Consider the following 230,686-nt stretch of genomic DNA (forward strand, 5'->3'; position numbering starts at 1 on the left):
CCGAACGAGGCTATACGAAATTGTTCCAACAACATGTCCTGCAGGCTGATGAAGGATGTGATTTCGACTTTTTGCTCCCGGTTAAAAACAAAAGTCAAAAGAAGGTCCCTCTGAAGTCAAATTAACGATAAATTCCGGATTTGCACCGATAAAAATCAAAATTGCACCGATATATAGCCCCATATAATCATGTAAAAGACCGGCGTGATCACTCACCCGGTCTTTGCGTTCTTAAAATCCTCTGTCAATTACTCAGCCTTCAAATCCTTCACTTGATTGGTCAGTTTTTCAAATCCATCAACGTGGCACTCCACCACATCCCCATCTCTGATGACGACAGCTCCAGGCGTTCCTGTTGAAATGATATCCCCCGGCAACAAAGTCATAACCTTTGAGTGGAAGGACACTAGATGCCACGGACGGAAAGTCATATTCGACACAACATTTTTCCGATGCAGTTCACCGTTGATGACAGTGGATACATTCAAATCATGTACTTCGTCAACTTCATCTGGCGTAACAAGCTCAGGCCCGAAACTGAAAAATGTATCGAAACTCTTCGATCTGGTCAAATAACGCGGGTTATGTTCCAGGATGTCTTCTGCCGTCATATCGATGATCGTGGTAAATCCTGCTATAACATTAGATGCTTCCTCTTCGCTTACGTTCTTACACTCTTTCCCGATGATGACGCCCAATTCCGCTTCGGCAGTCGTACGGTCCGACTGATGGGGGATTTTGATCGTATCATTCGGGCCGATGATGGTCGTATCAGGCTTCATGAAGCTTGCCGGCTCTGTATTTGGAGCCTTTTCACTCAAATCTGATGCATGTTCGACATAATTCAGGCCGATTCCCCAGATTTTACGGGGATGGCGATATAACGGAGCATAGTCGATTTCACTCTTCGGGATGATTTCATGGAATTCGCTCAATTGGCTTTTTCCCTCATCTTGGAACCACTCCTTCATACGGGTGAGCTGCCCTGATTGGATGATGTCAAAAAGTCCAGTGGCCCAATTCGAATTGGTATTCCGGTTAAGGGATTCGACCAGGATAGCCCCTTCTTCGATAATGATCGCTGCTTTTTCCTGTCCATACCTTTTAACAGTTGCTAATCTCATATTGCCCTCTCCTTTTCGCTTAACATTTATTTCGGTATTTCCGTCAACAAACGCTCGTTTACATGATTTCGTTTCGCTACTTTTATAAGCTCATTACGGATCTCTTTCGAAAGAGGAATCCCCTTCTCTTCTCGATCCTGTCGAGTCTCCATTTCAATTTCACCAGGAAGGTAGATATTTTCAATACCCTCCATCAATGGAATCTCCCTGATTTCATGGATCATCTGGTCAATCCTCATTTTAAACTCTTCGATCCCTTGGAATAAGTCGGCACGCATGACAAGGAAAAAGTGGCCTACATTTTGCGTATGATCCAACTCATTGTAAAGATCACCGATAAAAGGACCGAATGCTGCCCCAGTGAAGAGGCTTGATAAAACTTCGACCAAAAAGGCGATTCCATATCCTTTATGGCCGCCTACAGGAAGAACGACACCTTTCAGTGCTTCATCCGGGTTAGTCGTCGGCACCCCCTCAGGTGATAATGCCCAACCTAAAGGTATTTCTTGATTGTTTTTTTGGGCCAGGATGATTTTTCCCCGTGCTACCGTACTTGTCGCCATATCGAATAAAATGTTATTTTCGTTTCCGGCAGGCACACCGAAAGCGAATGGATTCGTACCAAAAAAGCGGTCCTTCCCTCCCCATGGCGGCATATTGGAAGGCGCATTGGTCGTTGCGATTGCGATACAATCATGATTGACAGCATCATTCACATAATCGGCTAACATACCGCAATGATTTGAATTGTGGATCCCCACAATCCCTACTCCGGATTCTTTCGCTTTATTGATTGCAATCTCCATTCCGTGTTTCGCTACAGGGATTCCAGAACCATTTTGCGCATCAATCAAGGCGCTTACAGGAGATTCCCTCGTAATGACTGGTTCGAATGTTTTATTTACAAGTCCAAGATCAAGTCGTTTCGTATAAATTTCAACACGGCTCACACCATGGGAATCGACACCTCTCGCATTGGCAAGGACAAGATGCTTGGAAATGGATTTGGATTGCCTTTCATCAAGCCCGGAAGCAATAAAGATTTCTTCAACGAACCTTTCCAAGAGATCCTTTGGGATTCGCTCTTCCGCCAAACTAGTCAATAAATTCACATCCTTTCTTTTGTAAAACATCATCTACCCACTTTCGGTCCCAGTTGCCTTCATAAATGGATCGGATGATTTTCTGTTCATTTTTTAAAACCTCAGTCGCATTTCCCAGTACTTCAGCAGCATCATCTTTAGGAATGACCATAACCCCATCATCGTCAGCAACAATGACATCGCCAGGAGAAACCGGAACGTTTCCACAACTAATCGTCGTATTGATCTCTCCTGGCCCTTCTTTATAAGGACCTCTAGGTGTTCCGCCTTTTGCAAAGACCGGGAATCCCATTTCAGCGATTCCTGTCAAGTCTCTGACAGGGCCATCAACGATATAACCAGCAATCCCTCTGAGCTTTGCATAGTGGCACATGATTTCCCCTAAAATGGCATTCCCCATATCACCGCAGGCATCAATCACGATGATGTCCCCTGGTTTGGCAAGGTCCATCGCTTTATGTACAAGCAGGTTATCTGTTGGATGAGTACGGACAGTGAATGCGCTTCCAAAAATATGGATGCCAGCATGATTGACCGGTTTGATCGAATGGTCCATCGCCCATTGCCTCCCCATGACATCCCCGATATTGGGCGTTGGAATATCTCTAAATCTTTCAATGATTGCAGGATCGACACGTTTAAAGTCTTGTTTTATGCGGAACCCTACGTTTCCCATAAAGATCCTCCTTTTAGTTTGTTAATATTTTATTATGGTCAGACCAATATAACGAAAAGAACCTAACGTGTAGATTCCTTTGTTACCGATTTCGATGTGCCCAAATCTTTCGTTCGTTCTGATCGAGATGGTAGCGCATCGCATCTGCTGCTGCCTTCGGATCCTGTTTTTTCAAGGCTTGAACGATTTTTTCATGTTCCTTATAGCCTTCTTCAAACCGACCGGGCACTTTAGCCGATTGAAGTTTACTGACTTTTATCCCCTCTTCGAACTTCGTCGATACTTTATCAAAAACATCTTTATAAATCGTGTTGTGTGAGGCGATTATGATGGAATAGTGGAACATGTAATCCTCTTCGATCCCTAATTCCCCCGATTTATGTGCCTCGATTTGTTTTTGGTGGGCTTGGATGATCATATCCAGTTCTTCTTTTGTCGCCCTGGTAGCAGCAAGAGCTGCAGCTTCCACTTCAATCCCTCGTCGGAATTCAATGATTTCTTGCAATTCTTTCCGATCAAGCAGATTGTTCGTCACCTTCTTCGCAATGGATTCACCATGAAGGTCTTTCAAGAAAATTCCTGCTCCAGACCTCTTTTCAATGATGCCATTCGCATGCAGCACACTCATCGCTTCTCTTACAGCAGTCTTGCTTACCTGGAACAGTTCCGACAATTCATTTTCGGACGGAAGTCTTTCTCCAGAGCGGATCCCTTCTTCGTGTATGTACTCTTCTATCGCTAGTATGATTTCCTCGAACAACCGCTTTTTCTTTATAGGTTTTAACGCCATTTCATCACCATTTTTATTTAAGATATACTCAAGTTTATTTTATTATGGTCTGACCAATAATAATACCCTTAAGGAAATAGTAAATAATTTTGTAATTTCAGTCAACACCTAATTATCTATTTTTTAACCAGATGGTTTGTTAAACTATAACTATTATTGATAAAAGACGGTGATCGATTATGGAAAACAACTACCAAATACGTTCTGTCCCACGGATGTTCGAAGAAGTTATCCGCCAAATCATTACATATATCCATGAAGAAAAACTTCAAAAAGGAGCGAAACTTCCACCGGAAAGAAAGTTGAGTGAGCTGCTTGCAGTCAGCCGATCTTCTGTCCGTGAAGGGCTTCGGATCTTAGAGCTTTTAAAGTATTTGGAATCCCGTCAAGGGGGCGGTACGTTCGTTTCTGATCCCCCACCCTTTTTAATTCCCTCCCGAATCATCCAACAAGCTTTAGAACATGAAACATTGGAAAAATACTTTGGTGTCGCTTTGATGAATGCGGAGAAAATCATTTTATTGACCCTGGATAAAGAAGTTTCAATCAGTCTTACACGAGGCGAGGATCATACATTTTGGGTTGAATTTTCCAAATGGGTCAATGAACTTGGAAAGCATATAGAGAATGATTACTATTTACTCCTATGGAACAATATTTATCAACTTCTTGTGGAAAACAGCTACCTCGATAACTTGACGATTTCCGCAACTGTTGATGATTTGAAAATCGCATTTTATAAAAAAGATAAAGCGACTCTGACAGCTTTTTTCAATTCATTTTAGTGGATGATGTAAACGAATGTTGTTCCGATGATGGACATCATCAAGAGATAAACACCGTTCCATTTAAATCCGACATGAAGTCCGGATCGTTTCAATGAATTACTGACAAGCAGGTTCAATGGGTTCACTGGGCTTAAAACAGCGCCCATGGACCATGAAATCATGATAAGCAAGGCGATGACCTCTGGGGTAGTTCCGATCAAGGAAGGATCGATTTGTGTCACAAGTGCCGTGACAACTACGATCTGGTGTATACCGATGAAAGACAGGATCACGATGATTCCCATTACCGTCAAGCTGAACAAGAGGAAAGAAGTCGAAGCGATCATATTCAAGAATTGCTTGATCCAGGACGCGATGATCGTGCCCTCGAGTGCTTTTCCAAAAAAGCCTGCACTGATGAACAACACGATTTCGTTATTCATCCTCGGTAACGATGCTTGTTTATAATTGACGAATAGTTGCTCTGCATCTTTCCATTTATGTTTTACTAAGGACCAAAGCAACGGATACATGATCGACATTAGACTGACCAGGAACATCATCGGCCATTTTGTAAGGTACTCCAATAAAAAGATCGATCCCATCAAGAGAAGGATGATCAGCAATAAATGGACTATTTTCTTTTGCTGTCCCAGATTGTTGGTTTCTACTGAACCGATTTCTGTTAACATGTACCCGCTATTCTGTTTCTTTTTAAGATATAATCCGAACAAAAGGTTTCCTGCAATCAATTGGATGACTGCCATTGATAATCCTAATGGAAGATAGTCCAATACAGGGATTTTCAAATAATACAAGACCAATGCGACGGATGCAAAATAAGGCGACCATAAAATGACGGTTGAAAATCCTACAAGATAGGATTTTGCCAGAAATACAGGCGATAATTTAATATTCTTGATCGTTTCGTGTAACACCCGGATCGATCCTAGATTCAATACCGGTCCAAGGAGAAATATGATGAGGGAGATACTGCCGAACAGCTTTTTCTTACTGGCCATCATTTTTTCAAGATAAAACCGTACTGTTTTAAAATAACCGCCAATCTTGAGCGGGATTGAAATCAACGGAACCAGCATGACTAAGATCAAGATCGGTAGGTTTGTTGTCACACCATTAACAATTTCATTTAATCCTACCCCTTTTGATATGTAAAAGGCAGCCCCTGATAGGAACATCAACAATGAAAAAATGCGTGGGGTGGAATTTGAATGCTGTAAGCTTAACAAAAAAACGACGATACTTAAACCTGCTAAGAAGATTTGGAAGTTGAACGAATGGACAAAGAAATTAACGAAATACACGAAACACATCGCCAAAGTCAGGTTACTTTTCATTTGAAAAGAAGGATTTACTTGATTTTGAACCTGAGGATGAGGCATCTTCATTCCACCTTTGTATGGCTTCTTTTGGACTTGATCATGGATGACTGAATTTGGAAGAGATAAATAGAATGATAGTATGAAAGGTTTTTCAATTCAAGATTTTCGACTCACGAAATAAACATACGCCCATTTTTGAACCATCCTTAATGAAGGTTAAAAATGAGCGTTTTTTAATCATAATAAGAATTAAATTACCACGTATTTCGGTGTTTCATTTTTCAATGATTTGATCAAATTATCAGTTGCGACGTCCGCCATCTTTAATCTCGTTTTGATACTGGCGCTACCGATATGCGGGAGAGTGACCACATTAGGAAGGGATAGGATCGGGTGGTCAAGCGGAACAGGCTCTTCTTGAAAAACATCTAGTCCAGCAGCCCATATCCTTCGATCTTTTAATGCTTTATACAACGCTTCTTCATTCACGATTCCTCCACGGGCGGTGTTGATCAAAATGGCTGTGTCTTTCATCAAGGAAAGTTCTTTTTCACTTATAAGATCATGTGTCTCTTTTGTATATGGGGTTAGAACACAAACAAAATCTGATTCTTTCAATAACTGATCCATATTTACATAAGTGATACCGTACTTTTCCTCAGCCTCTGTTTTCCGAGATCGGTTATGATAGATGACATTCATATCGAAGCCTAATGCCCGCTTGGCTAGTGCTTCACCAATTCGTCCCATTCCAATGATCCCTAAAGTCGCTCCATGAATATCCTGACCTGTCAATTGCATCGGCGACCAAGTTTTCCATTCGCCATCCCTTAGATAAGAAGAACCCTCAACTAACCTCCGGGCCGTTGCCATCAGTAATGCAAACGTCAGGTCTGCTGTTGTTTGAGTCAAGACTCCAGGTGTGTTTGTCACCGTGATCCCTTTTTCTTTCGCAGTTTGGATATCGATATTGTTATAGCCAACCGCCATGTTGCTGACTACTTTCAAGTTTTCTGCCTTTTCTAACAGACTCTTATCAATCGTCTCCGTCAGCAAACAAAACAATCCATCGATATACTTGACCTTCTCTTCTAGAACACTGCGGGGAACCGGAATTTCTTCTTCCGGCCACATATCGACTTCACAAGTCTCTTTTATTTTTTCTACAATCTGGTCATCTATCTTTCTCGTGATGAAAATGGTAGGTTTCATGTGGTAGCCTCCTTTGTTTTTATTGTTTTGGAGCGAAATCGGACTAAATTCAAATACTTCTACATGGAAGCGCTTTAGGAAAGTGATTTTTAAAAAGAAGAATAGCAGACCACTTTTTTATTTGCAATAGTTTTCTGTATTTTCTAAAATTATTATTCAAAAAAAAACAGAAGGATATAGACCCTCCGTTTTAGTATTTCTGTTTAAATTATGTTTTTAAAATCATTCTCCCGTTCTAAAGATAATCGATTGGGATTAAAGATAATGCCATTTTAAAGTTAATTTCTAATTTTTAAAGATAGGATGCTGTTTTTTTAAAGATAATTCCTCAAAGCGCTCTATACCGCCATACGCCATGGTCCATTTCTTTCGTTATTTTCCCATTCGCTTCTAAATAATCCAAGTGACCGATGATTTCGGACATGACGAGTGAAAATTGGCTTTCATATTTACCTTGATACATGGTTTTTCCGAGTTCACTCGCTGTATCTACACCCCTTTTAACGTGGTTCAGCATCTTCTCGGCTTTCTTTTTTATTCCTTCAAGCCTCATTTCAATCAAATCTTTAGGGTTTTCGATCGGGGCACCGTGTCCTGAAAAAACAACCTGAACATCGAAGGATCGGCATTTCTCCAGGGATTGTTCATGTTGCAACAAAGTCGGGAGGCGATTGCCTTCCCAATCAGGCTCTATTAGAGCGTTGCTCGAAATATGCTTGATGAGAAGATCTCCGCTGAAAAGCCACTCCCGCTCTTCGTCCAAGAAAACAAGATGGTCAGGTGAATGGCCTGGAGTGTGGATCGTTTTTAATCCGCAGATAGGATCACTCTCGATCGGTGTGAGATCAGCTTGAACTTTCTTTTTATCATGGTCCCCTAATGCGGCTTTAAGCTTTTCAATCTGTTTCTCTCCAGTCTCTCCGCATCCCATCTCTCGGTATAACCGGGCAAAGAACTCGATCCTCATTCGGAAAAAGTCCTTGTCTCTTTTCAAACGTTGGATCGAATGTTCAGGTACATACACTGGAATATCGCGCTCCGAAACAATACGATCGACCAACCCGACATGATCCTCATGGTTGTGTGTAATGATGATACGATCCAAATCCTCAAGCGAAAACCCGTTGGAGCCCAGTGACTCATTGAAAAAATCCCAGCATTTTGCTGTGTTGATACCCACATCAATCAGCGACACGCTCCCCTCTTCTTCCACCAAGTAAAAGTTGAAGGAGCCTAAGCCTGAACTAGTCGGAACGATGATCGGGTACACGGTACGTCCATTATCTTGAATAACTTCTGACATTATGTACACATCCTTAGAACTTATCTACACAATACTCTATATCAATTATGGCTTCCACTTTTAGGTTCCTGATGCCTGTTATATATTGAACCTCTCGCCACTTAACGACCTTACGGTCTGTTTGAAGTGGGAGATTCCTAAGAGCACCAGTGCAACCACCGGTTCTTAATTAGGCTATCCCCGCAGTTCCTGCGGTTAATCGTAATGCTTCATTACGAATATTGATACTTGCGTTCATGTCTCGATCGTGATGTTCGCCGCAAGAAGGGCAATCCCATTTACGCAATCCGAGATTTTTAACATCTTTGTTTTTGTATCCGCACTTTGAACATAGTTGACTAGAGGGAAAATTTTTTGCGACAATGACCACTTGTTTGCCATACCACTTCGCTTTGTATTCAAGCATCATACGGAATTTCGACCAACTAACCTCACTGATAGATTTGGCTAAATGGTGGTTTTTCAATAGATTCCTTACTTGTAAATCTTCTATACCGATGATGTCGTGGTTTTTGACAATACCGGTCGAGATTTTATGCAAGTCATCCATTCTTGCATTGGTAATTTTCTCATGCAGTCGTGCAACCTTTATCCGTTGCTTATGCCAGTTGGAAGAACCCTTTTTACGCCTTGAAAGCGTACGTTGTGCTTTGGCTAATTTCTTTTCAAGTTTGCGAAAATAGTTGTGATTCTTATGTATTGTTCCATCAGACAAAATCGCAAAGTCCTTGAGGCCAACATCGATCCCTAAAGCTGAACCGGTTTTAGGTAACGCTTCAACCTCTGTTTCAACAAGGATGGATACAAAATATTTTCCGGTTGGATGACGTCGAACCGTGACATTCAGGATACGACCTTCAACCTCACGACTTTTGGCAAACCTGACTAAGCCAAGTTTAGGCAACTTGATTTTGTTGCCTACAATCGCAATATTGCCGTTCGTGTGCTTTGTTGTGTAGGATTGTACATTATTCTTTTTAGACTTAAATCGTGGTGCTTTGTTTTGTTTCTTGAAGAATCGAGTATACGAATCAGCAAGATTTTTAAGTGAGGATTGTATAGCAATGCTGTCAACTTCTTTTAACCAAACCAATTTTTTCTTAAGTTGTGTTAATTGAGAAGAACAAGCGTTATAAGTTAATCCTTTGCCTGTTTCACGGTATGTATCGTTCCATTGAGCTAAAAAATGATTAAATACAAAACGAGAACAACCAATGGTTTTAGCGATTAATGTTTCCTGTTCTTTGTTTGAATAGATCCGAAACTTATACGCTTTTTTGACGAACACGGATGACCACCTCGTTTGAAGGGAATGTATGTTCTTATTCTAACACAACGAGGTCCACTTTGCCTAACCCCAACCGACATTCATCTCCCACCTACTCATTGGGATACGCCCTTCACATTCCTTGAGGTAGGAGTCTTCTGTCAGTAAACGATAAATAGCTGTTCACATAGTCAGCTGTCTTCAAAAGCCTTTAATCCATTAATCAAATGCCGATTTCTGGTAAATGAGAATTTTCTAGGATTATGGTGAAAGTTTCAAGGAAAAGCAGCCTGAGGAGGCTGAACCGGATAAGTCGGCCAGATAAATCAAGTGAGAGGGGTGGACATATGATTTTTCATCCCTTACAATCAAAAACAAGGACGCCAGTGGGGCTGGCATCCTTGTTCAATACGTTTTATTTTTGACGAAGCATATTAGGAGGCTTGTCTATTAACGGTTATTGTTGCTGTTATTGCCTCCACTGCTTCGTTTTCCACCTTTTTCACCGATCTCCTGGTAGAACTCCTTATCCTTCTCTTGAGAAGTGGTTTCTCCACCTTTCTTACCGATTTCCTGGTAGAACTCCTTATCTTTCTCCTGAGAAGTGGTTTCTCCACCTTTTTGACCGATCTCCTGGTAGAATTCCTTATCTTTTTCCTGAGAAGTCGTTTCTCCACCTTTTTGACCGATATCTTGATAGAACTCTTTACCGTGCTCTTGAGAAGTGGTTTCTCCACCTTTTTGTCCGATGTCTTGGTAGAATTCCTTATCATGTTCTTGAGACGTTTTCTCTCCGCCTTTTTGACCGATTTCTTGATAGAATTCCTTGTCATGGTTTTGGGCTGTTTTTTCTCCGCCCTTTTGTCCTGCTTCCTCAACACTCATCTTGTTATTGTTGTTTTTGTTCTTGTCTTGTGCCATTATTAATTCCTCCTTTGTTGAAGTTATATGAACATTTCCACGTCTACAAAATTCTAAACGTTTTTGTTCGATAATTCTTCCCTTTAATTTTTTTGTTATTTTTGTAATCTTTCTTTTACCTTTCAGCTTGCCTGTTTAATCCATAGCCATGCTTGATCCTGCTCGTCTTTCTTAAAATGTTTTGCCGTTACACCTGGAAGATAATCTCCCATTTTCGTAAATGTTTCAATCGATTTTTTGCCACTGACAATCGCAAATTTATTAAATTGATCCCAGCGCTTTGTGTCAAATTTCATCCCTTTGACGAGACCTTTGAAAGTTGCGCTGTCCAAATCATGAAAAATCGCAAGCATATTGAAGGATTCATTTTCCCCGAAATTCGCCTGTACATATTGGTTGAGCTTGTCGGTATCTTCTTCCTTTGCATCGCCTTCGATTTCCAATGCAACCGTAGATTCATCACGGCTGGGAATGATCTTTAACATAGGAAGCTTCCTCCTTTCATGCTTTAAAAACAGCGTCATATCAAGGGTTTAGTGGGTGTGCGAAGCTTTAAAATGTTTATTCAGACCAAGCTCTTTCCTTAAAATATAGAAATGGAAGAAATGTTCGCCTGTTGCAATGACGGCTGCTGTGATTGCTGCTGCACCTGCCATCGTCCCTGCTTGTAAACCTGTAATCATGATCCCGACAAGCCAGACAACGATGAACGTAAGCACTAGATCAGCCACCGTCGCTTTCATGTTTGTCCATTTCGGCAGGGCGTAGAGATCTCCAAGGATATAGGAAATTGCACCGAGGATGGCTGTGAAAATCACCACGTTAATGATAGAAATCCCGTATCCTAAACCGAGGATCAGATACAAAATCGGTAGTGTCATCGCCCCTTTGATCGCCAGAGCTTTTACATGGTCCATGATTTCAGCCCTCCCTTCAAAGTAGTTTGACAACCCTTTAGAATAAGGATTTGTACAAAATATTCCCAGGTTGGAGGGCCTTGAAACATTCTATCAGGATAGTTTTTTCAGCGGTTTTGTGGCAGGCCCTTCCAACACTTTTCCGTCTGGATCGAACCGTGAGCCGTGGCAAGGACAGTCCCAGGAACGTTCGCCATTATTCCAGTTCAGTTCGCATCCCATATGGGTACAGGTCGTATCAACGAGGCTGGCTTTACCCGCAGAATCCTTAAAGCCGCCAGCTCTCTTTCCGTCAAAATTTACTACAGCACCTTCATCTGATTGCAGATCCTCCATCTTTTTATCCCGACGGTCCAATTTTCCTTTGACGAATTCTTTTGCGACATCTGCGTTTTTGATGGTGAAATTTTTTGCATCTGACTTTGCATTGAAACGGGAAGGCTTAAAGAGCTCGGCGTAACGGTTTTCCTTTCCGCTGATCAAATTACTGATCAACTTCGCTGCAATCGTCCCATGGGTCATCCCTCATTTCGCAAAGCCGGTGGCAACATGGATATTAGGATGTTTCTCCGTAATCGGGCCGATATAAGGAACCATATCCAATGTCGTCATATCCTGGGCAGACCATCTTCGCGGAATTTCATTGACCCCAAAATGCTCATCCGCAAAGGCTCGTAAGTTATCGTAATGGCTCAACGTGTTTTCACTTTGACCGCTTGTATGGCCATCGCCTCCGACAAGGAGCACCGTCTCCCCGGATTCATCCACCGCATGCCGTAAAGAACGTTTTGGTGACTCTGTATTCAAATACATCCCGTCCGGAACGGGCACATCCGTTTTCACAGCGATCGAGTAGGAACGTTCGACGTGAAGGCGGGCAAAATACAAGCCTTACAAATCTTTAAAAGGAAAATGGGAAGTAATCACAACCTGATCAGAAGTGACGGAATGCCCCTGATCCGTGGTCACTCCCGGTTGATCGCCTTTCTCGATATCCACCGCTCTCGTCTGCTCAAAAATACGGAGACAAGTTGATCAACACGATTGGAGAAGAGAAATCAAAGCTCTACTATGAAGCCAATCAGGAAGCATTAAAAACAATTGATGCGATCCGAAATAAGCATCAGATCGATTGTAATTTTACCTATCAGGACGCATTTGTCTATGGGGAATCTTCCGAGTCCAAGAACATTCTTCCTCTTCAGCTCTTCCACTAGGGCGGCGAGGTATTTGACCGGATGGAACTGGGCTTGCTCATTCATTTTAATAGCGGAGGCCACCTGAAATGGAAGCTGGATTTCTTTGCCCAAGGCTCCATTGATACCAAGTTTTGCATAAGACTCCGCTTCTTTCTCGATCTATGCCTGATCCGATGACCGTTACTTCCGTCTTCAGATCTTCTGTAAGCGGCGGGAAGGCTTCCAGTTGAAAATCCCTCCATAAGGATCGCGATTCGTTCGGAATTTGCTTCAAACTAACCACTCCACGCTTTGACTTTAGTTAAAATCCCCTCTTTCCCCAGCACATTCTCGATACCTAACCGCCCTTCTTTTATGACCGATTCTCTCCATTCTTGCTCCGGTGGATAGAACATATTGTGGATTTCCTCCATGACCCATTCTCTATCTTCTTGTTTCTCGGCACCCTCCCAATACAATTGGTTCTCTAAAACAATGGTCGTCAATTCACGAAGCTCCGCTTTCTTGCTTGTTCCAAAGGTGCCGAATTCAAATAAAGCAGAAAAGAGATATCTGTCCGGGAATTCCTTCTCTTTCAATTGATTGAAATAGTTGGTCGCATCCCCTTTCACCTCTTCCGGAGAGGATTTTTGGATGTTTTTCAGATTATAAAAGGACTTCAATTCTTCTTCACTGCGGGAATCAATCGTGGAATTCAGCATCGTCAGTTCATTTGTCGGTCCGAGCGCCGTGTGCCAATCCATATGGATTATCCCCTTATAGGCAGCTAACAGGTTCTTCTGTACCTTTTTAAGAAAAGTCGTTGACGGTTCCTCAGTCCTTCCTCCATAATAGTCACCCTTCTCATACTCGAACTGTCCCATGCTTTTCGCATTTTTGATCCCAGCGTATCCTTCCTTTGCCAACCCTTTTGTGAGCTGCGCATACAAATCTTTCTTTTCTTTCTTTATATCTTTGACTTTTCCGTTCGGAAGAAAAAGGTCGTTTTTTTTGCATACTTTTCGTTCACATCAGTAGGAACGGAAGAGTAAAAGAAATTCCGGTTCAGATCAACGTTATTTTCGGTGACCCGTCGTAAATTCCTCATACCCCATGGATTCAAAGCGTGTATGAGGCAAATACCGGTCGTTTCAGGATCTATCTGATCAAGATACTCTTCAACAAATAGGTGAATCATCGCTGCTCCAGCATATCCTTCAATTCCATGCAGACCTGACGAAAGAAAGACGACCTGATCATTGGACGTCCGTGCTTCAGAGTAAATCATATCGATTGTATTGTCCTTTTCCTTGCCGATCGCCTCTGTAGACAACTCCGCTTCCGGCCATTTCATTCTGATTTTATCTAAATGCTGCCTGAATACATTTCGAGACTCTTCATATGTTCTCTTGAAATAAACTACTGTCTCCCTCATTTCCTCCACTCCATTCTCATCCTGATTCATCCTTAAAGCTGCAAATGTCAAAATAAAATTGAGGATTGTCAAAATTAATTAAGATTTTGTCAAAATACACTTCTACTTTGTCATAATTGCCATCAGTTTCATCAAAATATTACTTACGAAATTTCTCGAACTTACCTCGTTACTCGAAGTCATCCGGGTTCTTTTCGCTGTCTTTATTTTTCTTTTCTCCTTCCACCTCTCGTTGAGGCTCGATATCACAGTCATTGTCCTTCTCCTTCTGTCTTTGCTCTTTCGAATCTTTATTCTTTCTGTCATTTACCATGTTCATCACCTCTTCTGTTTGGAGTATGGTTATACTAATTCCTAGGTTTGAAGCCCATTAAACTTGATTTTTAAGCTCTGTCATTTCTTATTGTTGATTTTGGGAAACTCACTCCCTTTCCGGCGATCCGCAAGCCTCATCACTTGCACAGGATGTCAACACAAAAATGAAATCATTTTCGTGTCTGCGATGAGAATTCTTAGAAGCTTTCCTTATGCTGGATTCGATGTTCACCACAAGACCACGGATTTACATTCCAACCTTGTAGTTTTGCGCCGAGTAACAGCAGGCGTAGGACGTACTTGTACAGGATTTACTGACTTCGACGTTACCACAGGACGTGGTGGTATTTAGTCGAAGTTCATTATTATACGGGGTTTCGTCTGGATCGCTTTTCCCGCAGGAGTGTCGTGAATTTCGCTTAAAGAAAATTGCTATTAAAAAATCAACAACAAGATTTAACACCGCTATTTTTAAAACTAGTACCAGGTTTAGCATGATTGACTCATGGATAGACAAATCAATAGTGGGTAAAAAGATCGAAAGGAAGGATGGACATGGCTGATTTTACAGAAGAATTACTTCAAAAAACGAGTCATAGGACGGCACCTCTCCCAAACCGTAAATGGAGGCTGACTCAACGCTGGGACCATTTGTTGTTCATGCATTTCCCTGTTTCAAAGGAATTGGTCAGAGAGCATGTCCCAGCTTCATTAGAGTTGGACACTTTTGAGGGAGAAGCGTGGATCGGCATCATTCCTTTCGCGGTAAACGATATGAGGATACGCGGGCTTCCGAAGATCCCTTTCTTTCATTCTTATTTGGAGTTGAATGTACGGACGTATGTCAAATACAACGGGGTTCCCGGCGTCTACTTTTTCAGCCTGGACGCAAATCATCTTCCTGTCGTCCTCGGAACAAGAGCGTTATCATTGCCTTATTTTCAGGCAGACATGTCCATGTCAGTAGAAAATGGACGTGTCGACTATTTCAGTAAGCGGAAAGTGAAGACAACGGGAATTTTTCGTGGTAGCTATCAGCCGATATCCGAATCCTTTACCCCAGAGGAAGGCACCCTGATCCACTGGTTTCTCGAACGATACATTTTATGGACAGAAAAAGGAAAGACGTTATTGCGAGGCGACATCGATCATGAAAAGTGGGAAGTAAGTGAGGCGGAAGTCGATATGGAGGAGTTGATGCTGCCACCATTCCCGGTAGGAACCCCGCTATACCTCCATTATTGTTCATCCCGACGGGTCCTCATGTGGCCTTTGAAGCCAGAGGAAATGAACTAGTAATCTACTCCATCTATAAATCTCCCGTTTATGAAATCGGCTTACTGGGAAGGGGACCAATATATGTTCCATGAATGGGAGGCTATGACCAGTGAAAATAATGAGCAAATTCGGATCCGCCTTACTTCTTCTCTTTTTGACAGGTTGTTCCCCAGCAAAATGGGATGTCCTCAACCCTAAATCATCCACGGCCGAAACCCAGCTTTCCTTAATCCAGCTCAGTATAGCGTTAATGTCTATCGTTCTAATCACCGTAACGGTATTGTTCACGTTTTTTCTCGTAAAATACCGTAAAAGACCTGGCTGGGAAACGGAAACCCAAAATCAGAAGCCAGGAGATAAGAGACTTGAAATCACCTGGACGCTCATACCGATTTTGATTTTAACCATTTTAGCGATTCCGACTGTACTAGATACATATAAACTTGATCGAGAAACGAAAGCCAGTGATGGAGCAATGGTCGTTAAAGTGACCGCTCATCAATTCTGGTGGGAATTCGAGTATCCTGAGGAAGGGATTACGACATCTGAAACACTCCATGTCCCCGTCGATAAAAAAGTAATCATAGAGTTGACTTCAGAGGATACGATCCACTCTTTCTGGGTGCCGCAATTAGGCGGTAAACAGGACGCCAATCCAGGAATGAAGGAAAAACTATCATTCGTTCCAAATGAAACCGGTGTCTACAGAGGGTCATGCGCCGAGCTCTGCGGGGTTGGCCATGCCTACATGCGGTTTCATGTAAAAGTCGAAACAGAATCCGAATTCCAATCCTGGGTCGACGGCATGAAACAACCGAATCAAGCTAGTTTGACAGATTCAGAGAAAAAGGGGCAGGAGATTTTCAAAGGCCAATGCCTCAGCTGTCATGGGACGCAAGGATTAGACCCTAAAGTCAGCGGATCACCTGCCCCTCATCTGGGTGACTTCGCTTCACAGGACCGGATTGCCAATGTGCTCCCGAACAATCGGGAAAATCTGAAAAAATGGCTCAATAACCCGCAGAAGGTCAAACCTGGGGCTAAAATGCCTTCCTTTAAAAAGGACTTCACTGAAGAGGAAAAAGACGACTTAATCAACTACTTGTTGTCTCTAAAAGTAAAGGAAGGTGAAAAACGATGAGCTTTTACTTCTTTGGTGAAAAGATCAGGCTCGTTTCCGATATCATTGCTGGATATCTCTCGTTGATTCTGATGGGTATCACAGCAGTCGTTTTCCTGACTTATTATAAAAAATGGGGCGCATTATGGAGTTATATGAAAACGACCCATCATAGCAAGGTAGGAATCCTTTACCTTTCAGCTGGCTTCGCCTTTTTTCTCCGCGCAGGACTCGATGCGTTGATCATCAGAGCCCAGTTGGCCCTTCCCCAAAATGAATTCTGGGTCTTCCAGGGCGATAAGTACAATCAAATGATGACAACACATGGGACGACGATGATCTTTTTCGTCGCGATGCCGTTGATCATAGGTTTGATGAACGTCGCGGTGCCTCTTCAGATCGGCGCGCGGGATCTTGCATTCCCATTCCTGAATGCATTGAGTTTCTGGTTGTTTTTCGCTGGCGGGGCATTGATCAACATCAGTTTCGTGCTCGGCGGATCCCCTACTGCCGGATGGACGTCCTATGCCCCTCTTGCATTGGATGAATTTACACCGGCGACAGGGAATGATTATTACAGTCTAGGCCTACAGGTCTCTGGGATCGGGACGCTTCTGACGGCCATCAATTTTCTCGTAACGATCATCAATAAACGGGCTCCAGGCATGAAATTGATGAGGATGCCGCTGTTCACCTGGGCGACGTTGGTCACCTCCATCCTCATTCTTTTCGCCTTTCCAGCGCTCACTGTCGCGCTTCTTTTATTGATGTTCGACAGGTTATACGGGACGAGCATGCTGGTGGCGGACGCAGGAAATTCCTTGATCTGGCAGCATTTGTTCTGGATTTTCGGTCACCCGGAAGTGTATATTTTGATCCTTCCTGCATTCGGTATCTTTTCGGATGTGATCACGACGTTCGCAATGAAACGATTGTTCGGATACAGTTCGATGGTCATCGCACTTGTGCTGATCGGTTTTCTCGGCTTCATGGTTTGGATCCATCACATGTTTACGGTTGGTCTCGGTCCTACTTCAAATGCGATCTTTGCGATTTCAACGATGTCGATCGCCGTACCGACTGGAATCAAGATATTCAACTGGCTGTTCACGATAAGAGGAGGCGTCATCACGTTCAACACACCGATGCTGTTTTCACTCGGCTTCATACCTTCTTTTGTGATCGGCGGTATAACCGGAGTCATGCTGGCGACTGTGCCTGCAGACTATCAATATCATGACAGCTATTTTGTCGTCGGCCATTTCCATTATGTCATTGTCGGAGGGACAATCCTTGGCATTTTTGCCGGTGTTTATTATTGGTGGCCGAAATTGTTCGGCTTCATGCTGAATGATGTACTAGGAAAATGGCATTTCTGGACATTCCTGATCGGATTCCATATTACGTTTTTCCCGATGCACATCATGGGCCTGAAAGGTATGCCGAGAAGGGTTTTCACATACCTCCCTGAGGATGGACTGACTGGCCTGAATTTGGCCAGTACGATCGGTGCTTTTATGATGGGCGGCAGCATGATGATCTTTTTATGGAACATCTATCAAAGCTATCGCCATAGTCCACGGGAAGTCGGCAATGACCCTTGGGATGGGCGGACCATCGAGTGGGCGATCCCCTCCCCGCCGCCTGAGTACAATTTCACCCGGCTTCCGAAAGTGTACAGCAGCGATGCGTGGTGGAAGGCGAAGAAATACCAGAATGGCCGGTTGGAGGCAGCGGAAGACCTCTCCCCGATCCGGATGCCGCTTGACACTGCAAAACCGATGTTGATCGGTCTTTTCATGCTGATCGGTTCATTCGGCGTCATCGTTGAGGTTTGGTACTTCCAGTTGATTGGACTGCTAGGCACCATCGGGTTGATGGTGATGCATTCTTTTCAAGATTCAGGCAGGAAAATGGTGACCCCGGAAACCCATCCTGATGAAAAGATAGGGGGAGAAGAAAAATGACAGAGGAGAAAATCGTCTTTTCCAAAGAATTCACGGAGGAAGAAAGTACGGATAAAGTCCTTGGGCTCTGGTTTTTCATTGGGGCAGAAATCGTTCTCTTCGGCTGTTTGTTCGGTGTCTACCTTACGCTGAACCACCATACGATTCCTGGTGAATCCCCTGGGACATTGTTCGAATTAAAGCAAACGATTCTGGCAACGTTCATTCTTTTGTCAAGCAGTTTCACCTGTGCGCAATCCTTTTTAGGAGCGAAGAATAACCATTATAAAAAAAGCTTCTTCTTCCTGATCGCGACGTTCGTTCTTGGCGCTGTTTTTTTAGGATTAGAAGCACACGAATTTTATAAATACGTAAAAGAAGGACATACATTCACATCAAGTCCGTTCATGTCTTCCTTCTATATATTGGTCGGCACTCACGGTACCCACGTTTTGGCTGGATGCACATGGATGGTCCTTCTCCTTATCCATTTGAAAAAAGAAAGGATCACCTCTTATACGAAAGCAAAATTGGAAGTATTCAGCCTATATTGGCATTTCGTTGATGTTGTCTGGATTTTCATCTTTACGGTCGTCTATCTAATCGGAAAGGCAGGGATCCTCCAGTGAAAATATCTCTGAATGTACGACAATGGCTTGGTTTCATCCTGATGTTGATGTTCAGCGGAATCGCGTTTTATATCATGATGTCGATGGGTACCATTCCGGTCTGGTTGCTTATTGTTTTGCTGATTTTTGCCGTCCTACAAGCCGCCATCCAACTTGTCTTGTTCATGGACATCCAACAAGGCAGGCGAGGTTTCAAATGGGTTACCGTTAGTAGCGGCCTGCTTATTGCCGGATTAGCGATCCTTTACTTGATGCTGCTGGAATAGAGTATGGAAAAAGGACTCAAGAGTTTGCGCTCTGAGTCCTTTTGTTAGAATAATATGAAATTTCATCAAAATAAACTTGCGTTTTGTCAGAATAACCTTCGGATTTGTTAAAAAATCCTAAGGTTTGTTAAAATATGCCGAGATTTTACCAAGATAAAGTGTTGACAGGCTGCTCACAAAGCCCTTTTCGCCAGTGCAATTCCGCCGCATAATCCCGCATGATCTCCCAATCCAGGGGGAACGATGTACTCATCGATCTTTTCCAAAATGTTTTCATGCTGGATGTAGCCATTCAACAGCTTCACGACATTATCCCGTACGAGCGGGTACAAGTGAGCTTGCTTCATCACACCGCCGCCAATTACCAGTCGTTTCGGAGACAACACGAGTATGTAACTCATCAATGCTTGTGCGATATAAAAAGCTTCAAGCTCCCAAACTTCTGGTTTATCAGCCAATTCAATGCCTTTCTGCCCCCAACGCGCTTCGATTGCCGGGCCAGCTGCCAAGCCCTCCAAGCAATCTCCATGGTAAGGGCACTTCCCTTCATAAGGATCCTCTTCATGGCGCCGGACTCGGATATGTCCCATTTCCGGATGCAGCATGCCATGGACGATTCTGCCTTCCGAAATCGCTCCGACCCCGATTCCGGTCCCTACTGTCATATAGAGACAACTATCAAGTCCTTGCGCTGCTCCCCACTCCATTTCTCCGAGTGCAGCAGCATTCACATCGGTATCAAACCCGATTGGCACGTCAAAATGCTTCTTCATTTCACCGACGATATCAGCATTGTTCCAATACTTTTTCGGCGTGGAAGTAATAAACCCATATGTAGGACTTTCCAGGTTCAGATCCACAGGTCCGAACGAACCGATCCCCAAAGCTTCAATCTTTTTCCCCTTGAAAAATTCCACCACCTGGCTCAGCGTTTCATCCGGTGTGGTCGTTGGAATCGTGATCTCTTTAAGGATTTTCCCGTTTTCAGTCCCGATCCCACATACGAACTTCGTACCTCCAGCTTCAATTGAACCATAAACCATCAAAACACACTCCTTTCCCTATGAAAGAGTGCCAAAACTGGAAATTCAGCTTCGGCACCTTGATTCTTAAACTGTTGGATGTGACACGATACATTCCACATTGCCGTTCAACGAAAATTGTTTTACTGACGATGGAATGATGAAATGGTCACCTTTATTGATTGGAGATGTTCCGCCATCTGTCGTGATTTCGCCATCACCTGATAAAACACTGACAAGTAAGTAGGCTGGATTTTCATATTTATCAACGGATCCATCCAGCTCCCAACGATAGACGGTAAAATAGTTCTCCTGGATCAGCTTCGTTTCCTTCAAGTCATCAATCGTTGACTCGACAGGCTCAAACTTCGCATCCTCATGCGGAATCATCGCTACATCAATCGATTTCTCGATATGGAGTTCACGTGTGTTCCCATCAGCATCGCGGCGATCGTAATCATAGACACGGTACGTCACGTCTGAACTTTGCTGCGTTTCAAGGATCATCGTGCCTGTCCCGATCGCATGAATGGTTCCATTCGGTACATAGACGAAATCACCCGGTTGGATCGGAACTGTGCGTAGCAAGTCATCCCAAAGGTTTTCCGCAACCATCTGTTCAAACTCAGACTTCGACTTGGCGTGGTGGCCATACACTAGTTCAGCTCCAGGTTCACAATCGATGATGTACCAGCATTCTGTTTTTCCGTAAGGTTCGCCTTCCACTTTCTGCGCATACGAATCATCTGGATGCACCTGGACAGACAAATCGGTCTTTGCATCCAAAATCTTGACGAGCAATGGGAATTCGTCCCCTTCCTGGTTTCCGAACAATTCAGCATGCTCGTCCCACACTTGATCGAGCGTTTTCCCTTCCAATGGGCCATTCAACACTTTACTTGGACCGTTCGGATGTGCGGAGATTCCCCAGCATTCTCCTGTCGTCTCGGATGGAATGTCATAACCGAAAGCTTCGCGCAGCTTCGTCCCACCCCAGATTCGATCTTTAAACACAGGCTTCAAAAAAATAGGTTCATTATACAAACTCGACACCTCGTTTAATCCCTTTTACATCATACTTTAACATTTAATCAACAGATTTGGGGAGAAATCATTGCAAAGTTTATTATTACCAGATTAAATCACGATAATATCAGCCATGGATCTCACAGTAATCTTTCCAGGTGAGCCAGCTACAAAGCCGTCTGATCCATCCCGTGAATAAAATTGCACCTTTTTCTTTTGGCCTGGGATGAGGTCGAAGTAATTATCACTGAAAATACCCTCTGTTTCGCTCGATAGCCAGACTTGCTTTGCGAGCACATTCGTATCAACGTAAAACACGCCATCATCCGATTCCGTTACTATGATCTCCGGACTAGAAAGCTCCAAATCTTTTACCGATACGAAATAATGTTCTTTTCGGTCAATAACATTTCCGTCCTGTACAATCAAAGCTTCCAAGACAGTTCTCGTCCTATCGAAACCTTCCAAAAGTTCTTCCGTTGACAACCTAAGAACCACTTTTCCACTGTTTGGCTTCACATCAACCTTGCTAGACTTTTCCTTTAATACGTTCCCTTCAAAATCAAGCAATTGGATATGGAGCTCACCCTCAACATACGAGAGCAAATCTGAAATAACATGGATATCCACTTTCGAAGAATCAGTTCCATCAATGGAAAGCATGACATCCTGGAAACTTTTCCGGACCTGGTAATGCAACGCCTTCCATCGTCCCTCATAATCCATGCTGGACCAGGAGGCAACCGGCCAACAATCATTCATCTGCCAATAGAGGGTCCCCATGCAAAACGGTTTTTTCCGTCGATGTGCTTCGATCGCCGACTTGATCCCTTCCGCCTGGAGTACCTGGCTCATATAAAGGAATCCTTCAAAATCAACAGGATTCGGCAAGTATTTTTCCATATATTCTTTGATCAGAAAGTTTCCGCGGCCAATCTTCTGGTGATGGAGCATGACTTCAGAGTCGAGCGCCATGTCCTCTGTTTCAGCAAAGGTCTTCACCGTTTCATATTCGGGGAAAGACTGGAATCCGTATTCGCTCATGAATCGGCCGATATTTTCATTATAGTCTTCGAAAGGTTTTAGACCGTGCCAAACATCCCAATAATGGATGTCACCGCTCGTCGATTGATTGTGGGCATGCTGGTTTTCATCCCCGCTCCAATCGGCCATCGGTGAAGAAGGCCAGTAGTCTGTTCCACTGGAGTACTGTTTGACGGCTTCAGGCAAAATGTCATGGAATACATAATCATAAGCCTGCCAGATTTCTTCCCTCTCTTTAGGTGAATATTGCTGTTTCCATCCCCATCCTCCGTCTTCATCATACTGTGACCATGCCGTATCCATCTCATTGTTCCCGCACCATAGTGCAAGGGATGGATGGTTCCGCAACCGTTTGACGTTCTCTTCAGCTTCATGCCGGATATTTTCTAAAAATGCTTCATCGCCAGGATACATGCTACAGGCGAACATGAAGTCCTGCCAGACTAAAATACCATATTCATCACATAACTCATAGAATTCATCATATTCATAAATGCCGCCACCCCAGACCCGGAGCATATTCATATTCGACTCGACGGCACTGAGGATTTCATGCTTGTACCGTTCATAGGTGACCTCGGTTACGAAACTATCATTCGGGATATGATTAGCACCTTTCGCAAAAATCGGCACACCATTCACTTCAAAGTAAAACGACTTCCCTGCCTCGTCTTTTTCCTGTACCAATCGGATTGTGCGGAGACCGGTCCTTACTTCCTTCGCCGCAACTTCCCGCTCCTCTTTTAAAAGTACTGCGGTAAACTCATAAAGATGCTGTTCACCAAGCCCTCTGCTCCACCATAACTGGGGTTCAGCGATGTCCATCTGGACTTCGACCTCGTTCAAACCCTTCACCAGCTGGACTTGTTCCTCAACAAAGACACCATCAGTGGAAAACTTGAGCGTTCCTTCAAAATCCGCTTCCGCTTCAACTTCGACCACTCCTGTAATTCGGGCCATTTCAGCTGTGACCGTCTTTTGATCAATGAACAGATCGGTGATCCTCGCCTCCGACCAACCGTTCAACTCAACAGGTTTCCAGAATCCGCTTGTGACAAATCGCGGTCCCCAGTCCCAGCCATAATGATATGGAGCCTTCCTTGCAAAAACGCTTAAGTTTTTCTCGCCAACGCCTCCATCCTCAGAATGATCGTTCACTGCCGGCAAGTTATAGCCCAAATTGTCGAGCTTAACCAGATCTTCATTGATCGGCGAGCGGAAATAGACCCGCAAACGGTTATCCTTCTCTTGAAGCAGCCCTTTGGTATCCACCTTCCAGCTACGGAACATGTTATCCGCTGAAAGGATTTTCGTATCGTTCAAATAGACATCCGCGTATGTGTCCAGCCCATGGAAAACGAGCTCTACATGCGACGATCTGAACACATCATCAGGAACATCGAACACTGTTTCATATTCCCAATCTTTCTTGTCGATCCATTGGAGTTCAAGTTCGTTTCTCCCGTAAAAAGGATCTGTTATTTGCTGATTGCTTAAAAGGTCGGTATGCACACTGCCAGGGACAGTCGCTGGCATCCAGTTTCGTTCATCAGCTTGTTTGAATTTCCAATCAGTCAACACAACTTTATGGTCTTTGGCACTTTTACGGTCAGAAGATACTCGGTTCAATATCAACTCCTCCTTTTTGTCCCTTTTCGATCATACTTGATTCTGAATTCATCGCAGAAATGGAGACGCGTTCCAAGTCGATGTCTTCCCCTTTCAGATGCCAAAGCTGGATGGTCTTTGATTCACCAGGCATCAAATCGAAAAAGTTATCAGAACAGATCACTTCTCCTTGTAAAATATCCAACTTCACAAAGCGCGCAAGCCGGTCAGCTGTGATCGTGACCGTCGCTTCCTCCTCATGCCTTCCTACGCTCAATTTGGTTTTCGGATAATTGATATCTTTATAGTCTCGCAAATAATAGGCGTTTTCCTTGAAGTTTCCTCTCTTAGAGCGCAGCCGTATGACAACTTCAGAAGGATTCACCCCATCCAGGACCTCTTCCTCTGTAAAGTTTGCTAACTCTTGCACCCCATTGCCTATCACCGTAAAATCGACTTCTTTTAAAAACAGCTGCCTACCATCAAATGTCATCACTTCAAAGACGACCGTATCCTTTAAATCTTGCAGTTTATCATTTACTATGGAAATCCGCAAAGGCTTTCCTGGATCGTGATCAATCGTAGCCAATATTGGATCAAAGAACTTCCTAGCATAATAGAACGATGCTTTCGGCAGCAATTCATAGTCCATCAGCGACCAGCTCGTACCAGGCCAGCAATCATTGAACTGCCAGATCAAAGCTCCGCTTGTGAACGGTTTACGACGTCGGTAGTGCTCGATTCCATATTTCAGACCCTCTGCCTGTGTAAGCATCGAATAATTCATATATTCCTCGATATCGGTTGGCACCCCAGAAAAACCCTCCATGAGAAGTATCCCTTTTTCATGGAAGTGATCTTTATTCCGATAAGCCATCTCATCACTCTTCCAATAAAACTCACCCTCCGGAATGTACTTCGATAATGTATAGCGGTTGGCGGAAGCATGCATACCGAATTCGCTTGAAAACAAGGTCAGATCCTTTTTATAGTTTTTGAAAGAAACGCCCTCCAGTGAAATATCCTGGACCACCGGCTCACCAACTTTACGAGGCTCGACATTCCCATGCCAGACCACCCAGTTATGACGGTCACCCATCTCTTCTGAATCAAGGTCCCCATCCTGATAGCTTCCATATGGCGAACTCGGCCAATACAGCCGGGATCGATCATGCTCCTCAAGCACCTCTGGAATCAATTCGTGGTAGATTTTTTCACCATAAAACGGTGTCGTGATTTCCCCATCTGATTTCTTCCGGTCATAAATCCAATCAATCTCGTTATTTCCGCACCAAATCGCCAGACAAGCATGATTCCTCAATCGTTTCACGACCTTTGTGATTTCATCTTCTACATTAACCATGAAGTTCTTGTTGTAATCTGGATACAATGCATTTGCGAACATGAAATCCTGCCAGACAAGGATTCCTAACCGATTGCACTCTTTATAAAAGATTTCCTTTTCATAGATGCCGCCTCCCCAGACCCTCATCATGTTCATGTGTGCATCCTTGGCGAGTTCAAGCAGCTTCGTGTACCTTCCTTCATCTGCTGAACCTATGAAATTATGGACAGGAATCCAGTTCGCACCCTTGGCAAACATGCGGACACCATTAAGATTGAAGGCAAAAAGGTTTTCCCCGTTTTCATGCTTCTGTTCCACTTGTACCGTACGGATTCCAACATCATCCACACGACTGTCGAGGACATTTCCTTGTTCATCGATCAACGATACAGTCATTTCATATAAATGAGGTTCACCTAAGTCATGTGTCCACCATAACCGGGGATCCGGGACTGTAATGGTCATGACACCTTTTTTTCTATATATTTTTGCACGTCCAGAAAAAATATCCTCTCCTGAACGGAGCTCGGCTACAACATATAAAGACTCTTTCATCCAGGAAGGATGGCTGACCTCAATGTCTACCTCTACTTTAGCGAGACCCTTCTGCAGCTCTGTCGTCATCGTGAAAACACCGGCCAGTCTCGTTTTCGATCGTTTTACCAGCACTACGTCTTTCCATATGCCTGTAGACACCAGACGCGGACCCCAGTCCCAGCCAAAGTTCATGGCGGCTTTCCTTGTCCAGATCCGTTCTTTCCCATAGCTGCACCAATAATTCAATGCCTTTCCTTCAATATGGGTATGGACAGGATCGATCCTGACGGCCAGGACATTTTTGCCTTTGCGGAGTTCCCTTGTCACCTCGAATGAATGCTCGACCAGCATATTGGCAGTACTCCCGATTTCCACTCCATTCAAATAGATCGTTGCATACGTATCGAGTCCTTCGAACAACAGCTCCATTGACTCTTCCTCGCAACAGTCTCCATCCCAATTGAATGTGGTACGGTACCACCATTCTTTTTCCTCTACCCACCGGCATTCCAAATCGTTATGTCCGATAAAGGGATCCTTGATCAAATTTTTTGACAGCAAGGTGGAATGGACATCACCCGGTACTTTCACCGCCATCCAAAAATGATCGATATAATAGGGTGCCGATACTTCCAGAGGATCTTTTTCTCCAGCTTCGAACCATTGCAATTTCCATTCGTTTAAGAGTTTCATAGAGTCACCTTCCTTCATATCCTATTAAAATTCCATGAACTGATATTCCTAACTGTGATTTTCTTTAGTGGCAATATTCCGATAATGCGTTGGTGTCATGGATGTACTCCTCTTAAAAATATGGACAAAATATTTGTAATCCCGGTATCCTACAAGTTCAGCAATTTCAAACACGCGGTAAGGCGTTTCTTTCAAAAGCTCCTTTGCCTTGTTGATCCGGACTTCATGTAAATAATCATTGAAATGCTTTCCAGTTTCCTGTTTGATCAGTTGGCTGAAATAATTCGGTGATACATTAATGACATCTGCGACCTCAGATGCTTTCAAATCATGGGCATAGTGCTCTTTAATATAAGAAACCGCTTTCTTTGTCAACCAGCGTTGTCCACCTATGATTGCTGACTGCTGATAATCGAAATATCTTTTCATATCTTCTGTAAAAAGTCGTTTTAATTGGTCATAGGAGTTATGAACCGTAGGATTTACCCCATCGAGAAAATGTAATGGCAGGTCCTCAGCAAATTCTTTACAAAGATTCATTTCGACATCTCCCAGCACTTCAATTGCTGTTTCAATTGACCAGTACTTCTCTTTTAGTCCATCGATTAAATCCTGGATTGAAGATTGGATTGAACGCTCATCTTCCATTTGTCTCATCTTCTTTTCGAACCAAACCGGATATTGGAATTTTGACGTATCCACAGGGTCGGATTCTGAAGCTTCGAAAACTAGTTTGTCTGTATAAGGATGGGTTTTCATCTTATTAAGCAAATCCTGGTATCTGCTCTGAAGTTCTTCTGGTGTTTCTGAATGCGCGGTTAAACAGAAGAATCCTTTGATACCGACCGTTTCCTCCATTTCCGACAGTAAATCCTCGTACACCTTTCGTTCCGGTCGGACTTCCCGTTCGGAAGTACAGCATATGATCAGCCTGTTTTCATCTAAGAAGGTTGAAGCAGAAAGGATGCCTTTCCGGGAAAGCCCTTCTTCAAGCGTGTTTTTCCAACGTTTTTTCAGCGCTTGTATTTGCTTGTCCGTCTTGGAACCGATAAAATCTCCGTAATTTTTCATCTCACTTCCGATTAGCCAGCATCCCCTGGGAATCCAATCTTGGATCTCTTCCATCTCCATTATCTTATTGCTCATTACCAGAGAGGACAGGAGTTGTTTGAGCATGTATGATTCTTCATGTATCTGTTCTTGTTCCATCTTATGCTTGATCTTGGCTACCAAATCCATGAGTTCATCAATGTCGACAGGCTTCAGCAAGTAATCTCTCACACCAAGCCCGATCGCACGTTTTGCATATTCGAACTCTTCGTGGCCGCTTATGATGATGATGCGAATATGGGGAAAGCACCTGTTAACATGGTCAGCTAGCTCTAATCCATCCATGACAGGCATTTTTACATCTGAGAGAATGATATCTACGGCTTCGTTTTCGATGATTTCAAGGGCTTCTTCGCCATCTTGCGCTTCGCCGATGATTTCGACATCGAGTTCGTGCCATGGCACCGTCTCCCTCAGCCCCTGGGTAATGATCGGTTCATCATCAACAATCAATAACTTCAGATTCATTTCAGATCACCTTCATCCATCCAATCTTTATTCTCGTGATAAGGCAATTGAATCCTTACCCAGGCCCCTGGAGAACGTTTTGTCTTTACGATAAGCCTGGCCTTATCCCCAAACGCAATCTGCAGCCGATCCTGTATGTTCTGCAGGGCATATCCTCCTTTGACGGAAGCTTGGAATTGTTCCTGGGAAAAACCTACACCATTGTCCATGACATCAATGACGAGGTCATCCTCTTCCCGATAACACCGGACATAGATATTCCGTATTGAGCTCACCTTATCAAAGCCATGCTGCAGACTGTTTTCAATCAGCGGCTGGATCATCTGTTTCAAGACGATCGCTTTCGATACATCCGCATCATAGAAAATCGAAAATGCCAATTTCTTTCCGAGCCGTTTCTTATTCAACTGGAGATAAAGGTGGCTATAAGCCAATTCATCTTGCAGTGAGATCCATGGCTTTCCTCTGTTCAAGCTGATCCTGAACATTTTTGACAATTGTTCGATCAGCTTCCCTGTATCCATCGCTCTTTCCAATCTGGCCGTCCATCTGATCATATCTAACGTATTATATAGAAAATGTGGATTGATCTGACTCTGCAAAAGCTTTAATTCTGATTCCCTGTTTCGGATTTCCATCTGGTATTCATTTTCGATCAAGTATTTCAGCTGTCGGACCATACGATTGAACCTCAATCCCAACAATCCGATTTCATCACGGGCTGTGACAGGCACATTCGCTGAGAAGTCCCCTTTTTCAACTTGTTGGGTCTGTTTGGTCAGGTCAATGATCCGTTTGATGTTATACCGATAGAAGCCAGCCATCGCCAGTATCCCCAATACCGTCAATGCGATCATCATGATCCGGATTGATCCTTGTATGCCAGTTATGCTTTCTGCAACATCCTTTTTGTCGACGACCGTATAGAGCACAAGATCCGTGCCTTCCAATGGCCGCTTAACGACATTGTACTTCTCGTCCTCTTTTTGATATCCGAACGTCTCTTCCTCACTGCCGGCCTCTTTGATGGCTTTCAATAAGCCTTCATCAGGATGTAACTTTCCAATATAGGAAGAGTCTTGATGGAGGACGACTTTATTTTTCTGGTCAAGGACAAACATTTGCTGCATATAACTTGAGTCTGTTTCAATCCACTCATAAAGCTGGTGGGTATTCAACCGGATCGTCACCATGCCGATCGGATTGGTGATATTGTTGATATCGTTGATGACCCTGAACATACTGATCACTTTTTCTTCCCTATTCCAGTAATCGGTCACTGAATAAGCTTCACTACTCCATAAGACTTTCCCATGAAGGTCAGATGCCCTCTCCTGCCAATGACGCTCGTCTGTCTGGACCACTTGTTTTCCGATATGGACCTCACTGTTCCTCATTCCGTTCAAGGTGATGGAACTTAAATAGGGCTTGGAGTTCAGGTGGAAGGTAGCGTAACCATTGATGCGATCTTCCAAGCTCTTCAGCCTTGTCCGATTTTCAGGTATATCTGGCGTAGTCAAGAAGTTCCTGAACTCTTCACTGTAAATCATGTACGAAGAAATGTCTTCAATATCAAGGATGACAGCTGAAAGGTTATCCTCCACCTTTTCAAGATGGCTTTTCGTGTTATCGATTGCCTGCTGCTGGACGGCGTTGTTCGCCTGATTATAAATGAACAGGCTGAACGCCAGCATCGGCAGGATGACCAGTGTTAAAAAGATGAACAGGAACTTCCATCGAAGTTTCCAATCTGGAAAATAGAAAAGCTTTTTCATGTGGGCACTACCTCTTCATCGATTGTCGTGTTACCTTTTACACTATAGGGTATATAAATTGGCATCAAGAAGTAAAATCAACGTATTAGCCAATTTGGATTATAGTATAAGTGCAACTAATCTCAGCCGGCGTCAAAGGCTTGGCTTTACCAAGTTTTCTTTAGCTTATCCTTTCACAGCCCCTGCTGTCATCCCTTTGACGAGATGTTCTTCAAGCAACAGATAGATGAGAATCGTCGGAATGATCGCCATTGTCAATCCAGCCATCTGTGCTCCATAATTGGTCGTAAATTGGCCAGCAAAATTCGCAAGCCCAAGTGGCAAAGTCTTGAGCGACTCCTCATTGATCAACACAAGTGCAAAAGCGAATTCATTCCAATTGTTAATGAAATTCAATATGACGACGGTCGCCAAAGCAGGTTTGGTCATCGGAAGGATGATCGACCAGAAGATCCGGAACACCCCACATCCATCCATGATCGCCGATTCCTCAATGTCTTTTGGAAAAGCACTCATGAAGCTCACCAATATGAAAATGGTGATCGGCAGGTTGAAAGCGATGTAAGGGAAAATCAATCCGATATGCGTATTCAATAATCCGAGTTCTTTCATTAATAAAAACATCGGTACCAATGTCGCATGTATCGGGATCAACATGCCGAATACGAAAAAGGCATACATTGCTCTTCCCCATCTGAACCTGAATCGGGATAGGAAGTAAGAAGCCAATGCTCCAGCAAAAACCGTCACGATTACAGCAACGACGGATACGATGATACTGTTCAGGAAATACGTATCAAGCCTGGCTGTCTCCCACGCCGTCTTATAATTTTCAAACAACCATTCCACCGGAAGTCCGAACGGTGACTTCGCAAATTCGATATTGCTCTTGAACGAATTAAGGAACATCCAGAAAATGGGGTAGGCATTGACCAACCCATAGATGAATAGCAGGATGTAGATGAGCATCTTTTTAGATATTCTTCTTGATTTAGGTTCGTCGATCCGTTCAATATCTGTCGGTTTCCCAACAACTGTCTGTGGCATAGTTTTGCCTCCTTCCTTTTATCAGTCAGCTTTTTTCCTTAGAACTACAGTAGAAAGATAGACCAATATCAAGCTGAAAAAGAAAATGAATAATGACAATGCGCTTCCATAGCCAAAACGAGTGGAAGAAAAGGTCTGGTCAAACATATACATCGCAAGTACCTCGGTAGAGTGGCCCGGACCTCCCGATGTCATGACATAAATCAGGTCAAATGTCCTCAAGCTCCCGCTAATACACAAAATTACCGCAACAGCGATGGCATTCCGCATCATTGGAAGCGTGATATACAAAGTCTGTTTCCAACCGGACGCCCCGTCGATCCGAGCCGCTTCATAGATTTCCTGCGGGATGTTTTGCAGAGCAGCAAGGAAGATGATCAAATAAAGACCTACGAATTGCCAGATGATCGTGATACAAACAGCAATCATCGCCCACTTGGGATCCCCAAGCCAGTTTTGTGCCCACTCACCTAACCCGACAAGTTCGAGCAAATGATTGAACAAACCACGTCTGGAGTTGTACATCATCCCCCATACAAGGGAAATGATGACCGTTGAAATGACGACTGGCATGAAACCGAGTGTTCGGAATATCTTTCCGCCTTTCAATTTCCGATTCAACAAAATCGCAAAAAACAAAGCAATCGGGATTTGTCCAAAAACGGAAGCAGCGACGACATACAGGTTGTTTTTCAATGATTGCCAGAAAATCGAATCGGATAATGCTTCCTGGAAATTCGCCAGCCCTACGAAACGCATGTCCGTAAAACCATCCCAATCCATCAGTGAATAGTAGAACGATATCAGAATCGGAATGATAGCGAACATAAGGTAGATGAGCAAGGCTGGCGCCAATCCGAAGACTGCTGGCCATTTATTCCGACTTAACAGATGCATGGATCCCCCTCCTTAACGAACTTGGGTAAGAAAAGAGGAAATCAAGTCTGGTTTACCTTGATTTCCACCGCTTCTATGGTTATTTTTGCTTCTCCATGGCAGCTTGCAGCTTCTCCGCCAATTGTTCAGGTGTCATCGTCCCGAGAGATACTTCCTGCAATCCTGAATTGAGTACATCTGTCACTTCCACTGGTAGGGATGCATCATAAACCGGCGTGATTTTGTTACTTGTCAACTCGGATACATGCTTCAATTGCGGGCTGACGCCTCCAGGTGGCTCGATGTCAGCAGCGACTAGAATGTCTGCTTTCATCAAATCGTTATAATATTCTTCATCATAGAAGCTTTTCAAGAATTCCTGAGCAGCCTCCAATTTTTCTCCTTCAAGCTCACTGTTCAGCGCAATGCCTGTACCTGTTACCGCAGAAACCGCTGAAGGGTCTCCTTCGCCGCCTTCTATTTCAGGGAAAAGTGCGATTCCGACGTTTTCCGAATCCTCCACAGCTTCCAATGTCGGCCCAAGCGACCAAGCACCATCAATCATCATGGCTGCTTCTTCAAGGATGAACAGTTCTCGATGTTGGATATTATCAATGGAATTGAAATCATTATTAAAGGCCTCCATTTCGGATAGCTCTTGTATGACCTTTACCGCTTCAATAAATTTCCCATCTGTAAATTTCTTTTCCCCATTCTTTACAGCCTGCAGGAAGTCACTTCCAGTCATACGATCCGCAATGGTTGAAATATACGAGGATTGTAAAACCCATTGGGCTTTATTACCGAGCGCAATTGGAATTTTCCCTTCGCCTTTCAGTTTCTCTATCAATTGTTTGAATTCTTCATACGTTTTAGGGAATTCATCATATCCTGCGTCTTTAAGCATTTTCTTGTTGTAGTAGACCAGACTGGTAGGTGTCACATTCGCTGGGATTGCATATTGCTTTCCGTCTACATTGTAATCTGCAAATTGGTCATCTTTTATCAATCCATCCCAGTTCGATAGGATATCATCAACTGGTTGGATCAGTTCTCCATCCACGAGCGGTGTCAGCTCCGCACCAGGCCAGACTTGGATCAAATCTGGGAGTTGCTGGCCAGCTGCCTGCGTCTTCACTTTGACTTTGAATTGATCATGCGGAATGTTTTGTTGCTTGATTTTGATGTTAGGATGTTCTTCCTCGAATTTCTCGACCTGTTTCAAACTCGCTTCATTCTGTGGAGATGGTTCTGTCCAGATATTCCAGAACGTCAATTCGATCTTTTTCCCATCCCCTTCGGATGAGGAATCGCCATTTGAGCATGCTGCCATCAGAACAAGGAGCATTGCCATCGTCAATGCCATACTTTTTGATAAGAATCGTTTCATTCTTTGTACCTCCCTTTTGTTGATTATCTAAACCAAATTGTAAACGCTTGCAACGAGATTGATAATCCTAAAAAATTAAGATACTATCCTAAAAATTCACACATTTTATCTGACAATTCTAAATTTTCTACTCTGATGAAAACTACGACTATATAAAAACCCAGGAAAATAAACGGAGTAAATGGATTCGGATGTTCATCAATATAGAACAATAAAATTGATTATTCAGAATCCAAAACCTTGTCCATTTTAACAAATTCCGAAAGAATTCCCCTTCCTCAAGCCTGTGAAGGGCGTAGCCCAAGGATAGAGAGGGGATGAATTTCGGTTGCTGTAATCCAAACGCTTGTTCCCATCATCTCTTCTTGGTATAATTATCCACATAAACCATTGGAGGTGGTGACAATGTTGCTAAATCAAAAATATGAAATCTATCCAACAGAAGAACAAAAAGAAATACTGGAACGTTGGTTACAATATTGTCGTCAAACCTACAATTCTGCTCTTTTAGATAAAGAACGGAAATATAAACAAAACAAAGAAAATTACAGTCGTTATGATATGCAAAACCAACAAACACTAGATAAAAAGATATATCCTTTTCTAAAAGAAGTACCTTCCCAGCCTTTACAGGAAGTCTTTGTGCGTCTACAAAAAGCGTTTGAAAGCTTCTTTCGTAAAGATGCAAAATATCCAAAACAGAAAAAGTATAAAGATTATAATAGTATGACTTTCCCTCAATTCGGTTTCAAACCAAATGGAATACATCGTTATGCTATGTCCTTTTCTGATAATGGTAAGATATACAATAAAAAGCTAGGTGAAATAGATATCTTGCTTCATAGACCATTAGGAGGAACAATTAAACAACTTATTATCAAACGTCAAGGAAAGAAATGGTATGCGATTTTTTGTGTCGAAAGACAAGCATTACCACCTTCTATTGATACGAATCGTGCAATAGGAATTGACGTTGGACTTAATAAGTATGCGGTCCTTTCTAATGGGTTAGAGATTAAAAACCCAAGATTTCTTCGTAAGAAAGAGAAACAACTAAAGAAGGCACAGCGTACTCTTTCTAAGAAGAAAAAAGGCTCTCTCAACTACATCAAACAAGTACAAAAGGTTCGTTCTTTACACGAGAAAGTCGCAAACCAGCGCAGAGATTTTCTTCACAAGCTAAGTTACAACCTGTCAAAAGATTATTCTGTTGTCGCTGTAGAAAATCTAAATATCTGCGGCATGATCAGAAATAGAAAGTTATCGAAATCCATTTCGGATGCAGGTTGGGGAATGTTCCGAAACATGCTTTTGTATAAATGCGAAAAGCATGGAGGACTACTGAAAAAAGTAGAACCAAAATACACTTCTCAAGACTGTTCCTATTGTGGGAATCGTGTAAAGAAGTCACTTTCTATTCGTACTCATATTTGTACAAAATGCGGAACAGTGTTGGATAGAGACCAAAACGCAGCATTAAACATCCTACAAAAAGCATTAGAAGAATTACTTGTGACAAACTGAATCATACGAACTGTAGGGCAAGGTTGTGTCCGAACAGTATAATCTACGCCTGTGGAGATTATGTAAGACGTAGTGGGAAACCCCTCTACGCAATGGTCTGCGAAACAGGAAACCCCTTCTTCAAACATCCCGAAAGGGTGTTAAGGAGGGGTCATTCACTAAATATTATAGGATCGGCGATTCGATAGTAATGATGTTTGATGCAAGAGAAGAGTGGCCAGTTTTTTATAATAATTCGTTTCAAAATCACCTAACATGAAATATACTGGAAATAAATTCTGTTAGTTTTTTTGTAAGGTTTAAGATCTATAGATAGAAGATAAAATCCCATTATGATCGGGGAACGAATACTTGCAGGAAGATTGGAGGAAGCATCATATTGGAGAAAGTAATAGTTATCGGAGGAAGCATCGCTGGGAAACTAGCTGCTAAAGCTCTGTCACATATATTTCGACAAGTAATCATCCTGGAAGCCGGTCAAAGATGGAAAGAAAAAGCCCCTAGGAAGAGAGTGCCACAAAGCTACCATCCTCATGTCTTATTAAAAGGAGGAGAAGAAGCAATTGAGAAATTATTTCCACACTTCCTTGATCAATTAATAGAAGACGGGAGTATTGTAAATAACTTTACAAGAGATTTAAAGTGGCATCATTTTGGGTTCTGGAAAAAACAGTTTCCAGGAGAATTAGTCATGGTTCAACAAAGCCGCCCTATGTTAGAGTGGCATTTACAACACCGTATTGATCAAGTTTCTAATATTGTAACCAAGTACGAAACAAAAGTCGATCAACTATTATTAGATCATCAACGAAATAAAATATCCGGAGTACGGGTACGTTCCCTTAAGACAGGAAGAGAAGAAGAGCTTCTTGCAAATATGGTTGTTGATGCAAGCGGGTTTGGTTCAAAGAGTGTAGAGTGGCTAAAACCGTATGGTATAGAGGTTAAGGAGGAAAAGGTGTGGATTCAACTTTTTTATGCCACCGGATTCTTTCGTCTGAAAAACCAGGAACGTCCAGACTGGTGTAATCTTCTGATATCTCCCAGTTTCCCTGAAAACCCTTACGGTGCATTTATTCAAACGATTGAAGAGAATCGTTTCTCTGTTACCTTTAGTGGTTACGCTAATGAACGGGCGCCAAAAACAAATGAGGAATTTTTCGCTTATGCACAAAAGTTACCCGTCCCTGATGTGCTTCATTTTCTAGAACAAGTGGAGCCAATTTCAGATATAAAAATACATAAGATTCCTTATCAGGTGCGTCGACGTTTTGACCATGCCGATGTGCCGGAAGGCTTCCTGGTGGTTGGAGACGCTCACTGCCGCTTTGATCCGGTATTTGGGCAAGGGATATCTGTTGCTGCTATGGAAGCCTTAGAGTTACAGAGTTACTTTAAATATTTTGCGTATCCAGATAAAGGGTTCACTAAAACATTTCACAAGAGAATTTCTAATTTGATTGCAACTCCATGGGAGATGGCAATTACAGAGGCATTTCGCCACCCCGATATTAATGGTGACAGACCCCTCATACAGCCATTTAAACAGTGGTATAGTAAAAAGGTATATCAGCTTTCGGCTTTTGATCCGGAAGTTTATCTTAGATTAGTTAGAGTAATGAATTTAATGCGGTCCCCCATGCACCTTTTCCATCCCAAAGTAGGGTTTGCTATATTGACCAATCAGAAGAAAAGATCAGGTGTTGATTTAAAATAAAGTTTGATTAAAATTCCTGTATTGATATGCAGGAATTTTTTATTCCGCAATCGTAGATTGTTGAGTAAGAGTCTTGAATTAAAGAAGCAGGAGGCTGGTACATATATACCAGCCTCCTATTTCTGACAACTACGATTTTATCAAATCTTTTTATTTCACATTAGAATTTATTAAAACAAACATTACTTGTCATGTCATACATGGTCACGATTAATTTTGGATTTCCATGTTTTGTTGAAGACTTTTTCTCCTGCTTCATATGCAGTCAGAGTGTTAACGAGGTAAAACTTCGTTTCGTCACTCCACATCTCACTGACTGTTTCAAGTCTCGTTTTCCAGTTCTTCCTGCCTAATGTTAATTCCCATTCACATCGAACGTGAGCTGATAATGGGTCGTTTTCTTTTATGGTCCATGTGTTTTTATTTTTACTTTCATATTGAACACCATTTGAAGGCAACCTTCGTGCCCCTTCATCTGAAAAATCAGATAGTGTCCACACACCGTTAATCGGATTATGAATAACTTCACGTGTCCGTTCTTCTTTTCGAATGACGTCTCGTTCCATCACCTGTGCAGTTTCAGGTGCCTGAAAGTGTCCGCAATCCTTATCTTCCGGCTGGGGGATGCGAACGGGCAGCTCCATGCATGTACTTTCTCCCATATAGAGTGTTAAATCGACCGGTTTTGGTGACGGCCATGCTGAAGGCCAATATGTTGGCGACAATGCCACTTCCAAGCGGTGTCCCGCTGGAATCTCCTGTCCAAGCGAATCCAATCTTACTTTAATCTGATATTTCTTACCCGGCTCCAATTTTTCAGGATACTCATGAGAATTCCGATGCGTTAAATTCAACATCCCCCAACTAATTAAAGTGGATTCCCCAGAAGGTGCCTTATCCATTAGCCGAACTGAAAGTAATGCATCCTCTTGATTCGCCGACAGTACAGCATGAAATACGGGGTGACCAAGGAGCTCCAACGATTCTTTTAATGGCTCAGAAGTAAATACAACTGCCTTGCCATTTTCCAGTCGCTGGTCTGCCGGTAAATCCCCGGGCTGGCCGAATGGACAAAAGACGCCTGAATAAAATCCATGTTCCTGCACACTTGGAATTAAGATCTTTTCTCCTGACCCCTTAGGAATGTCAGTTGTGATTCGTCCATCTGAAAGCCACCAGTTTTGTCCTTCTACATGTGGTGATGGCCATGCGGGATCTGCTACCCATTTTCCCGGACGTTCATCATAGCTCACAGCCGGCAATTCGCTTTTTTGAATATAAGAAATCAATTTCGGTTCGTCCATAATGCCTGTATCAATGCCTTTTAACCAATGGTCATACCAGCGCAGTGCCTCCTGCAAAAATCCAATCGCCGGTTCCGGGGTTGCCACTTCTGGATACTCGTGGGCCCATGGACCAATAAGGCCTTTACTTTCTTTTGGCAGATGCTCTAAAAGACGGAAAACGGAATCAGTATATCCATCCTGCCATCCGCTTACCGCAAACACAGGAATTTGCATGTCAGAATAATCCTCACAAATCGAACCATGTTTCCAGTAATCATCACGACGCTGGTGACGGACCCATTCCTCCACAAACGGAGGTGTATTTTTTAATCGATCGAGCCAATTTCCCTTCCAACTTTCACCAACAACTTTCGGATCCTGTGGTCGAGCATTGTAGGCAAACATCGTTGACGCCCACCAAAGCATATCAGAGGCAAGCAGATTCCCTCCACGATAATGGACATCATCTGCATAACGGTCATCGGTTGAACATAGCGTAATAATCGTTTTTAGTGCCGGATGGTTTCGAGCAGCTACCTGCAACCCATTAAAGCCGCCCCAGGATTTTCCGATCATGCCAACTAAACCCGTACACCACGGCTGATTCGTAAGCCAGCTTAACACATCAAGAGCATCGTCCTGCTCCTGTTTTAAATATTCATCCAATAGAATTCCATCTGAATCTCCGGCGCCCCGGATATCGACACGAATACTTGCGTATCCATGACCGGCGAAATAGGGATGACGTACAGAATCACGGATAGCCGTAAAATCATTTTTTCGGTATGGCAGATATTCCAAAATAGCCGGGACTGGATTTTCCTCCGCATCCACTGGGATCCACATGCAGGCAGACAGCTTAGCACCGTCTGACATAGGGATCCACATATTTTCAACCTTTTTCACGTCTCTTGTAAAATCTGTTTTGATTCTGCGTTTCCCTGAATCTCTTATATTAAAAACCAAACTTAACATCCTTTCCCTACATAATCCTAATATCGATCGAATGTAATTTCATTGCGTCTTTCCGGCTCCACTACATTCATGACGCATTCTGTCACTAACTGGAGGGTCCGTATGATCGCTTCTTCCTTTGAATACCCCCGTCGGTTATTAATATACGTATTCATCATGCCCTTCCAAACCATAAGCGTGATATCAGCAATGTATTGGACGTCTTCTTCCTTTAAATAACCTTCCTCCACTGCACCCAGAATATAAAGCGCGCTGCGTTTGGAAAAATCATATTCCATTAAAATTGATTGAAGGTCTTCTGGTAATCCCGTTAAATCCTGATGATGAACTGCATAATAGTCATCAAACAATTTTTGTGGAGATGATCCCAGATTGTCCAGAAAAATAGTCGAATAAATCTCTGGCTGCTCGAAAGAATGTTTACAAAAACATTCCCATGAGTACAACCATTTTTCTACTATATTTTTTCCTAAACCCAGATAGTCTGGCAGGTCTTTTACATAATCTGACGTAAACCGCATTGCTGCGAAAAATTTCAAGTGAGCAAGATCCTTAAAATAATTGTACGCAGTCGATGCAGTAAACCCTGCACGGTCGGCAATCTTTCGAATCGTCATCTTTTCAATTCCTTCTTCTTCAATTACTTCCGCAGCTGCATCAAGAAAGTATTTCCACATACGCGCACGTTGAAGTTCTTTTCTCTCTTTACTCATTTATTTACGTCCTCCAATTACTAATTTGTCTCTCGTTTTTTTACATAAATATGATTGTTTTCATTCTTCTTCAACCAATTAACCAAGGAAATGGCCATTAAGACATACATCACTAAGACAGGGACACTTACTAGTACAGACGATGTCTGAACCACATCGAGCCCTCCCGTCATCGTTAAACTAATGGCAAGCGCTGATAAAAGCACACCCCATAATAAACGATGCCAACGAGCAGGCTGGGCTTCTCCCTTGAGCTCTTTCGTCGCCACGCTCGCGATGACTAAACTCGCTGAGTCAAGAGATGTAGCTAAAAAGATGAATCCAAGAACAACAAAGAAAATGGATACGATAATTGGCATTGGTAAAGAATTTAGGAGAGCGACGATAACAGATGGATCACCTGATGCTGCTTGAATGTCGGTTAATGATAACTTTCCTGATAACTCAAGGTCCATCGCATATCCGCCAAAAACACCAAAATAAAGCCAGCTGCCGACAGAACCCCAAAGAAGTACATGGAAAATAAGTTCTCGAATCGTTCGGCCTTTAGAAATGCGAGCGATGAAAATACCGGCAAATGGTGCTGTAGCTGCAAACCAAGCCCAATAAAAGACAGTCCAAGCTTGTGGGAATCCGCTTTGATTTATCGGGTCTGTGTATAGACTCATTTTCCAGAAATTATCAAACATTAAACCGAAGCTATTAGTAAAATAAGATAAAATAAATAACGTCGGTCCCACGATAATAACAAAAAGAGCTAGCCCTAATGCCATGTATACATTGAAATCACTTAGCCTGCGAATTCCTTTATACAGACCGAAATACGCACTGGAACTGAAAATAATCGTCCATACAATGATAATGACAATGTTTAAGCCTAGTGATGGTTCGATTCCAATTAGATTTCCAAGGACAGCAGAAATCATTGGAACTCCGAGTCCTAGCGATGTTCCTAGTCCTCCAATCATACTCCAAATCACGAGTACATCAACGGCTTTTCCAATAAAGCCATCTGCGTGTTTTCCAAGCACACCTCGACAGGCAGAACTGATTTTCAATGAAGGGTTTTTTAGCACATAGAAACTGTACGCCATTACAACAGCTGGTAATGCATAAAGCGCCCATGCTGAAATCCCCCAATGAAATAATCCGTAAGTTACAGCATACTCTGCAGCCTCGTTCGTTTTTCCTTCGATTCCGAACGGCGGCCCAGTATAGTAATAAAGCGGCTCGACAATGGACCAGAACATGATACTGGTTCCCATACTTGTTGTGAACAACATGCCTCCCCAACTGAACTTGGAAAATTCAGGCTGATCGTTTATTCCTCCTAGTTTCACCTGACCAAACCGGCCAAACATCAGCCAAACCAATAAAATAAACAAACCGATTGTCAAAAACTCAAACATCCAATCTAATTTGAACGTAATCGAGGTTAACATTCCCGAAAGAACAGGACCTGCTGATTTCTGAAAAATAACAAGCAAGACCGTAACCACAGCAATTAAAATGATAGATGGCCAAAATATGGATTTTTGTACTTTAGAATGATTCATGTATCTTCACATTCCTCCCCAAATAGATTTTTCTTTCTATAAAAGTTCCATCCATTAAATGAATATGTTCATTTAATGAACATGTTCATAATATCATATAAAAAATAATAGAACAATGAATGTTCTATGCTGCTTAATTTTCAAAATAGGGTGTATCTTATTGATAAGAAATAGACTGAACGATAAAAATCGATCAGTCCATAAGTACTTATCATATTCCATTAATACGCTCCCATTGTTGAAGATCATTAATCCAATCCTATTTAAGAAGAGCTACCCGTTAGTGAAAAAGCGATGCCTTCTTCCAGTATCACACACTTTCGTTTAGTTTAAGCTTACTGATTGTTTAAAATGACTTTCCTCTTTTCTATTTGAAACATAACTATGCAAAATCATACCAAGAATGACGATAAAAATACCGCACCAAGATAATGGAGAAGGAATTGGTATCGACAAAAATATTAGTTCCCCAGCTAATGCAAAAAGTACTTCCATTGATTGCGTTGCTTCAATAGCAGCTAACTTTTGCATATTCCCTCTCACCATATCAGTTGCTTTGAAAAATAAGACAGTAGCAATGACTCCAGAACAAATTGCCACCAATAAAGATTGAAGACTCTGCCCCTGACTTGGTAATCCTACGGTATAAAAGCCATACAAGGAAAGTAAAAACCAGAATGGAAGACTTGCCAGTGTCATTCCTAACACTCGTTGATACGCATCTAGACGCCCTTCACACACATCCATCATTTTACGATTCCCAAAAGGATATGCAAACGATGCTATTAGAACGGGGACGACTCCCAGTAATAGACTTTCTAAAGAAAGGTGTTTAGCATGTTCAATTTGCATTAGAACAATACCTAACAGGATGATAAGGGACATTGTAAGACCTTTAAAGGGAATTTTCTGTCTTATCTGTAAAGGCCCATTCTTTGTGTATATCGTTTCAAAAAACAACGGTGCAAGTAAAGTACCTGAAATAATAGTAATTTGCCATGTTCCAGCGATAAGCCAACCAGGTGAATAAGCAGATGCAAAACATAAAGGAGCATAGAATAATCCAAAACCAACAAAACTGCATGAAACCCATGTTCCTGGTTGTTTTCTCATTTCGTTTAAGAGTGGTCGTAAATTTTTTCTAATTATTACAATACACAAGAGAAATGGAAGCATAAATATATATCGGAGCGAAGCACTCCAAATCCAACTACCACCCGACAACTCCATAGATGCATTAAGAATAAATGTAAAAGCAAAAAAGAAGGCTGCATAAATACCTATTAAAATTGGTTGCAAACAGAGCTCACCTCGACTCCGTTTGTTGTGTAAGCAGTTCGCCAAGACTTAGCCAGTTTTCCTCTACAAGACGGACAACTGTTTCGTATTCCCGATTTTTACAAGCTGATATAATTTGATTGTGCTGCCCAACCGAATTCAACCCTTTTAACGTTGTAAATTGTGAAATCTCTAAACGTTGAATTTTAGGTAGACTGCGTTCTAATGCGAATACTATTTCAGGGTTGCCAGACACGTCTAAGAAAACCTTGTGAAAAGTTCCATCTGCCTCAATCGCCTTAATTACATCACCTTTTTCAATTGAAAGTCGCAATTTCTTATTACTAAACTCTAATTCTTCAATATCCGTTTCCTTTAATATAGGACATGCAAGTCGAGCAGCTAAAGCATGTAAAACTGCTACAACAGTAAAAGCATGTTTCGCCTCCTCTAATTTTAATGGTGCTACACGAGTAGATGACCCTGGAAGTGACTCAACAAGTCCTTCATCTTCAAGTCGTTTAAGGGCTTCCCTAACAGGGGTGCGACTAATTTCAAACTTCTCTGCTAATTCTTTGTCATTTAAGCGTTCTTCTGGATGTAATTCCAAGGTGATAATCGACTTTTTTAGAGTTTGATATACTTCATCTCTAAATGACAAACGTTTAATTGGTTGTATTATGTCTTTTTCCATAAAACCAATATATCGCATATTGGTTTTATTGACAATTATTACTTCAACTAAACTTTTTTTGCGTCAATACTGATTCTACAACTGGGAGAGGAAGGTCGATCAACTATGGTACGGTAGAGCCCATCCGTTAGTCTGACTCCACCGACAAAGGTGCTTATTCGGGAGTTCATCTGGTGCCGAATTAGCCTTGGAAGCAGCGAGTAAAGTACGACTCTTTATATACGAACCGCCTTTCATTATTAATGACGGCCGTGCACCGTACCAGTGGAACGGCGCATTCTGAATGGTCAGGTCAGGACCATTCGGCAGTTATGATGGCTCCTGTTTCTCCACGCCACTGAGCATTCACCCTCCTCCCCCATGTAAAGTTATAAAACATATTCCTTAGTTTTTCGATCAGATTTATAAGTTTAAATATTCTGATAAAATTTTCAGAAAAAGCTTGAACTTCCCTCTGATTTGATGTAAGTTTAATCAAAATTGAATAATTGAATTTCTTATCAAGAGAGGTAGAGGGATTGGCCCGATGACACCTCAGCAACCATCAACGTGCTCAACGTTGAAAAGGTGCTAATTCCAGCAGGTTCCTTGAACTTGTAAAGATAAGAAGAATGACAGATCTACATACAAAAGTCTTCTTCTTAGGAAGGCTTTTTTCTTTTTTTATAGCGTCTTACCAACTAAGGAGGATCATTGATGTACAAATTTGAAACGAAACTAGCGCAGATCGGAAACCGCAGTGAGAGCGTGACAGGAACAGTCAATCCACCAGTATACTTTTCAACTGCCTATCGACACGATGGAATCGGCCAATCGACCGATTATGATTATATTCGAACAGGAAATCCAACACGAAAGGTTCTTGAAGAGACCATCGCCGACCTTGAAGGCGGTGAACAAGGATTCGCATGCAGTTCTGGGATGTCTGCCATCATGACCTTACTCTCGTTATTCCAGTCAGGAGACGAATTTATCGTTTGTAAAGATTTATATGGAGGTACTTACCGGTTGTTTGAAAAAGGTTTCCGTAAATGGGGGCTTGACTGCAAGTATGTAGATACGTCAGACGCAACATCGATTGAAAAAGCCGTCACAAACCAAACGAAAGCGATTTTCATCGAGACACCGACCAATCCGCTTATGGAAGAAACAGATATACCAACCGTTGCTGCGATTGCCAGGGAACATGGATTGTTGCTCATTGTCGACAACACATTCTACACACCTCTATTGCAACGACCGATCGAGCTTGGGGCGGATATCGTCATCCATAGTGCCACCAAATATTTGGGAGGTCATAATGACGTGCTGGCAGGGTTGATCGTTGCGAAAGGAAAAGAACTGTGTGACTCATTGGCAGACCACCATAATGCCGTAGGTGCTGTTTTGAGTCCCTTCGATTCCTGGTTGTTGATGAGAGGTATGAAAACATTATCATTGCGCATGGAAAAACATCAGGTAAACGCGCTGCGGATCGCTGACTACTTGTCAAAACACGAAGCTGTCACCGATGTGCTATACCCCGGTCGAGGCGGGATGCTCTCTTTCCGGATCATCGATGAATCCTGTGTCGATCCGTTTTTACAAGCCCTATCGCTGATAACCTTTGCGGAAAGCTTAGGAGGGGTAGAGAGCTTCATCACCTATCCTGCCACCCAAACACATGCAGATGTACCAGAAGAAATTCGAATAAAAAACGGTGTCTGTAACAGACTGCTCCGGTTTTCTGTTGGGATAGAAGATACAGATGACCTCATCAAAGATTTAGAGCAATCACTAACAAAAGCATGTACGGAGGTATTAACATGAGTCACCGAAATCAACTTTCATTTGAAACGAAGCTGCTTCACAATGAGCATAAAATCGATCCGACGACAGGCTCGGTCAGTGTACCGATCCATCCCTCTTCTACCTATCACCAGTTCGATATCGACCAGTTCGGAAAATACGATTACAGCCGTTCATTAAATCCGACAAGGGAGGCATTGGAAGATACAATCGCTTCGCTGGAAGAAGGGACGAGAGGTTTCGCTTTTGCATCTGGAATGTCTGCGATCTCAACCGCTTTCCTCCTTCTGTCGCAGGGTGACCACGTTCTCATCTCTGAAGACGTATACGGCGGTACCTATCGGATGGTGACAGAGGTACTATCAAGATACGGAATTGACCATACATTTGTGGATATGACCGACCTTACAAAAGTTGAAAAGCAGATCCGTCCAAATACGAGAGTGGTTTATGTAGAAACGCCTTCGAATCCGTTGCTGAAAGTTTCAAATATCGAATCGATTGCAAAGCTGGCGAAACAAGCAGGCGCCCTTACATTTGTCGATAATACGTTTTTGACCCCGGCAATACAAAAGCCATTGGAACTTGGAGCCGATGTCGTATTGCACAGCGCGACTAAATTTTTGTCAGGCCATAGTGATGTCGTAGCCGGTCTTGCCGTCGTTAAAGATGAGGCGATCGGAGAAAGATTGGCATTCTTGCAAAACTCATTCGGCGCAGTCCTAGGAGCTCAAGATTCATGGCTGGTACTCCGCGGATTGAAAACACTTCATGTAAGACTTGAAAAATCGATGGAATCTGCCGGGAAAATCGCTCGCCATCTCCAAGGACATCCATTGGTGAAGCACGTCTATTATCCTGGACTTCCAGATCACAATGGGTATCAATTGCAAAATAGCCAGGCAACTGGTCCAGGGGCAGTCCTTTCTTTTGAGCTTGAAAATGAAAGTGTCTTACGATCATTCGTCGCAAAGGTGCAATTGCCTGTATTTGCAGTTAGTCTTGGGGCAGTTGAATCTATCCTTTCCTATCCCGCGAAAATGTCACATGCTGCGATGCCAGAAGTGGAACGGAGACGGAGAGGAATCACGAATTCGTTGTTGCGATTATCAGTCGGTCTTGAAAATCCAGATGACCTCATCCAGGATTTTGTGACAGCCCTGGAACACCAGGTCAATGTTGGAGCAACAACAGGCTATTAAAAACTAGTGTACTACCTCCCTATCAATGAACCTTTCTGGGCCTTTATCTGGTAAACTGGAATCAGAATGTCGAAGTAGGCTATAGAGAACATAGATTGAAAGAAAAAATCGTAGTACAGCCCGCGAAAATGATGCCAGCTGCCTACAATCGCTTTAGTTTACGTCTTTCAAAAATGAAGTCAGACAAAGTCGGCTCGATTCTAAGCAAATTTTTGAAAGAGTGCCGTGTGGCCGTGATTACAAGTACTGGGGTCACTTGAAAACGGAAGAACCATTCGATGTCTATAGTGACGGGGATTACAGTTCCCGCGTGATTCCAATTGATACAGAAGTCGATGATCTTGAGGTCACTCATATCTATTACGACACAAAGCATACAACGTGGATAAAACTATCGTCTGTCCCCCTGCCCCAGTTTAGGGAGGCTGCTGAAAAAGAACAATCGGGTCGATTTCCGAGGTGAACATCGGGTTGAATGGCGGAACATTGAACCCGGAACCACATGAAAAAGAAACCGCTCCCCTTGTCGTCGAAGAACTGAAGAAAGACAAGGGGGATATCGTCCTGCTTGTCCCTGGCTGAGGTGCCTGCCATAACATACACGGTCTGTATGCTCGAGCTTTAGAGAATTCAGGAATTTCAACCGTCATGATCAGCCCGGGGATTGCAGAAAAACTGAACATACCAAGAGCGTTCATGCCTGGCTTCAAACTAGGGCGTCCATGCGGTGAGCCGTTTGATTTCAAAACCAGGACGGACGTGGTCAACGAGATGCTGAAGCTGCAACAAAGCCAGCAGAAAAAATCCAACTTATGAAAAATGAGAGTGACCAGCTTGTGATTAACGGGGTTAAATAGCGTAATATTCACAGGCGGTTACCCAAAGGAATTCACAAGAAAAAGAGCTTTTTCAAGCTCTTTTTTGATGCTTATAGACAATTGGAATTACTCCTTTAAAGCGCCCCTACTATGTCCACGATTAGTTGAAGAAATGACCTGAAATTATCTCTTTTCAAAAGCTAATTTCATTCCTAGGGTTATCAACATAAATCCTGTTAATCGTTGAAATACAGAAAGAAATGATGGTTTATTGAACCATACTCGAATATAATTGATCAAATTAACATAGAAAAACAACCATATAAAAGTTATTAAAACTGGTGTTATCCCTATGATAATCATCTGTAATAAAGTATGCTCGCCAGGTACGATAAATTGCGGTAAAAATGACATAAAGAAAATAACGGCTTTAGGGTTAAGCACATTCGAGAACATTCCTTGCAAGAAATAAGAACCTTTAGATGTTTTCTCCAAAGTGGTGGTATCCGAGGTTAAGTTTGGCTTTTTTGAAAAAAGTGTAAATATCCCCATCAAAATAAGAAATGCAGCTCCAGTATATTTAATAATTTTAAAAAGTAAAACAGAGTTAGCAATGATAGTAGATAAACCAAGAACCGCAATTGCTATATGAATTGTAATACCTGTACAAACACCCCCAACAGTTCTAAAACCTACTCCTTTTCCCTGAACAAGTGTATTTTTAGTGACTAATACTGTATCAGCACCAGGGGTAAGTGCAATCAATAAGGTTGTTATTACAAATAAATAATAATGATCCATAATAGCCCTCTCCCTCCACTAGACTTTATCATCCTAATATTATCATAAAAGAGGGTTATATCTGGCCCTTAAAAGGAAAGAGCACTACCCTTGTTCAAGAATAGCGCCCGATCGTGGTAAATTAGGATCTTCTTTTAATTTTCTTTCTATATTTTCAACTAAACCAGACGAGCACCAATAAACCATATATTGCCAAATTATTCCATAATTATACTAAATGGAAATAAAGGTTTGTAATCAAACGTGGAAGAGAGAGAAATTAAAATATTAAAGCATTTTTCATGATACTGTAACTTAAAACTGAATACTAGTCCCTACCTTATTTTCAATTGCTTTGTTGTAAAAATATTGGGCTACAACAATATCCACAACAGCTAGTCCAACTGATTTAAACACGGTGATTTCTTGATCGCTGACTCTGCCCTTATATTCTCCGTTTACAATTTGCCCAAGCTCTCCATAGATGTCGCTTGGCTTAAAAATTCCTTCGTTTATCGGAACTTGTAAATCACCAGTCTCTTCTAATGCTGCTTCTCTAGATTCCACTACTACTTTGTCGGCTAGAGAAATTACATGAGATGGTAACTCTTGCATTGTTGGTCTAAATGAACCTACTGCATTGACATGAACACCCGGTTTTAATGACTCTGAAAAAACTGGTGTTGAAGAATTTGTTGTAGTTACAATAATGTCAGCTTCTCGTACTGCTTCGTTTGAGTCTGAATATACTCGAACACGTTTATTATATTTCTTTCTAATATATTCACTAAATTCTTGTGCTTTTTGTTCTGTTCGGTTATAAAGTAAGATCTCTTCAATGTCTCGAACAGCGAGTACAGCTTCAACTAAACCTTTTGCTTGTTCTCCTGTACCGATAATACATAACTTTTTTGAATCTTGACGGGATAAATGTTTCGTTGCTACACCTGATAAGGCGCCTGTTCTAATCATTGTTAAATAAGAGCCTTCCAAAAGAGCGGTTGGTTCTCCTGTTTTGAAGTCTGATAGTATCACAATACCATTTATGGTTTTCTTCCCTAATTTCTTGTTATTTGGAGCTACGGTTGCTACTTTTAATCCAATGCTCCCGAGTTCTTCAGCCACGGAAGGCATTACTAATGCAGTATTTTGACCACCATCAAAGGGTAAGGCAGCACGAATAGGTGTAACTGTTCTTTCTTCTGAAAATTCCTTTAATGCGACAGCTACGTATTCAATGATCTCATTCATATCTACTAAACTTTTTTGTTCATCAGTATTTAAGATTAACATACTTTTTCATCCTTTTCTGCTGATATCATACCTGTATCTTTTTTACTTGAAAAATCGGAAGCCTATTTGTCAGTAACGTCCTAAGCCAAAACCATTGACCTAGAAAACCTTTAAAATCCCTTGCCTCTTGTTAATTAATAAACACCCCTAAGTGATCAACGGTAACTATATAACGTTTATTAATTTCTTAATTTGTTCAGCTGAATTATCAATAGCTACTCTTGCGAAGCGTGAAATTCATTTGGATCACTGCTTTGCATTAACATGGAATCGGTCATAACGAAGTGGTTCAATTGGAATCGATGTATCATTTTCATTGATCATTTCTTCGATTACTTTACCTGTAATCGCAGCTAAGCTTATACCATCCCCTTCATGTCCTGCTGCTATATAAAATCCCGGCACCTTTTCAACATGTGAAATGATTGGGAGGTGGTCAACTGTCCATGGCCTTAGTCCTGCGAATGTTCTGATAACAGTCATATCTGCTATTTTAGGGTAAAAACGAACAGCTCTTCTTGCGATATGGTTTATCACTTCATGATTCACTTTTGTGTCATACCCATTAAATTGACGACTACTACCAATTAAAAAGTTTTGACTTACAGTAGGTTCGAAAACTAATGCAACGCCATATTTATCAGTTAATGGATCTACTTGCCTCTCCCCACCAAATTTTGAAATGAGATAGCCAAATTCCATTACATTTCTTAATCCAACAGGCTGTTGCCTAGAAGCAACAATAATCTGACCTTTACGCGGTTTTATTAAAATGTCTATATCTAACATCTCTCCAATAAACGGGGCCCATACACCACATGCATTGACAACCTTATTAGCCGTAAAGATTCCGTTATTTGTCTCAATTACAAATCGGTCTACTTGATTTTTATAAAGATTTTTCACTTCCGTATTCGGATGTATTTTTGCACCGAATTGTATGGCACGATGAATCATCGAATATGTTAACATATAGGGATTTACTATAGAATCAGTCCTACACTCAAGCCCACCAGGAAGGTCGTCTGCAAAGTAATCAGATTCATTGCGTAGGTCTTCCCGATCCAACATACGAAAATCCAGACCTGCATCTTGTTGTTGCTGCACCCATTTTTGCGCAGCTTCCATTTCCGTTTCACTTTCACAAACTAAAACACTACCAGGGTTCCGATATTCAAATGGGATTTCAAGCTCTTTATTTAATTCATGTACCAATTGTTGGCTTTTTAGAGCCATTTGACTATCGAAGCCTGGATCTTTATCCACTGCTAAAATATTTCCATCGCATTTAGAGGATGTTCCACTAGCCAATTCATTCTTTTCAAGAACCGTTATATCTAAACCGGATTTTGAACAATAGTAAGCGATCGATGAACCGATAATTCCACCCCCAATTACAACAACATCACGATGAAAGGTGTTATTCATGTTATTCCCTCCCCGTAGATTCGTAACAACTGGGCTTTGTTTTATTAGATTGATAAGCTTCCCATTGCTGCAAGATTTTTTTTCTTCCTACTTCTATTTCCGGATGAAATTGTATAGGTGCACTATTCCTGGTTTGTTCAGTCATTTTAATTGAATCCTTAATCGTATTATCTAACCCTTTTATTCCAGAACGGTGCGCCGTTGATAGACCTGCCGTTGTCCCCTGTGCAGCAGCAACCTTTGCTCCTTCAATACCCGTAATATTTCCTGCAACATATAGTCCTTCTAGAGGGGTTTCCATCCGTTCATTATGTAAAGGAACATAACCTCCTAATTCCTCTACTAAATAAAATGGACAGCCTGCAACTGCTGCTAATTCAGCTAATGGGTATAAACCCCCGGCAATACAAACGAAATCTACTTGAATATGTTCCTCGCTACCAGAAACTACTTCCCCATCAACATTAATTGTTGCTAATGTTACCCCTTTCACTTCATTCTCACCATAAATTTCGGTTACAGCTTTTCGAAGCTGAATTGGAATATCCCACATTTTCACTCCTTTTTTAGGGAAGAAATGGACGCCCATTTTTTTCATAAAGTCATTCTTCATTAATTTGCTGCCATATCGAACATAGGGAGACGGAGCCATATGGGATACATGAAGAAGTGAATCTAGTACTTTTCTTGGATCACCAGCCTCCATTGTAATACGGTTCCTTTTTGGTAAAGTAAGACAAGCTATCTCTACACCCGCTAGCTGTAATTCCATTGCAATAACAGCCGAGAGAACATTTACACCGATAATAACCCCACGCTCTCCGGGTTTGACTCGCTGAACATTTGTCATCACCTGAGCGGCACCTACCGACATTACGCCGGGTAAAGTCCACCCAGGTACAGGCACAGGAGATTCTGCTGCACCAGTTGCCAATAACAAATTAGACGTGTAAAATGTATCCTTTTCGGTATATACAACCCATAATCCATTTGATTGTTCAATGTTATTGACAGCTGTGTTGAAATGAAACTTCACTCCAAGATTAATTGCTTTTTCATATAATGTAGTTGACTCCTTAATCCCATTCCACCAGGACCCATTCGGTTCTTCATAAAGCTGTCCGAGTAACCTACCACCAGCAATCATATATTCATCAATCACAACAACATCTACTCCATTTTCCGCACAAGTAACTGCCGCTGTTAAACCTGCAGGTCCAGATCCTATAATGATTACATTATTCATTTTCCAGTCCCCCATCCTCTTTACTGGATGTTTGTAGTTGGCCACTACTTTCTGCAATCATTCCCTCTTTAAGAGGTGTAAGACATGCCCGGACACTCTGTTGACCATCTACCGAAACTCTACACTCATAACAATGGCCAATATTACAATAGAAACCTCTTGGTGACCCGCTCTCTTCGTGGTGTCGAAGTGTCCGAATTCCATTGGCTAAAAGTGCGGCAGCCAATGATTCATTTTCCAGCCCTTTATAAACCTTATGATTAAATGTGAAGGAAACATAATTTTTATCCTCAATTTTTCCGAGTATAGGGTGGTCTAAGATTCTTCGCGTCATTTTATCTTCCCCTCCCTAAATTTTCAAAGCTGATTGGGCGTATAGGTGGCTGATATTTCAATGATACACATGTTCGATTTTGATCATTTGCTGATGCAGCAGCTATTTTATCTACCATAGTCCGACATGACCTTCCACCACAATAACCCATGCCTGCCCTAGTACGAAGCTTTAATTCCCTAGCCGAACATTTATATTTGGCGGCCGCAGTCTCCAATTCCTCGTAACTTACTTCTTCACATCTGCATATGATCATTTCATCTTCTTTCACTTGAAACACCTCAATTTATACTTTACTTCCGGGAGAATGAAACTGAAATAGTAGATAGACGCTACAGTTGTTGATTCCCCTGTTAGGAAACCTTTTCTCCCCCTATAACACCTCTTGTTCAATAAACGAGCCCGTTTGTTCAATATTTAAAAATGTGAAAGAGTCTACCAATAGCTCATCAATCATTTAACTAAATTAAAAAAACTCATCCAGAAGAAGTTGAAGTTAATTTTGATTCATCTGATTCTTTAATACCATACTCTGGCCCTAAACTTAAAAAGACGCTTCCAATATGGAATAGCGCCCTTTAAAGGAATAACTAAAATATGGGTTTAGTCCTAAAATCGCTTATTTACCCCTAAATTCTGGGAACACTTCTATGATTCTTGGTTGAGCGTTTCATCTTATCCCCTCTAGTTGACTCAGTCAACATCAAATCAGACGCTTTATATTGTTTTTATACTTTATCTATGCGTAACATGGAATATAGCCGGATTGTTGAGACTGCAGAGTAGAAATAGAGTGTGATCATAAATACCTAAATCCAAAACAATTTTCTGGATAGTCCCATAACCCTTGGAAAACATAATCAAGACGCTTACCTTATCCCCCCTGAACCCCTATTAGCAAAGCAGATGTTACCAGGGAAAATGTCCGCATCCATTGGGTTTTCTAGCGAGTGAAAGATATTTTAATACCTAGAGAGAAAATAGCTTTGACTAATTTCAATGAGGATTAAGAATGACCAAATACAAAAAATGGCTGGATTCCTCCACTTGCGCTTTTGCTTACCCTAATATTCTCCTTTAATTACAAAAAACGAGCCCCGAATTGTTCCAGCTAGTTTAGACTTCTGCCTAGCAAACTTAAACTCCCCTTCTAACTCCTTTGGTACCTCCATCCCCTCAGAAAGCTTAAAACCAACGGCCCGCTTCTTAGGGTCATCAACCGTATACATGACGTTGACCCCAAGACCGTCCTCATAAAAGACGTAGGCAAATTTGATATTTTCCACTTGAAAACGTGACGTTTCTAAAGGTTTTGCAGCAAACTCAATATCACGTTCTTCTTTCAAAATTCGGTTCACATAATCAAGGGTCTCCTGGCTTTCGCTAGCTGGTACAACCGTAAATTCATGCTTGTATTTGTTCATATAGTAACGGGCTTCATTAGCACGTAAACCAGTAAGCGCTTCTACTACATGTGAAGACTCTAAACCAACGGTAGACACATTTTTAAAATCAACTGTATAGGACATTTCCATCCCTCCTTTTATCTCTTTATTTCCTGACAACAGGAATCCACATCTCACCATAAACTAAGCCGTTTCGCTGCCCCATCTCAACCGTTGCATTTGGCCCGCCAACATAGGCAAAATTCTTTACTTCTGGCAAGACTTGACCAAAGGCAACGCCAGTAAGCGTAATATTCAATTCATCAGCCGTCTTCCCTTCCCCTTTAACAACTAAGTAGTCTCCCTTAGGAAATTGGATCACTCTAGCTTCTTCTGGTGCCGATGTCTCTGTCATGACGCCAGCATAATGCATCATCTTGTTATTCACCGCTTCGTTTACGGCAAATACGTAATCATTTGTGGCTATGGATTTTAAAGTGTCAAGCCTCCCATCCTGGCTGACGGCCTGCCAAAAGTCTAACTTTTCCTTGTTTACGCCAGCAAAGTCTGTGTAATCACTCTTAAGCTCAGTTCCTAAACCTACAACGGTAAAACTGTCTTTTTCTTCCAGGGTATAATTTGCCATATTCAAAACCTTCCTCTTTTTAAGATTTATCAAATGAATTGTCTTCTTCACTTGATAGGTATATCATAGCCTTAAATCATGTCAAAAAATGATACTGTTTAGGAGCCCCGATGAAAAAAGTTGAACGGATTAATATCATTATGCGCTATATCAACAACCGCGCCCACTTTACAATTTCTGAAATCATGCGAGAATTTAACATCTCTCGTTCGACAGCTATTAGAGATATCAGAGAAATTGAGTCCATGGGGATGCCACTTGTCGCTGAAGTTGGTAGGGATGGGGGTTATTTTGTCATGCCCAACTCTGTCCTGCCCGATGTTCATTTTACCGATAATGAGGTCAAAGCTCTTTTTATTGCCTTTATGGCCACAAGAAATCAACAACTCCCCTATCTAAAGAGTCGTCAGTCTTTAGCTGAAAAATTACTAGGCCTTATCTCAGAAAACCAGCAAGATGACCTTGTTCTTTTAAATCAAATCTTGCTTTTTGCAGGGACCAACCCCCATAATCCCGACCTGCTTGATCTTACAGACCTCCCCCATCCCATGTTAGAAAAACTCATCCAAATCCTTCTTTCGGATAGCTATTTATTGATTACCATCAAAGAAGAGAAGGTAATAAAGTCTTATACAATTTATCTCTTGCACCTATATCATGAAAAAAGCTTTTGGTTGATTGAAGGCTTTGACTTAAAGGAAGAAAAGAAGCAAATTTTCCCAGTCGACCATCTCATTGATGTCGAACCCTACCCGACGAAAAAAAGATTAAGTAAGAAAAAGATATCAGAAAAACTAAGTAAGCAGGAAGAAGTAATCAACCTTGTCCTTGAACTTGGTCCAAAAGCGATTGCCCAGTTCAAAAAATACCATCCTATAAAAGTTTCAATTTCCTATACGAATCCTTACCAAACCACAGCAATTCTAAAGACTTTTATCAATGTTAATAATCCCGAAGAATTGACCGAAATGACAAATTGGCTACTTTTCCTAGGTGGGGATATCAAGGTCAGGGAAGTGCCAGAAGAAGTGTTAGAAGGTTTACAAAAGAGATTATGCTTATTCTGCGAATAAGCAGTGGCCAGTTAAAACCCAAATAATTTTGAGCTGGGCCAGTTGCCAGTTACCCCCTATTTCCGCACACCCAGAGAAAACTTTTTTACTTGCTTCCGCTGCTTCTTGAAGGCCTTTATATGCTTCTACAACGGACTGATCCCGCTGCACTATTTCCTTTTCATGTTCTATATCCGCTTGTTCCCGCTGCTTTAAATGCTCTTCTATACAATCAAACCGTTCCCGATCTGTCCTAATTCTTCTATTAACTGCATATTTGGGGTAGTACCAGCGAAGCTGTCACTACCCTACAAGAACTTGTTATAACCGTAAAATGAGTATACCAATTATGCAGAAGTTTCTTTTGCTTTTTTAATATTTACTTCTTTTATTCAACAATCTCGCCTTTTTATGAAGAACGATGCTTTCCTTATTTCAGAAACGCTCCCGATTGCTGAAGATGTATTTAGACCGATCAGCATTACCTTTATTGCAGAAAAGCCCCTATTGCAGAAAACTTGATTTCAAGATAAATAGAATTTCAATTCTCTTCAAGTACCTACAAAATCTATAACTTGTTAAAAACAAGCTTAAATGCTCGGTATAAAAGATTGGTCTCTTACTACAACTGTTTCTGGGACAAATTTTATTAAAATATTGCTATTACCTAACCCCTGGAATCTTGGATCCCACTTTTCTTCTTCTGGTCCCAGATAACGCTCGAGTAATCGTGTTGCAATCTTTTTATTAAAAGACTCAACCGTAGCATGACCTCTAAATCCTGCATGCAATACTTTTCCTGTTGTATGATCGAGATCTACAATACCAATAGCACACTTTGGGTTTTCTTTAATTCTCCCTGGGAAACTGTCCGAAGAAGGGGTTCCAATGATATAAATATGTTCATTTTCCCAGTAAAACCAAACAGGTGACTCTCTCGGTCCTTCCTTAGATAATGTAGAAAGGTGAGCAAATAACGGTTTTTTAAGAAATTCATCTAGATCAAAGCTTTTATTACCTGTGATAATTTCCAAATCTAATACATCCTTTCAGTTATAGTAAACTCACAATACTCATTTACTGAAGTAAAACAATTTCAAATTAAAGCGATTAACTCAATCTTCATTCACTATTATCTCGAATTCGAGTCTTCCACAACCTGACCGATTTATTTCAAAACTCGGCATTTAACAATCCTTTATTCCATTAAATATGAAAAAGCACGCTGGTGATGGACCCCAACTTCATTATTTGAGAAGTAACTTCATCAGCTTTTGATTTAAGATCTTCTGCAATTCCTAAACCTGTAAATTGTATCATTTCTAAATCATTGTAAAAATCACCAATCGCTATCATGTCAGATTGATCAATGTTTAGTTTATTTATTACATGCTCTAAAGCGCTTGCTTTATGCGCTTGAGGATGAATGATGTCTTTAAAGAATCCATCACTTGTTTTACGCAAATTTTACTAATTTAATGTCTTTCTCCATCCGTCAACTCTTTGTTGGTCATCCACAGTAAACTTCATAACTTTATTAGTAATCCTTAATACATCACTATATATTGTCGGAACCACCTTTTGTATAATTCCCTTTGGTGATCATCTATTTTTTCAACATAAAAATCAAAAGCCGTACAAACAGAAAAATGAATGTCATGTTTTCTGTAATACCTTATAATATCTCCAACTTCATGAATAGGATAGGAAAACTCATGTATTACTTCTTTGCTATTTCTCTATAGAGTAGTCGCACCATTATGAGAAACAAGTATCCTTTCAATCCCTAATTCATCTAAAATAGGACGTGTTTGATAAAAACTCCTTCCTGGTAAAAGAACTACTAGAATTCCAGAGTTATGTGCTTTTTTGAAGGATTTAATCGTTTTTTCCGTTAATTATCCATCATCATTTAATAAGGTACCATCAATATTAGGATATTATTTTCTAAGGTATCGAACATACGAAACTTGATTTTTAATTCCTAATTCCTTAATGAATTATACATATTTAAATATATTAATCTCTTTAAAAAGAGTATATAATTGTAACAAGACTTTTAAAGGGGCGTGAAGTTTTGAATAGATATTTAGCCCTCACAATTATAGTGATAATCTACAGTTTTTCTTGTTATTTTGTTTACGATTACCCACAAGCTATTGATGTTCAAGAAATCAATTTTGTTGATGATCAAAATTCAGATGGTTCCTACCCGATTGATCATAATGGAAAACAAAAGATTATTAATTTTAACACGGTAACTTTTTTAGTCTTGATAATCCTAATTATTACTAGTTCCTATAATCTGATTTCTATATTTACTAGAAGACTTATGCTGATTACCACCATTTTTTATCAATCCAATTACGTGATCAACTCTTTTGAATAAATATAACCTTAATTTCAAAGGAGGAAATGAAACATGATTTGGGTACGATTTATTATAATGGGTATGTTTTCACTAACTGCTATTACACTTTTATCCTACCAGGGAATTGAAATCTTCCATGCTTTTTTGGATTATTTCAAGCAAAAATAGTCATGTATTTTCTTAGGTGTAAAGATTCCTTTACACTCTTTTTTTAAAAACTAAACATCCATCTCATCCCCTTTACTAAATTGGCGGAAAAAAAGTAACCCCAGTACAAGGTTATACATGAAAACCTATATATTCTGGGGTTCATTTATTGTTATAATATTTCACAATACCAGCTAATAGAAGGTCAATAGCTAGGGCTAAAAAGGTTAAAAAAATCATGTTACAATAAAAATGAACATACTGAATAAACTTCAAACACAGTAACTTGAAGTTATTTCTATATTAGTATCTTATTGGATGGTGTCTATATTTTAAAAGAAGGAGTTTATTTGCACAAGCAATTATGGCCACTTTATGTGGTTTCCCTTCTTCACGTTTTTTGTCATAAAATGCCCTTAGTTTTGGATTACGGTTGTTGGTTATCCCACATTGTACTGCTGTATAGAGCACATGTCGGAGACGAGATGATCCTCTCTTGGTAATTTTGTTGATCGTTGCTTTAAACTTGCCTGATTCAAAGATACTTGGATCAATTCCGGCATAAGCTACAAGCTTTCTTGGGTGACTAAACTGATCGATTTCCCCGATCTCGGCGATGATTGTTGCTGCAATCTTGCCTCCAATACCTGGGATCGATCGGATAATAGTATATTCCTCAAATTCTTCTGCCAGGGCATCTATCTCTTTTTTTACTTGGGATAGATGCTCTTAGTATTGAAGAAGCAATTGAATATTGAGTTTTAAACACACTATATTACTGCGATAGGCATTATGTTTAAATGGATCTTGCTCGGCTGCATCTTTTAGTTTCTGAGCTTTTTCTATAGCCCACATAAAAGAACGTTTAGCCCCTTGTCTAAGAATGACTTCGGCAATTTGATCAACCGTTTCCTTCTTGACACCTTGTGGTGTTTGGTAGTGACGTAAGGTTGATAAGGAAGTCGGCGAATACAAGGCTCCGAATACCTTCTTGTATTCAGGGAAGACTTGGTCCAGTATTGTTTGAAACATCCCTGTCAAAGATTCGTGTTGTCTTGTTAAATGGCGTAAATTCATCGTTCGTATGCTCTTCTTCTGAAAGGATTCAAGATCTTCGTTTTTGTAGTATAACTCTCCCAAATGAAAAGCATCGATGGCATCGGTTTTTACTTTTCTTAAGCTGCTTTTTCTAGATTCATAGGAAAGCACTGGATTGATTAAGAAATAGGTGATCTTATGGCGTTCTAAAAATTGAAGAACAGGCTCATGATAGTGACCCGTTGATTCAAATATCACTACTGGAGGTTGACCAGAAACCTCTTCGACCTCTTGATAAAATTGGTGAAACTCACGTAAGCCCACTTGGCTTTCTCCTTTTGCAGGTGTCGTTGGCTATGGGATATTTACCGGTGCAACAGAAGTCTCGTATGTACGTAATTCAATGTTGCTAGCGGCCATCGTATATGCGATAAGCCTTTACCCGTTAAGTCATTTTTTTGGAAACAGTGGTTTATGGGTCGCTTTTATTTTGCTTTTTTGCTTTTGCCGTTCACTGTTTTTGTATCTCTATGTTCCGGTTCTTTCCAAGAAAATGTATGCTCTGATGGCAAAAAAGAAGGGGAGGAGGATTAGACGGGAAGTTTCCATTTTCTCCTTCTGAAATATTAATATAATTTCTGTTTTTTGGTTCGTCAGGGAAAATTCAGTTGAATTTCTTCAAGATCAATGAGCATAAATTTGAGACTTTTGAAAATTTCTCTTCATTTGAAAATAAATACATTCCATATACATCGTGGGAAATTGTAATAAAGGTTGTATCTTTATCAATACTAAAAATAGGGGTTTAGGCGTATTAAATTTTTTATGCCTTTATAATTACATGGTTAGGGTGTTAGACTTATGGTACAGCCCCTTTTTTATTCCTTAATTAAGCTTCTATAAATCTCCTTGTACTGCTCAGATGAGGCATTCCAACTAAAATCTTTACTCATCGCTTTACAAACAAGATCTGACCAAGCAACTTTATCTTGATAATAAAGTTCGACCGCCTGCTCAATCGTATAAAGCATGTCATGTGCATTATAATTTGTAAAACTAAAGCCAACACCCTCATTTGTATATTTGTTATATGGCTGTACAGTATCTTTTAACCCGCCAGTTTCTCGAATGATTGGCACACTTCCATAACGAAGTGCCAATAGTTGACTAATACCACAGGGTTCAAATTGGGATGGCATTAAAAACAAATCAGATGCTGCATAAATTTGACGCGCTAAGCCTTCATCAAAATAAATTTGAGCTGAGCATTTATCAGGACACTGCCATTCAGCTTCTTTTAAGCTGTTTTCATACTCTCTATCCCCAGTACCAAGCACGATTAATTGTAAGTCTATATTTAAGATGTCATGAAGAACATGGAGAATTAAATCAATTCCTTTTTGATCAGTTAATCGTGTAATTACAGCAAGCAATGGTTTCATCTCATCTACAGGAAGACCAATGCTTTCTTGCAGCGCAAGTTTATTAACTCGTTTTTCTTCGGACGAGTACTTTGTATAGTTTGAATATAAATTTGGATCTGTCTCCGGATTATAAAGATCATAATCGACTCCATTTACAATCCCATGTAGTTCGTGACCTCGTTTTCGTAATACACCATCAAGCTTTTCACCATAATAAGGCGTTTGAATTTCTTGTGCATACGTCGGACTAACCGTAGTAACGATTTCTGAATATACTATCCCAGCCTTCATAAAGCTTACATTTCCATAAAATTCTAAACCATTAGCATGATAGTAAAGCTCGCTTAAATCTAACAAATCATGAAGAATCCCCTTTGGAAAAACCCCTTGATACCGCAAATTATGTATCGTAAACATCGTTTTAATCCCTTGATAATAGGGACGGTTTCGGTAATGGGCTTTCATTAACACACTAATCATTCCGGTTTGCCATTCATGGCAATGAATAATATCTGGCTTTTCATTTAAATGTGGTAATGCCTCCAGAACAGCTCGACAAAAATAGGCATAACGCTCTCCATCATCATAAAATCCGTAGACACCATCATCGCGTTTAAAGTAATACTCGTTATCAATAAAATAAAATATAATGCCATCATGCTCTAAACACTCGATCCCGCAAAACTGGTTTCGCCAACCAACTGGAACAGTAATACTCGTTTTATGAACCATTTTTTCTTTAAATTGTTTTGGAATATTCCCGTAATTCGGTAAGATAACTTGTGCATTTACGCCTTGTTTTTTTAACTCTTTTGGTAATGCACCAATGACATCCGCAAGACCTCCCGTTTTTAGAAATGGAACTGCTTCAGATGCTGCAAATAATACATTCATTTCAAACACTCCTCTAATCTAAAGATGACTTGATTTTGCAAAAACAGTTGGTATTTCTTCCCCTTTTAAAATACGGTCCTTTGATACTTTTACATCTTTATCAAGAATAACGTTTTCTAAAAAGGCTTCTTCACCAATTTCTCCTTTTTGCATAATAATGCTGTTTCGTATAACGGCCCCTTTGTGTACTTTAACACCTCTGAATAAAATACTGTTTTCAACTTTTCCTTCAATCGTACAACCATTTGCAATAAGGGAGTTTACTACATGTGAACCTTGTAAGTATTTAGCTGGTGGTCCATGTTTTACTTTTGTATAAATAAAACCGTGATCATAAAACAACTGTTGTAGGACATTCGCGTCTAATAAATTCATACTATGATTATAGAAGCTTTCAATGGAATGAATAAACGGCATATAGCCTTTAAAATGAAATCCTTGGACATGATAACGATTTAAATTAGCTCTAATCACATCTGTAACAAAATCATATTTTCCTAGTTCGTATGTTTCTTTCATTAAATCAATAAACAGCGATTTCTTCATTAAATACGTATTAAGAAACACATTGTCCCCTTGATTGACTGTTTTCTCAAGATGGACAGCTTGAACACGTTCATTTTCATCAACATCAAGCGTATGATAAACAGCTTTCTCTTCTTGAGAATAATCTTTATATATTAAAGTGATATCTGCACCTTGATTTTTATGTTCTTCCAATACATGTCTAAAATCAATATTCCACACAATACTTCCTTGTGTGACAAGAATATATTCTTCTTTACTACGCTCAAAATATGGAAGATGTTCATGAAAATGCTGAATATCTCCTTTATAAGACTCATTTGAATCATGAGGCGGCAGAATAAACAATCCATTTTTTTGGCGATCTAAATCCCACTCTTTTCCTGATCCTAAATGGTCAAGAAGTGCACGATATTTTTTTCTAGCAAACACTCCAACATTATGCACTCCTGATTTCACAAAGTTTGATAGGATAAAATCAACTAATCGATAACGGCCGCCAAATGGTACAGAAGCCTGACATCGGTGCTTTGTTAAGTCTTCCAGTAAATCTTTCTCATTTCCTAAATTAATAACTCCCATTATCTGCTCCATCAAACAATCTCCTTCCCATTCTGTAAATATTCTCTAAGTTAACTGTTTATTTATGTTTGAATCTGGTGCACCAAGATCTTCAACAATTAATGTAATTTCACCAGAGTCATCTCCTATTACTGCCCCGTCTTTAATTACTGTGCCGCTTGCGATAATAGAATTCTTAATCGTTACATTGGCTCCAATTTTAACGTCCGGCATAATAATAGATTCTTTAATTGTTGAACCTAATCCTACATATACCCCATAAAAAAGGACTGAATTTTCTACATTTCCGTAAACAAGACACCCTTCATTAACAAGAGAACGTTTAACACTTGCCTTTGATGCAATATATTGAGGTGGTTGATTTGGATTTACAGAGTAAATCTTCCAAGTTGGATCATTAATGTCTAACTCCGGATTATCACTTAAAAGATCCATATGTGCTTCCCATAAGCTTTTAACCGTGCCGACATCTTTCCAATATCCTTGGAATTCATAAGCATACAGCTCTTTGTCTTTATTAAGCATCGCAGGAATAATATCTTTTCCAAAGTCATTTGAAGAAAGCTCATTTTGTTCATCTTCTAATAAAAATTGATTTAACACTTTCCAATTAAAAATATAAACTCCCATTGATGCGAGATTTGACTTAGGATTTTTTGGTTTCTCTTCAAAATCTACTATTTTATTCGTATCATTTGTATTCATTAAACCAAAACGACTTGCTTCTTCCCAAGGTACCTCTAATACCGCAATCGTGGCGTCGGCTCCTTTTTCTTTATGATAATCAATCATTTTAGAGTAATCCATTTTATAAATATGGTCGCCTGAAATAACAAGAACATATTCAGGATCATATTGATTGATATAATAGGCATTTTGATAAATCGCATTTGCTGTCCCTTTATACCACTCGCCGCCTTTTTGCCCTTGATAGGGTGGTAATACTGAAATACCTCTATACTTACGGTCTAAATCCCATGCACTGCCGATACCGATATAAGAATTTAAAATATAAGGTTGATATTGTGTAAGAACACCAACAGTATCAATTCCTGAATTGCTGCAGTTACTTAATGTAAAATCAATAATACGGTACTTTCCTCCAAATGGAACGGCTGGCTTCGCTAATTTTATGGTTAAACCTTTTAACCTCGTACCTTGTCCCCCAGCTAACAGCATAGCAATCGTTTCTTTTTTAAACATGATGTCGACTCCTTTCTTATACGTTTCTTAGAAAGTTCTCGTAACTTTTCTTAATATTGTGACAGCAAGTGGAGGCACTTTTATAGAAGCGCTGTAAGGTTGATTATTATACGGCTCTTTTTCCACTTTAATTTTATATTCGTTTAGTTGACCAGATCCTCCAAATCTCTCAGCATCACTATTAAATACTTCTTTATAAAATCCTTGTGAAGGAACTCCAATGCGGTAATCATAGTAAACATCTGGAGAGAAGTTGCAAATAATAATACAATAATCACCTTTTCGTTTTCCTTTTCTCATAAAGGTCAGAACGCTTTGTGACTGATCATCAGCATTAATCCATTCAAACCCTTCCGGTTCATGATCAAGCCGCCATAAACTTCTTGTTTCTTTATAAAAATGATTTAATTCTTTCACATAATCGAACATTTTCTTATGCATGTCATAATCAAACAGCATCCAATCTAACTCAGTAAGGTCTTTCCACTCATCAAACTGACCAAACTCTCCACCCATAAAAAGAAGTTTTTTTCCGGGATGTGCTATCATATAACCGTATAGCGCCCGTAAATTAGCAAACTTTTGCCAATAATCGCCAGGAAATTTATTTAACAAAGAGCGTTTGCTGTGAACAACTTCATCATGTGAAAAAGGCAAAATATAATTTTCAGAAAAAGCGTACAAAAATGAAAAAGTTACCAAGTTATGATGAGAAGAACGATGGCTCGTATCTGTTTCCATATAACGAAGCATGTCATTCATCCAACCCATATTCCATTTGTAATTAAATCCCAGCCCTCCAATATCAGTGGGAGCACTTACATTTGGTCGCGCTGTTGATTCTTCAGCAATCATTAATGTATCGGGATATTGAGAAAAAACTGCTTTATTTAAATTTTTGATAAATTCAATTGCTTCTAGGTTTTCAAAACCGCCAAACTGATTTTTTTCAACAAATTGATTATTTGCTTCATGATTTAAATAAATCATTGAAGACACAGCATCAACACGTAAACCATCAATATGATAAACATCCATCCAAAAGAGGGCATTTGAAATTAAAAAACTTACCACTTCTGGTTTACTGTAATCAAAGCTGTATGTGCCCCAGTTTAATCGTTCAGCTATTCGTTCATCAGTCGGCTCGTAAAGCGGTGTACCATTAAACTTTCCTAATCCATGGGCATCTTTACAAAAATGCGCCGGTACCCAATCTAAAATAACACCAATTTCTTTTTCATGACATTTATCTACGAAATACATAAAATCTTGTGGTGTCCCATACCGACTTGTAACAGAATAAAAACCTGTTACTTGATATCCCCATGAACGATCAAAAGGATGTTCAAGAATTGGTAATATCTCAATGTGTGTGTATCCTAATTCTCCCACATAATCGACAAGCTCATCAGCTAGTTCACGATATGTATAAAATGCGCCGTCGGGTTTCTTTTTCCAAGAACCTAAATGCACCTCATATATGAGCATAGGCTGATGGTAACTATCTTTCTTTTTCTTTTTTGCAAACCACTTTGAATCATTCCACTCATAACCTTCTAAACTGCAAACAATGGAAGCTGTGTTTGGGCGTAATTCAGAATAAAAAGCGTATGGATCTGCTTTTAATAGTATCTCTCCATGTGGTGTATGAATTTCGTACTTATAAATTTCCCCGTCTTGAAGATTTGGAATAAATAATGTCCAAATACCAGACTGTTCAACCGGTTTCATTAGATGGCTATTTCCATTCCAATGGTTGAAATTTCCTACTACAGAAACTCGTTTTGCATGTGATACCCAAACAGAAAACCTCACACCTTTTTGCCCATCTTCTTCTACTATATGGGCACCCATCATTTTGTAGCTGTGAAAGAGGTTTCCCTCATGAAAAAGATAAACATCATGATCACTAGGGACCGATACTTGCATTATACGTCCTCCCTTCTATCTATTTTTTATATTTTTGAATATCAAAGAGATACATATTTTTTATAAACTTCTTCGACAAAAATTTAACTAACCCCTTTATTTTTTTAATTTTGGGAATATTCTTTCAATTTTTTAACAGTTTTTTAATATTATAAAAAATGTTCCTTAGGGTAGAGGATTAACGCCAAACCCGAATTTTTACTGCCGCAGTATTAGGGATTTCTTTACCAAAAGAATTAATTACACTAGCATTCACTTTAAGTAGAGTAGTTGGTTGGGACCGCTCATGTACTGGAACAGGCACAAGATAACCGTATTTTTAGACCACAATCTTTATGTGGGCAAAAACCTGAGGAATTAGCTCATTATAGTTTACTAATGTAACTCTTTTCATTAAAACTATTGATTCTTTATGTAAAATTAATAATTAAAACCATTTGCCCAATGTTGTTAAGTACATTTAAATAGCCTTGGGCATATTGTATATTTCCTTGCTTAATAGTTGTTATGTCATAATGTCGGGACAAGAATAAAAGTTAATTACAGCTCCCTATTAAAATCTCCTGTTTCCATTTATTTTTATAAAAATATTTTTGTGCAATTTAATAAACGTCCCATAGCATTTAATATTAATTGTATTTAGGTAAATAAATTTGATTACCAATATTCTCTTTTGAATTACTTAAGAACAAAAAAGGTTGCAAATATAAGTAAAAACAGTGGCAATCTAAGACTGCCACTGTTTTTTCGAGTTGTTATAAAGTAATACTATAATTCTATCAATTATTAAACAGGAGTTTCCTAATGTGAGGAAACTCCTAACTCCTTCTCTCGTCTAGTAAGATGGAAATGTTTGTGTATTGGCTTGAAGACCGGATGTTTTATAAATTTTTAGTAACGAGTATTTTTGTGAATCCATAAAATAGAAAAATCATAAGGCAATGTATATACTAAATACCATAAGGAGGCATTAAGATGTTAACATCGTTATTCGGAAGCAAATGTTTCTTTTGTAAAAAAAGAGTAAGAAAATCTGTGAAGTATATCAATGACCATGGAAAGCTTGTCAAAGTATGTTACCAATGTGTACCTTATGCGGAAAGAAGAGCTTTTCGAAAAAGGTAGCCAACAATTTACAAACTCTTGCTTTTTGGAAAGGAATCGAGTTCAACATTTTTATCAGGTCTATCTATATACCATACAAACTTACCACTAAAGCCATAAACGACAGAAATGATAAGAACTAAGAAATGGTACCATAGGAACGGTAAGTAAGAAAGGGTTGTAACGCCCAAAACTGTCGCCATATAAACACCGCCATCAGACCAGGGAACCATCGGGGTTGTAATGGTACCTCCTGCTTCCGTGTTTCGGGAAAGAACCCGGCGATCGATACGTAAACGATCATAGTTTTCCTCAGTAATTTTACTTGCAGTGATAAGAGAAACGTAAGCCGCACCCCCGAAAAAATTTCCGAAAAAACCTGCAATCAGCGTCGAAACAGTCGTTTTCCCAGCATTATCAGCCCATTTAAGCAATGTATTGCAAATCACCTGTAAAATGCCTGTCACTTCCATCAATCCACCCAATCCAAGTGCGAGGATGATTAAAAGAATAACTTCCAACATCGATACGATACCGCCTCGATTCAAAAGGTTATCCATAAAGTCCACACCGGACTCAATATGGAATCCAGAGTACGATGTCTTGAGCCCCTCAAGAATAGTCATATCCTGGAAGAGGGCAGCCCAAATCGCTCCAAGCAAAGCACCGAATGTGATTGTAGGTATAGAGGGCTTCTTAAAAGCAAGCAGTCCGATAACGATTATTGCTGGAATCAACATGTACCATTCAATGTTGAAATACCCTTCAAGGGCGTTCATCGCTTCTTCAGCTCTTGTCAAATCAACGTTTTGGCCAACATAAAAGAATCCTACCAGCAAAAACAAGATTGAAGAAAGCACCAACGCCGGTACACTGACATATAGCATCGACCGAATGTGATCAAACAAATTCACTTTAGTCAAGGAAGCCGTCATGACTGTTGTATCTGATAAGGGAGACAGTTTATCACCAACATATGCGCCACATATCACCGCTCCAGCAACCAGCGGTGCAGGAATTCCGAAACTATGGCCGATCCCCATCATCGCTATTCCTGCTGTACCCGCCGTACCAAAGGAAGTACCGGTTGCTAAAGATGTAACTGCACATATGAAAACAGTTGCAAACAAGAATATTGAAGGATTGATAATACTTAATCCATAATAAATGATACTTGGGACAATACCTCCAGCAATCCATGTACCGATTAAGGCTCCAACAGTCGTAAGGATGATTATTGCTTCTAATCCATTACTGATCCCGGTTAGCATTCCTTTCTGGATAGAACCATATTGATGCCCCAACCGTAAGCCCAATACCATGATCAAAAACCAAGATGTCAATAATGCAAGTTGGATCGGTAGTTCAAACACAGAAATGAACAGGTAAATAATAAGCACAAAACCTACTAATATAAACAATACCTCACCCATATTTGGCAATCTTGTCTTGTTATTTTCCATAATATCCCCTTTCAATGATTGTTAGCGCTTACAACAACATTTACCAGCTTAGATACCGTTTAACCGAAAATTCCCTCCCCCTCTGCATTGTTGATTTATTAATGATCCTCCATAGGAGGAATTAATAGAAATCCTTCATTAAGCTCATCTTCCACGTTCGAAAAAAAGGTATGTTTCCCCATGATCCATGCCCTCCCGGAGATCTCTGTCAACACAGCAGGGAGGCTTCCGACTTTTGTCTTTTCGAGAATTCTTCCCCGGAAAAGGGTTCCGACTATACTTTCATGAATGAAGGGTTCACCTATTTCAATTTTTTGCTGTTCATACAATGTCGCCAGCTTCGCAGATGTACCGGTTCCGCATGGGGAACGATCAATTCCACCAGGTGGTACGATCACTGTGTTCTTAACGGTTGCTGAAGGATTCGAAGGTTCGGAAAAAAATTCGATGTGCGTCAATCCTTTTATGAAGCTTGACTCAGGATGAACAACCTCAGTCGTTTCATTGATCACATCCCGCAGTTTAACGGCAGTATCAATGATGTTACTGGCATTGGAAGGAACTAATGATAAACCTATTTTCTCGGCATCTGTGATTGCATAGAAGTTCCCCCCATAAGCAATGTCACAATTCACTTCTCCTATCGTCGGAACATCTACAGTAACGTTCTTCAGTAAAAAGGAAGGCACATTACAAAACATCACTTCTTCCGCATGACCATCGTTCACTTGAATGGTTACTTTAACCAGACCTGCAGGAGTGTCCAAAGTAAGTTCGGTTTCTGGTTCTTTCACTTCGATCATTCCCGTTTCAACTAGAGCAGTACAAAAACCAATGGTGTCGTGGCCGCACATGGGTAAATAGCCTCCGGTTTCGATATATATGACACCCATATCAGCATCAGGGTGGCAGGGTTCAACCATCAATGCCCCTGACATCACCTCATGGCCTCGAGGCTCGAACATCAGCAATTTCCTTATCCAATCGTAATCACGTTTCATATGAAGCATTTTATCAGCCATTGTCAGGCCTTCTAACTTTGGTAATCCACTGATGACAGTCCGTGTAGGATTCCCGCCCGTGTGGGTATCGATCGTAGTAAACAGTCTATCAGCCTTCATTTTTTTGCCACCTTCCCTTTAAATCGGTTATAGCTCAACGGTTCGACGGGGATGGTCGTCTTTTCTCCCATGACAAGTTGTGCAATGACTTTTCCTGTAATGGCAGCTAAACTGATCCCATCTCCTTCATGACCCGCAGCAATATAAAAGCCTGGAACTTCTTCAACAGGAGAGACGATCGGCAAATGATCCTCTGTCCAGGGCCGAAGCCCAGCATAAGTTCGTATCACCATCATGTCAGACATTTTCGGATAGAATCGGATCGCCCTTTTTGCCACACATCGAGCAACTTCAAAATCAACTGACGTATCATACCCAACGAACTCGCGACTGCTTCCGATCAAAAAATTTTGGCTTTCTGTTGGCTCGAAAACGAGAGCAGCTCCATATTTTTCGATATCTTCTTCGACACGACGCTCTCCTCCGAATTTAGAGATCAGATAGCCGAACTCCATTACTTTCCGTATCCCGACAGGAGAGCTGCGGGAAGCTACAATGATATGCCCTTTTCTTGGGACAATCGGAATAGGGATATCAAGCATTTGACCGATATGGCCCGCCCAAACCCCCGCTGCATTGATTACTTTATTTGCTGTAACTGTCCCTGTTGTTGTTCCAATTTTGAAAGTGCCATCATTCTGTCTTTTAATCGTTTTGACTTCAGTATTCGGGAAAAGCTTTGCCCCCTTTTTCTTGGCATCGTGAAAGAGAGAAAAAGCAAGCATATAAGGGTTGACAGTTGCGTCTGTTTCACATTCAAGCCCACCTGGGAGATCATCAGCGAAATAGGAGGATTCCTGGCGGATATCTTGGCGATCAAGCATTCGAAAAGACAAGCCTGCAGCCCTTTGATGCTTGACCCACTTACTTGCAGCTTCCATTTCCTCTTCCGTTTCACAAACTAAAATGCTTCCTGGAGATCTGTACTCAAACGGCAGCTCAAGCTTTTTACTGAGTTCCTTGACCAACTTTTGGCTTTCCAAAGACATTTGACTGTCAAAGCCTGGATCCTTATCAATCGCTAAAATATTACCATCGCATTTTGACGAGGTTCCACTCACCAGCTCTCCTTTTTCGAGAACCATCACTTCCATTTCTGATTGAGTCAGGTAGTAGGTAATAGCTGCACCAATAATGCCGCCACCTATAACGGCTACTTCTGTTGTCATGTTTTGCATATCATATCGATCCTTTTTCTGATAGTCAGTTATTTAGAATGCAATTTTTGTGCCAAGTTTAAAATAAAGCCACGTCAGCTTTCGATAGAAAAAACATGTAAAAGAAATTAGATTTTGTCAAAATAATTTGACACAACTTTCGATATCAAGCTATGAAAATAGCAATGATCCATACCTTACGTGCTTAAAAAGAGAATCTTGGCTTTCTACTTTTTTGGCTTGATTCTTGCATGAATATAAAGTGATAAGGAGGGACTGACATGAGAGAAAATCAAACGTTAGTATGTCGTTGCGAAGAGGTGACCCTTGAAGAATTACTTAGAACGATCAATACGTTTCAGTGTTCTGCACGCGAATTGAAGCTACGTACACGTGCAGGAATGGGAGTTTGTGGAGGAAGGACTTGCAGATCCAGTCTTGATCTTTTGATGAGTCAAAAAGAAGGGAAAAATCCTTCAGATTCCATACCTTTAAAATATCAGCCGCCCATTCGACCAATTACATTCAAGAATCTGGGTGATATATAAATGGATAAAAGAATTGTAAACCATCCGATCCTGGACACTTTGGCTGACAATAAAGAGATTTCATTTTCATTCAATGGTGAAAATCATAAGGCTATCGAAGGGGATACGATCGCCTCCGCCTTACTGGTTAATGGCATCCGTACACTTCGACACCATGAGGAAAGTGGGAATCCGAGAGGAATCTACTGCAATATCGGACATTGTTTCGAATGTCGTGTCAAAGTCAGGAACTGTGAAACAGTCCGTGCGTGCCTTACTTTAGTAGAAGATGGAATGAAGATTGAAAGCCTTACTCAATATCCAACTCCTTTAAAAGGAGGTTTATGGCATGATTGACGTTATTATCATCGGTGGAGGACCTGCAGGATTGACAGCGGCAAATACGTGTGCTGGTAATAGATTGCAAGTTTTGGTGCTTGATGAATTCATGAAACCAGGTGGGAGGCTGTTGGGACAGCTCCATGAAGAACCAGATGGAGAATGGTGGAATGGTATGAAGGAAGCTTCGGTTTTGGCTTCCAATGCACATAACCTGGGTGTCGACGTAAAACTTGGTGTATCGGTCCACAACTTACAATACAATAAAGGGAATTGGGACGTATTCACAAACAAAGGCAAGTTCCGTTCAGCTAATATACTCTTGGCTACAGGGGCAGCCGAAACACCTTTACCCCTCCCTGGCTGGACACTTCCTGGTGTGATATCAATCGGTGCAGCCCAGGTGATGACAAATGTCCATCGCGTAAAGGTTGGTGAAAAGGGGATTATTGTGGGCATGAATATACTCTCATTTGCAATCATGAGGGAACTGCGTTTGGCAGGCATCCAAGTCGATAGAGTCCTGCTTCCACCTTATAATGAGTTATCAGCAGATTCCTCCAACCCGATTAAAGTAATTGATGATTTGTCAGAAGCCGCCCATTTGGCTCCGGGTTTCATCATGAAATGCGGAGCCAAGTTGATGCGTATGAAAACTTTAAGAAAAATCGGATTGAACTTTTATCCATCCAGCGGCCTTAAAATATGGGGTGTTCCGATCCAATTGAAACAGGCTGTCGTCGAAATTATTGGTCACAAAAAAGTGGAAGGTGTAAAGGTAGTAAAATTGAACGTGAATGGCGACCCTGTACCAGGTACCGAACGAATAGTTGAGGCTGATTTCGTGTGTATTGCCGGTGGACTATATCCACTTGTGGAGTTAGCAGCGATTTCAGGATGTCCATTCCATTACATTCCAGAGTTGGGTGGTCATATTCCTTTGCACAACGAAAGAATGGAGACTCCTGTTGAAGGCCTTTATGTTGCAGGTAATATCACGGGTATTGAAAGTGCCAAGATTGCAATCGCACAGGGAGTCGTAGCAGGTTTATCAATCTCTCAAAAAGTCACGGGGAAGATTAAACTCGAAGAATTGACAAAAGCAATTGAGCATGTCCAATATGTAAGGGAGAAATCGATTATCCAATTCCATCCGGATATCCAAAATGGAAGAAAAAAAATAGAAAGACTTTGGAATCATTACTACCAGGAAAAAATACAAAATACAATTTCCGTATGAAGTTAAAAGGGGCTGGCCCAAAAGGAAATAATGGGCCAACCCCTATTTATGGGAAAGTACTAAAATGTATGTTTAATCGAACATGTTTTTAAAGTGGTGTAGAAATCAAGGGCAGCCTGTCCCTGTTCTCGAGTATGGGAGCTTGACATTTTCATCCCTCCGAACGGTGCTTGATATTCAACTCCTGCTGTTTCTTGATTCACTCTTACCATTCCGGCATCAGCTTCCTCTAGGAACCGATGAGCCTTAGACAAATCCTGAGTGAAAATCGATGCGCTTAACCCATACACGGTTTGATTGGCTAATGATATCGCCTCTTCAAAATCCTCAGCGGTAAGGATCACCGCAAGAGGGCCAAAGACCTCCTCCTGCACCAGTTTGTGATCAGGGCCGATTCCTGTCACAACCATCGGATTAACAAAATATCCATTGACGTTCCCTTGCTCGATTTCTTTTTCAATAACCAATTCTGCTTCCTTTTTTGCAACTGAAAGATATTCAGATACACTGTCAAATTGACTTTTTGATGCAACAGGACCCATATAGGCATTCATATCCAGGGCATGATTCACTTTGACAGCCTCCATTTCCGCTTTTAAAGCTTCAACAAATGGCTCATAGGCTTCTTTTTCAACAATGATCCGGCTTGTCGCTGTGCATTTCTGCCCCGCTGAACGGAACGCGCCGCTTACCACCATGGATGCTGCTTTCTGAAAGTCTGCATCTCTTAACACGATAGCTGCATTTTTTCCACCCATCTCGGTTTGATATTTGATATTACGAGCCGCGCATATCGAAGCCACTCTTTGACCCGTGGAGGTGGAACCTGTGAAACTGACAGCATTTATTTCCGTTTTTTCCAACAGTGCATTTCCTACATCCCTGCCTTTACCGATTATGATATTTACGACGCCCTCAGGTAAACTCGTTTCAGCAAAAAGCTCCCCTAAACGGAAAGCAGTAAGAGAAGCAGGCTCAGCCGGCTTCCAGAGTATCGTGTTACCACTAATCAATGCTGGAGCTATTTTCCAGATCGGAATAGCGACAGGAAAATTCCATGGTGTAATGAGCCCCACCACTCCTAATGGAACACGCTTCGTGTATTGCAATACATTCACATCCGATGAGGGGACGAGATTACCCTGCGATCGGACACCCTCACTTGCATAATAGCGAAGCAATTGAACGCCTCTGAGAACTTCTCCTTTCATTTCCGTAATGGGTTTTCCCATTTCTGAACTTGCCAATTCAGCAATATCCGTCATGTTTTTTTCCAGCACTGCTGCCATTTCGTAAAGTACGTCCCCTCTCTTCGCCCCGGGCATTGAGGACCATTTCCGATAAGCTTCTTTAGCAGCAGCCTCAGCTTCTATAATATCCGTTTCATCAGAAAAGTGAATGGTACCGACCTTTTCGGAAAGATTTGAAGGATTCATGACATCACGTTGTTGACCTCCTGGTTTGACCCATTCTCCTCCGATCCAGTTTGTTGTTTCCATTGGATTTACATCTCCTTCAAAAAAGATTATTGATTTTGTAAGGTGCTTCGGGCTTTATCAAAGAAATGTTTGATGTCCTGGTACGTTTTATCATCCAGTTTCAAACGAGGTGGTCTTGTCGGACCTACTGGTTGACCATTAAGCTCCATCATGTATTTGATGGCTTGTACCAACTGAGGAATTGCATCGTAATGGAACAATGGTAAAAGGCTTCTGTACAATGGCAAAGCCTTTTCAACATTACCCTCCCTTGCGAGTTGAAACAACTCAAGACACTCCTCAGGAAGCGCATTAGGGACACCGGCAATCCAACCTGTAGCCCCCATTAAAGGTCCTTCCAGGGAAAGATCGTCAACCCCGATAAGTACCTCCAGACTGGTCTTTTCTAAAATATCGTGAACTCTCCGGACATCCCCGGAAAACTCTTTAACGGCAACCACATTTTCGATTTTCTCTAACTCTGCTAAAAATTCTGGTGTCAGATCAGTCGGATAATCCCTAGGATTGTTATAAGCGATGACTGGTAAACCAACATTTGAAATTTGGCGATAATGTTCTACGATTTCATGTTCCAGCGGCTTGTAATTAATCGGTGGAAGCGCCATAATCCCTGATGCTCCAAGGCCTTTCGCATGTTCACACCATTTTACGACTTGACTGGTTGCTGGAGCTCCGGAACCTACTGAAACAGGTACACGACCTTTTGCAGCATCGATGACAGTTTCTACAACCTTAGCTCTTTCGTCATTGGATAGTACGGCATATTCTCCAAGTGAACCGCCAGGAATCAGACCATGTATACCCTTTTCAATCAACCACTCCGAAGTTTCATAGAGTCTTCTGTAATCAACCTCATAGTCCTCCGTCATCGGTGTTACCAGTGCAACATGGATCCCTTCAAAATGTTTCATATAAATACTCCCTTCTGATAGTTTGCAAGTTCGAACAGAATTTACCCCGTTCACCTTAGAATAATGCAAGATTCATGCCATCTAAAGAAAACTTGGTAAAGTCAAGCCTTTGGTGAAGCCTAAACCTAAGTTGCACGAATCTTAAGGGAACTTCTTAATGCACAATAATGGTTATATGATCAAAACTGTGATAAATAATGTATAAACATTTATACAATGTAAAAATATTTATACGTTTCTTGAAATAAAAGAAGATTACATGACTCGCACGTAATCTTTAAGCATTTCTTTTTTAGATTCTCTCTGTTTATCCTAATAAGAAACCTTCCGAGAGGGGATCAGAAGGATCGACGAAAAATTGATGACTCCCCGTAATGAATGCTGATCCACTGATTTTAGGAATAATAGCATAAAATGGTCCAATTTTGGCAGATTCAATAATTTCACCTTTCAGTTGACTTGTAATGATACTCTCGTGAACAAACGGTTGTTTCTCTTTCAATTTACCTTTTTGATATAAAGCGGCCATTCTAGCTGCTGTTCCGGTCCCACATGGAGATCGATCGATTTGTTGATCAGCAAACACGGTAACATTTCGTAAATGCGATTCCTTTTTCTTAGGCTCATCCGAGAAAATGACACCATAGATCCCTTGAAGCTTGTCTTCTAAAGGATGCTTCACATCAAGGGTCTTTTCAATTTCTTCTTTTATTAATCTGCTCCATTTCTGGATATCGGAAAGCTGTTGAATTTCCACTTGCAAATCCAGATCTCTTGCCTGAACAATAGCATAAAACGCTCCACCAAAAGCGATATCCACCTTAATGGTTTTATGATCTATGGAAATTTCAAAATCTTCCTTATAGACAAAGGATGGAACATTGATGAAGGATACTGATGATACTTTATGGTTGTCATATACAGCTTCCGCAGTGATTTTACCAGCTGGACTATCGATGGTATAAATAGAAGATCCTTGCCCGTTGGTTTCAAGGAACCCCATTTCAATTCCAGCAGTAACAACTCCTATGATTCCATGTCCACACATCGTACTTAACCCCTCATTATGCATGAATAATACTCCAAAATCTGAGTCCTTATTTTCCGGTGGTGTCACGATACAGCCATACATCCCATGATGACCCCTTGGTTCATGCATCAAGATCTTCCGGATCATGTCCAACTGATCTTTAAAATAAGCTCTTTTTTCTAAAATCGAATCCCCTTTTATCATCGGCAATCCACCTGTGATGATCCTTAATGGTTCACCCGCTGTGTGTGTATCAACTGTCGTCAACATTCGATTGAATTCCATTTTCAACCACTCCTTATAGCAGCTTATTTCTTTTCATAAATAACAATGCAAGAATTGTTCCACTCTTTTTAAAAAAGGAGTAAAGTGACTAAAATTGACAAAATCTTTTGTTTTTTTATAGTTCAATAAAAAATAGGTGTATTATTTATAATGATGGATTTATTTTTTACATTCGGGGAGGTGGAAGGATGCCTTTTAAACTGCCACAGGTTAAAGAGCTTCTGAAGAAAGATTTTACGTTTCAAGAAAAAGCTACTAAACAAGCAAGTATGAATGAACGATTAACTTTTTTCTATAAAAATGACGAACTTTTCTCCAAGTACAAGCAAAAAACTCCACAAAAAAGCACCTGGATAACCTCGGATTGTAGTACTGAGGAATTGATTGAACTTTTGACTGACTATCCTTTTGCTTTAGTGAGAGATCAAAAGAATAACACTATGGGTTATATCGATCGAGATATATTTTTTAGAAGACTCCATCTTTCCTATCAATGCTTATTTGCCTACTACAATGCCATCATGGAAACGATGGAAGCCTCTGTTTCAGTAGTAGACAATAATGGAATCGTAAGGGTTTGGACTGAAAAAGCAGAAGAAATCTTTTCGATAAATAAAGAAAATATACTTGGAAAACCGATGACTGATTTTTTCGATGAAGACAAGCTTGAAATATTAGAGACTTTAAAAACGGGAAAAGCACTTCACCGTCACCAACACTTGGCTAGGTCTGATCGATTTGTATTGATCAATACCGCTCCCATCAAGATCGGCGGAAAAACGATTGGTGCCGTAGCTTCTGAAATAGATATAACCAGTCAAGTCAAGCTGAATCAGGAGTTGTCCCAAACATCTGCAAAACTCCACCACTTGGAACGCCAGGTAGCTAAATTGAATTTATCCACTAACCCTTTTGAAAAAATCAGAGGGAGCAGCAGATCTTTAAAGAAAACAATCAACAAAACAAAGCGTCTTGCTTCGACTAATGCGACGGTTCTGATCCAAGGAGAAAGCGGTGTGGGAAAGGAACTATTTGCAAAGGCAATACATGATCTTAGAGAGAAAAAATCATCCCCTTTCATCCCGATCAATTGTGGTGCAATCCCGTCTTCTTTATTCGAAAGTGAGTTATTCGGTTATGAAAGAGGTGCATTTTCAGGCGCTGATCAAAAAGGGAAAAAAGGGAAGATTGAACTGGCTAAGGGTGGAACACTTTTTCTGGATGAGATCGGTGAATTGCCACTTGAGATGCAGGTCAAGCTTCTCAGGGTGATTCAAGAGAGGTCTTATTATGCAGTAGGTGGAACCAAAGAACTCCAAGCCGATATCCGCATCATTGCAGCGACAAATCAGGACCTGAAAAAACTGATCACGGAAGGGAAATTCAGAGAAGACTTATACTATCGATTGAATGTCGTCAACCTTGTCATCCCTCCTCTAAAAGACCGGACCAAGGACATTATTGAGTTGACCCACTATTTTTTATATGAATTCTCCACAAAGTATCACCGGCCGATCCATGGCATTTCTCAACAAATTATGAAGGATTTATTGAACCATACCTGGCCCGGGAACGTCCGGGAGCTTCGGAACGTGATCGAACGATTGGTTGTATTTTCTGTTGATGGTGTCCTTCAGAGAGAAGACTTGCCGTTCCTGGAAGAAGAACACCGGAACAGACGATTTGTGAACCCTTATAGCGATCAAGGATTAAAAGAACAATTGGAGGATTGTGAAAGAGAAATCATCATAAATACGCTTAAGAAAATGTCTGGTAAAAAACATGTGACAGCTGATGCTCTAGGAATTACCAGAGCCACTCTTTATAACAGAATGAAACGGTTGAACATCCCAATAAAGTAAATTACATCATAATAATATCTATGAAGATATTATAAAAAGAATTGCTAAAGAATAAGACAGTGAAAACCCCTCTTTTTTGTTTATTGGCTGTAAAGGGGATACGGCAAGAATTCTTTCAGGAAATTAATAGACATAATTGCTGATGGTAGGTTCAGAACCCCAATTTTCTATAAGAGTGATCCCATTTGTTACTTAAGAATAGGGCCAGATCGTGGACTCATTTTTAAATTAAATGGATATTTATGTTGAAATTTATGGGAGAGATTGTGAATAAATGTACTTAAACTATCGTGGCAGGATAGTTTAACAACTTAGTTAAGTTATTGCTAAAAGTAAAATAGCAATCGAAAAGAAATACACAGATTATTCAAATGTTATAATTTTAGAATATGAAGGAGATTACAGATTATGACAATGCGAATGACACCCTATTTTATGACGAATGGAAATGCAAAGGACATGATTCGATTTTACGAGGAAGTATTGGAAGCCGAAGTGATAAGTATGCAAACTTACGGAGAAATGCCGATGTCTTTTCCTGCCGAATTAAAGGATTCCGTTGCGCACGCTATCGTGAAAGTTGGGGAAATGGAGCTTAAGTTTTCTGATTCACCTGGGCAAACTATTGAACAGGGTAATCATCTTACCCTCTGTATTTCAACGAAGACTGATGCCTAGGACTAATAAATACTCTTGCACTCAGTAATCAGTAATAAAGAGACTCCGATAAGCGCTACTGGCAACCCGTCTACAACGGCAGCAGTGATTCCTACCACGCTAACTGTCACAACAGTGCGGAGCCCTGTGATTCAGTAAACATCTCTTTTTATGATTTGCGAATACCAATTAGCTTTAAAGGCTATTCCACATTATTTTCCATATCTAAAATAATTCTTGTTCAACTATAGGGTGCTTATCTTCAAAAAGGATAAGTGCCTTTTTGTTAAACTAAAGAAGCAGTTTACTTAAATAAGCAATTCCATTAATTTACCCTAAGGAATAAAAAAATTAGGAGGTGAAATTCTAAGGAAGGAATGGAGGTTTACATTAAAATGTCATTTAAAAATCAGTGGTTCTTTAATATTGCAATGATTTTACTTTCGTGGTTATCCTTACCGTTTGTTGGAAGGAGTAGTATAAAAAGATTCCTTCCTGCATCTATATTTATTATTATTTTTGAAGCATTAAATGTTAAAATTGGAAAAAAGCGAAAATGGTGGGTTTTTTATAATAAACCGAACTCATATATTTCAGGAGAATTTCCTTTTAATATTGGACCTTTTTTTGTAGGTACAATATGGATATTAAAATGGACATATGGAAATTTTAAAAAGTTTATTTCACTTAATGCAATTGTAGATGCTTTCTTTGCCTTTGTGATAGCAAAGTTAACAGAAAAGCTAAAAGTTGCTAAGTTAGTTAGATTAAATCACTTTCAATTTTTTCTTTATATGTTTTACAAAGCTTTTATCTTATATGGATTCCAATATATTATTGAAAATAAAAGAAATTGAAATAATCAATTATAAAACAGCAAATAAATATATCATTGTGAACCAATTCACTTAAGTAACGGGTTCTATAGTTAAACAAAGGGTTGTTGCGGCACCCTTTTTCTTGTTTCGCTATTATGAATTCAGAAGACACACATACCATTTATTCTCTATTTGAAAGTTCAATTAAACAAGTTAATAAATTAATAAACGAAGAAACAGAAAATGAGCCAACAGACGGAAATTATGAAATTGCTAGGATTGTTACCGAAGTAAATAACGAGCATAATAAGTATTATTAGACTTAACAAAAAAGGTAAATGAAAATGAAGAACAAATGAGGGTTACTGTAGGTGAAAACACTAAAATTTCTAACGAAAATAAAGAAACAGTTAGTTTCGAGAAATTAAAGCCAGGAGTTAACTTAAAGGTTAATCTTTCTGGAGAGTGTAACGAACCAAGAATACGAATATGTTCGGCAGAAGAAATTGTACTTGAAGAATAAGGTTATTTAACTATTGGGGGCTTTACTTTAATAACGATCTTCCACAAATAGGGCGCGATTCACAAATAACATCACGTCTAGGTAACATTTGTATTTGATAATTTAGTTTTGAGCCACTCATCAAGAGTTTGATCACATAAAAAGTGAGCCACCCAATTTCCAAATTCAATAACCTCTTCTATGATAGAAAGTGACCAAACCATCTACATAGAGAGAGGAAGAAAAGGATGATTGACGTGGCTCAATTCCATCGTATCAAATATTTGAACGAGGTAGAAGGACAATCCCAAAGACAAATTGCCCAAAAACTGGGGATTTCAAGAAATACAGTCAGTAAGTATCTTAAGAAATCAGAATCTCCGACAACGCTGTATCGACAGAAAGTCTATAAAACCAAGGAGTCTTCAGACGAGACGAAACGAGTTTTACCGATAATTGATCAGTGGCTTGAAGATGATCTAAAACGGTGGGGAAAACAAAAGCATACAGCTGCCAAAATCTATCGAAGATTAGTAGATGAATATGATTTTGGAGGATCAGCATCAAACATTCGAAAGGTTGTCGCTAAGCGAAAGAAAAAGATGCAAGAAGTCTTTATCCCACTTGAATTTCAACTCGGGCAACAGTTTCAATTTGATTGGGGAGAAGCCGATATTATCCTTCAGGGAAAAACCCGAAGGGTCTTCCTCTTTTGTATTCAATTATCAGCTAGCCGTTTACGGTTTGTAAGGGCGTATCTACATGAAAAGCAAGAAGCGTTCCTGGATGGTTTTGTCCATGCGTTTGAATTCTTTGGAGGCGTTCCAACAGAAGGACTTTTTGATAACTTAAAAACAGCTGTTCAAAAAATACTTAAAGGTCGGGATCGATTAGAACAGGAAGCCTTCATGGCCTTACAAGCCCATTATCTCTTTAAGGCAGAGTTCTGTAATGTAAGATCCGGTAATGAAAAAGGACGAATTGAGGGAACTGTCGGATATATCAGGAGAAATGCCCTGGTCCCATATCCAGAAATACAGTCTTTGGAAGAACTAAATGACTACCTAGAGAAATGGTGTCTGAAAGAAGCTGGTCGGACAAAGGTTCCCTATACCAAAGAAACGGTTGAACAGATGTGGGTACAAGAAAAAGAGCAGCTCTATTCTCTTCCGAATAATAAGTTCGAAGCATGTAAACTTGTTTCTTGTCAGGTAAGTAAAACGTCATTAATCACTATTGAGACGAATCAATATTCGGTTCCATGTAGCTATGTAGGACAAGCTGTATGGGCCAAAATTTTTGTCGACCGTGTGATCGTTGTGGCTCAAAACCAAGTGATCGCAGAACACACTCGTTCTTACGAACGGAATGAAATGACCACTGTTCTTAATCATTATTTAGAAGCGTTATTGAAGAAACCACGAGCGATCCGGGATGCCCATGCCTTTCAATCAGATGAGATTCCAAATGTCTTCAGACGTTTTCATCGTAAGATGAGGGAACAAGAAGGAGCCATAGGGGATCGGAAGTTTATACGTCTTCTCCTCCTTCATCGTGAGATTGGTATGAACACATTAACGCTAGCTTTAGAAGAAGCTGAGAAAACAGAAATTTACCGTTATGAAGTGGTCCATGATAGGATTCAGAAACTTATGAATCGATCCTTCCCCATTCACGATCTATCTAAAGAAAAAATGCCTACGAGTCTACTAGACTATAAAATCCAGAAATCGAATGTCGAACAATACGGACAGTTGACTGGAGGGCGTATGAAATGAACGTAGAATTATTAGTGGATCACATTACCAAACAACTTAGAACTCCAACTATCTCACAAAATTATCGTTCTCTCGCAAGAGAGGCGGAAGAGCGAAACCTGCGATATGAAGAATATCTCCTGGCACTCTTAGAGATTGAGCTACAGAAGAGAGAAGAAAACAAGAAACAAAGACGGCTGAAACAAGCTTCCTTTCCAGTCCCAAAAACATTAGATGCCTATGATTTTAGTTTAATGCCTAGTTTAAATCGAAATCGTTTTCTCACGTTATCAAAAGGAGAATTTGTAGAGAAGAATGAGAACATCATCTTTCTTGGGAATAGTGGTACCGGAAAGACTCACTTGGCAACCGGACTTGGAATCGAAATGATTCAGAATGGATATAAGGTGAAATTTATTACAGCTTCTGAACTAGTGGAAGAATTATTGATGGCCAAAGAAGAACATCAATTAAATACGCTAGAAAAGAAGTGGCTCAAATTAGATGTGATCATCGTAGATGAGCTTGGATACGTTCCCTTCTCCAGAGTGGGGGCTGAATTACTATTTCAATTTTTCTCGAGTAGATATGAACGTGCCAGTACGATCATTACGACCAACTTAGAATTCACTGAATGGACAAGCATCTTTGGGGACGAAAAAATGACGGCAGCTCTCCTAGATCGGCTAACCCACCGTTCGCATATTCATCTACTAAATGGGGAGTCGTATCGCTTTAGGCAAAGTATGAACCAGCAATCAAAGGAAGAAGAGTAATACGGACAACAAGGTATAGGGGTCTTGCCCCTCTCCGGGGCAAGACCCCTATACCTTCCATTCATTCCCTTTACTGGGAGCAAGGAATATCAAAGTGGCTCACTTTTAAAGTGATCGTTCTGGCTCAAATTAATATTGACAAAAACAACATTTAAGGAAAAGTGTCCGGCTGCCCGAGGTAGTATACACTTCTTCATTCACAAATTTCACAAAAGCCCTATCTCCATATTAATCCTGGGAGAGAGGGCTTTTGTGCACCGCTATGGGGAAACACTGTGTTCAGGTCTCAAAGTGTAATAGTCAAGGAATCACCACTACCCGATGTTGAATAACTTTCTTTTGTTCAACCTCGGTAAAGGGTCTGCGTACTCGAACAACCATGGACAAAACCAAGTTGGCTAAGCCACCTTAACTTTTCAGCGAAGTCATTGGGTTTTACCCATGTCCGTAACGCCTACTTGATGCTGCCGTATTTTTTCCCTTCTACCTTCGTTTTCAGAGGTCGTATATAAACAAAAAACGACTTTTTAGAGGTGTTTTCTCGTGGGTAACAGAAAATTCCTAAAATGGATAGGGTATCTGTTGAGTTTCTGAATAGTTGCTTTACCAAAGTTTAGCTAAACGTTACCTTTTTTGACAATAGAGGTCTGCCATTACTCCATACTACCTCAACAGGAATGTCAAAAAACTTGGAGAGAATTTGTTCTGAAAGCATTTCTTTTGTTTCTCCTGAACCAAATACAGTGCCCTTTTTTAAGAGAAGTGTTTTTCCAAAAGTGGGCAAAATCTCTTCGACATGATGAGTCACATAAAGAATCGTTGGCGCCCCTGAACCTTTAGCAATGGATTCAATTCCTTCTAACAGATGTTCTCTTGCAATAAAGTCAAGCCCATTTGTAGGTTCGTCTAAAATCAGCAATTCAGGATCTGCCATCAGTGCTCTGGCTATTAAAACCCGTTGTCTCTCTCCTTGGGATAAGGATCCATATTCCTGATTCGCATATTCGAAACACCCTAACTCTTTTAATAATGAAATAGCTTTTTGTCTCATCTCATCAGTTGGCGTTTCGTAAAGTCCGATCGAAGCGAATGCACCACTTAAGACTACTTCAAATGCATTATCTGCAGGATACAGCTTTTGCTGTAAAGAGGAAGAAACGAGGCCAATCTTAGTCCGCAGATGCTCAGCCAGTGGCGCTCTGCCAAACTCTCTCCCGAGGACCTTTACTTTTCCTTTTGTAGGAAAATAATAGGCGTTCAGCATGTTCAACAACGCCGTTTTCCCAGCCCCATTTAGACCGAACAATACCCAATGCTCTCCTTTTTTCACTTTCCAATTAATATTCTCTATAATCCACTTTCCATTCCGTATTAATGAAACATTTTCTAGTGTTAAAATCATTTTTGACTTCCTTTCGATTGAACCGCCGTTGAACGTGTTAATTAAATCAAGGAGTTCTTTCAGTTAAACAATGTCAGCTACAGGAAAACGGGAAAAAGTTCATTTTAATCTCGTGACTCCTGTTGAAAACTGTTCCAAGATCCTATTATGAAATTAACATAAACCATGCAATTTTGTGCACTACTTTTGCACTTTCCTTCATCTATATTCTCTCCTAGATGAATCTCTGTTTTTCTATAATAGCTTAGTCATTCAAGAGTAGAGCATTTGAATTTTCATTTAATCTAACAGGAGATAAAAGCAATAGAAAAAGTGTTATCTATTCAACCGGAAGTAAAGTATCAACCACAATACTGTTTACAGCACTGATATACGCAAATGCACTTGCTTTCATAATATCCGTATCTGTTGCTTTGGCAACATATTTTTCTCCTCTGTATTCCACTTGAATCTTCACTTTCCCTAATGCTTCCTTACCTCTTGATACACTGCTAATATTGTATTCAATCAATTTAATATCTAAATCACTAATTCCTGTAATAGCAGAATACAAAGCATCAATCGGGCCAGAACCAACTGCACTGGTTTTCAATATTTGATCGCCCTTTTTAACCTTCACACTTGCAGACGGGAAATTTGTATTACTAATCACTTGCAAGTCCATTAGTTCATAAAAATTATCACTATAGTGCATCATATTCTGATTATGATTATCAATTTTTGTATAATAGTTCTCAACGATGACATATAAATCATGATTATATACTTCTTTTTTCACATCTGCTAATTTAAGAAAATCTTCAAATATCCCTTCAAATTGTGTATCAGTTAACTGATTAAAACCTAATTTCTCAAGCGCTATTTTCACCGCATGACGTCCAGAACGAGCGGTTAAAACAAGTTCCATATCATCTAAGCCGACTTCAATCGGGCTAATGATTTCGTAGGCATCTCTTGCTTTTAATAAACCGTCTTGGTGTATACCTGAAGAATGAGCAAAGGCATTATCTCCTGTAATGGCTTTATTTACTTGTACATCAAGTCCCATTAAACTACTTACCAACCTAGATGTGTTCATGATTTCTTTTGTATTAATATTTGTGTACGCGTTATAAACTGATGAGCGCGTATTAATTGCCATCACAACCTCTTCTAGTGCAACATTCCCTGCACGTTCACCAATGCCATTAATCGTACATTCAACTTTATCCGCACCATTTTTAATTGCAGCTAACGTATTAGCGGTTGCCATCCCAAGATCATTATGACAATGGACACTTAAAAGCACTTTATCATTCAAATTTTTCAAGCGATCATTTAGTTTAAAGATTAGGTCACCAAACTCTTCCGGCTCGGCATAGCCAACTGTATCGGGCACATTAATAATAGTAGCTCCTGCCTTTACAACAGCTTCAATCGTTGCCCATAAATATTCAAACTCGGAGCGAGACGCATCCTCTGTTGAATATTGTACATCTGGCAGAAATGTTTTTGCATACTTTACTGCATCAACACCGATATCTAAAATTTGACTTTTCGATTTCCCAAATTTCTTTACCACGTGAATGTCTGAAGTGCCTAAAACTATATGGATTAACGGTTTCTCAGCATATTTCACACTATTATAAACAGCATCAATATCAGCCTTTACTGCTCTTGCTAATGCTGTGATCATAATGTTGTCAGTATTTCCTACTTTCATGGCAATTTCTTTCACAGCATTAAAATCGCCAGCTGAAGACGCAGGAAAACCGGCTTCAATAATATCAACTTTTAGCTTCTTTAGCTGCTGTGCTACTTCTAGTTTTTCATACAAATTGAGCTTAGCACCTGGAACTTGCTCTCCATCTCTTAAAGTCGTATCAAACACCCAAATTTTTCTCGTCATTTCAGAAACACTCCTTTGTCATATTAATGTATAAAAAAAGCCCCGTCTCTATAAAAATATAGAGACGAGGCTTTGCTCGCGGTACCACTCTAATTGATTAATCATTACATAATTAACCCACTCATTTTCGGCAGCTATCACCACCTATCTTCATAACGGTAGAAAACCGACATCCCCTACTTATAATGTTCAGCGAGTAGCTCTTGGATGAGTTCAAAGGCAATAACTACCGATTCTCACCAACCATCGGCTCTCTGAAAAGCTTATACATCCTTCTACTATTTCCAATCTTTGCTTATTATTATTTAATTATTTGCAATACTTGGATTCCCGTTCACTGTCCTAAACGCAATCTGTAATACAATAAACCCCAATATTGATCCTTTTATAACGTTATTCTCTTTGCAATAATAGAGTTGTTTACTAATAAAGAGCGTATTTATCAGATAAAATACTAATCCCAACAAACATAACCAATACCTGAACCATTGTAATAATTCCCAAAATAAATACTTGCCCTGTTGTATTCCCTATTAATTTATCTACAAATTGAGGTAACATGCTATAAATAATAGTGAAACTTAGATCCACTTATGAACCTCTTAACAGACAGAATTTTAATCTATTAAAATATATGTGTTTAATAAGAGATCCTTAATCAAGTAAGGTGTAAGTATATCATAATTTCCCTGTGCTACTATGACTGGGATATCATAGCGTTTCGTTAATTTTTTAGTAATATTATAGTTGTTTATACTATCTTTTTCTATGGTCTTATTGAATTATTTTTTACTTTTATAATATTCACCTCGATCCTTATGACTAATAAAACTAGGGGCTTCGTCACTTCAATGTTTGCCTGGATGAGGTGATGTCTTTAACTAAAATGGTGGTGAAAAAACGTTGTTTAGATTTTTTTGTTAGTATCCTACCTGTGGTTTAAAAAAATAGGCACGTTCTTCTATAGTGTCTAGTTCTACTTTTTTTCCTATCTCCATTTCTTTACCATTATATCTTGCAGTCACGCGTAATCCTTCTTCCAAATCAACAAGTATAATAAAATAAGGAACACTATCAGAAAACTTCTTTGGAGCGGCGTATATATTTGTATAGGAAAAGACTTTTCCCTTGCCACTTAGCTCTCTAATTTCTAAATCTTCAGTAAAACAGACAGGACACTGATATTTATCAACACTGATAAGTCGTTTGCAGTTGTGGCAATACTTCGATTTCAGTTTCATAGTTACGCTCCTTTTTTACGGAAGATATGAACAGTAGAATACGCACCTGTACCTCCAAGATTTTGTGCTAACCCGATTCGGGCATTTTCAACTTGGTTGGCTGCCTTTTCATTAAGTTGGTCAACAATTTGAACAATCTGGGCAATTCCAGTTGCACCAATGGGATGGCCCTTTGAGAGTAACCCACCACTTGTGTTCACCGGAATGATTCCTCCATGCTTGGTTAATCCTGCTTCGAGTGCCTCCCAGCCTTTTCCTTTTTCAAAGAATCCTAATTCTTCAATTGCAATGATTTCGGTCATCGAGAAGCAATCATGTAGTTCGACTACATCAATATCCTTAGGTCCAAGTCCTGCAGCTTCATACGCTTTTTGTGCCGATTCATACGTTGCTGAAATATGCAAAAGGTCTTCTACCTCTTGCATAAGGGGGGTTCCAGAGGCTTGGCCTGAAGATAGAATTTCAACACCGTTTTGCCCCTTTTGAATAACAACAGCTGCTGCACCGTCAGAAATAGGTGAACAGTCAAACAGACCAAGAGGATCGGTTATGAGCCGTGAGTTAATAATTTCCTCTAATGAAGTTTCCTTCCTGAATTGGGCAATAGGATTTGCAATGGCATATTCTCTATTTTTAAGGGCCACCATTGCAAGATGCCTTTTTTCTGCCCCATATTCATACATATATCGATTAGCTAGTACACCGAAGAAGCCTGGAAAAGTTAGACCGGTGGAACCTTCATTGGAGTCATTATCCATTGCTAAATTAATGGCATTAGTAACTGTCTCCGTATCAAGCCCTGTCATTTTTTCAGCTCCAGCAACGAGTACTGTCTTATATTCCCCTGCTTTAACCAACTGGTATGCCTGACGAAAAGCGAGTCCACCAGAAGCGCATGCCCCCTCCATCTTGACAGAAGGAACGTTCCCGAGTCCGAGTTCATTCGTTAAAACCGATCCGAGAATCTCCTGGTTGGCAAGAGAGCCCGAGGCAAAATTCCCGACAAAGACGGCATCTACATTAGGCCTCCCTGCTTCCAGCAGTGCTTCCCTACAAGCTTTAATTAACATTGATTTGATCGATTCATCCTTTTTTCCAAAGGTTGTTATCCCTCTGCCGATTACAGATACACTTGACATCTTTTTCACCCCTGAAGCTGATATTTTTTACGTAATTCTTTTCGTAAGATTTTTCCATAGCTGTTCTTAGGCAACTCTGAAACTATTTTAATGAGGCGAGGCTTCTTAAAGTTTGCTAGATGTTCTTTGCATAGTAAAATGAGCTCCTGTTCAACTATTGTAAGGAAAGGCTCCTTTAATACGACATGAGCACAAATCGATTCACCCCATTTATCATCAGGGATACCAAATACACAAGTTTCCTTTACAGCGGGATGCTGGTTTAAAACTTCCTCCACTTCCCTGGGATATACATTCAATCCGCCAGTAATGATAATATCTTTAGCTCGGTCAACCAATCGGACATATCCTGTATCATCTTTCCACCCCATATCACCAGTATGGAACCATCCTCCTTTGATGGATTCGTTCGAGGCCATTTCATTATTCCAATATCCTTTCATCACAAGGGATCCTTTGCAAATTATTTCCCCAATCTCCCCATTCGACACCTCTACTCCACTACTGTCCACAATTTTCAACTCTACAAATGGACCTATTGCTCCACATGAATCAGGATGGTTTCTCAGCTCGTTTTTCGGCATCATTGTAATGACCATAGGCGCTTCTACCAGACCATATGTTTCTGCAAATTTTGGACCGATTAAATCTAAAGCTTTGTTCAGCTTATCGACAGCAATTGGGGAGCCTGCCATATTAATTGTTTTAATGTGTCGAAGCTTCCGCGGATCAAAATTATGAGCATGTATCATAAGGTTTACAAGTGTTGGTACGAGGAAGATGATCGAAATTGCTTCTTGTTCAATTTCATCCAAAAAATCTTCTGGATTAAACTTATTGAAAATTACTTGCTTTATACCGAAAAACAACGAACACTGAGATAAAAAGTTACTTCCGTGAGTTAAAGGTGCAACGTGTCCGATTGTATCCTCGCTGGTAATCTGACACACCATATTAAGCGACAGAGCACTGGATATCATATTACGATGAGTAAGCATAGCACCCTTTGGTTTGCCTGTTGTACCAGACGTATACATAAGGGCAAATAAGTCGTCCTCTTTAACATTAATATTTGGAAATTCCTCACTTTTATTTTCCAAGAAAGAGAGGTATTCGGAATCAATATCGATTTTTTTTACCGGACTCCGAACAGAATCAATGAGTGATGCTTCACCGATAAGAATCGATGCCTGGGAATTTTCAATGATGTACTCGAACTCTTTTGGATGAAGGCGGTAATTAACAGGAACCTTAATCAAGCCAGTCAAAGAAATGGCGATGTCCAACTCCACATGTTCCCTCCGGTTAGACATTAAAATGGCTACCCGATCACCCTTTTTTAATCCTTCTTCTAGCAAGGCATGTCCCAGCCGACAAGCATTTATTCGAAGTTGATTGTACGTAATTGTTCCTCGGGAATCTTTCACTGCAGGTTTTTCACTATATTGAGTCAGTGTTTTTCTTGCTAAGGACCCCAGTGTTTCCAAGTGTTTCCCTCCCTTGTTTTGAAAAGTTGATAACCCGAAATCCTAACCCCTTATCAAACGTTCGCGAAGCAATGATACCTTTTCCATATGTAATCGCAAATTCTACTGTGATTAGGGTAGGGTTTTTTTTCCGGACAAAGTGTCCTGCGCTTATTTTTCCATTTTCTTCAACAACAAGACCATGAAGATGAAGATCTAGCTCATCATTTTCGTCATGACAGATAAACCCTGAACAGTGAACAAGTTCGACCGGGTTTTGTATCTTAATCTCTCTTCCATAACCGGAAGGGGAGCCATTATTAGTTTGAAATAGAACATATCCTACTTCTTTCAACGAGCCAATACAGGTTACGAATCCAGATGTAATCCTGTGCTTATTACATTCAGCTAAAATACCTTCCATTAAATCAGAACCCTCAGAAAGGGAGCCATAGACGGTAAAGGTTTCTTCAGCACGAAAGGAATGACTTTGCCGCAGCATGCCTGCCTCCTCCCTGATTCTATCCAATAGCGGAACCGCCGCATACTTTTAATACTTCCCCAGTAATATAATCCGAGTTAGATGATGCTAAATAAACAACTGCTTCAGCAATGTCTTCAGGTGTACCCATCCGTTTAATAGCCTGATTCAACTGATAGTTCATACCTTTTGTTATTGCCGTTTCCACAGGACCAGGAGCAATGCTGTTACAATTAATTCCAAGTTCTCCAACTTCTTTCGCGATCCATTTGGTCATTGCAATCACACCACCTTTTGAAGCAGCATAAGCTGGTCCGGAGCGTCCATTTTCTCCACTTTCATCCTTTTTTCCCGAAAAAGGCCCCCCCATGATTCCTGAAATAGAGCTAATGTTGATTATTTTTCCGTATCCTTGATTTTTCATATGAGGATAGATGGCTGCTTGGGAAAAAAGAAAAGTTCCTCTGAGGTTGGTGTTGATATCCCGAAACCACATCTCATCATTCATGTGTTCTAAATCCAAGCGTGAACAAGTGCCAGCATTGTTCACAATAATATCGATACGACCAAAGTCTCGTGCAGTTTCATTTACGACTTGTTCTACTTGATCTCTTTCACGTATATCAATATTGTAGATCAGTACTCGGGTTTCAGGATTAATATCCTGGATCTCCTGTTTAGTCTCCTCACATTCTAGAAGGTCAACCAATACAATATGTGCCCCTTCTCTTGCCAGTGCCTTTGCAGAAGCTGCGCCGATCCCCCGCGATCCTCCAGTAATAATCGCTACTTTATTTTCGAGATTTTTAGACATTTAATTCCCTCCTGAAATAGGTTACATATTTAGCAAATTTGGAAGCCAGTTCGATAATGCTGGAACAAAGGTAAGCAAAAGAAGAACGACTATTGATGCAATTAGAAATGGGAAAATTCCGGTTGTAACTTGTCTTAAGGATAGATCCGAAATTCCACAGGCTACATACAAATTCAATCCCACTGGCGGGGTGAACAATCCAATCGCTAAGTTAACAATCATGAATACACCAAATGTGGTCGGATCGACCCCGATTTCCAGCATGATTGGTAAAAAGATTGGAACAAACAAATATAAGGCAGAAATAGCATCAATAAAAGCACCGACGATCAGTAATATAAGAGTGACTAACAGCAGAATAATAATTTTGCTATCTGAAATAGATAGCATAATATCTGATATGTTTTGAGCCATCCGCTGTGTGGTGATAATATAGGAAAGGAACGATGCTGCACCAACAATAATCATGATGATTGCTGTTTGGACCCCTGCATCAATTAATATTTTCGGGAGAAGCCTTAAGTTAAGCTCTTTATAGATTACCAGGCCGACAAACAGCGCATAGAACACTGCAACGACCGCAGCTTCAGTCGGTGTGAAAATTCCTCCGTAAATTCCACCAAGGATAATAACCGGGATTAGCAGACCCCATAAGGCACCATAAAAAGATTTGATTAACGTTTTAAACGGAGGCCTTGTTGAACTGGTATGGCTGCTGACTCCTTCACCTTCTAATGATGCTGCAGCCTCAGCTAAGGAACCCTGTCTTTTTCTCATGAAAATATAGCAGGTAATCAATAACGCTAAACCAAGTAATAGGCCAGGAATGATACCCGCTATGAACATCCGGCTGATTGTAATCGGGACAGTGTCACTTGCGATAACTGCAAATATGATGAAAGCAATACTTGGAGGAATGATGATACCGATTGAACCAGAGCTTGCCACCAATGCTGCAGCTGTTGGTTTGGGATAACCATTTTTAACTAATGCAGGAATTAAAATGCCACCAATTGCAGCTACAGTCGCTGGTCCAGAGCCAGAGATTGCGGCAAAGAACAAAGCGGTCATAATAGTCACAATCGCTATACCGTTTTTACGATGGGAAACACATACATTGGCAAAGTCAATTAATCTTTTAGAGATTCCAGCATACTCCATAATAACACCTGCCAAGACAAAAAAAGGAATCGCTAATAGAGTAAAAGATGAAATACTTGCATACATGATACTTGGGATTAATTCTAATGCAGCAAACCCTCGGTCCAAGAATAAGATTACTAAACCTGCTAATCCTAACGAAAAGGCGATCGGCATATTAAACAGTACAAGAATAAAAAATGTGCCAAACAATATTAACTCTGTCATAATTCTCTCACACTCTCATTCTTTATTCCGTTAATGCTTTTAACTGTTGTTTCAATTGTCCGAATTATACATAAAATAGATCCGATAGGAAGTCCTAGGGTAAATACCCATTGAGGCCAGCCGAGCGCAGGTGTGATTTGCCCTCTGTCCATCTGTGACTGAACGATTCCAAATCCATGGTAAGCAATGATCGCAAAGAAAAGAACAATTAATCCACCGATGATAATACTGCTCATTTTTTTATTAAAGCTGCTCGAACGTTCATAGACCAGGTTGAATCCAAGGTGTGCGCCTTTATATATGCCGATAGAAGCCCCAACAAAAGTAAGGATCACAAACAAATTGACCGTAACTTCTTCTGTAAAAGCGATTGAAAAATTAAAAATAAACCTTGAGAGTACATTAGCAAATGTAATAATAGCCATAGTTGATAAGCATAATGCGAGAATAGTATATTCGATGTATAACAGTGCTTTACTCATTTTATCCCCCCTCATAAATGATTTTAGAAAAAAGAGGCGATCCCTTTTCGATTTGGGATTGCCTCTCTATTTTTATTGTTTAAAGGCATTGAGTAGCTCTTCTCCCCAGATACTTTTATACTCATCATAAATCGGTTCTACCACTTTCTGAAACGCAGCTTTTTCCTCTTCGGTGAGTTTGTAAATTTCCATACCTTTGGATTCCAGTTCCTTCAGTTGTTCGGTTTCAAGTTTTTGGGCTTGTTCAATCTGGTAAGCATTGGCCTCTGCTGCAGCATCCCTCATGAGCTGCTGGTCTTCCTTACTCATGGAATCAAATAAATCTTTATTAATTCCCAGAATTAATGGATCGAAGGAATAGTCCCAAACAGTCATATAATTTTGTACCTCATTCAATTGAGAGGAATGAATAACATCAACTGGATTTTCCTGTCCATCAATAGTTCCTTGCTGTAAAGAGGTAAAAACTTCAGAAAAGGTCATAGTGGTCGGGTCGGTACCGAAGCTTCTCCATAAGTCTGTGTACATATTGATTCCAGGAATCCTAATCTTAAGTCCTTTCAAATCCTCGGGAGTTTTAATCGGATGTACACTATTTGTTATCTGGCGGAACCCGTTTTGACCGAATCCTAGCGGTTCTACGCCGTTTTCTCTAATAATATCCTTAATCATTTCTCCTCCTTCCCCATCAAGCAAGGAATAGGCAGTATCTAAATCAGGAAATAAGAACGGAGCACTAAGCACACCTAACCGCTGGTCCATGATTGAATAAATAATCGTAGAGTTATAGGACATGTCTTGCGTGCCTTGCGATAGCTGTTCTACCGCTGTACCAGAATCCCCCCCTGAAAGCTGCTCATTCGGATAGACTGAAATGGTAATACGACCGTCCGATCGTTCTTCTACATCCTTAGCCAGTTTTTCTGCTGCTTTATACCATGTTGATGCTTCTCCTACTGTTACTGACATATCTAAATCATACGTTTTATCCTCTGCATTTCCACCATTACTACATGCTGTCATCGCTAGTATTAAAGCTGATAAAATGATCCCAAGTAAAATCTTCTTCAATGTTCCTTCCCCCTCTATACTTTTAAATTTTTTACATAACTGCTTTTACATAAATCATTCTGAAATCCCAATTGTAATGAAACCTCTTTAGAAGCATAAAGCAAGGCTTGTACGATTTTGCTGATTCTTTGTTTATCTGTTAATCTCGGTGCTATTCCAGCTATACATAGGGCAGCAATGACATCCCCTCGATAATCTTTTATCGGACATGCAAATCCTCTTAACCCAATTTCATATTCTTCATTGTCAAGTGCATATTCTTTTTCTTTTATTTTTGCGATTTCTTTTTTTAATTTATCTCTATCAGTCAATGTATTATCGGTAAAAGCGGTCATTACCTGATTGTCTAAGTAATATTCAAGTTCATTTTCCCCCAAGGAAGATAGGAACATCTTGCCCGAAGCGACGGCATATGCAGGGGCTTTTTTACCAGGATCAAATACTGTTCTTACTGCGTGAGGGCTTTCTACTTTATCCACATATTGCACTTCAGTGCCATTAAAGACAGAAAGCAGTGCACTTTCTTTAAATTCTTCTGCAAGTTTTACTAGATAAGGTCGGGCAGTATTAAAAACTTCATATTGTTTCTGAGCATTAATACCAAGATTGATGAATGATTGCGTTAGCCGAATGGAGTGATTTGAAAGTTTTTCAACATAGCCTAGATTAATCAAGGTAGATAAAAAACGATGGATCGTACTTTTGTTTATTTGGAGTTTGATTGAAAGTTCTGCCGGAGTTAAAGGTTCGATTGAAATCGCTTTCATAATTTCGAAAGCTCTTTCTACACTTTTGATATGATAATCCACTACCACTCCCCACTTCTATGAGTTTTACTATGTAAAACCAAAGTTTCACTTAATAAATCTTATAATAAATGTATTTTTCTAAAAAGTAAATCATTTCTGAAAATTATTTTGATAATATTTAATCAATTTAAAAATTACTTAATAGTTTTGGATAAGCGTATGCAGCTGATGGGTTTATTCAAAAGCGGACTTTCAATTGAAATTAATAACAGAGTGGGAGAACCAAAACAGGTAGTAACGCATGCCGAACCTGAACTGACACCTCTTTCTTTATAGAACTATTCGAATAAGCTAGATGACACTTATTGAGACTCCCACGGCTAAAGCCGCAAGCCCTACACCTTACGGTGTGAGGGGTGGGATTCTTGAATGACTAAGCGTTCGCAGTCCATTTCTGTTTTGAACAGCCTCTAAGATGAGGGTACGCTTCCACTGATCATTTGATCAAGCCACTTTATTTGAAATGGTTTAGAAAATTAAATAAACCAAATACCAGCCAATATAGCACATTAAAAATCTCGGATTAAAAAAAGGACCAATCTTGAACGAAAGGTCCTTATTTCATCATAGCCCACCTATCTCTATAGCAAAAGTCCACGTGTAGGACCCTTTAGCTGGAATCTTTGAGACTTTATCCATTTTGTTGGCGACATAAACGTCATCATAAACCCCTGTACACGGCTCAAGGGCGAAATTATATTCTCCGCGGTATCCGCCTTCCGTTTTCCAGATGCCCAGGTACGGGACATTTTTAGGTGGGTAACGGTATGTAAGCGATCTGCCGATGTCCTCCTGGACAACCTTACACCAACCTTCTTTCAGACGGTCGGTAAAATAGAATTTTTCCATATTATCGGTTTCCAGAGGATCAAACCCGGACAAATCGATTGGCTGATTCGTTCTTTTGGAAGTCGTCAACGGATAGGGATGGATCGTCCCCCACTCACCGAGATGTTTCGAAGCGTGTTCCACCGTCATCACTTCACATAGATCCTTTGGAAGAGCAATGCTTGTCGCCTGATTCATATTTAACAGGGAGTGAGCCGTCCAAATGAACGGAAAATCCTCATTGGATTCGTTCAATGCTTCATATTTCAGTTCAATCCCATCAGGTTTCAAACGGATTTGTTTTAAAAGCCGATAAGGGAAGACCGGGCTTTTCACTTGAAGATCCAATCCATAAGCGCGTTCTTCTACATCCCAGGGCAAGGCCCATATTTCCCCATGGTCGGGGATCATCTTAAGGTCATTGGGATGCGGGCCCTGATCGATTCCAGGAAAGATTTCATCGAAGCCGCTGGAATCAAAAGCAGCATAATCAGCTCCATAGGGTGGGATTTCCAATTGGACATTCTTGGATTGATAGAGCCACTCATAGCCCGCCTGTTTATCAAATAAGCTTGTCATTTTCCCGCCGTAAGCAGGAAGGATCGTACATCGGATTTGGTCATTTTCTAGTATGATAGAATCGATTCCCTTGAATGTCGAATGCTTGATCATCTAAGTTCCTCCAGCTCACAATACTCCACCGTTTTCAAGAATCTCCTGAATCCTTCCTGCCCCTCTGGCGTCCGTTTGAATACGCCGGCATGCTCCAACACTTTTGAAAAAGTCCGTCCGATTTCCTGCTCTAGAATGTGTTTAATGTTTTCCTCGTCTAATTGTCCATGGGCAGCCAAGATTCTTTTCGCCCAACCCACATGTTTGCTTGTTCGATCATCTTGGAGTGCTTTCGTATCCAGTTCATTTTCCAGCATATATTGGGCAAGTATATCCATCTCTTCTACTAAACGCCCAGGAAGCACAGCTAAGCCCATCACTTCAATGAGACCGATGTTTTCCTTTTTGATATGATGCACTTCTTCATGAGGATGGAAAATACCCATCGGGTGGGTTGCACTCGTCTGATTATTCCGTAAAACCAAATCCAGTTCGAACAACCCATCCCTTACTCGTGCGATCGGGGTAATCGTATTATGTGGTGTTCCATCTGTTTTAGAGACAATATCTAACCGCTCATCATCATAGGACTTCCAGCTTTGAAGAATTCTATCAGCCAGATCCGCGATTTCCTCTCTGCCCTCGCCCTGCAGGCGAATGACGGACATCGGCCATTTCACCTTCCCTACCTTGATACCGGGATAATCATCGAAATCCATGGACTCCTCAATCGAAGCTTTCTCCATCGGAAATGGATGCTGGCCAGCCTGAAAATGGTCATGGCTTAAAATCGATCCTCCGACGATAGGCAAATCTGCATTGGAACCAACGAAGTAGTGAGGAAATTTTTTAACGAAATGGAGTAACCGCTCAAACCCCTCTTTTGATATTTTCATAGGACTGTGTTCTTCTGAAAATACGATAGCATGTTCGTTATAATAGACATATGGCGAATATTGTAAAAACCATCTTTGGCCCGATAGCTCGATCGGTATGATTCGATGGTTCTGGCGCGCGGGGTGATCCAGTCTCCCTGCATAACCGACATTCTCCTTACAGAGCAGACATTTCGGATAGGAAACAGAAACATTTTCCTTTGCTGCAGCGATCGCTTTCGGATCCTTTTCCGGTTTAGAGAGGTTGATGGTGATCTCTAGATCTCCGTAAGACGTCGCGCTAGACCAGTTGACATTTTTGGCGACCCTGTCCGTCCGGATATAATGGGATGATTTTGCAAGCTCATAAAAATAATCGGTCGCCTCTTCTGGACCTGCTTTCTTGTAAAGGTAATAAAATTGACGGATGACTTCCCCCGGCCGTGGAATTAATCTGCCCATGATTTTTGTATCGAATAAATCCCTCTGTGTCACTGTGTCATCAGGGATCAACTGCTTCTCTACCGCATAATCAAGCATCTTTTCCAGAATAACGATCGGTGTCTCAAGTTTTTCTACTTCTATGGTCACTGGTTCGGCTGCATCGAGTTTAAAAACCTCCAATAATGCATTTCGCATAAAATCGACATCCCATAAGGAGATCATGTTTTTTTGCAGCCCATATTGGATTAAACGTTCGATTTCTTTGTAGATGTTCACGTCCATCCCCTTCACCTCACGCGTAGGATTTTTCCTGATTACTATAACCGTCCGGATTCTCTTTGAACCAATTCCAGGCAGTCCCGATCATTGCCTCAAGATTTGCGTACTTCGGCTCCCAACCTAGCTCACGAAAGGCTTTTTCTGAGGATGCGACCAATTTGGCAGGGTCTCCTGCCCTCCTTGCCACAACTTGTGCAGGAATTTCTTGTCCCGTTACCCTTCTCGTCGCTTCAATGACTTCTTTTACCGAAAATCCTTTGCCATTCCCAAGATTGTAAACCGAACTTCTATGGCCGGCTTTTAATTTTTCAATGGCGATCAAATGAGCTTCCACCAGGTCTGTTACATGGATATAATCTCTGACACAGGTCCCGTCTTCTGTCCCATAGTCATCACCGAAAATAAGGATGTTGTCCCTTTTACCGAGGGCTACCTGAAGGATGATCGGAATGAGATGGGTTTCCGGATCATGATCTTCCCCTAACCTTCCCTCGTGATCTGAACCAGCTACATTAAAATAACGGAGGATAATGTGTCGGATACCATGCGCTCGCTCTGCCCAATTCAGCATTTTTTCGATGGCCAATTTCGTTTCCCCATAAGGGTTTGTAGGTACAGTAGAATCCGTCTCATAGATCGGAATCTGTTCGGGCTCTCCATAGACAGCTGCAGTAGAGGAGAACACAATGTTCTTCACTTCATACTTTGCCATCGTCCGCAACAGGCAAGTTGTTCCGTATACATTATTATCATAATATTTCAGGGGATCCTCAACGCTTTCTCCCACTAATGAATCGGCAGCAAAGTGGATCACAGAACCAATATCGTTTTCTTTAAACACGTTATCTAAGAATGCCTCATCCCGTAGATCACCACTATAAAAGGCGGCTCCTCCCAATACAGCTTCCCGGTGTCCTTTTTGCAGGTTATCGATTACGACCACCTCTTGATTCCGATCCAAAAGTTGAGCGACCGCATGGCTTCCGATATATCCTGCTCCACCACATACTAATACAGCCATTCCATTTCCCTCCTCTTATAACTTTTTCGCTTGATCTCCGATATCGACCACATAAAATTCGGCTTCAAGCCCTGTTTCAGCGTTATAGGTTTTTCCAACCTCTTCAATAAAAGAATCAATACGATCATCCGGTACAATACTTATGGTGCATCCTCCAAATCCTGCACCGGTCATTCTCGACCCGATCGCTCCTTCATTCCATGCAGCTTCCACCAATACATCCAATTCTTTTCCAGTAACTTCATAGTCATCACGTAAGGAGATGTGCGATTCATTCATCAGCTTACCGAACCCGGTTACATCGCCAGCATTCAATTTTTGAACTGCCTCTATGGTTCTACTATTCTCGTAAACGGCATGTTTGGCCCTTTTACGGACCAGGGCATCCGGGATCAGTTGCTTGTAGGCTTCGAATTCTTCTCTTGTCAGGTCACCAAGCGACTCAATATCCAGCTTTTCTTGTAAGGAGCTTAATGCAGCCTCACATTGCTGCCTTCTTTCGTTGTATTTAGAATTTGCCAATCCTCTTCGTTTGTTCGTATTGGCCAGGATCAGCTTTTCGTTTTTCAAATTGATCGGTGTATACTGGTATGCTAACGTGTCACAATCAAGCAGGATGGCATGGTTTTTCTTTCCCATTCCAATCGCGAATTGATCCATGATGCCGCAATTGACACCGATGAATTCATTTTCAGCTTTTTGGGACAGTTTCACCATTTCAATTTGGTCGATTTGCAGATGGAAAAGATCTTTCAGCATGACCGCCGTGACCATTTCAATCGAAGCGGATGATGATAAGCCTGCTCCGTTTGGGATATTTCCATAAAAAGCAACATCAAACCCAGAGGTGAACTCATACCCGGCCTCTTGGAAAATAGCAGCCACCCCTTTCGGATAGTTCGCCCAATCATGGTGCTCGGCAAAACGCAGTTTATCGATTTGTACTTCGACGACACCTGTCCCCTCAAAGTTCATCGAATACAATCGGATGGTCCGGTCCTCCCGTCTCCTTGCTACGGCATAAGTACCTAACGTAAGGGCGCAAGGGAAGACATGACCTCCATTATAATCCGTGTGCTCCCCGATCAAGTTCACCCGGGCTGGCGCGAAATATGACGTCAAACCACCCTGTTCACCAAATTGTTCAATGAAACATCTTTTCAAATCTTCCATCCTGATCACCACTTTTTCTATCATTAATTAAACTAGTTGAAATGCCTACTGGATACCCGTTTCTAAGTCCCGAAAACTTTATTAATTAATTTAATTTACTTAAATAGTATCACAATTTCCCTCTCATGTCTTAGTAAAAAATGAACTAATTTTCGTTATGATTGGAGATGAACTGTATATTATGACTTTAATGGTATAGAATCCCAAGTTTTTTAATTAATTTACTTAAGTTATGTAAAATCAGTATGATATGATTATTTTAATTAGAATCTCGTGGAGGAAAAATGATGTCGTCGAAATATACTAGAGGTACCTTCCAGTTGATGAAATCGATCAACAGGAGTTCAATATTGAATATGATCCGGGTAAAAGGACCGATTTCCAGAGCGGAAATTGCCAAACAAACGAGCTTGACCCCACCAACGGTCAGTAATATCGTAAAGGAATTGATCGAGAGTAAATTCGTCATTGAAACAACACAAGGGACTTCCCAGGGGGGAAGAAAACCGACTTTGCTTGAAATTAATGCTGATCAGTTTTACATGATTGGAATAGATGTAGGCAGATACAAGATGAACTTCGTCGTGTCCAACCTTTTCGGAGACCTGAAAGACACGGCTGTTTTGAAAATTAAGGAACATCCTACCAAAGAGGAGATCCTCGACACCATGAAAAAGGGAATCCATACCCTCCTGGAACCAGGGAGAAATGATCCGAAGAAGTTCATCGGTATCGGAGTGGGCATGCACGGGATTGTCGATGTTGAAAAAGGCATCTCCCTTTTCGCCCCATCCTTCCAGCTTTATGATATCCCGATCAAAACGGAATTGGAAAAGGAATTCGAGATGCTCATAAAAGTTGAAAACGATGCACGTACGATGACTTTAGGAGAATCATGGTTTGGAAACGGAAATAATGAGGATAATCTGGTAGGGGTTAATGTAGGGCATGGGATCGGGGCTGGAATCATGATCAATGGCCGGCTCTTCCATGGAGACAGTGACATCGCTGGTGAGATCGGGCATGTGACCATCGATTTATCAGGTCCAAAATGCACTTGTGGAAATTATGGTTGCCTTCAAACGCTTTCTGGTGGACCAGCTATTGCTGAACGGGCTAAAAAAGAATTGAAGACAGGAAGATCTTCCCGAATCCTTGATATCGTAGACAATGATCTTGAGAGAGTGGATGGCAAAGTCGTATACGAAGCAGCCTGTGCAGGTGATGACTTCAGTATTGAGCTATTGAACCAGACAGGAAGATATTTAGGAATCGGATTGATCAACCTCATCCATACCCTGAACCCTGAAAGAATAATCATTGGTGGAGGTGTCTCCCGAGCTGGGGATTTCTTGATGGATGGCATAAAAGAAACCATCCACTCAAGAGGATTGACAAAAAAAGCGAAAGAAACCCCGATTGTTCTATCAAAATTAGGCGAAAACGCGTCTGCATTCGGATCATGCGTCCTCATTTTAGAAGAATTCTTCAAGCGCCATTAATTAAGGTTCCTTGCCCAATTTGGGATTCACCGATAAATTTCGGAATTGCACCGATATATTTTTGATTTGCACCGATAAATTATTTGGCGCTCCTCCATCTAAAAAAATCGGTACCAGGCACCGATCCAAACCTCTTCTCCGACAAGGCTTCTGAGAAGGTGCCTGGTACAGAAATTAATTACCCTTTCACCGATCCTGCGAGCAGTCCTTTTACGAAAAACTTTCCGAGCAGGATATATACGAGCAGTGTCGGCAATGCAGCAAGCAAGGCGCCTGCCATTTGGACATTCCACTGGACGATCTGGCTTCCTGAAAGGTTCTGCAAGGCCACCATGACCGGCTGTTGATCAGAAGTCGTGATGGTTACGGCGAATAAGAACTCGTTCCAGATGTTCGTAAACTGCCATATCCCTACCACTACAAACCCTGTGATCGACAGCGGCATCATAATATGAGTGAAAATCCTGAGGAATCCAGCTCCATCAATTTTAGCCGACTCGATCATCGAAACCGGTATACTTGCATAAAAGTTACGGAACATCAGGGTTGTGATCGGAAGTCCGTAAACGACATGCACGAAAACCAGCCCTGCAATCGAGTTATATAGACCGATCTCCCTCAAAAACTGGATCAGTGGAATCAGGATACTTTGATAAGGAATGAACATACCGAATAAGATCGCTGTAAAAAGTGTATTCGAGCCTTTAAACTGCCATTTTGAAAGCACATAGCCATTCAAAGCACCCAGTAAAGCTGAAATGATCGTCGCTGGTATGACGAGATAGAAACTATTCATCAGATTAGGCGCAAGCTTTGAAAATGCCACAGAATAACTGCTGAAGTCAATTGAAGTCGGCAGCTGCCACATTTGTGCCAACGTGATTTGATCAAGGGGCTTCAAGCTTGTGACCAACATGACATAAACCGGCATCAAATAAAATAGACTGAATGCAATCAATAGCAGGTACAAAAGGGGCCGTGTAATTGTACGAATCGCCATCAAGACTCACCCTTTCTGCTTGAGATCAGATACGGAACGATAAAGATCGCAACTGACAATAACATGATGATTGCGATTGCTGCCCCGTTAGCGTAATAATTACCTCTGAAGGTTGTTTCATACATATAAACACCTGGAACGTCGGTTACATAATTTGCTCCCGAACCTGTCATCGCATAAATCAGGTCGAAAATCTTCAGTGAGATATGGGCCATGATGATCACCACACTGATCGTGATCGGACGAAGTAAAGGTAAAATGACCTTCCAATACACCTGGAACTCTGATGCACCGTCGATACGGGCAGCTTCTCTCACTTCTTCTGGAATTCCTCGCAAACCTGCAAGATACATCGCTACTGAAAATCCTGTCATTTGCCAAACGGCTGCGATCACAATCGCAATGATGGCAACTGGAATGCCGAATTCGATTTTCCCCCATGATATCCCTGGAATAATAGTTGTATCCGTGTACCATTTGGAATCCAGACCGATTTTACTCAAAAAAAGGTTTACGCCAGTTGATGGATTCAAAAGCCATTGCCAGACGACACCCGTAACGACAAAGGACAACGCCATCGGGAAAAAGAAAATGTTCCGGAATAAAGATTCTTGTCTGATTTTCTGATCCAATAAGATCGCAAGGACGATTCCGATAATAATGACCGTCAAGATAAACAGTAGCGTAAAAAACAACGTGTTCCTCAAGTCTGCCTGGAAACGAAAATCCTGGAACAGATAGATATAGTTTTGAAGTCCAGCAAAGGAAAAATCAGGTACAAGACTATTCCAATTACTTAAAGAGACATAACCTGTCCATCCGATGAATCCATAAACGAAAACAGCGATCAAGATCAGGGATGGTATGAGAAACCCGATCGCCATGAGATGATCTTTTGTCAGGACTTTTTTCTTTCTTTTTGTTGAAACTTTTAATTCTGGTGGTGTGTGTTTCACTGATGATCGAACCGGATCCATGACTGAACCTCCTTCAGGATTGAATCATAAAAAGAAAAGGGAGAAGAGCATAACCTCCTTCCCCCTTCCGATTTCAACGTTACTTCAATTCACTTGAAGCTTGATCAAGAGAATCAATGAACTGATCAACATCTTGTTGTGTAACAAAAATGTTTACGGCTTGGTTCACTTTGGTCAAGAAACCTTCCGGAGCAGCAGATCCGTGAGCAAGACTTGGTACTAGAGAAGCTTGTTTGAATTCTTCGATTGTTTCTTGTCCGTATGCATCATACTTGGATACATCCGCATCCGTCCGGGCAGGAATCGATCCTTTCAACGGATTGAAAACATCCTGACCTTCAACAGAACCGAGTACAGACAAGAATTTTTTCACATCATCAGGATTCGAAACGCCTTTTGGAAGTCCGAATGTATCAGTGATGACCATGAATTCACCATCTGTTTCCGGTGTTTCAGCCCATCCGAAGTCTTCTTTCACTTTAAGGTTCAAGTCATTGACAAAATAACCTTTAGCCCAGTCACCCATCACGTTCATGGCTGCTTCGCCGTTTGCAACCAATTGGGAAGCATCCTGCCAGTTTCGGGAACTGTGGTCTTCGTTGATATAAGAAAGCATCTTCTTGAAAGTTTCAGCTGCTTGTTTCACTTTTTCATCTTTAAAAGATAGTTCACCAGTGAACAGTTTATTATAGTCATCTGGACCCAGCGTGCCTAGTAGGGTTGTTTCAAAAAGCTGGGTAGCAGTCCACGGTTCTTTGTCACCAAGCGCCAGTGGTGTAACCCCTGCTTCTTGCAGCTTGTCAGCGGCTGCAAACCACTCATCGAATGTCGTCGGAACCTCGATGCCATTTTCCTCAAAAACTTTCGTGTTATACCAAAGGACATTTCCACGGTGGATATTCACTGGAACGGAGTAGATATTCCCGTCTTTACTTACCATATCGATCAAATCCTGAGGAAACTTATCGTTCCAGCCCTCTTCTTCATAAAGATCGTTCAACGGTTCCATTTTTCCAGCGGCAACCCACCCTTCATTCAGCTCTGCCCCGCCATGGACCTGAAACGTCGCTGGAGGATCATCCCCCTGCATACGGCTCGCAAGCACTGCTTTCGCATTTGTACCAGCCCCACCTGCTACCGCTGCATTTTCCACTTCCACATCAGGATGTTTCTCTTTGAAAAGTTCAATCAAGGCGTTCAAGCCATCTTCTTCACCGGCTCCAGTCCACCAGCTGAAGATATCAAGCTTGGCATCTTTGTCGCTGTTTCCATCTCCTGAACTGGAATCGGAATTACTATTACATGCTGCTAAAACCATCGCAAGGACAAGCAATAAGGATATGAATTTCAGTTTTCTCGCTTTCATTTCAACAGTTCCCCCTTATTTGAATTAAAATGTAAACGCTAACAATTCAAGCTTACCACCTTATTAGGAGAGGGAGAGCAGGAAATCCCTGTACTATTTTGTTATCATCTTCATTATTTTGTCATGATTAAAGAGTCTGGGTAGATCCAGCCTCTTCATATTAGGATTGGTTTATCGTTATTATAGATAATTTTTCACTTTTATAGATAATCTTTCAGTTTTTGTAGTCAATTTAAAATTTTTGTAGTTTGACCCTGTTTTTTTGTCCAAAAAAGGACTGACCCTCATTGGTCAGCCCCTTTTCTATTAGTCAGTGGTGAACTTGGCGTCTCCCCAGTCGGCATGATCCTCATAGTTGTTATCACCTGAGTCGGTTACGACCAGTTTCAGCTCTTTTGCGCCTTCAAGATCGACTTTTACCGCTTTGGCAGGCGTATCAATTTTCATCAAACCGCTGTCATATGCTTTTTCTCCATCCAGGTAAACCTCGAAAGTGACGGTTCCCCAGGTCCTACCTTTCATTTCCTGATCGACACCGACCATTGCCTCGAAATACTTGTACCCTTTTCCGGCAATATCATAGACGATTTCAGAATGGGCATGCGTGCCGATCCCTTTTTCAAAGATCCGATCCCCATCTTCCGTCTTCAAGGTGATCGGGTTGCCATCAACCGATTTGTCCTTGTTCACGGAACCCCATCCTGCTTGCGCGCTTACCCAATCGATATCACTCAAATACAGATGCGGGACGAGGTTGAAATTGATGGTATAGGTTTTCTCCAGCAGTCCATCTGCAGACTTTGCCGTAATCGTCGTTACCCCCGGCAGGTCCTCAGCCTCATCGATTTCGATCTCGACATTTTCATTAACCGGCGTGACTTGGACTTCTGGAACCTCAGAAATCGTACCTTCTAAATAATCCAGTTCATATTCCGTGATCTCAGCATTGAAATCTTCTAACGGCTTCCCGTTTATGTCGATACCTTTGACCAGCTCATCTGTGATTACCCGTTTGCTCAAGTCCATCGGGGAGTCGTTTTTAGAAATCGGATTTAGACGATAACTGTATGAATATGGCTTATTCGGATACAGCGTGAACTCAGGATGAGGCCTTGCTCCCCAGCTGTTATCTCCTCCGACTCCCATCTGCCTGTAATCGAGACTGACAGTGATGTCATCTCTTCTTTCCAGCTTATACGGATGGCTGGCTGTTTCAAGGTCTTCCTCCGTATAATGAAGGGCGCCTACTTCAAGCAATGGATCCCCTGTAGCCATAAGCCCGATTCCCTTCTTGTTCGTGAAGGTCGCCCATCGTACATCCGTCTTATTCCCGGTTTCCTGTGGTTCTAGGTATGGGATGAATTGATCGTCCACGATGCTTTCATAGAGACCGACGTCCGCACCAGTCTTACGATCCCAGTAGTTTTCATGAGGTCCTCTTCCATACCATGTCATCGCTTCGAATTCTTCCGGCAAAGTAAGCTCCATTCCGAAAGCAGGGATTTCAGGTAGACCGCTACCAGGCATCAACGTATTTTTCACGACGACCTCTCCTGAACCATAGACGATGTAGGAAGCTTTATAATCAGATTCATCTGTCGTCGGCAAAACAGCGTTCACATCGATCCTGACTGCTTTTGAACCTAATTTTTCAACAGACACATCCGTAATTTCACGGCCGCTTCCAGCATCACGCCATGTCCCTGTTCTGGATGGCATGCCGTTTCCTCTGTCATTATCGTTCGGTGCTCTCCAGAAGTTCGGCTCTGGTCCGGATTTCAAAAGCTCCGTATTTTCAAACGTAAAGCTGGAAATGGTTCCTACCTCTTTATCGAATGCCACTTCAAAATCCGTACCTGTCACATTTACACTTTGATCGGTTTCCTTCACTTCAAGATCGCTCATGTCAGAAAGATCCTCTGCTTCTCGTTCAGGGACATCGAATGGAACCTTGAACTGCTCGGTTGCGACCTCATGCCCTTTCGGCGCCCATGCAGTAGCTTCCGGAAGGCTGAAGCTGACATTCAGCCAGTACTCGACACCCTCTTTGAGTTCCGGCTTTTTAAATGGAACGTCCACTGTTTTCTCTTCCTCTGGCTTGATATCGAGTTCTTTCAGATCTCCGCTATGGATCACTTTATCGTCTGCTTTCAATTCCCATTTGGCATCAAAAGCATCAATGTTCGTGAAGAGATGTTCATTTTTGATGGAAATTTCCCCGTTTACTAAATCAGCGGCTTCCATCTCGATATTTTGATAGACTTTCTTCACTTCCCATAGGTCAGGCTGAACTTCCCGGTCTGGGAATACGAGGCCGTTATCAAGGAAGTTTCCATCGTTCGGATTGTCTCCCCAATCCCCGCCATAGGCGAAATATTCTTTTTGTTCATACTGTTCTTCCTTCATATTGTCAAAATCCATCCAGAAGACAGTACCTTCTCCAGGAGTACGATTTTCATCCTTCAACTCATCAAGCGGCAAAGCTCGCTCGTGGATCCGTACCTGGTCAAGCACTGCATTCGTAGTCCGGCCTTTTTCAGCATTCCTTCCGATATTGACCGGATAGGCATTACTCTTGATCTCCCCGGTGAATTCCTTTTCCGCAAGTAATTCATGATCAGCATAAAGCTTCAGGGATTGTCCATCATAAACTCCTGCAACATGGTGCCAGTTTCCATTCCAGTTTTCAGGGATCGGCGCTTCCACGGTCACCCATGAATTGGTCTGATCATACACAAAAAATTCGAGCTGATCGCCATTTTGTTTGATTGCATATTGGGTATCCCCTTTTGCGATGAATGGGCTGTGTCCATTGGTTGGCTCAGGCTTCACCCATGCTTCCACCGTCAAAGCCTTGCCCGTGATGTCTAAAGCGCTTTCATCAGGCAGCGTTACATATCCATCGATTGCTTCACCGCTATGTCCTTCGACAACATCTCCAAATAATTCGCCGCTCAATTCAGTGTTGCTTTCATCAAACACCAGTTTTTTCGTAGGTGTCGGCCACCTCAATCCTTGGTCGACCCAGTCCCAGATGAATCCGCCCTGTAAGTTATCGTACTTGTCGATGACATCCCAGTATTGATAGAGATTCCCGACACTATTCCCCATCGCATGGGCGTATTCACAAAGGATATATGGGCGTTCAGGATGGGTTTGAGCCCAGTTTTCAACACCCTCTACACTCGGATACATGTGGCTTTCCACGTCAGTCCAGCGGTTATCCCCTTCATAATGGACAAGCCTCGTCGGGTCTTTTTCATGGACCCAATCCGCCATTTCCTTAAATGTGTTTCCGCTTCCCGCTTCATTTCCAAGCGACCAGAACAGGATCGACGGGTGGTTTTTGTCCCGTTCCACCATGCTTTTCACCCGGTCCATCGATGCAGGCAGCCACTGAGGATCACTGGCTGGAAGTTCACCTCTTGCACCGTGCGACTCTAGATTGGTTTCATCAATGAGATAGAGGCCGTATTCGTCCGCCAGTTCATACCATCTCGGCTGGTTCGGGTAATGGGAAGTCCTGACCGCATTGATATTGAATTTTTTCATCAACTTGATATCTTCGATCATCGACTCTTCGGTGATCGCTCTTCCACGATCCGGATCCGTTTCGTGGCGATTCACACCTTTCAAGGTAATCGGCTTTCCATTGATGAGCATTTGCCCATCCTTTAGTTCAAATTCCCGGAAACCGACCTTTGTGCTCATCGTTTCAACGATCTTACCTTCTTTATCTTTCAGTGCCAGGACCATGGTGTATAAATTCGGATGTTCCGCAGACCACTTCAATGGCTCTTTGAAAAGCTGGTCCTTATCGACCGTAACTTCTGTTTTCCCATCAAAATCCACCTGCATTTCGATCGGGTTTTCACTCACCTTTTCCTGGTTATCATCATATAAAGTTCCTTCGATCGTATACGGATCATCCGTTTGATTGCCATTATTCGTTACGATCACTTCCGTATTCAAGGTACCATCTTCATAGACTTCGTCAAGATCCGTCGTCACCGTAAAATCCCTCATATGGACCTGTGGAGTCGAATAGAGATAGACGTCACGGAAGATCCCGCTCAATCTGACGAAATCCTGATCCTCAAGCCAGCTACCATCAGACCACCGGTAAACCTCTACAGCGATCGTGTTTTCCCCTTTTTTCAAATAATCGGTGATGTCGAACTCGGCCGGGGTATAGCTATCCTCGCTATAGCCTACCTTCTCTCCGTTCACCCATACATAAAAGGCAGATTCTACACCCTGGAACGAGATGTATACTTTTTCATCTTTCCAATTACCAGGTACCGTAAAGGTTCTTTTGTATGAACCGACGGGATTGTAGACAGTGGGTGCTTTAGGAGGATCTGGTTGCTCATATCCTGTCCAAGGATACGTGATGTTTGTATAGATCGGGTAATCGTAGCCTTCAAGCTGCCAGTTGCTCGGGACTTCAATCTTATCCCACTCAGACACATCATAATCCTCTTTAAAAAAATCCACTGGTCGTTCATCCGGGTTCTTAGCCCAATGGAAACGCCACTTCCCGTTCAATGACATGTAGTGGGTCGATTTAGCCCGGTTTCCTTTCAGAGCGGAGTTCACATCCTTGTACGGCATCAACGTCGCATGGGCCGGTTCCCTATTTACCTGAAAGGTTTCAGGATTGTTATTCCATTCGGGATCCTCTTCCCCCGCTTCTGCCAGAGCTTGCACATTCAATCCGCTGAAAATCAGCAAAAACGACAACATCAAGAAAAAATACCTCCTAAAGATCCTGAAGTTTACATCCTCCTTATAAAAGTAGTTCAGACTTGAATGGCCGCTTGTTACTTTATTAAATTAATTAATAAAGTGTGCGGACCTGATTCGTCTTTAATTTCTAATTTTCGATAAGTTACTAGATTTCCTCTTTCTATTTCACCATTTTCCAAAAACAGTAAAATACTCCTGTGTCTAAATGAGGAATTAACATGCTCTTTCCGTAGTGGAATAGCCCATTCGGCATAAAAAAGACCCACAAAAGGCGAGCCCATTATAACGGTTGTAATACTATGCGGTATTGTTTCGGACTTTGGCCGACAATCTTTTTGAACACCCTGCTGAAGTAATTGGGATCTTTATAACCGACTTTGAAGCATACTTCTTTTACGCTGATTTCTGGGTCCAGCATGTACTCCTTCGCCTTTTCGATCCGTACGTGAGTTAAAAAATCAATGAAGGTGATCCCTTTCTTCTCTTTAAAAAGCTTACTTAAATAGTAAGGGCTTAATTCGACATGACTTGCGACCATCTCAAGCGTCAACGACTCAGAATAGTGCTTTTCGATATACTCCTTCGCGTTTTCCAATCTCCCTTTCGCCTGGACCATCCGCCATGTTTGCACCTTTTCAACGATTTTCCTCAATAACCGGGTGCTCTTCTCCTCAAGCTCTTGATAGGACGATACCCGATCATATGGAATAAAACGATCGATAGGAATGCCCAAGTCATTGATCATACGGGTGGCGATGATAAAAAACTCATTCAATGAGGATACCGACCGGTTCAAATCTATCATAGTATCATCGGACAACTCCTTCAGATAGAATTCAAACTTTTGAAGGGCACTCGTCACGTCTCCATTCTTGATCGTTTCCAACAGATCCTTTTCTTTCTGGAATGCGGCCATAGCTCCATTACCAGCATTAATTTCATCCGAGGAAAACTTATAGGTCACATTTCCATCAGATTGGATGCTCTCTAATGCATGCAAGGCTTCATAGTAGGATCTGCTGAGCTGATGGACGGACCGGTACGGTAATCCGATCCCGACATGCGGCTTGAAGTGGAAGTTACGTTCACAATGGTGCACCATATTCCGTATGAACGGTAGAATGTATCCTTTGAATTCATTCTTATCCTCTCCATCGATTTTGTCCGTCAGAAAAAAGAGGGGAAGTTTCTCTTCATGATTCGGACTCAAAAGCGTCGAATCAGAAGAATGCCGATTGACATAATCCTTCAGCCAATCCAGCCATGCCCTTCTATCAACCTCTTGGACGTTCAACTCAACCACAATCGCATACCCGCATTTGAAGTTGATATCCAGAAGCTCCCCCCATTCATTCAAGTCCAGTTCCTGAACATGATCGACGAGCAAGGAAACCGCCCATTCGGACTGCATGAAATCCAGGGCTTTATTGAACTTCCGCTCGAGCTTTTGTTTATCTTCCAACTCCTTGCGTTCTTGATCAACCTCCATCTGTACGCGACGGATTGCTGCGATGACTTCATCCTTTTTGCTTGGTTTCAGCAAATACTCTTTAACGCCCTGCTGCATCACTTTTTTGGCGTACTCAAACGTATCGAACGCGGAAACCATGATGAACCGGATATCCGGCAGCTCCCTTTTGATTTCCTTCACTGCCTCGACACCATCGATTCCAGGCATTTTTATATCCATTAAAATAAGATCGGGGTGCTCCGATTTAGCCATTTCGATCGCCTGCCGTCCGTTCCCCGCCTCGGTAACGATCTCAGCCCCTTCCATTTCTCTGCTGATCATCATTTTCAATGCTTCTCTTTCAATCCGCTCATCATCAACTACCATAATACGCAACATACTGGTCGTCTCCCCTTTTTTCAACAGTATATGGTATTGCAATTCTGATCCTCGTCCCTTGATTGACCGCTGATTCGATCTGGATATCGCTCTTATTCTTGTAAAACAACTCCAACCGTTTGACTACGTTTTTCATGCCAATCCCCGTCGAGTGGCCCTGGGATTCCAATTGTAATTTTTCATCGTCCTCTCCGTCTTTGTTGAGCAATCGTTCTTTCACATGCTCCTCCATCCCCACACCATTATCGTGGATCTCGATTATCACTTGTCCATTTTCTGGGTACACGCCCAATTTGATCTCTGCGTCGCTCTCAAACGATTCAATCCCATGGATGAATGCATTTTCAACAATAGGCTGAAGGGTCAATATAGGGATTTCAATATCAAGACAGGTATCATCGATGTCCGTTTTGAATGTGACCCGATCCCCGAACCGTGTCTGCTGGATGAAAAAGTATTCTTTTACGATCCGGACTTCATCACGTAAGGTTGTCGGCTTATCAAGATTCCCTAGATTGTAGCGTAGCAATGCGGAAACGGAGCTGATTAGATCACTTGTCTTTTCTGAGCCTTCGAGGTAGGCCATCCTTGAGATCGTGTTCAATGTATTGAAAAGGAAGTGAGGATTGATCTGGCTCTGCAGACTCTTCAATTCCATTTCCTTCAGCAATCGATCAAGCTCTGATTGATCCTTGATTTCCTTGATCAGCTCCCGGATGTTCCTTCTCATCCGATTGAACGTTCCTGCCAACAGTTTCATCTCATCGTTCGTCCGGACTTCTACATCTTCACCAGAAAAATCCCCTTTCGATATTTTCCTGGCAGATTTGGAAAGCAAGCTGATCGGCCTTGTAATCCCCTTCGAAAACCAAAGGGCGGTCAACAGGCTCAGGAAAATCGTCGTGACGAATAAGGAGATCCCCATCGCCTGGAGATAGAGGTTTTTCCGTTCCATCGCGTGATAAAAGGCACGATAGCTTGTCAATTCACTATTCAGAAGACTTAAGGTCGTTTCCTGGATAAAACGTGATACCTTGGCGGCTTCATTCAAATGGAACGAATACTGGTTCAAATCTTCAGCTTGAAACGCTTCAATCGTACGTTCACACTCTTCCAAAAAACTCTCAATCATGTTGTAGTAATTCGTGACAGTCGGATAGTTATCCTTATTTTCCACCTTATCGATCAGTTTCTCTTTTTCATTCACCAATTGATCTCGCAGCATATGGTAGTCATCCAAATATCGAGGGGACTTTTCGATGACATACGCATTGATCGATTCATAGACCTCGGTCGTCAGCTTCGAAATCTGATTCAGGATGATGAACCGTTCGAAGCTGTCATGGTACTGATCGATCGTCTGTTGGCTGCTATGGTAAAGGTAGAACGTCACCCCATTCACTAAAAGGACGAGAACGGTGACAAAAATCATGATCTTCGTTCTGATCCGGATCATTTCTGAATAACCTCGAGTATTTCATTTTCCTGTAACGGCAGATCCTCTCGGTGGATCACTTTCGTTTCTGTATGGTTGATTTCATCAATGGCCTTCCCCTCTAAAATTTGAACCATCGTTTCCACTGATCGATATCCCATTTCGTAAGGTTTTTGGATTACGGTCGCTTCAATCTTTCCTGACTGGAGCAGTTCAATCGTCTCTGGTAGAATATCGAATCCGATCACATAGATATCTTCCGTTTTCCCCATCTGCTCCAATACTTGTGAAATCCCGATCGCATCGAGCGCGCTCGTTCCGTAAAAGGCTGTCACATCCGGATATTCCTGCAGGATTTTATACGTTTTTTCAGCCGCCTGGATCCTTGTGATATGGGAATCTTCAATCGTGGTCACTTTCACGCGTTCCTGTTCTTTTATCGCATCTTTAAAACCCTGGACCCGAAGCTTCTGGTGGGTTGCATCAAATCTCCCGGTTATTATGGCAACGTTCACTTCTCCTTCTGTATCAGCCAACAGGGCTTTACCGGCTAACAGCCCCGCATAATAATTATCAGTCCCTATATAAGCGAGACGATCGCTTTTGGGGGCATCCGTATCGACAGTGATGATCGGAATGCCCTTTTGAATGGTGTTATTGATCAAGGGGGTGAATTGCTCTTCACTCAATCCCTGCGTCATGATTCCATCGACCTTAGCAGCTGCTGCCATTTCAATGGTCGTCAAATGTTCTTCCAGATTGGCTTGTTTCGGACCGGCATACTCAAGCGTCACACCAAGTTTTTCAGCTGCCGAACGGGCTCCTTTTTCGACTAATTTCCAATAATCATTGTTGATTTCTTCTGGGATCAATACGAGATGATATTTCGGTTTCGTGTACGATTCTTGAGCCTGGGTCGAATCGATATTAAAGGATTTGATCGAAAAATAGACAAAGTAGGAGAAAGCGGTTACAAAAAGGACTATGAAGACGCCGACGATCATTCTACTCATTGTGCATTCCACCTAAGAATTGTTTATCATAGTTTAGCACAAATTTTCTCAAAATACAGAAAATGACTTGGATTCCGCTCCCATCATTTGCTTTCCGTATCTTTTCAAGAACTTCATTAGCCATCTTTACAGATTTTCCGAACGGGAAAGCCCATGCAGGGCATAGCCCGCCTTTAGGGATGGGATGAGAGTGAGAACGGATACGGAGCACCGCTAAAATCGGAAAGGTTTTGTGGTACTTCAAGTATCCGAAAATTTCACTCTCTTTTTGTTGTATAACTGTTGTAGTTTATAAACAAAACTGATACATTGTGAATATGAACGAATACAGAAGAACAAACAAAACCGTATCATTAATCAACTATCATTTCGTTTTTTGTCCTCGATACAGAAGGAAAATATTTCTCCGTACTGATGTAGAGGAACGATTTAAACAGTTAGTACAGGAAATATGTGAAGAATTAGAAATTGTCATTGTTGCTTTAGAGTGCGACAAAGACCATACCCACATGTTCCTAAACACACTACCAACACTTAGTCCTGCTGATATTATGGCAAAAATCAAAGGAGTGACTTCTAGAAAGTTAAGAGAGGAATTTCCTCATCTTCAACATCTGCCGAGTCTTTGGACACGTTCCTATTTTGTATCGACCGCAGGAAATGTATCGAGTGCAACCATTAAGCGTTATGTTGAACAACAAAAAACAAGGGGGTGAGCGTTTTGGATAAACAGGAAATCACACTTAATGGACTTGTTGCAAGACAAGTTTCATGAATGGAAACACGAACACTTCCAGCTATATGATGAAGATGGAAACGAATTAAACGAAGATTTGGAAATCGAAATCGACCAAACTCTACATGACTTTATAGAAAATACATCTCATGAGATCTATTCCAACAAAATTTTAAAGAAATGGGGGTGAATATATGCCGACAATCACGCTACGCTTAGAGCTACATAAACCGACTCTTGCCAAACAACAGATGTATAAACGAATGGCAGAGACAAATACAGGATTTGCGAACTGGTTATTGCTTCATCCAGACATAAATCAGGCAACCAGTCGAATCTTTAAGGAGTTTTCAGCAGAGAAATTTCCATCCGCAGTCATTAATCAAACCATTAGAGAAGTAAAATTTCAAAAGAAAAATCAGAAAGCAAAGACCTTCCGTAAAATGTGGTGCTGCTTTAATAATCAAAACTTAAAAATAGAAAAGAAGAGTAAATTGATATGATCCCCACATAGTAGACAGAAAAAAGAAAGCACATTAATCTGTCTATTATGGAGGGGATTTTTCTATGGGGAAAATGAGACAATCATATGATGTTGCATTTAAGAAAAAAGTAGTGGATCTATATATTAAAGATGGTATGGGCTACGATACGGTTGCGAAGGAAGTAGGTATTTCTAGTTCAGTTGTACGTCGTTGGGTTCAACACTTTGAGGCAGAAGGAATAAAGGGTCTCGAGGAAAAGCGCGGGAAAGCAAAAGGACCTGGGAAAGGCAGACCAAGAACCCGTCCTGAGGATCCAGAAGAGAAAATCAAACGATTAGAAGCCGAGAATGAAATGTTAAAAAAGTTCTTAGGGAAGTAAAAGGGGGTATGGAAGCCGTATCAACAGGTACTAAGTATAAAGTGATTCAAGATATGTCCAAGAAACAATACCCTGTCCAACTTCTATGTGAACTTGCAGGGGTATCAAGGGGCGGATATTACAAGTGGTTAAAGCGTCAGGAAGCCCCCTCTTCTAAACAGTTAGAGGATGATAAAATCAAGAAGTTAATCATAAAGTGTCACACAAAGCTCAAGGGGATTTATGGTTATAGAAGGATACATGTCTGGCTTAAGTCGGTACACAATTTACATATGAATCATAAACGGGTTCAACGCTTGATGGGTGAATTGGGAATAAAAGCCATCATAAGAAGAAAACGGCCCTACTACGGAAAGAAGGAAGCTTATGCCATCTCAGAAAACCATTTGAACCGAGATTTTAAAGCCTCTAAGCCAAATGAAAAATGGGTAACAGACATTACATACTTAATTTTTAATGGACAAAGATTGTATTTATCGGCTATTAAAGACTTATACAATAACGAAATCATCGCATATAAAATCAGTCAAAGAAACGACCTTCAACTAGTAATGGATACAGTAAAAAAGGCAAGAAGAAAACGGAGTGTAAAAGGAATTATCCTTCATAGCGATCAGGGATTCCAGTACACCTCAAAACAATATAACCAACTGCTTAAAAAATACAAAATGAAAGCGAGTATGTCTCGAAAAGGAAACTGTTGGGATAATGCTTGTATGGAGAACTTTTTTAGCCATTTTAAAACAGAATGTTTTCACTTATACTCTTTCCGAACCTCTGAAGAGGTTAAGTTTGCCGTCCACCAATACATACGATTTTATAATCACCAGAGATTTCAAAAGAAATTAAACAACCTGAGTCCCTATAATTATAGAGCTCAGGCTGCTTAAAAATGCTTTTTAATTTCTGTCTACTTGACAGGGGTCACTTCAAATTATACACCGTTTCTTTTCCTACACTTGCAAAACGTATAGGGGTTCCAGTAATAGCAAAACCATTTCAAATAAAGTGGCTTGATCAAATGATCAGTGGAAGCGTAAAGATAGGGACTGGAAAGCTTTATCAAAAGAAAAAGAAATGGTATCTTGCCATTTCAATCACTTGGAATGTGGAATCATCACAAGGTAAAAAAGTCATGGGGATTGACTTGGGACTTCGATATCTCGCAGTTGCCAGTATTGGAACAAAGTCTTTCTTCTTTAAAGGCTCAAAAGTCGCATATACTCGTAGACACTTCTCGGCAAGAAGAAGGAGACTAGGAAAAGCGAAAAAACTACAAGCCATTAAGAATTCCAAAGGCAAAGAGTCTCGTTGGATGAAAGACCAGAACCATAAAATCAGCCGTCAAATCGTTAACCTTGCACTCGCCAACGGTGTTGGAGTGATTCGCATGGAAGACTTGACGGATATTCGAAATACTACCAAATCAAAGAAAAACGACCAAGGTAGGAGCCTGCATTCATGGTCGTTCTACCAACTTAAAGAGTTCATCAAATACAAAGCTGAGATGATAGGGATCCGTTTTGAATTGGTGAATCCAGAATACACCAGTCAAATTTGCAAATGTGGTCATCAAGCGAAAGAAAATCGAAACGGTCTCAATTTTCAATGTAGAGAATGTGGCTACAGCTGTCATGCTGACCTCAATGGAGCCATTAATATATCGAAAGCGATTTCGGGTTTAGTAGCCTAGCATACTGGTAATAGGTATGCCGCCCATGTGGGTACATTTTAACTGCATGGGGCGGGGTAATGAGATACCCTCATCTTGGAGGCTGTTCAAAACAGAAATGGACTGCGAACGCTTAGTCATTCAAGAATCCCACCCCTCACACCGGAAGGTGTAGGGCTTGCGGCTTTAGCCGTGGGAGTCTCAATACGATCCGTCTTCAAGGTTACGTACTGAGCGTAGAGGAAATGCATATCGGGTCTCGTACATCGCCGCACCGATAAAAGATACCTCCATCATTTCTTCTGTCAGTATTGCTGGTCCACCTCACGCATCAATCAGCAGAGCACCTCATCTTTGATTAAGACCACTAAAATAGCTGCAGTAGATGTTTCCAAACAAATGTCTTATATGAGAAGAAAAAAGAGAAGGTAAATCGAAAAGCCACTTGAAGAAAACATCTACTTCAAGTGGCTGATCGTGCACCAAGAACCTCTACCAGATAGGGATTCTATTTCTTCCTTAATTCAACTTAGTTTTTTGATTGAATCAAACAGCAGGTTGACTGCAGACAGCAATGTCTCTTCGTTAATATCAAACTTCTCATTATGATGACCCGCAGGTAGTTCCGTTCCGAAGATACAGTAGGTTGCTTGCCCGCCATTCTGTTTAACCCGTTCCATAAAGAAGGTTGCATCCTCGGAACCGGCCGATGTATTATCTTCGAGCATGCTTGCCTCAATAGCAGGGGACTCTTCTGCACATGCACACAATACCTCTGCCAATTCTTTCGAACCCTGGGTGCTTACTCCTTCACCTACAGTCTTGATCTCGTAATCTACCTGATACATTTGAGCAGACCCCGCGATAATTGCTTCCACCTGGTTTTTCACGAATTGGTTGATTTCAGTGTTCTCCCCCCGTGTTTCAACCTTGAGAGAAGCCTTGTCAGCAATGATATTACGTCCGGAACCAGCATGCAATTCACCAACATTGATTCGTGTCGAGCCTTCTGAATGGCGAGGAACGGCATAAACGTTCAATGCTGCTGAGGCAGCCGCCAGTAGGGCATTTCTTCCCTCTTCAGGTTTTCCGCCCGCATGAGAGGCCACCCCTTGGAACGTGACATCAAGCTTCGAGGTTGCCAGGAAGCCGTTATTCGATGCAATAAAATGGCCATCAGGTACGCCTGTCCCAAGATGAGTCGCAATAAAGTAATCAACATCATCGACAACTTTAGCTTCGACCATTGACCGTGCACCGCGAGTGCCTTCCTCGGCAGGCTGAAAAATCAATTTGATTTTACCCTTTAAGCTCGATTTGTTTTCGGAGATCAACGTTGCAAGACCAAGGCCGATTGCTGTATGTCCATCGTGTGCACAGGCATGCATTTTGTTTGGAACCGTCGACCTGAACCCTTCCTTTTTCGGGAAGTGGCTGTCTGCTTCCGATTCATGGATATCCAGTGCATCCATATCGATTCGGAAGGCGATCGTCGGGCCTTCTTTTTTTGTATCCATTGTAGCGACAATTCCTGTATAGCCTTCTGAAAAGTGTTTAATATAATCTTTATTCGCCCCATTTTCGAGTGCCCATTGGTAATGTGCTTTCGTCTCTTCGTAATCCGGCTTACCCATACAATACTCAGGGGACATGACTTGTATTCCCATTTCGAGTTGAAATCCCAGCTGGTCAAGAATGGACGCCACAATGGAAGCTGTACGCATTTCTAGAAAACCTGTTTCCGGATGACGGTGAAAATCACGACGCCATTTGATCAGCTTTTTTTCCAAATTACTCATCATCTATTCACTCCTAGTATCCTATTACAAGAATGGATCGATCCCTGGACCAAACGGTATTCCTAAGAAGCAGAAAATCATTATCAGTACGATCCATGTCAACAAGAAACATATAGAGTAAGGGAGCATTAACGAAATAAATGTTCCGATACCCGCTTTCTTATCATATTTCTGCATGAATGACAACGCGATGACCATGTACGGCATCAAAGGTGTAACGATATTGGTCGATGAATCCGCAACCCGGTATGCCACTTGTGTAAATGCAGGGTGATAGCCAAGCTGCATGAACATCGGTATGAACACAGGTGCTTCAAGCGCCCACTTCGCAGACCCTGAAGTGATCAGGAAATTCATTAATGCAGTAAAGATGATATAACTTATGATCAGTCCCATACCCGTAAATTCAATATCTTTCAGAACTTCAGCACCATTTACTGCAACCCATGTTGCAATATTAGACCAGCTGAAATATGCGATAAATTGAGCAATCGCAAAGATCAGAACAATGTAACTTGACATATCTTTCATCGACTCAGCCATGAATTTCCCTACATCTTTACTTGTCTTGATGTTTCCAACGGAAATACCGTACGTAACACCGATTGTGATAAAGAAGAAGAGAATGATAGGCACAATACCATCAAGGAATGGGGATGGGATGATGCCGCCCTCCTCATTACGCAAAGGACTATCTGGTAAAAAGATCGTCACCAGGATAATGGCCCAATATACTCCCCCTGCAATCACTGCATTTCGTAAAGCCTTACCTGCTTTTAGAGGGTCTTCTGCTACAGCTTCCTCGACCTCTTCACCCTTATATTCGCCAAGCCGCGGTTCGATGAATTTGTTTGTAACAAGGCCACCAACAACGGTAAGAACAAACACAGAAACAATATTGAAGTACCAGTTATCGACAGGGGTAACGACAATATCCTCATTGATGATTTGGGCTGCTTCCGTCGAAATACCTGCAAGTAACGCATCTGTACCAGCAATCAAAAGGTTTGCCGTAAAACCAGCACCAGCTGCTGCGTACCCCGCTACCAAACCAGCGATCGGATTACGTCCTACTTTGTAAAATACCATCGCTGCCAGTGGCGGAACTAGAACCATCGCTGCATCGGATGCAATGTTACCCATGATACCAACAAAAATTACGGTGTACGTGATTAACGCTGGCGGCGATTTCAAAATCGTTTTCTTGATTACATAATCGAGCATTCCAACTTTTTCTGCAAGCCCGATACCAAGCATCATTGCCAGTACCAGACCTAACGGTGCAAATCCGGTAAAGTTGTCGAGCATCGACGTTAAGATAAACTGCAGACCCTCTCCAGATGCTAGACTTTTAACCGGCAGCTCTTCCCCTGTACCTGGGTGTATGACTGTCGCACCAAACATATTGAAGATAGCCGAAACAATAATGACGAGGATAGCCAACGCAGCAAACAAAATAAACGGATCTGGAAGTTTATTACCGGCTATTTCAATCCCGTTAAGGAATTTCTGCGCAATCCCCTGTTTGTTCTTTGTATTTTCCACTCGTCTCCCCTCACTTTTCTGTTATTAATATTATCTTTGCGTTAATTTGGAAGGCTTGACATCTTCAGGAATCGGACATGAATATGGATTTTTTTCTCTGAATGCATTAAATTCCTGTTTAATAGATTCCAGGTCTTCCTTGTTGGTAAGCACTCTAACTGCAGTAAGCGCCATTGCTTCTGCCGCCCGTAACATCCCTTTATGTGCGTAGCTGCTGATGCCTTGTGTCGTCATCTGCCAAGTGTGCAACGGTGTTCCCAATGCTGAAGTCGATGCTGTCAATTGGGCTGTCGGAACTACCCAGCTTACATCGGATACATCAGTTGATCCCGGAAAAATCTCATTTGTCGGTTCATAGGGCGAGATGGTATCAGCAAGGAATTTTCCTTCAAATTCACTTCCGTCCCCTTTGTAACCAAACCCTTTCAAAATATCCAAATAACTGTCCTTTTCCCCTTCTGATAGGGTTGACCAAAGTTTTTCAGCAAAAGTGATTTCATCCTCGCTCGGATTTTCGATACCAGTTTCTAGCAGGTTTTCATACAAAATCTTTTCTAAACTGCGGTTTGGAATATAGTTGGAACATGCTTTGTCGAACTCAATTGTCAGTTGTGTTTCTGTCATCAGTGCGGCACCTTCAGCTATTTTACAAACCCGTTTATAAATTTCATCAACCTGCTTAACCTTTGGTGATCGGATTAAATAAAGTACCTCGGCCTCTGACTGTACAACGTTCGGGGAAATACCCCCAGTATTGGTAATTGCATAGTGCATCCGTGCTTCTGGTATGACATGCTCACGAAGATAGTTGACTCCTACATTCATAAGCTCGACCGCGTCCAGTGCACTTCGCCCGAGGTGTGGCGAGTTTGCTGCATGGGAGGATAATCCTTTGAATCTGAAATAAACTTGATAGTTTGCTAGACTGGAATGACTCATGATGCTGTTTGCCGGGGATGGATGCCAAGTCAGCGCCACGTCCACTCCATCAAAAACACCTTCCCGGACCATGAATGTCTTTCCGGATCCTCCCTCTTCACCAGGACATCCAAAAAACTTGACGGTACCTGGGAGATCGTTTTCTTCTAAGAATTTTTTGGTAGCGTATGCTGCCGCAAAGGCGCCAGTTCCCAGCAGGTTGTGCCCGCATCCGTGACCGACATTTTTCTCTGTCCGCTCATAGGATGTTTTGTTAGGCTCCTGCCCTAAGCCGGACAGTGCATCGAATTCTCCAAGGAACCCGATTACAGGAGATCCACTGCCATAAGATGCGATGAACGCAGTTTCAATGTTTCCCGCATTTCGTTCAACCTGAAATCCTGCTTTTTCACACTCTGAGGCTAAGAACTCGGCGGAGGAATATTCTTCAAATCTAGTTTCCGGATGATAGTATACGTACTCACTGATTCTTTCGAAGAGTTCTTTATTTTCTACCAGATATGTTTTTGTAAAGTTGCTAGCCATTGTACTCCTCCTTAAGCAGAATAATACAGAATATTCGATAAATTTTTACATTAATTTACCTATAAAGCCTTTAATGTTTATTTAGTCGACTTTTTGGCCACCTTTTTGACATGTCGTAAATAAGTGTAATATAGTAGTTGTTGGAATTGCAACAGTTTTCGGAATATTTCCTTCTCCCTTTATTTGTTAATATAATTAGTGTGATGCATGAAAGGAGATATCGGCTATGTATAGAATCGGTGTCATAGCTTCAAAACAATCGTTGAAATGGATAAAAAAAATCGAACCCTTCGTAAATGATCAATGTGAGCTTTTTTATATGAGTTACGCTCATCCCTCTGAAATCAAACCTCTTTATTTGAAAAACCATCTTTTTTTTGACGGAATGATTTTTAGTGGCCAATTGCCTTATGTTTTAGTTGAAAAAGAATACGGCACCTTTCCTGTCCCTACGCTTTATTTCGATGTGGGCCAAGAGGATTTTTATAAAACGATCTGTAAAGTGATGGTTCAAGAACGTCAGTTTGATTTTTCTAGAACGTTGATTGATTTCATTTTTAAGGATAATCACTACCTAGGATTGGACGATTTCCTGAATGAACAACAATTTCCTTATTATTTTGGTGAATCACTCGAAGATTACAAATCGGATACGATTTATGAAGAGATGTTCGAAAGGCATCAAACGTTGTGGGATGCGGGAAAAATAGACCTGTCTTTCACCAGGACCTCCGGCCTGACGGAAAAGCTGGCTGACTACGGTATCAACCACATCGTCATGTTCCCCTCAGCGGAGTCCATGCTTGAAAAGTTCCATCAACTCATTAAAGAGATCGATCTGATTCGACTGTCAGACAGTCAGATAGTAATGGGGAATGTTTCGATTAGAAAAACGGAAGAGTCACCCAACAATAATCACTTGGAATTACAACGGATCAAAATGAACAAAGCACTGCTGGAATACATTGAAAGCGGTGAGTATTCCTTCATCATTCAAAAAAACCTGAATCATTTCGATATCATTACATCATATGGGGATTTGAAGGGAATCACTAATAATTTCACCAGCTGTTCACTTTACGAATTCATAAAACAGGAACTACCGTTTTCATTCAACATAGGCTGGGGCATCGGAAATACGATTGATGTTGCCAGGACGAACGCATTCCTTGCCAGCCAGTTGTCAGAAGACCGTGAAGAACAAGCTTCATTCATCATTACGGAGGATGAACAAATTATCGGTCCTTTGGGAGAGAGCAATTGTTTAACTGTGTCACACAGCTTGGATCCTGAAATCGAGAAGTTGAGTCAGCAAACAGGAGTAGCTTCGCTAAAAATCAAAAAAATACTGGCAACAATGCAAAAAAGCCACACGAATGAATTTTCTGCGGATGATTTAGCTGCTTATTTAGGTGTTTCGACACGCAGCACGAATCGGATTTTGAATAAATTGGAGGAAGCCGGTAAAGCCGAGGTTGTATATAAAAAGCAGCAAAAACTACGAGGAAGACCAAAGAAGATATATAGAATAATGTTGAATATCGGAATGACGGATTAGTTTTAGGTCGATGAAGCGATATCAGATTGGATTGACAAAAAAATACCACAGCAACATCACGCTGTGGCAGTCCAAAACTATCAATCTACTTAATCGTGTTTTCTTTATAGAGTTTCTCGATCTGTTCGGCGTTCAGTGCTTCTTTATACACATTGACTTCATCGACCAAGCCTTTCATCTGGAGTGACTCAGGGTTCCATGGGGCGCCGCCAATAATCAATGGGTTGTCATTCGGCTTGATTGAAGCCGGTCCTGCTGGTACATTGGCGACCTCTGTTCCATTCACATAGCCTATGATCCGTCCATCCTTTTTCCAGGTCATCGCCAAATATGCCCATTCCCCAGCTGGAATTTCACCCTGAGTGAAGGAATAGCGTCCATTCTCAGCCCAGAGTTCCGGGTAAAGGCCTTTATTGACGCCAAGCACATATCCATCGCCGATGTTCGTCTTACCGATGATCTTTTGATCCGACTCAGGATCTTCAAGATTGACCCACAGGCCGATCGTCAGTTCATCCCCGCCATTCAACAGCTCGTTGGACGGTACTTCAATCCATCCGCCATCCAGTTTGACCCCTTTGCCGAACTTCCCATCTGCAAGGGCGGCATTTCCGGACAGTTCGCCATCAAGTCCATATGGTGAATGATCTTTTACCGTACCATCAACCTCTTCATCGAACTTCAAGGACAGGACGGGTTCATCACGGTACAGTGCCTTCAGCGTTCCCGTCAGATCATTCAGCTTCACTTTATGGATGCCGAGCGCCACATCTTCCACTGTAAAGGACACCGTTTCACTGGTCCCTGCTTCAAGCTGGACTTTCTTCGATTCGACCAGTTCACCTTCAAAATAAAAATCGAGTTGTTTTTCGCCTTCCATCGAACCGATATTGGACACGTCAGCCGACACAGTGGCATCTTCTCCAGGGTCGACCTGATCCGTCACAAGGTTCGATAGTTCGAAGACCGGTACTTGTGGGACTTCCCCTTCGTAAGCCCAGTCCCCCTTTTGTCCACTTTTACCGAACCGGGTGATGCATTCGATCAGTGCGTTGCCGTCTGCATTCAACTGTGCTTTCGCATCCTTGGTAATACGGCCCTGCTTCTTTTTGTTCATTAGCTTCAAGAAATCTTCCGAATGCTTCACTGCCTGATCGATGTTTTCTTTTTCAAGATGGTCCCCGATCTGCTTCAATTTCTCATCAAGCTGCTTTTTCAATGGCCCTTCGATCTTGCCATCTTCAACGAACGATTGATAGATGCCCTCGAAATCCTTGAATGTTTCGTTGATATCGTCGAAGCCGAGAAGTTCGATCTCCGCTAATGAAGTAGAAGAAGCTCCCTGGTTATCCTTGACGATCAAGCGGTAATACGCATATTCGCCAGGGTTTATGATTTCAAAAGGTTTGGTGAATTTCCGCCATTTGAAGTCCTCATCCGTCCGTTCGTCAACGATGGTCCAGTCGTTTCCATCGTTCGATCCGATCAGCACCCAGCTTTTCGGATCTTGCTTTTTGTCATCACTAGACGTGAGCGTGTACATGAGCGCTTTTCCCGACTGATCCTCAAAATGATACTGGATCCATGGACGCTCGCTCTCGAAAGTTAGACCCGTACGAGAGGAATTGTCAAATAGCGCATTGGCCACACCTTCATCACTATGGATCGAGGTTCCTTCCGCTTGATTGGTCAGATCTTCCATCGGATCCGGTAAAAGAGTTGAACCGTCGGTGGAAGTGTCTGTGATGGATATTGGCAATGCATCATCCGACGTCCCCCATTCTGATGGTTCCGACCCCATCTCGAAATCCAATGTGGCGCCTTCTGCCAGGACGTCATGCGGAATGGAGAGCTTATCATATGGCTTGCCATTGACTTTCAGGCTTTGCACATATTTGTTCTTGTCGCTTACTTCCGGTGCCCGGATGACGATGTCTTTCCCATTTTCAAGATGGATCGTCATTTTCTCGAAATACGGTGCGCCGACCGCATACTCCGAATGCCCCATCTGGAGCGGATAGAATCCGGCAGCACTGAAGAGGTACCATGCCGACATTTCGCCGTTATCCTCATCACCTGGATAACCCTGTCCGATTTCACTGCCGAGGTAAAGGCGTGACAGGACTTCACGTACCTTTTCCTGTGTTTTCCACGGTTGGCTTGCGTAATTATACATATACGGAATATGATGGGAAGGTTGGTTGCTGTGTCCATACATGCCCATCCTCACGTCCCTCGCCTCGCGCATTTCATGGATGACGCCGCCGTAATGGCCAGGATGCAGTGCTGTTTCAGGGGTGGAGAAGAATTGATCAAGCTTTTTAGCTAGTCCATCTCTGCCTCCATAGAGATTTGCGAACCCCTGTCCATCCTGAGGGACATGGAAGGCCATGTTCCAGGCGTTCGTTTCCGTATAATCGCCGCCCCATTCCTCAGGATCATAATTTTCAGGCGTTGAGCGCCATTCACCCGTAGGCTCTTTTCCCATGAAGAATTCGACATCCGGATTGAACATGTTTACGTAATTTTTCGCCCGGTTGATATAGTATTCGTAATCCGTCTTCAACTGTTCATTGGACGGATCTTTTTTAGAAAGTGCTTTTGCCATATTCGCAATAGCGAAATCATTGATATAACCGTCCATCGCCCATGACATGCCTTCACCTGTAGTGTTGCTTGTATACCCGTCGAAAATGGATGTCCCCAATCCTTTTCGGCCGACACTTGCATCCTCGCTGGCAACCGCCGCATTTTTAAGTGCAGAATCATAGAATGCCTCGATATCAAAATTACGGACACCCTTTAAATACGCATCTGCAAAAGCGACATCCGAGCTCGTTCCAACCATCAAGTTGGCATAGCCAGGAGAGGACCATCTGGAGATCCAGCCGCCATCCTTATACTGCTGGACGAACCCGTCGATCATTTCACCTGCCTGGGTCGGGGTGAATAAGGTATAGGCTGGCCAGGATGTCCGATACGTATCCCAGAAACCGTTATTGATGTAAGGTTTCCCTTCTACGATATTGGCCCCTGTTATGGTAGGTGTGTTTTTACCAGCAGGCTCTGAAAAAGGACTCGCGTACTTGTATTCGGGAGCATCTTCTGTCCCTGTGTTTTCATACCCGATGTTCGGATACAGGAACAGGCGATACATGTTGGAATAAAGGGTTACAAGCTCCTCTTTGCTTGCACCTTCGACTTCGATGATGCCCAACTTGTCATTCCAAAGTCCTCCGGTACGTTTTTTCAGATCTTCAAATTGGTCGTCTTCTTTAATATCCTGAGTCAAGTTCTTTTTAGCCTGGTCGACGCTCAGCAATGAAGTCGCGACTTTCATTGTCACGGTTTTATCGTCACCAGACGTATCAAAGCGGAAAAATCCGGACACATTATCCCTGTCCTCACCCGTCAATTTGCCGCTATCAATGACTGGCTCGTCAAACTCCGCATAGACGAACATCCTTGTCGCCCCTGCAGAAAGACCGCTCCGCACATCTGTAAAACCAGAAAGGCTCTGGTTGCCCGGGTTCAGCGTAAGTCCGCCATTATTGTTTACATTATCAAAGATGAGGTTCGATGAATTTCCAGTAAAGGTGAATCGGAACATGGCCGCCCGGTTTGTCGGTGTCATCTCCGTCTTGATCCCATTTTCAAATGTCACGCCATAATAATGGGGTTTCGCGGTTTCATTCTTATGCTTGAACGCGAGCGCCCGCTCTTTACGGTCCGCTGATGGCTCATCCGCCGTCGAAGCAGAAGGCATCACTTGGAACGTCTGACGGTCCCCCATCCACGGGCTTGTTTCATGGCTCAATGAAAATGCCTGAATTTCCGGTAGATTATCGTCGTTGTTCGATTGCTGGTAGCTATACAGCCAACTCGTCGTACCCGCATTCGTCACCGGAGCCCAGAAGTTGAATCCATGAGGCACCGCGACGGCAGGAAAATTGTTCCCTCTTGAAAAAGTCGAATTGGAATTGGTCCCGCGCAGGATATTGACATAATCCACCGGGCTTCCATATGTTTCTTTGTCAGGATTGTCATCGATTTTGATATCGTCGATCGATCCTTTGAAAACACCAGGTCCTTCACTTTTATCATAGGCCACAAGGATCCGATCGATCGTCTTCCCTTCTGCCACCTCACCGATGGAAGCACGTTTGACGTTCCACTGGTTCGGATATAGGGTTTTCGATTCCCCTTGCGCCTGCGGGTTCAATTTTACGCCGTGCTGGTCGTGTGCATCGAGATCGGTCAGATAGGTACCATCTGTGAATGCAAGATCGACAGACACATACGTGCTGGAATAATCCAAGTGGTCCTTGTCAGCGAATTGCGGGTGGATCATATAGGAAAGGACGGTTTCCGGTTCAACCTTGATGTTGACATCGACGATTTTATTGTAGGAATAAGCCCGTCCATCCGCGTCATGCTTTCCTTCATATGTCAACGCCTTCTTCCCCGTCCAGCCGACGTTCGTCTTTCCAGTGTAACTGTTCGAAGGCCCCTCTCCCAGTTCCGTTGTCATATGATCAGAAGATTCTGGCGGTGGGGCATCGATCCCGTTTGACAAGGCGATTTCCGCCAGCTGTGTTAGTCCGTCGCCAGCATTTTCCGTGATATCGAATTTGTAATAGGTGTAGCTGTTTTCATTCTCGAATTCATAGACCTTACGTTCAAAACGTTTTTCAAAACTTTCGTCTGTCCGGCTGTCGATTTCTGTCCACTCTTCGCCGTCCTTGGAGCCATAAAGCTTCCAATTTTTCGGGTCCCTGCCCTGTGCGTCATTCGCTGATGTAAAGGCGTATTTTACGAGGTTGACTGGTTCAGGGAACTTGAATTGAAGCCATGCCGTTGGTTCGAAAGCAAGCCATTTCGTCTGGGCGCTCCGATCGATCAAGTTGGCTTCGATTTCATTTGGGGGATTGTTTGCGCTCGCCGTCACTTCCTCCACCTGATCCGTGATATCCCCCTGGATCGTATCGTAAGGAACGTGCCCAGTCACTCCGGAAGATTTTTCGTCCCCGGAAGGATCGGTTTCAACCGTATTTTCCCAGGTCAAAGGATCACCTTCTTCAAAGGATGTATAGAAATCGGTCCCGGTGTCTTCCTCAGCCGAAGCGATCTGCCCGCCGGAAAATGAAAACATCGGGATCAACAAGCTGAAACATAAAAAAACTGAAAAGAAATTTGAAAAAGATTTTTTCCTCATCTTATCCTCCCAGAAAGATTTCGTCTTAAAAATCTATACTATATGGGGCTGCTTAAGAGGCAGCCCCCTCATATTTAGGGTTCAGTGTACGATTTTGAGTTGAGCTGGATCGGTTTTCACCGTCTTGTCATCTACCGTCACTTCAGCCCATACATCAATCGATTCGACATCTCCTACATCGGTTTCCAAATATAAAAGTTTGTTTTCATACTGGGTGTCGAAACTTACCAATTCAGGTTCGCTGCTGAAGTACTCTACACTCGCCTCAGCAAGATCCAAAGGCTTTCCGTCACTCATTTTTCCGGTGACGATCATCTCGGTCAATTCCCCAGGCTTGATCTCTACAGGCGATAATTCTAGCTGGGCATTTTCCAGGGTTGCTTCTGTTTCTTGTTCTTCAACCGTCAATTTCGCGTCTGCCCAAGCACCGTGACCATGCCCGATGCCGTCGCCAGCTTCCTTCATGACCAGCTTCAACTCTTCTTTTCCCCGGATATCCAGGCTGATGAATTGTGCCGGTGTGCTCCGTTTCATCCTTTCAGTTTCATAGACTTTCTCGCCATCCAGCCACACCTCGAATTGGAAGAAGCGGCCATCCCGATCAGCGTGCTGCTCGACTCCGACATAGGTTTCAAACAAATCGAAATCCCATTCTGAAAGGTCATAGACGATTTCAGAGTTGGCATGGATCCCGAGTCCCTTGTCATAGATGACAGGTCCGTTTTCGCCCATCAGCGTGATCTTAGGGCCTGCGACGGATTGGTCTTTATTGACTGTGCCCCATCCGGTCGTCGCTGACTCCCAGTTGATATCACTCAGATGGAGATAGGAGACGGGCTCGAACTCGATTGTGTAGGTTTCGCTCAAGAATCCATCGGCAGTCGATACATGGATTTTCGTTTCACCAGGCAGCTGTTCAGCTTCCTCGATTTCGATTGTGAGGTCATCCCGTGCTGGTACGACTTCCACTTCAGGGACAGACTGCTCCACGGCTGCTGAGAACGTCTTCTTATAGTTGGTGATATCCGAGTGGAACTTTTCAAGGGATTCACCATTGACCTTGATGTCCTTCAGCAATTCTAGGTCGATCTGTTGTTTGCTTAATTCCATTGCCGATTGGCCAGTCTCGATCGGCTTCAACGTGTAGTTATACGAATACGTCTGATCGGCGTAAAGCATATATTGAGGCAATGCCGTGCCGCCCCAGCTATTCCAGACACCCATTTGCTTATGGTTGACGGTCAATACGATGTCATCAAGCTTTTCCAGTTCATAAGGATGTGCAGCCTGTTCGATGTCGTCCTCCGCAAAATGAAGAGCTGAAAATTCGAATTGAGGCAGCCCTCCTACCATTAATCCGGACCCATCATCGTTCGTCAATGTCACCCATCGGACATCCGATTTGTTACCGGATTCCTGCGGGCGAGGATAATGGAAGAACTGCTCGTCCACCGTGCTGTTATAAATCCCTACAGGTGCACCGTCTTTACGGTCCCAGTAGGTGTCATGCATGCCGCGACCATACCAGGTCAGATTTTCAAATTTTCCAGGCAGCATCAGCTCCATGCCGACTGCAGGGATTTCAGAAAGTGAATTGTCCGGTTTCACGGTGCTCCGGACGACCACTTCTCCGCTGCCATAAATGAAGTAGCCAAGCCTGTACTGGGAATCGCCTGTTGCAGGGAGGGCAGCATCCACCTGAATATGGACGACCTTATCACTGATCTCCCTTACTGAAATATCGTTCACGGCCATGTCCCGTCCCGCATATTGCCAAGGTCCGTTCCTGCTTAACATGCCGTTCATCAAATCATTATCGTTCCGCGGGCGCCAGAAGTTCGGCATCGGACCTTGTTTGAATAATTCTTCACCTTTGTGTTTGAAAGAGGTAATCGTCCCCTGTTGCTTGTCAAAAGTGATATCAAAGGATTCCCCTGTGACCTTCACAGACGCATCTTGTTCATCTACATCGATTGCTGGCATATTTTCCGTATCAAATCCAGGTGCTTCCGGAGCATCATATGGCATTTTGAATTGATGATGAGCAACCTCATGCCCTTTTTCAGCCCATGAGGTATCCTCTGGCAATGTAAAGCTGAGGTCCAGCCAGTATTCTGTTCCAGGTTTCAACTCCGGCTTCACGATCGGTAGCGTGATTTCCTTTGTCTCACCCCCTGGAAGATCGATGTCCAGCTTTCCTTCCTGAAGGACCTCACCATCTGCTTTCAACGTCCATTTTGCATCGAATTCCTTCAAGTTTGTGAAGAGGTTTTCATTCCATAGTTCAATTTGATTGTTTTCCAGATCGGTATCTTTCACTTTGATATTTTGATAGACCGTTTTGACATCATAGAGTTCAGGCTGAGGTGTGCGGTCCGGATTCAGCAGTCCATTCATCAAGAAAATACCGTCATTGGCATAATCTCCCCAGTCGCCTCCATAAGAAAAGAAGGTGTCTCCTGTATAATCCCTGAGGATTGGCAGTCCATCGACACCGCCATCAACCGGCAGCCTCAACGACTGGTCGACAAAGTCCCAGATGAACCCACCCTGTAGGTTCGGATACTTGTCGATCAACTCCCAGTACTCTTTGATGTTTCCGACGCTGTTCCCCATCGCGTGGACATATTCACACATGATCAACGGGCTCAGACTTCCGGATTTTCCGTGATTTTCTAGCGTCGAAAGACTCGGGTACATATAACTCGTAAAATCTGCGAGACCATTATCCTGCTGGAAATGGAGAAGGCGGGTCGGGTCATAATCCTTGATCCATTCTGATGCATCCTTGAATACTTGACCTGAACCTACTTCATTCCCCATTGACCAGAAAATGACGGACGGATGGTTCTTGTCCCGCTCGACTATCGTTTTGATCCGATCGAAGACCGCATTGCTCCAGTTCGGGTTGTTCCCTGGGAACGGCCGCATGTCATGGGATTCATTATTCGCTTCATCAAGAATGTACAGTCCATATTCATCTGCCAGCTCATAAAACCTCGGATGGAAAGGATAATGCCCTGTCCGAACAGCATTGATATTGAACTTTTTCATGAGCTTGATATCTTCAATTAATTGTTCTTCAGACATCGTATACCCTGTGTCGGGATGGACCTCGTGTCGGTTCACCCCTTTGATGACGATCGCCTTGCCATTGATCTTCACCTGGCCGTCATCCAGTTCAATCTCCCGGAAACCGACTTTATTGCTGAGGGTTTCGATCGTTTTTCCTGAAGAATCCTTCAAGTTGTAGACTAATGTATACAAGTTAGGGTTCTCTGCTGACCATTTTAAAGGATTTTCTACAGGAATCTCCTTACTGACAGCGTTTTCATTTTTTCCGTTGACTTCGAGCTCAACCGGTTGATCGAACACTCCCTGATCATTTGGATCATAAAGCATGGCCTCGACCGTATAATCTTCTAATCTATTTTTCTTTGCATAATCAACGACATCCCCATTGATTTTCAAAGTTGCATCCTCATACGATTCATCCAGATCCGTTTCGATTTTAAAATCATTGAGATGTACGTCCGGGGTGGAATAGAGGTACACATCACGGAAGATTCCGCTCAGATCGATCATATCCTGATTTTCCAACCATGCACCGTCAGACCATCGATATACTTCAACGGCTAGGGTGTTGCTTCCAGGCTTAAGATAATCCGTGATGTTGAATTCAGCAGGAGTGAAGCTGTCTTCGCTGTAGCCCACCTTTTCACCGTTCACCCATACGTAAAATGCGGATTTTACTCCCTGGAATGAGATGAAAGTCTCTCGTTCCTTCCAGTTGCCTGGTACCGTGAATTCATAACGATAGGACCCGACCTCATTATGTTCAACGGGTACTTCCGGCGGAGCAATCCGTCCATGTCCCTGCCACGGATGGCGTTGGTTCAAATAAATGATCTCCCCATATCCGTGAACCTGCCAGTTGCTCGGTACCGGGATCGTAGCCCAATCCTTATCATTGAAATTTTCTTTATAAAAATCCTTCGGCCGTTCATTAGGGTTCTCCGACCAGTTGAACTTCCAATCACCGTTTAAAGATTTAAAATATCTGGAGCTCTCTACATCCCCTTTGACAGATGATCGTTCATTATTGAATGGAATTGTCTTGACACTTGCAGGTTCCCGATTCACTTCAAACGTTTCGGGTGTTCCCTTCCACTCTGTAGAGCCATCTTCTTGTGCAGCAGTGGTAACGGGATGGCTGCCTAGCATCACAAGGACCATAAGAAAAATGAGCACAAATAAACCTTTAATTAACTTCAATACTTTTTACCTCCTTGATTCATAATGAAGAAAAGCAATAAGTAAGCACACCCCCATAACTTAGTTAATAAAATTAATTTATAAAGTGTATGCATGTTCCCTAGGATTCGTTTGTAATCCATTATCCTACTTTGAAATCATTCAGTAAAATCGAAAATTCTACATTTTTTTCACTAATCAAGTATTTATATAGGACTAACCACCTAATTTCTTTGTGCGAGAATGTCGATTATTGAGAGATCATCCGGATACTTGCAAGTCAAACACAACGTATTTCCTGTTTATTTAAATAGAGCAAATCATTTACATGTTGATAACTAAAAAGCCGCAAATAAGGTGTAAAACGCAATTGTTCAACACCTTATTTGCGACAAGAATCGGTAGGAGAAAGACTATAGTCCGCTTTTCTTTTTCGACAGGACCTGTTATAGGGACAGTCAGAATCTACCTTCTTAAATGAATTCAAACTCTAAAACCCTCCCCTTCATTTGCTATGAAACTCTTAAACTGTTATTCAATACACCACAAAACATCAATCAAAAAATGATTGATCAAATGAACCAAATGAGTCATGAAACCCTGCCATCACATGAAACGAACCCGGGTTCGAAGATGGTATTCAATGAAACTGCTTCAACGAGAGAAGATGGGATGAACAAAGTCTTTTCTTCAGCCGATCAATCGGAACAACAAGTTTTCGATTTTGATCAGGACCACGAAGTAATCCTCTCACCAAAGATAATGAAGTAAACGATTGACTCCCTGGATGTAAGTATACGACAAGCTGCAAATAAAATTGGAATCGCTCATACCACCCTATCACGTTATATAAAGAAAGCGAACAAGCGCCAAAATAAGAACAATGATAAAAAAATGCTTAATTGGCTGAGGCAAAAAAGGCAACAAAAAGATTAAATAGAATTTGTTAAAGAGGTATTTAGAAAGATAAAATCGCCTTGTTCACCCATAGGGTGGAGAAGGCGATTTTTGTATCGTTAGTAATCTTGACTAATCGTTATAAAATGAATATAATAAGATCGGAAATCAGAAATCCAAGATGGTGAAAGTCAAAAAACATTGAGAGGGATTTGATCAGATGAGTGGCAGACCGCGTGAATTCAAAAACACCGACGTGATTGACGCTGCGATAGAGGTATTTTGGAAGCATGGATATGAGGCCACATCGGCTGAAGCATTATGCAAACAAACGGGCATCGGTCGTGGAAGTTTATACAATGCCTTTGGCAGTAAGTACGAACTTTACAAAGCCGCTTTGAAACGCTATCAAGATTTGGGGATCGAAGAGCAGAAAGCGTTGTTAGAGCGCTCCGATCGTCCAGTGAAAGAGCGGCTTCGTTCACTAATGGAGTGGGCGATGCAGTTGGATAAGTTGGATACTAAGGATGCCGATCGGCAAGGCTGTATGGCGGTCAATGCAGCTGCTGAGCGGGGAGGGCATGACGCAGCAGTGGCCGATTTGATCAATGACCATGTTCGCTTTTTGGAACAGACGATATGTCATCTGATCGTACTGGGTCAACGCTCAGGAGAAATTCCTGCAACCCGATCTCCGTTGGAGCTCACTCGGATGTTTATCAGCAGTTACTATGGTTTGCGCGTTCTCGGAAAGGTGGCCAACGATCAAGATTTGTTATTAGATATTATCGAGGGGACATTGTCTAGTTTGAGTACAACCAAAGCATAAACGATTATAAATGCAGAGGCGGATCGTTCACATCAGCTTCTTGCTTTTTTAACGATAATTTTGTAATGATCATTAAAAAAGGAGTTTTTTCTTATGCCTAAAGCTGTTTATATGCTCGGATTATTGATTTTCGCGATGACCACATCAGAGTTTATGGTGGGAGGAATGATGCCGGCTCTTGCTAATGAATTTGATGTTTCCATTCCGGCTATTGGCTATTTAATCTCTGCCTATGCCGTAGGGATGGTGATCGGGGGACCCATCCTTACCATTGGTTTATTAAAACTACCTCGAAAACAAGCGCTTTTAACCCTTTCCTTGATCTTTCTTGCGGGACAGATCATAGGGGCGCTGGCAACTACCTATGAGGTGATGATGGTTGCACGCATTATTACAGGGGTTTCTTCTGCTGCTGGATTTGCGGTATCGATTTCGATTTGTGCTAGTTTGGTTTCACCTCAGCTGTTGGGACGTGCTTCCTCCATTGTGTTGGGTGGCTTGATGGTAGCCACCGTGATTGGGTTACCCATCGCCACACTGGTCAGCCAGCAGTTTGGTTGGCGCACTAGTTTCTGGGCAGTTGTCGTTTTAGTATTGGTTGCCGGTGTGATTGTTCAGTTGATTCTCCCGCATTTGCCAAAATCGGCATCAATTCGTCTTCGTGATGAGTTCACGGCTTTCAAAAACCCCAGACTATGGGCGGCCTTTACCACCAGTGGTTTGATTATTGCTGCTACCTTTGCTGCCTTTAGCTATTTTACTCCGATATTCACGGAAGTAACCAGATTCTCTGCGGGGATGGTTCCGGTGTTACTATCCATGTATGGTGCAGCAACGGTGATCGGGAATATGATCACAGGACGTTTGGCTGATCGATTCACTATGCAAACCATGTTTGTTGGACTCATACTGATCGCCGTCTCTCTCTTTACCTTTGCTTTATTTGCCGATGTTCCGATCATCACGATCATCGCAGTGATTGTACTGGGGTTTGTCGGTGTCCCTATGAATCCCCCCATGGCGACCCGTGTAATGAGAACCGCCAATACGAGTACACTGGTCAACTCGATTCACGGTTCAATCATTAGTTTGGGTGTGGTGATTGGATCTTCGATTGGAGGAATGACCATTGATGCGGGATGGGGATTGGTGTCCCCTCTGTGGGTTGGTTTCATATTGGCGGGGCTAGGATTACTGTCCCTTCTCCCCTTTCTCAAAGAGGGTACAGCTACACAACCGGTTTCGGTCAATATTGAGTAAAGGGAAACACGCCTAGGTTGCTATGCAACAGCACTCGCCGATTCACAACTGTGATAAGGCGAGTTTTTTTTAATTTCTTTTCTTTTTCGTTGTCCTGTAGGTATTTAAGAAAGGGGTAGAACCACCTGCCCATCAAGCTAAGGCAAATCATTACCCCCAAAACGAATAAAACGCTATTCTTACTGTAACATGATGGAAAGGATGGTGTTTTTTGATGGTTTCAGACGAACTTACCCTCTTTTCACAGGAATTACAACGGTCTTTATCTCCACAAGCTCTCCAACAGCTGGCCAAAAAGGTAGGTTTTGTTCAAAGGACTAGTAGGTACCAAGCTAAAGATTTAATAGCGTTGTGCGTGTGGTTAAGCCAGAAAGTAGCGAGTACTTCCTTGACACAGTTATGTAGTTGTCTAGAATCTTCAACGGGAGTCTTGATAAGTCCTGAAGGACTTAATCAACGATTTAATCCTTCGGCTGTCAGACTCTTCCAACACATATTAACTTCCTTGCTTACTCAAAAGCTATCTACCTCTCAGATTTTTCCTCATCATTATGTTTCTCAGTTTCAGCGAATACGAATCTTGGATTCTACGACCTTTCAACTTCCGATGTGTTTGCCTCAGCCTATCAAGGATCTGGAGGCAGTAGCCAAACAGCGCGTAAAGATTCAATTAGAATATGATCTTCTCAGTGGCCAATTCCTGCATGTACACTCAGGACCAGGTAAACAAAATGATAGAACCTACGGTTCCACTTGCTTACAAACGGTACAAACAGGTGATTTAATGTATACACGATCTAGGATATTTTGACCTGAAAGATCTCCATCAAATGGATGAGAAAGGGGCTTATTATATTTCTCGTTTAAAATTAAACACTCGGATTGATCTAAGGAATCCTAATCCTGAATACTTCAAAAATGGAACGGTCAAAAAGCAAACCGAGTATATTCAATTAGATATGGAAGAAATCATGCATCAATTAAAACCAGGGCAAACCTATGAGATTTCTGATGTTTACATTGGCCAGTACCAAAAGTTGCCGAGTAGAGTCATTATCCATCGACTTACGGAAGAACAAACCCGAAAACGGTGGGAAAGCCAAGCGTTAAAGGAGAAAAAGAAAGGTATTATCATGAAAGAACGGAGTAAACGATTGAGTGCCATTAATGTATACGAAGGCAAAGCCAGGCCTCCTTTATCCTGTTTTGCCTCTGGTGACGCTTCTTCTTAAAAACCTAAATTAAATATCTAATGGACTAACGCAGAAGAAGCTATGATATTCAGCAAAAATAACACGGCAATTACATACATCAATGGGGACACTTGTTTCCACTGGCCGATCGCAGCCTTCATCAATGGATATACGATAAATCCAAAAGCTAAACCGTCAGCGATGCTTGATGTCAAAGGAATGCCGACAATAATTAAAAATGCGGGAAAGCCTTCTGAAAAATTATTAAAGGAGATGTTCTGCACACTTTTCATCATTAATGCCCCAATGATGATTAGAACTGGTGCAACAGCATTCCCAGGTATTAGCTGAATAACCGGCAGCGCTAGTGCAGCAAATCCAAACAATATCGCTGTTACTAGAGGAGGAATACCCGTTTTCCCACCTTCAGAAATTCCTGATGCACTCTCAGCAGCGGCAATAGTTGGGCTTGTACCAAAGAATCCCGAGGCAATCGTAGAGAGCGCAACTGCTTTGTATGCACGAGGAAACTTTTTTATATCCGTCAACATCCCACTTAGCAACCCCATGTTTTCAAAAAGAACAATCATGGTTAAGGAAAAAACGGCGATCCAGAAAGAGATTTGAAGAAAGCCAAATTCAGCCTGATAAAAAACCTGACCGTAAGCGTGAAAATCTACTTCCTTATCTATCATTTCTGTCTTACCGATCAGCAAAAACGACAGGACACTGGTAACGAAAATGCCAATCAATAAGCTTCCTTTAAAATTACGGACAAACAATATTAAAGTTATCAGTAGTCCTAATAATGTTGAAAATGTAACAGGATTTCCAAAATCCCCTAGTGCTACAAAAGTAGATTCACTGGGTTGAATGATTTCGCCTTTCTGGAGCCCAATAAATGTGAGAAATAGACCTATCCCTACTGTAATACCGTTTTTAATTGAGCCAGGGACTGTCGCTAATATCCTGTTTCCTAAAGGAGTGATACTAGCTAGAAAAAAGAGCAATCCGGATATGATCACTACAGCTAAGCCCTGCTGCCAGGTTAGTCCTAGAGATTGAACAATAGTGTAGCTGAAAAAGGCATTCACACCCATCCCTGGAATGATGTTAATCGGTGCATTAACCCATAGAGCCATTAACAAACAGCCGAAAATAGAGACAATGATCGTTGCCATGACACCAATGCTTAGTGAGATACCCGCATCTTTTAGGATTAAGGGATTAACTAAAATGATATATGCACATGTGAAAAAGGAAGTTACCCCTGCAGTCAACTCTCTTTTCAACGTTGTCCCGTGTGCTTCCAATTGAAAATATCGATTAAGATACTGAATCATAATTTCATTCCTCCATCTTAAACCCCTTACCCACCCGTTATACTTTTAAGCATAACCATATTTAGTAGATTCTCTTTTATAAATGAAAGTTTACCTATAGGTAAACCCGACATTCATCTCTTTCCAGCTTATTGCATCCGCTTTCTAAAATTACCGGTTCTTCTACATTGCAGCAATGATTTCTTTAACTAATTGCAAAAATTGAGCTTTGATCTTTTCAGTTGTTTCCATCACTTCGTTGTGCGTCAGTGATTGTTCGGAAATCCCCGCAGCCATATTACTGATACATGAAACGCCAAGTACCTCTATTCCTGAATGTCTGGCAACGATTACTTCAGGAACAGTTGACATTCCGACTGCGTCCGCTCCGAGTATTCCCAATAACTTAATCTCAGCTGGTGTTTCATAACTGGGTCCAAGTACCCCAGCATAGACACCTTCAACGACTTCAATTTTCTCTTTAACTGCTACTTCCTTTGTCAAAGTAATCAATTTCTTCGAATAAGCTTCAGACATGTCCGGGAACCTTTCTCCAAACTCCTCTTCATTCGGACCAATTAAAGGATTTTGCGAGGTCAAATTAATATGATCCTGAATGATCATTAAATCACCAGGCTTAAAGGAGTGGTTAATCCCGCCTGCTGCGTTCGTTACAATGATTTGCTTGACCCCAATTGCTCTCATGACACGGATCGGATATGTAACAGCCTCAAGTGAGTGCCCTTCATAATAGTGAAATCTTCCCTGCATCGCAATGACACGTTTTCCCTTTAAATCACCGATTACCAACTGTCCTTGATGGCCTGCCACGGTTGAAACGGGAAAATGAGGAATTTCCTCAAAAGAAATAGTCATTGGATTTTCGATTTCTGCCGCTAATACCCCAAGTCCTGATCCTAGGATTAAACCTATGGATGGGGATTAATCAATTCGAGAAAGTAAATATTCCTTTGTTTGTTGAACTTTTTCACTAATTTTCATGTTTTCCTCTCCTTTAGTTAAATTGAAATCCGTTAGAATCTCGCTATCTTCTCAAATTAATGTCAGATGTCTGACAAATAATAAAAATAAAAAAAATTGAACACTATGAGATCCCATAAAAGTGCTTGAGTTTATCTTGAAAGACTTGCCTGCAGAAAATTAACTTCGGCTATCACTTTCTCCTCATCAATAGTAAAGCAGCCACCGTCTTTCACAATCATCCTGCCGTCAATGTACACATCACATACATCACGTCCGCTTACAGCATAGAGTAAATGAGAATACGCCTCACTAAGCGGTTGTAAGTGAGCTTTATCATAAGGATAAATGGTAATAAAATCCGCCTTTTTGTCTGCTTCCAGTGAACCCGTATGACTCATGCCAATAGCTTCAGCCCCTATTCGTGTGGCCATGGCCAACGCCGTTTGTGCAGGGAATTTAGTTGCATCTTTATAAATACCTTTTTGCAGCAATGCAGCGGTTCTTGTTTCCTCAAACATATCAAAGTTGTTATTGGAAGCTACGCCATCCGTAGCAATCCCTACTTTAATCCCGGCATCAAGAAGACTAACAACATCAGCGATCCCTGACCCCAGCTTCAAATTGCTGATAGGATTATGAGCAACACGGACATCATACTCCTTTAATATCGCCCGTTCTTCGTCATTGAGTACCACACCATGAGCCATCACGGTTGGCTGATCAAAAAGACCTAAAAGTCGAAGATGCTCGACAGGACTAACCCCGTAACGTTTTTTGATATCTAGAACTTCAAAATCCGTCTCCGAAACATGAATGTGCACCATCAAATCATTCTCTTTAGCAATACGTACGCTTTCTACAATCGATTCTGGGGTACAAGCATATGGGCTATGAGGTGCCACCATAGTTGTTAAACGACCATTTGCAAAACTCTTATAGTTCTTGGAAAATCTCTCAGCTTCTATGAGATTCACTCTCTGTTCTTTTTCTGTACCAAAACTAAAAATCGTATAGGAAAAAGCCCCACGAATCCCTGTCTCGCCAATCGCTTGCATTACAGCACCCGGTTCTATACCATTCGGATTGAACATATCTGAGAATGTAGTTGTTCCCGATTTTAACATCTCCAATATACCAAGCTGGGCACTTACTGAAGCGATTTCTGTTGTAAACTGAGCCTCAATCGGCCAGATTTTTGTTTCCAACCATGGCTTCAACAACATATCATCTCCTATGCCACGTAAGAGAGTCATCACAATATGCGAGTGAACATTCACAAGGCCAGGCAGAACCCATTTTCCACCTAGATCGACCACTTGATCTGCATCTGCCATCCGATCTAGAGAATGCGGACCGATGTAAGAGATAAATTGATCTGCAACGATCATCATACCGTTTTCAAAGATTTGATTTTCCTTATCCATAGTAAAGAAGGTAGCGTTTACATAAACAGTTCTCAATAATATCTCTCCTCCAAAATCATTTCGATTGTCCAAAAGTTGTATAGTTGTATATAAACTTGTATAAAATTTATTAGTGAAAATAATAGCACACAATAAATCGGACAACAATATATTTTTTTAATAAACAAAAAACAGCGCATTTCAAAAGAAATTACACTGCTTTAAATGAATTGATTATCAACTTGAAAAATCGGTTCAATTATTTAGATGCATTGATCATTATTTGACTTAACTCAGCTGGTATATAGTATTTATTATAAACAACTGGATATTTGTCGCTGATGTATACACTTTCTAATATTAAATCACATTCATTTCCGTTGAAAATTTGATATTTTAGCGATGGTGAATTGATTGAGTTGGAACGCTTAATTTCGATAGATGATGAATTCGCAAGCTCATATACTTTTTGGTCAAGCATTTCTAATATTTGTTGTTCATTCTGTAAATCTAAATCTAATTCAGAAACTGCTTCTATTGCCATCATTGTAAAAGCATAAGCTACTACCAGATTACCTCTTTTATACCAGCGTTCAAAAGCAACAACTGCGGTCATATTACTACGATGTAATACTTGTTTGGCATAGTCACTTACTAGTTCGATTCTAAAATTTATTTCCACGTCTTCCACTTTTTCTGGGTAGCATTTATATAAGGGATTCCCCAACTTTTCCAGTCCAGGCATATTTTTATTTTTGTGGTACTTTGTAATAAAATTACCTTTACCATGGATATTTTTAACTAATCCATCTTCTTGTAAGAGGGACAAAGCATGCCTTAATGTCATTCTGCTGACACCAAATACTTTTGCCAATTCAGGTTCCGTTGGGAGCTTACTGTCAGGAGGAAACGTTCCATCCATAATAAGTTTATACAATTTATCATAAACAATGGCAAATAATGGACGTTTAGTTTTATTAAGATCATTAAGTTTATTATTCATTTTTATGCACACCTTTAAATAGAATTGCCTATTCATTATATAAACAATCTAAAATACAATACAAGTTATTCCCTGTTTATAATTCACTTATATAATACAGTATAAATTGTACGGTACTATGAAATGAGAAATTTAATACCCACTCCCAACATTAATGAAAGAGACTCCCAATGCCTATTATAAAGCACGGGAGCCTACCGAAAAGTACTTAAAGCAATATATCTTGAAATCCAACCTCTGTAACTTTTTCATTTTCAAATTTTATTCCCACACCATGTTCGATCTCCCAAGAACAATCACAAATGAATCCTGCTGTTCTATTGTCTTCATCAAATAACATTGGAATCATTATTTGTTTAGGTGTGACTAGAGTATATAATCCTTTTTCATCTGTTATCTCTGGCACATTTTTTTGTTTTTCTATTTCAGAAAGTTGAGCTCTATAATTAGGGCTTTCGGATTGATAATACTTAAATAGTGCTTCTTCAGCATCTTTTATTCTTAAATCGATGTTATTAAAAAAATGTTCATAAGAATCTATCTGTAAATCCTCAAAATCAGCATCTTCATCTGCATCAATTACTACCTGTAAAGTTCTTTTCTCACCGAGCATATACAACTCGATTTTTTTCACCCAACCATAGTTGTAGTATAGTTTACCAAAAATATCATGGTTAATTTCTTTACTCAAATTGCCTCACCTTCCTATTCTAAAAGTTTCTTAACTTCGGCTACTCCTCCAAGGTGGCCAAACTTACTGTTTATTTCTGTTGGAACAAGCTGCATTGTTTTCATGTCGTTCAGCTCATGCCAAGTTAATTTTTCAGTTTTTCTCATTTTTACAATTTCTTTTCGCGATACTCCCAATTCTTTGGCAAGTATTTCGTCGGCCTCTCTAAAATTAATTCTTCTATCAACAGACATATTTGGTATTTCGACTTGGCCCCTACTAACTGGCGAAAAGTCAGGTATAGCATCTCTATAATTTACACCATTTCGACTTACTTTATTTAAAATAAGATTAACACTTTCATAATCTGATATAAATGTTGATTCTCCGCGTTGTCCAGTCCATTTTCCATTATTAACAGGAGTTTGGGCTAATCTTTCTTGGTAAGTACTTAATGGTATTTTGTAACCAACATTGTGATTTACCTTAAGGTTGGTAATTTTATTATCATTGTTTCTTATTATGACCCCAATGTCATCCCCAGCAACTGTTCTATCCAATCCAACAGTACCCAATCCATTGACCTTATCTGGATTAACCGTAATGTGGTTGTTTCCATCAATAATTGTCCTTGTTTTGGATGATCCTTGTGCTATACCAGTATCTTCTACTACGTTACTTGTCCTTTTCCCTGCCTGGCTAACTGCGGTGTCGGAGACTTGGGTTGTAGTCTGTGCGACTTGTGGTGTGCCTTTGATCATTGGCACAGCTTTCGTCACTCCTACGGCTAAAAACGGAAGGGTTACGGCAATCACCGTTACGGTTGCGGCTGTTTTAATGTTCGGCATCTTCCCTTGAAAGAGGTTCCCTAACGTGTATTCCGAGCCGCCCGCGACACCGCCCCCGATCGAATAACCGGCAATCTTAGACCTGAACATGGTGGTTGCTGTACGCGCCAATGGACCTGCGAGCGTCCCAGCTGCACCCCAAACGACCATATCCTTGGCCATGACCATCGGATCAAGTGGTTCACCATGGACGAGATATCCGTAGAGATACATCCCTCCAGCAACACCAGCAAGAAATCCCGCCGCTGATCAACCCTGTTCGTCCGATGAAACCACCGATCATACGCAGCCCAGTTCCCGCAACAGAAGCGCCTTTCGCACCCCAGGCTGCAAAACGGGTCCCGCGTAAGAACAGACCTGCACCACCTGGAACCATGCCGAGCCCCATCCAAGCCAAACCGCCTAGAAAGCTGATGTTATCAGTCGTAGCTGCATACATTCCATAGCTTAATCCACCGCCAGCACCCATGACCAGCGCCGCACCTGCAGCTAATGGCGTGAAAGCGACTGCACCGGCTAAAACAACTGCTCCACCACCGAGAATGATCAGCGATTTCGTCCAGCCGTTCTGTTCCATCCACCATTCATTCATCGCCTGCATACCGTCTTCAACTTTACCTTTTACCCACTCATAGCCATCGGATACCTTGTCCCCAACAAAATCAATGGTATCTATACCTGCTTGAATCAATGGATTGATGATTGGCTTTATTTTTTCATTGGTAATATCCCATATCTTTCCGAGTACCCCTTTGTCCTCTTCCTCTTTTGGTGGGAATCCAGTCGATTTCGTCGGCTGCAAGGAGTTATCTTCGTACTCGAATTTACCGATATTTGAATCTGCGTATGTAACCTGTTGAATACCGAATCCAACAAACAGCACCACCAGGGTAAGTAGAATAGAGATCCATTTCTTCCTGTCCATCCGTTCAGCCACCTTCCATTTTCATCCTACTATAATCATACCTATCCACAATTGGAAGTTCTATCAACCGTATCGTAAAAAAACAAAAATAAGAGTTTCCTAACATGAGGAAACTCCTACACCCAATGATTTTTCTAGTAAGATTGCAATGAAATACTTTTAGATAAAAGCTATTAGGACTTTTTTGAGTTCCGCATACTCCGTATTTTTAGACTTAGCACCATGTTTACAGGGCAACTTAGCTCAAAAAGGACTGCTCAAGTACAGAAAACCAACCAGAAATACCTTTCAAAAAACAAAAAAAGAGTAAAACGCCGAGCGTTTTACATCCAAATTGAGACAAAAAGCGGTGGGAGGCTAACTATAGTCCTCTTTCCTTTTTCGACATGAAGTCCGTTACCATCAACGTTGAAAATCCCTTATTGTTCTGTAAGCAATAGGGGATCAATTCAAGTGATTTTACGATGCAGTTCTCCAAGTCGCTCATACATTTTTGTAGTAAGGTCTCTCAGCACGGGGAAGTATGGTCGGATCTCGTTGTGTTTTTGAATATCCAATTCTCCAACGGTAATCCCTTCCCCTTCATAAGGGGCTTTACATATAACCGGCGTACCTGGGACTTTTGTTTCTTTATCTCCTGCTCCTATGATGCATCCTCCGCCCCAATATTCCGTATTCCCTTCTTTACCGACCAGGTTCGTATAGACGAAATTGACCGTATTTTCCATTGCCCGGACCTTGACGATCGGCTCAAATATATCCTTCTCAAAAGAAGGGGAACCTGAAATTCCAACGATAATATCTGCGCCTTTCAAGGTTAACATCCGTGCCAATTCCGGAAAGAAAATATCATAACAAATCAACACACCGATCTTCCCAATAGCAGTATCAAAAACCGGTAAGTCTTCACCGGCCTTGAAGTACCTTCTGTCTGGGAAAGCACCTGGACCAGCTTGATCTGTTGCATGGCCCGGAAGTGTATTCTTTCTCCATTTCCCGATGTAACCCTCTGGACCAACCAATGCAGCTGCATTATAAAGGATACCGTTTATGCTTTTCTCTGGCATGCCCCAAATAATATAAACACCATGTTCAGAAGCTAGCTCTTCAAAAAAGCTCGTAGCGTCTCCAGGAATCTGTTCAGCCACTTGGAAGAACTCATCCCCGCAATTGTATCCCGTCAACGCAAGCTCAGGAAAAACTACTAATCTTGCACCACTTTCAACTGCTTCTTCAGTATATCGTTTCATTTTTTCAAGGTTATTGTTCTTCATCCCCGTGTCTGGGGTGATTTGTCCAACCGCTACTTTTACCATGTGAATGACCTCCTGACCTCTTATCTATCCGAAATATCTTTTCAATTTACTTTGACTTCTCCAATTTTGCCATGATTTCAGTAAAGCTTGAGGTTTTACAAAGTTCAGCGACCAACTTCTTATCCTGAACGATTGTCCACAGTCTATTGAACAAGGGGCTGAATTCCTCTTTATCCTTTTCATTCAACGCAAGGAGCAATATAAATTGGACGGTATGCTCTCCCCATTTGACCGGCTTTTTCAGTATTCCTATTGCGATGCATGAATCTAAGGCATTCGGTTTTATCGGGTGAGGGATCGCTACTAGATTCCCGATTGAAGTAGGTGATATTTCTTCCCTTTCAAGGACAGAATCCACATAGTCATCATTGACATATCCTTTAACATTCAAGGTATATGACATCGATTTGATGATTCCAACCGGATCCGTTTTATCGAGTTCAGGGAAAAATAAGTCCTCATTGAATAGATTTTGTAATTTTTCGAAGGATTTTTCCTTGTCTTCATTCAAGTATTTACTCGAGATATAATCTTTCACTTTATCGACGTCATCCTCCGTCAACAAAGCGTTGATTTCCAGTATTGGTATTGTGGTGTCTTCTTTGACCGGTACCGTGGTTAAAATCAGATCCACCTCGTCCTCAATATCCGTCAAGGAATACGAAGGATAGGTCCCTACAATCGTCAATCCAGGGAATTTACTTTCGATACTGGCTGCTAATAATTTGGCTGTTCCCATACCTGATGAACAGACCACCGCAACCCTCTTTATTTCACGTTTTTTCTTGTTTTTCATCCGTTCTATTGCTGCAGCCAAATGTACCGCAATGTATGCTATTTCATCTTCATTGATGGTTAGATCACATTTATTCTGTATGACTTCTGAAGCTAAAATTGCAAGATCGAATGAAAAGGGATAGCTATTTTTAATTTCCTTAAGCATTGGATTTTGGAGGTTCATTTTGTATCTCAATCGGTTCAACGCAGATCTCAAATGTAAACCTAGACCGTAGATAAGCTCATCATCTTCATCTAGTTCTAGCCGATAAACACGTTTGATTTCAGACAGGATATCAATGATAAGTTGATAATTACTCTCTCCGATCAAAGCGATGAAGTCATCCTGTGAAAGTTTGCCGTCCTGAAATTGTTTGGCTCCAAGAAGATGGATGGTGATATACGCCACTTCTTCTTTCGGAATTTTAATGAAGAAAGCCTCTTCTAAGGATGTGACGATATGTGAGGCGACAAAGTATTCCTTCTTGCCTTTCAGATGTTTCATATCGATTGAACCATGCTCGATGCTTTTGCCTTTTTTGATTCGCTGGATTCCGATTGCAATGTGCATGATCAAATTGTTTAGAGGGAGATCCGCAATATTAAACGGTAATTGTTTGATATGTTTCTTGGTGATCGCTTTGATCAAATCAATGTCGATCCCCTCTACTACTGAATGACTTTCTTCCTTTTCGCTTTGATCATGTTTAAAATCAGACAGATAGGCAGAAAGACAGAAGCGTATATTCATTTCATTACCGACGAGCTTGATCCCATAGTTGGGCTTTTTGAATAACGAGATATCGAATTTGCTTAATAGCTTTTCTACCTGCTTCAAGTCATTATCAACTGTCGATTTACTCACATATAATTCATCTGCCAATTGTTCAATCGTAATGAAATCGTCTGCCATGACAATGCTTTTTAAAATATAGAGCACTCTCTCCTCCGGCAGTACAGGTACTTTATTTTCGACCTGTGTATCTATTTGAAACAGTTCTTCTATCAATTCTTGGATTTCGGCATCTGGTTTCGGGTCAATAAAATACCCTACACCTCTTTGAGCATCAATCTGTACGCCGATCTTTTTCAACTCTTTATTCAAGGAGGCTATATCGTTCCTTACCGTTCGCGATGTAACCCCTAAAATCTTTGATAGATATTCGCCCGTCACAGGTTCTTCATGCAGTAACAGTTCCTTGATTATCTTTTTCAAACGTGCGTTTATGATTACCATAAATGAACCTCCCTTCCACTCCGACTTTCTTGTAAAATCCGACTTCCTACAATCAATGAATGCTTAATTTAAAGGTGAGTACTTCATTGCTTGCCATCTTATCGATTACGATTCCTTGATCCGTGAAGTTGATTCTTTCGTGAATTGGCCTTTCGTTCAAATCCACAAGCTGGACACTCTTAAAGAAATCCTTGTTCATAGCAGCTTTTACATCCAGGATTTCCTGATCCGTTGTATTATAGATCCTCACGATCATTCCATCATCATCTTCACATTTTTTAAAAGCGCTTATGACAACATGTGGGTCATCAATTTGAAGGAAACTTAATTCATCACTGAATACCTGTATATTCGGTTGATGATCCACCTGAACTGTAACCATTGGGCTTGTATATTCATTCGCCTTCCGACCGACCTCAGTATCGATTTCTGTACCTGAATGAGGAACGATCGAATATTCCATTTCATGGACCCCTAAAAGACTGCTGTCTGGCGTTTCAACGTGAAGTCCTGATCGTCTTCCAGGTCGGTCTACTAGATCTTGTTTGCCCATGTAATCGGTCCCACATAACAATGTAAGCACAACGACCGGTTCCTTACCATCCAAAATTTCATACTGCGGCAGGCCTTTGTTAAGGATGGCAAGCCCTTTTTCGTCATCTGATACATCGACGAATTTTTGTTGCGGATAGATCGGATAATATTTTTCCTCCCAGTTTTCTTCTTCCCAGTATTCCACTTGTGGCAGGTAATTTTCCCGTCGTATCATACCGAACTGTTGATCAGCAACATGGGTACTTGCATTTACACCTGGATTGAAGAGCGCGCTGATGCGATGGTTTTTCACTGTATTGTCAATTACGGTTTTGATATCTATTCTGTCTTCATGACGGTTTACGGTTACAAAGGATTCAATCACCAGCGTTTTGTACTCATCCGAACGACCATTCACATCAGTATCAACAGGCACCTCTAAAGAATGGGCAATCTTAACCGTCGCAAAAATAGAACCATTTTGTAGGACGGAAATCTCAGGAGTTGCATTCTTTGTGCTGATTACAACATCTTCCCTTGGAGGTGAAAAATCGTACTCATCTCCAGCATTGCCACTTTCTTCGAAGACGTTCAAATCATGGAATACTTTATTCGTCGCATGTGCTTTAACGGTCAAAGAACCATTCGGTTGGATTTCAGCCTGGAAATAGTCATTTGAGAATATGCCGTCTTGATAAACTTCGGAAGTTTCACCCTGTTCCCCTATCGTCTCTTTTATATAATAGGTTTTATAACCAAAGCCATCAACTTCAGCAAGGAATTTGATTTTCGTCGTCCATACGTATTGATCCTCATTTTTAACACCGATCTCAATCTGCTTATCGTTCAGATTCTCATAGTTTGATTCCACTACTTGATATGGGATAGACTCTCCGTTAGGATCTACAATCGTAAACGCTTCAGACTTCAGTTGAACTGTAGCCTCTACAACATTTTTCCGATTATGACCCAGCGTGTTGAACACGATCAATGGAAGCCCTTTGCTGTAATCGAATTTGATTTTTCCGATCAAATCGTTCGTTGCATCCGTTTGAACGGTTTGTCCGATTTGTTTTGCATAGTGGTACCGCATTTCCATTTCCTTATGCGTCACATCCGTACATACATTGCAAATCGAATCGTGAGCATGGTTCTGAAGGGTGTATTTCCATCCCTGGTTGATGATCGCATTGTCATAGCCGTTTCCTGCTAAAAATGACATCGAATTGAGAGGCTCGACATATTTTTCATAAAGGTTTTGAACTTCATAGTTCTGCTTTTTCAAATCAAGACGAGTGGATGCGATACTGACATGCACACGCATGTTTTTCCCTTTTCTGAACTCGCCGCTTATCGTTTCCAGAGTCTCTGCTTCGGCTCTGACAGCGTCAAAATACTCTTTTAGCTGACTGATTTTTACTGTATGATCACTGCCCTGGGAAGTTAGGTGTTGATTTAAGTTTTCAACGATCTCTGGTAGCTCTTTGATAGCGGACCTTTGATCAAAACCACACATGAGCAATAAATTTTGTGATGTCGTTTTGGCTTCCAAAGCCTCCATATTTTCATCCAGTATTTCCAAATTCCCTTCGAGATCAGTGGAAATCATCCTTCCATTCCCATACCCTAACGGTAAATGGGTGGTTAATACCTTGGAGCCATCTGGTCCTTCCCACAAAAATTCTGTTTTCTCTGTTTCCTCATCTGTAATGCCTCTCCAGAAAAGGGCATTTTTCATTCCAAAACCATACAACACTTGAGGAATTTGCGCTGCCTGTCCAAAGGAATCCGGCAAGTATCCGATTTGCATGGCTGGTCCAAAGTCTCTTGCAATCTGTTGGCCGATCAGAAGGTTCCGGATAAGGGATTCACCGCTTGGTATGAATTCATCAGGTTGGATATACCATGGACCTATGAGTAGCCGTCCTTCTTGGACCAGTTTTGCTAATGCATCTTTTTTATGAGGTTTGACCTCCAGATAATCCTCTAATACGATTGTTTGTCCATCTAGCATGAAAGAAGAATACTTCGGGCTGTTTTCTAGTAATTCAATCAACTCATCCATGAACCTTACAAGCTTGACACGGTATTGTTGATAAGTTTGGTGCCACTCACGGTCCCAATGGGTATGAGAAATAACATGGAAATTCATTTGGAATGCCTCCAATATCTTTATATAAAGAAAACTTGGCAAAACCAAGCCTTAGCGCAGGTTGAGCCTTAGTTGCGCTTATCCTTGGTTCCTTAACTTTTCTGCTACACCAAATTGTTTTCTCGTTGAAAGTTATCTTTTTTAACGTATAAAATAGGAGGGAACTAATCATTAGATCCCTCTGTCATTTAAATGTTCAATTATTATACTTGTTCTGTAATTGATAATTCTTCTTCAGTCTTTTTCTTCAAAACAACAGTCATAAGTGCTGTCACAACAATCCCGACTGCAAATGCAATGGCAAACATGAATGGTTTTTCGAAAAATGGTACGACGAACACGCCGCCACTTGGAATAGGAGCTTGTGTACCCAATAACAGCGCTAAGCCACCGCCGACTGCAGAACCGACAACTATGGAAGGTATGACACGTAATGGGTCAGATACAGCGAATGGAATCGCACCTTCTGTAATTCCTGTCGCACCCATGAATGTTGTAGGTAAAGCACTTTGCCGCTCGGCTAGCGTGAATTTCTTAGGCGCAATTCGAGTTGCAAGTGCCAAACCGATCGGTGGTGTCATGATCCCAATCCAGCAAGCCGCCATTGGATAATAGATCTCTTGATTCAGCATACCAACACAGAATGCAAAGGCTACTTTATTGACAGGACCACCCATATCAAATGCCATCATCGCACCGATGATCAATCCTAAAACAACCAGGTTCCCTCCACTGAGCGATTTCAGCCAATCCTCCAACCCACTGGAAAGAGCCGCAATAGGTTGTCCAATGATGAACATCAATAATACTACTGCTCCTGCACCCAGCAATGGAATGACAATAATCGGTTTTAACTGCACTAAATATCTGTGCATCGGAAGTTTTTTAAGAGCGTTTACAATATAACCTGCGATAAAACCAGCAACAATTCCGCCTAGGAAACCTGCTCCGATTTCGTTCGCAATCAGGCCGCCTACCATACCAGGTGCAATACCCGGTCTGTCAGAAATGGAGTAAGCCATATAAGCAGCCATGACGGGCACCATAAGTGAAAAGATGAGAACACCAGTATCTACCGTTTTCTTCGCAAATCCTGCCTCTTGTTCTCCTCCACCTAACAGCAATCCAATCGTAAGAATAAGTCCACCTGCCACAACAAAGGGCAGCATATATGATACACCGGTCATGAGATGTGTTTTTGCTTCTTCAACCACTTTCTTCATAAAAATCCCCTCTCCTTACCGTCAAATCATTATTTTTTCGCCAATTCAATCGCTTGATCGATCAATCCTTGTGCATTTTTCACTGCATCTCCGACAGATACTTTAACTGTTGGAATATCATTAAAGCGATCAGATTTTGCAATCGCTGTATCTACTGCAAGAATAAGCGCTTCTGCTTCTTCGATTTCTTTTCCTTTGATTTCATTCTCGATTCCCATTGCACCTTGTTTTTCTACTTTGATCTTTACTCCTGCTTTTTTAGCTGAAGCCTCCAACGCTGCAGCAGCCATATGTGTATGTGCAACACCTGCAGGGCAAGCTGTAATTGCGATAAGTTTCATAATCGTATCTCTCCCTTTATTCGATATTTTCATCAACACATTCAGATAAAAGTTGTAAAATTTCTTGTTGCTTATTTGCTGTCATCAAGCTGTTCCTAAAGTCTTCATCGATTAGTTTTCCAGATAGCTTAGAAAGTATTTGCAGATGGGTCGTCCCAGCTTCTGACTCCGGTATAGCAAGCATGATCACAAAAGAAACGTCACGATCATCCATCGCTTTCCAGTCCACACCGCTTGCCAATTTTCCGATGACGATACTGGCGTTCCGGACTGTTTTACTCTTACAATGCGGAATTGCTATGCCATTACCGAAACCAGTAGTAATTTGTACTTCTCTTGCTAAGACACCTTGAGTGAATTCTGCCTTTGACTCAATCCGACCTTGTTTTTCAAGTAATGAAGCTAGCTGCTCAATGACCCCCAATTGGTCTGGAGCAGTAAGATGAAGGTCAATCAAGTCCTCATTTATCAATGTTGTCAATTCCAAAGTTTCACCCTCAATCTAATTGAAGTCGTTTCTTTAACCCGGGTTATAAATTAAGTTTGTTTCGCTCTACACTAGTAATTATAAAAGTCCAACTACTGAATTAAAATTTAATCCTTTTCCTAAAGCTTTAGGAAACGCTTACAGACAATTGTAATATTATTTTGTTCCTGCTTCCTTAGAGCCTCATTAAAAAACCCACAGAAGAGTGATGATCCTACTCTTCTATGGGTTAACACTGGTTAATATAGAAATATATTTTAAAATCACTAAGGTGGGACCGCATCGGTTACTTATGTGACCAAGTAATTATCTCTCCCTTAAGATTAGGGGTTTACAATCGTTCGCGTCATATCCGGGATACAGTTCATCAAAACGAATCAATTTGGTTTTTTTTGCATCTTTTTTCGAAACAACGCGACGCAAAGCATGATTAAAGGTAAAAGAAACCCAACGGTATATGAAAAAAATACGGCAACTTCCCTGTCCCAAGTTTGCTGTTCAGTGACACTTGAAAACGTTATAAGAGAATAAATCACGCTAATGACCCCCAGAGGTAATGTTAATGATTGATAATTTCTCAATTTTAAGATTTGGGCGATGCCTATAGCGACAGTATATAAATACATTGTCATTTTCATATAGATCGAAAGAATCCACATGATCGCTAATACAGCTTCAATTCTTTGTACAAAATTTCCTACATTGATTTTTTTCGCTAGTGCATAACTGGGATAGTGATAGCTGGCTGTAATAACAGATCCAAGTACGGATATGGCTAAGAAGATAATGACAACCATTACAACACTGCCTATCCAATATCCGATCAAGAAAGATTTGCTTGCCACTTTTGGTTGGTTCACAAAAGCAGGGAAAATCATTAACAATACCACGCCAGTAATTGTAGAGAATTCTATATAGTAAATGACTGCCGTAATCAGCGGTTTAGTTTCTGCCTCAAATACTGGCTGAAGGTTTTCAAGCTTGATTTGAGGAGTAATAAAAACCACTAAAATGAAAAAAAGAATGAAGAAAAACACAATGAAAATTTCAGCGCTGCGGGTAAACGTCTCTAATCCAAGACGAACACCCATGATTACAATGACAGCCATTAAAATATGAAATGCGACTGCAGGTGTTTCTGGGAAAATATGTATAGTCATAAAACTTCCTACATAGAACAAAAGTTCAGATCCATACATAAACACCATTAAAAGAAAAAAAAGAGAAATCGTATTGCCGATCCATTTTCCAAACAAAGTTTCATTCATTTCTACAAATGTTTTTCCAGGAAACAACAGCCCGAGCTTAGTGTAAAACCAAATAATAATTGACCCTACAGCTACGCCTAGAACAGCCCCAATCCACGCATCTTGTTGCAAATAGACAGCCATGGTTGTCGGAACAGTTATAATTGTTGTACCGATCGTAAAAAAAATCACTAATGTTCTGAATTGACGCGCCGATATTTTTTCATTATCTAGCATCCATTTTCCACCTTCTTGTTCCTACACGAGCAGTTCACGTCCATATTGAGTTGACCTGGATAATCAGTACTTTTTGGTCCTAATCTTTTTTGATTTTTACAAATAACAATACATTGGCTATTATGACCTGTGATGTTCATGTGTAAACAAAAAATACCAGAAAGGGAATTAATCCAATTGTTTATCAGTTTGTAATTTTCATGTAGCGTTTCTAATAATCTAAATATTCCAAAAATAGTTGAGAGTAGTGCCTGAACAGAAACGCCTGTCCCTGGAAAAGAAGGAACAACCCATGAGGATACTCTTTTCTCAATGGGTTGTTCTCCATTAAAATGCATTTGGGTCGGCTATCGCTTCCCTTTATTCGATTTCCTCCAATAGTGTATAAGCTTGTTCTTTTGTTTTGACATCCAGTAACGATTTTCTGAAGCTTTCGTCCATGAGTTTACGGGACAGGATTTGGAGGATTTTCAGATGTTCGTTGCCTTCGCTTGTTTTCGGCACAGCAATCATGAAGATCAGCTTAGCATCCGTACCATCGAGACTCTTCCAATCCACTCCGTCTCTTTTTACCCCGAAGACAACACTCGGTTTTTTCACGGCGTCGGATTTTCCATGCGGGATCGCGATGTTCATTCCAATCCCTGTCGTCCCTTCTACTTCACGTTTCATGATCGCTTCTCTGAAACCTTCCTTCGATGAAAGAAAACCAGCTCGATCCAGCTTTATGAGCATCTCATCGATCACCTGGTTACGGGTTGTGCCTGCTAGATTGATATCGATCAAATCCATATTGGTTATATCCGTCAGTTTATTAATTTCATTATCCTCAACTTCAGGAGATTCTTGTAAATTTTCTTCCTCAGTCTGAGGTTCTTCAGACTCAGTTATAGGCGATTTAACCTCAGCTGACCTGACATCCTTTTTCAACAGGTTTACTAAAAGGGCCGTTACAATCGCACCGACAATGGCAGCAATAAAGAACATCAGCACATTATCGACTGCACCTAGCACAGCGACGATCGGTCCTCCATGTGCGACACGGTCACCGACATGACCCAGCATTGCAATCACTGAACCTGTCATCGAGCCTACCATGATACTTGGAATGACACGTAATGGATCCTGTGCGGCGAACGGAATTGCACCCTCTGTTATTCCAAATAACCCCATCGTGAAGGAGGCTTTCCCAGCTTCTCGTTCGGTATCCTGGTATTTCTTTTTATTGATGAACGTCGCAAGTCCCATTCCAATTGGCGGGATACAGATGGCGACGGCAATCGGACCCATGATCTCATAGTTTCCTTCCCCGATCATCGCAGCACCGAAAAGGAAGGCGACCTTATTGACCGGACCACCCATATCGAAGGATATCATCGCACCTAGAATTAGGGCTAACAAGATCGAGCTTGTCCCCTGCATACCTTCCAGCCACGTAGTCAATCCTTCAAACACTTGAGCCACAGGAGCTCCGATAAGATAGATGAGTGCTGTCCCTACAATGAACGAAGCAATGACTGGAATGATGATGATCGGCATAATTGGTTGAATCGCTTTTGGAACTTTGATTTTCTTGATCCATAACGCCACGTAACCAGCTAGGAAACCAGCAATGATCCCGCCCAGGAACCCTGCTCCTGCTTCACTTCCATAAAAGCTGCCATTCGCTGCAATATAGCCTCCGACGACACCAGGAGCCAATCCTGGTTTATCGGCGATACTATAGGCGATGAAGCCTGCCAGAATCGGGACCATGAACGTGAACGCCGCTCCACCGATCGCTTCGATATCCTTCCAGATCGAACCTTCAGGGATGATGAGACCTTCAGGCGTTTTCTCCCCACCGATCGTGAGGGCAATCGCAATCAACAGCCCCCCGACGACAATGAACGGGACCATGAAGGAAACCCCATTCATCAGGTGGCGGTATACCGGGTTTTCTTTTTTATTGGAAGCCGGTAATGAATCAGCGCTTGCCTGCGGTTGATAAACGGGTACATTTCCGCTCATCACTTTCTTGATCAATTCTTCAGGTTTACGGATTCCATCCTGTACCCCGACGACCAATACCTTCTTGCCGACAAAACGTTCCTTCGTGACCGTTTTATCAGCAGCGATGATGATGCCATCTGCTTCCCGTATATCCTTTTCGGTAAGTTCATTCTCAACCCCGATCCCACCTTGGGTTTCCACCTTCATGTCGATGCCTAATTCCCTGGCTGCCTTCTGAAGGTTTTCTGAAGCCATGTACGTATGGGCGATCCCATTTGGACATGACGTAATCGCAAGTATTTTCATCTCTCTTGACCTCCTCAACTCTCTGCGTAACCGTTTACATACACTATACATTGAAAAAAGTGATCGAAAAGTCCTTATTATTACCGCAACCTCCGGTAAAAAACGAATAATACAGGCAATCGATCATTTCTTCTATTGTCATTGGCTGAAATAAGACAGGAACTTCATGACATCTGTTTCATTCCTGAGCTTTTCAATCAATTCCGGCCGTTCGCTGAGATTGGAGATTTCTTGGAATAATTTCTTGTTCATCCCTTGCCCATCATTCTTGACGGCCATCATGAACACAAGTGAGACATGTTCCGTGCCCCAATGGATCGGTTTTTGTAATGTTGCGACTGCAATGGCGGACTGTTTGATCAGACTAGGGTGTCCGTGCGGAATTGCGATCCCCGCCCCTATCGTCGTCGCTGACATTTTTTCTCGCAGGATGGCATTTTCGGTATAGTTTTCAGCCGTATAGCCTTTCTTGAAAAGAGCTGTCGATAGCTTTTCAATCAATGCATAGCGATCCGTTTCATCCTGTTGTAAAAAGACGAGAAAAGGATTGACGTAATTTAATAAGACGGATTCTTTTGTTTCACCTGAAAGAGGACGTTCGCGTTGGACCATGAACTGCTCTAACCGTTTTACATCCTTCTCTTCGAATAATGGTGAGACAACAATGTGTGGAACTCCGATATCCGGAAGAGATACCGTACTGATGATGAGGTCTACTGGATGATCGGCTAAAAATCCGTTCAGATCAACTCTCGCAATGGACCCGACGACATCCAATGAATGGAACTTCCGCTCGATTTTCGTCCGTAAAAGTTGTGACATCCCGATCCCCATATGACAAACAATCACGATTTCCTTCTTGTCCCGATGATCAAGTTTCTGTCTTTCGATGGCTGCCTGGAAATGCAATGTCAAATAAGCCGCTTCTTCCTCGGGGATCGCCAATTCCATTTGTTCATCGATCTCCTGTAAAACATGGATGATCATGTCGAACAGATACGGATACATCTTCTTGATATCATCAAGCATCGGATTGGATACTGGCAAATCGTGCTTCAACCGGTTCAAGGTCGTATGTAGATGGACCTTCAACCCATCCATCAATTCAAGGTCTTTATCGAATTCCATGTGATTCAATTCTGACAATCGATTGATCAAATGATGAAGGATCTTGGATAGGTCTGGATCCATATTTGTCAAAACATAGCTGTCCCCTTGATATCGAAACTTTCCTCCAAGGAAATGCAACCCTAAATAGGCCCGCTCTTCTTCCGGAAAGGAAACAGCAAAAACCCGTTCCAGCTTTTTCAGAAAATCATCGACCCATTCATATTCCTGATTCATTTTCATATGCGCGATCTCCTCATCGGTCATGGAGATGGTTTGATCCAGTTTCGTCCTTTTGACCATAAGGAGGGTATGCACCATCAATCGATCAAATGTCTCATCCGTAAAAGATAAGGAATATCGCCTCTGCAGAGCTGTCAATTCGTTTTGGATGACAGCAACCTCATGCTCTGTAAATTACTTCTTGATAAATTCGTTGACCAGCTCAGGCTTACTGGCCAACTCATACAATCGGGCAAGGGCGATTCTCCGGTTTTTCTCGGTCCCTTCAATCATCAATCCTACTTTCTGTTTCAGAACGAGATTCAAATCAAAACGTGCAAGCCAATTTTCGATTATAGTCAAGTCTTTTTTGATGATCGTTCTGCTTACGAAATGGTTGTCTGATAGGTGTTGAACGGTGACTGAATTCGGATCCATTAACAACTGATAAGCAATCTGGATGACCCTTTCCTCATCGTCTTCCGCTTTTGAGACATACCGATCTCCTTGTAAGATTTTGAACAATCTCGCCTTTTCTTCTTCATCGACTTCCAGATAAACACCACGACCCGGTTTCCGGACCAGTATCGCCGTCGAATGCTCATCCAGATAACCTTGGATGCTATTCAGATCACTACGGATCGTCTTTTCCGATCGCGCTAACCTTTCAGCAAACATTTTCACCAACCATGTTCGGTCGGATTGACCCAGTAAAATCCGGAGGATTTCCTTTTGCCTTTCGTTCATCGTTCCACCTCCTTCGCACGCCCCATAAGAGGTCCGCTTCGATACTTTTAGTTTAGCGATTTCTTCATCTAATGATACGGATGGAACGAACAAAAGTAAAATACCCTATTTTACCTGCCTCCTTTAATCGATAAAACTCGAAACCTTCTAAGATCTATTTCAGTTTGGTATCCTGGGAAGGGTGCGGATGACAAAGAATGATCGTCATACAGTTATTCAGGATGGCGTTTTTGAAGCTTCCTGGGGATGCACAATGCTGGCATTGATGGATCCTACGTGACAAAGATGGACCGTAACCACACGATTTTTGTATTCAGACACATGACGAAAAATAATTCACGATCACCTTCTCCGATAAATTCTGCATCAACTCTTACTCTAGAAAGCAAATGTTATACGTCTCCCCTCCTTCTACCTCCGAAATCTGATTCGTTAAATTTCATAGATTGTTTCCATCTTTGAAACAGCTCCTTTCTTTGGTTGGCAAGAAAGGGATTTTAGTGAAAACGAGTGTATAAGGATAAATAAGTATGCGTAAGCATCAAGTGGATTGTTACAGCCAGTAGCAAGACTTATTCAAGATTCAAAGTGTCAAAGAACAACTTGAAAAATGTTGAATTTGGAATAATCGGATAAAATTCAAGCTCAATAATCAAAGGTAATTTAGTATATTATGTTGAGATTAAAATGAGATTGTAAAAGAGTGTACGAGCTTTTCTTGAATATCTGTATAATTAATGTTCAAAAACGATTTTCCATATAGGGTGCTCTCTGTTTTTGAACTAATATTGATCCACTGGGACATTTTAACAAATTCCGAAAGAATTCCCCTTCCTCAAGTCTGTGAAGGGCGTAGCCCAAGGATAGGGAGGGGATGAATTTCGGTTGGTTCAAACCAAAACACTTGTTCCCATCCCCTCTTCTTGGTATAATTATCCACATAAACAATTGGAGGTGGTGACAATGTTGCTAAATCAAAAATATAAAGTCTATCCAACAGAAGAACAAAAAGAAATACTAGAACGTTGGTTACAATATTGTCGTCAAACCTACAATTCTGCTCTTTTAGATAAAGACCGTAAATATAAACAAAACAAAGAAAATTACAGTCGTTATGATATGCAAAACCAACAAACACTAGATAAAAAGAAATATCCTTTTCTAAAAGAAGTACCTTCCCAGCCTTTACAGGAAGTCTTTGTTCGTCTACAAAAAGCGTTTGAAAGCTTCTTTCGTAAAGATGCAAAATATCCAAAACAGAAAAAGTATAAAGATTATAATAGTATGACTTTCCCTCAGTTCGGTTTCAAACCAAATGGAATACATCGTTATGCTATGTCCTTTTCTGATAATGGTAAGTTATACAATAAAAAGCTAGGTGAAATAGATATCTTGCTTCATAGACCATTAGAAGGAACAATTAAACAACTTATTATCAAACGTCAAGGAAAGAAATGGTATGCGATTTTTTGTGTCGAAAGACAAGCATTACCACCTTCTATTGATACGAATCGTGCAATAGGAATTGACGTTGGACTTAATAAGTATGCGGTCCTTTCTAATGGGTTAGAGATTAAAAACCCAAGATTTCTTCGTAAGAAAGAGAAACAACTAAAGAAGGCACAGCGTACTCTTTCTAAGAAGAAAAAAGGCTCTCTCAACTACATCAAACAAGTACAAAAGGTTCGTTCTTTACACGAGAAAGTCGCAAACCAGCGCAGAGATTTTCTTCACAAGCTAAGTTACAACCTGTCAAAAGATTATTCTGTTGTCGCTGTAGAAAATCTAAATATCTGCGGCATGGTCAGAAATAGAAAGTTATCGAAATCCATTTCGGATGCAGGTTGGGGAATGTTCCGAAACATGCTTTTGTATAAATGCGAAAAGCATGGAGGACTACTGAAAAAAGTAGAACCAAAATACACTTCTCAAGACTGTTCCTATTGTGGGAATCGTGTAAAGAAGTCACTTTCTATTCGTACTCATATTTGTACAAAATGCGGAACAGTGTTGGATAGAGACCAAAACGCAGCACGAAACATCCTACAAAAAGCATTAGAAGAATTACTTGTAACAAACTGAATCATACGAACTGTAGGGCAAGGTTGTGTCCGAACAGTATAATCTACGCCTATGGAGATTATGTAAGACGTAGTGGGAAACCCCTCTACGCAACGGTCTGCGAAACAGGAAGCCCCTTCTTCAAACATCCCGAAAGGGTGTTAAGGAGGGGTCATTCACATAGTAAAAGGTATCTAGTCGTCAATTGAACTAGATTATCAGAGGTTTTTAATACGTTAAAGGATAGATTTGATGGATTTTAGCTGTACTAACCTTATTCCGTTTATTTATATCCTTGTTATAGCATATTGAATGCTGTTTAAAATTCCTCCCCACCTTCAATATGCTATAATAAAAATTAACAATCAAAGCTATCAATTCATAAAATTAAGATAAAGAATGGAAAGATGGTATGTATGTATAGAATCGGGGTTGTTGGTCCTAGAACCTCCGTAGAACGGATGATTTCTATGGCGGAAGGGTTCGGGGAAGTTGTAGAATTTGTTCCTTATCCTTATGCTGAGTTTCAGGAGACACGTCAAATTGTTTCAAAGCATAATCATGAGGTAAATGTCTGGCTCTTTTCTGGTAAACTTCCCTATATGATCGCGAAAAAAGTGCTAGATTCAGATGAACATTTGATTTACACACAGCACACGGAGGCTAGTCTTTATAAATGCTTTTTGAATATGGCTTTTTATCAGGGAAGCATTATGGACGAAGTGAGTATTGATGAGTTAATGGATAATGAACTGAACGAGACGTTGGAACAGTTGGGTTTACCATTGGGAAAAGTATATGTTAAAACCTATGATGTCGATACAAATGCCGATGACTTGTTTCATTTCCATGTTGATTTATGGAATAAGAGCAAAATAAAAGGGGCAATTACCTGCTTTGAGGGGGTCTATCAAAAATTAAAAACGGCTGGAGTACCGGTTTATTGGTATACACCGAGTCGATTGGAAATCAGTCAGACACTTCGAGTTCTCGCGGAGAAAGTGAAAACCTTTTATTTTAAAGATACTCAAATTGGCGTAAAAATTTTTGATATTGAATCCTTTGATAAATTTAAACAACAGGCGAAAAGGCCTTATGATCTCCAGTTTTTAGAATTGGAATTGAAAAAGACTTTGATTCGGCTATGTGACCAATTAGATGGTTCCCTGATGGAAAAAGGGAACGGACGCTATGTGATTTTCAGTACAAGAGGAGCGATTGAGCGAGGGATCGGACTGGTGAAAGAAGCGGTTGAACAGTTAGCCCTTCATTCCGAAACCTTAGTAGCAGCAGGCATCGGATACGGAGAGACGGTGTTTTCTGCTGAGGTGAATGCACTTCGGGCCATTCAGCAATCGAAAGAAAAATCAAGTCGGGATATCATCATTGTTCAAGAAGACGGAACGGTGATTGAATCAGCGGGGGAAGAAGAAGAGTTGGTTTACTCTAACCTCATGAACGACGATAAAGTATTACATCGTCTCAAACAGGCAAATGTTAGCTTTAAGACATACAATAAAATGGTGGCCTTGATTAAAACAATAGGATGGACGAGCTTTACAACTAGTGATTTGGCTGCTCACCTCGGGTTAGAAGAGCGAAATACCCGAAGGATTGTGGCTTCGTTAAGTGATGTTGGGTTATTTGAGTATATCGGTGAAAAGTCCTTATCAACACGAGGCCGGCCGAGTAAAATGTATCGATTAAAGTTAAAGTAAATGAACAGCATCATCGCAATGGCGGTGATGCTGTTCATTTCTTTTTTTTATAAGTAGTTGAGAGACTTGAAATTGGACATCTCCCTTCTGAAATCAAGCACACAAAAGGATATAGATAAAGTAAGTTTGACCGGAGTAACTTGTGTTTTACCTTTCTAAGGTCTTGCCTAAAGAACTACTTTGCAAAGACAGGAATATTTTCGAAAAATTGTTTGAAAAAAATGAATTGTTTAAATATAATTAAGGGTAAATACCCTAAATACACCCGAATATAAGGTGAAAGGGCTATTTTCTTAATTCTATTAGCAACTAATTGGAGAAGGAAGAGGTGTGTTCAATTTATTTATTAACAATTATTTCAAAGGGGTGTAGAGTATGGACCATATGGGGGTACTGTCTTTAATTCCTCCTATCATCGCGATTGTGATGGCTTTGTCTACAAGAAATGTCATTATTTCATTATTCCTAGGGTTGTTTTCAGGAATTCTGATCCTGTCACATTTTAATCCATTAAACTCGGTTAAAACGGTGATTGGCGATTATTTCTTTTTGCAAATTACAGACAGCTATAACGCTGGAATCTTAGTACTGTTAGTTTTTATCGGTGGGTTTGTTGCGCTTTTAGAAAAATCAGGAGGCGCGGCTGCTTTTGCTTCTAAGATTGCAGGCGTGATCAAGAATCGAGTTCAGACTCAGCTTGCCGCATGGTTAGGTGGGATTGCGATTTTTTTCTCTGAGCTTGGCACACCGTTAATCATCGGGCCGGTTTTTGAACCGATTTTTGATAAAGCTAAGGTTTCAAGAGAGAAATTGGCTTGGATTATTGATTCAACGGCTTCACCTGTCTCAGTGATGATACCTTTTATTGGCTGGGGTGTGTATATCATAGGACTCATCAATACAGAATACGAACGTTTAAATATCACGGAATCAGCCTGGGATAGCTTTATACAATCTATTCCGTATTATATTTATCCCATTTTAGCCGTTCTCATCGTTCCTTTAATCGTCATCGCGAAGCTGGACTTTGGACCAATGGCTAAAGCAGAGAGGCGTGTTTTGGAAACAGGACAACTATTTTGGCCAGAATCGAAACCAATGCGTAAACCAGAAGTATTCACGGAAATCAAGGAAAATAGCAGTAAACCGATTCTCGTTTGGTTTCCGATTCTTGTTTTATTAGTCACTATTGTCAGTTTGTTAATTCCACTTGGATTTCCATTTAAAAAAATTGATGGAAATGAGTTTAGAATTGCCTTAACGACGGCATATTTATTTGCAGCTCTATCCCTTATTGTGTTAATGACGGTATACAAAGTGAAAAAATTAGCAGAGTCCTTTGATATTTATTTTTCCGGTATGAAAAGAATGATGGATATTCTCATTATATTGGTACTTGCCTGGTCACTCGGCACAGTACTTGACAAGATGGGAACAGCTAAATATATTGTCCAATTAATGGATGGAAATATCCCTCTGTTCCTTGTACCAGCCATAATATTTGTCGTCGGTGCTGGTATGTCCTTTGCAAATGGAACCTCATGGGGAACCTTTGCCATCATGCTTCCTTTAGCGATTCCGTTAGCTTTCCACCTTGATGTATCGATGTACGCATGCATAGGGGCTGTCATCTCAGGTGGGATATTCGGAGATCATTGTTCACCAATCTCAGATACAACGATCTTATCCTCAACCGGTGCAGGAACAGACTTTAAAGATCATAATAAAACCCAGGTTCCTATTGCCTTGTTTAATGCGGCTATATCCGTTATTGCCCTTGTGGTTGGAGGATTAGTTGGCTTCGAGACAACCATTTATATAGCGGTGACCTTAATGGTGGTCGGTGTGATTTTTCTTACTAAGTTCTACAATCGAAGAACACCATCGTTTGATGAAGATCATTTGGCATAAAAGATATTTGTTACTAGAGGAGGAGTTTACTTGTGAAGCTTTGGGGCGGGCGTTTCCGAAATGATGAAAATAAATTAATGGAAAGCTTTAATAGCTCACTTGCTATTGATAAAAGACTAGTCTATGAGGATATTGCCGGTAGTCTGTCGCATGTAAAAATGCTTGTCGAGAGCAAAATTGTGACGGGCGCAGAAGGAAAGAAAATGATCGAAGGATTAAACTCAATTTTAGCCGATATTGAAAATAATAACCTGTTCATTGATGGAGAATATGAAGATATTCATAGTTTTGTAGAGGTGAATTTGATTGAAAGAATTGGTGAAACAGGTAAGAAGCTTCACACTGCAAGAAGCAGAAATGATCAAGTTGCAGTCGACATGCGCTTATATGCGAAAAAGAAATCGTCCGAAGTAATGGAAGCCATTGAACTACTTCAAAACCGTTTAAAAAAGAAAGCAGATGAAAATCCGGTAATCATGCCGGGGTATACCCATTTACAAAGAGCTCAGGTTGTCACATTCAAACATCACCTGTTGGCCTATTATCAAATGATGGACCGAGATAAAAGGCGAATTCAGAACGCTATGTCGATCATGGATGAAAATCCACTTGGCTGCGGAGCTTTAGCTGGTACAACCCATCATATTAATCGAGAGATCACCGCCAAAGTATTAGGTTTTGAGAAGCCAGTCGATAACTTTTTAGATGGGGTTAGCGATCGCGATTATTTGTTGGAATTAATGTCGTGCTTCTCCATCGTCATGATGCACCTCAGTAGGCTAAGTGAAGAGCTCATCTTATGGAGCAGCCAAGAGTTTCAATTTGTGGAAATCGATGACGCTTATTCCACTGGAAGTAGTATTATGCCACAAAAGAGAAATCCCGATTCCGCAGAATTAATCAGAGGAAAAACCGGTCGGGTATACGGTTCATTACTTTCCTTATTAACAACCATGAAAGGATTGCCTTTAGCTTATAATAAAGATATGCAGGAAGACAAAGAACCGTTTTTTGATTCACTAGATACCACACTGTCTTGCCTAGTGATCATGTCCGAAATCATTGCCACCTTGAAGGTGAACAAAGAAAACATGGAAAACGCAGTGAAAGCCGGGTTCCTTAATGCCACAGACCTAGCCGATTATCTTGTGAAAAAAGGAGTCCCTTTCCGAGACGCACATGGGGTAGTAGGCTCCATCGTCATTTACTGCGAAGACCATGAAAAGGGAATCGAAGATTTAACATTAGAGGAACTAAAATCTCTCTGCACAGTTATTGATGAAGATATTTATGAGTATATCAATTATCAAAAAAGCCTGAATAGGGGCATAAAAAGTAAGTTAGTAGAGTAGATTTATATTCAAAGACCCATCGACTCACATTTAATGGGTCTTTTCTTGTATTTAGTGAGGAAAAAACCCCTAAAATAAAGTACTTAACAACGAGTATAAATCTAAAATGCTAGTAAAGCCCATATTTGTATTCTCAAAAGAAATAGATCTCCCAAACTCTACACCTCTAAAGTTCTGCTCGTACAACCTACCATTCATTCTAAAATTTAAACTTAGAGAAAGTATACCTTCTCGGACATTCAATGGGAGCTGTAACAATAAATGGAGAGAAAACACCCCCTAAAGATAAAACAGATTTTATTTTTTAACCTGTCTACCTTTAGGGGACATATTGGCTAGTGTCCTTGATTATCCGTATTTTAAATACTGATGATCTTCTATTCCTTTCAACTGAGTGGGTATAAGGTACCTTGTCTCTAGTTTAATTGTTTAAGAGACTTTCCATTCAGCGTAGATTTTTTCGTTTGCTGTTCACGGTGGAGTCTGACCCGCTTCTCTTCTTTATTGCGACGAGTGTGATCATTTCGAAGGCAACTGCTGAGGCGAGGGCTGCTGTGATTTCGCCATGGTCATAAGCAGGCAGCACTTCGACGAGATCAAACCCGACGATGTTGAGTCCGTCTAAGCCGCGGACGTATTCCAACGCTTCGTAGCTCGTCGGACCGGCCACTTCCGGTGTCCCTGTGCCTGGTGCATAGGCCGGGTCGACAAAGTCGATGTCAAAGGTGACGAACACCGGACGATCATCTGCTACACGCGCGTGGATCCGGCGTAGCACTTCCTCCTGTCCAAACTTGCGGACATCATTCATCGGGATAACTTCAAAGCCGAGATCACGGGCATCCTCGATGTCTTCCGGTCCGTAAAGCGGGCCGCGCATGCCGATCTGGATCGAATGATCCACATCGATCAACCCCTCTTCAACGGCTCTTCTGAACGGCGTACCGTGCATGTATTTTTCACCGTAGTAGTTATCCCAGGTGTCACCGTGGGAATCGAAATGCACAAGTGAAATCGGTCCATGTTTTTTATAAAACGCGCGTAGATTTCCGAGAGAGATTGAATGATCGCCACCGATAATGATCGGCGTAATATCCTTATTAAGGATCGGCGTAAGCCCTTCGACAATGTTGTCGTACGTACGGTGGATATTCCCTGGAACCACATCGATATCGCCATAATCAACGCCAGAGCAATAATCAAAGATGTTGATTTCCTGATCCGGGTTATACGGGCGGAGTAGCACGGAGAAATTACGAACATGCTGCGGGCCGTAACGCGTGCCGACACGGTTTGACGCGGCCGTATCGAACGGAACGCCGACAACGACAAAGTCTACGTCATCGGTCGTACGGATATTTTCCAATCTCATAAATGTTCTCACACCGGTAAAACGCGGTGATTTCGAAGAATCCTTCGGTTGATACATGTTTATCACTCCTGTTTTTCTAGTTGTTTCGGTTAAAAATTACAAGCTTCATTTCTGTCATCTCTTCAATTGCGTATTTGATCCCTTCGCGTCCTGCACCGCTTTCCTTCACTCCGCCGTATGGCATATGGTCAACACGGAATGTCGGAATATCGTTAATAAGCACACCGCCAACATGAAGGCGGTCGGCCGCGTCTAATGCTGTATGGACATCGTTCGTATAAATGCCTGCCTGCAGGCCGTAGCTTGAATCATTCACAAGTCCAATCGCTTCTTCAACGGACGAGACTTTATTGATCACTACAATCGGTGCAAACACTTCCTGGCATGAAACCTTTTCCTGTCGGTCGACATCCGTTAAAACGGTTGGCAGAAATACGGTTTCGCTCGATTGTCCGCCAAGTGCGAGCTTCGCTCCATTTTGAACCGCTTCATTGACCCATGACCCCGCCCGTTTGACATCATCAGGCGAAATTAACGCTGACACATCGGTTGATGGATCAAGCGGGTCCCCTAGCTTCAACTCCTTCGCTTTCTCGACAAATTTTTCCACATATTCTTCATAAACATCTTCATGGACATACACCCGCTGAAGCGAGATACATACCTGCCCCTGATAGGCGAAAGCACCTGTTACACAGCGAGGGATCAATCCGTCGATATTTACTTCTTTATCAACAATCACAGCTGAGTTTGATCCGAGCTCGAGGGTTACCCGCTTTAAGCCTGCTTTGTTGCGAAGCGCAATGCCCACGGCCGGGCTTCCGGTAAAAGTAATCATTTTGACTCTGTCATCATTGACGAACACATCGCCGATCACACTGCCTCTGCCTGTGACAACGTTCAGGGCCCCTGTAGGCAGTCCGGCTTTCTCCGCGATTTCCGCTAAAAGCAGGGAAGATAGTGGGGTCTGTGAAGCCGGCTTCAATACAACTGGATTACCGGAAGCGATCGCCGGGCCAACTTTATGGGCGACAAGGTTCATCGGGAAGTTGAATGGCGTGATCGCCGCGATAACACCGATCGGCTCTCTGACCGTGTAGGCAAGCCTGTTTTCGCCACCTTGGGCCGCATCGAGCGGTAGCGTTTCACCATGGATCCGCTTCGCTTCTTCTGCAGCAAATTTATACGTCTGGATCGTCCGCTGCACCTCTCCCCTTGCGGTCGATACCGGTTTTGCCGCTTCCTTCGCGAGTATTTCAGCAGCGAATTCAAGCCTCTCTTCAAACCCTTTTGCGATATTTTCAAGAATGACCGCTCTTTCATGTGCCGGCATCTTTCTCAGTGTCTCCCTGGCACTGTCTGCCGCATCAATAGCCTTTGTTACATCCTCCTTCTCAGCGACCGGAATCTCGGCAAGCTCCGACTGATCATACGGTGACTTCAATGATTGATAGGTTCTGGCTTCCACCCACTGTCCGCCGATAAAGAGTTTTTTCTTTTTACCTGTTTGAGTTGTCATCATATCCTCCCCCTTTTTAAGCCTTCAGCTCTGATATTACTTCTTCAATCACAGAGAGGGCATAATCGAGCTGTTCATCTGTAATCACCAGTGGACTTAAAATGCGAATCACGTTCCCGTAGATTCCCGCACTTAAAATGACTACCCCACGACGGTTGCACTCGGCGACAATCTTTCCTGTCAGCTCTTTGTCAGGCTCCTTAGTGTGCTGATCTTTCACAATTTCCATCGCACACATCGCACCGATGCCGCGGACATCGCCGACTGCACCGGTCTGCTTCATCGCTTCAAAACGAGCCATGATTTTTTCCCCGATTACATTGGCGCGCTCAAGAAGCCCGTCATTTTCAAGCATGTCAACCACTTCAAGAGCAGCGACACAACCGAGCGGGCTTCCGCCGTAAGTTCCGCCGATTTCGCCGGCACCTGGCGCATCCATGACTTCCGCTCTTCCCGTAACTGCTGAAATTGGAAGGCCAGCAGCGATCGATTTCGAGAGAGTCATGAGGTCAGGCTCAATTTCGAAGTGCTCGGAGGCAAACATTTTTCCTGTACGTCCAAAGCCTGTCTGAACTTCGTCGGCGATTAGCAAAATGCCATGTTCCTCGCAAAGGCTCTTCAGCTGCTGAACGAACGATTTTGATGGAACGATAAACCCGCCCTCCCCCTGGATCGGTTCAAGGATAAACGCGGCGATATCTTCCGGCGGAACTTCACCGATAAAAAAGTCTTCTACCTGTTTTAACAGGAACGTATCCAGCTCTTCGTTCGTCATGCCTTCAGGCTTCCGATAATAATACGGATGGCGCAGCTTATACGTATCGGTCGCCAAAGGACCAAATCCGTTTTTATAAGGCTTTACTTTACTTGTGAGGGACATCGTTAACAGCGTTCTGCCGTGATAGCCCCGATCGAACGAAACGACTGCTCTTCTTCCAGTATATTTCCGAGCGATTTTTACCGCGTTTTCGACTGCTTCGGCACCGGAGTTTAAAAAGAACGTTTTTTTATGGAAATTCCCCGGTGTAATTTCATTTAGCTTTTTAGCAAGCTGTATATACGGTTCATACATAATTACGTTAAAACCAGGATGAATATATTGATCTAATTGGGCTTTTAGCGCTTCGACAACCTTTGGAGGGCAATGGCCAGCGTTCAACGTGCCGATCGCTCCGGCTAGGTCGATGAGCGTATTCCCGTCAACATCGGTCACTAAAGCGCCTTCTGCTTTTTCGATAAAAACGGGTGATGTATTAAACGGCCCTCTCGGAACATGCTTTTGTCGCAGTTCGGTAAGTTTCTGTGATTTCGGTCCAGGCAACGATGTTTTTAAATGGGCAACTCGGTTATCTGCTACGTTATCCATGTGGTTCATCCTTTCTTTGTGAGAAACATTTGACATTCGTTATCTAATGCAATTTTCATGCCAACTATTTCAAAGTCGTCTGTAATTTGCTTTTTTGGGTAGAATATTTTACTAACGCTTGATCAAGCATCTCGATTCCGTCATTAATTTGTTGTTTTGTTACACTTAATGGCGGAATCATCCGGATAACCTCGCCTTTATTGCCGCATAGATAAAATAGAACGCCCTCCTGCAATGCAAGATTGAGAATTTCTAAGACCGCCTTCCCGTCCGGCTCCTGTTTGTCCGGGTCTAAAATTTCGATACCGATCATCATGCCAAGGGAGCGAATATTTCCAATCACCTCATGCTTTTGCTTTAGGCCATCCAGTTTTTTCGCTGCATAGGAGGCAATAACCCTTGTGTTTTCGAGTAAATTTTCTTCCCTGATCACTTCGATCGTCGCGAGTGCCGCTTCACACGCGAGCGGATTTCCGCCAAACGTTGTTGCGTGGCTTCCGAGCGGCCATTGCTTCATCAACTCTTGAGAGGCGGCCGTTACTCCAAGAGGCAGGCCGGAGGCAATTCCCTTGGCCATCGCCATAATGTCAGGTTCCACATCAAACGTCTGGGCAGCAAACCAGTTTCCAGTCCGTCCAAAGCCCGTTTGTACTTCATCGAAAATCAGTAATATCCCGTGACAGTCACATAGCTCGCGGATTTTCTGAACCCAGCCTTTTGGGGGCACAATGTATCCGCCTTCCCCGAGGACCGGCTCAAGAATGACCGCCGCGACTTCGTCGGAAGGAACCACGTGCTGAAACAGCTCGGCAAACTCTCTTTCAAGCTTAGCGATCGCTTCCTGTTCTGTTTGCGATGGATCATAGTAGGATACCTGGTAGGTTAAGCCGTTTGGCTGTAAGTATTTGCGGTATTTGCTCTTTGAGGTACTCACACCGAGTGAACCAAGCGTTCTACCGTGGAAGCAGCCTCTGAAGGAGACGACATAAGGACGCTGTGTCACATGCTTGGCGAGCTTTAGCGCCCCTTCGATCGCTTCTGTACCGCTGTTCCCAAAGAAGAAGCAATCGATATCCCCAGGAGTAATTTCAGCTAGTTCATCTGCTAACCGGAGGATCGATTCATACATGATTACTCCCGATGGCCCATGCAAAAATTTATCAGCGCCGTTTTTGATCGCTTCGACTACTTTCGGATGGCGGTGCCCCACATTTGTAACGGCGATGCCTGATGTAAAATCCAAATATTTTTTTCCATCAAGTCCCCAGTAATAGCACCCTTCTTCCTTCACAACCGGTAAGTTCGGGTGGTCTTTTGCCATACTCGGCGCAAGCCTAGAGGATAGCTTTTCTAAAAGTCCATTCCATTCTTGTGTCATTCATCATCTCTCCTGCTTAGTTTATGGCTGAAAATGACGCAAAGGGATGAACTTTACGTCGATTTAATATTGTAAATTTCGGCTAGGTTAACAATAATCATCATTAAGTGAATTTCATGAAATACCAGCATCTCATCGCAACGCCGTTATTTTAAAAGAAGAATAAGTGAGCCATTGCAACAATGATTGGCAGCGTAATGATCGTACGCTGTAAAAAAATAATGCCAAGCTCTAAGAAATTCAATGGAATCTTAGATTTCAGTAGCAGTATGCCTACCTCCGACATGTAGATTAGCTGTGTTAATGAAACTCCGGCAATAACGAAACGTGTTAACTCACTTTCAATCGACTTTCCGACAACGGCCGGTAGGAACATGTCTGCAAACCCGACAAGCATAGCCGGAGCGGCCGCTTTGGCTTCAGGAAGCTGAAGCAACTCAAGAATCGGCACGATCGGATAAGCGAGGTAGTCGAACATAGGTGTATACTCAACAAGAACGAGTGCTAAGGTTCCCAGCGCCATTACCAGCGGAATCAAGCCGAACCAGATATCGAGCACATTTTGAAATCCGCTTACAATCACGTTTTTTGCACTTTTTACTTTGCTTGCTTTTGTGACGGCTAGTTCAAACGCATACTGTGATCGGGATACACCATCAGGCACATCCTCTGAAATCTGTTTACCCACAGGCTCATAATACGTTTCTTTTTTCAAAGACAATGGCGGGATCCGCGGACATACAATCGCCGCTATCAACCCGGAAACAACCACTGTTAAATAAAACGGAACGAATAAATGATCCAGGCCGATGAAGCTAATCACAACGAGGCTAAACGCGATTGAGGCAACGGAGAAGTTTGTCGCAATGACAGCGGCTTCCCGTTTAGAATAATATCCTTCTTCGTATTGCTTGGTTGTGATTAACACACCGACCGTCCCGCTTCCCATCCAAGATGCGATCGCGTCGATGGAAGAACGTCCAGGTAGCTTGAACAACGGGCGCATCACTTTCCTTACCACCGTTCCAATATATTCCATTAACCCAAAATCAAGCAATAGGGGCATTAACAGACCGGCAAATAAAAACCATGTAGTTAAAACGGGAACGAGTGAGAACAATACCGTTCCGCCCGTTAGGTCTGACCAGATAAACTCTGGCCCCAGCTTGTACATCGTCATAATCGCAAAAATAGACCCGAGTATTCTCATCGAAATCCAAAAGCCACTCACATTGAATAAATCGTTCAAAAATTTCGAGCTGGTCATCCAGTCTGGCTTCATGACACTACAGATCACTGAGAGCACCACGGACAAGACAAGGACCGATGTCATAAACAACGGCAGGTATGGCTCAAAGACTGCCTGGAGGTTTTCAGCGAGAATACCTACTCCGATGGTCCACTTTCCTTCATAAGGCACTGGGACTAAAAACAAAAACAGCCCAAACAGTGATGGTATAAAAAATTTCAGTTTATCTCCCATTGGATGGGATACAGATGGTGTAGAGGTATCAGGTTCAAAGGTAACTTTTCTTTCAGCTCTCAATAACGTTCATCCTTTCCTATAATGAAACCGTAACCAACCGGTTCATCATGTAAAATTTATTCACTCTTTATTAATGCAAGTTCCATGCCAGGTTTCATTTTATTCCGTATTCTTTAAATTTTCTGACTACCGAAGGCTGGCTGATCCCAAGTTGTTTCGCTGCTTCTGTAGTCGTCTTATACCGTTTCTTCGCTTCCATCAGCACCTGCTTTTCAACCTGCTTTAATATGGTTTTCAACGGCTTCTGTCCATGAGAAATGCCTGAGAGCTCTTCCTTGCTCTGGACATAGGTTTCCGGCAAGTCTTGAATCGAAATAATCGGCGACGGCGATGTAACAACAAGGCGTTCGATCAGGTTCATCAACTCCCTTACATTTCCCTTCCATTCATTGTTGAGCAACTGCTGTAGAACTGCTTCATCGAACTCCCGCTCACGGTCATACTTTTTTGAAAACAGGTCAAGAAAGTGCTTGATCAACAGAACAATGTCAGATGGCCGTCTTCGTAACGGCGGTATAGTGATCGGGACAACATTGAGGCGATAGTAGAGGTCTTCACGAAATCTTTTCTCCTCCACAAGGGTATCAAGGCGTTGGTTTGTGGCAGAGATCAGTCTAAAATCCACCTTTCTCACCTTCGTCCCGCCTACCCGGTAAAACGACTTTTCCTGAATGAACTTTAGTACTTTCACCTGGTGCTCAAGTGGCAATTCCCCAATCTCATCGAGAAACAATGTGCCCCCTTCCGCAAGCTCAGCCAGCCCCATTTTCCCTTTTGAATTGGCGCCAGAGAATGAGCCTCCTTCGTATCCGAAAAATTCTGCTTCAAAGAGTGAATGCGGAATAGCGCTGCAGTTTACCTCTATAAACGGCTTATCCTTACGCCCGCTATGATTATGGATATATTTGGCGAGCTGTGTTTTCCCAACACCGGATTCCCCGAGGAGAAGAACGTTTACATCGGTCTCCGCCACTTGGTTGGCGACTAGCAGGCTTTTCTCCATTTCCCTGTCTTTTGCGATAATTCCCTCATTGTTAAAGCTCTTGTCCCTTAACCGCTTCAACTCATTTTTCACCCGGTCCATCTCACCCTGCATTTCCATAAAGTAGCTCTTCATCTTCATCAACTCTGTAATATCGTGCGAATAGCTTACGATACGCCACAGTTTTCCTTCATTATCGAAAACTGGGACCCCGGTCACAAGCAGCTTTTTGCCGCTATGTGTCGATTGTACAATTGTCTTTTTCTTCCTTGCTTTTAAAACAAGCGGCGTAATAATGGGGGTAAATATGCCTTCCTGTTCCAAGTCGTACACCGACCTGCCGATCAGATCGTCCGGAAGAATATCATAGATGCTGCTCGTTGTATCAGTAACTTTTAAAATTATCCCCTCCAAATTTGTGATCAGGATATCGTCCTTCAAAGAATGCAAAACAGCTTCATTTTCATCGAACGTTTTAACTTTTTCTCTCATATTGATCCACGACCCCTTTATAAACCTTTTTATTTATTCATTTTTAAATAACTTATTCGCATTAACACTACTCTCGCAAATTCATCTACTATTTATTTATTTTTGAATATTATTTATATTTGGATACCACTTTATCGCAAAATTACTGGTTTAACAAAGGAAGGTTTTTACAAAAAGGCTGCATTCATTCATAACTACTAAAAAGAAACCTGACTGAATCCCTATTTAGTACAAGTAAGCAAGGAGGATTGACGGTGCGTAATAAACGGTTGATTGCAATCATTTTGGTCCTAACACTGCTTTTCATCGTTTCCATCTGGCACCTTATCTGCACTTCCCTATCCCATAGAGCAAAGGAAGCGGTGGGGGATTATAAACATCAGCAAATATGCGAATATAAAGCCTTCTGGGAACTATTCCACCAGCAAATGAAAGACCATATTGAGAAGGAAGAATATGTTGAAGAATATACAAATAGATTGTAATCGAGATATGGCTTTACCATCTTTGGTAAGGGCCAACTCTAAAGAAGACAACAGGAAGAAACGATACCGTTGCCGAGTGTATAAAACGGAAATTATTCACACCTTTAAAGTAAAGTATGGAACCTTTAGAATTCTTCAAGAAATCATTGAGGTGAAGGAAGACATCATGTGGAAGCTATTGGGGAAATACGCGGAATAGGACCTATATACAATATGAACATCACTTTTTCGATGAATCATCTAATTATGAGAATTTATTACTTAATCACTCATGGCAATTGGTTTATACTTATTATCAGCTGTACATTGGAGATGACTTTTTTGGAATCATCTTCCTGGATAAATTCTGCTGCCAATCTTGCAGCGTCTTCTGGAAAACGAAGGGATACGATTTATCCTTCTTCTACTTCTAAAATCACCTGTCTGATCCGTTGAATCTCATAAATTTTTTCCATTTTGATACAGCTCCTTTCTTCGTTTGAAAAGAAAGGAATTTTTGCGAAAACGAGTTTAGAAGAATAAAAATGTATGCGTAAGCATCAAGTGGGTTGTTACAAACCATCTTTATTCTCCGGCCTCTTTATTAACCCTACTTTGCTATCAAACACCTCAAGGTGTTATAGGTGTTGACCAAATCGCTGAAGTAATCTTAAACAGGGAGCTAAGCGTTCATACAAGTGGACTCTAGAGAAAGCGTATATACTTCAAAGAAGTAGCTGATAGAAGAGATCCCTTTATGGCGTAATCTTTATACAAGTAACATTGTCACTCTTACGATGTACATTCAAACTCTCCTTCAATACCAAAGGCACCTATCAAAACTACTTAAAGAGATAGATGCCCTGCAAATAAATTTGAAGATTAAAAGATTATCCGATCAATCCCCAGTATAGGTGGAAAGATGGCGGCCCAAATCATCTCCGAAATAGGGGAAGTTGATCAGTTCAATCACCAAAAAAGTTAGTAGCCTACGCTTGAATCGACCCAAGTGTCTATGAATCTGGTAAGTTTAAAGCCACTATCAACCGGATTAAAAGAGGATCGTCTTGTCTTCGTCAAACACTCTACACAGCTATTCAATGTTGCATAACAAAGGATCGGAATCAGAAACTAAGAACTTCGAATTTCTTCTTTAACATTTAAGTTAAAATAAGATTTCATAATCTTACTTTTTGCAACGACATCTTCATTCGCACCTTTATAAGGGGCGAAAATCACTTCGTAGTCGAAATACTCAGGTTTCAGTTCATAACTAGGCATTGGACCAGGACCACAGCTTGCACTACCGAGACCTCTATGAAGATGATCGATATTTAATGTGATAAATTCCCTTTCTTGTAAGTGATATAAATGTTTAGCTGTTTCTAAATCTTCTTTTGTATAATAATGTGCACTAAAATTCAATGGTTTTTTTCCCACTGTGAGCAAACCCTTTTCGCCTTCTCCATACAATGAAACCCATTGGACATCTGTCCGATTTCCATTTTCTTGAGGGTAAATATAAGGAAAGAATAAATCTTTCACCTTCATATTGTATACACCAAATTTACAAGCATCTTTGCTATCACAATAACTTTCCCAAGGACCTCTCCCATACCATTGAACATTTTTTAATGTAGAAGGCAGCTTCATTTCCAGCCCTACTTTCGGCCAATGTGATGGGACTTTACCATACGGCTTTCCGTTTACTTTTAAACGAACAGCTCCATTTCCATAAATCGTATATTCATAAGTACCTGTTACACCCCAATTTTGTACAGGGGGAGCGATTCGACAGTTACTTTTAACTTTAACAGTTGATTCATTCAAATACTCATGGTGAACATCTTTCGTATCATGTTGAAGCATATGCAAATAATCTTTTTTCATTTCTTCCACAACATACATATCATTATCAATTGGAGCACGCCAAAAATTCATTTGTGGTCCCTTTACCATGACAGGGTGATGATGATATAACCACTTTGAAATTGTACCGGTCTGTTTATCAAATTCTATAAGAAACTTTGTTCCGATGATGAGTAATTTCGTCTTATAATCCCTCACTTGTAATGTAGCATGTTTAATTTGGGTCAATGGTTCAATTTTTTTTGCTTCTACTGGTATTTTAAATTGTTCCCATGCAACTTCATGACCTTTCTTTGCCCATAATGTGTCTTCTTTGAGAATAAAAGATAGGTTCAAGTAATAGTCAGTATCAGGAGAAACATTTGTCAAAGAGTATGGTAAAGTTACTTCTTTTTTCTGGTGTGGTAAGATGAGGAGCAAATGATCTTCCCCATAAGTCATTACTTCATCGTCTGCTGTAATCGTCCATTTCATGATGACATGATCTAATGATATAAAATCATATCGATTTTCTATGATGAATTGTCCTGTTTTTAGGTTAATGTCTATTACTTTTATAGGCTCAATGACTTTTTTTAAGTGGTAGAGTGCAGGTGAAGGCGTACGATCTGGTTGAACGAGCCCATCTATGCAAAAGTTCCCGTTATGTGGGATATCTCCAAAATCTCCGCCATAAGCAAAATATTCTTCACCAGTTTCATTGTATTGAAGAAGTCCATGATCCACCCACTCCCATACAAAACCACCTTGTAACCTTTTATATTTATAAAATGTATCCCAATATTCTTTTAAACTGCCGGGGCCGTTCCCCATTGCATGTGCATATTCACATAAAATGTGTGGTTTCTCTTGATTGTCTTCTTCAGCAATTTGAATAACTTTTTCAACTGAGGAATACATTGTGCTAAAAATATCAGTTGCTTTCGTTTCCTTATCACCTTCGTAGTGGACAATCCTTGTGTCATCTAGCTCTTTGCATCGCTTATACATGGAATCAAAATTACAACCAAAGCCCGATTCATTTCCGAGTGACCACATGATAATACTTGGATGATTTTTGTCTCGTTGTACCATTCGTTCTAGGCGATCAACATAAAATGGCTGCCAAGCTGGATCATCACTAAGCTGATCACTATTCCCAAGCAATTCGAAACCATGTGTTTCTAAATCTGTTTCATCAATAACATAAAACCCTAATTCATCACATAAATCGTAAAACCTCGGTTCATTTGGATAATGGGCTGTTCGAATGGCGTTAATATTATGTTGTTTCATTATCATTAAATCTTTTTTAATCGCTTCAATTGTAACGGTTCTCCCTGTATCGGGGTCATGGTCATGGCGATTAACCCCTTTAAACATGACGGTTACACCATTAATTTTTATATTTCCATCAAGGATTTCTACCTTTCGAAATCCAATACGATATGGAATAACTTCCAAAATCTCCCCAAAATCATTTTTTAGATACAATAAAAGCGTATATAGTACCGGATCTTCCGCAGACCATTTTTTTGGTAATAGAATATGGTGATTTAGTTGAACAGAGACCTGTGCAAATTTATCTATTATATGATAATCAGTCATACCGCTTGCCTCGGGAACACCATTTGGATCTAAAAGTTTATATTCAAAGGAGAACTTTGAAACATTTTCGGATCCATTTCGAATATTTACATCCATATTTAACCGTGCATCCCTATAAGTTTCATCCATATCTGTTCTCACTGAAAAATCGAAAACATAAAGATCCGGCTGGGAAGTTAAATATACGTCTCGAAAAACACCGCTTAACCACCACATATCTTGATCTTCCAAGTAAGACCCTTTGCTCCATTGATAAACTTGTAGTGCCAGCACATTCTCACCTGCTTGAACAAATGACGTAATATCAAATTCAGCTTTGAGGCGACTTCCTTCACTGTAACCAATTTCTTCTCCATTAACCCAAACGTGAAAAGCACTATCTACACCATCAAAACATAGATAAATTCTTCGATTATCCCAATCATTAGGGATTGTAAAACTACGACGGTAACAACCACTTGGATTTTGTGTAGGTACATAAGGAGGCTGTACAGGAAATGGATAATATAAATCGGTATAATGCGGTTTGCTGTACCCTTGTAGTTGCCAAACACCAGGTACTTGTATGTCATCCCATTCTTCATGTTCAAACGTCCGACTGTAAAAGCCTTCTGGAATGTGAACGGGATGTTCCACGTAAAAAAACTTCCATTTCCCATTTAATAATTGAAAGAAAGAGGATTGCTCACGATTAATCGTTAACGCTTCCGTTTCATTTGAAAAAGAGATAAAGTGAGTTCTTGGCTCAATTCGATTTCGGTGTACGATATCTATATTTTCAATATCAGTTATTGTAAAGTTTTTTACCGACATCGTTATTTTCACCTCATTTATTATCGTTATTAATGCATTTCTCTTAAAAAAAGCTTCCTAATTTTGTAGAAACATTTAATGTACGTTCGTTCATGGAAACAACAATCAGTAAGACTGATCCTATAAGATAAAGCCAACCCTTTTGAAAGTTCGTTATACGAACTTTGGTTCCTTCGCCTTCTTTTTATACGCCCTCCACGTAATGCACCATTTATTAGGATTGTCAAGATAGTCTTGTTCATCTATTTTATGAATAGTACTTCTGTGCGGAGCTGTTTTCACAATTTCAGGATTGTTGTAAGCTTCGTGAGAAATTTGCTCCAGTGCAGCAACATACTCATCGAGGTCAGCTTTTGAATACGATTCTGTTGGCTCTAGTGTAAAAGGCTGCTTGACGATATATGGATGATGACTCGTCCAATAGTGATGACCAAAATCTGTCATCCTTCTTTGGACGTCCTCTGTTGTTACACCCGTTTCTTTCGTCATTTGCCCCCAGCTATAGCGTACTTGCTCCAAGCGGTTCCCGTCGACATAAGGAGCAGATGCACCTTTGATTTTCAATACTTTATGATACATATAGTTGTTGTTGAGGACAGCAATTTTTGCTACTTCTTTTAGTCCTTTAGCCCCTAATGCACGAATCCAGGCGTATGCTCTTAACATTGTTTGTGCGACTCCGTGAAAAGAACGGACTTTTCCGATTGTATGTTTTAAATCATAGTTAAGAGCATAGGCATCATCCTTTAATTCAACAATTGGGACAGGTAAAAACTCCTTCAGCTCTCCCGTTACACCTAAAGCACCAGTTGCTGGTCCTCCACACATATGCGGTGCGGCAAATGTTTTATGGAGGTTAAAAAAGCACATATCAAATCCAGCATCTCTTGCGCGAGTGATCCCTAATAGCCCATTTGCATTTGCCTGATCGTAATAGCAAATCCCGCCTGCTTCATGAACAATTTTTGTAAATTCTTTAATTTTCGGATTAAAAATGCCTGTGTCTTCTGGATTAGCAACAACAAAACCAGCTGTTCGTTCGGACACGACTTCTTTTAATTTCTCGATATCTGGGAATCCGTCTTCGTCTGGATGAAGTGTTATGATTTTATAACCCTTTACCACAGCAGTAGCTGCTTGTGATGGATGTGAGAAGATGGTTGTAATAATTTCATCACGCTGTTCTCCTTCACCTCTTGATTCATGGTATTTCCGAACGATGGATGCCATAGCAAACAGTGCTTGTGTACCGCCACTAGGTTGAAATGAAAAATGGTCCATTCCGGAAATTTCTCTCATGCATAAATCAAGATTATGCATAATTTCTAGGATTCCTTGTACTGTATTCTCATCTTGTAAAGGATGTAACGCCATGATTTTAGGAGAACGGATTAACATTTCATTGATTTTTGGAATGTATTTCATCGTACACGTTCCTTGGCCAATCTCTACATTAAAATCTGAACCAAGCGTTTCTTGAGATAATCGCAAATAATGACGAAGAACACGTGCTTGGCCGATTTCAGGAAGGTTTGGTTTCTTTTTTCTCACCACATGAGAAGGAATAGATGAAAGGGCATCCCCAACCTCTGATTCGATCGATGGATGAACAGGGGGGACCTCTACTCCTTTTTCTCCTTGTTGATGTAATTCAAAAATAATAGGTTCATTCCATTTTGCTTGTTGAAAATCACGTGTTTTTTCATTTGCCACAATTTTTTTCATGATTGCTCTTTCCTCCCCTTTGAATTAATTTATTAATGCATTTTTTATTGATTCAACTAATCGATCAATATCGTCTTTTGAATGAACTTCCGTGACACAGAATAAAGCAGATTGACCTAGTTCAGGAAACTCCTTTGAAAGATCTTTCCCGCCAAAAATTTGCTGTTTAAGTAATCGTTTATTTATTTCTTCGACTGTTACACCTGTATCAGTAAAATCTACGATAAATTCTTTAAACAGTGGTGAATTAAACTTCGTCCCTTTTACACCTGGAATTTTCGTTAGTTGCTTGATGGTATATTGAGAATTTTGCATAATTGTTTGGCCAAGCTCATACATTCCATTAGGGCCGAGTAAAGATAAGTAAACACCAGCTGTGATACCACAAAGTGCAGTTTGGGTTCCAACAGATTCTTTTCCTTTTTCTCGTAAAGCAAATGATGTCCGTTCATAGGCGACATCTCCAAAACCATATTCCCCTTCCTTTACGGTTGGGACGATTCCAAACAAACGAGAAGGATACTCCTTAATAAATGTTTCATCATCATGAGTGGCAATAAATCCTGCCTGCCCTCCACTATAGTTCATGTGTAAGCCGAGGGGTTGGAGATCACCACAGACGATATCAGCACCGTAATGGCAAGGAGGTGCAAGTATCCCAAGTGAAATAGGGTCTACACCGACTACAACTAAAGCCGCATGTTCTTTGGCTAGATTAGAAATTTCTTCCCCTTGGGATTCAATAAATCCTAAGTATGAAGGGTTTTCAAAATAGACAGCAGCTGTTTCTTCAGTCAATTTTTGTTCTAAATCATCTATTAATAACAATCCAGTTTCTTTGTCATAATCAATAAAGTCAAATTCTAAGTGTGGAGAACCATAATTGGTAATAATTTTATACCGTTCTGGCGAAACCGTCCTTGGCATAAGGACCTTCGCTTTTTTTGTTATCCGAGATGCCATACGAATGGCTGTAGCAGCAGCCTGACCCCAATCAAAAGTTGGAACGTTTACAACATCCATATCAACAAGCTCTGCTATTAAACTTTGATACTCAAATAACGCCTGATATCTTCCATGATCTTCATATGGCTCACCAGCATAAGCAGTCAAAAATTCGGATCGTTGATAAATTTCATCACAAACAGCTGGGATAAAATGTTGCCAACAGCCAGCACCCAAGAAGTTTAAGTACTCACTAGCGCTAATATTTTTATTTAACAACTGTTCAATATGTCGTCGTAGTTCATACTCTGTAAGTGCTTCTGGAATATTCATTTCACCTTTAAAATGAAGGTTTTTCGGGATGCATGAATACAGTTCCATAACCGAATCTACTCCAATTTCTTTCAACATCTCTTCTTGTATAGTGGGTACCATATTAGGAATGTATGGGTGTACCTTTCTGCTCATCATGAATTCCTCCTTGTAAGTTAATAACTGTTAGCCAGTAGGGGGTTATTCCCACTGACACTAATACATTCTTAAGATTATTTTTATATAGGAGCCTTTCAGATACATTGAGTTGCTATGCTAAGCCTCCTCCATCGACAACGAGTTTTGTTCCTGTCACCCAAGAAGATAAATCGCTCGCAAGAAACAATACGGCTTTTGCAATGTCATGAGGTGTTCCGAGCCTAGCTAAAGGACGGTCTTTTGATGAATCTCTTAAAAATGTGTTTTCATCTAGCTGCAGCTGCCTTGATTCCTCCCGTAAAAGCGGGGTATCCGTATCACCTGGACATATACAATTGACGCGAATATTATGTGAACCGTGGTCAATCGCCATTGCATTTGATAAGTTGATTACACCAGCCTTTGCAGCACAGTAAGCGGCTGCTTGATCCCCACCTTTTACTCCCCATCCTGATCCTGTATTAATAATGCTTCCACCTCCCGTTTTTACCATAATCGGGATTATATATTTGGAAAGAAGATAAATTCCTTTTAGCGATACATCAATGGTTAAGTCCCAGTCTTTTTCATCTAAATCAACCACTGACTTTCTGCGAATGACTCCTGCGTTATTAAATAAAACATCTACTCTTCCATAAGTCTTTTCAACGTGGCCGGCTGCTTGTTGACATTCTTTTCTAGATGTGACATTACATCGTAAAAATTGTGCATGATAGCCTTTTTCTTGGAAATTTTGAGTAGCTATGCTGCCTTTTTCTTCATCAATATCAAGCAAGACGACTTTTGATCCGACTTCTGCTAAAAGTTCAGCTGTTGCTAGCCCAATCCCTGAAGCGGCTCCTGTTATAACTGAGACTTTATCTTTAAGTTGAAAATAATCTTGTTGACGTTCATACATAAGGAATCCTCCTCCTATCCTTTTTCTGATCTTTGGCATTCATTTGTTAAATAATGACTTGCCAATAACAAAAATACACTTGAAGTCCACGTAAAAGCTGGGTCACGCAACCCTTCACCCGTATTAGCATTAAAATTTTCCGCCATGCCGTGTTTATTCGCCATTAAACAAAAGCGTTTTGCTAAATCACTTGCAAATTCAACTTCCCCAATGGAATGTAATGCCTCAATGAAAATAAATGTTGTTGGTGCCCAAATGGGACCGCGCCAATATCCATCCTCTCTGTAATAGGGACTTTTGATTCTTTCCGATGCTAAACCGTACTTTGTTAAAAAGCCTTTTTCTTCTTTTAAACCATCCACTAATTTTCTGAGTATGTCATCCTCTAATTTGTTTCCTAAAATGAGAGGAATATAAAGGACAAGACTATTAGATGGAGTATAATGATGGGTACCAGAACGAGGGGCAATAAAATAATCATCCCTCCAACAATGTGCGATAAGGTTTTGTAATGTTTGTTCTGATTTCTTCTTCCAGTGGATAGATTGGTTTTTGTAGCCAAGCTTTAGAGCGATGTCTGCTAGAACATCCATTTGGAGGATGAGAAATGCACTTAAATCTGGACTTTCAATTGGTGTGCCGTTATGAAAAATAGTGCTGTTGTCCCAGCCGCTGTCATTTCCGTGGTTGTATTGAACAATCCCGTCATGGTCATCATCCCGATACGAAAACCACCATTCTGTCCATTTACATAACGGTTCGTAAACTTCCTTTAGATGCTTCTTCTCTATAAAAGATGTGTTATCCATCATCCACTTTAACGTCCAACCATGTATAGGCGGCTTGCAGCAATTCCATAAGGCAAATTGATTATTTATAAAGTCTGGTAAAACACCTGACTCATCTTGTCTATCAAAGAAAATCATGAATTGATCCCAGGCTAAATCCGGCTGATGTTCGGCAAGGGCCATCGCATTAAAGCAATGATCCCAGCTCCATATATTCGTCATCCAGTTTTTCGACATATACATCGCCTGTCGGAGGAGATATCCTTCTTTTTTGACGACACATGACCACGTAATATATGCGGCTAATTGACGGCCGTCAGATAACCAATCTGGAACAGGAAGTGAATGATCAAGCCATGTTTGAAACTCAGCCTCAACTTCTTGAACGGTCTCATCAAATCTATTGTGTGTAATTTCGTCAACGAAGACCGTGTGGTACTCTGTTAGGGTTACATTTAGTTCTTCCATATCGTTCTGTGGCAGCATGTCTATGGTAATATGTTTGCACTGGAGCTCTTTAAACGGTGCATCAACAGCCAGTCTTCCACTTAACACCGTGAGATTGAACCGAATTTGTTGGGCAAAGCTATTGATTTCTACGGATTGTACTGAATTAGGAATACAATAATCATATGAGCCTGTGATCGTAGTTAATCGAACACCTAGTGATCTTGCTCGTATTCGAATCGTCTCAGGTGAAGAAAAGCATATGTTTACGTCTCCGCCTTTTGTTTTTAACGTTAACAAAGAAGGTTTCGCCTCTACGTCATAAGGAAGCACGGCGCTTTCGAGTGAAAGCACTTCGATTTTAAATACTGGACCTAAATCATCATCTCCACCTCGTATGTTTCGAATATAAAGACCCTCTCCATATTTCGGAACCGTTAAATGAGAAAAGACCAAAAATGATCCAAATCGACTGAATGGCACTTTTTTTAAATCAAACTGCATCTTGATGGATACCTCCAACAGTTAGTAAAGGGACTCGGCATATTCATTACTTAATCCCAGTGTTACTTACGTCTTCTACGATATATCGCTGGGCAAAGAAGAAGATTAACAACGGTAATAGGCTAATTAAAAACGTTACGGCCATAATACCTTCCATATCCACTCCATACATCCCCTTAAACTGAGCTAGTCCGAGCGTTAACGTATATTTACTTTGATCATTTAAGAACACGAGTGGTCCTAAGTAATCATTCCAGCAGTTCAAAATGTTAAAAACAGCTACAAGAATTAATACTGGTTTCATTAACGGTAGACAAATTTTATAATAAATTTGAAAAGCGTTTGCCCCATCCATACGAGCTGCTTCATCTAACTCTTTTGGAATGGACATAATAAACTGTCTCATGAGAAAAATAAAAAACGGTGCTCCGAACCAGGAAGGGATAATTAATGGCTTTAACGTATTAATCCAGCCTAAGAAGTTAAACTCCATATATAATGGAACCATGGTTACTTCCCATGGAATCATCATCGTCGACAAAACGATGATAAATAGCAGATCACGTCCTTTAAAAGAAAAACGAGCAAATCCATATGCAACTAAAGAAGATGAAATAAGCTGGCCAATAGTAGAAAATATGGTAACCAACAATGAATTTTTCAAAAACGTATTAAATGGCTGGCTCGTCCATGCTTCTTGAAAATTACTAAAATGAAACTCAGATGGAATCCACTTTGGCGGGAACAAATATAACTCTTCAGGTGATTTTAACGCTGTCGTAATCATCCAAAAGAACGGCATTAAAAAGAGAATAGAAAAGAAAATTAACAACATATAGATGATAGACTTATTAGAAATTTTTCTCATTTTATATTCATCCCTCCTTACCTTTGTATTTTTATTTCTTTTTCACTTCATTTTCGTAATAAACCCATGCAGAGGATGATTTAAAAACGAGTAATGTTAACCCTAAAACAATTAAGAACATAAACCAGGCGTTAGCAGAAGAATAGCCCATCTTAAAGTATTTAAATGCATTTTCGTATACATACATTGCGTAAAAGTAGGTTGATTGAACGGGTCCTCCTCCTGTTAAAACGAGTGCCAAAGTTAACTGTTGAAAGGCCGAAATAATCGTTATGGTTAAATTAAATAGAATCGTTGGTGTTAATAAGGGAAGTGTAATTTTAAAGAATTGATAGACTTTCCCCGCTCCGTCGATGGAAGCAGCCTCATACAAGTTTTGAGGAATATTCTTCAGCCCCGCTAAAAAGATGAGCATTAATGTTCCTTGCCCCCATAAGCTTGCAATCACCATCGCAACTAATGCCCAGTTCGGATCATTTAACCAATCAGGACCATTAATCCCAAAAATGGATAAGAAATAGTTTAATATGCCATATTCTCCGTTATATACCCACGCCCAAATTATCGCTAAGGCTACACCTGAAATTACACTTGGGAGATAAAAAAATGTTCGAAAGAATGAGTAGCCACGAACTTTCTGATTGAGCAGCATTGCTAATAATAAAGCGATAATCATATTTAACGGGACAAATAATGCAGCAAATCTTACTGTGACCCATAAGGATTTCCAAAATAACGGATCATTAGTAAACATCATGATATAGTTGTCGAGTCCAACAAATTTCACGTCACCGACTATCGGCCAATCAAAAAAACTGATTATAAGAGAGAATACAAGCGGCCCGAATGTAAAGGCGATAAAACCAATGATCCAAGGTGAAATAAAAAGAAAGGGGATGAAATCTCCCCATTTCACCTTTTGTTTCATTGTAATGATTGATTTTGTTTGACTCGCTGCCGTCGTTACTTGTTTCAATCTGTATCCCCCCTATCTCTCCTTCACATATTTTTCGGAGTCTTTAGCTACCTTGTTTAAAAGCTCTTCTGCATCTTCTCCGAGCATGATGGCATTAATAGCTGAGGATAAATTTCTATTTATCTCGTCCCAATTTGAATTTAAAAGAAAGGCTGGTGTATTTGTTGAACGTTCCAGCATTGTATAAAATGGTTTAATGAGTGGATCTTCAACAATTTTCATTTCGTTTACGACACTAATACGAACGGGTAAATCACTTGTTCTCATTTTAATTGCTTCAGGAGAGGAATAATATTTAACAAATTCCCATGCAAGCTCTTTGTTTTTAGAATCTTTTGCAATGGAAATTGCAGACGATGCGACTAAACCTTTTACCGGTTTACCTGAAAAAGATGGAATTTCAACTGTCCCTACATCAATTTTTGCTTCTTTAAAGCCCTCTAATGGCCAAATTCCGCTTTCCCACATCGCGATTTTGCCTGCTTTAAATATATCGTCCCCGCTTTGCTGATTTTTCCCGCCAACTAAAACAGCCACTTTCTCATCTAACATGTCTCTGAAATGCTGAATGACTTGTACCGTTTCATTGCTATTCATATAGCCATAAATTTTTGTTCCATCATCACTGATGAAACTGCCTCCATTGCTCCATACGAAACCTTGCAAATCATACGTGTCTGGTTCAGGTCGAATACCAAATCCGTATTGTTTTTTTGATGGATTTGTTAATTTTTGTGCAATTTGTTTAAAATCGTTCCATGTCCATCCATCTTCTGGATAAGGAATATTCGCCTCATCAAACAACTTCTTATTGTAGTAAATCACCCTTGTTGTAAATCCTGCTGGCATACCGTACAACTTTCCTTCAATATTTGAGTAATTAAATAAGCCTTGGTAGAAGTCGTCCATATTGATGTCTCCATCTTTCTTCACATATTCATCTAACGGCTCTAGCGATTCATAATAAGCTGGAAAATTCCACATATACATGACATCAGGTGGATTTTTTGCCCCAAAAGAAGCGGCGAGCTTCTGATCAAAACCATCACCATACGCTTCTACTTGAACTTTCACTCCTGGATTTTTTTCTTCGAACCTTTTAGCAATATTTTGTTGAATCTTTAATGATTCACCAGAATCCCATGTTGCAAAACGAAGAACCTTTTCTCCATTACTACCGGCCGCTTTATCGCCGCCAGATGAGGATGAACTGCTTCCACTTGTTGAACTAGCGCTGCATCCAGCTAATACAAGTGCACTTAATAAAGTAAGTACAATAAACAATTGAGCCAATCTCTTCATTACATATCCCCCTTGTTTTTTTAATTTTCCAAAAATATTAAACCGCTTTCATTTTAACGTTAATGAAGGCGGTTTAACACTTACAGTTATTCGGTTTTTAGTGGCAAATCGTTTGATAAATCATTTAAGTGGAAATCTGTTTGGTTTGAGGTAGATAAATGTTTTGCGCGAAATTGGGATGGGGATAACCCCGATAGCTTTTTAAACCATTTGCTAAAATATTTACTGTCCATGATCCCGATATGTTCTGACACTTCTTGTATAGGTAATGTCGTCTCAACTAAAATTTGTGTGGCTAGCTCGAATTTTTTACGATCGATAAACGCTTGAAAGCTTTCGCCAACTACTTTTTTAAATAATGTGCTAAAATGACTTCTGCTTACTCCTACTTTTTCTGCAACTTCAGAAACGAGAAATGGTTTATCCAATTGACTTAAAATTAATTGTACTGCTAGTATTATCGTTTTAGGCCAATCTTCAGTCGATATTTGATGCTTTCGTTCAAAATCCGCGAAATGTTTCATTCCTTTTACGGTTTCCACCCACTTTTCCTTACCAAAAATAACATCTGATTTCATCCACTTAAAGGATTCATCCTTACTCTTTATATCCACTAGTAGCTTATCTATAATACTTTCCTTAATTCCACTTACAAATAAGAAATATTGCCCCTCTCCACATGAAATCATTTCATAAGTTGTTTTCGATTCGTTGGCTTTAACTTTATCTTGCAGAAGAACGGAAAGATTAGAGTTACTTTGAATAAAAAAGGCGAAAAACGGCTCATTCATCCAACTCCATTCCGCATCAAAACGTTTTTGCAATTCCTTTTCAAATTGACTATTAAAACCACATAACCACTGAAAAAAGCATTTCGTGAAGGATGATGCGTTATGAGATAATTTCAGCCCACTTAATCTCTCCTTTAAAATTTCTTCTCGAAATCCCTTCAAGTAATCTTCTAGCTCTTGTTCATCAAAAGCTGTTTTTAATATATAGCCAGAAGCCCCTAAACGAATTCCTTCTTGGGCATATTCAAAATCACGATGACAACTTAACAACAAAATTTTCGTTGTTGGTTTATGACTTTTTACTTTTTTAGCAAAGGTAATTCCATTGATAACAGGCATAACAATGTCTGTAATGATAATATCTGGAGAGTATCGTAAATATTCACTCCATCCCTTTTCGCCATTCGGTACATCTGCTACCACAATCATATTGTGTTTCTCCCAATCTACCGCACTTATTAATCCTTTCCGTACAATCAATTCATCATCAGCAATTAACACTTTAATTGGTTTCATCACTTACTCCTTTCTTCGGCCAACGAATGTGAATTTCTGTTCCTTTCGAAACCACAGACTTGAATGAAAGACCATATTCTTGACCAAAATGAAGCTTAAATTTTTGATCAATGTTATATAAGCCGATACCGCCTTTCTTATTGGATGAAGGTGGCGCTTGACAAAGAGTACGCAATTTCTCAAGTGGAATGCCACGTCCATTATCAACCAGTTGAAGACAAACATGTTTACCATGCTCAAAAACTTTCAACTTAATGTCACCTATTCCGTCTTCAAACGCATGAAAGAAAACGTTTTCAAAAAGAGGCTGTAAAGACATCCTCGGCATTAAGTACTCTTCTATTCCTGCTTCAATCTCTTTTTCATAAGTAAAATGATTTCCAAAACGAATTCTTTGAACGTACAAGTAGTGATCAATGACGGTCAATTCATCTTTTAGCGGGACTAATTCATTGGAGAAGTTCAAATTGTCTTCAAGTACTTGCACTAAATGATAGATCATCTCTGCCACTTCACCAGCTCCTTGAAGCTTTGCTTTCCATTGAACAGAATTTAAGGTATTAAGCAAAAGATGGGGATTAATTTGATAATGTATAGCCTTTAACTCAGCATCTTTTTTCATTTGTTCCTTTTTGTAAATCTCTTGAATGAGCTGACGAATTTTGATGACCATTTTATTAAAATTTGAGGCTAAACTCCCTACTTCATCATGAGAGGTGACCGCAATTTGTGTATTGAAATCACCGGCACTTACCTTTTTGATCGCTTTATCTAGTTGTAGAATGTTTGAAGTAAATTTCCTAGAAAGGAGAAATGCGAGCAACAAAGCTAACCCAAATGATACGACGATTCCAATTAATGTGATAAAAAGGATCACTTCTGAAGATTTGTAAAATTCCTTTTCAGGAATCCGTACTTCCACATTCCAACCATTCGATTCGATCGACCTTTTCCAAATGATATCATTAGATTTCGATTGATCATTAGGATTTGATGAATAAAGAACATTCTTTTGTTTATCCATTATCGTTATATGTGAGTGTAAATCGGTCTCTAATTGATGGATAAATTGAAATAATTCCGTAGCATCAGTTTCTACCAATATCCAACTTTCATCCAACACACCATACGATATATTAGATGGCATAAGAAGACCAATGACTTTACTCTCATCATCTCTATAGTAATGGTTCGGAATATATATTCCCGTCCAAGATTCTTTGTCCATTTTTTCTGTATGTTCTTTCCAAAACCATTCTCTATTTAATTGTTGACTATTTAAAAATGTGTTTCCATAGTAGTAGCGATTTTTTGTAATTAAAAATATCCCTTTCGTTTGCGTTGTTTTGTGAGCTTCTAAAAATCGTTCAAAGTTCTTTTGGGCAATAAAATCAGAATAGGAAGTCGGTTGCTCTTTTTTTAAAACAATTAACGTAGGGTCTGATAAATAATTTTGTATATTACTTGCAATGAGATGCATATGATCGATCGTCGTTTCTACCTCATGTTGCAATTGAGAAACCGCAAATTCTCCATAATCACCAAATTGGGTGTTTACTAGTTTCGATGATTGGTCATATGAAATCAAGCCTAAAAGAACGATAGGGATAAGGGCTACGAAAATAAAAAGGAGAAGTAGTTTAAGTTGTATTTTTGTCTGAATACTATGTAAATACATAATGATCTTTCTTTTTTTCATGACTACCCCCTTGTAATAAAAAAGTGAAACTTCATTCAGTGGGGGTTATTCATCCCCTATTGAATGTTAGTCCCTACCGGAATAACCTAAAGACTCTTGTGAACTACAAGAATGTAGGTTACGCAGACGTTGCCACAGAACGTGGCGCTTTTAGTCTACGTTCTTTATTTCCGGACCTTTACGGGCAGTTGTCCCCCACCTATCTTCTTCGCTTTATTACAAAATCTTGAGGTTGGTCTTACTACCTGTTAAGAGTGAGATAAATGGTTCTTGTGATATATGTATATGACAAAATGTTTTAAACTCCTCTATCACTAGTTTCATAACGGGTAAAAAAATTGTGATTCAGATTTATTTCCTTTGGAATTGCGGTTGGAGCTAGATTTTTCACACAAGAATTAAAAGCTTAACTAAAAGTCCCTTCTGAAATCTAAATAAAGAAGACTTGTAGACTTGTCTACAAGCTGACACGTTTACTATATTTAACCGACACTGACTGGCTGAATAAAGCAGAACAATTTAGCACCCTTTTCCAATCGGATAACTAGGATTGACTTTTTTATCCTCACTGGTTAAGATAAAAAACAATCATAATATCAAGAGACACTAATGGGATCAAGCCATATGATTCCGGAACAATCCATTAATAAAGATGAAAATTCCAGCAAAATTGAACTCCGCTTTCGTAGATAAGGTCGAACGGTCATTTTGCCCGAAGCCTTCCGAAACGGGAAGGTTTTAAAAATAATGATTTTTTTCTTCAAGTTCTTTAGGGTTATCACTTTTTAAGGAGGGGTAGAGGTGGGGAATAATTATCAGTTTGAAGATATTACATTAAAAATCAAAGAAATGTTAACCTCAATGCAATACAGATCAATCACACTGATAATTCAAGATGGAAAAGTAATACAACTAGAAAAAAATGAAAAAGTAAGAATTAAATAATCTCTGCCGACAAGAAAAAACCCGAGGCGGTATAAATAAATTCTATATTTTCCTACTGTTGTTTAAGAGTTTTACAGAACCAACTAAGTCTCATTGTGGAAATAATTTGTCAATAAGCCTTGAAGGAATTAATATAATGATTGTTAGGTTATTATTTTGAAAAAACCGTAGAAAAACCATAAGAGGTTTCAAAACGAATCAAGTTGATTTTTTTGCACCTTTTTTCGAAACTTCGCGATAAAAAACATCCCCGAGACCGTACCTCAGTGAAGAACAAAACGAAGAAATCGAAAGGCAAATTATATACAGCCTTCAAAACAACACCTTTGTAAATATCACGATATGGAAAGAAGGGTTCTTTACATCGATGATAGGGAAGGTTAAAAAAATCGATCCTATCCAAAAAACAATCCGTATTCAGGGCGAAAACGATCCGATCAGTACGGTTCTGTTTTTTAATATTAGCGAGGTAAAAGACCTGAAAGAGAAGTGGGGGGGAGAGTAGACTCAAGGAAAAATAAAAACTTAAGTTTTCTAAAGCGTTCTTTAGAACAGAAATAACTTACCTGATCATTATTGAGTCATGAAGGTGAGGTTAAAAAATGAAGTTCTCAACATACGATTGGAATTCGTTACGTGTCGAATATAACTTTGCCGGAAAACCCTATCATCTATCCTTTGTTTGTGTGGTGGAAGTAACACCATGCTTATTCCAAATTCGAAAAGAGGAGAGTTGGGAAGTGTATTATGTTGCACATGCCAGTGACATGTGAACACTGTGGGACTGTTCACTTGTATACAACATGTGATGTGTTTTCAACCTTGTTAAAAGGAAAGGAACAACCGCTTTTCCAATGGGTACGAAAACAACAACAAGGCCGTGGTGAGTAATGATGCTCTGGATCGTTTTTTCCTTCATTTGATATATCAACGTGTCCTCTAGGATACCGTTCAGTTCCCAACTCACCGCATGCTGTATTCAATTGTCTTTCTCCTGAAGTATACGATAATAATCATATAGCTTAGGTAGAAACAATGCATTGGTGAAGGAAGTCAAAATGATGACCCAGGAGAAACTAACGGGAAAAGAGACTCCTGGAAAAAACATCAGTCGAAAACTGAAGTAGAATCCAAAGAACCATGACAGGTTTACATTCAAGTTCATCCATCGTTCAACCATAATTTCACCAACCTAGCAAGGGCAATAACCACTTTATAAGTACAAAATAATAAATGATGACAAACAAAAGTGCGGGTAAATGGAACAAGCTATCCGATTTTCTCATCTAATCTTTCTTTTTATTTTTTATTATTTGTAAATAGCCAAAAACCATAACTGAATACATAAAAAAAAGCCTGTTAAACTTTCGGTATAACAGTCGAAGACTATCGTGCACCAAAAACAAAAGAAGTCTATATACGACAAATTCTCCTATATGAAAGGACCATCTTGTGAGAAACTAATAGTAGGACAACTTATTACGAGGGGGATTTGCATTGAAAAACGTATGTTCTCTTAAAGTATCATCCCACCGTTTCCGTTTATTGAATATCTTAGAATTATATAAGTTCTGCCAAAGCTGTTCCAGTAACGTTTATATTTATGCTAAAGATAAATGTTGTAAAGTCGAACGATTACCGAGCCTAGTTTCTTTTGTGATAAGTCTTCATAGTCGGGATCTTATGATTGTGATAGAGGGAAATCATTCGATGAAGGACAAGATTTGTCTTGAAGACTTGTTGAAATCAACTGATCCAGTTCAAACTAGAAGTTATACAGTAAATTCATAATCTTGGTAGGGGTTGACGTATTTTCGACCGAACCAAGCCCTTACAAAGTGTGTTGTGGCGATTACTTCGAGCTTGCAGGTTGATATTTAGCACAAGGGGGAGGCTCGAGCTGTAGCTTTATAATAAAGTTTAATCAAAAACGTTCAACAACTCCCATATTCTACAGCACAAAAAAGAACCCACTTGAAAAAAGATTGATTAAAATGTATTCTTATCTAACAGATTTAAGTTAGTTTTAAAAAAACAGTTGAATCATTTTCTGCCTGTGTTACTCCACAATCGCGCCCGATTACGGAATAAGCTTAATGCTTTAAAAAGTCCTTGTTTATTGGATATGATACTTAACTGAAGCCACCCGTTACTTGAACAAAGCAAAGGCTCTTTTAGAACAACTTCCCATACTTCAAGAGCGATCTGTTATTTTTTTAAAACTATCCATATTGCTGAACCAATTCGCTACAAAGAAAATGGATAGAAAAATAAAAAAGTCATAAATCGTCGACCATCCTTTTGGATTGTAAAAATCTATCATTGCAAAAAAATTCATGCCTCCGAAAGCTGCAATTGCAGCAAATATTAAACCTTTTAAAAGTGGCTTAGCTCTTGGTTTAATTTGAAGAACAAACATAATTGCAACAGGAGTTAAAGAAAAATGATAGGGGAGAAATAATAGTGGAGCTATAGGTAAGAATTTCATCGGGTAAGACCACAGCCCATAAGACAAAGCAATAAGATCAATAATTAGTGATAAATTGATGGTTACAAAGCCTCCAATTAGAAGCCGACCTGTACTTTCCTTATCTCTAAACAGAAACCAAAATATCCAAGGAATAATAAATAGTCCGATCCCAAACCACCATTGCCATGTAAACATAAAGGCATTAACGACTGCTTCGGATATCAAATTATTCACTTCAATTAGCTGCTCGTAGGCACTTTCAGTTTGTTTTATTCCTTCTTTAACTGTCATTCTTCAACCCAACTCCACCTTAAAACATATTTATTTTTATATACATCCACGCTTTCACCCCTGTTTTTGCGTGTGTCTTAAGGTTATCTTTTGCAATTTATTTTCCTTTTATGTATATGACAAATTTATAACTGTTTTTCAATTTTTTTCCTCGTTAGTTCGGCAACAAGCAAACCTTCTTCCTGATTGCTGAAAAAATTATAGTAGTTTACTAGTTATTATTTAATGCCATGAATAGTACACATGTGAGCAAAGTAAACCACATAGTAACCAATCCTCTCCTCTTTTAATTATAACGTTTATGATTGTTCAGGATAAATTACTGAAACATTATCGCCTTCGATACCTATATGTGCTCCGTTCGAGACGAATCGTTCTGTATCAGGATGGGTGATCAACCATTTGTTGCGCATGAATAATAAAGGGTCCTTACCTTGCTCATCCTCAGAAAGCGGTGTGTTCGTACCACGTGGCAAAATGACAACACATTTGAATCCCTCATCGGATACTTTACATGGAGCGAGATGCATGGTCGTTTGATACAGCTCAAGAGCCGTTCCTTCCGGGACAAAGAAGCCTGTAATATTCTTTACCGAAAATATCCCCTTGATCAAATCGTTTAAATGGCCGACAAGCAGAATCAAATCCGTAACAGCAACATTAATTTCGCTGCCTTTGTGGTATTCCAGCGCATTCAAGCTTGAATTATTCCCGTTACAATAGCCGATTTGAATGTCCATCCCCCCATAATGTGTAGACTCAACTAAAGGCTTTATGTCATCTGCTTCCCATGAGGATACGGTAGGAACGTATACATTCCCTGTTTTGGGAATCTCAGTTTCTCTCATAAGGTCTTTCATTTTTGATATCGGGAAATCTTCTAGTACTCTTCCAAACTTTTTAAATGAGTAATCACGTACATCAGCAAGATCTAGAAAGGGGTTAAGCGTTTTCAACATATTCAGCATACCATCCTCCATTTGGTAGATTCCTACAACTTATAATTACCTTTTAAAAAACATTATTACCTTTTGTGATATTATATTGTAAGTGCTTTCAGGAATCAAGGGGTTTTGAGAATATTCATAAAATTTCTTTTATACCTCTAAGAAATTAATAACAAACAGTTCAGAATTTACAGCTCAGTTTTCAAAATAACCTGTTTTCAGAAATTTATTGCGTGACTTGGAATGCAATAATATAAAATGAATGATAATCATACAAATAAAAATTATAAAGATTCAGATAAGAGACTAAATAATTTCTCTACTAACCTACCAAAGGATATCAACCTTCGAGAAATTAAAACCTAAAAGAGAGTGATTCTTTAAATTTATAAGAAAAACCTGAGTAGAAATTAGAGCATCTCTTCACTCAAGTACCTGTAAAGCAATGTTACGAAAGGGAAATTGCTGGGATAACGTACCAATGGAGAGTTTCTTTGGACACTTTAAGGATTTGGCTGATTATATAAATCATGTGACACGTTTAAGGAAGTAAAGAATGAAGTAGATCAAATTATCCAGGAATACAATGATCATCGTTACCAATAGGACTTAAAGAAAATGACCCCGGCACAATGGTATTATCCCCTTCTAGTAGACAGTACAAAGAAAGTTACTTTACTGTTTATTCTGGAGGGGATTTTTTATGGGGAAAAAAAGAAGAACTTTTACTGTTGATTTTAAAATGAAGGCTATTGAAATGTATTTACACAAAGGTATGGGTAGTAAACTAATCGGAAGAGAATTAGGAGTTACGTATTCCGTAATTGATAGGTGGATTAAAAACTATAAGGATGAGGGTATTCTAGGCCTACAAGAAAAACGAGGAAAATCACGACAAAATACAGGTTCAAATAAGCTTAATAAGGACGACAGAATAAAACGATTAGAAGCGGAGAACGAATACTTAAAAAAGCTCTTAGCTGCGAAAAGGGAGATGAGGTCAAAAGAGACAGATCAATAGAGTTTGGTATTATTTATTCATTAAAGCAGAATTTCCCTATTGTGTTACTATGTGAAATTGCTGGGGTGTCAAGAAGTGGATATTATAAATGGGAAAAAAGAAAAAGGAATCCATCTCAAAAGGACAAGGAAGACATATTTATTATGTCTAAAATACTGGAATGCGAACAAGATTCCGATATTAATGGTAGTTTTGGTTATCCGAGAGTTCGTAGATGGCTTATAAGAACATATGGTTTACAGATCAACCATAAAAGAGTATATCGTTTAATGAAGAAAATGGGGATACAAGCTAAGATTCGGAAGAAAAAGTGGAAACACTTTGGCTTAAAGGAACAATGTGTTGTATCAGATAATCATTTAAACCGAGAATTCTCAACGGATAAACCAAATGAAAAATGGGTTACAGATATTACCTATCTTACTTTTAACGGAAAGCGCTTATATCTGTCTGCCATAATGGATCTTTACAATAATGAAGTTGTAGCTTATAAAATAAGTGAAAGAAACAACTTAAGATTAGTACTAGACACAATAAAGAAAGCCATAAGAAAAAGAAATGTTCAGGGAACAATACTACATAGTGATCAAGGGTACCAATATACTTCAAAAAAATATAACCAGCTTCTAGACAAACACAAGATGAATGTAAGTATGTCTAGAAAGGGTAATTGTTATGATAACGCTTGTATAGAGAGCTTCTTTAGCCACCTTAAGACAGAATGTTTTTATAGATATGAGTTTCTCGAGAAAGAACAAGTTATTAAAGCCATAAGAAGATATATGAGATATTACAACAATAAACGATTTCAAAAAAGACTAAGCAACCTTAGTCCTATTGAATTTAGAACTAAGGTTGCTTAATGAAAAGCACCTAGTTTAACCGTGTCTACTTGACAGGGGTAAGACCACAATACCGGGATCATCTGTTAGCTGCATTGGCACTTTTTATTAAACTGTCCGTAAAATAGAGCGTTGTTCACCTCATTGGCTTGGCTGCTTTTTCTTTATCCAATATTCTTCATATCAAAAGAATATCGATCACCTTCTTCATTTCGATCAATAAAATCATACTTCTCTGGCGACCTAGCAACTTTTATCAAAGCGACTACGATAAACAAACACAGCAGTAAGGCCGGCACCCCTCCAAGGTTGGAGAGCATCTTAATCCCATCGATCTTTGCAAAACTGATCATGATCCACGAGATGGTTCCGACTGCCACACCCCAAACGACTTTAATCTTAAAGTCAGGTTCAGGACTATCAGGTGTGATACCTGTTGCACTTATTCCACCCATGGCTGAGATATTGGAATCCGCTGCCGTAACAAACGAGATAAATACGATAAATAAGTAAAAAGGAATGAGTAAGCTGGATAGAGGCAGATCAGAAAGAACTGCATATAATACAGATTCTGGACCACTGTTCGTTAAAATATCTCCTAGTTTCCCTTTCGTCAGTTGCTGATGGATGGACGTTCCGCCAAAGATGGTCATCCAGATCGCACCGAACACAGACGGAAGGCCAAAGTTAACTAAGATAAACGCACGAACAGAATACCCGTACGAGATTCTTCCTAAGAACAACGCTGTAATAGCTGCCCAAGCAAACCAGTTTGCCCAGTAGAATACAGTCCACCATTGTGGCCATTGATCACCTGCAGCGGCTCCAGTGAATAAACTCTTCTCGAAGAAATTTGATAAGAAGTTTCCGTATGATTCCGTTCCTAGATTAACGATAAATGCAGTAGGCCCCGCTACAAATAAGAATAGGATAACGACAATATACACTTTCATGTTGATATCAGACAGTATACGGATCCCTTTCATCAGCCCACTTGAAGCGGAAATCACAAACGTAATCATAACCACAGCTGCGATTACTGCCCACATGGTTGGGTTGCTCGGTAGATCGAAAAGATAGTTCATACCACCTGCTAGATTCAGAATTGTCGTACCCATTGCAGATGCCATACCAAGAGCTAATGTATATAGACATAGAGCGTCGATTGTTTTTCCCCAACCGCGAGTTACACGGTCACCAAACAGTGGAGCCAATGTTGAACTCAAACTAAACGGTTTACGCATGTTGTAATAAGCAAAGGCAAACATAAGAGCTGGCACACAATAAATTGCGTAGGGTGTTACCGTCCAATGAAGGTACATGGTAGACATCGAGAACACTGCGGCCTCTGCACTGTTCGCCTTCATCCCAAGGGATTCTGGAGGTGCTGTTAAATGATAGATCGGCTCAATAAAGCCCCAGAATGTTACGCCAGCTGCGATCGTTGTACATAACGTGATTGCGATCCAGTTTTGAAGCTTTAATAATGGTTGTGCTTTACTTCCTCCGATTTTCACTTTTCCTAACGGAGAAAAATATACCCCGACTACCGTAACAAGCATCAACAGTCCACTTAAGCTAAATAGCCAACCTAGGTTTGCCAACAGCCAGTTGTTTGCATCGGTTGCCGTTTTGATAAACCAATCTCTGTTCGTAAAACTTAAAACCGCAGCCGCCACTAAAAGTAAGAACGGCGGCCAAAACACACTATGCCTAATATTTTTCATCCCTTTCATCCCCCTTATCATTAAACAATTGTTTAAAACGAGAAAGCGATTTCAAATCAATTTATGCTTCTAAAGGTTGATGTTCTAGGATGCTCGTCGCAAACTTCTGCAAATCTTCCGTACTTGCTTGGCGGCAGTTATTGTTTAACATCGGAGCGTTTTCTTGAGATTGCATCGTTTGAACAAATTTCTCGATATTTTCTTTCGTCAAACCGTCTTCTGCTAACGAAAGTTTTAATCCACTTACATGCACGAGTCTGCTATATTCTTCAGCTCCTGCTAATGCTAGTTCTTTTTCCGTTAAACCTGTTCCATCAGCACCCATAGCTTTTGCAATTTTTGCATGAATCCCAACCGCTTCTTCAGCGTTCCATTTGTAAGCGACATGAAGAGCAATCGCTACAGCACGACCGTGATGGATACGTCCGACTGTTCCTAACGCGTGACCGATACAGTGCGCGATTCCAGTTCCACCTTGCTCGATTGCCATACCGGCCAACGTTGCAGCGAGCGCCAGGTTCCCTCGGGCTTCTAAATCATCGGGGGTCTCCAGTGCTTTCTCAAAGTTCTCCGCGATCAGTTGAACGCTTTGTAGACTTAACGCTTCGATAAACGGATTCGTACGTTTCCCTGTACATGCTTCAATCGCGTGAACAAGAGCATCGAGTGTCGTTGCAGCGGTTAAGAATCTAGGAAGTGCTTTTGTGAATTCGGGTTCGAGGATTGCTAATTCTGTAGCCATATTTGCATCCCATCCCCATACTTTCCGCTTTTCTGGTGTTGAGAAAACAACCGTACTTGTGACCTCTGCTCCAGTACCAGAAGTCGTCGGAAGCATGATGGTTTTGATCTTTTTATAAGGAAACGGGTTCGCCATCAACGCGTAATGCATGGTAGGCTGTTCTCCACCTGCGACAAATGCTGCCATCTTCGCAACATCCATCGCCGATCCGCCGCCAAGGCCGATTGCACACGCTGAACCGAACGCACGAATCACTTCAGCTGCTTCGTCAATCGAGTCAGCACTTGGATCACTTTGTACATTGCTGAAGAGACGGGTTTCAACACCTTCTGCTTCAAGCGCTTTTAAAACAAGATCTGCAAGTCCTACTCTAACAACTCCGGGATCTGTCACAAGAACGGCCTTAGATTCACCGCTTAAACTTTTTACATCATTTCCAATTTGAAGATAGCGCCCGATGCCGTACGCGACACGGGTCTTAGGTGTAAACTCAAATGGTGTACTCAACAAAACTTCCTCCCTTATTCACTCTTAATTGGACAGCTTCGTCACTTCGATCTCCACTTCCATATTTTTTAGCGTTTCGGTATTAGCAGGTGACGAAAATTCGATAACCGAGCGTCCAACGTTAATACAATTACAGTTATGAAATGAATCAAAAGCTTTATTAATATCAGCTAGAGAGATACGATCCAAAATCAGCTCATCAAGTTTAAATTTACCATCCAGATAGAGCTGCGCGATAGTTGGGAAATCCCGGTAAGGCTGTGTATCACCATAAAAGCTTCCCTTTAGAATTTTCCCAACTCTATGGAAACCTCCAGCCGGAAGATTAAGAGCTGCAGCAGGATTGAACGCTCCTACGATGACAACTGTTCCGCCTTTGCGTGTTCCTTTCCACGCACTTTCAGTTGCACGCGTGTTACCGGAACAATCGATGGCAAAATGAACTCCGAATCCGTTAGTTAATAGTCTCAATGCTTCTTCTGCATTTTCTACAGCCACATTAACAGTATGAGTCGCCCCAAATTGCTTTGCGATCTCTAGATTTGCAGTCTTCACATCACAAGCGATGATCTGAGACGCTCCTGCAATACGTGATCCTTGGATAGCATTTACGCCAACACCGCCGATTCCGAAAACAGCGACTGTCGATCCAGGTGTGACTTTTGCTGCGTTAACTGCTGCCCCATAACCAGTTGCTACTCCGCAACCGATTAATGAAGCTTGTGCAAGCGGCATCTCATCAGGTAATTTTACACAAGATAACTCTGGCACGACCGCATACTCCGCAAACGTAGACAACAGCGAGTTGTGGTAAATCTTCTCACCGTTATAACTCAACCGTGATGTACCATCTAACAAGGTGCCATCGAACATCGGTCCAAAAGCAGATTCACATAAATGAACGGCTCCTGTTACGCAAAACTCACACGTTCCGCAATAGGGTACCCAGCTGAGTGCCACCTTGTCACCAGGCTTCACTTTATAGACATTCGGACCAACCGATACAACCGTTCCCGCTCCCTCATGACCAAGAATTGTAGGAATAGGAGTCGTTGCATCATTCACTGCATTTAAATCGCTATGGCAAACTCCCGTTGCCTCAATTTCGACAAGCACCTCATTGGCTTTTGGCTCTGCTAAATCTACCTCAGTAATGCTAAGAGGCATTCCAACACCTGTCATGACAGCTGCCTTCATTTTCATCGTCGTTCCCTCTTCTTCTATTTTATTTTGTTAAAAGGCCATCCAAATGGCTTTCGTTTTTGTATAAGACTGTAGTGAATGTACTGCATATTCCTTACCCCAGCCACTCTGTTTCCAGCCGCCGAACGGACTCGCAAAGTCATAGCATCCGTACTTATTGATAAAGACCATTCCAGCTTCTAATTTTCGTGCTACACGGTTCGCACGCGATACGTCACGCGTCCATAAGCCTGCTGCTAATCCATAGATCGTGTCGTTCGCGATCGAAACGGCCTCTTCTTCTGTGTCAAAAGGAATGATACAAAGGACTGGACCAAAGATTTCCTCTTGGGCGATCTTCATCTTGTTATGAACATCCGCAAAAATCGTCGGACGTACGAAGTAGCCGTTCGCATTTTCACCGGTTACATCTCGTTCACCCCCAGCGACAATACGAGCACCTTCTTCTTTTCCACTTTCGATATAAGAAAGAATAGATTCCATATGCTCTTTCGTCACCTGTGCACCTTGATGGGTATCCGGATGGAACGGATTACCGCATGTGTAGCTGTTCGCATACTCGGTAATTTTTTCAACGACTTGATCATAAATGTCACTCTCGACTAACAAACGAGTTGGCGCTGAACATTTCTCTCCTTTATGTGTAAATAGCCCATAAAAGGAACGTTCAATCGCTACATCTAGATCTAGTACATCTTTAAAGATAATGTTTGGTGACTTGCCACCAAGTTCAAGTGTTACAGGTTTTAAGTTGGAGTCGGCCGAATCGTGTACAAGTTTCTTTCCTACTCCCGTGCTTCCTGTAAAGGACACTTTATCCACGTTCATGTGACGGCTTAGGTGAGAGCCGATCGACCCTTTACCTAAGATCAAGTTCAATACACCCGGAGGCAAGATGTTCGCTTCATCGATGATTTCAAAGAGACGAATTGCCGAATACGATGTTGTGCTTGAAGGTTTTAAAATGACCGTGTTCCCCATTGCAAGTGCCGGTGCTAGCTTCCAAGCCGCCATACAGATCGGGAAGTTAAACGGTACGATCTGAGCACAAACACCGATTGGGTCACGTGTCGTATAGCTTAAGAAATCCCCTTCAACCGGGTTATTCTCACCGTAATATTTATCCGTCCATCCCGCGTAATACTCGAAGATATCGGAAGCTTCCTGTACATCATCTTGATATGATTCTGTGTAGAGCTTTCCGTTGTCCAGTGTTTCGAGTGTCGCAAGTTCAGCTTGATGTTCCGCGATTAAGGTGCTAATCTGACGCAAGATCTTGGCGCGTTCTTTTCGTGAAACACTTCTCCACGGTCCGTGACCAAAGGCATAGCTAGCCGCTTCAACTGCTGAATCAATATCTTCCTTTGTTGCACTTTGAAATGTACCGTTCACTTTTCCATTTGCAGGGTTCGTGGAAGTGATGACTTCATCACTTGTAGCATTCACCCACTGACCGTTGATGTAGAGCTTCTTTGTTTCTTTCAGCCATGTTTCTGCCCACTCTAACTTTGGCTGATCCATTCCTTTAAAAAGTACTTCCTCATTGACTTGAGTCATTTCTCTCGCCTCCGTTTTGCAACATTTTTATACCTTCTCTGCCTTTCTCTTTAATAAGAGAGGAAACGGCAGCATATCCGTATTGTTCTTTTAAGTCGACCACGACAGGAATAAACGTGGTGGAGAGTTCCTCACATCGCTCACGGTTCGCGTCCATTCCTGCGATACAGTTACTGTGAAATGTCATAATTGCATGCGTAAGCATTGTTAACGCTTCCAAAATATTGATGCCAGCCGCACCTTCATATACATTGAGGTTTAGTTCGCCATGTTCGAGTGTCCCCTGAACCGCTCGATCACTCGCCAACACTTGAAAACAACATTGAATCAAGGTTTCTGGCACAATTGGATTCACCTTACCCGGAAAGAAGGAGGAACCCGCTTGAACCGCTGGCAGTTGAATCTCCCCGAATCCTGCTTCAGGTCCGGATGATAGCAGCCTTAAGTCTTTTGCTATTTTTATGAGACTTGTAGCGAGTAACCGAAGCTCACTTGAAACAGCAGCTAGATCATCGATATTTTGAGCTGTATCGTATAGATTTTCTCGGTATCCTAGTGGCATTCCGAATACTTCACATAGCTTATCTAGAATGACTGCCCTGTACTCTGGCGGTGCACCAAGCCCTGAACCAATGACGGTTCCTCCAAGGTTGATGAAATGAAGCTGATCTACCTTTTCTTCCAGTGAAGATAGCCTCCTTTTTAACATGGAGACGTAGCCACTGAAGAAATCTCCAAGCTGTACCCTCATACCGTCTTGTAGACACGTTCTTGCAATGGTGGTCACATCTAGTAAACGTTGAACCTTATTCTCTAGTTCTGTAATGAGTGCCGAGATTACTTTATAAAGTGCCTGAAACTCATTGATGATGGCGATTCTAATCGCCGTATGACAAACGTCTGAAGTGGATTGCGATAGATTCACAGAATCTATCGGGTGAACGGGGTGATAACTGCCCCGCTTCCTCCCTAACTTTTCGTTTACAAGATTTGCGATTACTTCATTCATGTTCATGTTCGTGCCGATGCCACCGCCACCGTGAAGCACATCGATTAAGAAGTGCTCATTATGGCATCCAACCATGACCTCATCACAAGCAGCTGCAATCACACTAACAAGTTCAGTAGGCAGTAATCCAGCACTACCGTTTGCCAAAGCTGCTGCCTTTTTCACTCCAGCCAGTACTTTTATATAGGAAGGATATTGATGTAACGGCCTGTTCGAAAATGATAGATTCTCAACTGTCCTTACTGTATTGATTCCATACAGAGCATCTGCTGGAATCTTAATCTTGCCAAATGAGTCTTTCTCAACCCTCATCTTTTTCAAGATGGCACCTTCTTTACTTAATACTTCATGTAAACCGTCTTGATCTGAAGAAACTCCTCAAAACCATGTTTGCCGTCATCTCCGCCGATTCCGGATTGCTTCCAGCCACTATGATAGCCTTGATACGCTTCCCCTTGCTGGCGGTTCACGTACACTTCACCGCATTCAAGTCTTGACGTAAGCTCCATCACGTTTTTGTAGTTATTCGTATAAATGTTGGACGTTAACCCATACTGTGAATCATTTGCCATCTCGATCACTTCGTCTAATGTTTCAAACGTCACGATCGGCAGAACTGGCCCGAACACTTCCTCATGAACGATATTCATCTTTTGATGACAGTCATCTAAAAGAGTCGGGGGGTAAAAGCTTTCACCAAGTTCCTCTAAGATTTTGCCACCACACAGAACCTTAGCTCCTTCTGCCAAAGCCCCTTCTACAAGAGCATGTACACGTTTTGCGTCAGTTGCACTAATGAGAGGTCCCATCTCAATGTCCGGCGTCTGCAAGCCATCTCCAACCTTTACTTCCTGAAACTTTTCTAAAAGCATCTCAGTAAACTTCTCCTTCACGCTAGTATGCACATACACTCTTTCCGTGTTGTTGCACACTTGCCCGCTGTTAGCAAGACGGCCGCCTTTGATCGCACTCGCTGCGAGTTCTAAGTCCGCATCTCCCATCACGATCGCTGGCGCTTTTCCACCAAGTTCAAGTGACGTGCGGATCATGTTTCCTGCACACTTTTCACTAATATGTCTCCCAACCTTTGTGCTTCCTGTGAACGTCACCATGTTCACTTTTGGTGAAGACGTTAGTTTCTCACCCACTACATCATCAAGTCCCGTTACGATGTTTATGGTACCTTTCGGAAACCCAGCTTTATGAAACAGTTCAGCAAGCTTTAACGCTGATACAGGTGACTTGATGCTCGGCTTGATCACGATCGTGTTCCCTGCAATCAACGCCGGAACTACCTTACGCATCAATACATAGATCGGGAAGTTCCATGGAATGATGGTTACCACTACGCCAAGTGGTTCTTTATACGTAAGAATCTTTTCGTTCGTACTGTCACTGTCTACCACAGAGCCTTCAATTCTTCTTGCCCATTGTGCTTGATACTCACTAAGGTCTGTTCCGTAAAAGACTTCTGATTTTGCAGCTTCAAATGGCTTACCCGTCTCAAGCGTGATCGCTCGGCCAATCTCCGCTAGATTCTCTTCTTTTCTCATAAGAGTGAGCAGATTCATCACATACTCTGCTCGTTTATAAGAAGGCGTTACTTTCCATTCTTTAAACGCAGCATGTGCGCTCTCGATCGCTTCTTCTGTATCCTCTTTTGTTAGAGCTGGAACTTTTGCGACAAGTTTTCCTGTTGCAGGATACTTCACTTCTAAAAAGTCTGAGTTCTCAACGAACTCACCTTTTATATACGCTTTGTATGATTTCATTTTACGTTCACCTCTTATTTTCTTAGGTTGTCTGATAGGTCGTGTTGCTTTCTCCAACGTAAAAATGGTTGATCTCGTATTTCTTTAACGCTTCTTCATCTAGCACAATGCCTAGTCCTGGCATATCAGGAGCGACCAAATATCCTTCAGAATCAATCATCAGTTTTTCTTTTTGTACATAATCTCTACGTTCGTTGCTCCATGCCGGTGGATCATAAGGGAACTCTAAGTACGGACAGTTGCTAACGCCTGCAGCTAGGTGCAGGTTAGCGAGCAGCCCTATTCCATTCGTCCATGTATGAGGACTGAACCATGCCCCGTTTCCTTGTACAAGATCCGCAATCTTCTTGACCTTTGTAATTCCTCCCGCGAGCGCCACATCCGGCTGATACACATCGAGTGACTGCACTTTATCCATCTCTCTAAAGTCGTACCAGTTGCGGTTCATCTCACCACCTGCGATACGGATGCCGACTTTATATCGAAGCTTCGCCATCAAGCCAAACTGATGAGACGGAAGGGGCTCTTCTAACCAGAAGACATTCAGCTTCTCTAGTTCTTGTGCGACTTGGAGCGCCATCTTCAGATCCCACGTACGTTCCACATCCCATGGCATCTTCCAGCCTTGATTCGCATCAACCATGATCTCTAACTTATCACCGACTGCTTTTCGTACCGCTTCCACTACCTTTATATCGTCTCTTACATCTTTATGGTGAAAGCGAATCTTTATTGCTTTAAAGCCTTGATCCACAAATCGCAGTGCTCGTTCTGCACGCTCTTCAGGCGTTACGATCTCACCCGTTGAGGCGTAAGCGAGCAGCTTATTTGTTTTCCCACCTAAAAGCTTATAAACCGGCTGTCCTGTTGCTTTTCCCATTAGATCCCATAAAGCAAGATCAAGTGGCCAGCAGCGCCCATAATGGAAATCAATATTTTCGATCACTTGTGCGTGACGTTCGATCGCGAAAGGATCTTGACCGATAAACAGATGCTCATGGCCTTCTAACCCCATCATCAAGTCACCTGAACCCACCCCTGTAATGCCCTCGTCTGTATGCACATAGACAATCGTGGAAGCAAATTTCTTACGTGGCTCCGGATCCCATGCTGCTTTAAACGGAGGATCTAGTGGCATTAAGTACTGTTTGATTTCAATCGATGTAATTTTCATTATGCTTCAGCCCTTCTCTGTATAGTTTCGTAGATTACCTACAAATTAACCACTTACATATATTTATTTTCTAAACATTCGAATTAATTTGTTTTTATGATACAGGAAAAACTCCACTTTTTACATACACTGATTTATCATGTATATATACTTTATTTCATAGAGAGGGTGAATCAGATGTCTAAGTTATGGCGGATACATGATATAGAAATCAAGCAGCATTCCTACTGGGATCATATCGAGCAGTTCATCCTGTCTGAAGACACCTATCCTCATTACAGCATCTTTTGCATTATTAACGGGACGTTTGACTATAAGTTGTTGGGAGAAAGTGGACAGGCAGAGTTGGGTGATGTTATCCTTTGTCCGCCAAATATTCCGTTGAAAAGGAAGGCCATCACACCTCTGCAATTTCACTTTTTTCAGTTTATTTATAAGGGGTTAGAAGAAGAGCAAATGCCAGTGGGTTTATTAACATTTAAGGATAAAGAACGTTTAATGTCTACGTACGAACGATTAAAAGATATCGCGTTTGACGAAAGTGGACACAGCAATAAATGGAAAGCCCATTTATTAAGTGATATCTTCCAGATTTACAGCATGGAGAACCAACTGGTTACGATTGAAGAGGAACCGAAGATACATGACTCGATCATTAATGAGGCGTTACACCATATTCATGAACATGCATTTACCGATATAAGTATTAAAAAATTATCCTCTGAGTTAAATTTAAGTTCGGTCCAGTTTACGAGGCGGTTTCAGGCAAGTGTAGGGGTTTCACCGATCGATTATTTAACATCTTTAAGGTTAAGAAGAGCAAGAACACTCTTACTGGAGACGGATTATACGATTGAGGATATAGCAGTGAGATGCGGATACAACAATGGATTTTATTTCAGTAGAATTTTCTCAAAGAAAATGAAAATGAGCCCTTCACAGTTCAGAAAGACTCATAAGATATAGATTGCTAAACATGGTTTTATCAAGTTGGCACTATTTTATAGCGCACTACGAATATAACATCTAGTCTATTGATCTCGGCTAAATAAATCTCTAGTATAAACTTTTTTTCAGTCGGTTACTTGCTTTTATATCAATATTGTTCCAATAACAACAAAAACTTCTACCCTTGGGTCCGCTGTCATTAAGAAGGGCAAAATGATTGAACGCATCGATACAGAAGATACATTACTTGTAAATACGTTTTATGAGGAAAGCACTTATGGAAAGGTTGAGGTCATGGATGAAGCGATCGTGAGGATCGTTTACAATTCGATGGATCATAAAAGCAAGTACATTGATTAGACACCTTACTTGAACAGCTAGCTTCATTTGAAAGTTGTCCTTTTAGAGACCAAAGGAAATCCGACTGCAAAAGAAATAGGGACTTCTCTAGAAACACTGCTTACAAATCGCTTCAACGAGATGTTCACTAAAATACAAGAGAGTGAGCTTACATTTTAGGGGTTGGTCAATACTTCCGGACCAAAATACCCAGGGAAAAACTGAGACATTGGCGATCCAAACAATATCCCAATTTAAAAATGGACCTTCATGTTCATGTGGTTATCCAAAATGAAGGACAAAAAAACTGAAAACTGAAGAATATTAAGCAGTAAAATGGAATAAACCAAAAGTTCTAGTATTGTTGAAGAACGTTATTTGATTACTATGCTGTATTTTTTAAAATCAAGTTTACCATGCTGGACTAAATTTCATTTTAGTTCCATAAAGAAATGAATAATTTAGGGATATAATAACATATTAAAACTTAGATACAGTTATTTAGGAGGCTTCTATGATTAATTATAACATTAGGTTATCAAGTCCTGAAATTGGAGGCTTGTGGGGAACTTTTATTCAAGAAAAAATGTCTGTGTGCCTCTTGAAATATTTCCTTCATCATATAAAAGATGAGGAAATAAAAGCTATCCTTCAAAAATCATTGGACATTTCGTTTGCACATTTGCAACAAATTAGTAAAATTTTCTCTGAGGAAAATATCCCCTTACCTCATGGATTTTCTGATGAGGATATTGATTTATCAGCTCCACCACTTTTTTTATGATCCCTTTGCTTTAAGTTTTGTTTACACTATGAGTCGAATGGGCATGATCAATCATGCGTTCGTTACCTCTAATATCGCCAGACTTGATGTTCTTGACTTTTTCACAAAAGCTTTAAATCAATCTTCAGAACTTTATAGGGATTCCACTACTTTAATGCTATCTAAAGGAATTTATGATAGACCTCCAATGATTAGTTATCCTCAAAGAGTGGAATATATACAAAAACACTCCTATATCAATGGAGTTATTGGAAAAAAAATAAATGCAGTTGAGCTCACCGAAGTATTTTTTAATATTGAACGCAATTATTTTTCTATTTTGCTTTGTTTAGGCTTACTTCAAGTGGTAAAAGACAAAGAAATTAAAGGTTTTATAAAGAATGGGAAAGAAATATCTGAAAAACAAATTAAATTTTTTAACGAATTATTGATAAAGGAAGATTTTCTGGGAACAGTTCCGGTTAGTATGGAAGTAACAGATTCAACGACTTCACCTTTTTCTGAAAAACTCATCGTAGCACTCTTTCATTTTTTGAATTCCATCGATATTACACTTATTGGACACGCCTTATCTTTATCTATGAGAATGGACTTAGCTACTCATTACAGTAAATTTATAGGAGAAATTTTAATTTATGCAGAAGATGGATTTAACATCATGGTTAATCGCAAATGGCTGGAACAACCACCACAAGCCCCAAACCGAAAAGAGCTGGAGAAATTTTAAAGAAAAAGATAAGGATAATATATTTCTCGATAAACTTTTTTCAAAAACCTTAATGCTGACAAAATAGCCGACATTTTAATTTCTTAACTGATTGCGTTGTAAATCCACGTTTTCCTGACGCTACCCTGGTAGTACCAGCGAAGCTGTCACCAGGGGCAAAGCATATGGATATTATTAACAGATAATCATTTAATCATAAAAAAGTTTATCCTAACAGGGGCCAAGGTATCAATCCGGTAAAAATACACGTTTAGACATATTTCAGACCCAATCTAACCGACTACCTACTCGGTTGTTTGTTGTGTTACTCACTTTTTATTTGAATACTCTTCTCTCGCAGCGGCCGAAGATTATCAATGAGATCCGTTGCTTTAGATTCTATACATAATCACCAGTGAGATTAATATGCTCCCATCCTAACGGAGAAAGATATCTTAAATACTCTCCTCTGGATCTTCATCCCTTTCGATAGTAAGGTTTCTACCGCTCGCGAGATATAAACTGTACCCCACTACTAATCGATGTGGCAGGAATGTACTTGTAATCACTCCCGGAAGAAAGTTTCTGATCCATTGCAAAATCTCCTTGTTATGTTCATTTATAGATCTACAATAGCATTTCCACTTCGATCCTTATAATATGAATTTAAGATGCAGACTGCCCGAATGATTGTGAAAGACCGAAAAAACGTACCTTCTCCCCATCCCCTCAGATCGTTTGGTAATCTGGTGTTTGGAAAATAGAGCGGAAGTCAACGAAAATTTCATTATCAAGCGTAACTAGTTTCCCCAATAATTACTAAACTCTTTAAGAGATCAAAACAACCAATCAGGCTACTTTTAATGATGTTTTTGTTTTATTGAAATATGGTATACTGTTCGTACAGCTACATAAGCAGGGTGGACGGTGGCAATCCCCTAAGAAAGGGGGTGTCACTGATGATGACGACATACGAAACGTTAACAATCATGGTCGCATTCGCAACATTAGTCGTGCTAATCATCAAGGCAAACGAAAAAAAGTAACCACCCTGCATCGGCCAATGTAAGGGTATCGGTTACTTTTTTCCATAACTCTGCATTTTGAGCCACCGCACTTCCTGCGGAGTAGCTGTAACAGCATCGGTGTTAGTAGCACCGGTGCTTTTTATTAGTTTGTATTCTTATTTATATTATATGCAACAAGAATAAAAAATACAAGTTAATGGCTGTTTATACTTAATTTATCGTCTTTATTACTCAAATTGCAGCTAATCCTTTTGGAAAGCTTCGTGTTATGCTGAATGAACGGAGCTTCTTACCGTACTTTAAAATGAATAAGCAGCGTAATGCTCCCCTCTCTGTCGTATTAACTACGCTTCTCGTAATGAGGATCCTCGTTCTCTGATAAAGATTGTTCTTCATACTGACCCTATTTGGCTTTTTCACATTGGGATCAATGGTCATGATGCGGTTCATGAATTGAGTCACCGGTGGCCTTTTCACAGTGGTCGCCACTTATACTTGTGTTAACAAAATATTTCTGTTTATCAGGTAGATACAGCCACTGCCCTTACCGGAGACACATCTAGTCCTGTAAAACGGAGTGGTAGAGCTATTATCAGTGGGTCTGGAAAATCAATTTCCTCAAAGTTGCAAAAGTTTTCTCCAATAATTCCGTTTACGCTAGTGATAGCTTCATGTGCTGAGAAAGTGGAACCATTAGGTGCGGTTAGGAGGCGTTTCGGGTCGCCTTACCGTCCTATGAGCAGGATTTTCTGTGTAAGTTAACACAAAAATCCCGAATAAGGGACTTTTTTAAACGTGTCCATTATTCGGGATACAGTTCAGATTCGAGATTGAGGTTTTGTATGTTAATGTTTGGGTTAACGTTACATATTACTTTTTAATGATAAATAAGGCCTCATGAAAGAATGTGTTTTTGCAAAGCATGAGCTACTCCATTTTCATTGTGGTGTGTCGTTATATAGGTACTTTGCTTTTTTACTTCTTCTGCTGCATTTCCCATCGCTATGCTCATTCCAGCAATATCAAACATGGGGAGGTCATTCAAATTATCACCGATTGTGACTGTTTTCTCCAATGGAATTCCCAAATAATCTGCCATGAATGCTAATGCTTTCCCCTTGCTCGTTTTAGGATGACCAATTTCAAGTTTTGCAATTCCTGAAGTAGTAATTGATATGTTGTCTCTTCCAGTTAACAATTCTCTTAACTCAATGAGTTTACTTTTATCAAATGAGAGAACAAATAGTTTGTACACCTCTAACTGAGAAAATTCCATATCCTGATATTGATCAACATAAATTAAACCGTGTTGATTGTACTGAATATCGACTTCACTTTTGGCCCATTTTACAGGAAAACAAGCAGATTGTTCTTGCATCATTTCGATTTCCTTATTTAACAGGTCTCTTCCTTTTTTTTGAATTAAAATACCGTTTTTCGTATAAATCTCGTAATACACATTTCTTTCTTCTAAAATAGCTATCATTTCAGATATGACTGAAACAGGCAGAGAAAGGTTTTGAATAAATCTTTCTGTATGAAATGATATTGCACCATTCCCCGTTATGAATGGACACGCTATACCTGCTTTTTGAAGAATGTATTTTGTATCATGAAAAGAACGGCCTGATGAAATGACAATAATATCCCCTTTTTTCTGTACTTCATGGATAGCATTCTTGTTTTCTTGGCTGATAGAACCATCTTTTGAAAGCAATGTTCCATCCAAATCAATTGCAATTAATTTCATATAATATCCTTCCTAACATGGGACTTAAGAGGAACGTTTTTTCCATCCATAAATGTCTAATCGTATATACACCGATCTATAGTTTTACCAATGTAGAGTTTGTCCTATAAAAACGAAGGAATGACCTTGCCCTCACTGCCTACCATTCGGATTTTGGATTTTGCAATCTCTTTTGCCGCTTCTTTTGCCTTTTGTAAGTAAGAACGCGGGTCAAGACTATCCGGTTCGTCTATGAAGTGTTGACGAATGGCTTCAGAATAGGCGTTTTTCAGCTCTGTTGATACGTTGACTTTTGCCATACCGAGAGAGACACAGCGGTGTACATCTTCGTCGGGGACGGCAGAGCCGCCGTGCAGAACGAGTGGAATGTCCACAAGTTTTGCAATTGCAGCAATGCGCTCGAAGTCAATATCAGGGTTACCCTTGTAAATGCCGTGCGCTGTCCCGATTGCCGGTGCCAATGTCGGTACACCTGTTAATTCAATAAATTGTTTGCACTCTTCTGGTACGGCTTTTTGAGCGTCTTCCTCTGCTACAACAATATCATCTTCTACTCCGCCTACTTTGCCAAGCTCCGCTTCAACATTTACGCCAAGTGATTTCGCGAGATCGATCACTTGTTTCGTTTTGACGACATTCTCTTCAAAAGGGTGCATCGATGCATCAATCATGACCGAAGTATAGCCAGCACGGATTGCTTCTTTAATCACTTCAAAGTCTGTGCAATGGTCAAGATGCAAGCCGACCGGAATATTGTAATGATCGGCTGCGGCGGTTACAACTTCAACAATATTCTTTGCGCCAAGTGATTTTACCGTGCCAACCGTTGTTTGCAGGATGACCGGTGATTTTAGTTCATCCGCTGCTTCAAGTACCCAAAAGATACTGTCAAATGAATGCACATTAAATGCTACAATACCATGTTTATTTCGTTTCGCTATCTCAAGCATTGGTGTTGTGGATAAAAGTGCCACTGTTAGTTTCCCTCCCCGTTGGTAACTGCTTTTTCTACAAGTGCTGCAAGCTGTTCAATTGTTTTCGCATCCAATAGCTCTTGTCGCTTTTCTTCATCCATAAGAACTCGTGATATGGAAGACAAGGCTTGAAGATGGGTTGTGCCGGCTTCTGCCTTTGGAATTAGAAGAGAAAGGAAGAAAAAGGCAGGTTGGTCATCAAAAGATTCCCATTCAATCCCTGTTTCCGTACGGACAATGACAATGGCGGGCTTTACGACAGCATCTGCTTGGGTATGCGGGATTGCAAACCCATCTTGAAAACCAGTTGTGCTTTGCGCTTCACGAGCCTGTAAGCCTTTTACAACTTCCTCGGCTGACGCAGCAATGCCATTTTCGACAGCGATTTCTGCTATCTTTTGAAAGACGCCGATTTGCGAAGTAGCTGTTGCTTGTAATTGAATGTATGTTGGTTTGATCATGTTAGTCATAACCAATCACTCCTCTATAGGTGTTTTTTCCGACAATTTTTTTCGATACAAACCATAAATGGCAGCGCCGGCAAGTGAACCAACTAGAATGGAAAAGACCCATTGAATGGCGCCAGTCACTACGGGAAGAACTAAAAATCCTCCGTGCGGTGCTGGAACTTGAACACTAAACATATATGTCATTACAGCAGCTATAGATGAACCGAGCATAATAATAGGCAGTACGACAATAGGATTTTTTGCTGCAAATGGGATTGCACCTTCTGTAATATGTGTCGATCCCAGAATAAAGTTTACCGTACCTGCATTTCGCTCTTCTCTCGTAAAGTACTTGCGAAAGAATACGGTAGCAAAGGCAATAATAAGCGGCGGTGCAATACAAGCGGCGGACACACCAGCCATAAAATAAAGATTGCCTTGGGCAAGCAGTGCCGTTCCGGTTACGTATGCAGCCTTGTTAAAAGGTCCGCCCATATCAAATCCGCACATAGCTCCAACAATAATCCCAAGAATAAGCGGGTTTGATGATTGAACAGACGCCAGAAAGTCCATCATTCCTTCATTGAGACCTGTAACCGGTACGAGAAGTGGTGTCATGATTGCACCGATTAAGAATATACCCAGAACTGGGTACAAGAATATCGATTTTAAACCATCCAAAGATTTCGGCATGTTTTTCAACAGCCTTTGCAGTAAGATAATCACATAACCTGCGATAAAACCTGCAAGAATTCCTCCTAAAAACCCGGCTCCCCCTTCGTTAGCGAGAAGTCCTCCAATAAAACCAACTACCATACCCGGACGTTTTGCAATCGATTCTGCGATAAAAGCTGCAAGGATCGGTACCATTAAACTGAAGCTCAATCCACCAACCTTATTTAATAAGGCGGCAAATTCGTTGTACTGTTCGTGATTGGGATCTGCTGAGTAAATCCCGAACAGGAATGACAGGGCAATAAGAACACCGCCGCCGACAACGAATGGAAGCATATGAGATACACCGTTCATAAGATTTTTATACAGTGTATGCATCCATTTTCGGTTGCCTTGTGAAGATCCGGATGACGCTTTCTTTCCTGCTGCTTGTTCGGACGACGCTTCCTGGTTATCCACCGTAAGCGCCTTAACATAGTGAACAGGTACCTCTTCATTTAAAATTTGTCTGATCAATTCTTCAGGTGCGCGAATGCCTCGTGCAACCGGCACTTCTACTAGACGCTTGCCGTGGAAGCGATCTGTGTTAACATCCTTATCCGCAGCTATGATGACCCCATCTGCCTCGCGTATATCTGCCTCCGACAAACCATTTTCAATCCCGACTTGACCGTGTGTTTCAATCTTAATGTCGACATCCAGTTTTTTGGCTGCTTGTTTTAAAGCTTCAGCAGCCATGAATGTATGAGCAATTCCTGTAGGACAGCCAGTGGCGGCTATTATTTTTTTTCGTGTCATGTTCATGCCCCCTTATAATCCGTAATGATCACTTGTTTCAGAAGAGATGGTATATCCTTTAAATCACTAAGTCCTTTAGAAAAAGCCGTTGATGCTCCTGCTGCAACCGCATTAGCAAGTGCGTCTTTTACAGAATGTTTCTGCATTTCCTTCCCGATAAAAGTGGCAAGCATCGTATCTCCGGAACAAGCGGTATTCACGACTTGCCCCTGTGGTGAAGTAGCTTTTAACAGACCTTCGTGCGAAAAATAGAGCGCGCCGTCTTTTCCTCTTGAGATGATTACGCTCTGCGCTCCTTTTTCAAGAAGCTCTTTCCCACATTCAATGAGCTCTGTCTCTGAAAGAGGATGGGCCTTGTTAAAAAAAGAAGCTGCTTCTTCCTCATTCGGCTTGAGTAAGGATGGTTTATACGCTAGCGTCTCCATCACTGTACCCACGCTTGTATCAAGAACGAGCTTCACGTCACGTTCGTAACAAATTTTGGCGATGTCAACAATGATGGAGTCAGGTACACCTTTTGGAAGACTTCCCGAGACAACGAGCGTGCTGCGGGGAGGAATCTCCTTAATTTTGTTTAAAAGTTGCTCTTGCTCGTTTGGTTGAATCATCGGTCCTTGGTTGACGATTTTGTATTCATCCATTGAATTTATAAAAACATTTATACGTGTGATGCCATCGATTTCGACAAAATCAGTTTGAATCCCCAGTTCGTATAAAGAATCCTTGATGTAATGGCCAGAAAATCCGGCGATAAAACCTAAAGCAACATTATCAATACCTAATCGCTTTAGCATGATTGATACGTTGACTCCTTTACCATTCGGTTGGTAATCTTCATCGTAAGTACGGTTCACCGTATTTGGTTTTAATTCATCAACTGCTACGTATAAATCAATGGCTGTATTCAAGGTGCATGTATAAATCACGGCTTTACCTTCCTTCAATCGTTGTTAAAGACAGTATCTCATGTTTTTTCATGAAAATGTTTTCAGATTGTGTAAAGTACTTGTACTGAGGTGTTACCCCCGCAAATTATACTTCTTTCTATAAAAAAAACCCTCCAACCTTAATGGTTTGGAAGGCTCGAGATTAATAATTTGTACGTATAACGTAGGCATCAAGGAGAATGCGGGCAATTACATTGAGTGAGAGACGTGAGCGGACTTCATATTCTGGAAAAAGAGATTGGTCGCTTTTATACCCTAACAGCGTCATATCAGATAACTTGCTCAAAGTAGAATCTACACGGGTGGTTAGCGTGATTGTCGTCACTTGTTTGATGCTCAGATTCTGGCATGCTTCTACGAGCTCGGACGTTTCACCATTTAACGAAACGAAAATGGCCAGCTCATTTTCCCCCATTTTACGAGATTTGGTTCGAATAATGTTCGGGTCATCGTGATTCTCACAATTTTTACCCATAACCTGTAGCTTGACCGTCATTTCTTTCGCAATCATTTCAGAGAAACCACGCGCAAAAATATATATTTTTTCGGCATCATGGATTTTCTGTACTGCATCTTCTATTTGACCAATGCTCTGAAGCTGTATCGTTTTGATGACCTCTTCCTCGTTTTTCTTAATCGCTTGTTTGATAGCGACATCAATATCACGGAGTTTATCCCCGTAATCAACCATTTTCTTATCTTGCATTAATCTATACTTAAAAGACGTATAGCCATTATAACCAATTTTCTTCATCAGTCTTACAATTGTGGCCGTTGAAACAGTAGCACGTTCGCTGAGTGTCACAATTGACATAGTCGCAATATCATCTAAGTTCTGGTGAATGTATTCCAGCAGATAGCGTTCTGTCTCACTTAACGCCGAATAGGTACTTGAAGGAATATCAAACAGCGGTTTTTCCATTAGTCTAACTCCTTTAAAAAGCAACTGATATTTTGGTTAGCTATGACAAAACGAATGTCTGATAAGTTGACTTCGTTTCATAAGAGTACATACCTAAAGTTACATTAGGATTACGGACTATCATTAACCCTTATCAAAATTATAGCAAATAAATGATGGATTCGGGTTGACGGACTCTGAAGTGGTCCTTTTCATTAGTGGGTAGCAATGTGATTTTTATTCATAAGAATAATTATAACCAGAAAGGCTGCCCTTATGATAATGCCTGTATCGAGTTATTTCACACTATTTTAAAGAAAGAAGGAAAAAACAATAATAACCAGTTAGTCTTTAAGACGATTCAGGGTGCCATAATAAAAGAGAACCCTATTGGGACGATGATTCATAGTGATCGTGGGTTTCAATATACCTCTAAAACATTTGGGAAAATGATTACTGGAATGATTCAAAGCATGTCTAGAGTGGGACGCTGTTTAGATAATGCCTATATTGAAAGTTTCTTTGGAGCATTAAAACAGGAAAAAAATCACCTTAATCGCTCGCTATGAAACATTTAAAGAACTCAAAGAAGAACATTGACGATTATATGTATTTTTACAACCATGAAAGGTTTCAGGAGAATTTAAACAACCTTACTCCAGTGGAATATCGAAGTAAGGCTGCTTAGTATTTTTTATTCTATTTCGCCTGTCTACTTTACAGGGTGCAGTTCATTCAAAGATAACGCCCGTATGTGGAATAATTTAATTTCCAAAAATACTCAATCTTAAACCCTAGCGCCCATTAGCTCAATTTTTGTAAGAGTCTTTAATCTGATGATGGGGAATTAACACAAACGGTTGAATTTTTTCAAGACGGTACGACTTTCTTTCAAATCAACAAAATCAAAGACTGCTAATTAATCAGATGTTCATGTGAAGAAATATAAAATACTGAAAAAAACAAGAAAAAAAACTATAAAACTGTATCAGCAGCTTCTCTCCCTGATGCTACAGAGATTTTCTTTTCTGATTTCTCCTATAAACACCATCCCTTATTTCAGATTAGTAATGTGTTTTATCTTTTGATTTTTCCCATGTTTTAAACGGTAATTCATATTGATTTGGAGAAATTTGTTTCATAGTAATATTACGCTGGTCAATTGGAAGGGAAAGCTGTTCATAAATAAACTGATCGTCGAAACCTATTTTCGCCGCATCTTCCTTCGTACATGCATAATAAACCGCTTTTGGTCTCGCCCAATAGATTGCTCCGATGCACATCGGACAAGGTTCACAGCTCGTATAGATCTCACAATCGATAAGCTGGAAGTCGTGTAAATATTGGCAAGCTGCCCTTATGGCCTGCACCTCAGCATGTGCAGTTGGATCATTTGATGCTGTTACTTCATTTCGGCCGGTACCAATTATTTTACCGTCTTTAACAACAATGGCCCCAAATGGTCCACCTTGGTTGGACATGACATTTTCTAAAGCCACTCCAATTGCTTTTTCCATAAAAGAGAAACCTTTCATACAACCACTCCTCGGTTCATATCATGTATTTATGCTTATAAATACGAGTAAGTAAATAGAAGTATTACAGAAAGTAAATTTCATGCCACCATGGAAGCCAAAGCCATCATCGACTTCATGGACACCTATACTTAAATTTCAACTTCAAAGCGTTTAGGGAACTCTGAAAGTACCCGTTTGATTTACAGTTGGTTGTGATGTATCCATTTTGTATCAACTCGATACTGTTCTACCGGCTGATCTAACCATACTGCACTACAGGCTTCATGATTATTAGAATTAATTAAAGCAGTTTCCCATTTATGTGCAGCAATCGGAACACCATAATTTTTTTGAAGATGATAATTGCCTCCTACATGGTCACTGTGATAGTGGGTGTTAACAATCAGGTGTAATGCTTTTGGTGAAACGCCCGCTTCTTTCAATAATTGCTCAGTTTCTTTTACATCGCTCCCAAAGCCAGTATCAATAAGGGTTGGGAGCTGATCCTTAATAAGAACCATGTTTGCACTTGGAAATATTCTTTCAAAGAAAATAATAACGGATTCTTTCATAAGCTATACCTCCAATACCTTACAAATACCAAAATTTTCAACGGTGTGGACATACCATAACAATACGAAAAGTGCCTCTATTCCAAATTACTTAACGCAGTTATAATAATGTTTATTCACCTAATAAACTGTTTCAAATTATTCTATTATCTCGAAATCAAGTCCTCCAGATAACTGCCCTTCAACTAAATACCAATTATTTCAATTTTTCTTACTTCACCAATTGCTTATTCAATTAAATGGCCTTATTCAAAAGACGCACTTACTCAAGAAGTGCGCCAGTTCTTTAATAAAAATGATTTCACATTATTGGTTATTTGTTTCTTTGTGTCTTGTCCTATCTCCTTTATTTAAATGATCGTTTTTCCTGTGTAATTGTAAAGTAGTAATTTCCAGATGTTCTATATTTAAGTGAATGGGAAAGGCTGCCTAAAGCTGACTGAAAATTCGAGGGTAACGAGACTATAAGTTGGAACTGTTCCCTTGATAAAAGGGGCTTCCTCTTAAAGACACCTTAAAAAGAACCCTTATATAAGGGCCCTCGAAGTCACATAAAGTTTATTTGGCGTTTTCATCCGGTTGATGAATACCAAAAATATTTCCTTCGGTATCAATAAAGTACCCCTGCCAAGCCATCCCAGGCAGAGCATATTTGGGCATAGCGACCTTACCTCCATTATTGATGATCTTCGATTCAACAGAATCGAAATCTTCAACTCCCATAGTACAAGCATAGGCATTCAACGCTTGGTTGGTTTCTGGAGAAGCACTTTGCCGTTGCATCAAAGCCCCGTTGATTCCAGGTTCATTTTCATCGCCTGTCACAGCTCCAAAATACGGCATTCCCGCATACTCACTCCAATCTTCAAACTTCCATTCAAATACCTCTCCATAAAATTTCTTAGCCCGTTCAATATCATCCACATGAATTTCGAAATGAATTAATCTTCCCATGATTCCTCCTTAATTAGTGATTTAGTATAAAGTCTACGTTGGTATATTCTAACATTTATTTCAATACTCCTTATTTGTTGCGGTTGTTTTTTTTTGAAATGGTTCTATATCCTCTCTCACTCCAACTTTATTCATAGAAAGACTTCTCAAACCTACTCATCTAAAAAGATAACGGCTGTCCAATCAGTGTCTGAGTCTCTCCGAACTTAACAACATTTTGAGAAAAAGCGTGTTTTTTAAACAAAATGTTTTGTGTTGAAAGATAGTTTTTTCTTTTTAGTACGTCGATATCTTCCCAAGATGATGTAACGTCCTGACTCGGATGATGATGGGCCACGATGGTGCTTGGAGCATTGTTTAACATAGCAGTTTTCAGCACCTCCCTCGGATGAATGACCCAATTTGACACAGATGAACCGCATTAACCTGAATACAAAATATGAAGTAAACCTATTCGAGTGATATGTGGTGAATCGATTAACGTTCTTAAGCAAACGAAGTCCATAATAGGTAGAGACTAAAAACTAATAATAGAATTATCTACGTAGTGAGAGGTTTGTTCTTTTAAACAACAAATATGAGAAGGATGCGATAGTAGACTCGACGGTGAGACCAATACCCCCTCGGTGTGCTTGCAGAACTCAAAAACAAAAGAAGTCTATTTACGACAAATTAACCCGGTATATAAAAGGATCATCTTGTGACAAACTAATAGTAAGACTTTTTTAACGGGGTGGAGTTTTGATGAAAACTATTTTTTCTCTTAAAGTATCTTCCCATCGTTTTGGTTTATCAAATTTAATAGAACTTTACAAGTTCTGCCAAAGTTGTTCCAGTAGCATCTATATTTATGTAAAAGATAAAAGTTGCAAGGTCGAACATCTGCCAAGCCTAGTTTCGTTTATGATAAGTCTTGAATATCGGGATCTTATGATTGTTGTTGAAGGAGAAAATTCGTTGGAAGATAAAGGTCTTCTTGAAGAGTTAATAAAAAAATCGAATGATCCTATTAAAGCCAGAGGTTTACATTAAATTCAAAAGTTAAATAATAATCCTACAAAAGCAGGAATAAATGTACCACCTAACGTATTAACCTATCTGGACTGGCTCTCTTCATCTCCCATGGCTAATAATGGACAAAAATTGACGTTTCAAAAAGTAAATAAATAGAGATTTAAATAAAAATAAAAAAGCGCCGGATGTAGGTCCGATGCTTTTTTCGTATATATAGTAAATGTTGTCTCTATATATTTGGCATAATTTATAACAAGCTAAATTTACCAGCTAGCTTTCTTGAGACCAGGTATTTGTCCTTTATAAGCAAGTTCACGGAGGCAAATTCGACATAGCTTGAATTTTTTCAAAACACTGTGTGGTCTGCCACATTGCTCACAACGGGTATACGCACGTACCTGATACTTCTGAGGTTTTTGAGCTTTAGCAATTATAGACTTTTTAGCCATGTTATAACCTCCTTTTCTTAGTATAGATAGCTAGTATACCACATTCAAAAAACTCCATAAAATGTAATTTATGGCAAATGAATTCCACTAGTCTGTTAATGTTAAATATTGAACCTCTCGCCACTTAACGACCTTACAGTCTGTTTGAAGCGTGAGATTTCTAAGGACACCAGCGTAACCACCAGTTATGGATTAGGCTATCCCTGCAGTTCCTGCGGTTAATCGTAATGCTTCATTACGAATATTTATACTTGCGTTCATGTCTAAAGTGAAATCAAAAGATTCTACAAAAATAAATATGGACTATTACCACCATTATCTTACTTTTAAGTGAAAATTATCTTAGGGCCACTTAAAAGCACTTTCAAAAGACGAAGATTTTTATAAAACATTTTTTGGGAGGCACCACATACTCATGTTGCATAACCTGTCAGACCAAAGTCTTATGGAGGCTTATCATCAAGCCATTGATCTAAAATTATCACCCGAATTTATCTCGGTCCTAAAACTTGAAATATCTAGAAGATTCGTAGAAGAAGGAATTAATAATAAGGAACAGAATTTCGCAAGAACGTAAGCACAAAAACATTTTCCCAGTAACCGATACCCTTACATTGTCCGATGCAGGATGGTTACTTTTTCCGTTTCCCTTTTATCGTCTTTATTACTTAAAATGTAATTATTCTCGCAAGAACCATCTGGATCGTACCAATTCCAAAAAAGATCGGTATAGTGATAGCGCCCGATCGTATTATAAGGTTAACCAGTTCATCTGGTTAGCCTATTTTTTATAGGTTCCTTTTCGAAAATTCATTGTATAGTTCACTCCTTCAGCACGAAAATATAACTTTTCAACATGTGAGGTGTTTTCAAATTCACTAGCGTTGCATAATAATTTTCTACTCTAGTCAAATTTTCCTTTATACTATTTATTACCACTCATCCAATCAGCAGCTTTCCCTGCGAACAAGAGTAAGATTATTCCCAGTACAATTCCATAGATTGGCGCATATCTGTATATACTTCTTAACCCCACTCCCGCAGAGATGAAAAATAAACTCAAAATAACTAATAGTGTAGGAACTACTATAGGAAGTCGCATCAAACATATCTCCTCTGCAAGGTTTAATTTTTTTCTGTTGAAACATAACAAGGTCAGTAATCAACTACTATTTTCCATAAAGTTACATTGTTCTATTGAATGTTAGTGATACGTTTACATTGTCAATTGGATAACAAGTGGTATTGTAATCAGACTTACGACTGTTGTTACTAATGTTGCAGTTGAAACATTTTGCGGTTCAGTCTGAAACTGGATTGCAATCATGGTTGTATTTGCTGCAGTTGGTGTAGCAGCCATAATGATCATGATTTGCTTGGTCATCTCATCCAGAGGCATATGCCACACGAACAGTGCTGCAATAATAGGCGCACCAATAAGTTTTAAAATTAATGCCGTAGAAAGTTTTTTCCAATCCACTTCTTTGACTCTTATATTCGCAAGCTGCATGCCTAGGGTAATCATGATGACAGGAATAGCTGCATCAGCGATAAAATCGACGCCCTCCATTATACCTTTTTCTAGTGGGATACGAAGATATTGGAAAGCAAGACCGATCATAGCTCCATAGACCATCGGCATTCTTTTTATAGATTTGAGAGCCGCTGATACGTCGCCGCCCTCTGGACTCCCTTTTGCGGCATAATAGACTCCGAGCGTACTCATCAATAATTGTTGGATCACCATTAAAATGATAGCTGTTTCCATTCCTGCTGCCCCAAACAAAAAGAAAATGAGGGGAGTACCATAATTCCCGTTATTCATGAATGCTGAAGCTAAAATCAAACCACTACGTTCCGGTTCACTATATCCATTTACTTTAGATAGAACACTTACCATTACGATGATAACTGTGCACAATCCAATCAGATAGAGTGCTAAATATCCATAAGAAGTATTTATGGGCTGCTCATAAAAAGTGCGGAAAACCAGAAAAGGAACCATTACATAGATTACAAGTTTAGATAGGATATTTGTATCCAGTTTCAATAATCGCTGCGCAAAATACCCTACCCCAAACACGAAAAATATAGGCAGCATAATACTTATTATGGACATGGTTCATTCCCCTTATCACAACGCTATAAATTAAAGACCACAATCCGTTCCTCTGTCATTTCTTCGATGGCATATTTAGGCCCCTCTTTTCCACTTCCGCTTTTCTTAACGCCACCATATGGCATATGATCCACACGATAACCGGAAGTATCATTGATGATAAGGCCACCCACCTCTATCTGATTTGCCGCTTTCATCGCGAATGCAAGGTCATTCGTAAACAATCCGGCTTGGAGGCCATATTCTGAATCATTGACGCGAGCAATCACATCATCCACATCATTATAAGTCGAAACGGCTACGACCGGTCCAAATACTTCTTCTCTACACACCTTCATATCATTGTTCACATTTGAAAGAATAGTAGGCTCATAAAACACACCATCTCGTTTTCCACCTGTTTCAACATTTGCCCCTTCTTTAATAGCTTCGTTGACCCAATTTTCTACTCTCACAGCCTCTTTTTCAGCAATCATCGGACCAATACTCGTAGCTTCATTTTTTGGGTCCCCTACTACAAATGAATTTGTTACGTCTTTCATTTTGATCAGGAAGGATTCATAAATATCTTCATGAACGTATACTCGCTGAACAGAAATACATACCTGTCCCGCATTGTTGAAACTTTTCTGAGCAACCAGAGTTGCAGATTGTTCAATATCAGCATCCTTATGAACGATGGTCGCCGAGTTATTTCCTAATTCTAAGGCTACCTTCCGAAGTCCCGCTTTTTCTTTAATCAGTCGACCAATTTTCGGGCTTCCTGTAAACGTAAACATATCAACGTCATCATTCCCAAGAAGCCAGTTTCCGATCTTCGGACCTGCTCCTGTCACCACATTCAATCGGCCTACAGGTAAGCCTGCTTTTTCGAATATTTCTGTTAACATAATGGCAGACACAGGGGTAACTTCAGCTGGTTTTAATACAACACTGTTCCCAGCAGCCAACGCAGGGCCAACCTTATGGCAAACTAGATTCAATGGGACGTTGAAAGGGGTGATCGCTGCCACTACGCCAACCGGTACTCGTCTTGTAAAGGCTTGTCGATTTTCCGATCCAGGCGCGGATTCAACAGGAACACCCTCTCCATGGATCCGCTTTGCCTCTTCTGCTGAAATTTCTAATGTCAGGGCTGCACGTTCCACCTCGCCTCTTGACTCGGAAATCGGCTTTCCCACTTCTTCAGCAAGGATTGTTGCTAACTCCTCGAGACGTTCTCTTAGTCCTTCGGCTGCATTTTTTAATACGGCATACCGCTCATATGGATGAAAGGATTTCGTAATGGCTTGTTTTGCTGCTGTCACCGCATCCCGGACATCTTGCTCTTCTGCAACAGAAATTTTTGCAATTACTTGTTGTGTATATTTGTTTAACACATCGGAAGTTGTTCGTTTCACGCGCCATTGCCCATCAATGAATAAACCCAGATTTTCAATTGAAACTGTTGTGGTCATACAAAACATACCTCCCTATAGATTATAACGTCATTACCTTTTTGGCCGATAAAAGCACTTGCGCTTTTTCCTGGCTTCCGAACACTCGAATCTTTTCCTGAACCTTTTCTTTCATCTGTCGTTTCCCATTACCTAACGAATTGGCGAGTACAAAGTCTTCCTTATTTTCATTGAAAATTTCCTGAATTCCTCTTGTAAATGCCTGTCGAAGTTCTGTATCCACATTAATTTTGGCAACACCCAAAGAGATTGCTTTTTTGACCTGATCATCCGGAACATCGGACCCTCCATGAAGGACGATAGGGCGTTCTACGGCTTCGGAAATTTTCTGAAGTCTCTCAAACCGCAGATTTGGTGTTTGCTTATAAATACCATGAGCAGTTCCAATCGAAACAGCCAGGTAATCAACTCCTGTTGCTTCAACAAATGCGGCTGCTTCCTCTGTTGTTGTAATGAAAGCATCCTTTTCATCTACTGTTATATCGTCTTCAGTACCACCGATTTTTCCAATCTCCCCTTCACTTCCAATTCCAAGGGACCTTGCTATTTCCACGACCTTTTTGGTTGTTGAAACATTCTCCTCAAATGAAAGTGCTGAACCATCGAACATCACGGATTGAAACCCCAATTGAATCGCTTGCATCGTTTGTTGGAATTGACGGCTATGATCAAGGTGAATGGCAATAGGAATAGAGTAATCCTTTGCAAAGCTTTCGATCAGAACCATCATGGGCTCAAGACCGATACTTTGAATAACTTTTTGCCCCACCTGGATCATGATTGGTGATTGTTCTTCTTCAGCAGCTTCCAAAATCGCTTGGATGGTTTCGGCATTATGCGCACTGAACGCGCCAACTCCATAACCGCTTTGAAGAGCATGCTCTAACATTTCCTTCCCATTAATAAATGGCATTTGTTTCTCCTTTCTACCTATCCAGTTCAATATTATAGTGATACTTGTCGCTTCGGTATTTGGTTTTTGTGTATTCAATGGGATGATCATTTACACCAAGACTTAACCGTGTCATTTCTAACAGAGCTTCACCTGGTCGAATCCCTAAAGAATCAGCTTCATTGATCGTTGCATTGATGGCTGTGATTTTTTCGTTCGCACTTTTTAAATAATAGTTATATTGTTCGAGTACTTCATAATATCTCGCTTGGTTCAAATCACATTTGATTAAAATGTCGCCTATTTCCTTTGGCCAGCATGTACGCTCAAGTGCAATTGGAATCTCGTCTGCAAAACGTATCCGTTCAACTAAAAGAACTGGCTCCCCCTCTTTCACCTTGAGCATATCCCTTTCATGATAGAGGTCCTCTTTAAATTCTGCCCTTAAAAGCTTCGAGTGTGGAATTTGGCCTCTTTCTACCACTTCCTCCGCAAATCCCCGAAGTCTACCCAAATTTCCAACAAGGCGTTGTGATTTGACAATGGTACCGCGTCCCTGCTTTTTTTCAAGCAAACCATTTTGTACAAGAATGGAAATAGCCTGCCTGATTGTTGTACGACTCACATCAAATTCTTTGATCAATTCTTGTTCAGTGGGAATAAGGGTGTTTGGTTTCCATGCGCCATTTTGAATACGCTTGATCAAAACATCTTTAATTTGTAAATAGAGTGCACCGTCATTCGCGTTAAATTTGTTGGTCGACATATAAGTCTCTCCTTTGGATCGGTGGAGGATAGGTAGGTAATTCATCGCCTACAAGAGGGCGTAGCCATTTGTAGTAGCGTTCAAGATCATCGATAAAGTCCGCAGGCATCACTCTTTCGCCTGCTTTTACCACATCCTCCAACTGGACTGGTTTCATATCTACATTATAACGAACATCGTCACCTCTTTGTATGGAAACCATCATTCCAGTCCGGCCTTCTTTAATCCACTTACCTCCTGTGATTCCTGTAAGAAAAGACTCATACCGGTCTAAGCTTGATACAGATTGTGAGCTACTCCTTTGATTGATGCCTAAAAGCTCTGAACGGACCGTTACATTCAACTCTTTTTTTATGAAGGTTTCTACTTCTTCTGAAATACCTCCCAGGATAGGACGACCTTTGACTTTCTCTCGTTTAACTTGAACGCCGTCACACCAACTAACCCCTTCACTGACAACTACGGTTGCACATCCATACTTCCGAATTGCTTCTTCTACAGAGCTTAGCAATTCAAGTTGTTTCAACGGGCGCTCTGGCAGGGCAATAAAGTGGGGACCTTCCTCTTCAAAGGTTTTTAATAATCCGCTTGCTGCTGCAAGCCACCCTGCATTCCTTCCCATTGTCTCCAGAATACGTACCTGTTCAAAGTTTTGCATGGCATGAAGATCTCGACTGATATCTCTTGTTGCTTGAGCCACGTACCTTGCAGAGCTTCCAAATCCAGGCGCATGATCCGTACAACCTATATCATTGTCCACTGTCTTTGGAAGCCCAATCACCTGTAAGCCATAACCCATATCTTCAGCGGCTTTCTCAACTTTGTATAATGCCTCCATCGTGCCATTGCCTCCGATGAAAACAAGAATTTCAATCGAATGTCGACGGAGATTCCCTACAGCTTTTTCTATATTTTCATCAGTGAACGGATACCTCCCTGAACCAAGGCATGCTCCTGGGACATTTTGATGTCTTAAGACCCAATTCATATTTTCCTCGTTTCCTTCCATTAATTCGTCACGAACGAGCCCTTCATATCCATTTCGAATGAAAAACAAGGAAAAATCAGATTTCATTTCTTTTACAAAACCGGCAAGCGTCGAATTTACAACGGTTGTAGGTCCGCCGGCTTGCCCTATGGCAATTTTCTTCATGATTCCGACTCCCTTCAATCCCTCGTAAAGACAATCGTTTCTAATCCCAGCTGCCGGCCGAGCTCGACTAACTCTTCTGCAACATCGTCATACACGAGCGCATAATGAGGTTCAAAACCTTCTTCCATAATCTGATATAGCGTTTTGTTTACATCTGTTTCAAGCTGAACTTCCACGGATGTACCATTAAATCTTTGAGGTGTGTCGAGTGCATTGCCGCGCATGACAAGCAACCGATATCCTTCTGGTGTGTAACCAACACGGAATAGCGTAACACGCCCAGGTTTTAAGCCGAATTCCATTGTAAAGCCCAATTTACGGTTCGGGTGAACGCCGGATTGTGCCCCCTGGGACGGATGGGCTAAGGAATAGGCACCCGCACCGCAGTGCCAGAATACAACTGAGTTGCTGGCTTCATTCACATGAACCATATCTCCTAAGTAAGGAGCACTCCCATCTGTCAGCTGCTGTAATATGAACATGGAGATGGAACCATGAATATCAGACTCACATGACGATACGACTCCATCTTCAGTGAATTGTGAAAGTGTTGAACATGCAGCTGCCCCTAATTCATTAAAGAAGTCTGGCCAGCACCGAATCGCAAGTGCCGATATATGTTCTTCTTCAATCTTTTCTTTCACATAAGTTGAAAACTGTGCAAAACGCTCTACCGTTTCATCATTTCTGTTCAATCCGATCACTTGTCGTTCTGCGCGCTCGATCGCACCTTCCCATTTTTTTCGGGGAAGCTTGACACATTCTTCAAAAGCCTGCTGAAGATCAAAGCGAGAGACTGTGACTCCCATTTGTTGATATAATTTATCTTCATCCGTTCCTGAGAAAAAGAACCCTGGGGGATATTCTCCGACGACGCCAATCTTTAATTGTTTAAGTTCTCCTATTAATCGATGTACCTGTAGTTGTTTTTTCATTTTCTGTTGAACATGTGCTTCATCGGCATTTCCAAATACGAACGAAAAAGGATGATTCATACATCGGAGCACATGACTCGTACTATTACCCCCTGTAAGGGAGTTTAGCCGAAGTCTTCCGCCTATGCTCGGTTCACGTACAGACCAGACTACAACGGGTGCTTTAACGTTTTCAATTAGAGTTTGGACAAATTCGCCATCTGCGAATGTCACACTTTGATAAATCGTTGTAACAATTTCATTTCTATCATCTATATCTGCTAAAAATCCATCCAGCTCTTCAGGAGAAGTAATGATTTCCCCCGGCTCGATTAATTCATCAGCGATTTGTTCCAAAAATTCCACACTGTTGTTTCGCTGTTCTTCACCAGCTTTCAAATCGAAAGTCTTCCTGCCGATTGGTATATAAAGCACCTTATTTGACAACGTTGGTCACAACCCTTCTCCATGGTGTTATTTCTAATATAATCATATCATAGATAATGACCTTTTAAAATAGGTAGTTATGTTTTATCTTTCAACACTTTCATTAGCGACCTTATCGAACAATTCTCTATAAGGTGATTGTTTCTTGTAAAAGACAGGCGGTTGTCCGATTGAAGCATCTACCTCAATGTCACCTCCGTGATATTCTTTTCCACTCCAGAAATGAACCCATTCATCCTCAGGAAGGTACACGTTCCAGGAGGATCTTCCTTCCTCATGTACCGGAGCGACAAGCAGGTCTGACCCTAACATATACTGATACTGAATGTCGTACGATCTAGAATCTTCTTCATACTCCATGAATAATGGTCTTTGGACAGGGATCCCTTCCTCAGCATTTTGTTTCACAAGACCCTTCATATAGGGGGCTAATGATACATAAACATTTGTCATTTTCACAAAATGCTCTAGTGTTTCATCATCTCCATCGTATTGAAAACAATCATCTGGACGGTTCCCTTCATGGGTCCTCATGACCGGTGTGAACGCAGCCATTTCCACCCAACGAAGCAATAGCTCCTTGGATCGTTTGTTGCCATGTAGACTGGTGTAACCACCTATGTCACTATGATGGATCCCACAACCTGTCATACCCGCTGATAATGCTGCAGGGATCACAGAAGCCAATCCATCATCCAGGCTCCAGTCGACACTTTGATCACCTGCCCAGAGCAATGGACAAGTTGCCTGAGTTCCGGTATATCCTGCACGCATAAAATAAACGATATCTCCCCATCTTCCCGTTTCCTTTAAAGCATCATGATTCACCTTTGCCCATAAAGCAGGCCAAGCATTATGCATGATCGTTGCAGGTTGTCCGTTGGAAAGTTTGATGTCAGTAGGCAAGTATTCACCGAAATCAGCCATCCAGCCGTCCAGGCCAAAATCAATCAAGTTTTCCTTGATTACAGACTTATACCATTCATAAGCTTTTTCATTCGTAAAATCAACGACCCCACAATAAAATTCACCAAAATCGACAAGGTAATCTCCACCGTCTTCAGCTAGCGCCAGGAACCCTTTTTGCTTAGCCTCTTCATATAAATGGCCTTCCTTCACAACATATGGGTTGATATAGCCCAAAAAGCGAATGCCCCGCTCTTTCCATTCATGGATCTTTTTATCGAGATTCGGATATTCTTCCGGATGCCATTGCCAATTCCACCTCAAACGTTTCCCGAAAGAAGTCACCCTTTTCCCTTGCCAATCCTGGCACCAAACCGCTCCTACTTTCAACCCTTTTTGAAAGGCACGTTCAAGCTTTTCTTCCACGACATCTGTACCACCTTGAATGCCTAGCCATATGCCGTTGTATGTCCAATCCGGCAGTTCAGGTTGTCGCCCTAATCGTGCTGTCATACGTTTCACAAGCTTTTTATAAGTCGATGCTCGTTCAAAAAGGATATGGGATGGGATTTCCCATATTTGTAATTCATGAAAATCGTCATG

General features: G+C 40.9%; 199 protein-coding genes, 5 pseudogenes, 1 riboswitch and 1 other annotated feature (2 of these 206 only partly in view). Of the genes and pseudogenes, 59 read left to right on the forward strand and 145 right to left on the reverse strand.

The window, feature by feature from the left end:
- Positions 1-125, forward strand: the end of a protein-coding gene (locus tag ACJROX_RS25345) for an IlvD/Edd family dehydratase (protein WP_408007989.1). Its footprint begins 1,606 nt before the window's first position; only the last 125 of its 1,731 coding nucleotides appear in the window; its start codon lies beyond the left edge, outside the window; it ends in the stop codon at positions 123-125.
- 123 nt (positions 126-248) lie between these two features.
- Here ACJROX_RS25345 and ACJROX_RS25350 read toward each other — a convergent pair whose 3' ends face one another.
- The 4 genes from ACJROX_RS25350 to ACJROX_RS25365 all read right to left on the reverse strand — a co-directional run bounded on the left by ACJROX_RS25350 (position 249) and on the right by ACJROX_RS25365 (position 3,693).
- Positions 249-1,124 carry a fumarylacetoacetate hydrolase family protein gene (locus tag ACJROX_RS25350; RefSeq protein ID WP_408007990.1) on the reverse strand — a complete coding sequence of 292 codons (876 nt, stop codon included), beginning with the start codon at positions 1,122-1,124 and terminating at the stop codon, positions 249-251.
- A 26-nt stretch (positions 1,125-1,150) separates the two neighbouring features.
- Positions 1,151-2,257, reverse strand: a complete 1,107-nt coding sequence (locus ACJROX_RS25355) for an Ldh family oxidoreductase (RefSeq protein WP_408007991.1) — start codon at positions 2,255-2,257, stop codon at positions 1,151-1,153.
- Positions 2,220-2,903 carry an RraA family protein gene (locus ACJROX_RS25360; RefSeq protein WP_408007992.1) on the reverse strand — a complete coding sequence of 228 codons (684 nt, stop codon included), beginning with the start codon at positions 2,901-2,903 and terminating at the stop codon, positions 2,220-2,222. The genes ACJROX_RS25355 and ACJROX_RS25360 overlap by 38 nt, the downstream gene beginning before the upstream one ends.
- 82 nt (positions 2,904-2,985) lie before the next feature.
- Positions 2,986-3,693 (reverse strand): FadR/GntR family transcriptional regulator, encoded by a 708-nt coding sequence (locus tag ACJROX_RS25365; RefSeq protein ID WP_408007993.1) that lies wholly within the window; start codon positions 3,691-3,693, stop codon positions 2,986-2,988.
- Positions 3,694-3,908: 215 nt separating this feature from the next.
- Between ACJROX_RS25365 and ACJROX_RS25370 the strand changes: the two genes are divergently transcribed.
- Positions 3,909-4,478, forward strand: coding sequence for a FadR/GntR family transcriptional regulator (locus ACJROX_RS25370; RefSeq protein ID WP_408007994.1), 570 nt, complete (start codon positions 3,909-3,911; stop codon positions 4,476-4,478).
- Here the strand turns inward: ACJROX_RS25370 and ACJROX_RS25375 are convergent.
- From ACJROX_RS25375 to ACJROX_RS25415, 9 genes are all read right to left on the reverse strand, one after another.
- The gene (locus ACJROX_RS25375; protein ID WP_408007995.1) at positions 4,475-5,863 is read right to left on the reverse strand and encodes a hypothetical protein; all 1,389 of its coding nucleotides are present in this window, start codon (positions 5,861-5,863) and stop codon (positions 4,475-4,477) included. The genes ACJROX_RS25370 and ACJROX_RS25375 overlap by 4 nt on opposite strands.
- Before the next feature lie 189 nt (positions 5,864-6,052).
- On the reverse strand, positions 6,053-7,015 hold the full coding sequence (locus tag ACJROX_RS25380; RefSeq protein WP_408007996.1) for a 2-hydroxyacid dehydrogenase: 963 nt from the start codon (positions 7,013-7,015) through the stop codon (positions 6,053-6,055).
- A gap of 328 nt (positions 7,016-7,343) precedes the next feature.
- A complete protein-coding gene (locus ACJROX_RS25385; protein WP_408007997.1) occupies positions 7,344-8,318 on the reverse strand; it encodes an MBL fold metallo-hydrolase in 975 nt (324 codons plus the stop codon).
- 169 nt (positions 8,319-8,487) lie between these two features.
- Positions 8,488-9,606, reverse strand: a complete 1,119-nt coding sequence (tnpB, locus tag ACJROX_RS25390) for an IS200/IS605 family element RNA-guided endonuclease TnpB (RefSeq protein ID WP_408007998.1) — start codon at positions 9,604-9,606, stop codon at positions 8,488-8,490.
- Positions 9,607-10,035: 429 nt separating this feature from the next.
- A complete protein-coding gene (locus ACJROX_RS25395; protein WP_408007999.1) occupies positions 10,036-10,506 on the reverse strand; it encodes a KGG domain-containing protein in 471 nt (156 codons plus the stop codon).
- A gap of 122 nt (positions 10,507-10,628) precedes the next feature.
- Positions 10,629-10,991 (reverse strand): STAS/SEC14 domain-containing protein, encoded by a 363-nt coding sequence (locus ACJROX_RS25400; protein WP_408008000.1) that lies wholly within the window; start codon positions 10,989-10,991, stop codon positions 10,629-10,631.
- Positions 10,992-11,039: 48 nt separating this feature from the next.
- Positions 11,040-11,423: a DUF2512 family protein gene (locus tag ACJROX_RS25405; RefSeq protein WP_408008001.1), complete on the reverse strand. Its 384-nt coding sequence runs from the start codon at positions 11,421-11,423 to the stop codon at positions 11,040-11,042.
- A gap of 93 nt (positions 11,424-11,516) precedes the next feature.
- On the reverse strand, positions 11,517-11,945 hold the full coding sequence (locus tag ACJROX_RS25410) for a (2Fe-2S)-binding protein (RefSeq protein WP_408008002.1): 429 nt from the start codon (positions 11,943-11,945) through the stop codon (positions 11,517-11,519).
- Between the two features lie 3 nt (positions 11,946-11,948).
- Entirely contained in the window at positions 11,949-12,311 is a 363-nt protein-coding gene (locus tag ACJROX_RS25415) for a hypothetical protein (protein ID WP_408008003.1), read from the reverse strand.
- A 143-nt stretch (positions 12,312-12,454) separates the two neighbouring features.
- Between ACJROX_RS25415 and ACJROX_RS25420 the strand changes: the two genes are divergently transcribed.
- On the forward strand, positions 12,455-12,640 hold the full coding sequence (locus ACJROX_RS25420) for a hypothetical protein (protein ID WP_408008004.1): 186 nt from the start codon (positions 12,455-12,457) through the stop codon (positions 12,638-12,640).
- A gap of 46 nt (positions 12,641-12,686) precedes the next feature.
- Here ACJROX_RS25420 and ACJROX_RS25425 read toward each other — a convergent pair whose 3' ends face one another.
- The 4 genes from ACJROX_RS25425 to ACJROX_RS25440 form a co-directional block, all read right to left on the reverse strand.
- The gene (locus ACJROX_RS25425; protein WP_408008005.1) at positions 12,687-12,896 is read right to left on the reverse strand and encodes a hypothetical protein; all 210 of its coding nucleotides are present in this window, start codon (positions 12,894-12,896) and stop codon (positions 12,687-12,689) included.
- Position 12,897: 1 nt separating this feature from the next.
- The gene (locus ACJROX_RS25430) at positions 12,898-13,527 is read right to left on the reverse strand and encodes a DUF2817 domain-containing protein (protein WP_408008006.1); all 630 of its coding nucleotides are present in this window, start codon (positions 13,525-13,527) and stop codon (positions 12,898-12,900) included.
- A gap of 41 nt (positions 13,528-13,568) precedes the next feature.
- Positions 13,569-14,036 (reverse strand): DUF2817 domain-containing protein, encoded by a 468-nt coding sequence (locus ACJROX_RS25435; protein WP_408008007.1) that lies wholly within the window; start codon positions 14,034-14,036, stop codon positions 13,569-13,571.
- A gap of 169 nt (positions 14,037-14,205) precedes the next feature.
- Positions 14,206-14,349, reverse strand: coding sequence for a hypothetical protein (locus tag ACJROX_RS25440; RefSeq protein WP_408008008.1), 144 nt, complete (start codon positions 14,347-14,349; stop codon positions 14,206-14,208).
- A 557-nt stretch (positions 14,350-14,906) separates the two neighbouring features.
- On the opposite strand from ACJROX_RS25440, the gene ACJROX_RS25445 reads away from it, so the two are divergent.
- From ACJROX_RS25445 to ACJROX_RS25465, 5 genes are all read left to right on the forward strand, one after another.
- Complete coding sequence (locus tag ACJROX_RS25445) at positions 14,907-15,647, forward strand: YqjF family protein (protein WP_408008009.1); 741 nt, start codon at positions 14,907-14,909, stop codon at positions 15,645-15,647.
- Positions 15,648-15,747: 100 nt separating this feature from the next.
- A complete protein-coding gene (coxB, locus tag ACJROX_RS25450; RefSeq protein WP_408011770.1) occupies positions 15,748-16,770 on the forward strand; it encodes a cytochrome c oxidase subunit II in 1,023 nt (340 codons plus the stop codon).
- Positions 16,767-18,716 (forward strand): cytochrome c oxidase subunit I, encoded by a 1,950-nt coding sequence (locus ACJROX_RS25455; protein WP_408008010.1) that lies wholly within the window; start codon positions 16,767-16,769, stop codon positions 18,714-18,716. Before coxB ends, ACJROX_RS25455 begins: the two co-directional genes overlap by 4 nt.
- Positions 18,713-19,324, forward strand: coding sequence for a cytochrome c oxidase subunit 3 (locus ACJROX_RS25460; protein ID WP_408008011.1), 612 nt, complete (start codon positions 18,713-18,715; stop codon positions 19,322-19,324). Before ACJROX_RS25455 ends, ACJROX_RS25460 begins: the two co-directional genes overlap by 4 nt.
- Positions 19,321-19,590, forward strand: a complete 270-nt coding sequence (locus ACJROX_RS25465) for a cytochrome C oxidase subunit IV family protein (RefSeq protein ID WP_408008012.1) — start codon at positions 19,321-19,323, stop codon at positions 19,588-19,590. The genes ACJROX_RS25460 and ACJROX_RS25465 overlap by 4 nt, the downstream gene beginning before the upstream one ends.
- Before the next feature lie 173 nt (positions 19,591-19,763).
- Here ACJROX_RS25465 and ACJROX_RS25470 read toward each other — a convergent pair whose 3' ends face one another.
- From ACJROX_RS25470 to ACJROX_RS25510, 9 genes are all read right to left on the reverse strand, one after another.
- Positions 19,764-20,633, reverse strand: a complete 870-nt coding sequence (locus ACJROX_RS25470) for an ROK family protein (RefSeq protein WP_408008013.1) — start codon at positions 20,631-20,633, stop codon at positions 19,764-19,766.
- Between the two features lie 66 nt (positions 20,634-20,699).
- On the reverse strand, positions 20,700-21,656 hold the full coding sequence (manA, locus tag ACJROX_RS25475; RefSeq protein WP_408008014.1) for a mannose-6-phosphate isomerase, class I: 957 nt from the start codon (positions 21,654-21,656) through the stop codon (positions 20,700-20,702).
- A 93-nt stretch (positions 21,657-21,749) separates the two neighbouring features.
- Positions 21,750-24,311 carry a glycosyl hydrolase 2 galactose-binding domain-containing protein gene (locus tag ACJROX_RS25480; protein ID WP_408008015.1) on the reverse strand — a complete coding sequence of 854 codons (2,562 nt, stop codon included), beginning with the start codon at positions 24,309-24,311 and terminating at the stop codon, positions 21,750-21,752.
- Positions 24,292-26,865 carry a glycosyl hydrolase 2 galactose-binding domain-containing protein gene (locus ACJROX_RS25485; protein WP_408008016.1) on the reverse strand — a complete coding sequence of 858 codons (2,574 nt, stop codon included), beginning with the start codon at positions 26,863-26,865 and terminating at the stop codon, positions 24,292-24,294. The genes ACJROX_RS25480 and ACJROX_RS25485 overlap by 20 nt, the downstream gene beginning before the upstream one ends.
- 48 nt (positions 26,866-26,913) lie before the next feature.
- Positions 26,914-28,443, reverse strand: a complete 1,530-nt coding sequence (locus ACJROX_RS25490; RefSeq protein ID WP_408008017.1) for a response regulator — start codon at positions 28,441-28,443, stop codon at positions 26,914-26,916.
- The gene (locus ACJROX_RS25495) at positions 28,440-30,218 is read right to left on the reverse strand and encodes a sensor histidine kinase (protein WP_408008018.1); all 1,779 of its coding nucleotides are present in this window, start codon (positions 30,216-30,218) and stop codon (positions 28,440-28,442) included. The genes ACJROX_RS25490 and ACJROX_RS25495 overlap by 4 nt, the downstream gene beginning before the upstream one ends.
- 165 nt (positions 30,219-30,383) lie before the next feature.
- On the reverse strand, positions 30,384-31,265 hold the full coding sequence (locus tag ACJROX_RS25500) for a carbohydrate ABC transporter permease (protein ID WP_408008019.1): 882 nt from the start codon (positions 31,263-31,265) through the stop codon (positions 30,384-30,386).
- A 21-nt stretch (positions 31,266-31,286) separates the two neighbouring features.
- Complete coding sequence (locus tag ACJROX_RS25505; RefSeq protein WP_408008020.1) at positions 31,287-32,162, reverse strand: carbohydrate ABC transporter permease; 876 nt, start codon at positions 32,160-32,162, stop codon at positions 31,287-31,289.
- A 79-nt stretch (positions 32,163-32,241) separates the two neighbouring features.
- Positions 32,242-33,531 carry an extracellular solute-binding protein gene (locus ACJROX_RS25510; protein ID WP_408008021.1) on the reverse strand — a complete coding sequence of 430 codons (1,290 nt, stop codon included), beginning with the start codon at positions 33,529-33,531 and terminating at the stop codon, positions 32,242-32,244.
- 405 nt (positions 33,532-33,936) lie between these two features.
- Here ACJROX_RS25510 and ACJROX_RS25515 point away from each other — a divergent pair, with 405 nt between their 5' ends.
- Together ACJROX_RS25515 and ACJROX_RS25520 are read left to right on the forward strand one after the other, a co-directional pair.
- Entirely contained in the window at positions 33,937-35,055 is a 1,119-nt protein-coding gene (locus tag ACJROX_RS25515) for an RNA-guided endonuclease InsQ/TnpB family protein (RefSeq protein WP_408008022.1), read from the forward strand.
- 376 nt (positions 35,056-35,431) lie between these two features.
- On the forward strand, positions 35,432-36,772 hold the full coding sequence (locus ACJROX_RS25520; protein WP_408011772.1) for an FAD-dependent oxidoreductase: 1,341 nt from the start codon (positions 35,432-35,434) through the stop codon (positions 36,770-36,772).
- A gap of 194 nt (positions 36,773-36,966) precedes the next feature.
- On the opposite strand, the gene ACJROX_RS25525 is transcribed toward ACJROX_RS25520, so the two are convergent.
- The 5 genes from ACJROX_RS25525 to ACJROX_RS25545 all read right to left on the reverse strand — a co-directional run bounded on the left by ACJROX_RS25525 (position 36,967) and on the right by ACJROX_RS25545 (position 43,274).
- The gene (locus ACJROX_RS25525; protein ID WP_408008023.1) at positions 36,967-39,024 is read right to left on the reverse strand and encodes a CocE/NonD family hydrolase; all 2,058 of its coding nucleotides are present in this window, start codon (positions 39,022-39,024) and stop codon (positions 36,967-36,969) included.
- Between the two features lie 26 nt (positions 39,025-39,050).
- Complete coding sequence (locus ACJROX_RS25530; RefSeq protein WP_408008024.1) at positions 39,051-39,746, reverse strand: TetR/AcrR family transcriptional regulator; 696 nt, start codon at positions 39,744-39,746, stop codon at positions 39,051-39,053.
- A gap of 20 nt (positions 39,747-39,766) precedes the next feature.
- Positions 39,767-41,302: a BCCT family transporter gene (locus tag ACJROX_RS25535; protein ID WP_408008025.1), complete on the reverse strand. Its 1,536-nt coding sequence runs from the start codon at positions 41,300-41,302 to the stop codon at positions 39,767-39,769.
- Between the two features lie 324 nt (positions 41,303-41,626).
- The gene (locus ACJROX_RS25540; RefSeq protein WP_408008026.1) at positions 41,627-42,601 is read right to left on the reverse strand and encodes a multidrug resistance efflux transporter family protein; all 975 of its coding nucleotides are present in this window, start codon (positions 42,599-42,601) and stop codon (positions 41,627-41,629) included.
- Between the two features lie 7 nt (positions 42,602-42,608).
- Positions 42,609-43,274 carry a GntR family transcriptional regulator gene (locus tag ACJROX_RS25545; RefSeq protein WP_408011773.1) on the reverse strand — a complete coding sequence of 222 codons (666 nt, stop codon included), beginning with the start codon at positions 43,272-43,274 and terminating at the stop codon, positions 42,609-42,611.
- 494 nt (positions 43,275-43,768) lie between these two features.
- Positions 43,769-43,883: riboswitch (SAM riboswitch) on the forward strand.
- 87 nt (positions 43,884-43,970) lie between these two features.
- Between ACJROX_RS25545 and ACJROX_RS25550 the strand changes: the two genes are divergently transcribed.
- The 4 genes from ACJROX_RS25550 (at position 43,971) to ACJROX_RS25565 (ending at position 46,846) form a co-directional block, all read left to right on the forward strand.
- Positions 43,971-45,083 (forward strand): methionine biosynthesis PLP-dependent protein, encoded by a 1,113-nt coding sequence (locus ACJROX_RS25550; RefSeq protein ID WP_408008027.1) that lies wholly within the window; start codon positions 43,971-43,973, stop codon positions 45,081-45,083.
- On the forward strand, positions 45,080-46,264 hold the full coding sequence (gene metC / locus ACJROX_RS25555; protein ID WP_408008028.1) for a cystathionine beta-lyase: 1,185 nt from the start codon (positions 45,080-45,082) through the stop codon (positions 46,262-46,264). The genes ACJROX_RS25550 and metC overlap by 4 nt, the downstream gene beginning before the upstream one ends.
- Before the next feature lie 256 nt (positions 46,265-46,520).
- Positions 46,521-46,727: a hypothetical protein gene (locus tag ACJROX_RS25560; RefSeq protein WP_408008029.1), complete on the forward strand. Its 207-nt coding sequence runs from the start codon at positions 46,521-46,523 to the stop codon at positions 46,725-46,727.
- Positions 46,724-46,846: a hypothetical protein gene (locus tag ACJROX_RS25565; protein WP_408008030.1), complete on the forward strand. Its 123-nt coding sequence runs from the start codon at positions 46,724-46,726 to the stop codon at positions 46,844-46,846. The genes ACJROX_RS25560 and ACJROX_RS25565 overlap by 4 nt, the downstream gene beginning before the upstream one ends.
- Positions 46,847-47,265: 419 nt before the next feature.
- Here ACJROX_RS25565 and ACJROX_RS25570 read toward each other — a convergent pair whose 3' ends face one another.
- The 8 genes from ACJROX_RS25570 to ACJROX_RS25605 all read right to left on the reverse strand — a co-directional run bounded on the left by ACJROX_RS25570 (position 47,266) and on the right by ACJROX_RS25605 (position 54,194).
- Positions 47,266-47,883 (reverse strand): LysE family translocator, encoded by a 618-nt coding sequence (locus ACJROX_RS25570; protein WP_408008031.1) that lies wholly within the window; start codon positions 47,881-47,883, stop codon positions 47,266-47,268.
- Positions 47,884-48,177: 294 nt separating this feature from the next.
- Positions 48,178-49,155: an ornithine cyclodeaminase family protein gene (locus tag ACJROX_RS25575; protein WP_408008032.1), complete on the reverse strand. Its 978-nt coding sequence runs from the start codon at positions 49,153-49,155 to the stop codon at positions 48,178-48,180.
- Between the two features lie 246 nt (positions 49,156-49,401).
- Entirely contained in the window at positions 49,402-50,583 is a 1,182-nt protein-coding gene (locus tag ACJROX_RS25580) for an NAD(P)/FAD-dependent oxidoreductase (RefSeq protein ID WP_408008033.1), read from the reverse strand.
- A gap of 1 nt (position 50,584) precedes the next feature.
- Positions 50,585-51,829, reverse strand: a complete 1,245-nt coding sequence (locus tag ACJROX_RS25585; protein WP_408008034.1) for an NAD(P)/FAD-dependent oxidoreductase — start codon at positions 51,827-51,829, stop codon at positions 50,585-50,587.
- Entirely contained in the window at positions 51,822-52,163 is a 342-nt protein-coding gene (locus tag ACJROX_RS25590) for a (2Fe-2S)-binding protein (protein WP_408008035.1), read from the reverse strand. Before ACJROX_RS25590 ends, ACJROX_RS25585 begins: the two co-directional genes overlap by 8 nt.
- A 1-nt stretch (position 52,164) precedes the next feature.
- Positions 52,165-52,434 (reverse strand): (2Fe-2S)-binding protein, encoded by a 270-nt coding sequence (locus ACJROX_RS25595; protein WP_225066743.1) that lies wholly within the window; start codon positions 52,432-52,434, stop codon positions 52,165-52,167.
- Positions 52,435-53,227: 793 nt separating this feature from the next.
- Positions 53,228-53,692 (reverse strand): phage tail protein, encoded by a 465-nt coding sequence (locus ACJROX_RS25600; protein WP_408008036.1) that lies wholly within the window; start codon positions 53,690-53,692, stop codon positions 53,228-53,230.
- 22 nt (positions 53,693-53,714) lie between these two features.
- Positions 53,715-54,194, reverse strand: a complete 480-nt coding sequence (locus tag ACJROX_RS25605) for a GyrI-like domain-containing protein (RefSeq protein ID WP_408011774.1) — start codon at positions 54,192-54,194, stop codon at positions 53,715-53,717.
- Between the two features lie 110 nt (positions 54,195-54,304).
- Between ACJROX_RS25605 and ACJROX_RS25610 the strand changes: the two genes are divergently transcribed.
- Complete coding sequence (locus ACJROX_RS25610) at positions 54,305-55,267, forward strand: helix-turn-helix transcriptional regulator (RefSeq protein WP_408008037.1); 963 nt, start codon at positions 54,305-54,307, stop codon at positions 55,265-55,267.
- On the opposite strand, the gene ACJROX_RS25615 is transcribed toward ACJROX_RS25610, so the two are convergent.
- The 13 genes from ACJROX_RS25615 to ACJROX_RS25675 form a co-directional block, all read right to left on the reverse strand.
- Positions 55,253-55,417 (reverse strand): hypothetical protein, encoded by a 165-nt coding sequence (locus tag ACJROX_RS25615; RefSeq protein ID WP_408008038.1) that lies wholly within the window; start codon positions 55,415-55,417, stop codon positions 55,253-55,255. The genes ACJROX_RS25610 and ACJROX_RS25615 overlap by 15 nt on opposite strands.
- 419 nt (positions 55,418-55,836) lie before the next feature.
- Complete coding sequence (locus ACJROX_RS25620) at positions 55,837-56,280, reverse strand: pyridoxamine 5'-phosphate oxidase family protein (protein ID WP_408008039.1); 444 nt, start codon at positions 56,278-56,280, stop codon at positions 55,837-55,839.
- A gap of 172 nt (positions 56,281-56,452) precedes the next feature.
- The gene (locus ACJROX_RS25625; RefSeq protein ID WP_408008040.1) at positions 56,453-56,710 is read right to left on the reverse strand and encodes an HAD family hydrolase; all 258 of its coding nucleotides are present in this window, start codon (positions 56,708-56,710) and stop codon (positions 56,453-56,455) included.
- A gap of 275 nt (positions 56,711-56,985) precedes the next feature.
- Positions 56,986-57,129 (reverse strand): HAD hydrolase family protein, encoded by a 144-nt coding sequence (locus tag ACJROX_RS25630; protein ID WP_408011775.1) that lies wholly within the window; start codon positions 57,127-57,129, stop codon positions 56,986-56,988.
- Between the two features lie 938 nt (positions 57,130-58,067).
- The gene (locus ACJROX_RS25635; RefSeq protein ID WP_408011776.1) at positions 58,068-58,466 is read right to left on the reverse strand and encodes a transposase; all 399 of its coding nucleotides are present in this window, start codon (positions 58,464-58,466) and stop codon (positions 58,068-58,070) included.
- Positions 58,467-58,493: 27 nt separating this feature from the next.
- The gene (locus tag ACJROX_RS25640; protein ID WP_408008041.1) at positions 58,494-59,126 is read right to left on the reverse strand and encodes a transposase; all 633 of its coding nucleotides are present in this window, start codon (positions 59,124-59,126) and stop codon (positions 58,494-58,496) included.
- A gap of 554 nt (positions 59,127-59,680) precedes the next feature.
- Positions 59,681-61,120 (reverse strand): glycogen synthase GlgA, encoded by a 1,440-nt coding sequence (gene glgA, locus ACJROX_RS25645; protein ID WP_408008042.1) that lies wholly within the window; start codon positions 61,118-61,120, stop codon positions 59,681-59,683.
- 18 nt (positions 61,121-61,138) lie between these two features.
- A complete protein-coding gene (gene glgD / locus ACJROX_RS25650; RefSeq protein ID WP_408008043.1) occupies positions 61,139-62,239 on the reverse strand; it encodes a glucose-1-phosphate adenylyltransferase subunit GlgD in 1,101 nt (366 codons plus the stop codon).
- A gap of 33 nt (positions 62,240-62,272) precedes the next feature.
- Positions 62,273-63,430 carry a glucose-1-phosphate adenylyltransferase gene (locus ACJROX_RS25655; protein WP_408008044.1) on the reverse strand — a complete coding sequence of 386 codons (1,158 nt, stop codon included), beginning with the start codon at positions 63,428-63,430 and terminating at the stop codon, positions 62,273-62,275.
- Positions 63,431-63,457: 27 nt separating this feature from the next.
- Positions 63,458-65,359: a 1,4-alpha-glucan branching protein GlgB gene (gene glgB / locus ACJROX_RS25660; RefSeq protein ID WP_408008045.1), complete on the reverse strand. Its 1,902-nt coding sequence runs from the start codon at positions 65,357-65,359 to the stop codon at positions 63,458-63,460.
- A 1,133-nt stretch (positions 65,360-66,492) separates the two neighbouring features.
- Entirely contained in the window at positions 66,493-67,926 is a 1,434-nt protein-coding gene (gene nhaC / locus ACJROX_RS25665) for a Na+/H+ antiporter NhaC (protein ID WP_408008046.1), read from the reverse strand.
- A gap of 98 nt (positions 67,927-68,024) precedes the next feature.
- Positions 68,025-69,047 (reverse strand): proline racemase family protein, encoded by a 1,023-nt coding sequence (locus ACJROX_RS25670; RefSeq protein WP_408008047.1) that lies wholly within the window; start codon positions 69,045-69,047, stop codon positions 68,025-68,027.
- Positions 69,044-70,225: an NAD(P)/FAD-dependent oxidoreductase gene (locus ACJROX_RS25675; protein WP_408008048.1), complete on the reverse strand. Its 1,182-nt coding sequence runs from the start codon at positions 70,223-70,225 to the stop codon at positions 69,044-69,046. The genes ACJROX_RS25670 and ACJROX_RS25675 overlap by 4 nt, the downstream gene beginning before the upstream one ends.
- Positions 70,226-70,485: 260 nt before the next feature.
- On the opposite strand from ACJROX_RS25675, the gene ACJROX_RS25680 reads away from it, so the two are divergent.
- From ACJROX_RS25680 to ACJROX_RS25690, 3 genes are read left to right on the forward strand one after another with little or no spacing between them, the layout of a single operon-like run.
- Positions 70,486-70,752 (forward strand): (2Fe-2S)-binding protein, encoded by a 267-nt coding sequence (locus ACJROX_RS25680; protein WP_408008049.1) that lies wholly within the window; start codon positions 70,486-70,488, stop codon positions 70,750-70,752.
- Positions 70,753-71,088 carry a (2Fe-2S)-binding protein gene (locus ACJROX_RS25685; protein ID WP_408008050.1) on the forward strand — a complete coding sequence of 112 codons (336 nt, stop codon included), beginning with the start codon at positions 70,753-70,755 and terminating at the stop codon, positions 71,086-71,088. It begins immediately after the preceding gene.
- Entirely contained in the window at positions 71,081-72,310 is a 1,230-nt protein-coding gene (locus tag ACJROX_RS25690) for an NAD(P)/FAD-dependent oxidoreductase (protein WP_408008051.1), read from the forward strand. Before ACJROX_RS25685 ends, ACJROX_RS25690 begins: the two co-directional genes overlap by 8 nt.
- Before the next feature lie 59 nt (positions 72,311-72,369).
- Here the strand turns inward: ACJROX_RS25690 and ACJROX_RS25695 are convergent, their stop codons facing one another.
- The 3 genes from ACJROX_RS25695 to ACJROX_RS25705 all read right to left on the reverse strand — a co-directional run bounded on the left by ACJROX_RS25695 (position 72,370) and on the right by ACJROX_RS25705 (position 76,035).
- Complete coding sequence (locus ACJROX_RS25695) at positions 72,370-73,809, reverse strand: aldehyde dehydrogenase family protein (RefSeq protein ID WP_408008052.1); 1,440 nt, start codon at positions 73,807-73,809, stop codon at positions 72,370-72,372.
- A 26-nt stretch (positions 73,810-73,835) separates the two neighbouring features.
- Complete coding sequence (locus tag ACJROX_RS25700) at positions 73,836-74,720, reverse strand: dihydrodipicolinate synthase family protein (RefSeq protein WP_408008053.1); 885 nt, start codon at positions 74,718-74,720, stop codon at positions 73,836-73,838.
- Positions 74,721-75,027: 307 nt separating this feature from the next.
- Positions 75,028-76,035, reverse strand: a complete 1,008-nt coding sequence (locus tag ACJROX_RS25705; RefSeq protein WP_408008054.1) for a proline racemase family protein — start codon at positions 76,033-76,035, stop codon at positions 75,028-75,030.
- A gap of 188 nt (positions 76,036-76,223) precedes the next feature.
- Between ACJROX_RS25705 and ACJROX_RS25710 the strand changes: the two genes are divergently transcribed.
- From ACJROX_RS25710 to istB, 6 genes are all read left to right on the forward strand, one after another.
- Positions 76,224-77,897 carry a sigma-54 interaction domain-containing protein gene (locus ACJROX_RS25710; protein ID WP_408008055.1) on the forward strand — a complete coding sequence of 558 codons (1,674 nt, stop codon included), beginning with the start codon at positions 76,224-76,226 and terminating at the stop codon, positions 77,895-77,897.
- Between the two features lie 408 nt (positions 77,898-78,305).
- Positions 78,306-78,575, forward strand: a complete 270-nt coding sequence (locus ACJROX_RS25715) for a hypothetical protein (RefSeq protein WP_408008056.1) — start codon at positions 78,306-78,308, stop codon at positions 78,573-78,575.
- A gap of 374 nt (positions 78,576-78,949) precedes the next feature.
- Complete coding sequence (locus ACJROX_RS25720) at positions 78,950-79,411, forward strand: hypothetical protein (protein WP_408008057.1); 462 nt, start codon at positions 78,950-78,952, stop codon at positions 79,409-79,411.
- A 316-nt stretch (positions 79,412-79,727) separates the two neighbouring features.
- Complete coding sequence (locus ACJROX_RS25725) at positions 79,728-79,895, forward strand: hypothetical protein (RefSeq protein WP_408008058.1); 168 nt, start codon at positions 79,728-79,730, stop codon at positions 79,893-79,895.
- A gap of 227 nt (positions 79,896-80,122) precedes the next feature.
- Positions 80,123-81,652 carry an IS21 family transposase gene (istA, locus tag ACJROX_RS25730; RefSeq protein WP_408008059.1) on the forward strand — a complete coding sequence of 510 codons (1,530 nt, stop codon included), beginning with the start codon at positions 80,123-80,125 and terminating at the stop codon, positions 81,650-81,652.
- Positions 81,649-82,407, forward strand: a complete 759-nt coding sequence (gene istB, locus ACJROX_RS25735; RefSeq protein WP_408008060.1) for an IS21-like element helper ATPase IstB — start codon at positions 81,649-81,651, stop codon at positions 82,405-82,407. The genes istA and istB overlap by 4 nt, the downstream gene beginning before the upstream one ends.
- A gap of 613 nt (positions 82,408-83,020) precedes the next feature.
- Here istB and ACJROX_RS25740 read toward each other — a convergent pair.
- From ACJROX_RS25740 to ACJROX_RS25815, 16 genes are all read right to left on the reverse strand, one after another.
- Entirely contained in the window at positions 83,021-83,809 is a 789-nt protein-coding gene (locus tag ACJROX_RS25740; RefSeq protein WP_408008061.1) for an ABC transporter ATP-binding protein, read from the reverse strand.
- Between the two features lie 319 nt (positions 83,810-84,128).
- The gene (locus ACJROX_RS25745; protein WP_408008062.1) at positions 84,129-85,697 is read right to left on the reverse strand and encodes a 2-isopropylmalate synthase; all 1,569 of its coding nucleotides are present in this window, start codon (positions 85,695-85,697) and stop codon (positions 84,129-84,131) included.
- Positions 85,698-85,754: 57 nt separating this feature from the next.
- Positions 85,755-85,998, reverse strand: a binding site (T-box leader).
- Positions 85,999-86,120: 122 nt separating this feature from the next.
- Positions 86,121-86,288, reverse strand: a complete 168-nt coding sequence (locus ACJROX_RS25750; RefSeq protein ID WP_408008063.1) for a hypothetical protein — start codon at positions 86,286-86,288, stop codon at positions 86,121-86,123.
- 329 nt (positions 86,289-86,617) lie between these two features.
- Positions 86,618-86,938: an OB-fold domain-containing protein gene (locus ACJROX_RS25755; protein WP_408008064.1), complete on the reverse strand. Its 321-nt coding sequence runs from the start codon at positions 86,936-86,938 to the stop codon at positions 86,618-86,620.
- 2 nt (positions 86,939-86,940) lie between these two features.
- A complete protein-coding gene (locus ACJROX_RS25760) occupies positions 86,941-88,077 on the reverse strand; it encodes a thiolase C-terminal domain-containing protein (RefSeq protein WP_408008065.1) in 1,137 nt (378 codons plus the stop codon).
- Positions 88,078-88,082: 5 nt separating this feature from the next.
- The gene (locus tag ACJROX_RS25765) at positions 88,083-89,564 is read right to left on the reverse strand and encodes a class I adenylate-forming enzyme family protein (protein ID WP_408008066.1); all 1,482 of its coding nucleotides are present in this window, start codon (positions 89,562-89,564) and stop codon (positions 88,083-88,085) included.
- Complete coding sequence (locus ACJROX_RS25770) at positions 89,518-90,045, reverse strand: PPC domain-containing DNA-binding protein (RefSeq protein ID WP_408008067.1); 528 nt, start codon at positions 90,043-90,045, stop codon at positions 89,518-89,520. Before ACJROX_RS25770 ends, ACJROX_RS25765 begins: the two co-directional genes overlap by 47 nt.
- Before the next feature lie 19 nt (positions 90,046-90,064).
- Positions 90,065-90,838 (reverse strand): SDR family NAD(P)-dependent oxidoreductase, encoded by a 774-nt coding sequence (locus ACJROX_RS25775; RefSeq protein ID WP_408008068.1) that lies wholly within the window; start codon positions 90,836-90,838, stop codon positions 90,065-90,067.
- A 21-nt stretch (positions 90,839-90,859) separates the two neighbouring features.
- Complete coding sequence (locus ACJROX_RS25780; RefSeq protein WP_408008069.1) at positions 90,860-92,206, reverse strand: TRAP transporter large permease; 1,347 nt, start codon at positions 92,204-92,206, stop codon at positions 90,860-90,862.
- Positions 92,203-92,688 (reverse strand): TRAP transporter small permease, encoded by a 486-nt coding sequence (locus ACJROX_RS25785; protein ID WP_408008070.1) that lies wholly within the window; start codon positions 92,686-92,688, stop codon positions 92,203-92,205. Before ACJROX_RS25785 ends, ACJROX_RS25780 begins: the two co-directional genes overlap by 4 nt.
- Positions 92,689-92,760: 72 nt before the next feature.
- On the reverse strand, positions 92,761-93,759 hold the full coding sequence (locus tag ACJROX_RS25790) for a DctP family TRAP transporter solute-binding subunit (RefSeq protein ID WP_408008071.1): 999 nt from the start codon (positions 93,757-93,759) through the stop codon (positions 92,761-92,763).
- A gap of 14 nt (positions 93,760-93,773) precedes the next feature.
- Positions 93,774-94,568 carry an IclR family transcriptional regulator gene (locus ACJROX_RS25795; RefSeq protein ID WP_408008072.1) on the reverse strand — a complete coding sequence of 265 codons (795 nt, stop codon included), beginning with the start codon at positions 94,566-94,568 and terminating at the stop codon, positions 93,774-93,776.
- 564 nt (positions 94,569-95,132) lie between these two features.
- The gene (locus tag ACJROX_RS25800; protein WP_408008073.1) at positions 95,133-96,068 is read right to left on the reverse strand and encodes a DUF5107 domain-containing protein; all 936 of its coding nucleotides are present in this window, start codon (positions 96,066-96,068) and stop codon (positions 95,133-95,135) included.
- Entirely contained in the window at positions 96,065-97,609 is a 1,545-nt protein-coding gene (galT, locus tag ACJROX_RS25805) for a UDP-glucose--hexose-1-phosphate uridylyltransferase (protein WP_408008074.1), read from the reverse strand. Before galT ends, ACJROX_RS25800 begins: the two co-directional genes overlap by 4 nt.
- 10 nt (positions 97,610-97,619) lie before the next feature.
- Positions 97,620-98,627 carry a UDP-glucose 4-epimerase GalE gene (gene galE, locus ACJROX_RS25810; protein WP_408008075.1) on the reverse strand — a complete coding sequence of 336 codons (1,008 nt, stop codon included), beginning with the start codon at positions 98,625-98,627 and terminating at the stop codon, positions 97,620-97,622.
- A 15-nt stretch (positions 98,628-98,642) separates the two neighbouring features.
- The gene (locus tag ACJROX_RS25815) at positions 98,643-99,824 is read right to left on the reverse strand and encodes a galactokinase (RefSeq protein ID WP_408008076.1); all 1,182 of its coding nucleotides are present in this window, start codon (positions 99,822-99,824) and stop codon (positions 98,643-98,645) included.
- A 263-nt stretch (positions 99,825-100,087) separates the two neighbouring features.
- On the opposite strand from ACJROX_RS25815, the gene ACJROX_RS25820 reads away from it, so the two are divergent.
- Positions 100,088-101,302: an ROK family transcriptional regulator gene (locus tag ACJROX_RS25820; protein WP_408008077.1), complete on the forward strand. Its 1,215-nt coding sequence runs from the start codon at positions 100,088-100,090 to the stop codon at positions 101,300-101,302.
- A 178-nt stretch (positions 101,303-101,480) separates the two neighbouring features.
- Here the strand turns inward: ACJROX_RS25820 and ACJROX_RS25825 are convergent, their stop codons facing one another.
- From ACJROX_RS25825 to ACJROX_RS25860, 8 genes are all read right to left on the reverse strand, one after another.
- Positions 101,481-102,302 (reverse strand): carbohydrate ABC transporter permease, encoded by an 822-nt coding sequence (locus ACJROX_RS25825; protein ID WP_408008078.1) that lies wholly within the window; start codon positions 102,300-102,302, stop codon positions 101,481-101,483.
- A complete protein-coding gene (locus ACJROX_RS25830) occupies positions 102,302-103,279 on the reverse strand; it encodes a carbohydrate ABC transporter permease (protein WP_408008079.1) in 978 nt (325 codons plus the stop codon). Before ACJROX_RS25830 ends, ACJROX_RS25825 begins: the two co-directional genes overlap by 1 nt.
- A gap of 79 nt (positions 103,280-103,358) precedes the next feature.
- Positions 103,359-104,645: an ABC transporter substrate-binding protein gene (locus ACJROX_RS25835; RefSeq protein WP_408008080.1), complete on the reverse strand. Its 1,287-nt coding sequence runs from the start codon at positions 104,643-104,645 to the stop codon at positions 103,359-103,361.
- Between the two features lie 306 nt (positions 104,646-104,951).
- Positions 104,952-109,391 (reverse strand): glycoside hydrolase family 2 TIM barrel-domain containing protein, encoded by a 4,440-nt coding sequence (locus ACJROX_RS25840; protein WP_408011777.1) that lies wholly within the window; start codon positions 109,389-109,391, stop codon positions 104,952-104,954.
- A 283-nt stretch (positions 109,392-109,674) separates the two neighbouring features.
- The gene (locus ACJROX_RS25845; protein ID WP_408008081.1) at positions 109,675-111,243 is read right to left on the reverse strand and encodes a response regulator; all 1,569 of its coding nucleotides are present in this window, start codon (positions 111,241-111,243) and stop codon (positions 109,675-109,677) included.
- Entirely contained in the window at positions 111,221-112,699 is a 1,479-nt protein-coding gene (locus ACJROX_RS25850) for a sensor histidine kinase (protein ID WP_408008082.1), read from the reverse strand. The genes ACJROX_RS25845 and ACJROX_RS25850 overlap by 23 nt, the downstream gene beginning before the upstream one ends.
- Complete coding sequence (locus ACJROX_RS25855; protein WP_408008083.1) at positions 112,696-113,691, reverse strand: sugar-binding protein; 996 nt, start codon at positions 113,689-113,691, stop codon at positions 112,696-112,698. Before ACJROX_RS25855 ends, ACJROX_RS25850 begins: the two co-directional genes overlap by 4 nt.
- Positions 113,684-113,935 carry a hypothetical protein gene (locus tag ACJROX_RS25860; protein WP_408008084.1) on the reverse strand — a complete coding sequence of 84 codons (252 nt, stop codon included), beginning with the start codon at positions 113,933-113,935 and terminating at the stop codon, positions 113,684-113,686. The genes ACJROX_RS25855 and ACJROX_RS25860 overlap by 8 nt, the downstream gene beginning before the upstream one ends.
- A gap of 73 nt (positions 113,936-114,008) precedes the next feature.
- Between ACJROX_RS25860 and tnpA the strand changes: the two genes are divergently transcribed.
- From tnpA to ACJROX_RS25890, 6 genes and pseudogenes are all read left to right on the forward strand, one after another.
- Complete coding sequence (gene tnpA, locus ACJROX_RS25865) at positions 114,009-114,407, forward strand: IS200/IS605 family transposase (protein WP_408006922.1); 399 nt, start codon at positions 114,009-114,011, stop codon at positions 114,405-114,407.
- A 30-nt stretch (positions 114,408-114,437) separates the two neighbouring features.
- Positions 114,438-114,617 (forward strand): hypothetical protein, encoded by a 180-nt coding sequence (locus tag ACJROX_RS25870; protein WP_408006921.1) that lies wholly within the window; start codon positions 114,438-114,440, stop codon positions 114,615-114,617.
- A gap of 4 nt (positions 114,618-114,621) precedes the next feature.
- Positions 114,622-114,915: pseudogene (locus ACJROX_RS25875) on the forward strand (RNA-guided endonuclease TnpB family protein); the annotation flags it as partial.
- 79 nt (positions 114,916-114,994) lie between these two features.
- On the forward strand, positions 114,995-115,291 hold the full coding sequence (locus ACJROX_RS25880; RefSeq protein WP_408007393.1) for a transposase: 297 nt from the start codon (positions 114,995-114,997) through the stop codon (positions 115,289-115,291).
- Positions 115,292-115,299: 8 nt separating this feature from the next.
- Positions 115,300-116,181: an IS3 family transposase gene (locus ACJROX_RS25885; protein ID WP_408007392.1), complete on the forward strand. Its 882-nt coding sequence runs from the start codon at positions 115,300-115,302 to the stop codon at positions 116,179-116,181.
- A 47-nt stretch (positions 116,182-116,228) separates the two neighbouring features.
- Positions 116,229-116,984: pseudogene (locus ACJROX_RS25890) on the forward strand (RNA-guided endonuclease TnpB family protein); the annotation flags it as partial.
- A 503-nt stretch (positions 116,985-117,487) separates the two neighbouring features.
- Here the strand turns inward: ACJROX_RS25890 and ACJROX_RS25895 are convergent.
- From ACJROX_RS25895 to ACJROX_RS25905, 3 genes are read right to left on the reverse strand one after another with little or no spacing between them, the layout of a single operon-like run.
- The gene (locus tag ACJROX_RS25895) at positions 117,488-118,762 is read right to left on the reverse strand and encodes a M20 family metallo-hydrolase (protein ID WP_408008085.1); all 1,275 of its coding nucleotides are present in this window, start codon (positions 118,760-118,762) and stop codon (positions 117,488-117,490) included.
- A 24-nt stretch (positions 118,763-118,786) separates the two neighbouring features.
- Positions 118,787-120,307: an AbgT family transporter gene (locus ACJROX_RS25900; RefSeq protein WP_408008086.1), complete on the reverse strand. Its 1,521-nt coding sequence runs from the start codon at positions 120,305-120,307 to the stop codon at positions 118,787-118,789.
- A gap of 30 nt (positions 120,308-120,337) precedes the next feature.
- Complete coding sequence (locus tag ACJROX_RS25905; RefSeq protein ID WP_408008087.1) at positions 120,338-121,771, reverse strand: M20 family metallopeptidase; 1,434 nt, start codon at positions 121,769-121,771, stop codon at positions 120,338-120,340.
- Positions 121,772-121,997: 226 nt separating this feature from the next.
- On the opposite strand from ACJROX_RS25905, the gene ACJROX_RS25910 reads away from it, so the two are divergent.
- Positions 121,998-123,329, forward strand: a complete 1,332-nt coding sequence (locus ACJROX_RS25910) for a hypothetical protein (protein ID WP_408008088.1) — start codon at positions 121,998-122,000, stop codon at positions 123,327-123,329.
- Positions 123,330-123,414: 85 nt separating this feature from the next.
- Here the strand turns inward: ACJROX_RS25910 and ACJROX_RS25915 are convergent, their stop codons facing one another.
- A complete protein-coding gene (locus tag ACJROX_RS25915; protein ID WP_408008089.1) occupies positions 123,415-128,544 on the reverse strand; it encodes a GH92 family glycosyl hydrolase in 5,130 nt (1,709 codons plus the stop codon).
- Positions 128,545-128,625: 81 nt separating this feature from the next.
- Entirely contained in the window at positions 128,626-132,819 is a 4,194-nt protein-coding gene (locus ACJROX_RS25920) for a glycoside hydrolase family 2 TIM barrel-domain containing protein (RefSeq protein ID WP_408008090.1), read from the reverse strand.
- Between the two features lie 456 nt (positions 132,820-133,275).
- On the opposite strand from ACJROX_RS25920, the gene ACJROX_RS25925 reads away from it, so the two are divergent.
- The 5 genes from ACJROX_RS25925 to ACJROX_RS25945 all read left to right on the forward strand — a co-directional run bounded on the left by ACJROX_RS25925 (position 133,276) and on the right by ACJROX_RS25945 (position 137,016).
- Positions 133,276-133,569 carry a hypothetical protein gene (locus ACJROX_RS25925; RefSeq protein WP_408008091.1) on the forward strand — a complete coding sequence of 98 codons (294 nt, stop codon included), beginning with the start codon at positions 133,276-133,278 and terminating at the stop codon, positions 133,567-133,569.
- Positions 133,570-133,915: 346 nt separating this feature from the next.
- Positions 133,916-134,524: a TetR/AcrR family transcriptional regulator gene (locus ACJROX_RS25930; protein WP_408008092.1), complete on the forward strand. Its 609-nt coding sequence runs from the start codon at positions 133,916-133,918 to the stop codon at positions 134,522-134,524.
- A 93-nt stretch (positions 134,525-134,617) separates the two neighbouring features.
- Positions 134,618-135,784 carry an MFS transporter gene (locus ACJROX_RS25935; RefSeq protein WP_408008093.1) on the forward strand — a complete coding sequence of 389 codons (1,167 nt, stop codon included), beginning with the start codon at positions 134,618-134,620 and terminating at the stop codon, positions 135,782-135,784.
- 214 nt (positions 135,785-135,998) lie between these two features.
- A complete protein-coding gene (locus tag ACJROX_RS25940; protein ID WP_408008094.1) occupies positions 135,999-136,595 on the forward strand; it encodes an IS4 family transposase in 597 nt (198 codons plus the stop codon).
- A gap of 19 nt (positions 136,596-136,614) precedes the next feature.
- Positions 136,615-137,016, forward strand: coding sequence for a hypothetical protein (locus ACJROX_RS25945; protein ID WP_408008095.1), 402 nt, complete (start codon positions 136,615-136,617; stop codon positions 137,014-137,016).
- A gap of 17 nt (positions 137,017-137,033) precedes the next feature.
- On the opposite strand, the gene ACJROX_RS25950 is transcribed toward ACJROX_RS25945, so the two are convergent.
- The 16 genes and pseudogenes from ACJROX_RS25950 to ACJROX_RS26025 all read right to left on the reverse strand — a co-directional run bounded on the left by ACJROX_RS25950 (position 137,034) and on the right by ACJROX_RS26025 (position 158,057).
- Positions 137,034-138,320, reverse strand: coding sequence for an NCS2 family permease (locus ACJROX_RS25950; protein WP_408008096.1), 1,287 nt, complete (start codon positions 138,318-138,320; stop codon positions 137,034-137,036).
- Between the two features lie 162 nt (positions 138,321-138,482).
- Positions 138,483-139,232 (reverse strand): purine-nucleoside phosphorylase, encoded by a 750-nt coding sequence (locus ACJROX_RS25955; protein ID WP_408011779.1) that lies wholly within the window; start codon positions 139,230-139,232, stop codon positions 138,483-138,485.
- Positions 139,233-139,432: 200 nt separating this feature from the next.
- Positions 139,433-140,707 carry an amidohydrolase family protein gene (locus ACJROX_RS25960; RefSeq protein WP_408011780.1) on the reverse strand — a complete coding sequence of 425 codons (1,275 nt, stop codon included), beginning with the start codon at positions 140,705-140,707 and terminating at the stop codon, positions 139,433-139,435.
- Positions 140,708-140,945: 238 nt separating this feature from the next.
- Positions 140,946-141,689, reverse strand: coding sequence for a GntR family transcriptional regulator (locus ACJROX_RS25965; protein ID WP_408008097.1), 744 nt, complete (start codon positions 141,687-141,689; stop codon positions 140,946-140,948).
- 208 nt (positions 141,690-141,897) lie between these two features.
- On the reverse strand, positions 141,898-142,380 hold the full coding sequence (locus tag ACJROX_RS25970; RefSeq protein WP_408008098.1) for a DUF6985 domain-containing protein: 483 nt from the start codon (positions 142,378-142,380) through the stop codon (positions 141,898-141,900).
- Between the two features lie 14 nt (positions 142,381-142,394).
- On the reverse strand, positions 142,395-143,420 hold the full coding sequence (locus tag ACJROX_RS25975; RefSeq protein ID WP_408008099.1) for an HNH endonuclease: 1,026 nt from the start codon (positions 143,418-143,420) through the stop codon (positions 142,395-142,397).
- Positions 143,389-144,132: a hypothetical protein gene (locus ACJROX_RS25980; protein ID WP_408008100.1), complete on the reverse strand. Its 744-nt coding sequence runs from the start codon at positions 144,130-144,132 to the stop codon at positions 143,389-143,391. Before ACJROX_RS25980 ends, ACJROX_RS25975 begins: the two co-directional genes overlap by 32 nt.
- Positions 144,133-144,581: 449 nt before the next feature.
- Positions 144,582-145,448 (reverse strand): carbon-nitrogen hydrolase family protein, encoded by an 867-nt coding sequence (locus ACJROX_RS25985; RefSeq protein WP_408008101.1) that lies wholly within the window; start codon positions 145,446-145,448, stop codon positions 144,582-144,584.
- 46 nt (positions 145,449-145,494) lie between these two features.
- On the reverse strand, positions 145,495-147,462 hold the full coding sequence (locus tag ACJROX_RS25990) for a BglG family transcription antiterminator (protein WP_408008102.1): 1,968 nt from the start codon (positions 147,460-147,462) through the stop codon (positions 145,495-145,497).
- 52 nt (positions 147,463-147,514) lie between these two features.
- Positions 147,515-150,148 (reverse strand): glycoside hydrolase family 38 C-terminal domain-containing protein, encoded by a 2,634-nt coding sequence (locus ACJROX_RS25995; protein WP_408008103.1) that lies wholly within the window; start codon positions 150,146-150,148, stop codon positions 147,515-147,517.
- 203 nt (positions 150,149-150,351) lie between these two features.
- Entirely contained in the window at positions 150,352-151,371 is a 1,020-nt protein-coding gene (locus tag ACJROX_RS26000) for a PTS fructose transporter subunit IIC (RefSeq protein ID WP_408008104.1), read from the reverse strand.
- Positions 151,372-151,400: 29 nt separating this feature from the next.
- Positions 151,401-151,712 (reverse strand): PTS fructose transporter subunit IIB, encoded by a 312-nt coding sequence (locus tag ACJROX_RS26005; RefSeq protein WP_408008105.1) that lies wholly within the window; start codon positions 151,710-151,712, stop codon positions 151,401-151,403.
- A gap of 16 nt (positions 151,713-151,728) precedes the next feature.
- The gene (locus tag ACJROX_RS26010) at positions 151,729-152,193 is read right to left on the reverse strand and encodes a PTS sugar transporter subunit IIA (RefSeq protein WP_408008106.1); all 465 of its coding nucleotides are present in this window, start codon (positions 152,191-152,193) and stop codon (positions 151,729-151,731) included.
- A 383-nt stretch (positions 152,194-152,576) separates the two neighbouring features.
- A complete protein-coding gene (locus ACJROX_RS26015) occupies positions 152,577-153,683 on the reverse strand; it encodes an endospore germination permease (protein WP_408008107.1) in 1,107 nt (368 codons plus the stop codon).
- Between the two features lie 360 nt (positions 153,684-154,043).
- Complete coding sequence (locus ACJROX_RS26020) at positions 154,044-155,981, reverse strand: fructose-specific PTS transporter subunit EIIC (RefSeq protein WP_408008108.1); 1,938 nt, start codon at positions 155,979-155,981, stop codon at positions 154,044-154,046.
- Between the two features lie 138 nt (positions 155,982-156,119).
- Positions 156,120-158,057, reverse strand: a pseudogene (locus ACJROX_RS26025) (BglG family transcription antiterminator).
- 963 nt (positions 158,058-159,020) lie between these two features.
- Between ACJROX_RS26025 and ACJROX_RS26030 the strand changes: the two are divergent.
- The 4 genes from ACJROX_RS26030 (at position 159,021) to argH (ending at position 165,099) form a co-directional block, all read left to right on the forward strand.
- Complete coding sequence (locus tag ACJROX_RS26030; protein ID WP_408011782.1) at positions 159,021-160,139, forward strand: RNA-guided endonuclease InsQ/TnpB family protein; 1,119 nt, start codon at positions 159,021-159,023, stop codon at positions 160,137-160,139.
- A gap of 395 nt (positions 160,140-160,534) precedes the next feature.
- Positions 160,535-161,836, forward strand: a complete 1,302-nt coding sequence (locus ACJROX_RS26035) for a hypothetical protein (protein ID WP_408008109.1) — start codon at positions 160,535-160,537, stop codon at positions 161,834-161,836.
- 375 nt (positions 161,837-162,211) lie between these two features.
- Complete coding sequence (locus ACJROX_RS26040; RefSeq protein WP_408008110.1) at positions 162,212-163,747, forward strand: Na+/H+ antiporter NhaC family protein; 1,536 nt, start codon at positions 162,212-162,214, stop codon at positions 163,745-163,747.
- Between the two features lie 32 nt (positions 163,748-163,779).
- On the forward strand, positions 163,780-165,099 hold the full coding sequence (gene argH, locus ACJROX_RS26045) for an argininosuccinate lyase (RefSeq protein WP_408008111.1): 1,320 nt from the start codon (positions 163,780-163,782) through the stop codon (positions 165,097-165,099).
- 445 nt (positions 165,100-165,544) lie between these two features.
- Here the strand turns inward: argH and speB are convergent, their stop codons facing one another.
- From speB to ACJROX_RS26075, 6 genes are all read right to left on the reverse strand, one after another.
- Positions 165,545-166,528 (reverse strand): agmatinase, encoded by a 984-nt coding sequence (gene speB / locus ACJROX_RS26050; RefSeq protein ID WP_408008112.1) that lies wholly within the window; start codon positions 166,526-166,528, stop codon positions 165,545-165,547.
- Positions 166,529-166,547: 19 nt separating this feature from the next.
- On the reverse strand, positions 166,548-167,990 hold the full coding sequence (locus tag ACJROX_RS26055) for an aldehyde dehydrogenase family protein (RefSeq protein WP_408008113.1): 1,443 nt from the start codon (positions 167,988-167,990) through the stop codon (positions 166,548-166,550).
- A gap of 16 nt (positions 167,991-168,006) precedes the next feature.
- Positions 168,007-169,356: a 4-aminobutyrate--2-oxoglutarate transaminase gene (gabT, locus tag ACJROX_RS26060; RefSeq protein WP_408008114.1), complete on the reverse strand. Its 1,350-nt coding sequence runs from the start codon at positions 169,354-169,356 to the stop codon at positions 168,007-168,009.
- A gap of 64 nt (positions 169,357-169,420) precedes the next feature.
- The gene (locus ACJROX_RS26065) at positions 169,421-170,734 is read right to left on the reverse strand and encodes an aspartate aminotransferase family protein (RefSeq protein WP_408008115.1); all 1,314 of its coding nucleotides are present in this window, start codon (positions 170,732-170,734) and stop codon (positions 169,421-169,423) included.
- Between the two features lie 151 nt (positions 170,735-170,885).
- Positions 170,886-172,217: a YjiH family protein gene (locus tag ACJROX_RS26070; RefSeq protein ID WP_408011783.1), complete on the reverse strand. Its 1,332-nt coding sequence runs from the start codon at positions 172,215-172,217 to the stop codon at positions 170,886-170,888.
- A gap of 157 nt (positions 172,218-172,374) precedes the next feature.
- Entirely contained in the window at positions 172,375-173,754 is a 1,380-nt protein-coding gene (locus tag ACJROX_RS26075; protein ID WP_408008116.1) for a sigma-54 interaction domain-containing protein, read from the reverse strand.
- A 254-nt stretch (positions 173,755-174,008) separates the two neighbouring features.
- Between ACJROX_RS26075 and ACJROX_RS26080 the strand changes: the two genes are divergently transcribed.
- From ACJROX_RS26080 to ACJROX_RS26095, 4 genes are all read left to right on the forward strand, one after another.
- Positions 174,009-174,239, forward strand: coding sequence for a hypothetical protein (locus ACJROX_RS26080; RefSeq protein ID WP_408008117.1), 231 nt, complete (start codon positions 174,009-174,011; stop codon positions 174,237-174,239).
- Positions 174,240-174,407: 168 nt separating this feature from the next.
- Positions 174,408-174,674 carry a hypothetical protein gene (locus ACJROX_RS26085; protein ID WP_408008118.1) on the forward strand — a complete coding sequence of 89 codons (267 nt, stop codon included), beginning with the start codon at positions 174,408-174,410 and terminating at the stop codon, positions 174,672-174,674.
- A 466-nt stretch (positions 174,675-175,140) separates the two neighbouring features.
- Complete coding sequence (locus tag ACJROX_RS26090; protein WP_408011785.1) at positions 175,141-175,203, forward strand: hypothetical protein; 63 nt, start codon at positions 175,141-175,143, stop codon at positions 175,201-175,203.
- Positions 175,204-175,268: 65 nt separating this feature from the next.
- The gene (locus tag ACJROX_RS26095) at positions 175,269-175,382 is read left to right on the forward strand and encodes a hypothetical protein (protein WP_408011786.1); all 114 of its coding nucleotides are present in this window, start codon (positions 175,269-175,271) and stop codon (positions 175,380-175,382) included.
- On the opposite strand, the gene ebgA is transcribed toward ACJROX_RS26095, so the two are convergent.
- The 10 genes from ebgA to ACJROX_RS26145 all read right to left on the reverse strand — a co-directional run bounded on the left by ebgA (position 175,350) and on the right by ACJROX_RS26145 (position 190,417).
- Entirely contained in the window at positions 175,350-178,487 is a 3,138-nt protein-coding gene (ebgA, locus tag ACJROX_RS26100) for a beta-galactosidase subunit alpha (RefSeq protein ID WP_408008119.1), read from the reverse strand. The two genes, ACJROX_RS26095 and ebgA, sit on opposite strands and share 33 nt — an antisense overlap.
- Before the next feature lie 153 nt (positions 178,488-178,640).
- Positions 178,641-180,212 (reverse strand): aminomethyl-transferring glycine dehydrogenase subunit GcvPB, encoded by a 1,572-nt coding sequence (gene gcvPB / locus ACJROX_RS26105; RefSeq protein ID WP_408008120.1) that lies wholly within the window; start codon positions 180,210-180,212, stop codon positions 178,641-178,643.
- A gap of 24 nt (positions 180,213-180,236) precedes the next feature.
- Positions 180,237-181,625 carry an aminomethyl-transferring glycine dehydrogenase subunit GcvPA gene (gene gcvPA / locus ACJROX_RS26110; RefSeq protein ID WP_408011787.1) on the reverse strand — a complete coding sequence of 463 codons (1,389 nt, stop codon included), beginning with the start codon at positions 181,623-181,625 and terminating at the stop codon, positions 180,237-180,239.
- A gap of 115 nt (positions 181,626-181,740) precedes the next feature.
- Positions 181,741-182,526: an SDR family NAD(P)-dependent oxidoreductase gene (locus tag ACJROX_RS26115; RefSeq protein ID WP_408008121.1), complete on the reverse strand. Its 786-nt coding sequence runs from the start codon at positions 182,524-182,526 to the stop codon at positions 181,741-181,743.
- A 14-nt stretch (positions 182,527-182,540) separates the two neighbouring features.
- Positions 182,541-184,265: an amylo-alpha-1,6-glucosidase gene (locus ACJROX_RS26120; protein ID WP_408008122.1), complete on the reverse strand. Its 1,725-nt coding sequence runs from the start codon at positions 184,263-184,265 to the stop codon at positions 182,541-182,543.
- Between the two features lie 46 nt (positions 184,266-184,311).
- Positions 184,312-185,133, reverse strand: coding sequence for a carbohydrate ABC transporter permease (locus ACJROX_RS26125; RefSeq protein WP_408008123.1), 822 nt, complete (start codon positions 185,131-185,133; stop codon positions 184,312-184,314).
- Between the two features lie 31 nt (positions 185,134-185,164).
- On the reverse strand, positions 185,165-186,061 hold the full coding sequence (locus ACJROX_RS26130) for a carbohydrate ABC transporter permease (protein ID WP_408011789.1): 897 nt from the start codon (positions 186,059-186,061) through the stop codon (positions 185,165-185,167).
- Between the two features lie 60 nt (positions 186,062-186,121).
- Entirely contained in the window at positions 186,122-187,411 is a 1,290-nt protein-coding gene (locus tag ACJROX_RS26135; RefSeq protein WP_408008124.1) for an ABC transporter substrate-binding protein, read from the reverse strand.
- A gap of 86 nt (positions 187,412-187,497) precedes the next feature.
- Entirely contained in the window at positions 187,498-188,718 is a 1,221-nt protein-coding gene (locus ACJROX_RS26140; protein ID WP_408008125.1) for a response regulator, read from the reverse strand.
- Positions 188,705-190,417 (reverse strand): sensor histidine kinase, encoded by a 1,713-nt coding sequence (locus ACJROX_RS26145; protein WP_408008126.1) that lies wholly within the window; start codon positions 190,415-190,417, stop codon positions 188,705-188,707. The genes ACJROX_RS26140 and ACJROX_RS26145 overlap by 14 nt, the downstream gene beginning before the upstream one ends.
- An 801-nt stretch (positions 190,418-191,218) precedes the next feature.
- Between ACJROX_RS26145 and ACJROX_RS26150 the strand changes: the two genes are divergently transcribed.
- The 3 genes and pseudogenes from ACJROX_RS26150 (at position 191,219) to ACJROX_RS26160 (ending at position 192,135) form a co-directional block, all read left to right on the forward strand.
- Positions 191,219-191,362, forward strand: a complete 144-nt coding sequence (locus ACJROX_RS26150; RefSeq protein ID WP_408008127.1) for a DUF2292 domain-containing protein — start codon at positions 191,219-191,221, stop codon at positions 191,360-191,362.
- A gap of 262 nt (positions 191,363-191,624) precedes the next feature.
- Positions 191,625-191,867, forward strand: a pseudogene (locus tag ACJROX_RS26155) (YolD-like family protein); the annotation flags it as partial.
- A gap of 97 nt (positions 191,868-191,964) precedes the next feature.
- A complete protein-coding gene (locus tag ACJROX_RS26160) occupies positions 191,965-192,135 on the forward strand; it encodes a hypothetical protein (protein WP_408008128.1) in 171 nt (56 codons plus the stop codon).
- Positions 192,136-193,556: 1,421 nt separating this feature from the next.
- On the opposite strand, the gene ACJROX_RS26165 is transcribed toward ACJROX_RS26160, so the two are convergent.
- A complete protein-coding gene (locus ACJROX_RS26165; protein ID WP_408008129.1) occupies positions 193,557-194,123 on the reverse strand; it encodes a CBO0543 family protein in 567 nt (188 codons plus the stop codon).
- A gap of 299 nt (positions 194,124-194,422) precedes the next feature.
- Positions 194,423-195,091, reverse strand: coding sequence for a DUF4867 family protein (locus tag ACJROX_RS26170; RefSeq protein ID WP_408008130.1), 669 nt, complete (start codon positions 195,089-195,091; stop codon positions 194,423-194,425).
- 682 nt (positions 195,092-195,773) lie between these two features.
- Between ACJROX_RS26170 and ACJROX_RS26175 the strand changes: the two genes are divergently transcribed.
- Entirely contained in the window at positions 195,774-196,091 is a 318-nt protein-coding gene (locus tag ACJROX_RS26175) for a transposase (RefSeq protein ID WP_408006964.1), read from the forward strand.
- Entirely contained in the window at positions 196,031-196,954 is a 924-nt protein-coding gene (locus ACJROX_RS26180) for an IS3 family transposase (RefSeq protein ID WP_408011791.1), read from the forward strand. The genes ACJROX_RS26175 and ACJROX_RS26180 overlap by 61 nt, the downstream gene beginning before the upstream one ends.
- Before the next feature lie 143 nt (positions 196,955-197,097).
- Here the strand turns inward: ACJROX_RS26180 and ACJROX_RS26185 are convergent, their stop codons facing one another.
- The 7 genes from ACJROX_RS26185 to ACJROX_RS26215 form a co-directional block, all read right to left on the reverse strand.
- A complete protein-coding gene (locus tag ACJROX_RS26185) occupies positions 197,098-198,660 on the reverse strand; it encodes a BCCT family transporter (protein ID WP_408008131.1) in 1,563 nt (520 codons plus the stop codon).
- Positions 198,661-198,721: 61 nt separating this feature from the next.
- Entirely contained in the window at positions 198,722-199,909 is a 1,188-nt protein-coding gene (locus ACJROX_RS26190; RefSeq protein WP_408008132.1) for an iron-containing alcohol dehydrogenase, read from the reverse strand.
- Between the two features lie 24 nt (positions 199,910-199,933).
- Positions 199,934-201,112: a Zn-dependent alcohol dehydrogenase gene (locus ACJROX_RS26195; RefSeq protein WP_408008133.1), complete on the reverse strand. Its 1,179-nt coding sequence runs from the start codon at positions 201,110-201,112 to the stop codon at positions 199,934-199,936.
- A gap of 30 nt (positions 201,113-201,142) precedes the next feature.
- Positions 201,143-202,669 (reverse strand): aldehyde dehydrogenase family protein, encoded by a 1,527-nt coding sequence (locus ACJROX_RS26200; protein ID WP_408008134.1) that lies wholly within the window; start codon positions 202,667-202,669, stop codon positions 201,143-201,145.
- Positions 202,653-203,990: a lyase family protein gene (locus ACJROX_RS26205; RefSeq protein WP_408011793.1), complete on the reverse strand. Its 1,338-nt coding sequence runs from the start codon at positions 203,988-203,990 to the stop codon at positions 202,653-202,655. The genes ACJROX_RS26200 and ACJROX_RS26205 overlap by 17 nt, the downstream gene beginning before the upstream one ends.
- 26 nt (positions 203,991-204,016) lie before the next feature.
- The gene (aldA, locus tag ACJROX_RS26210) at positions 204,017-205,450 is read right to left on the reverse strand and encodes an aldehyde dehydrogenase (protein ID WP_408008135.1); all 1,434 of its coding nucleotides are present in this window, start codon (positions 205,448-205,450) and stop codon (positions 204,017-204,019) included.
- Positions 205,451-205,472: 22 nt separating this feature from the next.
- Positions 205,473-206,624, reverse strand: a complete 1,152-nt coding sequence (locus ACJROX_RS26215) for a mandelate racemase/muconate lactonizing enzyme family protein (RefSeq protein ID WP_408008136.1) — start codon at positions 206,622-206,624, stop codon at positions 205,473-205,475.
- Positions 206,625-206,801: 177 nt separating this feature from the next.
- Between ACJROX_RS26215 and ACJROX_RS26220 the strand changes: the two genes are divergently transcribed.
- The 4 genes from ACJROX_RS26220 to ACJROX_RS26235 all read left to right on the forward strand — a co-directional run bounded on the left by ACJROX_RS26220 (position 206,802) and on the right by ACJROX_RS26235 (position 209,422).
- Complete coding sequence (locus tag ACJROX_RS26220) at positions 206,802-207,590, forward strand: helix-turn-helix domain-containing protein (protein ID WP_408008137.1); 789 nt, start codon at positions 206,802-206,804, stop codon at positions 207,588-207,590.
- Positions 207,591-207,785: 195 nt separating this feature from the next.
- A complete protein-coding gene (locus tag ACJROX_RS26225; protein WP_408008138.1) occupies positions 207,786-207,932 on the forward strand; it encodes a hypothetical protein in 147 nt (48 codons plus the stop codon).
- A 493-nt stretch (positions 207,933-208,425) separates the two neighbouring features.
- Complete coding sequence (locus tag ACJROX_RS26230; RefSeq protein WP_408008139.1) at positions 208,426-208,695, forward strand: DUF3231 family protein; 270 nt, start codon at positions 208,426-208,428, stop codon at positions 208,693-208,695.
- A 43-nt stretch (positions 208,696-208,738) separates the two neighbouring features.
- Positions 208,739-209,422, forward strand: coding sequence for a DUF3231 family protein (locus ACJROX_RS26235; RefSeq protein WP_408008140.1), 684 nt, complete (start codon positions 208,739-208,741; stop codon positions 209,420-209,422).
- 378 nt (positions 209,423-209,800) lie between these two features.
- On the opposite strand, the pseudogene ACJROX_RS26240 reads toward ACJROX_RS26235, so the two are convergent.
- Positions 209,801-209,933, reverse strand: a pseudogene (locus ACJROX_RS26240) (Tn3 family transposase); the annotation flags it as partial.
- 427 nt (positions 209,934-210,360) lie between these two features.
- On the opposite strand from ACJROX_RS26240, the gene ACJROX_RS26245 reads away from it, so the two are divergent.
- Positions 210,361-210,447: a putative holin-like toxin gene (locus tag ACJROX_RS26245; RefSeq protein WP_408011795.1), complete on the forward strand. Its 87-nt coding sequence runs from the start codon at positions 210,361-210,363 to the stop codon at positions 210,445-210,447.
- A 213-nt stretch (positions 210,448-210,660) separates the two neighbouring features.
- On the opposite strand, the gene ACJROX_RS26250 is transcribed toward ACJROX_RS26245, so the two are convergent.
- From ACJROX_RS26250 to ACJROX_RS26280, 7 genes are all read right to left on the reverse strand, one after another.
- Positions 210,661-210,906, reverse strand: coding sequence for a hypothetical protein (locus tag ACJROX_RS26250; protein WP_408008141.1), 246 nt, complete (start codon positions 210,904-210,906; stop codon positions 210,661-210,663).
- Positions 210,907-211,324: 418 nt separating this feature from the next.
- Complete coding sequence (locus ACJROX_RS26255; protein WP_408008142.1) at positions 211,325-212,179, reverse strand: Cof-type HAD-IIB family hydrolase; 855 nt, start codon at positions 212,177-212,179, stop codon at positions 211,325-211,327.
- A 104-nt stretch (positions 212,180-212,283) separates the two neighbouring features.
- Positions 212,284-213,153: a ketose-bisphosphate aldolase gene (locus ACJROX_RS26260; protein ID WP_408008143.1), complete on the reverse strand. Its 870-nt coding sequence runs from the start codon at positions 213,151-213,153 to the stop codon at positions 212,284-212,286.
- Between the two features lie 2 nt (positions 213,154-213,155).
- Positions 213,156-213,623 carry a PTS sugar transporter subunit IIA gene (locus ACJROX_RS26265; RefSeq protein ID WP_408008144.1) on the reverse strand — a complete coding sequence of 156 codons (468 nt, stop codon included), beginning with the start codon at positions 213,621-213,623 and terminating at the stop codon, positions 213,156-213,158.
- 6 nt (positions 213,624-213,629) lie between these two features.
- Positions 213,630-215,075 (reverse strand): PTS fructose transporter subunit IIC, encoded by a 1,446-nt coding sequence (locus ACJROX_RS26270; protein WP_408008145.1) that lies wholly within the window; start codon positions 215,073-215,075, stop codon positions 213,630-213,632.
- Positions 215,076-215,077: 2 nt separating this feature from the next.
- On the reverse strand, positions 215,078-216,001 hold the full coding sequence (gene pfkB / locus ACJROX_RS26275; RefSeq protein WP_408008146.1) for a 1-phosphofructokinase: 924 nt from the start codon (positions 215,999-216,001) through the stop codon (positions 215,078-215,080).
- Positions 216,002-216,164: 163 nt separating this feature from the next.
- A complete protein-coding gene (locus tag ACJROX_RS26280; RefSeq protein WP_408008147.1) occupies positions 216,165-216,944 on the reverse strand; it encodes a MurR/RpiR family transcriptional regulator in 780 nt (259 codons plus the stop codon).
- A gap of 197 nt (positions 216,945-217,141) precedes the next feature.
- On the opposite strand from ACJROX_RS26280, the gene ACJROX_RS26285 reads away from it, so the two are divergent.
- Together ACJROX_RS26285 and ACJROX_RS26290 are read left to right on the forward strand one after the other, a co-directional pair.
- The gene (locus tag ACJROX_RS26285) at positions 217,142-217,492 is read left to right on the forward strand and encodes a hypothetical protein (protein WP_408008148.1); all 351 of its coding nucleotides are present in this window, start codon (positions 217,142-217,144) and stop codon (positions 217,490-217,492) included.
- Positions 217,489-217,611: an IS3 family transposase gene (locus ACJROX_RS26290; RefSeq protein WP_408008149.1), complete on the forward strand. Its 123-nt coding sequence runs from the start codon at positions 217,489-217,491 to the stop codon at positions 217,609-217,611. Before ACJROX_RS26285 ends, ACJROX_RS26290 begins: the two co-directional genes overlap by 4 nt.
- 376 nt (positions 217,612-217,987) lie before the next feature.
- Here ACJROX_RS26290 and ACJROX_RS26295 read toward each other — a convergent pair whose 3' ends face one another.
- From ACJROX_RS26295 to ACJROX_RS26310, 4 genes are all read right to left on the reverse strand, one after another.
- On the reverse strand, positions 217,988-218,458 hold the full coding sequence (locus ACJROX_RS26295; protein ID WP_408008150.1) for a nucleoside deaminase: 471 nt from the start codon (positions 218,456-218,458) through the stop codon (positions 217,988-217,990).
- 182 nt (positions 218,459-218,640) lie between these two features.
- Complete coding sequence (locus tag ACJROX_RS26300) at positions 218,641-219,012, reverse strand: MBL fold metallo-hydrolase (protein WP_408008151.1); 372 nt, start codon at positions 219,010-219,012, stop codon at positions 218,641-218,643.
- Between the two features lie 558 nt (positions 219,013-219,570).
- Positions 219,571-219,966: a VOC family protein gene (locus ACJROX_RS26305; RefSeq protein ID WP_408008152.1), complete on the reverse strand. Its 396-nt coding sequence runs from the start codon at positions 219,964-219,966 to the stop codon at positions 219,571-219,573.
- A 160-nt stretch (positions 219,967-220,126) separates the two neighbouring features.
- The gene (locus ACJROX_RS26310) at positions 220,127-220,375 is read right to left on the reverse strand and encodes a JAB domain-containing protein (protein WP_408008153.1); all 249 of its coding nucleotides are present in this window, start codon (positions 220,373-220,375) and stop codon (positions 220,127-220,129) included.
- A gap of 335 nt (positions 220,376-220,710) precedes the next feature.
- Between ACJROX_RS26310 and ACJROX_RS26315 the strand changes: the two genes are divergently transcribed.
- Entirely contained in the window at positions 220,711-220,998 is a 288-nt protein-coding gene (locus tag ACJROX_RS26315; protein WP_408008154.1) for a hypothetical protein, read from the forward strand.
- A gap of 245 nt (positions 220,999-221,243) precedes the next feature.
- Here the strand turns inward: ACJROX_RS26315 and ACJROX_RS26320 are convergent, their stop codons facing one another.
- Entirely contained in the window at positions 221,244-221,429 is a 186-nt protein-coding gene (locus ACJROX_RS26320; RefSeq protein WP_408008155.1) for a type Z 30S ribosomal protein S14, read from the reverse strand.
- Between the two features lie 415 nt (positions 221,430-221,844).
- On the opposite strand from ACJROX_RS26320, the gene ACJROX_RS26325 reads away from it, so the two are divergent.
- Positions 221,845-222,006, forward strand: a complete 162-nt coding sequence (locus ACJROX_RS26325) for a sporulation histidine kinase inhibitor Sda (RefSeq protein WP_408008156.1) — start codon at positions 221,845-221,847, stop codon at positions 222,004-222,006.
- 639 nt (positions 222,007-222,645) lie between these two features.
- Here the strand turns inward: ACJROX_RS26325 and ACJROX_RS26330 are convergent.
- From ACJROX_RS26330 to ACJROX_RS26360, 7 genes are all read right to left on the reverse strand, one after another.
- Positions 222,646-223,548, reverse strand: a complete 903-nt coding sequence (locus ACJROX_RS26330) for an AEC family transporter (protein ID WP_408008157.1) — start codon at positions 223,546-223,548, stop codon at positions 222,646-222,648.
- Positions 223,549-223,571: 23 nt separating this feature from the next.
- Positions 223,572-225,005, reverse strand: a complete 1,434-nt coding sequence (locus ACJROX_RS26335; protein WP_408008158.1) for an aldehyde dehydrogenase family protein — start codon at positions 225,003-225,005, stop codon at positions 223,572-223,574.
- A gap of 22 nt (positions 225,006-225,027) precedes the next feature.
- On the reverse strand, positions 225,028-225,918 hold the full coding sequence (locus ACJROX_RS26340; protein ID WP_408008159.1) for a ketose-bisphosphate aldolase: 891 nt from the start codon (positions 225,916-225,918) through the stop codon (positions 225,028-225,030).
- A 13-nt stretch (positions 225,919-225,931) separates the two neighbouring features.
- Entirely contained in the window at positions 225,932-226,663 is a 732-nt protein-coding gene (locus ACJROX_RS26345; protein WP_408008160.1) for a GntR family transcriptional regulator, read from the reverse strand.
- Entirely contained in the window at positions 226,644-227,816 is a 1,173-nt protein-coding gene (locus ACJROX_RS26350; protein WP_408008161.1) for a diphosphate--fructose-6-phosphate 1-phosphotransferase, read from the reverse strand. Before ACJROX_RS26350 ends, ACJROX_RS26345 begins: the two co-directional genes overlap by 20 nt.
- 14 nt (positions 227,817-227,830) lie before the next feature.
- Positions 227,831-229,177, reverse strand: a complete 1,347-nt coding sequence (locus ACJROX_RS26355) for an L-fucose/L-arabinose isomerase family protein (RefSeq protein ID WP_408008162.1) — start codon at positions 229,175-229,177, stop codon at positions 227,831-227,833.
- A gap of 84 nt (positions 229,178-229,261) precedes the next feature.
- A protein-coding gene (locus ACJROX_RS26360) for an alpha-glucosidase (RefSeq protein WP_408008163.1) crosses the window boundary here: on the reverse strand, positions 229,262-230,686 show its 3' portion. Its footprint extends 627 nt past the window's final position; 1,425 of the gene's 2,052 nt are visible here — the last part of the coding sequence; the start codon falls outside the window, past its right edge; it ends in the stop codon at positions 229,262-229,264.

Source organism: Pseudalkalibacillus sp. A8, from assembly GCF_045920555.1.
In the GTDB taxonomy this organism is placed as follows: Bacteria; Bacillota; Bacilli; order Bacillales; family Fictibacillaceae; genus Pseudalkalibacillus.

Coding starts and splice junctions, on each gene's coding strand:
- ACJROX_RS25350 (WP_408007990.1), bottom strand. CDS start 1,124: ATGAGATTAGCAACTGTTAAAAGGTATGGACAGGAAAAAGCAGCGATC.
- ACJROX_RS25355 (WP_408007991.1), bottom strand. CDS start 2,257: ATGTTTTACAAAAGAAAGGATGTGAATTTATTGACTAGTTTGGCGGAA.
- ACJROX_RS25360 (WP_408007992.1), bottom strand. CDS start 2,903: ATGGGAAACGTAGGGTTCCGCATAAAACAAGACTTTAAACGTGTCGAT.
- ACJROX_RS25365 (WP_408007993.1), bottom strand. CDS start 3,693: ATGGCGTTAAAACCTATAAAGAAAAAGCGGTTGTTCGAGGAAATCATA.
- ACJROX_RS25370 (WP_408007994.1), top strand. CDS start 3,909: ATGTTCGAAGAAGTTATCCGCCAAATCATTACATATATCCATGAAGAA.
- ACJROX_RS25375 (WP_408007995.1), bottom strand. CDS start 5,863: ATGCCTCATCCTCAGGTTCAAAATCAAGTAAATCCTTCTTTTCAAATG.
- ACJROX_RS25380 (WP_408007996.1), bottom strand. CDS start 7,015: ATGAAACCTACCATTTTCATCACGAGAAAGATAGATGACCAGATTGTA.
- ACJROX_RS25385 (WP_408007997.1), bottom strand. CDS start 8,318: ATGTCAGAAGTTATTCAAGATAATGGACGTACCGTGTACCCGATCATC.
- ACJROX_RS25395 (WP_408007999.1), bottom strand. CDS start 10,506: ATGGCACAAGACAAGAACAAAAACAACAATAACAAGATGAGTGTTGAG.
- ACJROX_RS25400 (WP_408008000.1), bottom strand. CDS start 10,991: ATGTTAAAGATCATTCCCAGCCGTGATGAATCTACGGTTGCATTGGAA.
- ACJROX_RS25405 (WP_408008001.1), bottom strand. CDS start 11,423: ATGGACCATGTAAAAGCTCTGGCGATCAAAGGGGCGATGACACTACCG.
- ACJROX_RS25410 (WP_408008002.1), bottom strand. CDS start 11,945: ATGACCCATGGGACGATTGCAGCGAAGTTGATCAGTAATTTGATCAGC.
- ACJROX_RS25435 (WP_408008007.1), bottom strand. CDS start 14,036: ATGAGGGAGACAGTAGTTTATTTCAAGAGAACATATGAAGAGTCTCGA.
- ACJROX_RS25440 (WP_408008008.1), bottom strand. CDS start 14,349: ATGGTAAATGACAGAAAGAATAAAGATTCGAAAGAGCAAAGACAGAAG.
- ACJROX_RS25445 (WP_408008009.1), top strand. CDS start 14,907: ATGGCTGATTTTACAGAAGAATTACTTCAAAAAACGAGTCATAGGACG.
- coxB (WP_408011770.1), top strand. CDS start 15,748: ATGAGCAAATTCGGATCCGCCTTACTTCTTCTCTTTTTGACAGGTTGT.
- ACJROX_RS25455 (WP_408008010.1), top strand. CDS start 16,767: ATGAGCTTTTACTTCTTTGGTGAAAAGATCAGGCTCGTTTCCGATATC.
- ACJROX_RS25460 (WP_408008011.1), top strand. CDS start 18,713: ATGACAGAGGAGAAAATCGTCTTTTCCAAAGAATTCACGGAGGAAGAA.
- ACJROX_RS25470 (WP_408008013.1), bottom strand. CDS start 20,633: ATGGTTTATGGTTCAATTGAAGCTGGAGGTACGAAGTTCGTATGTGGG.
- ACJROX_RS25485 (WP_408008016.1), bottom strand. CDS start 26,865: ATGAAACTCTTAAACGAATGGAAATTGCAATGGTTCGAAGCTGGAGAA.
- ACJROX_RS25490 (WP_408008017.1), bottom strand. CDS start 28,443: ATGAATCTGAAGTTATTGATTGTTGATGATGAACCGATCATTACCCAG.
- ACJROX_RS25495 (WP_408008018.1), bottom strand. CDS start 30,218: ATGAAAAAGCTTTTCTATTTTCCAGATTGGAAACTTCGATGGAAGTTC.
- ACJROX_RS25500 (WP_408008019.1), bottom strand. CDS start 31,265: ATGCCACAGACAGTTGTTGGGAAACCGACAGATATTGAACGGATCGAC.
- ACJROX_RS25505 (WP_408008020.1), bottom strand. CDS start 32,162: ATGCATCTGTTAAGTCGGAATAAATGGCCAGCAGTCTTCGGATTGGCG.
- ACJROX_RS25510 (WP_408008021.1), bottom strand. CDS start 33,531: ATGAAACGATTCTTATCAAAAAGTATGGCATTGACGATGGCAATGCTC.
- ACJROX_RS25515 (WP_408008022.1), top strand. CDS start 33,937: ATGTTGCTAAATCAAAAATATGAAATCTATCCAACAGAAGAACAAAAA.
- ACJROX_RS25530 (WP_408008024.1), bottom strand. CDS start 39,746: ATGAGTAAAGAGAGAAAAGAACTTCAACGTGCGCGTATGTGGAAATAC.
- ACJROX_RS25535 (WP_408008025.1), bottom strand. CDS start 41,302: ATGAATCATTCTAAAGTACAAAAATCCATATTTTGGCCATCTATCATT.
- ACJROX_RS25545 (WP_408011773.1), bottom strand. CDS start 43,274: ATGGAAAAAGACATAATACAACCAATTAAACGTTTGTCATTTAGAGAT.
- ACJROX_RS25550 (WP_408008027.1), top strand. CDS start 43,971: ATGTACAAATTTGAAACGAAACTAGCGCAGATCGGAAACCGCAGTGAG.
- metC (WP_408008028.1), top strand. CDS start 45,080: ATGAGTCACCGAAATCAACTTTCATTTGAAACGAAGCTGCTTCACAAT.
- ACJROX_RS25570 (WP_408008031.1), bottom strand. CDS start 47,883: ATGGATCATTATTATTTATTTGTAATAACAACCTTATTGATTGCACTT.
- ACJROX_RS25575 (WP_408008032.1), bottom strand. CDS start 49,155: ATGTTAATCTTAAATACTGATGAACAAAAAAGTTTAGTAGATATGAAT.
- ACJROX_RS25580 (WP_408008033.1), bottom strand. CDS start 50,583: ATGAATAACACCTTTCATCGTGATGTTGTTGTAATTGGGGGTGGAATT.
- ACJROX_RS25585 (WP_408008034.1), bottom strand. CDS start 51,829: ATGAATAATGTAATCATTATAGGATCTGGACCTGCAGGTTTAACAGCG.
- ACJROX_RS25590 (WP_408008035.1), bottom strand. CDS start 52,163: ATGACGCGAAGAATCTTAGACCACCCTATACTCGGAAAAATTGAGGAT.
- ACJROX_RS25600 (WP_408008036.1), bottom strand. CDS start 53,692: ATGTCCTATACAGTTGATTTTAAAAATGTGTCTACCGTTGGTTTAGAG.
- ACJROX_RS25605 (WP_408011774.1), bottom strand. CDS start 54,194: ATGGCAAATTATACCCTGGAAGAAAAAGACAGTTTTACCGTTGTAGGT.
- ACJROX_RS25610 (WP_408008037.1), top strand. CDS start 54,305: ATGAAAAAAGTTGAACGGATTAATATCATTATGCGCTATATCAACAAC.
- glgA (WP_408008042.1), bottom strand. CDS start 61,120: ATGAATGTATTATTTGCAGCATCTGAAGCAGTTCCATTTCTAAAAACG.
- glgD (WP_408008043.1), bottom strand. CDS start 62,239: ATGGAGCAGATAATGGGAGTTATTAATTTAGGAAATGAGAAAGATTTA.
- ACJROX_RS25655 (WP_408008044.1), bottom strand. CDS start 63,430: ATGTTTAAAAAAGAAACGATTGCTATGCTGTTAGCTGGGGGACAAGGT.
- glgB (WP_408008045.1), bottom strand. CDS start 65,359: ATGCAAGTATCGGTCCCTAGTGATCATGATGTTTATCTTTTTCATGAG.
- nhaC (WP_408008046.1), bottom strand. CDS start 67,926: ATGGAAAATAACAAGACAAGATTGCCAAATATGGGTGAGGTATTGTTT.
- ACJROX_RS25670 (WP_408008047.1), bottom strand. CDS start 69,047: ATGAAGGCTGATAGACTGTTTACTACGATCGATACCCACACGGGCGGG.
- ACJROX_RS25675 (WP_408008048.1), bottom strand. CDS start 70,225: ATGCAAAACATGACAACAGAAGTAGCCGTTATAGGTGGCGGCATTATT.
- ACJROX_RS25680 (WP_408008049.1), top strand. CDS start 70,486: ATGAGAGAAAATCAAACGTTAGTATGTCGTTGCGAAGAGGTGACCCTT.
- ACJROX_RS25685 (WP_408008050.1), top strand. CDS start 70,753: ATGGATAAAAGAATTGTAAACCATCCGATCCTGGACACTTTGGCTGAC.
- ACJROX_RS25690 (WP_408008051.1), top strand. CDS start 71,081: ATGATTGACGTTATTATCATCGGTGGAGGACCTGCAGGATTGACAGCG.
- ACJROX_RS25695 (WP_408008052.1), bottom strand. CDS start 73,809: ATGGAAACAACAAACTGGATCGGAGGAGAATGGGTCAAACCAGGAGGT.
- ACJROX_RS25700 (WP_408008053.1), bottom strand. CDS start 74,720: ATGAAACATTTTGAAGGGATCCATGTTGCACTGGTAACACCGATGACG.
- ACJROX_RS25705 (WP_408008054.1), bottom strand. CDS start 76,035: ATGGAATTCAATCGAATGTTGACGACAGTTGATACACACACAGCGGGT.
- ACJROX_RS25710 (WP_408008055.1), top strand. CDS start 76,224: ATGCCTTTTAAACTGCCACAGGTTAAAGAGCTTCTGAAGAAAGATTTT.
- ACJROX_RS25715 (WP_408008056.1), top strand. CDS start 78,306: ATGACAATGCGAATGACACCCTATTTTATGACGAATGGAAATGCAAAG.
- ACJROX_RS25720 (WP_408008057.1), top strand. CDS start 78,950: ATGTCATTTAAAAATCAGTGGTTCTTTAATATTGCAATGATTTTACTT.
- ACJROX_RS25725 (WP_408008058.1), top strand. CDS start 79,728: ATGAGGGTTACTGTAGGTGAAAACACTAAAATTTCTAACGAAAATAAA.
- istA (WP_408008059.1), top strand. CDS start 80,123: ATGATTGACGTGGCTCAATTCCATCGTATCAAATATTTGAACGAGGTA.
- istB (WP_408008060.1), top strand. CDS start 81,649: ATGAACGTAGAATTATTAGTGGATCACATTACCAAACAACTTAGAACT.
- ACJROX_RS25740 (WP_408008061.1), bottom strand. CDS start 83,809: ATGATTTTAACACTAGAAAATGTTTCATTAATACGGAATGGAAAGTGG.
- ACJROX_RS25745 (WP_408008062.1), bottom strand. CDS start 85,697: ATGACGAGAAAAATTTGGGTGTTTGATACGACTTTAAGAGATGGAGAG.
- ACJROX_RS25755 (WP_408008064.1), bottom strand. CDS start 86,938: ATGAAACTGAAATCGAAGTATTGCCACAACTGCAAACGACTTATCAGT.
- ACJROX_RS25760 (WP_408008065.1), bottom strand. CDS start 88,077: ATGTCAAGTGTATCTGTAATCGGCAGAGGGATAACAACCTTTGGAAAA.
- ACJROX_RS25770 (WP_408008067.1), bottom strand. CDS start 90,045: ATGCTGCGGCAAAGTCATTCCTTTCGTGCTGAAGAAACCTTTACCGTC.
- ACJROX_RS25775 (WP_408008068.1), bottom strand. CDS start 90,838: ATGTCTAAAAATCTCGAAAATAAAGTAGCGATTATTACTGGAGGATCG.
- ACJROX_RS25780 (WP_408008069.1), bottom strand. CDS start 92,206: ATGACAGAGTTAATATTGTTTGGCACATTTTTTATTCTTGTACTGTTT.
- ACJROX_RS25785 (WP_408008070.1), bottom strand. CDS start 92,688: ATGAGTAAAGCACTGTTATACATCGAATATACTATTCTCGCATTATGC.
- ACJROX_RS25800 (WP_408008073.1), bottom strand. CDS start 96,068: ATGATCAAGCATTCGACATTCAAGGGAATCGATTCTATCATACTAGAA.
- galT (WP_408008074.1), bottom strand. CDS start 97,609: ATGGACGTGAACATCTACAAAGAAATCGAACGTTTAATCCAATATGGG.
- galE (WP_408008075.1), bottom strand. CDS start 98,627: ATGGCTGTATTAGTATGTGGTGGAGCAGGATATATCGGAAGCCATGCG.
- ACJROX_RS25815 (WP_408008076.1), bottom strand. CDS start 99,824: ATGATAGAAAAAGTGGTGATCAGGATGGAAGATTTGAAAAGATGTTTC.
- ACJROX_RS25820 (WP_408008077.1), top strand. CDS start 100,088: ATGTCGTCGAAATATACTAGAGGTACCTTCCAGTTGATGAAATCGATC.
- ACJROX_RS25825 (WP_408008078.1), bottom strand. CDS start 102,302: ATGGCGATTCGTACAATTACACGGCCCCTTTTGTACCTGCTATTGATT.
- ACJROX_RS25830 (WP_408008079.1), bottom strand. CDS start 103,279: ATGGATCCGGTTCGATCATCAGTGAAACACACACCACCAGAATTAAAA.
- ACJROX_RS25835 (WP_408008080.1), bottom strand. CDS start 104,645: ATGAAAGCGAGAAAACTGAAATTCATATCCTTATTGCTTGTCCTTGCG.
- ACJROX_RS25840 (WP_408011777.1), bottom strand. CDS start 109,391: ATGTTGTCGTTTTTGCTGATTTTCAGCGGATTGAATGTGCAAGCTCTG.
- ACJROX_RS25845 (WP_408008081.1), bottom strand. CDS start 111,243: ATGTTGCGTATTATGGTAGTTGATGATGAGCGGATTGAAAGAGAAGCA.
- ACJROX_RS25850 (WP_408008082.1), bottom strand. CDS start 112,699: ATGATCCGGATCAGAACGAAGATCATGATTTTTGTCACCGTTCTCGTC.
- ACJROX_RS25855 (WP_408008083.1), bottom strand. CDS start 113,691: ATGAGTAGAATGATCGTCGGCGTCTTCATAGTCCTTTTTGTAACCGCT.
- tnpA (WP_408006922.1), top strand. CDS start 114,009: ATGAACGAATACAGAAGAACAAACAAAACCGTATCATTAATCAACTAT.
- ACJROX_RS25870 (WP_408006921.1), top strand. CDS start 114,438: ATGGACTTGTTGCAAGACAAGTTTCATGAATGGAAACACGAACACTTC.
- ACJROX_RS25880 (WP_408007393.1), top strand. CDS start 114,995: ATGGGGAAAATGAGACAATCATATGATGTTGCATTTAAGAAAAAAGTA.
- ACJROX_RS25885 (WP_408007392.1), top strand. CDS start 115,300: ATGGAAGCCGTATCAACAGGTACTAAGTATAAAGTGATTCAAGATATG.
- ACJROX_RS25895 (WP_408008085.1), bottom strand. CDS start 118,762: ATGAGTAATTTGGAAAAAAAGCTGATCAAATGGCGTCGTGATTTTCAC.
- ACJROX_RS25905 (WP_408008087.1), bottom strand. CDS start 121,771: ATGGCTAGCAACTTTACAAAAACATATCTGGTAGAAAATAAAGAACTC.
- ACJROX_RS25910 (WP_408008088.1), top strand. CDS start 121,998: ATGTATAGAATCGGTGTCATAGCTTCAAAACAATCGTTGAAATGGATA.
- ACJROX_RS25915 (WP_408008089.1), bottom strand. CDS start 128,544: ATGAGGAAAAAATCTTTTTCAAATTTCTTTTCAGTTTTTTTATGTTTC.
- ACJROX_RS25925 (WP_408008091.1), top strand. CDS start 133,276: ATGAATTCAAACTCTAAAACCCTCCCCTTCATTTGCTATGAAACTCTT.
- ACJROX_RS25930 (WP_408008092.1), top strand. CDS start 133,916: ATGAGTGGCAGACCGCGTGAATTCAAAAACACCGACGTGATTGACGCT.
- ACJROX_RS25935 (WP_408008093.1), top strand. CDS start 134,618: ATGCCTAAAGCTGTTTATATGCTCGGATTATTGATTTTCGCGATGACC.
- ACJROX_RS25940 (WP_408008094.1), top strand. CDS start 135,999: ATGGTTTCAGACGAACTTACCCTCTTTTCACAGGAATTACAACGGTCT.
- ACJROX_RS25945 (WP_408008095.1), top strand. CDS start 136,615: ATGGATGAGAAAGGGGCTTATTATATTTCTCGTTTAAAATTAAACACT.
- ACJROX_RS25950 (WP_408008096.1), bottom strand. CDS start 138,320: ATGATTCAGTATCTTAATCGATATTTTCAATTGGAAGCACACGGGACA.
- ACJROX_RS25960 (WP_408011780.1), bottom strand. CDS start 140,707: ATGGATAAGGAAAATCAAATCTTTGAAAACGGTATGATGATCGTTGCA.
- ACJROX_RS25965 (WP_408008097.1), bottom strand. CDS start 141,689: ATGAATAATAAACTTAATGATCTTAATAAAACTAAACGTCCATTATTT.
- ACJROX_RS25975 (WP_408008099.1), bottom strand. CDS start 143,420: ATGTATCTCTACGGATATCTCGTCCATGGTGAACCACTTGATCCGATG.
- ACJROX_RS25980 (WP_408008100.1), bottom strand. CDS start 144,132: ATGGACAGGAAGAAATGGATCTCTATTCTACTTACCCTGGTGGTGCTG.
- ACJROX_RS25985 (WP_408008101.1), bottom strand. CDS start 145,448: ATGGTAAAAGTAGCGGTTGGACAAATCACCCCAGACACGGGGATGAAG.
- ACJROX_RS25990 (WP_408008102.1), bottom strand. CDS start 147,462: ATGGTAATCATAAACGCACGTTTGAAAAAGATAATCAAGGAACTGTTA.
- ACJROX_RS25995 (WP_408008103.1), bottom strand. CDS start 150,148: ATGAATTTCCATGTTATTTCTCATACCCATTGGGACCGTGAGTGGCAC.
- ACJROX_RS26000 (WP_408008104.1), bottom strand. CDS start 151,371: ATGAAGAAAGTGGTTGAAGAAGCAAAAACACATCTCATGACCGGTGTA.
- ACJROX_RS26005 (WP_408008105.1), bottom strand. CDS start 151,712: ATGAAACTTATCGCAATTACAGCTTGCCCTGCAGGTGTTGCACATACA.
- ACJROX_RS26015 (WP_408008107.1), bottom strand. CDS start 153,683: ATGCTAGATAATGAAAAAATATCGGCGCGTCAATTCAGAACATTAGTG.
- ACJROX_RS26020 (WP_408008108.1), bottom strand. CDS start 155,981: ATGAAAATACTTGCGATTACGTCATGTCCAAATGGGATCGCCCATACG.
- ACJROX_RS26030 (WP_408011782.1), top strand. CDS start 159,021: ATGTTGCTAAATCAAAAATATAAAGTCTATCCAACAGAAGAACAAAAA.
- ACJROX_RS26035 (WP_408008109.1), top strand. CDS start 160,535: ATGTATAGAATCGGGGTTGTTGGTCCTAGAACCTCCGTAGAACGGATG.
- ACJROX_RS26040 (WP_408008110.1), top strand. CDS start 162,212: ATGGACCATATGGGGGTACTGTCTTTAATTCCTCCTATCATCGCGATT.
- speB (WP_408008112.1), bottom strand. CDS start 166,528: ATGTATCAACCGAAGGATTCTTCGAAATCACCGCGTTTTACCGGTGTG.
- ACJROX_RS26055 (WP_408008113.1), bottom strand. CDS start 167,990: ATGACAACTCAAACAGGTAAAAAGAAAAAACTCTTTATCGGCGGACAG.
- gabT (WP_408008114.1), bottom strand. CDS start 169,356: ATGGATAACGTAGCAGATAACCGAGTTGCCCATTTAAAAACATCGTTG.
- ACJROX_RS26065 (WP_408008115.1), bottom strand. CDS start 170,734: ATGACACAAGAATGGAATGGACTTTTAGAAAAGCTATCCTCTAGGCTT.
- ACJROX_RS26070 (WP_408011783.1), bottom strand. CDS start 172,217: ATGGGAGATAAACTGAAATTTTTTATACCATCACTGTTTGGGCTGTTT.
- ACJROX_RS26075 (WP_408008116.1), bottom strand. CDS start 173,754: ATGAGAGAAAAAGTTAAAACGTTCGATGAAAATGAAGCTGTTTTGCAT.
- ebgA (WP_408008119.1), bottom strand. CDS start 178,487: ATGTCGGTAAAAAACTTTACAATAACTGATATTGAAAATATAGATATC.
- gcvPB (WP_408008120.1), bottom strand. CDS start 180,212: ATGAAAAAAATTGTGGCAAATGAAAAAACACGTGATTTTCAACAAGCA.
- gcvPA (WP_408011787.1), bottom strand. CDS start 181,625: ATGAGCAGAAAGGTACACCCATACATTCCTAATATGGTACCCACTATA.
- ACJROX_RS26115 (WP_408008121.1), bottom strand. CDS start 182,526: ATGTATGAACGTCAACAAGATTATTTTCAACTTAAAGATAAAGTCTCA.
- ACJROX_RS26120 (WP_408008122.1), bottom strand. CDS start 184,265: ATGCAGTTTGATTTAAAAAAAGTGCCATTCAGTCGATTTGGATCATTT.
- ACJROX_RS26125 (WP_408008123.1), bottom strand. CDS start 185,133: ATGAGAAAAATTTCTAATAAGTCTATCATCTATATGTTGTTAATTTTC.
- ACJROX_RS26130 (WP_408011789.1), bottom strand. CDS start 186,061: ATGAAACAAAAGGTGAAATGGGGAGATTTCATCCCCTTTCTTTTTATT.
- ACJROX_RS26135 (WP_408008124.1), bottom strand. CDS start 187,411: ATGAAGAGATTGGCTCAATTGTTTATTGTACTTACTTTATTAAGTGCA.
- ACJROX_RS26140 (WP_408008125.1), bottom strand. CDS start 188,718: ATGAAACCAATTAAAGTGTTAATTGCTGATGATGAATTGATTGTACGG.
- ACJROX_RS26145 (WP_408008126.1), bottom strand. CDS start 190,417: ATGAAAAAAAGAAAGATCATTATGTATTTACATAGTATTCAGACAAAA.
- ACJROX_RS26160 (WP_408008128.1), top strand. CDS start 191,965: ATGAAGTTCTCAACATACGATTGGAATTCGTTACGTGTCGAATATAAC.
- ACJROX_RS26165 (WP_408008129.1), bottom strand. CDS start 194,123: ATGACAGTTAAAGAAGGAATAAAACAAACTGAAAGTGCCTACGAGCAG.
- ACJROX_RS26170 (WP_408008130.1), bottom strand. CDS start 195,091: ATGCTGAATATGTTGAAAACGCTTAACCCCTTTCTAGATCTTGCTGAT.
- ACJROX_RS26175 (WP_408006964.1), top strand. CDS start 195,774: ATGGGGAAAAAAAGAAGAACTTTTACTGTTGATTTTAAAATGAAGGCT.
- ACJROX_RS26185 (WP_408008131.1), bottom strand. CDS start 198,660: ATGAAAAATATTAGGCATAGTGTGTTTTGGCCGCCGTTCTTACTTTTA.
- ACJROX_RS26195 (WP_408008133.1), bottom strand. CDS start 201,112: ATGAAAATGAAGGCAGCTGTCATGACAGGTGTTGGAATGCCTCTTAGC.
- ACJROX_RS26200 (WP_408008134.1), bottom strand. CDS start 202,669: ATGACTCAAGTCAATGAGGAAGTACTTTTTAAAGGAATGGATCAGCCA.
- ACJROX_RS26205 (WP_408011793.1), bottom strand. CDS start 203,990: ATGAGGGTTGAGAAAGACTCATTTGGCAAGATTAAGATTCCAGCAGAT.
- aldA (WP_408008135.1), bottom strand. CDS start 205,450: ATGAAATCATACAAAGCGTATATAAAAGGTGAGTTCGTTGAGAACTCA.
- ACJROX_RS26215 (WP_408008136.1), bottom strand. CDS start 206,624: ATGAAAATTACATCGATTGAAATCAAACAGTACTTAATGCCACTAGAT.
- ACJROX_RS26220 (WP_408008137.1), top strand. CDS start 206,802: ATGTCTAAGTTATGGCGGATACATGATATAGAAATCAAGCAGCATTCC.
- ACJROX_RS26225 (WP_408008138.1), top strand. CDS start 207,786: ATGATTGAACGCATCGATACAGAAGATACATTACTTGTAAATACGTTT.
- ACJROX_RS26230 (WP_408008139.1), top strand. CDS start 208,426: ATGATTAATTATAACATTAGGTTATCAAGTCCTGAAATTGGAGGCTTG.
- ACJROX_RS26235 (WP_408008140.1), top strand. CDS start 208,739: ATGATCAATCATGCGTTCGTTACCTCTAATATCGCCAGACTTGATGTT.
- ACJROX_RS26245 (WP_408011795.1), top strand. CDS start 210,361: ATGATGACGACATACGAAACGTTAACAATCATGGTCGCATTCGCAACA.
- ACJROX_RS26255 (WP_408008142.1), bottom strand. CDS start 212,179: ATGAAATTAATTGCAATTGATTTGGATGGAACATTGCTTTCAAAAGAT.
- ACJROX_RS26265 (WP_408008144.1), bottom strand. CDS start 213,623: ATGACTAACATGATCAAACCAACATACATTCAATTACAAGCAACAGCT.
- ACJROX_RS26270 (WP_408008145.1), bottom strand. CDS start 215,075: ATGACACGAAAAAAAATAATAGCCGCCACTGGCTGTCCTACAGGAATT.
- ACJROX_RS26280 (WP_408008147.1), bottom strand. CDS start 216,944: ATGGAAAAACCGCTGTTTGATATTCCTTCAAGTACCTATTCGGCGTTA.
- ACJROX_RS26290 (WP_408008149.1), top strand. CDS start 217,489: ATGAAACATTTAAAGAACTCAAAGAAGAACATTGACGATTATATGTAT.
- ACJROX_RS26295 (WP_408008150.1), bottom strand. CDS start 218,458: ATGAAAGGTTTCTCTTTTATGGAAAAAGCAATTGGAGTGGCTTTAGAA.
- ACJROX_RS26300 (WP_408008151.1), bottom strand. CDS start 219,012: ATGAAAGAATCCGTTATTATTTTCTTTGAAAGAATATTTCCAAGTGCA.
- ACJROX_RS26305 (WP_408008152.1), bottom strand. CDS start 219,966: ATGGGAAGATTAATTCATTTCGAAATTCATGTGGATGATATTGAACGG.
- ACJROX_RS26315 (WP_408008154.1), top strand. CDS start 220,711: ATGAAAACTATTTTTTCTCTTAAAGTATCTTCCCATCGTTTTGGTTTA.
- ACJROX_RS26320 (WP_408008155.1), bottom strand. CDS start 221,429: ATGGCTAAAAAGTCTATAATTGCTAAAGCTCAAAAACCTCAGAAGTAT.
- ACJROX_RS26325 (WP_408008156.1), top strand. CDS start 221,845: ATGTTGCATAACCTGTCAGACCAAAGTCTTATGGAGGCTTATCATCAA.
- ACJROX_RS26330 (WP_408008157.1), bottom strand. CDS start 223,548: ATGTCCATAATAAGTATTATGCTGCCTATATTTTTCGTGTTTGGGGTA.
- ACJROX_RS26335 (WP_408008158.1), bottom strand. CDS start 225,005: ATGACCACAACAGTTTCAATTGAAAATCTGGGTTTATTCATTGATGGG.
- ACJROX_RS26340 (WP_408008159.1), bottom strand. CDS start 225,918: ATGCCATTTATTAATGGGAAGGAAATGTTAGAGCATGCTCTTCAAAGC.
- ACJROX_RS26345 (WP_408008160.1), bottom strand. CDS start 226,663: ATGTCGACCAACAAATTTAACGCGAATGACGGTGCACTCTATTTACAA.
- ACJROX_RS26350 (WP_408008161.1), bottom strand. CDS start 227,816: ATGAAGAAAATTGCCATAGGGCAAGCCGGCGGACCTACAACCGTTGTA.